Below are 194507 nucleotides of genomic sequence, written 5' to 3' on the forward strand. Positions count from 1 at the left end.
GGGCCGCCACGGCTGAGGCGGCCCCCGGAACCCCCCGTATACCCCCCCGCGGGGGGGGCCCCCCGGGGGGCCCCCACGCCCGGAGGCGCACGGCCCCGGTCAGAAGTGCGCCAGCAGCTCCGTGAAGGCCGGCAGCTGCAGGGTGGCGGTGTGCTCGCCGAACTCCTCGTGCTCCAGCACCCAGGTGTGCTCGTGCGGGATGAAGACCGCGTTCAGGCCCGCCCGGCGGGCCGGGATGATGTCCGACTTGGGCGAGTTGCCGATCATCCAGGTGCGCTCGGCGGGCAGCGACGACTCGGCCACCAGCCGGCGGTAGGTGTCGACGTCCTTCTCCGCCACGATGTGGATGCCGTCGAAGTGGTGGGCGATCGAGGACTCCTCGACCTTGCGCCGCTGCTCGCCCTCGTCGCCCTTGGTGAGCATGAGCAGCCGGTGCCGGCCGGCGAGCTGGGCCAGCGTGTCGGCGACGCCCGGGATGAGCTCCACCGTCCGGCTCGTCAGGGGCAGCAGCAGCTCGTCGATCCGGTCCCGGTCCTCGGCGGTCGGCGTCCGCCGGTGCCACTGCTCCAGGGACTCGGCGAGGTTGTGGCGGAACACCGCGGCGCCGTAGCCGAGGGTCTTCGCGTTCGCCGCCTCCACCCGGTCCAGCAGCGCCCGCGCGGCCGGACGGTCCTCCGCGGTGGCGGACACCCAGTCGAGGAAGCCGTCGATCACGCGCTCGAAGAGCACGTTGTTCTCCCACAGCGTGTCGTCGGCGTCGAACACGAGCACCTGGTCACCGGTCACTGTCATTCACCCTCACCCTTGTTCTCCAGCAGTTCGGCCACACGGGCCAGCGACTCCCTCAGCGCCTCGCCCCGCGCCGCCTCGCGGGCCTCCTCGATCGGCAGCCAGCGCACCCGGGCGGACGGCCGCTCCGGGCGGACCTCGGCCGGGGTGCGGGTGGCGAGCACGAACCGCAGGTCGGCGTGCTCGTGCGCGGGCTCGCGGTCGGACGCGGGCACCGGCAGCACCACGACGTGCAGGAGCCGGGCGGTCGGCCAGAACGCGAGGTCGGGCAGGCTGCTCTCCTCGCGGGCCTCGCGGAGCGCGACCTGTGCCGGGAACTCCTCGCCCGGGTCGCCGTGCCCGCCGACCTGCAGCCAGTCCTGCTGACGCTCGTGCCAGCGCAGCAGCACCTCCCGCCCGGCGGGGTGCACGATCAGCGCGGACGCCGTCAGGTGCAGCGGCCGCTCACGGGCATAAGGGTCACCGGCGGCGGCGAGCGGGACGATGCGGGCGAGATCCGCGGCCTCCCTCTCGCTCCGCGGCCGGAACGCCGATAACAGCTCGGCGGCCGTCCGGAGCTCCCTCGATGTGTCGGTGTCGTTCACGCTGCTCCCCGTTTCCGTCTCCGTACGGGCGCTCGGCCCGCGGTTTCCGAACCTAGCCCAGCCCGTGGATCTCCAGGTACCGGATTTCCGCCGGGGCCGGACCGCGCGCCACCCGTGGCAACGTCCGCCCCGCCGGGAGCGCCGGGACGCTCGCACCGATACGGCTGTCGGGTGTCTTCCGGACGGGTCGCGGACCGCAGACGCCCGGCGGGGGTATGTCGTCCCGCACGATGACCTCGGGGCCAGTGAGGAGACCAGTGTGTACGCAGTAGTGCGGCGGTACGAAGGCGTGACCGATCCCGCCGAGGCGGGACGTCGAGTGGCCGAGGGGTTCGTGCCCCTCCTGCGGGAGGTCCCCGGGTTCCAGGCCTACTACTGGGTCGATGCCGGGGACGGCGTGATGCTCTCCACCGGCGTCTTCGAAGACCGCGCCGGAGCCGAGGAGTCGGTCAGGAGGGCGGCGGACTTCGTCCGCGACAACCTCGCGGCCCTGCTCCCCAACCCGCCCCAGGTCACGGCCGGGCCCGTCGTGGCTGCCGGCTAGGCCCTCTCTTTCGGATCACGTCGGATCAGCGGGCGTCGTTGGAGTGCGTGCATCGGTGGTGCGGAGGAGGGAGTCCATGCGAAGCATCGGCGACTGACGACAAACCGGCGAGGTGCGTGCTCCGGCGGCGCCCGCCTGGCGTGATCCGAAAGAGAGGGCCCAGCGCGCCCGTACCGGCCGTCCACGCAGTCGTCGTCCGGCCGGGCTGCCACTGACGGCTGCGCACCCCGCCGCGGCACCGGGCGGGGTGCGCAGCCGTCTACGATGTCCCCGTCATGATCGTATTGAAGGTGCTCGGCTCGTTCCGGGTCGAGGTCGACGGCCGCACGGTCGACACCGGCGGCCGGCTCGCCCGCATGGTCCTGGTCCAACTACTGCTTGCCCGCGGGGCGGTCGTGCCCACGGAACGGATCATCGAACGGCTGTGGCCGGAGCGCGTCCCCTCCAGCGCACAGACCTCGCTCCACGCCTACATCGCCCGTCTGCGGCGCGTCCTCGAACCGGAGCGGGCACCGCGCACACCCGCGCGGCTGCTGGTCAGCGCCCCCTACGGCTACGCCCTCGCCGTCGGGCAGGACGCGGTGGACGCCTGGGTGTTCGAGGACCGGGTCGCGGCCTGCTCCACCGCGGAACTGCCCGCCCACGCCGCCGCCGAGGGCCTCGCCGAGGCACTCGCCACGTGGGACGGACAGCCGTACGCCGAGTTCTCGGACGAGCCGTGGACCGCCGGCGAACGCGCCCGCCTGGAAGAGGTGCACCGCACCGCCCGCGAACGCCTCGCGGCCGCACGCCTGGGCTGCGGCCAGGCCGCCCAGGCCCTCGCCGACGCCGGCACGCTGACCCGGGAACAGCCGCTGCACGAGGAGGGCTGGCGGCTGCTCGCCCTCGCCCTGTGGGCCCGGGACCGCCAGGGCGACGCGCTGGCCGCGCTGCGCCGTGCCCGGCACGTCCTCGGCGAGGAACTCGGCGTCGAGCCCGGGCCCGCCCTGCTGGAACTGGAACAGGCCCTGCTGCACCAGCGCCTGGACGTGCTCCACCGCGCGACCGGAACACCGGCCGCGACCGGAACACCCGCCGCGACCGCCGCACGGACCGGGCCGGGCACCGCCCTCGCACCGACACGGGGCCCGGCCGCCACCGTCGCCACCATCGCGAGCGGGAGCCGCAGCGGGAGCCGGACGCCGACGGTCCTGACGGCCGACCGGCTCCTCGGCCGCGACGACGAACTCGCCGGGCTCGCCGCCGCCGCCGACCGGGCCCGGGCCGGCCGCGCGCAGGTCGTCCTGGTCTCCGGCGAGGCCGGCATCGGCAAATCCAGCCTCCTGGAAGCCGCCGTCCGCCAACTGCCCGAACAGGGCTGGCTGGTCGGCACCGGACACTGCCCGGAGACCGACGGCGCCCCGCCCGGCCGGGCCTGGTTCGACATGCTGCCCACCCTGGCACAGGCCGCACCACCCGGCCCCTACACCGATGAGCTCGCCCCGCTGCTGGCCCCCGGCACCGCGAGCGACACCGGCCAGCCGGACGGCAGCCCCGCCCGGCGCTTCCGACTGCACAAGGCGCTGCTCGGCTGGCTCCGCGAGACCGCCCTTCGCCGCCCCCTGGCGATCGTGCTGGACGACCTGCACCGCGGTGACCAGGAGAGCATCGAGCTGTACCTGCTCTGCGCCGAGCAACTGCGCGACGTCCCGCTGCTCCTGGTGGGCTCCTACCGCACCGGCGAGGGCGGCGACCTGACCGGCGCCCTGGCACGCCTGGCCGCCTGCTCGCCGCTCCGGCTCGCCCTCGGCGGACTGTCCGACACCCAGGCCGTCGAACTGCTGCGCCGCGGCGCGGCCGACATGAGCGACCACGCCGCCGTGGCCCTGGCCGAACGCGCCGGCGGAAACCCCTTCTACCTGCGCGAGAGCTCGCTCCTGATGGCCGGCGAGGGCGAGCAGCAGGCACTGGCCCGCGTCCCGCAGGGCGTCCAGGACGTGCTGCGGCGACGCCTCGCCCTGCTCGCACCGACCGTCACCGCCGGGCTGCGGCTGGCGGCCGTCGCCGGACGCGAGGCCCCGGTGGCCCTGCTCGTCCACGCGGCCGACAGCGACGCCGAACAACTCCTCGACGCCCTGGACGCCGGCGTCACCGCCGGACTGCTCACCGAACCGCGCCCGGGCACCGTCCGCTTCACCCACGCCCTCGTGCGGGACGCCCTGGAGGGCGACCTCACCCGCCTGCGGCTGGCCCGGATGCACTCCCGCCTCGGCAGGTCCCTGATCGCCCTCGGCTCCGACGACGTCGCCGCCACGGCCCACCACCTCCTGCGGGCGGCCGCCGTCGTGACCGCCGACGCCGCCCCCGCCGTCCACCACGCCCGGCTGGCCTGCGAACAGGCGGTGCGCCGCTACGCCCCCCAGAACGCCGAATCCCTCCTGAACGCAGCCCTCGCCCTGCTCACCGACCACCCGGCCGCCTTCGCCGGCCAGGACGCCACCCTGCTGCGGGTCGCACTGCTGGGCCAGCTGGTGGACTGCCGGATCCGGATGGGCGCCGTCGTACCCGCCCGCGAGGCACAACTCCAGGCCGTCGGCGTGGCCCGCGCGGAAGGCCGCAACGACCTGCTGACCGCCGCCTACACGGCATGGACCGAACCGACGCCCTGGCGCGTGCGCGCCTACGCCGCGTTCGATCCCGAGGCCGTCGAGGAACTCGGCAGGCTCCTGGAGAGCCCGGGCCTGGCCGACCGGCAGCGGTGCCTGCTCCTCGACCAGCTGGCCGACGCACTCGACGACGCCGACCCCCGCGCCGTGGCCGTGGCCCGCCAGGCCGTCGAACTCGCCCGGACGGTGGGCGAGCCCCGCCTGCACGGCCTGACGCTCTCCTCGCTGCTGCGCCGCGTCGACTGCGAACTGGAGCCCGCCGCCTACCTGGAGCTCCACCGGGAACTCGCCGAGGTGGCCGCCGCCCAGGACAGCCCCGAGTACTCCTGGATGACGAGCTACACCGCCGCCCGGATCGCCGCCGGCCGCAACGACCCGGCGGAGATGGAGCGGTGCCTCGTCCGCGCGGACGAGATCGCCCGCACCTACGAGCTCCAGGGCGCGTTCGCGGTGGCCAGACTGCGCGGCGCCATGGTCGCCATGGCCCAGGGCCGCTTCGACGACGCCGAGCAGGCCCTCGGGTCGGCCGTGGCGGAGCTGCGCGCACGGGGAGCGGTGGACCTCAGCTCTCTGGCGGCGCTGGCCATCGGGTGCATCCGGCTGCAGCAGGGCCGGCTGGACGAGGTGCTGCCGATGGTCCTCGCGGTGTGGGAGCAGTACCAGCCGCTCAACGAAGCCATGACCGCTCTCGCGCTGCTGGCCGCGGGCCGTACCGAGGACGCCCGGGACGCCTTCGGCCGCCGCGTGCCGCTCCGGCGCGACTTCGTCTACTCCATCCTGGCCGGGCTGCGCGGCCGGGCCGCCATCGCCCTGGACGACCGGGCGGCCGCCGACGAGGTGTACCGGGACCTGCTGCCCCTGCGCGCCCTGGCGGGCGGCGCGAGCAGCCTCAGCCTCGTCTTCCGGCCCGTCGCGCAGAACCTGGGCGACCTCGCCCGGTTCCTGGACCGCCCCGAACAGGCCCGGCAGCACTACCTCCAAGCCGCCGAGGTGGCGGCCGCCTGGGACTCCCCCCACTGGGCGGACGCCGCGCGCACGGCCCTGGACGCGCTCCCGCCGGCGCCCGCGTAGCCGGGGGCCCTCACCGCGCCGGCCGGCACGGTGAGGGCCCGCCGGAGTGCCCGGCCCGGTCAGCCCGGGACGGGCCCGGCCAGCTCCGCCATGAACGCCGCCGCCAGGTCGAGGAACTCCCCGGGCGAATCCGTCGTCAACTGGAGGTCCACCAGCACCTCGTCGCTCCCCGCCCCGCACATCACCCTCAGGTGGTCGCAGATCTGGCGCACGGTCCCGCGCTGGTGGACCTCCGAGGAATCCGCCTCCGCCGCCGTGACCTCGGGGTTCACCCGGAACACCCGGCGCAGCCCCGCCGGGTCCCGCCCCGCCCGCTCGGCGGCCTCCACCGCGACCGCCCAGAGACCCTCCAGGTACGGCAGCGGCATCGAGGCCCCGAGCCAGCCGTCCGCGCGCCGGCCGACCCGCTCCAGGGCGGGCGGGGTGAAACCGCCCAGCAGGATCGGCGGCCGCGGCCCCTGCACGGGCTTGGGCAGCACGGTCGACTCGGGGACGGTCCACAGCCGGCCGGTGTGCACCACCGGATCGGAGCGCCACACCGCATCCAGGACGTCGAGGGTCTCCTCCAGCCGTGCGCCGCGCCCCTGCCAGGGCACCCCGGCGGCCTCGTACTCCTCACGCATCCAGCCCAGCCCGATGCCCACGTCCAGACGCCCACGGCTGATCAGGTCGAGGGTCGTCAGCGCCCGGGCGAGCACGAGGGGCGGCTGCCACAGCGCATTGAGCGTGCTGCTGCCCAGCCGCACCCGCTCCGTGGCCGTGGCCGCCACACCCAGGGCGAGCAGCGGGTCGAGGTGAGTGGCGTACCGGACGGGCATCGGCTTCCCGCCGGGGTAGCCGTCGGGCGGGGCGAGCGGGGCCAGGAGCCGGTCGGCCACCCAGAGACTGTGGCAGCCCAGCGCCTCCAGCGCCGCGCACATCGCGGCACTGCGGCCGGGATCGGCGAACGGGCCGAACTGGGGGACGGAGAATCCGATGCGCATCGGTGGGAGTTCCTCGATCGGTACGGTACGGGCACCCGGCGGCGGGCACCCGCGGTCGGGCTTCGGGGAGGGGGCGTCGCAGGGCGACGGCACGTCAGGCGTCGGTGCGCCGGCCGCGGATCCGGTCGGTCTCACGGCGGTACTGCCGCTGCCCCAGCAGCCTCCACAGCACCCGGGCCGGGAGAGGCAGCCGGCCGAGGAACTCCCGGCGCTCCTCGGGCGAGGTGTCCTCCAGGATCGCGCCCAGCGCGATCATCAGCCGGTTCCGCGGCGTCTCGGCCAGACCCCGCTCACCCACCGCGTGCCACTGCTTCTCGTTCACGTGGAGCGCGACCAGCGGCATCACCTCCCGCTCCTCCTCGTCGAGGTGGGCGCACAGCTGCCGGTGGTGCCGGCGCAGCGCCTCGACGAGCTCGTCCCGGTCCTCGCGCAGGGCCTGCACCTGCCACCGGTCCATGACCGCCTGGACCGCGGCGATCCCCTCGTCCAGCTCGCGGTGCTGCGCCTCCATCGCCAGGACCTGCTCCGCGTCGAGGTCCAGGTGGGGCAGCAGCACCGGCCAGAGCATCTCGTCCTCGCCGGTGTGGTGGGCGTGCAGACCGACGGCGTACAGCCGCCAGTGCTCGGCGAGGACCCGGGAACGGGCGGTGTCGCCGGGCTGCGCGTCCTGGACGAGTTCGGCCAGCAGGCGCGACTCGCGGCGGAACACCTGGTGGATCATCGCCATCTCGCGGGTGTAGGGGTGGACGGGGGAGAGGGACGTGTTGCTCGAAGTCATGACACCCAGTCTTCGGAGCCCGGTTGCAGGGCACTTGCACCCGACTTGCCCCACCCCCCGGCCGCCTCACCGCCGGCCCGAGAGCGGGCGGAGCCCGGGCGGGAGGTTCCCGGAAGCACGGGGTTCGGCGGGTGTTCCGCGCCCGGGCCAGGCGATGTCGTCGACGGCGAGGAACGGCTCGCCGGCCACGGTCGCGGGGGTGGCCCCGGTGAACGCCATGACGTCCCGGTGCAGGTGGGACTGGTCGGCGTAGCCGGCGTCGGCCGCGACGCGGGCCGCGCCTTCACCGGCGACCAGGCGGTGGGCGGCGTGGTCGAAGCGGACCAGCTTCACCGCGCGCTTGGGCGGCACGCCGAGCTGCGACCGGAACCGGGACCACAGGCGCTTGCGGCTCCATCCGACCTCGGCCGCGAGCTCGTCCACCCGGGCCAGGCCACGGCTGTCGACGATCCGGTGCCAGGCCCGGGCCACCTCCGGGTCCACCGGCGGCCCGGCCTCGAACCGGCGGGCGAGCAGCGCGTCCGTCAACGCGAAGCGGTCCCGCCACGAGGCGGCCTCGCCCAGTTGCTCGCGGAACCGGGCCGCCTCCCGACCCCACAGGTCGTCCAGGGACACGACGCCGCCGTCGAGGTCGGCGGGGGAGGCGCCCAGCACCGCGCGGGCGATCACCGGGGACAGGCGCACCTGCACGCACTCGACGTTCTCTCCCCGCGCCCGGACCTCGCCCCCGGAGCCGAACCCGGGCGCGGCGACGACGCTTCCCCGCTCCTGCCGCCCGGCGGCACAGTCGAGGACGGTCGGGCCGGCGCCGAATTCGAGGAGCAGCGTCACGGCCGGGTGCGGGACCATCCGGAGCGCCTCCAGGTCGTGGACCCGGAACCCGGCCATGGCGAGTCCGGCCACCCTGCTGGGCCGTTGCGGGCACGCAACGCCCCACTCGGCCGCACCGTGCCTGAAAGTCCGCACGCTCCCATGCTAGATGAGCACGCTTCAGGGGAACATTCGTCCAATCCGTCGGCAGGGTCCGTCGGTGACAGTGGGCCCATGACTGCTTCCGACGGCGGACCGTACGTGAACGGCGCCGAGGCCTCCGAGAGTTCGACGCTGCCGCTGGACGACGGCGACATCCACGTGTGCCAGGACGGCCCCCGCGACGCCCCCGCCCTCCTGCTCGTCCACGGGTCCGCATCCTCGACCCGCTCGTGGGACCCGATGGTCCCGCTGCTGACCGGATCCCACCACGTGGTCCGGATCGACCTGCTCGGGCACGGCCGTTCGGCCAAACCCGCCGACCGCAGCTACGCGCTCCCGGACCAGGCGCGCCGGGCCGGCGCGGTGCTGGACCGGCTCGGCGTCGGGCAGGCCGTGGTCGTCGGCCACTCCAGCGGCGGCGTGGTCGCCACCGCCCTCGCCGAGCAGCGACCCGACCTGGTGACCGCGCTCGCGCTCGTCAACACCGGCCCCGGTCTGGACGCCTTCGTCCCACCGCCGTCCGGCGCCGGCGCACTGTCGCAATGGCCGCCCACCGACGAGGAGATCCGCCGGTCGGCGAGCACCGCCTTCAGCCGGGCGGGCTACCGGATCCCGCCGGAGATCCTGGACGATGTGCGCCGGATGACCCCCCACACGCTCGCCGCAACGATGCAGGCCGCCCGCGACTACCTGGAGCAGCAGCCGCTCCCGGACCGGCTGGCGGCCCTCGGCAAGCCGCTACTGGTGGTCTTCGGCGAGGACGACCGCAGGTGGCGCTCCTCGTCCGCCGCCGACTACCGCGCCGTTGCGGGCGCGCAGGTCGAGCTGCTGCCCGGGCTCGGACACTCACCCCTCCTGGAGGACCCCGTGCGGACCGCCGCTTCCCTGCTGGCCTTCACCACGATCCACACCGGCCGGGTGGACTGAACGATGAGCAGGAGCGCCATGCGGATCCTCGTCTCCGGCGCAGGCGTCGCCGGCCCGGTGCTGGCCTACTGGCTCACCAGGCACGGCTTCGCGGTCACCGTCGTGGAGCGCGCGCCGACCCTGCGCCGGACCGGCGGCCACGCGGTCGACCTGTTCCGGCCCGCGGTGAACATCTCGGAGAGCATGGGAGTGCTCCCGCACATCGAGGAGCGGGCCACCGGCACCCACCGGATGACCGTCCACCAGGAGAACACGCGGCGTCCCGTCCGGGTGGACCTCTCCAAGATCTTCGGTGTCGCCTCCGAGCGGCACGTCGAGATCATGCGCGACGACCTGAGCGGAATCTACTACGACGCCGCCCGCGACGACGTCGAGTACCTCTTCGGCGACTCGATCACCGCGATCTCGCCCGACGGCGAAGTGCGGTTCGAGAACGCCGCGCCGCGCCGCTTCGACCTCGTCGTCGGCGCGGACGGGCTGCACTCCACCGTGCGCCGCCTCGTCTTCGGCGACGAGTCCCGCTTCAGCACCTTCATCGGGGCCCACCTCGGGGTGCTGTCCCTGCCGAACGCCCCCGGGCTCGACGGCGAACTCCTCATGCACGTCGGCGTCGGCCGAACCGCCGGCATGTACGGCGCGCGGCACCTCGGCGACGCGCGGGCGTTGTTCCTGTTCCGCAGCGAGCGCGAGCTCGACTACGACCACCACGACATGCCCCGGCAGAAGGAGCTGCTGCGCGGGGCGTTCGGCGGCATGCACCCCGATGTGGACCGCTGGCTGGACGAGCTCGACCGCACCCCGGCGTTCTACTTCGACTCGATCACCCAGCTCCGCATGGACACCTGGTCGCAGGGCAGGGTGACGCTCGTGGGCGACGCGGGCTACTGCCCCGGCCCGGCCGTCGGAGGCAGCACCAGCCTGGCCGTCGTCGGCGCCTACGTCCTCGCCGGGGAGTTGGCGCGGGCGGACGGCGACCACGAGCGCGCCTTCCCCGCCTACGAGCGCACGATGGCGCCGTACGTGAGCGGCAGCCGCGCGGCCGCGCTCAGCGCGGCGAAGACCCTCGTCCCCACCTCACGCCTCGGCGTGCGGGCACTGGCCCAGGGCGCCCGCCTGATCTCCGCCCTGCCCGCGGGGCCCGGCCGCGCCCTCCTCCGCCTGACCACCAGGAGCGCCCGCCTCCACGACTCGATGACCGTCGACGACTACCCGGTCCGCCCCGGAGCGCGGCCGTACAGGCACGACAAGACGCCCGACCACGAGGAGAGCTGACAACCCCTCTGCCCGTGGCGAATCTGCGGCGGGCAGAGAAGCCGCATCCGGGGGCCCGCCGAGGTCAAGAGTGGAGGAGACGGCATCCACGCCCCGACGAGGAGACCAGATGACTCCACGCACCACGCCCCCGCTCCGCGCGGAGGAGGGCGACACCCCGCCCAGCCGCTTCGACGACCACCTCGCGGCCCAGCTGCTCGGACAGCGGATCGTCCTCCTCGGCACCCAGGTCGACGACGTGTCGGCCAACCGGATCTGCGCGCAGCTGCTGCTGCTCTCGGCCGAGGACCCGCGCACCGACATCAGCCTGTACATCAACAGCCCCGGCGGGTCGGTCACCGCGGGGCTGGCCATCTACGACACCATGCGGCTCATCCCGAACGACGTCTCGACGCTGGCCATGGGGTTCGCCGCCAGCATGGGCCAGTTCCTGCTCACCGTCGGGACGCCCGGCAAGCGGTTCGCACTGCCGAACGCGCGGATCATGATGCACCAGCCCTCCGCGGGCATCGGCGGCACCGCCGCGGATATCGAGATCCAGGCCGAGAACCTCCAGTTCACCAAGAAGGCCATCGAACGGATCACCGCCGAGCACACCGGGCAGAGCGAGGAGACGATCGCGCGCGACGGCGACCGGGACCGCTGGTTCACGGCCGAACAGGCCAGGGAGTACGGGATCGTGGACCGGGTGGTGGAGTCGGTCACCGACATCCGCCCGGCCGCGTCCCGCCGACGGATGGGGCTGTGACATGGGCTCGTACACGGTTCCCTACGTCATCGAGCGGACCGCACACGGCGAGCGGTCCTACGACGTCTTCAGCCGGCTGCTGAACGAGCGGATCATCTTCCTCGGCACCGAGATCGACGACGGGGTCGCCAACGTGGTCATCGCGCAGCTCCTGCACCTGGAGTCGGAGAACCCCGAGCGCGAGATCTCGATCTACCTCAACTCGCCCGGCGGATCGTTCACCTCGCTGATGGCGATCTACGACACGATGACGTTCGTCCAGGCGCCGATCTCCACGTTCTGCGTCGGTCAGGCGGCGTCCACGGCGGCGGTGCTGCTGGCCGGCGGGGACCCCGGGCGGCGGTTCGTGCTCCAGCACGCACGGGTGCTGCTCGGCCAGCCGGCCAGCGGCGGCCGGCAGGGGACGGTCTCCGACCTCAGCCTCGCGGCGAAGGAGATGGTCCGCATCCGCTCGCAGGTGGAGGAGGTCCTCTCCCGGCACACGCACCACGACGTGGCGACGCTGCGTGCGGACATGGACCGGGAGAAGGTGCTCACCGCCGAGGAGGCCGTCGCCTACGGCCTCGCCGACGAGGTGCTGAGCCGACGGCTCGCGTTCGTCTGACCCCGCGGCGGCCGCGGCCCTCGGCCGCGGCCGAGGGCCGGCGGGCCGGTCAGGACGCGAGGCAGAGGCCGTCGTACCGCGCCGTGGGCGACACGCGGCCCCGTCCCGTCCGGCTCCCGCCCACCCGGCTCGCGGTGTGCCGGATCGCGGCGTAGCGGGACAGCTCGTCCTGCGCGAGCGAGAGCAGGTCGGAGAGGCCGAGCCCGAGCGCCCGGGCGGCGGCCGCGAGCACCTCGGAGGAGGCCTCCTTGCGCCCGCGCTCCAGCTCCGACAGGTACGGCATCGAGATCCGGGCCGCCTCCGCGACGTCCTTCAGCGTGCGCTCCTGGGCCAGCCGCTCGCGCCGCAGCACATCGCCGACGACGTCGCGCCACAGCGGCTCCCGCGACGCGGGTGTCCGCGGGGCGCCCGCCGCCTCCTGAGGGGCACGGACCGCCCCGCCGGAACCGGGCGGCGAGGCGTGCGGGCGCAGGGGGATGACGCGGGCTTCGTTCGTCGCATGAGTGCTCACCCCCTCAGCCTAGAGATCCCACGTCCAAGCGGAAGGGAGCGGCGTTCTGCCCTGGGTGAAGCCGCGTGGCGGGTCGTCGTCCCCTGCCGCGCGGCTTCACCCGGGTCGCCCCGCGGTCAGTAGTAGTGGCGGCGTCCGCCGACCTCCCGGCCCATGAGGCCGGCGATCCACAGCACGAGGCCGATGAGGGCGAGGATGATGCCGATGGTCCACAGGATCGAGATCCCGGCGACGAAGCCGATGATGAGCAGAATGACTCCGAGAATGATCACGACTGTCCTCCCTGGGACGGCGGGGCCGCGGGGCGGGAGGTGGCCCGAGGACTCGAACCGGACCGGATCCCCGTAGCCGGCCGGCACGGGCACCCGGTCCCCAACCCGCGGATTGCTGCGCATGCGCTGCGCATGGCTGCGTATACCGCGGGACGGTCCCGGCAAACTGGCCCGGCGGGGCACGGAAGCCGGATGTTCGAATGTTCGCCGTGGGCCCGGGCGCCCACCGGTACGCACAGCCCCGGTGCCGGGCCGGCCCGCCGGCGCCTCTCCGGCGTCCCCGCGGGCCGTCCGGCCGCACGGCAGGGTGCCCGCGGCCGGCCGCGACGGGGCACCCGCTCACGCCCGGATCCGCGCCCGGCCGTGTGCCCGGCGGCTGTCGGTGGGCCGGTCCGCCGGGCCGGGCGCGGGATGTCCGGTCAGCGCACGCAGGTGACGACGACCTGCCAGTAGCCGGGCACGATCATGTCGCTCTCCTGGCTGCACTGGTCGTTGGTGAAGCCCGCGGCGTGCGCGGCGGCCCAGGCATGGGAGGCGGCGACGCCCGGGTTGACGCCGGAGGCCTTGAAGTACCTGATCGTGGTGGCCGAAGCGCCGGTGGCGGCACCTGCGACGCCGAGCAGGGCCGCCGTGGTGAGGGTGACGGCGGCGATGCGGCGGGGAAGCGAACCCATGACTGTTCTCCACATTCTTTGGCGGATGGCACGAGAATCGAACACGATGTGGAGAAACTGTAGCAACGGATGTGACTGTCCGACAGATGCACAACGGCCGGCGGCGATCAGGGTCCCGGCACCGGACGCACCGGACGCACCGGACGCACCGGACGCACCGGACGCACCGGACGCACGGGACGGCCGTCGGCCTCCGGATCAGCCGGTGTGGGTGAACTCGTCGACCGGAGCGGTGGGGGAGAGGTAGCCGTTCACCCGTACGCGGACGTCGACGGTCTTGGGCTGGAGGGGGTCCGGCAGCGGCACCGTCGCCTTGATCTGGGTCGGCGAGACGGGGGTGGCGGTCGCGGTGCGGTTGCCGAAGTACACGGTGGGCGTGCCGTTGAAGCCCACGCCGTTGATGGTGACGGTGGCGCCGAGCTTCCCGTTGTCCGGGACGATGCCGGTGACCACCACGGGTTCCGGGCCGCCGTAGGCGAACTGCCCGAGCGGGACGGCCGGGGAGGTGCCCAGGTTGTTGGTGACCCGGACGTCGACGACACCGACCCCTGCCGGCGCGATCGCGGTGAGCTGGGTGTCGCTGACGAAGTTGGGCGGCACGCCCGGGACGGTGCCGAAGTCGACCATGCTCTCCGAGTCGAAGCCGCTGCCGGTGATGGTGATCTGCGTGCCCGGGGCGCCGACACGGGGGCTGATGCTGTCCACCACCGGCGCGGGGGCCGGGACGGGGGAGTTCAGCAGCTTCAGGTAGGTCGGGTTGGCGTGCTGGAAGCCGATCTGGGCCAGGAAGTCCTCGGTCGAGCTCTTGACCACCTTGGGGTTGTAGGCCTTGTAGTCCGGGTTCAGGGTGGGGGCGGTGGTGGTCGGCTGGACGTACTGGTTGGGCCCGCTGAGGCCCTTGATGCCGGGGATGAGGATGTCCTTGACGGCCGGCGTCGCGGCCGGGCCGGGGGTGGGGTACCAGCCGGTGGCGGTGTCGAGACTGGCCCAGGCCAGCGGCACGATGTCGTACTTGTTGACGTAGCCCTGGTACACGGCCCACTTCACCGAGTTGAAGAGGTTGGCGAAGTCCTGCAGACCGGCGGTGGGGGCGGCGAACGTGCTCACCGCGAACTGCGGCGAGTCGTTCCAGGTCTGGGCCTGCAGGTACAGCGCGAGCATCGTCGCGATGCAGCCGCCCAGGCTGTGGCCGACCACGTAGACCGTCGCTCCCGGGGCCGGCTTCAGCAGGGCCGCGAGCGCCTGCACGAGGCCGGGGCCGGCCTCCGAGGACTCGTCGGTCATGGCGACGACCTGGGTGAACGCCGTCATGGCACCCTTCGAGACGGAGACCGACTGCCCGCCCACCGTGAACGGGACCACCGTGCCGACGTCGAGGTCCTCCATCGTGTCGATCTCGTTGCCGACCGTCCCACGGACGACCACGGCGAACTGGTTCGAGCCGGTGGTCTCCTTCGCGATGTACGCCATGTTGGCGTTGTCCGGGCTCAGGCCGAGCCAGGCGAGCTGCCAGTTGCCCTGGGTCGCCAGGGATCTGTCGGACAGCTGCTGGACGATGCCGTCGAGGATGCGCTGCTTCTGCACCGCCAGGGCCTCCCCGGACGGGCGCGGGACCGCCCCGGTCGCCGCGATCGCGGCCAGGGTCATGGTGACGCCGGGCGGCAGTGCGTTCGGGTCTTCCGTCATGATGATCACTCCTCGGGTGTTCGCTCGGTCGTCGAACGAGCAGGATGGGTCGCATTCAATCTATTTCCCGGTGCGGGCGCCTGAGGGCAGGTCGGCCCCGGGGCGTCCCGAATCAGGTGATCGGGCTAAGGGCCTCCCGTCGGCCGTCTCTCGGCCGCCCGCGGGCGAGGGCGTGGAGACGCGGGGCCGCCGCGGGGCCGCTCGGGGCGACCCCGAACGGGGCGCGTACGATCGTCCGCTGACGACACGTCATTCCCGTCCCGCGCCCGACCCGGCCGGTGGTTCGCCCGTCGACGGGTGCGCACAGCCCGAAGAAGGAGACGCCCCGCCATGACACCCGCCGCCGTGCCGAGTCCACCGGAGGACGTCGCGGTGGTGCTGTCGGGCTACGGCCCGGTCGGCCGGGCCTATGCCGACCTGCTGCGGACACGTGGCGGTGAACTCGCCCGCCGTCACGGCGTCCGGCTGCGGCTCGGCGCCGTCCGGACCGGCTCCGCGCACTGCCTGCCGCACCCGGGCGGCCCGGTACCGCCGCGCCCGGCCTGGGGGCCGCCGGTGGCGCTGGAGGAGAGCCTCGACCGCAGCAGCGCGCGCGTGCTGGTCCAGGCGCTGCCCTCCTCGCCGGCGGTGCGGCGCCAGGCCGCCGAGGAGGCGGTCCTGGCCCTGCGCCGCGGGGTCCACGTCGTCACGGCGGCCAAGGGCCACCTGCTCACCCACTGGTCCGCACTCGACGAGGCCGCGCAGGCCGGGCGCAGCCTGATCCGGATCTCCGGGGCCACCGGCGCCGCGCTGCCGACGGCCGACCTGGCGCGGTCGGGCGTCCGCGGCCTCGGGTGCCGATCGGTGCGGGCGTGCCCCAACGGGACCGCGACCTTCGTCCTCGACCGGCTCGCGGCGGGGGAGCGCCTGGAGGAGGCGGTCGGCGAGGCGCAGCGGCGGGGCATCGCCGAGGCGGACCCGTCGGCGGACCTCTCCGGGGAGGACGCGGCCACCAAGGTGCGGCTGCTGGCCGCCCTGCTGTGGGGGTGGGAGCCGTCGGCCGTGCAGGTGCGGACGGAGCCGGTGGACGGGCGCACCGGCCCGGCGGCGCTGGCCGCGGCCGCCCGGGGGAACAGGCTGCGGGCGGTGGCGAGCGCGAACGCGGACGAGCCCCTGGTGGTCCGCGTCGGGCTGGAGGAGACCGCTCCGGGGGATCCGCTGCACGCGCTGGCCGGGCCGGAGAAAGCTGTCGTCTACGGCTGCCCGGAGGCGGGGGACATCACCGTGAGCGGCGGCCGGTCGAGCCCGGTCGGTGCGGCCCTGGCGATGCTCAAGGACACCCTCGACGTGACGACGGCCGGCCGCTTCGGCTTCGGCTGACGGCCGCGCACGTCCGGGGCGGGCGGGTCTGCCCGCCCGGTGCGGCGGCCGCTCGGCCCCGGCCGCTCCGCCCCGGCGGCTCAGTCCCTGCCGCTCAGTCCCGGTCGAGCAGCGCGGCCAGGTAGCGCGTCGTCTCGCCGTGCAGTTCCTCCGGCGTCGGCGTGTGGCCGTGCCCGCTCCCTGCCGTGGAGTTGAACAGCACCCCGTCGTACCAGCGGATCAGTCGTCGGGCGTCGGCCGCCGGGTCGGTGGAGCCGCACTGTGCCAGCAGGGTGGCGGCGACGGCGGTGAAGCGGGCGCCCAACCGGTCGTAGCCGGCCCGCAGTTCGGGCCGGCGGGTGGCCTCCAGGGCGAGTTCGAGACGGGCCAGGGTGAGCGTGCGTCCGGTGGTGAGTGCCTGGTGCAGCAGCGCGGCACCGGCCCGGGCGAGCAGGTCCCGCGGTGAGGCGTCGGCGGGCGGGGCGGCGGTACCGGTGCCGGCCGGGGGCTCGCCGGTGAGGACGGGGTGGTCCCGGGTCTCCTGCTCGACGATGCGGGTGAGGGCGAGGTCGAGCAGGGCGGCCCTGGTCCGGGCGAGGTTGGAGGTCGAGCCGGCGGGCAGTCCGGCCTCCTGGTCCACGGCACGGTGGGTCAGCCCGCGCAGGCCGCGTTCGGCGATCAGGGCGATGGCGGCGTCGGCGATCAGGGTCGGGCGCGGGGGTGTCATGGGTCCGATCATGGCCTTCCTCTTCGGGGATTCCGAGTCGGGGCGAGCCCGAACCCCCTCTTCACTACAACAGTAGTCCATCGCGACTACATCTGTAGTACGGTGCAGGCAGTGCTCACTACAGCCGTAGTGTCAGGAGAGGGGCTCACCCATGGGCGTCCATCAGGCGATCGTCATCGGCGGCGGCATCGGCGGGCTCGCCGCCGCCCTCGCCCTCCACCGGCAGGGCGTCCCCGTGACCGTCCACGAGCGCGCCGCCTCGCTCGAACCCGTCGGGGCCGGGCTCGCCCTCGCCCCCAACGCCCTGCGCGCCCTCGACCGGCTCGGCGTCGGCGAACGCCTGCGCGCCCTCGCCGCCCCGCACCCCGCCGTCGGCCTGCGCCACCCCTCCGGCCGCTGGCTCGCCCGCACCGACACGGCCACCTTCGAGGCCTGCTTCGGCGACACCATCGCCGCCGTCGCCCGCGCCGACGTCATCGCCGCCCTGGTCGACGCCCTCCCCGGCGGCACCGTCCGCACCGACTCGCCCGCGGCCCTCGTCGCCCCGGGGAGCGCCACCGAACCGGCCGTCGTCCGGACTCCCGACGGTGAGCGGTCCGCCGCGCTGGTGGTCGCCGCCGACGGCATCCGGTCCGCCACCCGCGGCCTGCTCTTCCCGCAGCACCCCGGCCCCCGCTACAGCGGCTTCTCCACCTGGCGCACCGTCGTGTCCCCCGCCCGCCGGCCGGAAGCCGTCGGCGAGATCTGGGGACGCGGGCGGCTCGCCGGCGTCGTCCCGCTCGCGGACGGCCGGGTCTACGTGTACGGCGCGGCCCTCGCCCCGGCCGGTGCCCGCGCGGCCGACGGCGACGAGAAGGCCGAACTCCTGCGCAGGTACGGCACCTGGTGCGCGCCCGTGCCCGAGCTCCTCGCGCTCGCCGAACCCGAACGCGTCCTGCGCCACGACGTCTGGGAGCTCGCCGACCCGCTGCCGGCCTACCACCACGGCCGGGTCGCCCTCCTCGGCGACGCCGCCCACGCGATGTGCCCCTTCCAGGGCCAGGGCGCCTGCCAGGCGATCGAGGACGCCGTCGTCCTCGCCGCCCCGCTGACCCCGTCCGCGGACCCGGCCGCCGCACTCCCCGCCTACACCGCCGCCCGCCTGCCGCGCGCCACCGCCGTCGTCACCGGATCCCGCCGCATCGGCGACCTCGTCGCCCTCCGCACCCCCGCCGCCACCTTCCTGCGCACCACCGCCCTCACCCTCGCCGGCCTCCTCCCGGCCCGAACCCTGCTCGGCCGCTCCGCCCCGACGTACGACTGGCAGCCCCCGGCCCTCGGCGCACCGGCCTGAGCCCCCCGGGGCGGCCCGGGAGATCGTCCGCCCGAAGGTAAAAGTTGTGCAAAGCGGCGGGATGGTTCGCCGGATCCTCCCTCTATCCCTGTGAACGCGCGGCCGCACCGGCCGCACCGGTCGTCCGCACCGAACCCTGGGATGGTCCCGTGAACGATCTGTCCGTACCGCCCCTCCGCGCCCTGCCGGACGGGAACGCCGAACTCCGCGTCGTCCTCACGCTCAGCTGGAACGACGTCGCCTCCCTCGGGCGGGAGGCCGGCCGGCTGGCCACCCGCCTGCAGCGTGCCGTCAGCCTTGACGAGGCCGCCAGTCACGTCCTGAGCGCCCGGCCGGAATCCGCCGCGCTCCCACGGGCCCTGGGCAGCCCGGCCGTGGAGCAGCCCGCGGCGGCCGTCACCCCGCAGGTGGAACAGGCGCGGCAGAGCGCAGAGTTGATGATGCGCTCGACGGCCTCCCCGGCCGCGGCGAAGGCGCCGGCACCGGCGGCGACCGCCCGGCCCGACGCAGCTCCCGCCCCGAGCCGGCCGACCTCGGCGACCCCCGCCCCGGCGCCGGCCGCCTGACCGCACCCGCCCGGCGGCCCCGGCGCCTTCCCCGGCCCCGGAGTCGCCGCCGGGCGCAGCCGTCGAGCGTCCACCCTCAATCCATTGCAATGACGCCGATGGCTGTCGTTGCGTTAGATCCAAGGCTGCTGCAACGATTTCACGCCAACTAGCTGCTGTTATGGCTCTTCTCGACATCGCTCTTGTTGCCTAATTGTGGAAAGCAACGTAGCTTTTGCTTCGTCAGAAACGCAGAGCAGAAGCGCAGGAGAAGCACGATGCCGACAACGCAGAGCCGGAAGCAGGCGGAACCCGGCGCCGTCGCCGCCTTTGCCCGCTTCGTGCTGTGCGGCGGCGCAGTGGGCCTCGCCTCCAGCTTTGCCGTCGCGGTCCTCGCCTCCCGGATTCCCTGGGCCCTGGCCAACGCCCTGGTCACCGTGGTCACCACGCTCCTCGCCACCGAGCTGCACGCCCGCTTCACCTTCGGCGCCGGCGGGCGCGCGACCTGGCGCCAGCACGCGCAGTCGGCCGCCTCCGCGGCCGCCGCCTACGTGGTGACCTGCGTGGCGATGCTCGTCCTCCGGCAGTCGACGCAGACGCCGGGTGCGGTGCTCGAACAGGTCGTCTACCTGTCGGCCTCCGCGCTGGCCGGCGTTGCACGGTTCGCGGTGCTGCGCCTCGTCGTCTTCGCCCGCACCCGCACCCGCACCGGCACCCGCGCGCAGCGCGTGGCCGCCGTCCGTCCCGTGCACGTACCCGTGGCCCGCACCTCCGCCCCGGCCGCCCCGGTCGTCCCGGCCGAGCTCTGCCGCGCCGCCTGACCGCTCCACCGGGCGCCGCTGCCGGAACGGGGGGATCACCCGCCGGAAGCGCCTCCGGGAAGGCGGGCGGACCGCCGGATGCGCTCGATCCGCCCGGCGGCCTGCGCCGCAGCCGTCCCGCCCCGTTCCACCCGGCGCTCCAGACGGTGGATCACGACATCGGCGAGGCGGCAGTGCGCCCACTTGCGCGGGCCCCGGCCGGGCCCCGGCCGGGCGCAGGCGACCCGCCCTCGGCTAACCTCGCCCCTCGTGGACGTTCCCCCCGAGCCCTCGACCCTGCGTGTCTTCGTGGCACTGGCACCGCCCGACGACGCCAAGGACGAACTGGCCCGGGCCCTGCAGCCCGCCTACGCCGCGTACCCGCGGCTGCGCTGGAACCGGATCGAGGACTGGCACATCACCCTGGCCTTCCTCGGCGAACTGCCCTCCACCGCAGTACCGTTGCTGCGGTCGGCGCTGGCCGGCGCGGCGGCCTCGCGCCCCGCCCTGCAACTGGGCCTGCGAGGCGGCGGCCACTTCGACGAGCGACTGCTGTGGAGCGGGATCGACGGCGACCTGGAGGGACTGCACGCGCTCGCCACCGACGTCCGGGAGCTGGTCAGGTCCTGCGGGATCGACTTCCGGGAGCGCCCGCTGCGCCCCCACCTGACCCTGGCCCGGGCCCGCCGCGACGATTCCGTCAGCGTGCCGCAGGCCGCGGCCGGGCTCGGCGCTTTCGTGGGCCGGCGGTGGTGGACCGAACGTCTCCACCTGGTCGGCAGCAACACCGGCCGCGGCCCCGGGCCGATCCGCTATCGCGACATCGAGGCGTGGCGGTTCGGCGCCGCCGTCCGGACCGGGGGCGACGGCGCTCCCACCGCGCCGTAGCCGGCCCGGCCCGCCGGGAGCGGCCCGGCGCGCCCGGCCACGGCCCGGCCCGGCCGGCTACCGCGGGGCGGGGTCCTCGGTCCGGTCGCCGAGGGTGAGCAGGACGCGGCGCAGCAGGCCGGTGAGCTGATCGCGTTCGGCGGGGGTGAGCCCGGCGAGCTGGCGCTCCTCGCCGGCGAGGTGGTGTTCGACGAGGCGGTTGGTCAGTTCCCGGCCGGTGTCGGTCAGGGAGATCAGCACCCGGCGGCGGTGGGCGGGGTCGACGGCCCGTTCGACCAGGCCCTTCTCCACGAGGTGGTCGATGCGGTTGGTGAGTGCCGCGGAGCTGACCATCGCGGCCGAGCTGAGCTCGCCGGCGGTGAGGACGTGCGGCGGGCCGGAGCGCAGCAGGGTGGCCAGGACGTCGAACTCCCAGGGTTCGACGCCGTGGACGGTCAGGTTCTCCTTGATCCCGCGCTCCAGCAGGCGCGAGGCGCGGGAGAGGCGGCCGATCACGGCCATGGGGGAGGTGTCCAGGTCGGGGCGGACCGCGCGCCACTGTGCGGTGATGCGGTCGACGCCGTCCTGTTGCGGCTGCTGTTCGGTCATGCCCCGGAGTCTAACATTTCGACATGGAAGTGTTTGACATCGCCGATCGACGATGCCTATAGTTTCGACATCGAAATGTTCGACATAGGGGGCACGTCATGAAGGTTCTGCTCACCGGCGCCACCGGCTACATCGGCTCCGCCGTCACCGACCACCTCGCCGCCGCCGGCCACCAGGTCGTCGCGCTCACCCGTAGCGCCGAGCCGCAGTCCGGCCGCGGCTGGCACGCCCAGCTGGTCGGCGACACCGCCGACCCGGCCTCGCTGGCCGGCGTGGTCACCCCCGACATCGAGGCCGTGATCCACCTGGCGCCCCCGAGCGGCGACGTCGACGTCGACACCGCCGTCGTCGAGGCACTCGCCGCACCGCTGCGCGGCACCGGCCGCCCCTTCGTCTACACCAGCGGCATCTGGGTGCTCGGCGCCACCGGCGAGGCCCAGGAGGTCGGCGAGCAGGCGCCGACCGACCCGGTCGACATCGTCGGCTACCGCCCGCGGATCGAGCAGCGGGTGCTGGCCGAGGCCGCCGAGGGCGTGCGCGCGGTCGTCGTGCGGCCCGGCATCGTGTACGGCCGCGGCGGCGGCATCCCCGCCATCCTGGTCGACCGGGCCCGCACGCAGGGGGCGCCCGAGTACTACGGCGAGGAGGGCGTGCGCTGGTCGACCGTCCACGTGGACGACCTGGCCGAGCTGTTCGTGGCCGCCGCCGAGCGGGCCGAGGCCGGCACCGTCTGGCACGGCGTCGGCGAGTCGGCCGTCCCGGTCCGTGACCTCGCCCGGGCCGCCGGCCGCGCAGCCGGTGTGCTCGCCGCCCCGCGCGCGGTGCCGGTGGAGCAGGCCGCCGAGGTCTTCGGCCCGCTCTTCGCGGACGCGCTCGCCCTCGACCAGAGCGTCAGCGGCGCCGCCGCCCGCACCGTCCTCGGCTGGCGCCCGGAGCGGCCGGGCGCGGTGGCCGAGCTGGTGTCGGGCTCGTACCGGCCGGTCGAGGTGTTCGGCGCCCCCGACGGCCCGGAGACCGACGCCGAGGTGGCCGCGATCCGCCGGCTGGTCGCCGAGGTCGAGCACGCCCAGCAGAACGAGCTCGTCGACCGGTTCCTGGGCGTCTTCCGCCAGGAGGACCCGGTGTGGACCACCGGCCACGGCAAGCGGCTGTCGGGCTTCGAGGAGATCGCCGCCTTCACCCGCAAGGTGCTGCCCGGCGCGGCGGCCGAGTCCACCGCCGTCTACGACGTCGAGCGGGTGCTGTTCCTGCGGCCCGACGTCGCCGCGGTGAACGTCCGCCAGCAGCCGGTGCACCTCGACGGCACCCGGATCGCCGACCGGCCCGAGGGCCGCCCGTTCTACATCCTGGTCAAGGAGGAGGACGGCACCTGGCGCGTCGGCGCCGCCCAGAACACCGTCGCGGTCGACTGACGACCCGCCGACGACCCGCACCGCCCGCCGTACGGCCGCCGAGCCGGAAGAACCACGAGGGGACAGTCCCATGACCACCCGCCAGATGACCGATACCGAACTCGCCGGCCAGCCCGCCGCCTACTGGACCGGCGTCGCCTACGAGGCACTGATCGCCTTCACCCGGGCCCGACAGGCCGAGAAGGGCTACACCCAGCCGCAGTTCTGGCTGCTGCGCAACCTGTCGGCGAACGACATCTCGCCCGACGGCGAGGGGATGACCCTGCCCGAGCTGCGGGAGGCCATGAGGTCCTACATCCGGCCCGAGGACGACCTGGCGGCCGAGTCCGCGGTGCTCGTCGAGCGCGGCTGGCTGAGGCGGGACGCGGACGACCGGCTGTGGCTCACCGAGGAGGGGGAGCAGGCCCGCGTCGACCTTGCGCGCAACGCCCCCGCGATCCGTGCCGCCCTCCACGAGGGCATCGACGACGCCGACTACGTCACCACGCTGAAGGTGCTCCACCGACTGATCCGCAACGCCGGCGGAACGATGCCCTGACCGGGCGACAGGCCCCGGGCAGTGCCCCCTCCCCGCCTCCTCGGCGGAATGCCGCCGAGGAGGCGGGTCCGGCCCTGAGCTCTCGCCCGCCCTCGCTACGAACAGGAGGTTCGATGGACAAGCAGACCTGCCCGCGGCTGCGGTCCGACCGGGTCGACCGGATCGTCGCGGGCTTCCTGCGCACCCTCGTCGATCACGGCACGAACTGCGAGCCCGCCGAACTGGCCCGGACGGGAGCGGTCGCCCTCGACCTCGCCACCGCCTGCCTGGCCCACCACCTGGAGGCCGCCGAGGAGCCACCGCCCGAGACCCGCGCCCAGGCCATGCTCCGACGGATCGACACCTTCGTCGAACACAACCTCGGCGACCCCGACCTGACCCCCCGCAGGATCGCCGACCACCACAACATCTCGCTCCGCACCCTCTACACCCTCTTCCGCGACCGCCCCGCCGGCGTCGCGGGCACCATCCGCCGCCAACGCCTGGAACGCTGCCACGCCGACCTCGCCCGCCCCGGCCTGAGACACCGCCCCGTCCAGGCGATCGCCGCCCACTGGGGCTTCACGAACCACACCACCTTCACCCGCGCCTTCCGCGAGGCCTACGGCACCACCCCCACCAAACACCGCGCCCACGCCCTCGCCGGACCGTCAGGATCCAACGGCCGTACGACCGGCGAATCGGACGCATCAGCAGGAAGCCCTGGACACCGGCGTTCCCGGTGACCGGCCTCTGCTGCGATTGCGACGGCGATCTCCTCACGAGTGCCGTGCTCATGCATCTCCCCGGCGTTGACCAGGTCGATCAACGGCCGCAGCGCCTCGGGCCGGGCCGGCACACCCCAACCGTCGTACGCGATCACGCCACCACGTGCTGCGGGTGCCGTACTTCCGAATGACAGCGGCGCCACCGGGCCGCTTTTGGTCAGGCAGAATGAACCGCGTGAATGCCAACACGAGCCCAGTACTCGTAGACCTCGTCAGCTGGCGTGGGAAGCTCGATGATCTTGTGCGATCCGCGCGCAGTGCGGATCCATCGGCCCATGCCGTTGTGGATCGCGCTGCCATCGAGGTCGCCCTGGCCAACGCAGTCAGCAGCCTCGTGACATACGCCGAACTCACCGCCTGGGCCCAGGCGGTGCACTTCCACGACGGAGTCGACATCGAAGACGGTCATGAAGACCTCGTCGCACAGTTCCTCTTCGAGGCTTCCACCCCGGAGCTGTTCGAACCGATCGCACCTGAGTTCTGTCAGCGTTGGCTGGACAGGCTTCGGATCTCACTCGCGAAGTCGCCGGGTGCAGGAGGTTGAACGTCAAACTCACGTGGACGACGCCGCGTGGAGGTGGGCGGGGAGACGACGCCCCGCGGCTGATCTGCCGTCGGGGCGGTCGTCCGCAGGGCGAGGCCTGGGCGCCGACCCCGCCCACCCGGCAGGACGGGCCGCCCGGGCCGCCTCGTACGAGCAGGGGTTGAGGGCCGGCTCCCGGTCAGCCGCGGACGTGCAGCCCGAAGCCCGTGCGGCCTGCGGGCTCCAGCCCCTCCTTCAGGTGCAGCGAGGGGAGCTCGTAGTCACCGAAGTTCTGCCGCCGGAACGCGATCGGCTCCGTCGACTCCAGGGTGAGCAGGCGCTGCTCCCAGGCCTTGGCGACCTCCGGGTACTCCTCGGCGGTCATCCGGTCGGTGCCGTACAGCACGAACGGCGGCAGCACCTCGATGCCCGGGTAGTAGAGGACCCCGTGGTGGATCGGGAACAGCAGATCGTCGATGGGACCGTTGATCCCGCGAGCGGCGTAGTGTGACTCCGGGCCGCCGGTGGTCACCGACAGCAGGGCCCTGCGGCCCGCGAGGGTTCCCTCACCGAAACGCTCGCCGTACTTGGTGTCGCTGTGCTCACCGACGCCGTACGCGAAGCGGTAGGTGAACACCCGGTCCACCCAGCCCTTGAGGATCGCGGGCATCGTGTACCACCACAGCGGGAACTGGAAGATGATCGTGTCCGCCCACAGCAGCTTCTCCTGCTCGGCGAGGACGTCCGGGGTGAGCGCCCCGGCGTCGAAGGCCCGGCCCGAGTCCAGGGCCACCTTCAACGGGCTTGAGGCGTGGGGGCCGTAGTCCGCGGCGTCCACGACGGCCTTCCAGTTCATGGCGTACAGATCACTCACCCGCACCTCGTGCCCGGCGCCCTCCAGCGTGGACACCGCCAGGTCCTTCAGCGAGCTGTTGAGCGACTTCGGCTCCGGGTGGGCGTGGACGATCAGCGTCTTCACAAGAACTCCTTCGGATCGGATGCCTTCGATCCTGTCCGCCGCAGCGCCGGGCGTTCAGGGGCGCCGCTTCCGTCGGACCGGACTTCCTGGTACTGGCAGGGCCACCTTCACCGGTTCCGGCGAAGCCGTACCGGAAGTCAGACTGGAGAGCATGGACGATCTTGCGGGCTTCCTGCGCACCCGGCGTTCCCGAGTCGACCCGGCAGCCGCCGGAATCCCCACCGACAGCCGCCGCCGGGTCGCCGGGCTGCGCCGCGAAGAGGTCGCACACCTGTCCGGGGTCAGCGTCGACTACTACGTGCGCCTGGAGCAGGGCCGCGCGACGCAGCCCTCCGAGCAGGTCCTCGACGCGCTCGCCCGCGTCCTCGGCCTCGACGAGACCGAACGCGGACACCTCGCCCGGCTCGCCCGGCAGCCCCGCCGCCGGGCGAAGGCGCCGGGCGGGAGGATCCGGCCGGAGCTGCTGCGGATCCTCGACCTGGTCGCCGGCGCACCCGCGATGATCATGGACCCCCGCCTGGACGTGCTCGCCGGCAACCGCCTCGCCGGGCTCCTCTTCGGCCGGCCGATGCCGGGCCTGAACATCGCCCGGCACCTCTTCCTGGAGGAGACCGAGCACGGCCTCTACGCGGACTGGGACAACTGCACCCTCGACGTGGTCGGGCACCTGCGCCTGGCCGCCGGCAAGTACCCCGAGGACCCCCGCCTGGCCTCGCTCATCGGCGAACTGGCCATGGGCAGCGAACGCTTCCGCCGCCTCTGGGCCCGCGCCGACGTGCGCGCCCGCACCCACGGCCGCAAGGCGTACCGGCACCCGCTGGTCGGACTGCTGGAACTGCACCACGAGAACTTCGCCCTGCCGGACGAATCGGGCATGGAGCTGAGCGTGCTGTCCGCGGCCCCCGGCAGCCCGGCCGAGGACGGACTGCGCCTCCTCGCGGGCCTGGACACGGACAGCGGCGCCGCGTCCCCCACGGTGAACGCCGCCGTCCCGCCCCGGGGCTAGCAGCGTCTTCCGAGTCAACTCAAGTTATTTGCAGATGATTTGATGCATCGTTCCCGGGCGTGATGGCGGCTGGACGCAGGGGCCCCCAACTCCCTCCCGCCTGAACGCGACACAGGAAGTCGGCCCCTCCGACTTCCTACGCGCGGCCGGGCGGCCCGGCCCTCCCGGCTCAGGGCCGATGACCCCCGCAGGGCGATGCGCAGGGGTGCGGCAGCTGCGATCGTGGTGCGGACGGCCCGGGGGACCGGGCCGCAACGGGCAGAAGGGGCGGGCACTATGACCATCGTTCAGGCTCGGACATCGCACCGGCGCGGCCGGCTGGGGGCGCGGCTCGCCGCGGTCGCCCTGGCCGGCGCCATCGTCGTCCCGCTCGCCCCGACCGCGGCGGTGGCGGCGGGAGGGGCGGGCGATCCGGCGGCGCCCACAGCCGGCTCCGGGGAGGAGCGCCGGCCCCGTGTCGACGGACAGCAGGAGCTGCGGGACCTCGTCGAGCACGGCGGGGCGACCGCCGCGCTCGCGGAGATCCGCTTCGCCGGCCGCCCCCCGTGGCGGGGCGCCGCCGGGACCGCCGACCTGGCCACCGGGCAGCCGGCCCGGGCGGACGGCCGGTTCCGGATCGGCAGCGTGACCAAGAGCTTCGTGGCGACGGTCGTCCTCCAGCTGGTGGGGGAGGGGCGGCTGCGGCTGGACGACCCGGTGGAGCGGCACCTGCCGGGGGTCGTCCCGAACGGCGCCGCGATCACCGTCCGGCAGTTGCTGAACCACACCAGCGGCCTGTTCAACTTCACCGAGGACGAGCGGTTCCTGATCAGGAGCGAGGCCGACCTGCAGGACTTCGCCTACGGGGGGTGGCGGTACCGGGACTACAGCCCGCAGCAGCTGGCCGCGGTCTCCGCCCAGCACACGCCGTACTTCGCGCCCGGGCAGGGCTGGCACTACTCCAACACCAACTACGTCCTCGCCGGGATGATCGTCCAGAAGGTCACCGGGCGCACCTGGCAGCGCGAGGTCGAGCGCCGGATCGTGCGGCCCCTGCACCTGGACGACACCGTGTTCCCGGGCTCCGGGACCGGCCTCGGCGGCCCGCACGCCCACGCCTACCTCGACATGCCGGCGGGGCCGGCCGACATCACCCGGCTCGACCCGACCGTTGTGGACGCGGCCGGCAACGGCATCTCCACCACCTCCGACCTCGACCGCTTCCACGCCGCGCTGTTCGGCGGGAAGCTGCTGCGTCCCGCCGAGATGGCCGCACTGACGGACACGGTGGCGACCACGACGGAGGGTGCGCGGTACGGGCTCGGCGTGCTCCGGATCGACCTGGGACCGGGCTGCGAGGCGGCCTGGGGCCACGACGGCGGCCTGCCCGGCTGGAGCACCCTGCTGCTCGGCAGCCGGGACGGGCGGCGGCAGTTCGCGCTGTCGCACAACCCGTACGTGGGCAAGGACGGCTCGGCGGGCGGGGCGGCGATCGGCTCGCTCGTGGCCAAGACGCTGTGCGACCAGGGGACGGGCGCGGGCACCGGCGCCGCAGCGGCCCCCGTCCCGCTCCCGGCCCCGGCCCCGGTCCCGGCCCCGAGGACGCTTCCCCGCACCGGCCCGGACCTCCGCGTCGAGGCCGGCCCGGCCACCCGCTGACCCCCGCCGGGTGGTGGGACCTCCCTGTCAGGGTGACGATTTCGTGGTGGCCGTGTTCATCCGCTCGTGTCGGGCCCGGCGTGGGTGCGACCCGCAGTCCGATGACCACGATGACCGAGTGCGACGACCGACCGTGACGACAGGGAAACGGAGGGACGTGCCATGACCGAGGCGAGCGAAGCGGGTGAAGCGGGTCGTGCCGATCACGCCCTGAAGGCGAAGCACCGCGCGATGTGGGCGCTGGGCGACTACCCCGCCGTGGCGTCCCAGCTCATCCCCGAGCTGGGGATCGAGCTGGTGCGGGCGTGCGGCGTGCGGGAGGGCGAGCGCGTCCTGGACGTCGCGGCGGGCTCCGGGAACGCGGCCGTCCCCGCCGCCCTGCTCGGAGCCGAGGTCGTCGCCTCCGACCTCACCCCGGAGCTCCTGGAGGTCGGACGCCGCTCGGCCGAGGCGCGCGGCGCCCGGCTGGAGTGGCGGGAGGCGGACGCGGAGGCCCTGCCGTTCGCGGACAGCGAGTTCGACACGGTGATGTCCTGCGTCGGCGTCATGTTCGCCCCGCACCACCAGCAGGCGGCCGACGAACTGGTCCGGGTCTGCCGCCCGGGCGGCACCATCGGCCTGGTCAACTGGACCCCGGAGGGGTACATCGGGCAGATGTTCGCGGCGATGCGGCCCTATGCCCCTCCGCCGCCGCCCGGCGCCCGGCCGGCGCCCCTGTGGGGCGACCCGGAGCACGTGCGGTCCCTGCTCGGTGACCGTGTCACCGACTTCGACCCCCGTCGGCGGTCGGTGCGCGTCGACCGGTTCGGGCGGCCGGAGGAGTTCCGGGAGTACTTCAAGACCTCCTACGGGCCGACCATCGCCACCTACCGCTTCATCGCCGAGGACCCCGAGCGGGTGGCCGCCCTCGACGCGGCCCTCGACGACCTGGCCGCCCGGCACCTCGACGGCGGCGCCATGGACTGGGAGTACCTCCTGGTCACCGCCCACCGCCCGGCGGCATAGCCGCGGGAGGTCCCGCCGGCGGGTCGGTGCGTGACCGAGTCGGTGCGGGCAACCTGCTCAGCACTGCGGGAAGTTGACGGCGAGGCCGCCGAGCGCGGTCTCCTTGTACTTGGTGCTCATGTCGGCTCCGGTGTCGCGCATGGTGCGGATGACGGCGTCGAGGGGGACGAGGTGCCGTCCGTCGCCGTTGAGGGCGAGGCGGGCCGCGGCGATGGCCTTGAGGCTGCCGATGGCGTTGCGTTCGATGCAGGGGATCTGGACGAGGCCGGCGACGGGGTCGCAGGTCAGGCCGAGGTGGTGTTCCAGGGCGATCTCCGCGGCGTTCTCCACCTGGCCGGGGGTGCCGCCCAGGAGTTCGGTCAGACCGGCGGCGGCCATGGCGGCGGCGGTGCCGACCTCTCCCTGGCAGCCGACCTCGGCGCCGGAGACGGAGGCGTTGCGCTTGACGATGATGCCGACGGCGGCGGCGGTGAGCAGGAAGCGCACGGTGCCGTCGTCGTCGGCGCCGGGGACGAACCGGTGGTAGTAGTGCAGGACGGCGGGCAGGACGCCCGCGGCGCCGTTGGTGGGTGCCGTGACGACCCGGCCGCCGGCGGCGTTCTCCTCGTTGACCGCGAGCGCGTAGAGCGCGACCCAGTCCATGGCGTGCAGCGGATCCCCGGGACCGCCTTGCTGCCGGAGCCGGCGCAGGAGTGCCGGGGCGCGGCGGGGCACGTCCAGGCCGCCCGGCAGTGTGCCGCCGGTTCGGCAGCCGCGGTCGACGCAGTCGCGCATGACCTCCCACAGCTGCAGAAGCCGGGCGCGGACCTCGCCCTCGGGTCGCCGGACGCTCTCGTTGGCCAGCATCAGGTCGCTGATCCGCCCGTTCCCGGCCAGGTCGACGAGCTGCTTCGCGTCGGTGAAGGGATGGGGCACCTCGTGTGGGGCGTCGCGGGCCTCGTGGAGCAGGAAGCCGCCGCCGACGGAGTAGAAGGTCCGCCTGCCCAGGACGACGTCCTCCCGGTCCAGTGCCGTGAAGGTCAGGGCATTGGGGTGGGCGTCCGGCAGGAAGCGGTGATGGAGGACCAGATCGAATCCGACGGCCTGCATGCCGGGCAGCCGGACCCGGCGCTCGGCCGTGATCAGGCGGAAGCGCTCGTCGGCGGTGGCGATGTCCACCGTCTCCGGCCGCTCGCCGGCGAGTCCGAGCAGGACGGCCTTGTCGGTGCCGTGGCCGACACCGGTGGCGGCCAGTGAACCGTACAGCTCGACGTCGATGGTCGCGACCTCGGCCAGCACGCCCGCCAGGTCGAGTTCCCGGACGAACTGATGGGCGGCGCGCATCGGTGCCACCGTGTGGGAGCTGGACGGGCCGATGCCGACGCGGAACAGGTCGAACACGCTGATCAAGGGAGGACTCCAGGGGAGCGGCCGGGGTTGGGGCTATCGGTCTACCGCCGACCGGACCCGTGCGGTGGCGACGGACCGCCAGTGGCGTGGACGGGCACCCGGTCGAGAACACGGGACGCCCGTCGGGTGCCGCGCCGGTGCGAGGCCGGCCCCGGGTGGTGTGGATCTTCGTCGGGCCTGGTGTGGATCTTGGTTCCGGGGCGGTCCGGCCCGCCACCTACCGGCGGGTACGTGCCACGATGCCCGGCACACCGCACGCAGCCGGCAGCGACGGGGCTGGAGCGGCCGTGCCGCTTCCGGCGCACGCCCGAGCCGGCCCGCCCCTCACCGGGAGGAACGCCGATGACCGACGAGGACCTGCCGACGCACCTGTGTCGCCTGGGGCTGACGCGCCGTGAGGCGCAGACCTACACAGCGCTGCTCGCCGTCCGCTCCGACGACGGCGAACCGTCGGCCGGGAACCCGGGGCTCGACCGGGAGGCCCCCGGGTGCGGCGGCCCGGACGGGGAGCCGGCACGGGAGGAGGACCTCGCGCAGCTGCGCAGACTGGGCCTGGTCACCGTCTCGGAGGCCGGAGGTGGCCGGCACGTGCCGGTGGAGCCCACCATCGCGCTGGAGTTCCTGGCGCACAGCCGCGCCGCCGAGCTCCGTGAGGCCCAGCAGGCCGCCGTCAACGCCTACAGCGGGTACCGGCGCACCGTCAGCCCCCAACCGACCGAGAACCTGGTCGAGGTCGTCACCGGTGCCTCCATCGTCGAGCGCATCGAGACCATCGAGGCGGCGGCCGAGAGCGAGGTCCTGCGCTTCGACTCGCCGCCGTATCACACGCACGGGACGGCCAACCCGATCCAGATCGAGAAGCTCCAGCAGGGGGTGGAGTACCGGGTCGTGTACTCCCGGTCGGCCGTCCAGAACGCCGCGTACTACGCCGTCAACATCAAACCCTGCATCGCCGCCGGGGAGCAGGCCCGGATCCTGCCCACCGTCCCCGTGAAGCTCACCATCTTCGACGGCAGACTGGCGATCGTGTCGATGTCGTTCGTCGAGGCCGAGGTCAACGACTCGCTGCTCCTGGTCCGCCCGTCGAGCCTGTTGTCCGCGCTCACGGGGTTGTTCGAGGCGTCCTGGCGGACGGCGCTGCCGATGCACCTGAGCGGGCGCGTGCCATCGGCACTCACTCCGATCCACCGGCGCATCGTCGAGCTGCTGGCCACCGGGGTCACCGACGACACCATCGCCGAGCTGCTGGGCGTCAGCCGCCGCACCCTCTCCCGCCACCTGGAGCAGCTCAACTCCCGTGCCGGATCGGTCACCCGCTTCCAGATGGCGCTGCACGCGGCACGCAACGGCTGGATCTGACCGGGCGGCGGGCGGTCCCCCGCGAGCGCGGGCCCCGACACGACTCGCATCCGACCGTGTCCGACCTTTGTGGCCAAAGCGCGCCAATGGCGCCAAGTCGCTCCTCCCGCGGCATCTCTGACGGTATCTCTGGTGCACCGGGCTCACCGCCGGAGCGGAATTCGCCCGACGGGAGGGCCCGGTCCCCCCGGGACCGATCACGACCACGGACGGACCGGGGTGACCGGCCCGCCCGCGACGCCCGATCTCCCTGCCCCCCACACCAGGAGATGTTCATGTTGGGAAGTTGGTCCTCGGAGCCGGCATTCGTCCTCTGCGGTGCCGCGCCGGGTCCCGGCCGGCGCCCCGGCCTCCACCGCCCGTCACCGGCACGGGAAACCGCGACACCGACTTCAAGGGCGGCCACTGCGAGAAGGGCTTCGAGCTCCCCGAACAACCCTCTGGGCTGACGGTCTGACACATCTCGTGCAGATCAAGGCCGTTACGCTCGGGCTCCGTGGACCGCGCCGGGAGCGGTGAACCCCTGCGAACCGCGAACCGTCCAGCCGACTGCCAGCCGGATGACGTTTCCCGTCGGGTGAAGTTCCCTGCCGTGCGAGCGGTCACGAGCGACGGGAGCGGAGAGTCCACGAGCGCCGCGGCCACCGTCCGCGCGATCCCCGCGCGGTGAACCGGGTCGCGACGACTCACCGGCCGTGGCGACCCGGCCGCCACGGCCGGGCGGCGTCCTGTGCCCGCCGAGGCCGACGCGCCCCGCCGTCACCACTCAGCGGCACCACCGCGCCGACCGTCCGTCCCGCGTGCCACGAGCCGGACGAACCCGCCGTCGCCGATCCGCGCGGACGACGACCGGAGCCCTCCACCGGCAACGCCACGCGACCACTGTCGTGAATCCGAGGCGGCGAAGCCCAGCCGCACCCTCCCAGGAGGTCATCCTTGTCCCAGCACAACGCACGCCACCGTCATGCCCGCAGGGCGAGGCCGACGGCCGTGGTCGTCGCGGCCACCGCCGTAGCCGCCGTGGCGGCCGCGGTGGTGATCAGCCCGGCGAACGCCGCCCTGCACGCCACCGGCCAGGCGCAGCCGGCCGCGGAGCCCATAGCCGGCCGCTACCTGGTGGTGCTCAAGGACGGCGCGGTGCCGCCCCCGGATGCCGATGCCGCGCAGGGGGCCGCCCCGCCGACCGCGCAGGGAGCCGCCGAAGGCGTACAGGCCGGGCAGACGTCGGTGGCGTCCATCGCGGACCGGCTGGCGAAGGCCCACGGCGGCTCCGTCCGGACGGTCTACGACACGGCGCTGCACGGCTACGCCGCCGAGATGACACCGGCCGAGGCGAAGGCGGTGGCGGCGGATCCGGCGGTCGAGTCCGTGGAACAGGACGGCGTCCAGCACTCGGGCTCGGCGCCGCAGGCCGCCCAGGCGGCGTCGGTGGCCAGCTGGGGCCTGGACCGCATCGACCAGCGGAACCTGCCGCTGGACAACAGCTACACCGCGCCGAACACCGCCTCCAACGTCACGGTCTACGTGGTCGACAGCGGACTGCGCACCACGCACAGTCAGTTCCAGGGACGGGCGGGCATCGGGGTGGACCTGGTCGGTGACGGTCGCAACGGCGCCGACTGCATCGGCCACGGCACCCACGTCGCCGGCACCATCGGCGGCAAGGACTACGGGGTGGCCAGGGGCGTGAAGCTGGTCTCCGTCCGCGTCACCCCGTGCAACGACTCCATCCCCACGTCCGCCATCGTCTCGGCCGCCGACTGGATCACCAAGCACGCGGTCAAGCCGGCCGTGGTCAACATGAGCATCAACGGCGGCGTCAGCGCCGCGGAGGACAAGGCGATCCGCAACTCCATCGCCTCCGGCGTCACGTGGGTGGTCTCCTCGGGCAACAGCGGCGCCGACGCGTGCAGGAACTCGCCCGGCGACATCACCGAGGCCGTCGTGGTGAACAACTCCACCACCGACGACCAGCGCCGCTCGGACTCCAACTGGGGTGCGTGCACCGACCTGTTCGCCCCCGGTACCGGCATCACCTCGGCCTGGAACAGCGGTGACCAGGACAGCCACCGGCTGACCGGCACCTCGATGGCCGCGCCGCACGTCACCGGCGCCGCCGCCCTCTACCTGTCGGCCCACCCCACGGCCACTCCCGCCCAGGTCCAGGACGCACTGATCAAGGCCGCCACCACCGGCAGGATCGGCAGAGCCGGGACGAACACCCCCAACCGGCTCCTCTACGTCGCGGGCCTGGGCGACCACCCCACCAGGTGACCGCCGGCCCCCGGGGCCGAGCCCCCCCGACCAGCCCCGCGCCGGCCCGCACCCGAGGTGCCCCAGCCGGCCGTCGAGCCCCGTCCGGACCGGCGGCAGCGTACCGCCGCCCAGGTGCCGGACCACCACCGGACCACCGTTCCACACACCCCGACACAGGAGACAGCATGTCCACCGGTACCCCCGGCCGTCACCGCCGTTCCCAGAAGAAGATCCTGCTCGCCGTCGCCCTGCCGACGGCCCTGGTGGCGGGTGCCGCCACCGCCGTGGTGGGCATCGGCTCCGCCTCGGCCGCGGTGGCCGTGCCGAAGCCGGACCACGTCGTCGTGGTCATGATGGAGAACCACGCCTACAAGCAGATCATCGGCAGCAAGGACGCGCCGTACCTGAACTCGCTCGCCAAGGGCGGCGCCGTCCTCAAGGCCTCCTACGGCATCACCCACCCCAGCCAGCCGAACTACTTCGCCGTCTTCTCCGGCAGCACCCAGGGCATCACGGGCGACGACTGCTACCACCCCGGCTCCATGTCCGCCCCCAACCTGGCCTCCGAGCTGATCGCGGCCGGCAAGACCTGGGGGAGCTACAACGAGTCACTGCCCAGCGAGGGCTCCACCACCTGCAAGAGCGGCAAGTACGCCCAGAAGCACAACCCCTGGTTCGCGTTCAAGAACGTGCCGGCCAACAGCGGTCACACCTTCGACCAGTTCCCCACCGACTTCACCAAGCTCCCCAAGGTCTCCTTCGTCGTCCCCAACCTCTGCAGCGACATGCACGACTGCTCCGTGGGCACCGGCGACAGCTGGATCAAGAACAAGCTCGACGCGTACGCCGCCTGGGCCAAGACCCACAACAGCCTGCTCGTCATCACCTACGACGAGGACGACAAGCACAGCGGCAACCAGATCCCCACCGTGCTGTACGGGCAGCCCGTCAAGGCCGGCTCCGCGCCGACCGCCAAGTACAACCACTACGACATGCTCCGCACCCTGGAGGACCTCGCCGGGCTCACCACGCACGCCGGCAAGGCGGCCGGTGCCACCGACATCGCCGGCGTCTGGAACTGACCGTGTACCTCGCGGACAGCCGACGTCCCGCGGCGTCCGCCGCCGCCCCGGCCCCCGGGCCGGGGCGGTCCGCGCGGATCGCCCCCACCGTCCTCGCCCTCGGCACGGTCAGCCTGATCACCGACGTCTCCTCCGAGATGGTCACCGCCGTCCTGCCGCTCTACCTCGTCACCGCGCTCGGCGTCTCCCCGCTCGGCTTCGGCGTGCTGGACGGCGTCTTCAACGGCGCCTCCGCCGTCCTGCGGCTGCTCGGCGGCTTCCTCGGCGACCGCGGCGGCGGACGCCACAAGGCCGTCGCCACCGCCGGCTACGGCCTCTCCGCGCTCTGCCGGCCCGCACTCCTCATGGTCCGCACCACACCGCTGATCGGCCTCGTCCTCGCCGTCGACCGGGTCGGCAAGGGGCTGCGGACCGCCCCCCGCGACGCCATGATCTCCCTCGCCACCCCACCCGAACGGCGCGCCCGCGCCTTCGGCGTGCACCGGGCGATGGACACCCTCGGCGCGCTGGCCGGACCCCTGCTCGCCTTCCTCATCCTGCGCGCCGCCCCCGGCGGCTACCACGCCGTCTTCACCGTCAGCTCCTACGTCGCGGCACTCGGCGTGCTCGTCCTGGTCCTCCTCGTCCCCGGCCGCAGCCTGCGCACCATGCCCGACCCCGCGGCGCGGCTGCGCCTTCGTGAGCTGCTGCGCCTGCCGGCCCTGCGCCGGACCACCGCGTGCGCCGCCCTGCTCGGGCTCGCCACGGTCAGCGACTCCTTCGTCTATCTGCTGCTGCAGCGGCGGCTCGCCCTCTCCGCGGGCTGGTTCCCGCTGCTGCCGCTGGGCACCGCCGCCGTCTACCTGCTGCTCGCCGTCCCGCTGGGCGCGCTCGCCGACCGGACCGGGCGCCGACGCATGTTCGTGCTGGGCCATGCGGCCCTGCTGACCGGCTACGGCCTGCTGCTCGCACGGCCCGGCGGCGGTGCGGTCCTCGCCGCCGCGGTCCTCGCCCTGCACGGGCTCTTCTACGCCGCGACCGACGGCGTCCTCGCCGCCGCCGCGGCGGGCGCCGTGCCCGAGCAACGGCGCGGCGCCGGCCTCGCGCTCGTCGGCACCGGCCAGGCCGCCGGACGCTTCGCCTGCTCGCTCGCGGTCGGCGCGCTCTGGAGCCGCTGGGGCGACACCGCCGCCCTGGCCGTCATGAGCGTCACCCTCGCCGCCGCCGTCGCGGTCGCCGCCCGCCTGCTGGGCCGGCTCACCGGTGACCCGGGGCCGGGCAGCGGCTGACCGCCCCGCCACCGGTGCCCGGCCGTTGCGCCTGCCTGTCCACCTGCCTGCCTGTCCGTCCGTCGAAGTACCCACTGGAAGAGGACCCCGTATGACTTTCGGCCGCCGCCTCCTCGTTCTGTTCGCCGCAGCTGCCGTCCTCGTCGCGGCCGGCGCATGGACCGTCCTGCGCGCCGGCGACACCGGCCGAGGCGGCGACCGGGCGGGCGACGGGCCGCCGGCCAGGGCGGGCGCCGTCACGCTGGGACCGCACACCGACGGAGCGCAGCTGGTGTTCCGCTCCATGACCTGGGGCTCCCGGCGTGATCATCTCGCCGCGGTCCCGCTCGCCGATCCCGGGGCGACCCGAACGGTGGCGACGCCGGCCTGCCTGCGCTTCCACGCCGCGGCCGGCACCGGGATCTGCCTCCAGGCCGTGCACGGCGTCCTGGAGGACACCTACCGCGCGGTCGTCCTCGACGCCGACCTGCACGAGCGGCGCCACTACGACCTCGCCGGCATACCCACCCGGGCACGGGTGTCCCCCTCGGGACACCTCGTCGCGTGGACGGTCTTCGTCGGCGGCGACTCCTACGCCGGCACGGACTTCTCCACCCGGACCACGATCCTGGACACCACCACCTGGACCCTGCAGGAGAACCTGGAAGGCTACGCCGTCACCCTCGACGGGAAGCCCTACCGCGCCGCCGACTCCAACATCTGGGGCGTCACCTTCGCCGACGACGAGCACTTCTACGCCACCCTCGCCACCGACGGCGAGACCCACCTGGTCGCCGGCGACGCCGTCCAGCACACGCTCGCCACTCTGCACGACAACGTCGAATGCCCGTCCCTGTCGCCCGACGGCACCCTCATCGCCTACAAGAAGCGCGTCCCCGGCCTGCCCGAGGACGCCCCCTGGCGGCTCTACGTCCTCGACCTGAAGACCATGGCCGAGACGGCGACGGCCGAAGACCGCAACATCGACGACCAGGCCCTCTGGCTGGACGACCACACCCTCGCCTACGCCCTCCCCAGCGACGACGGCAGCGACCTGTGGACCGTCCCCGCCGACGGCACCGGCACCCCGACCCTGCTCGCCGCCGCCGCGCTCGCCCCCGCCGTCGTGCGGTGACGGGACGAGCCGTGCGGCGGCTCCCGTCCCCGCTCGACGCACCCGAGGGACTGCCCGGTGCCGGGTTCACCGTGCGCGGCACGGTCCGCCGGGACGACAATCTCTCTGCTTTCAGAGGTAATTGGATGACTGGGCCTTACTTTTCATGATCCATTTGGTCATTGACGCAAGATCACTTGGGTTAGAGTAGCCGACGGGTAGTCAGTTTCGGCTGAGCCCGTACCATCCATCTTCGAAGGAGAACCATGCTTCGACGCCTTTCGGCTGCCGCTCTGGCCGCCGCCATCACCGGTGGCGCCCTGCTCGCCATCGTCCCCGCGCAGAGCGCGTCCGCCGCCGGGACCATCACCTGCAACGTCAACGCGATGCGGGACCAGGCGCAGCGGCTGCGCAGCCAGGGCCACTTCGCCCAGGCGAACGCCATCGAGGCGCGAGCCCAGGCCTGCGAGGACGCCGAGAACAACAACCGCCCGTGGCACTGACGCCCGTCCGGCGCTGACGCCTCGTCACCGGCCCGTCGCCACTTCACCGGCGGCGGGCCGGCGGCGCCTGTCCCTCCTTCGCCGGGTAGCCGCTTTGCGTGATGATCCACTTTGCTGAGAGTCTGCGCCGTGCAAAGAAACCAGGTCGCCCGGCTCATCGGCGCCATCTTCGGACTCGTCTTCGTCCTGACGAACGCGGCGGCCCTCCCGTCGGCCGTCGGCATCCCCCTGCGTGTCCTCGCCGTCCTCGCCTTCCTGCGGCTGTTCATCGTCCTGCGGCGCGACCGCCCGGCTGACGCGGCCACCGGCGGCGCGACGGCAGAGACCTTCGGCCGGGGCTACCGCCTCGTGGTGGCCGCCGAGGTGGCCGTCGGTCTCGGCGGTCTCGTCGTCCTGAACCCCGTGCTCCACCTTCCCAAGGCATCGGTCGGCTGGATCACCGTCGTGGTCGGCCTGCACTTCTTCGGCCTCGCCGCGGTCTGGCGCATGCCGTCGGTCCACGTACTGGCCGCGATGCTGACCTCCTGTGGCGCCGCCGGCCTGGCCCTGGCCTGGGCGGACGCGCCGGCCGCGGCCATCGCGTCGATCTCGGGCATCGCCCCGGGCGCGCTGCTGCTCGGCGCCGTCGGCTGGACCCTGCGCACACCGAACGGCCTGCCCCGCGTCGACCACGCCGCACGCGGCGCAGCGGGAGGACCGGCCGTCGACGACTGAGCGGACGCGGCTTCTTTGGTCTTGGCCCCCGGCCCCGGCGTGCTCCGCCGGGGCCGGAGTGCTGTCCGGGCTGCGCCTGACGCCATGTCGCATCGCGGTGGCCCGGGGTCGCCGACCCGGCCGCCGGGAGGGTCCGGTAGCGTCGCGGGCGCCGCCCGTCGGGCCTCGGCGGGCCCTTTCCTCGGGAGGTTCCGATGCCACAGATCCTGGTCGACCACTCGGCCGAGCTCGACTTCGACCGTGCAGCCTTCGTCAAGGAGGTGCACCAGGCGATCACCGAAGTGATCGACACCACCGTGGCGGACTGCAAGACCGTCTTCCGCCCGGCCCTGCAGTACGCGGTCGGTGACGGAACGACGGGGCAGGCGGTGATGCTGGTGGAGATCAAGATCCTGGCCGGCCGCAGCCTGGAGCAGCGCGCCGAACTGACCGCCCGGGTGCTCACCCTGCTGGAGTCGCACCTCGGCGTGCCCGCGGCGATCGGCGTTGAGATCACCGAGCTGGAGCGGGCCACCTACCGCTTCGTCCACCACCCCGGCAGGTAGGGCGCGCGGTGGCCCGGGCGTGGGCGGGTGTGTTCAGGCCAAGTTGAGTCCTTCACGGGCAAACCATCGGACATCCACAAGATCTCCGAACTAAGGTAAGCCTGATCTACCGCTCGGCCTTCCCCCCGCCCAGCGGGCATCGAGCATGCCCGCCGCCAGGACTGGAGTGAACCGACCATGCATCCTCGTCATCTCTGGAAGCGCCTCGCCGGCGCGGTCGTCCGCCGCGGCATCGGCGCGACCGTGGGCGCACTCGCGCTCCTCGCCGCCTTCGTCCTCGCGGGCACCGCGGCCGGCACGTCGAACGCGGCCGCCCAGCCTGCCGGCCGCGTCGGCCAGTGGGCCTGCTCCGGCGCCGCCATCCCGGACGGATGGGCCATCACCGCCTTCAACAAGGACGGCTGCAGCGGCTGGGGCTCGTGGTACCAGCAGCCGGAGGCGGAGGGGCTCTACAGCTGCGGCGGCTCCCCGATCTACCCGGGGTGGGTCACCACCGACTACTCCAAGCTCGGCTGCAACGGCGTCGGCTCCTGGCGGCACAACCTCGTCAAGGACGGGATCTGGACCTGTGGCGGCTCCCCGATCGTTCCGGGGTACGTCGTGACCGGCTATCAGCTCCTCGGCTGCAACGGGGTCGGTGCCTGGTACCACCAGCTCCCCAAGGTCGGCCTGCTCACCTGTCCCAACTCGCCGGTCCCGGCGGGCTGGCGCGCGGGCGGCTACTGGCCGAACGGCTGCACCGGCCACGGCGGCTACTACCTCAGCCGCGCCTGATTCCGCGCCCCGTTCGCCACGCCGGAGGCACCGCACGCCGTGCGGTGCCTCCGGTGCGTCCGGCGGTGCTCGGCGGGGTGGGGTGGGGTGGGGCGGCGGTGCGGGCCCGGCCGCCCGGGGTCGGCGTCAGTGCGCCGTGCCGTACCTGAGTCCGTCCAGAAGGAGGTCGAGGAGGCGTTCGGCCTGCTCGCGCTGGTCGGGCTTGCCCGAGGCGAGGGCGACGCCGGTGAGGGCGGCGAACATGTCGGCCGCGCTGATGTCCGAGCGGACGGCCCCGGCGGCGGTCGCGGCGTCCAGGAGCGAGGTGAGAGCCGTCATCATCAGCTCCCTGCTGTGGGCGTAGGGGTTGACGCCGGAGTCGACGACGGCGCGAAGGGCGTCGGCCATGCCCAGTTTCGCGGTGGCGTAGTCGATGAAGCGCCCCATCCAGGCGCGCAGTGCCGCGCGGGGCGGCATGGCCGCCAGGAGGTCGGGGGCGGCGTCGCACAGCCGGCTCAGTTCGTTGCGGTAGGCGGCCTCGATCAGCGCCTCCCGGGTGGGGAAGTTGCGGTAGAGGGTGCCGGAGCCCACGCCCGCCTCCTTGGCGATGCGTTCGAGGTGCGCCTCCAGCCCGTCCTCGGCGAAGACGCGTACGGCGGCGGAGAGGATCTTCTCCCGGTTGCGCCGTGCGTCGGCCCGCAGTGGTCGCCCGGTGCCTGTGCTCACGGGATGGGTTCCTTCCTCGCCGCCGTCGAGGCCGCCGTCACGTGGAGGTTCTCCCCGCGTGCAGGTCGAGCCACTTGCAGGTCTCCAAAGCGGCGGAGCCTCCGCTTCGGAGTGTAGAGCACGCGCCGCCGCCGTCCGCGGATCACCTCGCGGCGGAGGGCGGCGCCCGGCGCACTGCGCCGCCACACACAGGGGCCGGGGCGGTCCTCCTCCGGAAACGGCCGGGAGAGGGTTCAGCGCCCCGTCCCGGCGAGTTACGGTCGAAGTAAGCCGACGTATCGGAGAAACACCGTTGCATACGGGAGATCACCGTGAGCTACACACTGTTACGCGGCACGTTCGTCATCCGCTATCCCGACCTGCCTCGGCAGGGGCCCGAGCCGGACGGTGACACGATCAAGTTCAAGCCGGACTCGCCGGCCCTGGTCGAGGGCCTGCCCCGCCCGTCCGGCACCCCGCCGCAGATCAACGGCCGGGGCATCTCGGTGCGGCTGGAGGCCATCGACGCACTGGAGACCCACTTCAACGAGACCCACCAGGAGCTGGCCGGCGCCAATGCCGGCCGCGACAGACTCCTGGAACTCCTCGGATTCACCAACGTCGTCTTCTTCGACGACCAGCCCAACAAGGTCCAGTCCGCCGACCAGGACAGCATCCGCGGCCACGTGCTCTCCAACGGCATCGACGCCAACGGCCGACTGATCGGCTTCGTCTACAAGGGTGAGCCCACCGAGCCGGACGGGACGCCCGTCTTCCTGGACGACGCCCGGGTCGACCTCTCGGCCAACGCGGTCCAGCTCACCGAGGGCAACGCCTATCCGGCGTTCTACGCCACCCTGCCCGCCACGCTGCGCACCCACCTCGCGGACGTCTCGCGGTCCGCGCGGGCGGCGAAGGTGGGGCTGTGGCCGCGCTCCAAGGCCGACCCGAACGGCAAGGCCACCGTCCCCGATCTCGCCGCGCTGCAGCAGCTGGTCATGTGGCCCAAGCTGTTCCGCCGGCTGGTCCCGTTCCTCGCGACCGGTGCCCCGGACCTCACCGGGTTCGACGCCTGGCTGCGGCAGGACCCGGTGCACCGTGACGACCCGATCTTCCTCCTCGACCGAGGGGAGCACGGCAACCTGCACGACGTCATCGAAGCCGTCGGCCACGACATCCAACTCACCGTCTGGCCCGAGGACTTCATCATCAGCCCCGACCCCGCTCCGGCGGGCGTCACCCGCAACCCGTAGACACCGTCCGGCGCCTGCCGAGCGTTCGACGACGTCCTGCGGCGTCCGACGCGCGAGGCGTCCGGGTGGACGGACGGCCGGCCCGCCGCGGGCCGGCCGTCCCGTAGCCGTCAGCGGGCCGTCAGGATCCTCACGCCGTTCGCGGTGAGTCGATCGAGGACACCGTCTGGACCGGCATCTACCGCGGCCCCGGCAGACCCGCCAGGATCACCCTTTCGGTGGACGGCCGGACCGTCTCGGCCAAGGTGTACACCCTGCCCGGATCTCCGGGCTGGGCCGCCTACTACGCGGATGCCCCGTGCCGGGCCTCGCCGCGGCCAAGCCGACCGTCCACGCCTACGCCACGGACGGCACCCTCCTGCTGACCACCCGCCCGTGACGGCGGACGACGCCCCCCAGCCCCGGTCTTCCGGCGCCTCCAGGAATGTGCAGGGCGGTGCTGCGCTTCCTCCCGGCGCTATCCGCGTGGTGCGGTGACCCGCTGGACGGCGTGGACGACGGCGGCGCGGTGCCGGGCCAGTCGCTGCGCCGGCCATGAGCCGCTTCCGCCGGTCCGGCTCATGCCGTCCGCGGCGGTGAACCAGGCCTGGGTCAGCGCCAGGACGAGAGCGAGCAGGTCGGCCGGGTCGAGGTCCGCGTTGATGCGGCCCTGCTGCTGGGCCGCCACGACGGCCGCGTTCTTGGCGCGGTAGGCGGTGGCCTCCAGGTCGGTGGCGCCGGGGCGCTCCAGCTGCTTCCAGGTGAGCAGCCGCGCCAGGTCGGGCTGGGCGACCAGGAGGTCGAAGACCTGTCCCGCGTAGTCGGGGAGGTTCTCGGCGTCGAAGGGCACGGTCTCCGCGCCCATGGTGAGCGCCCGCTCGATCACGGCGTCGAACAGCTGCTCCTTGTTGCCGAAGTAGACGTAGATCAGTCGCTTGTTCGCGTTGGCGGCCTCGGCGATGCGGTCCACCCGCGCGCCGGCGATGCCGTATGCGGCGAACTCGGCGAAGGCGGCGTCGAGCAGGCGGGCCTTGGTCGCGGCGGAGTCTCGTGCCATGCCGCCACCCTAGCAAGTAACTATCCGGTTATTGACATTCCCGGAGGACCTGCCGCACTCTTGACCTATCCAGTTAGTTACATGCGGCTGGACGACGGGACGACCGCGACGACCGCGACACAAGGAAGATCACGATGGAACTCCGCACGCTCGGCAGCCAGGGCCTCACCGTCTCCACGCAGGGACTCGGCTGCATGGGGATGAGCGCCTTCTACGGCACCACCGACGAGGCCGAATCGCTGGCCACCATCGACCGTGCCCTGGAACGGGGCGTGACCCTGCTCGACACCGCCGAGGGCTACGGCCCCTTCATCAACGAGCAGCTCATCGGCAAGGCGCTCACCGGCCGACGCGAGCAGGCCGTGATCGCCACCAAGACCGGGATCGAATTCACCGACGACGGCGTGTGGGGCGGCCTCAACGGACGCCCCGAGTACATCCGCCACGCCCTGGACCGCTCCCTGCGCCACCTGAACACCGACTACGTCGACCTCTACTACCTGCACCGCGTCGACCCCGCGGTGCCGATCGAGGAGACCGTCGGCGCCATGGCCGAGCTCGTGGCCGCCGGCAAGGTCCGTTACCTCGGCCTGTCCGAGGTCGCGCCGCAGACCATCCGCCGCGCCCACGCCGTCCACCCCCAGACCGCGGTCCAGACCGAGTACTCGCTCTTCGAGCGCGGCATCGAGCACGACGGCGTCATGGCCACCCTGACCGAGCTCGGGATCGGCCTGGTGGCCTACTCCCCGCTCGGCCGCGGCTTCCTGTCCGGCGCGATCACCAGCCCGGACGACTTCGCCGCCGACGACTTCCGCCGCACCGACCCCCGCTTCCAGGGCGAGAACTTCAACCGCAACCTGGCCGTGGTCGACGAGGTCCGCCGGATCGCCGCCGCCAAGAACGTCACGCCCTCCCAGCTGGCCCTCGCCTGGGTCCTGCACCGGGGCGCGGTCGCCATCCCCGGCACCAAGCGCCGCCGCTACCTGGAGGAGAACATCGCCGCCTCCACCGTCACGGTCACCCCGGACGACCTCGCCGCCATCGACGCCGTCGCCCCGCACGGGATCGTCTCCGGCGACCGCTACGCCCCCGAGCTGATGCAGACCCTCAACGGCTGAGGACCGGGCAGCACCGAGGCCGCCCCGCCGCGGCCCGGTGCCCCGACCGGTGGCCGCCGCCGTGATCACGGACGATCGGTCACGGCCGGGCGGTCACACCCGGATCTCGTTGGCGCAGTCGGTCCACCACGGCCTGGGGGGAGCCCAGCCGAGGTACTTGGTGCCGCAGATGCGGATGGTGCCGACCTGGGGGAAGTACTTGGTCGCGTTGGCCTTGCCCCGGTCCGCCGTCAGTTCCCCGCGGTCGTGGCCGAAGTCGTCCGTGACGTGGACGGTGCCCTTGAAGTAGGTGCCACCGCCGGTGTAGATCCAGACCCAGCCGTCCGAGCAGTTGTCCACCTGGACCTGGATGTTGTCGAACTTGTAGTACTTGGTGCAGCCGGCCGTGGCGGACGTGCTCGCCGCGGCCGGGGAGGCCGACACGGCGGTCAGCGCGGCCACGGACAGGCCCAGGACTCCGGCCGTCCTCGCCAGCTTGCCCGGCAATGTCTTCATGGTGACAACTCCAAAGGTGTGGTTCCGACGTATCTGCTCGCGAAGCACCTCCACTCTTCCGCCGCCGTCACGCATGTCGCATCGGTCAATTGACTGCATGACAGTCTCCCCGTCGCGCGCAGCGTCGGCGAGGAGAAGGTGACTCTCTGCGCCCTCCGTGTCCCCCCGAAGGGGCGGACACGGAGGGCAGGAAGCCCCAGGTTGAGCGAGACGGGCCGGGATCGGCCGTTCCGCCCACCGCCTACTGCCTACTGCCTGCTGGGGGCCTGACGGCCCGGCCTCACTTCAGGTGCCGGGTGAAGAACTGGTCCGCGGCGTCCCCCGCGTACGGCGGGACGCCGGTGTGCCCGCCCATGTTGGCGTGCAGCGTCTTCTCCTCGGAACCGAAGGCGTCGAACAGCTCCAGGGCCGCCTGCCGGTCGTTGCCTTCGTCGTCCCACTGCAGCAGGACGTGCAGCGGAATGGTGACCCGACGGGCCTCCTCGAACATGGCGCGGGGCACGAAACTCCCGGCGAACAGACCGGCGGCCTTGATGCGCGGCTCGACCACCGCCAGCCGGACGCCGATGGAGATCACGCCCCCCGAGTACCCGACCGGGCCGCCGATCCCGGGCAGCGAAAGGAGCGCGTCCAGCGCGGTCTGCCATTCCGGGACCGCCTTGTCGACCAGCGGGAGGATGAGGGCGTCGACGATCTCGTCGCTGACCGGCTCGCCGGCCTCCATCGCCCGGCGCAGGTCGGCGCGGGCCCGCTCCACGGCGTCCCAACGGGGCCGGTCGCCGCTTCCGGGGAGCTCGATGGTGGCCGTGGCGAAACCCGCCGCCGCGGAGGCCCGGGCCCGGGCCACCAGCCGGGGGTACATCCTGCGCAGCCCGAGGGGAGGGTGGCCCAGCAGGATCAGCGGCACCGGTGCGGACACGGACGCGGGCATCCACAGGATGCCGGGGATCTCGCCGAGGGTGAATTCGCGCTCGATGACGTCGTCGTCGAGACGCTGCTCGGAAGTGAACTGCATGGTCGTGCCTTTCGGGAGTGCAGAGCGGCGCTCCCGGACGACCTGTCTACCGTCCGACCGTGACCCCGGAGGGGAGCACCCATGTCGATACTGCGTTCACGGGTACCACCTCCTCGTTCTCTTGCACGGCCTCCGGAAAGGTAGCAGCGGCCGCCGCACCCCGCCAAACGGGTTGTTGCGCGGGCGACGTGGCACGACGGCGGACCTGGACGAGCCGGCGCTGCCCTGTCCGCGGTGTCGGAGGGCGTGGCTACGATCCCCGGCATGGGCTACACCACGACATTCACCGGCCGGATCGCCGTCGAGCCGCCGCTCAACGAGCAGGAGATCGCCTACCTGCGGAAGTTCGCCGACACCCGGCGCATGGACCGCGCCAACGGCCCCTACTACGTCGACGGCACGGGCTACGCGGGACAGGGCCGCGACGCGGACATCCGCGAGTTCGACAAGCCCCCGGCGGGCCAACCCGGCCTGTGGTGCAAGTGGGAGCCCACCGACGACGGGGCCGCGATCGAGTGGAACGGGCACGAGAAGTTCTACGACTCACCCGAGTGGATGACCTACCTGGTCGACCACTTCCTGAAGCCCGGCGCTCACGCCCAGGGCAAGCCCGGGTTCGAGAACTTCACCTTCGACCACGTACTCGACGGCGTGATCGACGCGCAGGGCGAGGAGTCCTGGGACACCTGGCAGCTGATGGTGCGTGACAACGAGGTGTCCGCGTCCGGGCCCGTGGAGCCCGAGACGGTGTGGCTCTGCGAAGGCTGCCTCACCGTGATCGCCGATGAGAACACCGTCTGCTGCCCGGGCTCGGAACCGACACCGGCGTACGCCGTGTAGGTTGCCCGCACCGACCACGCTGCGCCCAGGGCCGGCCGGCGTTGCGCCCGGCTTCAGCAGCCGGGTGCCCGAGATCAAAGGTCGGATACGGCGACAAGGTGTCCTGGGCCGCTGGACGACACCAACCGTGAGGTCGGCGGCGGGATTCGAACCCGCGTCTCCCTCATGGAAGGAGAAGTAGCCGTGTCCTGCGCACCGGGCACCCGGATGCTGTGGCCTCCCGAGATCGGATGTGGAGCGCGGCGTGATTCACCCAAAGAAGTAGCCGTGCTCCTGCGCACCGGGAGGTGCAGAAGCTGTTGAGTTGTGCGACCAGAGGTCGAGGCCGGCGACGGGAACGTTACGCGTGCTGCCGTTACACCACCGCAGGAACACGTCCTGACGGCCGGGATTCGAACCCGGACCACGTCCACCAGAAGGGAAGTATCCGTCGCCTTCGCACCTGGGCAGGACCAGACTCTACTCCGCCGGGATGACAAGTCATCTCATTTGTCGGCGAAGACGGGAGTTGCCGGTGGGGCGCCTCGGACCGGCTGCCGACGGTCAGCCGCTCCCGGTCGATGGCTGATGCGGAGGCTGCGGTCTCGTCCTGTGGACGATCGCGATCCTCGCTGGAGCCCGTATTCGTGGCGGTCGTAAAAGCCGTTGCCCGGCCCGTGGTGGTGCGGCACAGTGGGCGCATCGCGCCAGGCAACCAGGAAGGAGCGCGACCGTGAACGTCGTCAGCCGTGTCCAGTCGTATCAGTGCTCCTCAAGTTCCCAGACCAGCGGGACGTCCTCGTAGCGCGCTGACCGGCCACCGGCCGGGCCGCCCCGGGGAATCGTGGAATCGTCCCCGTGCGGGCGGCCCGTTTTCGTGTCGCCCCGCTGTGCCGGATGGTGCAACTGGCAGCACGCCTGACTCTGAATCAGGAAGTTCGGGGTTCGAATCCTCGTCCGGCAGCGCAGTACCAGGAGAGTTCGCCGCGTGGCACCGGCGCGCGTTCGCTTCGCGCGCTCTCCGCGCAAACAGCAGTGTCTCGGAGGAGCCGGCCGGCGCCGGCCTCGGTCTCCTCCGCCATGGGCGAGCTGGGCATCGGTTGAGCCCAAGGGTCTGTAAAACCCCCGCTCCGGCTGTGGCGGTTCGAATCCGCCCTCGCCCACCGACCCGAAGCCACCCCGCCCGCAGGGACCGGGCCCACGGCCCTCGGCGTCCCCCGCCCGACGGCCTGCCCTGCCGGGACACGGTTGTCACCGTCGCCGGTCGCGGATGACGTCCTCATCCACCGGAGCCGGGCAGGGAAGTTGGCCTGTTCCCCACCCGCCGCGGCGTGTTGTGGTGCATGATCGCAGCGTGAGCACGTGGTGGGAGAGGCGCCGCAGCGCCCGGCTGACGGAACTGGCGTACGCCCTGGAACTCTTCGGCGCCGAACCGATCGAGGACCCGGGCGTCGGTGAGCTCGCCCGCTCAGCGGAGGACCTCGCCGCGGAGTACCGCGCCAGCGACCGCGGCCCCGTCGTTCACCGCACCGGCGACCTGCTGGAGCAGGCCGCCGCCGTACTGCACACCGCCGACCGCTTCCGCGGCGCACTGATCCCGGCCGTCAACCACCACCTGCGCTGCGCCGCCACAGTCCTGGCGAACGCCCGCACCTGCCTGCAGACGTCGGCCTTCCCGATTGCCGACGCCGCCGCCCTCCCACCGGGGGACGGTCCCGGCCGGGGGAGCACCCCGGGCGAACCGCGTGACGTCAAGGCGTCATACGGCCCTGCCAGGCCCGGGCCTTCTGCTCCCTCCTGACGCGGTTCCGGATCTCTTGCTGTCCGTGCCCCTCCCTCCGCACAAGGGGCCTCACGCCCGTTCGGGCCAGGGACGCAACGGTGGCCACGTCTCCTTGCTCTGACCGGTCGAAGTCGCCTGGCAAGCGGTTGATCTTGCAGGGTATCCCCGGCTTCAGCCGGGGAGGGAATGCCGCTGCCGTGAACCCCCGGGTCGTCGGACGGGGCGCGGGGGTGCTTTCCTGACGGTCGGTTGCCGTGCCTGCGCCGGAATGCCGCCCGGTGCCGCCCATAGTGACCTCATGAGGTCTGTCACGAGCGCCGCCGCTGCCTTGGCCCTGGTCTCGGTGGCCGTGGGGTCGGGTGCCATGGCCCACCCGGCCGTCGCCGCCCCGGCCACCGTTGCCCCGGCCGTCGCGGCGGCCCCGGGCGGTTCCGCGGTGGTGCGCGAGCAGGTGGCGCCCGGTGTGGTCTACGAGGTGTTCACCGTTCCCACCTCGCAGGGAAGCACCCGGGTCCACCTGGTGACGGCGGATCTGGGGCGTGCGGGGGTGGCCGCTGGCCTGCTCTACCCGGGCGCGGTCGCCGCCCGCAAGACGGTCTCCCGGATGGGGGAGGAGGCCGGGGCCGCCGCCGCGATCAACGGCGACTTCTTCAACCTCACCGAGGACCAGCACCCCGGCGTCCAGGCGACCGGTGCCGCCTCCGGCCCGTCGGTCCTGAACGGCCGGCCGCTGAAGGGCGCAGTTCCCGGGGGACAGCGATTCGGCCGGCCGAAGCCGCTCGGTGACACCGGTGAGGACGTGTTCGGTGTGGGGGTGGACGGCAGGGCCCGGATGGGCCGTCTGGTGCTGCACGGTCACATCCGCACCCCGCAGGGTGAACTGGTGCTGGGCGGCCTCAACCAGTACGCCCTGCCCGTCGACTCGATCGGGGCCTTCACCTCCCAGTGGGGAGACGTCTCCCGTGCACGCGCCGCGTGCGGGACGGACGACGACCGGGCTGCTCCCTGCACCAGCGACGCCTATGAGGTGACCGTCCGCCAGGGCCGCATCGCGACGGTCTCCGACGCGCCGGGCACCGGCCCCATCGATCCGGACACCACGGTCCTGCTCGGCCGTGAGGCCGGCGCCCGTGCCCTGCGCGGACTGGCCCCCGGCACCCCCGCCGCGGTCGACTACCGCCTCGCCTCCAGCAGTCCAGTGCCGTTCGCCTTCGCCCTCGGCGCAGACCCGTTGATCCGCGACCACCGTTCCCTGCCGGGCCTGGACGACGTCACCGCCGAACCCCGCACGGCCGTCGGCATCGCCGACGGCGGCCGCATCGTGCGGCTGCTCGCCACCGACGGGCGCGTCGGCGCCTCCACCGGACTCACGCTCAGCGAACTGGCCGGCGTCCTCCACTCCCTGGACTGCGCCGAGGCCTCCTACCTGGACGGCGGAGCGTCCGCCACCATCGCCACCCGCGACCCCGCCACCGGCCGTGCCGTCGTGCGCAACAGCCTCTACCACGACCGGGAACGACCGGTCCCCAACGGCATCGCGGTCTTCTCGGCGCGTCGCTGACGGCGGCTCACCAGGGCCACACCGGGGTGTCGACGGAGCTCCCCGGGCGGCGGCGTGCGGCACGCACCCCTCGATGGCGACGGCCGACCCGACCGCCTTCACCGTTCCTTTCCCATTTCCCCGCGCCTTCGAGGTAAACCCGAGAGCAACCCTTGAGCGTTTCTCCAGTGTCCGCCCAGGTCCCTAAGGAGAGCCCACCATCATGGGAAAGCGTCGCAAGCCCAGCCCCCCGAGTCGGGCCCGCCTGGCGGCCCTCACGACGGCCATGGCCGGCGGCGCGGTGCTGGCCTCCGGAACGGCCCACGCCGAACCCACCCCCACCCTCGCCTCCGTCAAGGAGCAGGTGGACCAGCTGAACGAGGAGGCCGAGCAGTCCGTCGAGCGCTACAACGGCTTCCAGGCCAAGCAGCAGAAGCTCCAGGGCGAGGCCAACCGGATCCAGGAGAAGGTCGCCCGCGGCCAGGAGGCCATGAACGAACTGCGCACCCGGCTCGGCGCGGTGGCCGCCGACCAGTACCGCAGCAACGGCATGGACCCGGGCATCCAGCTCATGCTCGACTCCGACCCGGCCGCCTACCTGGAGCGCGCCTCGGTGCAGAACCAGGTCGCCGGCTCCCAGGCGAACCTGCTCAAGCAGGCCCAGGACGAACAGCGCAAGCTCGACCAGGACCGCGCCGAGGCCGCCGCGACCCTCGCCGAACTCGACACCGTCGGCGCCTCGCTGGGGACGCAGAAGAACCAGATCCAGACCAAGCTCGCCCAGGCCCAGGCCCTGCTCAACAAGCTCAGCGCCGCCGACCGCGCCAGGATCAACGCCCAGGAGTCCGCCGACAAGGCCAAGGCCGCCGCCCAGCAGGCCGCCGCCGCCGACCGCGCCTCCCGCTCCGCCGAACGCCCCGGCACGAACACCCCGGCCCCGCCGGCCGCCGGCGGGCGCGCCGCCGCCATCGTGCAGTTCGCCTACGCCCAGCTCGGCAAGCCCTACGGCTGGAGCATGACCGGCCCCAACAGCTTCGACTGCTCCGGTCTCACCGGCGCCGCCTACCGCGCGGCCGACATCAAGCTGCCCCGCATGTCCCAGGACCAGTGGAACGCCGGCACCCGCATCGCCCGCGGCGACCTCCAGCCCGGCGACCTGGTCTTCTTCTACGGCGACCTGCACCACGTGGGCATCTACATCGGCGACGGCAAGATGATCCACGCCCCCCGCACCGGCAAGAACATCGAGGTCCTCCCGATCGGCGTCATGCCCTACATGGGCGCCGTCCGGCCGTAGCGGCGGACGCCGGCGTTCAGCCCGGACGACGGCTGCTCGGCGCCGGCCGGCCCGGCGGCCGGACCCGCGCGGCCCCCGCCGTCCGCTGGTCGAGCGTCAGCATCGCGTCGGCGACCTCACCGATCGCCGCACCGGGGATCGTGGTGGCGGCGTCGTCGAGGACGAGCAGCCGAGCCCCGGGGATCGCGCGGGCGATCGCCTCGCCGTTGCCGACGGGGAAGAACCGGTTGCGGCGGCCGTGGACGACGAGGGTGGGGACCTCGATCCCGGGCAGGTGCTCGCGCCAGCGGGGTGCGCAGTCGAGCTTGGAGAACACCAGGCCCAGCTGGTTGGCCATCTGGACCGGGGGCGCGGTGCCGGGCGTGCGGTCCCAGATGCGCGCGGCGACGGCGTGCGCGGCGGCGGGGTCGTCGCCGAGGATCTGCGCGCCGGCGGCGGCGAACTCCGCAACCGCCCCGCGGTCGGTCCAGTCGGGCATCGGACGCGCGAACAGCCGGCTCATCGTCGCCCGGTCATGGTCGGGGAGGTCGTCGTCCGGCGGGCCCGGGGCGACCGGCCGGGTGCCGACCAGGGTGAGCGCGCAGAACGCGCCCGGACGGTCCAGCGCGGCCACCTGGGCGACCATCCCGCCGACACCGATCCCCGCGAGGTGGACGGGCGTCCCGCCGAGCGTGCCGGCGAGGGTCTCGGCAAGGGCCGCGGCGTCGGCGGCGAGGTCGCGCAGGGTGTAGGCGGGCGCCTGCGGATCCGTCGTCGTCGACTCCCCGCTGTCACGCAGGTCGTAGCGCACCACACGGCGCCCGCCGGCCGCGAGGCGCTCGCAGAGCGCGTCGGGCCAGGAGAGCATCGTCGGCCCGCCCGCGAGCAGGACGAGCGGCGCGTCGTCGTCACCGAACGACTCGACGCCCAGGGCGACCCCGTTGGCACGGACAGTGGTCATCGGAGGATCACCGGGAGTCGTCGTTGCCGAGACCGCGGTCGGGTGCGCTCATGTCGCCCGTCCCGGGCGTGCCGTCGGCGAGCCCGTAGCGCAGGTACACGGTGCCCTGCGGACCGGCCACCGGCGGTTCGAGGAGCGTGACGTTCGTGGGCACCGCGCCACCGTCGAACACCTTCTTCCCGACGCCGAGCAGGATCGGGTGCACCCAGAGGTCGAGCCGGTCGAAGAGCTTCTCCCGCAGGAGGCTCTGCACCAGGTTCAGGCTTCCGACGACCTTCACGTTCTCGTGCCGGTCGCGGATCTCGCGCACCGCGGCGGCCAGGTCCGGGCCGAGCTGCGTGGACCCGGCCCACGGGAGGTCGGGCGTGCCCCGGGAGGCCACGTACTTCGGGACGCGGTTGAAGAGCTCGGCGATCTCGCCGTCCTTCTGGTGCGGCCAGTAGGCGGCGAAGATGTCGTACGTGCGCCGGCCGAGCAGGAGGGCGTCCGTGCCCTCGTACGCGGCACCGATCTGCGCCCCGGTGACCTCGTTCAGCAGGGGCACCTGCCAGCCGCCGAACGGGAACCCCGCCGGGTCCTCGTCGGGCCCGCCGGGCGCCTGCCCGACGAGGTCCAGGGTCGCGAACAGCTCGATGTGGATGAGGCCCATGTCTGCACTCCCGATGAGTCGGTCGTCCCGGTCGAGATATAGACCTGCCGGGGCCGGAAAACTCATCGCCGCGCCGGTACCCGGCTTCCGTACCCGCCGACGGACGCGGCCGGCACGCCGCCGCCGAAGTGTCCTCCGGCCTTCAGCCGAGGGCGCCTGCCGGTTCCGGCGGTTGATGTCGTGCACTGGGCCCCAGGGTGTCGAGTCCGACGGGTGACTCCGGCCTGGAACCAGCCCGGCGACAACACTCCCAGCTACTGGCACTGGCCAACGGCGCGCGACCGGTGTCCTGACGGAACGTCATTGATCTTCTGCAGGGCTGGAGGCACCATGCAGTCATGGCTGACGAACGCTGTGATCATGGACTGATAGTCGGGCAGTGCGGTCACTGCAAACCGGTTCCCCGAGGTCTGACCGCATCCGTCTGGACGACGCGGGGCGGCTCGGTGTTCCACCGCTCGGTGGCGTGCGAGGCACTCGCCGACGGGCAGGCCCGCGCCGCCCGCTTCGGCAGGGACGTGCACGAGCCCACCCGCGTTGCGCTGGCCGACGCCATGGCTCAGGGGCGCGGCGCGTGCATCCCCTGCTTCCCCGCCTACCGGCCGACCAGCACCACCAAACCCTGCCTGGTCCGGGTGGACGCGCAGTGGTTGCGCGGCCTCCTCACCGAGTGGCGGCGCGGTGCCGACGGCCGGTGGAGCGGAGTGGTCTCGTACGTCGCCCGCGGCGAGCAGGTGACCGTCCTCAAGGACCAGGACGACCTGCGCCCGGCGCGCTGAACGCCCTGGTCGGGCTCGCTGGTCGGGCTCGCCACAGGCGCGCACGTTCTGCGCCGGCCTGCGGGCTTGCGCCCTCGCCTGCGCCCGCCCCGAGCCTGCGCGGCAGCGGCCTCACCGACCACCTGCCCGGCCTGCTCCTCGACGGTCGCGGCCGCCTCAGCCGCGCTGCTCGCCACGACTTCCGTGCCCACGGGCACGGGCCCTCAGGGCAGTTCTGCGCCTCTGGTGGCCGGATCTGATCGGCAGGGCCTCGCAGCCCGGGGGAGGCGGCAGGTCGGGCAGGAGCGGTGCCGGCCGCTCGGGCGGTCGCCCGGGGAGGGGAGGCGTCGGCGGCAGTGGCGCGGTCGCCGCGGAAACGGTGGTCATGATCTCAGCTCTCCTCTACTCGACCCCGCCCACTGTCTCCGGCTACCCGAATCCGGCGCCGCCACGCCCGCTTCCAGCCGTCGACGGGGCCGGTGACCGGACAGCGCCGAGGTCAGACGCCGCGCAGGGGCCGAAGATCAGCGGCTCGGCCGTGCCGCCACCGTGCTCCGCCGCACGGCCTTCCTGGAGGAGGTCGTCCAGGGCGGCTGGCGCTTCGAGGGCGGTGCCGTCCGACCGATGAGAGGGGAGGGAAGCGTGACGGGGATTGTCCTTCCCTCCCGGCGGCCGTCCCCTGGGGTCAGCCGATCAGTTGGTGCAGCCCCAGCACGCTCGCTCCCGACCCGGTCAGCCCGGCCAGCACCGCTGCGGCCACCGGTCCGCCGCCGAGGAAGGTCAATCCCCCTACGACGAGGCCGATGACGACCGCCGCGACGAGGATGATGGCTGTGCGGACCGTCAGGAACGGCGCGGGGCCGGGCTGGTTCTGGGGTGTCGGGGCGGGCGAACTCACGTTGTTCTCCATAGGGCTGGCGGTGATTCAGACACCGCTTCTACGTCGTTCCGTACCCGGTACCCCACGGACGAGTTTGCCGCGGGGCCGTTCTGAAGAATCTTGAAAAAGTCCGTGGGGTACCCGGGGGAGGGCTACTTACAAGGGGTCGGCCATCCGCCGAAGGCTGAGGGAGTCCGGCGAAGCCTGATGCCCGGCCCCGTTCCTCCAGCGGGCCGGGCAGACGATCGGAAGGGGTGCGGATGCAGGGCGACGACGCGGGCGGGCAGTCCACGGCCGCGCGCGCCCGGGACCTACAACCCGCAGGCCGCCCGGACAAAGTCGATCTTGGCGCGCCCGTCCCCATGAAGACCCTGGAGAAGCTGTACGCACAGAGGTCCCGCGAAAGCGAGGCTGCACGCAAGCAGCAGGAAAGCATCGACCGGCGGATGGCCGACCAACGGATCGTCGAGCTGCTGTCCCATGACGGCTTCGAAGGGCAGCGCTACGAGCGGTTCGTTGAGGAGCTCGTCCGGTACGGGATCGCGGTGCTGCGGGCCTGGATGCACTCCGGGTACATCTTCAAGCTCGTCGGGGGCCGCGGGTTCGGCCTGAACCCGAACGAACTGGAACTGGAAGAGCTGCACCTCAACGATGACCTCAGGGAGGAGCTGGCCACCATGACCGTGGCCTGCGCGCTGCCTCGCTTCCGCCGGCGGGCGTTCGTCGAGGGCGGCTGGCGTTTCGAGGGTGGCGCCAGCATCACCACCTACTTCATGGGCGCCTGCATCTACGACTTCCCGAACGAGTTCCGCAAGTGGCGGACCAGCGAGGAGAAGTACTTCCGGGCTCTTGGCCGCCAGAAGGCCTTCTACGAGGACCCCGTCCGCACCGTGGGTACCGACGAGGAGGTGCTGAGCAAACTGAGGGTGTTGCTTGAGCTGGAGGACATCGACGACCCCAGGACGAAGGCCGCGGTGGCGATGGTCATCGACGGCTACTCGCAGGAGGAGATCTGCGAGGTCCTGAACGCCAGGACCGTGCGTGCGGTCGAGGGACTGCTCTACCGGTGGCGGACCAAGATCAAGCGGCAGGAGGGTCGTGGAGCGCGTGGATGACGACCAGGACTTCGATGCGCTGCTGGAGCAATCCTCCCTGGGTTCTCCAGGGGCTCGCCGACTGCGTGCCCGCACCCCGGCGGAACGGGCCGAAGTCGTCCGCAGGATCGTTGAACTGCGCAACACCGACGCCCCTTCCCCGGACGGCGACGCAGAGAACGACACGACTGCCGCCCAACAAGAGGATGCTGACACCGGCCTCACGACCACGGCCATGCTCATCCTCATGGCGACGGTGTATGCAGAGACCGGGGACCACCGTACGGCGGAGCGCTTGCTCGTCCCACTCGCCGACGACGGCCACACCCACGCCATGATCAAGCTGGCCATCGTGCGCGAACGGATCGAGGGGACCGACCGTACCGGCGCACCGCGCCCTGACCCGGCTGCCGACCACATCAAGGCCACGAGAAACCAGGTCGTCGAGATCGATCGGATGGATGAGGGCCGGCCGGCGGCCCCGGCGAAGGCACGGGAGATCTTCGGGGAGAACCTCCCGCGTGCCGTCCGATACACGGAGCTGCTGGCGACTGTCGGGATGCAGCGTGGGCTGATCGGTCGGCGGGAGGTGCCGCAGCTCTGGGAGCGGCACGTGCTCAATTGCGCCGTGATCGCGGAGCTGCTGCCGGCCAATGCGACCCTCTGCGACGTCGGATCGGGCGCCGGACTGCCGGGCATCCCTGTTGCGCTGGCCCGTCCGGACGTCTCGGTGACCCTGCTGGAGCCACTGCTCCGCCGCACCTTCTTCCTGGAGGAGGTCGTGCGCGAACTCGGGCTGGAGAACGTCACCGTGCTGCGCGGCCGGGCCGAGGAGGTGGTCGGCAAGGTCTCGGTGGACGTCGTGACCGCGCGGGCGGTCGCCCCGCTGTACCGGCTGGCGGGCTGGGGCCTGCCGCTGCTCCGCCCGTACGGGCAGATGCTGGCACTCAAGGGCGACACCGCCGAGCAGGAGCTGGCCGACTCGCGGGCGGCGCTCGGCCGACTGGGAGCGACGGAGTGGTCGGTGATCCCCGTCGGAGAGGAGACGCTCGGCGCCCCGACCCAGGTGGTCCGGGTGAGAGTCGGCGAGAGCCCGGGCGGTGTGAGAACGACTCGCCGGACCAAGGCAGCGTGGGCCGGCCGAAGTGTCGGGAGAGCAATCCGGTCGGCCCACGGATCTGAACGGTCTGATCAAGCAGAGGGGACGTGATCGGGCGGAGGATCGGTGACCAGGTGGTCCGAGTGCGGTGGCCGTCCACCCGGGCCTACAACCTTGGTGTGTTCCACGACCGCGCCCAGCTCTCCGCTTGTTCCGGGGGCCACAGGAAGCGGGCGCCGAACTCCCTCTCCTCCCCGGGCTCCGCCTCCGTCAACGCACGCACCAGCGCCGGACTGTAGACGGCACGGACCCGGAAGTTCACCAGGAATCGGCTCTTGATCACGATCCGCGTGTAACGCCGGCTGTTACCCCGGTGGCGTCCGGCCACAATGACGCTCTCGCCGCCGTCGCCCCAGGCCGGCGGCGCGATCCACACCTTCGCCCCCGATGCGAAATGCCGCAGCCCCTGACGGATCTCCAGTCCGCCTTCGCCGCAACCGGTCTCCTGCGCGACATTGGCCACGAGACAGATGCCCAGCGGCTCCGGTCCGATTGCGTCCGTCATGACCGCCATGATCGCCCAGGGGCCTGTCGGGGCGACCAGCAGGGGGGCTCCGGAGCCGCTTGCGCGCGGGGGCCGGCTGCGGGCTGCCGGCTCTTCGGCTCGGTGTGGTACCTGGCCGAGACGGTCCACGCGATGGGCGGACCGTGGGTCTCGCGACGCGGGGCGGCGTTTCGAGTCAGAACAGGCACGCTGTGGCCGGGAGGGGCTGAGTCCACCCCCTCGGCGCGCACGCGAAGGAGCGGCCGGTCGGTGCGGTGACCGACCGGCCGCTCCGGGCCTCGCTGCGCCCGACGACGGCTCAGCCCATCGTGCAGGCGAGCTGCGCCTTCACCGCGTTGCGGAGATCCTCCTGCGCACGGCAGTCGGCGCTGAAGACGTCCTCCCACTTGGGGCTGATGAGGTGGACGTTCACGATCTCGGTGACGACGTCGACGTTCTGGGCCTTGATGGTGTTCTGGGCCACCAGCACCTGTTGCGTCGGAGCCGTCTGGGCGCCGATGACGCCGCCCTCACCGTAGTAGAGGTTGGTGATCTTGGTGTAGACGGTGACCTTCTTGCCCTGGATGTTGTTGCCGACGATGGCGACCGTCCAGTCCTTGTAGTTGCGCTGCCAGGCGTAGTTGGTCCGCTGGTTCAGGGCGGACACGGCGGCGTACCCGAGCTTGGCGATCCAGTAGTGCTTGATCAGCGGGCGGCCGCCGGGGTGGTCCCGGGGGTGGGCGGGCTCTCCCAACTGCACGCCGCTGGAAAGGTTCTGGGCTGCGATGCTCAGGCGGTCCGCCGCCCGACCCGGCTGGGCCGCGGCGCTGGCCGGCGCGGCGATGCCGCCGGTGACGGCAAGGGCCGCAGCCCCGGCGACCACGGCCGTCGTCCACTTCCCGACGGGCCGCTGACTGGTTGCCATCCTGGTACTCCTCGTTCAAGTGCGTAGACATGCGCACGGGCACGCCCTCGCGCCCGCCACCGGGCAACACCCGGCAACCTCGACTCTCGCCGACCCGCACCCGGGCGCACATCAGTCATTTGACGGCCGGCCACGGACGACCCGTCGGTGTGCAGCGTGTCAGTCATGAGGCCAGGTCGTCCGGGCACCTCGACACCTCCGACCTGCCCGAGCCGCGACGAGGCGCCGGGCTCCCGGCGCCTGTCCTCAGCCCTTGCCGAAGTGCACCGACGGGAAGGCGCCCGCTGCCCTGAGGGTGCTGGAGAATCCGCCGGCCAGATCGGTGAGGCGTGCGGTGGCGGCCGGGCCCAGGTGGTCGTACGGGGCGGCGTCGAGGCGGTCGGTCAGTGCCTCGGTCTCCTCGCGCAGAGTCGCGCCCGCCTGCGTCAGGTCGCCTGCCCCGTCCAACAGGCCGCGCTCGCGCAACTGGTCCCGGGCGGCGCCCCACTGCTGCGCGGACCACCCGCGGGTCCGCATGAACAGTGCCGAGGTCGGCGCCGTGCCGGTGGCGTTGTGCAGCACCAGTGCCTCGATGCCGGACAGGCCGGCTATCGCCAGGGCGGCGAGGTGGCCGTCACCCCGGTGCTCGCGCAGCAGTGTCGCGGCGTGCCACAGGGCCAGGTGCGGTTCTTCGGGTACAGGGAGGTCGGCGTTGGCGGCGTACAGCGGCCGCGCCTCCCGGCGGCAGGCTTCGGCGGCGTGCAGCGCCAGTTCGGCCGCCTCGGTCATGTCCGCGGACGTGAGGGCCTCCTTCCCGAGCAGCCGCTGCAGCGTCCGGTCCGCGCCGCGTAGCCGTGCCGCGAGCACCGCCTCCGGTGCGGCGACGCTCCACGCGGCGGGGATGTACCGCTGCACGTGCTCGTGGTTGAAGTTGTAGAACGTCGCGGTGACGGTCCCCGCGTCGACGGCCCCGAGCGGTGCCGCGCGGCCCGCGAGGTAGACCATGGGGCCGCGTTCCAGCCCGAGTGCCGCGAGTTCGTCCTGCGGCTCCGGTGCGAAGTACACCGACACGTGCAGGGGGTTGACGGCATTGTGGCAGCGGCGGCCGGCGCTCGCCTCTAAAGAAGTCATGTCGTGGCTCCGATGTCAGTGATCAGGTTGGTCGTGTGGTCGTGTGGTCGTGTGGTCGTGCGGCCGGGCGGCCAAGCGGGCGAGGCGCATCAAGCCTCGTTCGCAGGCTCTCGGTGGGGGCAGTCGGTCAGCCCGGCCGCGGTCCGGGTGAGGTGCCGGGTCAGGACCTCGGCTGCGGTGTCGGCGTCACGGGCGAGGGCCGCCTCCTCCAGCCGGCGATGTTCCAGGAGGGCGTCCCGGTCGGGGTTGCGGTGCGCCGACCAGCGGCGGGCCAGCTCGCTCGCGGTCCACATCCGGTCGAAGGTCTCCAGCAGGACGAGGTTGCCGCACCCCTCCAGCAGGGTGCGGTGGAAGAGTCGGTGGGCCTCGGCCCATGCGCTGCTGTAGTGCTTGCCCTCCTCCGGTACGTACGCCGGGGTGCGGGCCAGGCGGTGGTGGGCGGCTCGGACGCGGGCTTCCCAGTCCAGGTCGCCGCGTTCGACGGACATGCGCAGCATGACCGGTTCGACGGCCCGGCGGGCCTCCGTGATCTCCTGCCAGCGGCGGTCGGAGAAGGCCGGGACGGCGAAGCCGCGGTTGGGCAGCCGGTCGGCGAGGCCCTCGCCGACCACCCGCACGAGCGCCTCCCGCACGACGGCCAGGCTCACGCCCCGCTCCTTGGCGAGGTCCTGGGGCTTGAGGGCGTCACCGGGGGCGTGGTCCCCGCGCATGATCGCATCCCGCAGGTGTGTGTAGACCTGCTCGGAGAGCATCTGCTTCCCCGCCGGGGGCGAGGTGTGGGTCGTCTGAGTCACATCCACATGATAGACGATCAGATCGATAATCGATTATCGGTTTCATGGTCGATCCAGGGGCTGCGCGGCGGAACCAGGACCGGCGGACGCTTCTCCGCCGTGCCCGGACCGCACGGTGCCCCCGGCCGCCCCGGCCGCCCCGGCCGCCCCGGCCGCCCCGGAAAACCCGGTGCGGTCGGCGCCGCTCGCGCGCACACTGGCCGGGCATCCCCCCGAGCCGAAGGAGCCCCACTTGCAGGGTGCCGTCACCGTGTCGCCGTCCCAGGTACCGGAGTTGCTGCTGGGTCTGGCCACCGTCCGTCCGGTCTTCCTGTGGGGAGCGCCCGGCATCGGGAAGTCCTCGCTGGTACGGGAGTTCGCCGACTCGCTGGGCCTGGAGTGCGTCAGCCTGATCGGCACCCAGCTGGCGCCGGAGGACCTGGTCGGTGTTCCACAGATCACCGCGGCCGGCCGGTCCCGGTTCTGCCCGCCGGAGACGATCGCCCGCGACGAGCCGTACTGCCTCTTCCTGGACGAGCTCAACGCGGCGACGCCGGACGTGCAGAAGGCCTTCTACTCGCTGATCCTGGACCGCCGCATCGGTTCCTACGAGTTGCCGCCCGGCTCGATCGTGATCGGCGCCGGCAACCGGGCGACCGACGGCGCACTGGCCCGCCCGATGGCGTCCGCACTGGTCAACCGGCTGGTCCACGTCCACCTGCGGGCCAGCGCCGCCGACTGGCTGACCTGGGCGGCCGGCAACGGCATCCACCCCTGGGTGCTGGACCACCTCACCGACCGACCGGACCACCTGTGGTCCGCACCGCCGAAGTCGGAGGAGCCGTTCTCCACGCCGCGCGCCTGGCACATGCTCTCCGACGCGCTGCACTCCTTCGGCCCGACGCTGGAGGAGGAGACCCTCAAGGTGCTGGCGCACGGGCTGCTCACCCCGCAGCACGCGGTGGCGTTCTGCGGCTACGCCAAGATCGTCCGCAACGCCTACGGGCTGGACGCGATCATCAAGGGCGACGCCCGCTGGCCGAACCGCCTGGAGGACCGCGACCTGCTCTACTACCTGGCGGACGCCTTCCGCGGCCGCCTGATCAAGGAGCTGCCGGCCCGCAAGGAGCACGTCTCGCCGCAGCTGAGGCAGACCGCCTACCGCGCGAAGTCGCTGCTGGTGCAACTCGCCGAGATCTCGGTCGAGGTGGCACAGACGGTGATCGCGGACGGCCCGGACGGCAACCCGGTGCTGCCCGCCTGATTCCTGATCGAGGCGGCGCGGGACATGCCCCGGCTGGTCGAGGCCCGCCGGTGAAACCCGCCCCGACCCGCCCTGACCCGGCCGCCGAGGCGTACGCCGACGGACTGGCGATGCTGCGCGGCAACCACGCCCTCGCCTCGATCGACGCCCAGTTCTGCCGCGACCCCGACTGCACCCGGACACCCGAGGACGGCTGGGCCGCGGTCGACTCCGCCGGCTACGTGCACGTCAACGTCCGCCGCCGGGCCGAACCCGCCGAGTGGGCCTGGGTGTTGGCCCACTGCCTGCTGCACCTGGGCTTCGGCCACGTGCCCGCCGCCGGCACCCCGCGCAAGGCCGGCGACGCGTACGAGCTGGCCGCCCGCTGCGCGGTCGTCAACCGCTTCCTGGCCTCCTTCGCGATCGGCCGGGCACCCTTCGAACTACCGCCGGCGGTGCGCGGCGACGAGGAGGAGCTGGCCGCCCGCTGGCGCCGCGACGGCCTGCCCCGGGTCCCCGGCACCGCCGGACGCGGCAGCGACCAGGTACTGGCCTCCCACCACCCGCACTGGGCGCCCGAGGACTGGACGGTCGGCTTCGCCGCCGCGCTCACCCGCACCATGTCCGCCGCGATGGACGTGGCCGGCGGGCGACGCGAGGAGCTGACCGGTGCCCGGCTCCCGGAACGGCCGTGGACCCGCGCGCTCAACTGGTTCATCTCCTCCTATCCGCTGCTCGGCGGCATCGCGGCCGGCATGACACTGGTCGCCGACGCCGAACTCGCCCGCGCCCAGGGCATCTCAGTCGCCGCGGTCAACGCCGAGGCCGGCGAGATCTACCTCAACCCGCTGCGCCACCACAGCGACGAGGAGTGGCGGTTCATCCTCGGCCACGAGATGCTGCACGCCGCGCTCAAACACTCCGAGCGCTGCGGTGCCCGCGACCCGTACCTGTTCAACGTGGCCGCCGACTACGTGATCAACGGCTGGCTGGTCGAGATGGGTGTCGGCGAGATGCCCGAAGGACTGCTCCACGACCCGAAGTTGAAGGGCCTGTCGACGGAGGAGGTCTACGACCGGATCGTCCGCGACCAGCGCCGGCTGCGCCGACTGGCCACCCTGGCCGGGAAGGGCCGGCCGGACGTCCTGGGCGAACCGCTCGGTGCACCGCGCGACTACGTCGACCTGGACGACTTCTACCGGCGCGGTCTGCAGCAGGGCTTCGAGCTGCACCGACGCGAACGCGGGCTGCTCCCGGCCGGGTTGGTGGAGGAGATCCGGGCACTGGCCCATCCGCCACTGCCCTGGGACGCGCAACTGGCCCGCTGGTTCGACGAGTTCGTCCCCTCGCCGACGGCCGTGCGGAGCTTTGCCCGGCCCTCCCGGCGGCAGGCCTCCACCCCGGACATCCCGCGCGCCGGGCGGTACTTCCCGCCCGAGGAGGTGGCCCGCTGCACCTTCGGCGTCGTCCTCGACACCTCGGGCTCGATGAGCCGCACCCTGCTCGGCAAGGCGCTCGGCGCCATCGCCTCGTACGCCGCCGCCCGGGACGTTCCGGCGGCCCGGGTGGTGTACTGCGACGCCGCGCCGCACGACGCGGGCTTCCTGCCGGTGGATGACATCGCCGCCCGGGCCCGGGTACGCGGACGCGGCGGCACCGTGCTGCAGCCCGGCGTCGACCTGCTGGAGCGGGCCGAGGACTTCCCGCCCGGCGCACCGGTCCTGGTGATCACCGACGGCGAGTGCGACGTGCTGCGGGTGCGGCGGGAGCACGCGTACCTGGTCCCGCAGGGCGCCGGGCTGCCGTTCACGCCGCGCGGGCCGGTGTTCCGGATGCGCTGACCCGACCGGCCGGGGCCTGCCGCGCCGGAGCCGGGGCCGGGGCAGGGTGCCTGCGGTCACTCGCCCTGGCCGGCGCTTCCCATCGGGCCGATCTTCACCGGCGCGCCGCTGCCGTTCGTGACGGGCAGCGAGCCGGCGCCCGGCCAGGGCAGGGTGACCGACTGGGTCTCGTCCGGCGGGGTCACCACCAGGCCGGTGATCCGGACGCCGGAGCCGCCCGAGGTGTTGGCCGGGTAACTGATGCCGAAGTACGTCGACTTGCCGTTCGGCACGACGCCCTCGACGACCGGCTCGCCGAAGCGCTTCGCGGACAGCGTGCCCGCGGAGGTCTTCAGGTCGACGCCCGCGTACCCGGAGAGCGTGCAGGCCTTGCCGCTGTGGTTCTTCAGCTCGACCACGACGGTGTTCTCGGCGTCGCCGGTGATGGTGCGGTCCGCGGCGGTGATGGTCAGGTCCGCGGTCCGGCACTTGCCGGTCTTCCCGGCACCGGTGGAGCCGGCCGGCGCGGCGGTGGGCGATGCGGCCGCAGGCGGTGTGGCGGCGGGCGGTGTGCTGCCCTTCCCCGAACTACCTGCGGCCGGACTACCTGCGGCCGGACCGCCCGAGGCCGGACCGCCCGAGGCCGGACCGCCCGAGGCCGGGCCGCCGCTGGGGGCGCCGGTGGCCGCGACCGGGGCGGTGGCCGGGGCGGCGGTCGGAGCGCCTTGTGCGGTGCCCGTCTCGTCGTCCTGGCAGGCGGTGAGCGAGAGAGCGGCGGCGACGGCCAGGACGGCGAAGGCGGACTTGCGGACGCGCACGGTGTTTCCTCCGATAGGACGGCAGTGCCTGGTGCTCGGTGCGAGCGGGTTTCCGAAGACCAGGACCGCCCGCCCGGAAGAACCGTTCCGTCCCGGCCGCCCCCAGGACAGTGCTGTGACATGTACGGCCGGAAACCACCCGCGCCGGCGCAGGCCGTGCTGCGCCGCACCCCGCCGCCGACCTGCCCTGACGCCCGTTCACGCCACCGCCGCGCACCGCCGACGCCGTCGCCGTCCGCCGGGACAGACCCGTGACCCGGACGACCTTGACCACACGTCCCGAAGAACCTCCCGCTCGAAGGCCGGGGGAGCGGCCGCGCGCTGCGGGCGAGTCTTTGGCGGCCCGCTGTCGGTGACCGGATCGCACAGCGCTGCCCGGCCCGAGGCGATGGTCAGAGTGCTCCCCTCAGCCCGGGGTCGGGGGCACCGAACCAGCGGTCCACGGTCTGCTCGAACTCCGTGTGGCCGGGGCGGCGGTCGGTGGTCGCCCAGGCGACCGTGCCGTCGGGCCGGACGAGCACGGCGCCCAGCCCGAGGTCGTTCCGCGCCGGCCCGGCCGCGTACCGGAGCCGGCGCTCCCGGCGCGCGGCCGGACCGTGCAGGGACCGCTCGGCGGTGAAGTCGAGGACGACGCCCCGTCCGTCGTGCATCAGGTCCGCGAGACGGGTGCCGTCCGCCAGGCGGAGGTCCGGCGCGTCGCGGCCGACCAGCGGGTGCTCGCCGCCCAGGTCGTAGCGGATCGTCGCCCCCGATGCCCGCAGGAACACGTAGGTCGTTCCGTCCCGCGTCCCGATCAGGTCGCGGATCACGTGCTGGACGGCCTGGCCGTGGGGGTCCGGCTTCATGGCCGCGGCCTGTGCTCGCGTCCAGTCGAGGGCCGACGCGCCGACCGGACGGCGTTCGAGGGTGTAGGTGTCGAGCAGCCCGTCCGGGGCGTGGCCGTGCACGGTCGCCGCGAGCTTCCAGCCGAGGTTCATCGCGTCGCCGATGCCGAGGTTGAGGCCCTGCGCTCCGAGCGGGGAGTGGATGTGCGCGGCGTCCCCCGCGAGCAGGATCCGCCCTCTCCGGTAGGTCGTCGTCTGCATCGCCCGGTCGGTGAAGGTCGACACGAGCCGGACGTCGCCCAGCGTCACGTCCGTTCCGGACACCCGGCGCAGAACCGTCTGGAGATGCTCGCGGGTCGGCCGCTGCGAGCGGTCGAACGCGCCGCCGTCGCAGTCCAGCACGCCGATGTAGTCCTTCGCCGGCATGTGCAGGTACATGCCGGTCGGGGTCAGGTTGAACCCGGGGCGCAGCTTCTCGGGGCCGGCAACGGTGGCGAGCATGACGTAGCCGGTGAACTGCGGTTCGCTGCCGACGAAGTCGAAGCCCGCGAGCCCTCGCACGGTGCTGCGTCCGCCGTCGCAGCCGACGAGCCAGCGCGCCGTGTACGTGCGCCCGCCGCCCCGCACGACCACGCTCTGGCCGTCCTGGGTGACGCCCGAGACCGTGACGCCGTGTTCGACCTCCACCCCGAGCCCGGCCGCCCGCTCGGACAGCGTCGTCCCGACTGCTTCGAGGGTCGTCAGCACGCCCTCGGACGCCGGACCGGGGAGCCGGAACGGCAGGGCGGTGACGTCGATGTCGGCCGGATCGAGCATCACACCGGCGAAATGGCCTGCGCTCCGAGGAGGTGACGGCCGATCAATTCCCGAATCCGCGTCGGAGCCCGCACCCGAATCGGTGCCGGAGTCGTCGTCGACGCCCGAGGCCGTCAGCAGCCGGTGCAGCATCCCACGGCGGTGGAACGCGGCCACCGACGCGGCGGACAGCCCCCGCATCCCGAGCGGGTCCGCCTTCCAGGGGGAGCGGAGCGCCGGCTCCCGCTCCAGGACCAGGACGGAGCAGCCCGCCAGGCCGAGTTCGCAGGCGAGGAACAGGCCGACCGGGCCGGCGCCCACGATCACGACGTCGTACACGCGGCTCACCGGCCCTGCTCGTCGAGCAGGGCCACCAGACCCCGGGCCGTGTTGCCCTCGGAGTCCACCGCCCGGGCCTCGGCACCTTCGAACACGGCTTCCTCGGTGGGGCGCAGGAACATCGCCTCCTCGTACGCGGTGAGTGCGGCCTCGACGTCGTCGGGGTGCGCGGCGAGGGCCGTGCCGAGTTCGGCGCCGTCGAGCATGGCCAGGTTGGCGCCCTCGCCGTTCGGGGCTGCGAGGTGGGCGGCGTCGCCGAGCAGGGTCACCCCCGGCACCCGGTCCCACCGGAGCCCGGTCGGCAGGGCGTAGTGGGGGCGCAGTACCGGGGCGGTGTCGGTGTCGGTGATCAGGGCGGTGAGTTCCGGCGCCCAGCCGTCGAACTCCTGGGCGATCCGCGCGGTGGCCGCGGCGGCGTCGGTGAAGTCGACGGCGGCGAACCAGTCCCGCTCCCGGGTGAGTTGCACATAGGCGTGCAGGGTGGCGCCGCTCTCCCGGTGGGCGAAGATCTCCTTGCCCGGCGAGGGCGCGATCATCGACCCGCCGCCCACCGCCCGGGAGGCGGCCGGGTGCCGGGTGTCGGCCTCGAACAGGTAGGTCTCCACGAACGACGTGCCGGCGTACTCGGGGGTGGCGTCGCACAGCAGCGGCCGGACCCGGGACCACGCGCCGTCCGCGCCGACCAGCAGGCCGGCGACGACGGTGCACCCGCAGGCGAACGTCACCGCGTGACCGCCGCCGCCGAGCCCACGGACACCGCAGACCTTGTGGTCCCACCGAACGGTGTCCGCCGGGAGCGAGTCGAGCAGCATCCGCCGCAGGGCACCGCGCATCACCTCGGGGCGACCACCGCCGTCGTCGTCGGCCTTGTCCAGCAGGACGGTCCCGTCCTGATCGAGGACCCGCATCGCCTGGCGGCCCCCGATGACGATGGCGCGGAACTCCTCCGTCAGACCGGCGGCTCGGAGGGCGAGTTGCCCGTTGTGGTCGTGGATGTCGAGCATGCCGCCCTGCTTGCGCGCGGCCGCGGAGGGATCGGCCTCGTAGACCCTGGACGCAATGCCGTTGACGTGCAGGACGCGGGCCAGGACGAGTCCGCCCAGTCCGGCGCCGATGATCGTGACAGGGCTGTTCAAGATGATGACTCCCATGGGTCGGGCCGCCCGGCGGACCCCGGCCGGCCACCTGCGCACGGGCAGGCATCCGAAGACTGACGCGGGCCGCTCACACGGGGCTCACACAGCGCTGACAGCGACTCCCGTGCTGCTCCCACGGCCGCGTGCCCCGCCGGATGCCAAGGCAGCGCACCGATGTGGCGACCCGTTCGGGAACCCGTTTGGGAACCCGAGGCCGCGCACGGGAGGATCGGAGGATGGACGGCGACACCCGGCTTCGCATCACGCTGCTCGGCGGCCTCGACGCGTCCCGCGGCGACGCCGCCCTGCCCGTGCCGGGTGCGCGGTTGCAGGCACTGCTCGTACGGCTGGCCCTGGCCGGCGGCCGCGCGGTCGCACCGGGCACCCTGATCGACGCGATCTGGGCCGAGACACCGCCGGCCGACCCCGCCCACGCCCTGCAGGCCCTCGTCTCACGACTGCGCCGGACCCTCGGCTCGGCCGCCGCCGTCACCCAGAACGCGGGCGGCTACCGGCTGGACGTGGATGCGGCCGACGTGGACGCGCTGCGGTTCGAGCAGCTCACCGCCACCGGCCGGGACCGCCTGCGCACCGGCGACCGTCACGCCGCGGCGGCCGCGCTCGGCGAGGCCGTGACGCTCTGGGGCGATCACCCGGGCGCTGAGCCGGTGGCCGTCGCCGCGGTGGCACCCGCCGCCGCGACCCGGCTGGCCCACGCCTCGGTCGAGGCGGTGGTCGACCTCGCCGACGCCGAGCTGTCCCTGGGCCGGGCCGACGCGGCCGCCGCCCGGCTGACCGCGCTGCTCGCCGAGCAGCCGGTCCACGAGCGGGCGGCCGTCGTGCTGTTGGACGCACTCGCCGCCCAGGGCCGCCAGTCCGAGGCCCTGGCCCGCTACGCGCAGATCCGCGAAACCCTCGCCGCCGAACTCGGCACCGAACCGGGCGCCGCCCTACGCGAACGCCATGTAGGCCTGCTGCGCGCCGACCGCACCGCCCCGACCACCCCGGCAGCCGATCCCGCCGGTCCTGCCGGTCCCGCACGGACCACGGCGACCGCACCGACCGCGGCGACCAACCTGCCCACGCCGCTGACCGGCTTCGTCGGACGCGACGACGACCTCGCCCGGATCGACACCCTGCTCACCACGGGCCGCCTGGTCACCGTGCACGGCCCCGGCGGCGCCGGCAAGACCCGGCTCGCCGTCGAGGCGGCCCGCCGCCGGCACCGGGCGTACCGCGACGGCACCTGGCTGATCGACCTCGCCCCGGTCACCGAGCCGGCCAAGGTCGGCGCAGCCGTGCTCGCCGGGACCGGACTGCGCGCCGGCGCGGTGTTCGAGGCCCGGCCCCGCGGCGAGAGCGACGACCTGCACCTGCTCGTGGACCGGCTCCGCGGACGGGAGAGCCTGCTGCTCGTCGACAACTGCGAGCACCTGATCGACGCCGTGGCCCACCTGGTCGCGGTGCTGCTGCCCCGCTGCCCCGGGCTGAGCGTGCTCGCCACCAGCCGCGAACCACTCGCGGTCGACGGCGAGGCGCTGGTGCCGCTCGGACCCCTCACCCTGCCCGGCCCGGACGACGACGTCGGGCAGACCCGGCAGGCGGAGGCCGTACGCCTGTTCACCGAGCGGGCCGCCGCCGTGCGCCCCGGCTTCGACGTCGACGAGGCGACACTGCCCGAGGTCCGACAGGTGGTGCGCGCCCTGGACGGGATGCCACTGGCCCTCGAACTGGCCGCGGCGCGGCTGCGGACGCTGTCGCTGCCCGAGCTGGCCGACGGGCTGTCCGACCGGTTCCGGCTGCTCACCACCGGCAGCCGCACCGCCCTGCCCCGCCATCGCACCCTGCGCGCGGTCATCGCCTGGAGCTGGGACCTGCTCGGCGAGCACGAGCGCACTGTCGCCGACCGCGTCTCGATCCTGCCCGGCGGTGTCACCGCCGCCTCGGCCACCGCCCTCTGCGCCGGCACGGCGGTGCCGGCCGCCGACGTCCCCGAACTGCTCGCGGGCCTGGTCGACCGGTCACTGCTCCAGCTCGCACCCACCGCCCCGGGCCGCTACCGGATGCTGGAGACACTCCGGGAGTACGGCACCGACCGGCTGGCCGGCGCGGACACCCTCGGCACCGTCCGCGACCTGGCCGCCGACCACTTCGCCGCACTGATGGCCCGCCACGACCCCCGGCTGCGCGGGCCCGACCAGCCGGCGGCCCTGCACACGATCGGCGCCGAGTACGACAACACGCTCGCCGCCCTGCGCCGACGCTGCGACACCGGCGACGCGCCCGGCGCCCTCGCCCTGGCCCTCGACCTCACCTGGTACTGGCAGATGCTGGGCCGCACGTCCGACGCGGCCCACTGGCTCGGCGAGGCGCTCGCGGTCCCCGGCGGCGGACCCACCCCCGAGCGCGAGTGCGCCCACGCGATCCACCTGCTCAACCGGGCCGCCACCCGGCCGGCCACGGCGACCGCGCAAGCCGCGGACGACCGGGCCGCCATCCTCGAACTGGCCGACCGGCTGACCGCCCGTCCGGAACTGCCCGGCCCCTACGGCGCGCTCGCCGCGCTCCCGCTCGCCTTCCTCCAGGCCGAAAGGACACCGGGGGAGAACACCACACCCGCGATCATCGAGCGCCTCGCCGACGGCGACGACGCGTGGCTCGCCGGGCTGGCCCGCAAGTTCCGCGCCGAGTTCGCCGAGAACACGGGCGAACTCGACCGGACCCGCGCCGACGTGGAGACCGCACTGGCCCGCTTCCGGCAGGTCGGCGACCGCTGGGGCCAGGCCGAGGCGCTGCCGATGCGCGCCCGGCTCCGGCAGTACGACGGCGACCTCGACGGCGCACTGGCCGACCTGCACGAAGCCCGCTCCCTGGCAGCCGGGTTCGGCTCGCTCAGCCGCACCGACGAAGTCTTCGCCGACCTGCGCTGGATCGACCTGCACCTACGGCGCGGCGACACCGGCCTGGTGACCGAGATGATCGACTCGGCGCGGGAGCGGGCGCTGCGCACGCAGTCCCCGGCGCTCCTCCTCCTCGTCCACGCGTGGGAAGCCGGCTTCCTGGTGCGCCTCGGCGACCTGGACCGGGCCCGGGAACTCCTCGACTCCGCCGAACGGGACCTGCCCGACGGCACCCCCTTCCCCGCAGACCACGCCCGCACGCTGATCGGCACCGCACGCGCCTCACTCCGCCTCCGGACCGGCGACCGGCCCGGCGCACGCACGGCCCTGGCGACCGCCTACACGGCCGCGCTGCGCACCCGGGACCTGCCCGTCCTGGCCGTCGTGGCCGTGCACACGGCCGCGCTCGCCGACGCGCACGCACTGCACCACCAGGCCGCACTCCGCCTCGGCGCCGCCTCCCGCCTGCGCGGCACCCACGACCACACCGACCCCCAGGTACGCGACCTCACCCGCACCGGCCGCGCCGCGCTGGGCACGGACACCTTCGCCGCCGCCTACGAAGAAGGCTGGAAGCTGAACCGCACGACAGCCACCACCAAGGCCGACCCCACCCGGATCCCCGGAGACCACCGGACACACTGACCGACCCCCGCCACGCCGTCCGGGGTCCGTGCCTGCCCCGGCCCCGATGCCGGGCGATTCGCCGTGTCGACCGCGAGGCGCGCGACCGGGCTCGATGTGGTTCCCCCGCGTTTCACGGGCGTTCGGCGTGGGGGCCGGCGCCGTTCCCTGATCAGCGGGGGCCGAGGCCGTGCAGCAGGGTGTCCACGACCTTGGTCGCCAGCACGTCGGGGTCGCCCTCGGGGCCGTTCAGGGCCTCGCCGATCAGGGCGTAGTAGACGCGCCGCGCCCAGTCGAGGTCCACCGCCGGGTCGAGCAGGCCCTCCTCCCGGGCCGCGGCGAGCAGCTCCAGGCAGCGGGTGGTGATGCCCTCCCAGGTCTCGGCCACCGCACCGCCCGGCTCGACCGGCTGGCCGAGGGCGAAGCCGAAGGCGCTCTTGACCCGGAGCACGTTCACGGTGGCCCGGTGGAGGACGACCAGCGGCGGTGCGGTGTCCGGGCGGCTGTCCTCGACGGCCTGCGCGAGTCGTTCGACGGCCGAGGCGGCGAGCGTGTCGATCAGCACCTGCCGGCTGGCGAAGCGCCGGTGGACGGTGGTGCGGGCCACTCCCGAGGCCTCGGCGATCTGTTCCATGGAGGCGGCCGGGTTCTCCGCGAGGACCCGTTCCGCGGCCTCCAGGATCGCGCGCACGCTCCGCTCCGCGTCCGCCCGTAGCGGTCGTCCCATGCCCTGCCTCCTCGTCGCGCCTGATCACAAGCGGAAGGAAATGATACAGCTGCGCCGCAGGTCGATCCCAAGCTGCGTCATGCGTGTTGCAGATATTGAGATAGCTGATACTGTCGTGTCGCAGTTACCCCGCAGTGCACCAGCTCAGCGAAGGAGCTTCACCATGAACAGCACCGCTCTCGTCACCGGCGCTTCCTCGGGCCTCGGTGCGGAGTTCGCCGCCCAGCTGGCAGCACGCCGCCACGACCTGGTCCTGGTCGCCCGCTCCGGCGACCGGCTCCAGGCGCTCGCCGAACGCCTGCGGGCCGAGCACGGCGTCCGAGCCGAGGTCCTGGTCCAGGACCTCACCGAGCCCGACGCCGCCCGGCGGATCGGTGCCGCGTTGGCCGACCGGGGCCTCGCCGTCGACCTCCTGGTCAACAACGCGGGCTTCGGCACCTGCGGCCGCTTCGAGGAGATCCCCGGCCGGCGCGACCACGACCAGCTGATGGTCAACGTCGTGGCACCGGTGGACCTCGCCCACGAACTGATCCCCGGCATGCTGCGGCGCGGATCGGGCGCCGTCGTCAACGTCGCCTCCACGGCCGCCTACCAGCCCGCCCCCTACTTCGCGACCTACGGCTCGTCGAAGACCTTCCTCCTCAACTTCAGCCTGGCCCTGCGTCAGGAATACCGGCGCCGAGGCATTCGCGTCCTGGCGGTCTGCCCCGGCCCGGTGGAGACCTCCTTCTTCGACACCATCGGTACCCGCAAGGCCGCCGTCACCGGGAAGTTCTCCACGCCCGAACCGGTCGTACGGGCCGCGCTGGCGGCACTCGACCGCGACCGCGCCTACGTGACCCCCGGCCTCGGCAACGCACTCGGCGGCCACCTGACACCACGCCGGCCCCGGACACTGGTCGCCGCCATGGCAGAGCGCATCACCCGCAAGGTGCTCGACAACGAGGTCACGCAGGCCACGGACCCCCGTACAGCGGTGGACGCCGGCAGGGCCGCGGCATGACACTCGCGACCCCCATGACCCCTGAGGCTGCAACGACGCCGGGACGGCGTGATCAACCTCCGCGCCGTACCCCAGGGGCTCGCCGCAGCAGCCCTCTGTGCCGGTGCCACGCTCCGACACCCCGCTGCCTCACGGATCACTGGTCGGCGTACGCGAGGAAGCGCCACCCCCGAACACGCTTGTGGCGCTCGGCCGGGACTCCCGGCCGAGCGCCACGAGGCTCGTCCAGGGGAGCAGTGCGGTCGCCGCGGACTTCCTGCGCGAGGCGCAACCAGGACTCCAGCTTCTCGACCATCCACGCCGCGAGGCCGGCGGGGGAGTCGCCGAGGGCGATGGCGAGCGGGGCCGGCCGCCCGTAGGGTCTCTGTCCGCCGTACTGGAATGTCCGCTCGCCACCGAGGTGGGTGTGGGCGTCGCCCGCGTGCCTTCCCCAGTAGGTGACGTCGGCGAGTCCGTCGACGGATTCACCATTCAGTCCGACGAACGAGTCCAGAGCGGGGGCGTCCCCGAGGACCATGCCGCACGGGTCGACCGGCCCCATCGGTCCCGCCAAGCCCAAGGATGCTCCTCACATCGCCTTGAGGGTGTCCTTGAGCAAACGCAGGGCCTTCCGCCAGCGAGGGGCGGTGGCGCGCCAGTGCCTTTCCGCTTCCACACTGGCTCGGGTGACGGCCAGCTCCTTGCCGGTGGTGCGGACCATGTCGATCCGGTGGGTACCGTGCGTCAGCGCGTTGAGATGGAACTCCCCGATCCCCAGGTAGGACGCAGCCTCCTCCCGGGTCATCCACTCGCCGCCCTCCGGGAGGCTACGGTAGGCGAAAGGTATCTGCGGGAGATCGTCCGTCCAGGTCTTCACGCATGCATTGTCGTCGACGGCACACACGAGGCCGACGCCTGGCCGGCGCAACCCTCACACCGGTCAAGATCGCCTGGCAGGAGCCCGGCATCGATCGAGATCATTTGACAACTGGCGCTCGCCTGCTGTGCCCATCCCGCCAGTCCGGGGATGCCTGCCTTGGTGGGTGCGTTCGGGACCGGGCCGGGCCGGGCGGAGCGGGGCGCCGGGGTGCCATCAGGGTCCCGGCCGCGGGTGGGTGGGGCTCAGCGTGTGGTCGTTCATGACCGGTCAACGGCTGCTCGGTGGGCCGGGGCGCGTTCGGGACCGGGCCGGTCTGGATCCACCTCGGGGCCGGCCGCCTTCGGATGGCATGTTCGCGGCCGAAAGCTTGCAGGTCAAAGCCCTGTTCACCACGGATGTGCGGGTCTAGCATTCCGGTCACAGCAGCCCCACCACTCCCCTTTGACGGGTTGTTGAGCAGAGCAGTCGCGCCACGGCTGGGCGCGGCTTGCCTCCCCACCGGCCGGGGCCTCACGGGATGCCCCCCTCGTCCCACAAGACCCCGGCCGGCCTGCGCCCCCTGTCGGGGCCGGGGCCGAGGAGGTGGGCTACGGGGTCCTCGGTGAGCGAGGCCAGAGAGTAGTACGAGGTGCCGCCGCCGATGAGCCCGTCCAGGCGTGCCCTGCCTGACCGCCGCAGGGCCGAGACGCGGAACACGGTCGCGGTCCCGGCGAGCATGTTGGCCCGGTAGCCGTAACGGGCGATCTCCCGGGCATAGCGCCGGAACTCGATCCGCTGCAGCCCGCCGGGCAGCCCGCCGCCCGGCGCGCCGTAGGAGATCCCGCCGACCGCCCCCACATCCGGAGAAGGGCGTGGACACCGGCTCGATGCAGGACTACCTGAACGTCTTCCGCTTCGGATGCCCGCCTCACGGCGGCTTCGGCGCGGGCCTTGCTCTGTTTCCGCGGTGGATGGCGACATGACGACGTGGTTCCGCACCTACGACGGGGACGAAGACCTGTGGCTGTACTTCGAGGCCGGCGACGAGGGTTGGGTGTCACGTCAGGTCGAGGTGCGGGCCAAGGGTTCACGGCCTGTGGGGGCAGCTTCCTCGGCGGAGGTGTTGGACCTGCGCGATTATGCCGATCTCGCGGTGATGGGCCGCTGTGAACAGCAGTATGGCGTTCTGGCCGAGGGCCCCATGGACGGTTGGCAGGGTCAGCCCCGGGCAGCCGATAGTTCCGCGGAGGAGGCCGAACGGCTAGCTCGGGGCCGCCAGCGGCCCGTTCACCACGTCTCTACAAGGAGCGGGACCGAGCGATTCGACCCAGGACGCGAAGTCTTCGGACACGACGTGGAAGTCCGCAGGGTCCAGATCGCCCAGCCCGGAGGAGAACACGGCGGAGTCCGCGTCATCGGTACGCAGGAGGAATCCGCGGCCACCACTGTCATCGCCGACGAGGAGGAAACCCGGCGCACACTCCGCGACTTCGTACGTGGCGTTGCGTTCGCCGATGTCCCCGGCCGAGTACACGGCGACACCGGACTCGGCGAGAAGGCCGTTCCTCACGCTCCACAGGGCCACCAGCGAAGCCGGAAGGTCCACCTCCGTCTCGGCCCGCGCCCGCATCACCTCGGCCGGCGTTGCCGCCGACGGCCTCGAAACCGACCCCGTCACCCTGCACCCCTCAATCGCGATCCACGGCTTGAGCACTAGCTTTGCATCACGCCCGCAACACGGCGGAGGGCACCAAGGCTGGAGGAACCTGTGCGGGACGGTCTTTCCGATGGATCCTTCACGCGGACGGCGCACGACACGCATCCAGTGGACCTGATGCGCCTCTACCTGCCCCATGGCTCGGTCGAACAGATCCCTGGCCTGTTGGCCGATCGGGAGACGCTGTCGTTCGAGCACCTGAGCAAGCACGTCCGCGACGCGGACCGCTGGAACCACGACGACGCGGACACGTTCTCACCCCGAGCAGGCGTGACCGCCGGCGCGGCGGTCACGCCTGCTCGGGGCCGTGCGACGCGGGCGGGATGCTCTGCTCGTACCGGAAGACGTCGTGGGGGTCGTACTTCGCCTTGACCTCGCGCAGCCGGTCGACGCCGGCCCCCCAGTAGGCGGCTTCCCAGTCCTGCATCCCGATGTTCGGCACGTTGACGTAGGCGCCGTGCACGTAGGGTCGCAGCGCCCGGCCGAACTCGGCGATCCAGGCCAGGGCCCGCGGGGTGAGCGGGTCGCGGACGCCCGGTCCTCGGCCGCGCTTCCCCCAGCCGACGCCGGGCTCGGAGTAGAAGAGCGCGTCGCGGTGCGGGAACGCGGTGCCGCCGGCGGGGCTCCTGCCGACCGCCCCGCCGAAGGCCTGGGCGAAGAAGTTGCTGTGGCCCGTCGGGGCGTCCCGCATGAACGAGGCGACCACGTCGACCGCCTCCTCCGGGAACGGCTCCCCGGCGAACTGCGAGAGGAACTTCCAGTACGCGGGTTCGTCCTCGATCGGGATCTGGAATCCCGCGTAGACGTCGCCCCAGTCGCCCACCTGCACCGAGACCTCCGGACCGCCGACCGACAGGATCGGGGCCAGCAACTCCTCCGCCTCTTCCGGCCCTCCCTCGACGAGCACCGCGAACAACAGGACCCGGTCCCTGCGGATCTCCAGCTGGGTCCCCAGGCGCTCGTCCGCGGTCGGCGCCGTGCGCTGCCACGCGGCGAAAACCCCGCCCAGGTCCGCGAGGCCCTCCCACGTCGCCTGCACATGGGTCACGCTCCGCAGCAGGACCGCCCGGTACGTGAGTGACGTGACGATCCCGAAATTGCCGTTCCCCGCCCCGCGGAGCGCCCAGAACAGGTCCGGGTTGCTCTCCGGCGACGCCCTGATCACCTCGGCGTCCCCGGCACCCGCCGTGACGACGATCTCGGCCTCCACGAGGCTGTCGCAGGCCATGCCGAGCCAGCGGGTGAGGAAGCCGAAGCCACCGCCGAGCGTCGCACCGGACAGGCCCACGCTGCCCTCCGTCCCCGTCGTCACGGCGAGGCCCTGCCCCGCGAGCGCGGTCACGGCTTCCAGCTGGCTGAGCCCGGCGCCGACCCGTACGAGACGGGAGGTGGCGTCGATGTGGACCGACTTCAACCCGCTGACGTCCACGACGACGCCGTTGTCCACGTTCGACCAGCCCTCCAGACTGTGGCGGCCGCTGCGCACCCGCAGCGCGACGCCGTTGCGCCGCGCCCAGGTGAGGGCGTTGACCACGTCCTGGTCGTCCCGGGCGAAGACGACGGCCAGCGGGCGGTGGACGAAGAGTTCGTCCCAGCCGAGGCTCGCATCCGCGTAATCGGAATCACCGGGACGCACGACACGGCCGGTCAGCTCCACCATCGGGCACTTCCCGCCTTCCGACGCCACCGGGCACCTGTACCCACCCTCGCAACAAGACCCACGAGCTGCATCCCGGCCGGGCGCGGGGGTGCGGTGCAGCGCAGGATCACGGTCCGGGGGCGGCGCTCTCCGTGGAATCGCGCTCGATCCGGCGTACGTTCTCCCGGCCGCAGGCCGCGCAGACGATCCACTCGCACAGCCGGCCGTCCCGGACGAAGGCTTCGCTCGCCCGGTTGCAGTCCTCCCAGCCGCAGAAGAGGCAGTCCCCGTCTTCGCCGGTCAGGTACCGGAACGGGTGAAGGACCGGGCGGCCTCGGAGGTCAGGACGCCCCAGGAACCCGCAGCCGCGGCACGTCCACCACTCGTTGGTGCCCCCGTACGCCCCGGACCGGGTGACCTCCCGCACCAGGGCCTGCGCGCACCGCGGACAGAGCCCGGGCAGCGCGTCGCCCGTTCCGCCCCCGTCCTCATTCGCCACGCCGCTCCCTCCAGGACATCCGACCCCCCGGGTGGTAGCGGTAGAAGGTCGGCGCCGCCCCCCACGTGCCCCGGCTCTCCCCGCCGTACGTGCGGACGCGGACCTTCGCCGGAGCAGCCACGCTCGGCAGCCAGTGCTCACGTACCTGCCACAGCTCGGAGACCTCGTCACTGCCCAGCCAGGGCTCCTCCTCGGCCGCCCCGCCGCACGCCCGGCGTAACGCCCGCCGCACCGCCCCGGTCAGCCGTCCGCGGCGCTCGGGCCCCGTGGCCTCAGGCCCACAGGTGATCGCCCAGGGCGGTGCCCTCCGGGGCGCCGGGGAGGACGTAGGCGACGGCGGAGGCGGTGTGCTCGACGAACGGGTTGAGGGCGTCGCGGGCGGCGAGGCGGTCCTGCACGCGGTTGAACTGGCCCGGGTCGCGCATGAACGCGCAGAAGAGCAGGCCGCGGTCGCCGGGGCCGTCGTCGTAGCTGTAGCCCCGGCGGAGCATGCGGGCGCCGCCGTCGAGGCGGGGACCGGTGAGGCGGACGTGGGCGGTGGCGGGGATGACGTAGGCGCCGTCCGGGTGCTTGGCGTAGAGGTCGGGGTCGTCGTGTTCGGCGGTCCCGGTCAGCGGGGCGCCGTCGCCGGCGCGGCGGCCCACCGCGAGGTTCTGCTTCTCCTCGGAGAGGGCGGCGAAGGCGGCGGTGTCCATCCGGATCCGCCGGTAGACCAGGACGGTGGCGTTCTCGTGCGGCCCCGGCGGGCCCCAGACCCACTGCCGGGCGGCGTTCTCGTCCGGGTTGGCGGTGCCGTCCTTGAAGCCGAACAGGTTGCGGGGGGTCGCCCCCGGCTCCGTCCCGGGCAGGAAGCCGGACTGCGACCAGCGGGGCGTGGCGCCGACCGAACGGGCGGCCGTGGTGGCGAGTTCGGTGACGACGGCGAGAGTCCAGTGGTCGCCGGCGCAGAGCTGGAGCAGCAGGTCGCCGCCGCTGCGCGCCGCGTCGAGGCGGTCGCCGGGGAACGGCGGCAGCTCGGCCAGCCCGGCGGGGACGGCGAGGCCGAGCCGGGCGGCGAGGGTGGGGCCGAGGCCGACCAGGGAGGTCAGCCGGGTGGTGCCGTCGGCCCGCAGGCGTGGGTCGGGTGCCGCTCCGGTGCCGGCCGTCACCGCGGCCAGGGTGCGGCTCCAGGAGGTGAGGAGGGTGCGCAGGGCCGCCCGGTCCGCGGCGGTGGAGGTCGCCGGGAGGTCGAAGGCGACGAGTCGCACCAGCGGCAGCTGGGGTGACGTCAGACCGGCCTGACGGGCGCCGTGGAAACGGACCGGGGGCTCGGGCGGCGGAGCGCCGGCCGCGGCGGTGCGGCCCGCACCGCGGTCGCCGCCCGCCGGCTCGCCGTCCGCCAGTTCGCCGACCGCCACACCGACACCGGCGGCGAGTACCGCACCGGCCGCCAGCAGCGCCCGTCGCCGTCCGAGACCGGGCGCGACGGGCGGGTTCGACGACGACGCGTTTTCCGGTTCGGTGGGCATGCGCCCTATTGGAGACGATAGAACACGTACCATGCAACCCACGTCTCCTGATCGTCCGTCACCCGTCCCGGCCGCGGCGACGGCGGCGACCGCCGTGATCGTCGCGCTCGCCCTGACGACCGCCGGCTGCTCCTCCGCGGGCCCGGCCTCGGACGACGCCAGGCACCCGGCCGGGAGCGTGGTCCGCGTGCCGGAGGACTTCCCCACCGTCCAGAAGGCCGTGGACGTCGCGCGTGAGGGCGACACGGTGCTGATCGGCCCCGGCACCTACCGCGAGGCCGTGCGCGTCACCAAGCGCAACATCGTGGTGCGCGGGACGGACCGCTCCGCCGTGGTGTTCGACGGCGGACTCAAGCTGGTCAACGGCGTCACCGTCACCGGCCCCGGCTCGGTGGTGGAGAACCTCACCGTCCACGGCTACCTGGCCAACGGCGTCCTGTTCACCGGCGTCACCGACGAGAAGCTGCAGCAGCGCGGCGCGGGCGGCTCGGCGTACGACCCGCTGGACACCGCCCGCTTCCCGCCCGTGGAGGGCTTCCGCGCGACGCGGGTGACGGCCTACAACAACGGCCTCTACGGCATCTACGCCTTCGACGCGCGCGCCGGCGTGATCGAGGAGTCCTACGCCTCCGGCCACGCGGACTCCGGCATCTACGTCGGCCAGTGCAAGCCCTGCGACACCCTGGTGCGCGGCAACACCGTGGAGCGCAACGCGGTCGGAGTCGAGCTGACCAACGCCTCGGACGGCCTGTCGATCCTGGGCAACCGCGTGGCCGGCAACCGGGTGGGCGTCACGGTCAACTCCAACGACCTGGAGGCGCTGGCCCCGCAGCACGGCGCGGTGATCGCGGGCAACGTGGTCGTCGACAACAACGCCGCCGACTCGCCCGAGCAGGCGGACGGGGGCTTCGGCATCGGCATCGGGATCGGCGGTGGCACCGCGAACCGGGTGGAGCGCAACCTGGTGCGGGGCAACCGCGCGGCCGGGGTGATCGTCACCGACCCCGCGGGCCACCCGGCGAGCGGCAACCGGGTCGAGGGCAACCAGGTGGACGGCAACGGGGCCGACCTGGTGCTCGCCTCGGCCGACCCCGGAAACTGCTTCAGCGGCAACCGGCCCGCCGTGCAGAGCCCGGACGGCCTGGAGGCCGCGGCCGGCTGCGGTGGTCAGGGGCACGGGCCGCTGGCCCCGGGCCGCCCGGCTCCGGTCCAGGCGCCGCCCGGCGTCCCGTTCAGCCGGGTGGCGGCGCCGCCCGCGCAGGCGTCGTTGCCCGACCCGACGGCGCCCGGCCGGCCGGCGACCGGCCTGCCGGGGGCGGTGGACGCGGGGGCGTACCCGCTCCCGACGGATGCCGGGGCGCTCCCGGCGCAGCCGGCGCGCTGAGGGGAGGCCGCCGGAACCGGCGGCGGGCCAGCCGGTGAGCCGTGGTCAGCCGGTGAGCCAGGGCGCCTCGGGGAGCTTGGCGCCGTCGTCGCGCCCGGCGAAGTCCACCGTGGTCGGGGTGCCCAGGCCCGGCATCCGCATGGTCACCCGCCGCAGCGTGCCATCGCCGTCGACCCAGTAGGTCAGCGGGGACCGCCCGCCGTCGGGTGCGGCGCCCTGGGCGCGCGGGCCGGAGAACCGGTCGTAGCTCCGGCCGTCCAGGCGGTCGCTGCCGAGCCGGCGGGCGCCGGACTGGGCGAGCAGCAGCGGGTTGTCCGGCCGGTCGGCGCCGAGCTGGACCATCAGCTGGAGTCCGGCGTCCAGCGGGTCCGCGGTGTAGGCGCGTGGTGACCAGCCCTGCCGGGGGACGCGCTCGGCCTGCTGCCAGGCCGGGCCGTCGGCACCGGCCGGTTCGGGGGCGAGCCCGAGACCGCCGGCGTCCCAGATGACGAGGCCGTGGTCGAGCGGGCCGTTCGCCCCGGTGACCCGGTAGCGGCCCACACCCCGGCGGTTGCGGTAGTCCACGACGCCCTCGACCCGGACGGCGACGTCGCCGCCCTCGGCGGCGGTGAGCGTCACCGTGACCGGGCTGGCCTGGAACAGGTTCAGCCGCGACAGTGCGAGCCGGGAGGCCTCGTCGACGGTCACCGCTCGCTCGCCGGGGGCCTCGGAGACGACGGCCCGGTAGGCGAGGACGCCGCCCGCCGCGGTGGCGCACGCCACGAGGGCGACCAGGAGCTTGAACCGGACGCTTCGGCGGCGCGGCCTGCCGGTGGCGGCCTCCGCCTTCCGGTCCTCCGGGCCGGTGGCCGCCGCCCTGCGGGCCTCCGCATCGGGCGCCTCCGCCTTCGGCGCCCCCGCCCTCCGGGCCTCCGCCTTCGGCGCCCCCGCCCTCCGGGCCGTCGTCTTCGGGGCCATGCGCTTGCCTTCTCTCGTCGGTCGGTCACGACGATCGGGCGGGTCCGCGGACCGGAGTCCGCGGACCCGCCCGATCAGTGCCGGTCCGTCAGGACCGCCACGGGGCGTGCTACTGCTGTCCGGTCCTGCGCCTGCGGGCCAGCATCACGAGCGCCGTGCCGAGGGCGGCCAGCGTGCCGGCCCCGGCCAGCAGCACCGGGATCCCCTCGTTCGCACCGGTGCCGGGCAGGTGCGAGCCGGGGGCGGGGGCCGCCGGACCGGGCGGCTGGGCCCCCGGGCCGGGCGGCGCCGGAGCCTGCGTCGGCGCCGGCGCGGGCGTCTCGGTCGGCGTCGGCGTCGGAGTGGGCGTGGCCGTCGGGCTCGCCGTGGGCGTCGGCGTCGGGGTGGGGATCAGCCGGTTGACGGCCGTCACCTCGACGCCGGTGCCGAGGTTGTCGGCGTTCAGCACGAGCGGCCCGAACACCGTGACGTCCGGCGCGGCGTAGCCGTCCGGCGGCGCCAGCTCCTGCCAGTAGTACGTTCCCGGCGCGCCGCTGCCCTTGCAGATGCCGTCGGCCCCGGTGGTGCAGGGCTCGCCGACCGCCGTGTCGGGCTTCTCGCCGGTGCTCTGCAGCCCGTCGGTGCCGTTGGTCTCCTTCCACAGGCGGAACTTCGCGCCCGCCAGCGGCTTGCCGTCCTGGTCGTGCTTGACCAGGCGCAGCGCGCCCTCCTGCTGCCGGAAGCCGAAGTCGTAGGTGTGGTCGTTCTCGCCCGGTCCGCCGGTGGTGAGTGCCCGTTCGGCGTACTGCCCGCCCGCCGGGACGACGCCCTTGGAGTCGACGAACCGGTTGTCGCCGACGTCGGCGTCGGTCGGCACCCACTGGTACAGCGGACCGCCCTTGGCGTAGTCGGCCGGGTTGTCCAGGCGGATGGTGTACTTCGCGCGCGGCTTGAGGCCGCCGGTGACGTTGGAGTCGTCGAAGTAGTACTCACCGCGCGGCGTCGTCTTCGTGGTGCCGACGAGCTTGCCCGATTCGTCGTAGAGGTTGACGGTCGCCCCCGGCACGGGCCGCTGGCCCGGCAGCTGGAGACCGCTGCGCTCGGGGTCGTACCAGACCCGGTTGCCGATCTGGAGCGGGGCCTGGTCGCAGAGCACTTCCAGGTCGCCCATCGAGGCGCCCTTGCCGAACGGGGCCGTGGTGTCCTTCGGGTTGAGCCGCAGGCCGAACTTCGGGTCCTGCGTGCCGTTGCGCTGGAGGAACGACGTGCCGTAGCCGAGGGCGGTGTGGTTGGGGTCGAAGGCCGAGGTCGCGATGGTGTTCTCGACCTTGGAGAAGGCCATGCCGGCGAACGCCGTGTTGCGGTGGCCGCCCCAGCTGGTGTCGAAGAAGCGGGTGCCCCGGGGGGACAGCCCGCAACCGTTGTTGGTGTCCATCACGTACGTGCCGTTCGCCGGGCAGGCCTTGTTCAGGTCACCGCCCGACATGACGACGGCGGCGGAGCCGGGCGTGGGACCGGCCGGCGCGCGGTCGCCGAAGCGGTCGCGGAAGGACAGGAGCATCGAGCCGTCGGTCTCGAAGCCGATCTCGCCCAACTCCGGTTCGGGCTGGGCGATGGTGGAGGCACCGCACGGACGGCCGCCCTGCGAGGTCGGGTAGGTGCCGGTCCACGGGAACCAGCCCGCTCCGTCGCACGGGCCCCCTCCGACGGTCGACTGCCGCGGGTAGTCGAGGGGCTGGTCGAGCACCGACGGCGCGAAGGCGCCGGTGGCCAGGTCGAACGGCAGCACCACCGCGCGCAGGTCGGACACCTTGCCGGTCGACTCGCCCGAGCAGACGCCGCCGAGGTAGCCGGTGCCGTCCTGCAGGCCGAGGCCGAAGGGGCGCCAGTCGCCGGCTGCGGGGCAGCCCGGGTCGGGGATCGGGTAGGAGGCCTTCGGCGCGGCGGCCGTGGGCACCGTGGCGTCGTAGCGGTAGAGCCTGCGGTCGTTGAGGTTGACGACGAAGAGGTCCCTGCCGTCGTCGGTGACCTTGATGCCGCCGAGGCTCTCCTTGCCCGGCACCGCGAGGAACGCGTCGTCGGTGCCGCCGCCGTGGGCGGTCGTACCGGCGTCCGGGACGGTGGCGAACAGGGTGGTCCGCTTCGTCGCCGGGTCGGTCACGTAGATCGCGCCCGCGCCTGCGGGGCCGTAGTCCGTGGTGCGCTTGGCCACGGCCGAGGAGAACACCCGGCGGTCCGCCCGGTTCCACGCGATGCCGAACAGCGTGCCGGTCTCGGCGTTGGTGGCGAGGTCGGTGACGTTGACGTCCACACCGTCCTGACCGCGTGCGCTGTACGGGAAGGACACGAGCGTGCGCTGCGCCCCGCCCTCGCGCGTGGTGGGCTGGCAGGTGGACACCAGCGGAGCGTTCTGCTGGCAGTAGTCACCGGGGCTCCACAGCCCGGTGGTGTACGCCACGTTCTTGCCGCCGGAGAGGTCGACGAACTCCTCGTTGCTGCTCAGCTGGGTGGGCGCGCCGGTCAGGCCCTGGCGCGAGGCGAAGGCGGGGAAGAGCTTGCCCGGCTTCGGATTCACCACCTGGACACGGTACTTGCCGCCGGTGAGCTTGGTCGCGGCCGGTGCCAGCGTCACCGTGCCGTCCGCTGCCGTGGTGCCCTCGGTGCCGGCGCCCGTGTCGTCCGTGAGGGTCACCTTCACGCCGGCCAGGCCGGGCTCCAGCGCGGGCTTCCACACCCCGCTGGTGTCCACGGCCCGGACGACGCGGACCGTCACCGTCCCGTCGCCGGTCTGCGGGAAGGCCGCGGGGGCCGCCAGCAGCGAGCCCGCGCCGATTCCGACGGTCAGCGCCGCGACGCCGCCCACGGTGCGGCGGCCGAGCACCCCCGGCCGCCGTCGCTCCGGGCCGCGCGCGGCACCGGGTTCCTGTGCACGTGTTCTTGTCATCCCTGCTCTCATCGTGCAATCAGGCCTGCCGCCCGGGCTCGCGAGGGAGCTCGTATGTGGCGGAAAGCCGCCATTGGTAATGGGAGCCTAAAGGGGATTCACACAAGTTCGCAGAAGAACAAGGAACTTTGACGATTCATCAGGCGTTACGCCCCGGCTTTGCCGCCGGGCCGCCGGGCTGGGCCGCCGTGGCTTGCCGCAGCCCGCCGGTCAGCCGTCGACGTCGGCCGGGGCCGCTCCCGCGATCCCGCGCAGTGCGTCGACGCAGGCCGCGATCGCCGGTTCGTGCGCCGTGTCGTGGCGGACGGCGATCCCGATCGTGCGGGCGAGGGTGGCGTCCGTCACCGGTCGCGCGGTCAGCGCGGGCGGGAGATGCGTGGTGGCCATGCGCGGGATCAGGGCCGCGTGGCCCGCGCTCGCGGCGAGGGCGATCATGGCGGAGAAGTCGGTGCAGACGTTCCGCACCCGGGGGGTGAACCCTGCCGAGCGGCAGGCCTGGAGGACGGCGTCCCCGCAGGCGGTCTGCGCCGGGGCGGTGGTCCACAGGGTGTCCGCGAGCTCCCGCAGCTCGATCGAGGGCCGGCCCGACCGGGCGGCCGGGTGGTCGGAGGGCAGCACGGCGACCAGGGGGTCGTTCCGCAGCGTCAGGGTCTCGACGTCCCGGTACGGCGGCGTGGCCAGGTTGTCGTAACGGTAGACGAGGGCGAGGTCGGCGCGCCGCTGGGTCAGCAGCCGGACGGCGGCCTCGGGCTCCGCCTCGGTGACGTGGAGCCGCACGTCCGGGTGGGCGGCCTCCAGCGCGTGGCCGAGGGGCGCCGCCAGGGGGACGAGTGCGCTGGGGAAGCAGGCGAGGCGGAGGGGGCCCGCGGGAGCGCCGGACTCGGCGTGCAGCCGGACGCGGGCGTTCTCCAGGGCGGCGAGCACCTGTTCGGTGTCCTTGGCCAGTCGCCGGCCCGCCGCGGTGAGGTGGACGGAACGGCCGGTCCGCTCCAGGAGACCGACGCGGGTCTCCTCCTCCAGGAGCCGCAGCTGCTGCGAGACGGCCGATGGGGTGACCCCGTGGAGGTCGGCGACGGCGGTCACCGTGCCGTGCGCCTCCAGGTCGCGGAGAAGGACGAGTCGCCGGACGTCGAGCATCAGTCCATCTTAACGACCGACTGTAGGAGATGTAGCTGGACGCGGGGGCCCCTGTGCGGCGACCCTTGCTCCCGTCGCCCCCACGCCCACACCAGAGGAGTCCTTCCGTGCGCGCCACCGTGATCCACGGCCCCAACGACATCCGGGTCGAGGAGGTGCCCGACCCGGTCGTGCGCCACGCCACCGACGCGGTCGTTCGCGTGGTGAACGCCTGCATCTGCGGCAGCGACCTGTGGGCCTACCGCGGGGTGGCCTCGCGCACGGCGGGGCAGCGCATCGGCCACGAGTTCCTCGGGATCGTCGAGGCGGCCGGCTCCGAGGTGCGGGACGTCCGCCCCGGCGACTTCGTGGTGGCCCCGTTCGTGTGGTCGGACGGCACCTGTGACTTCTGCCGCGAAGGGCTGCACACGTCCTGCCCGCAGGGCGGGTTCTGGGGCGAGATCAGCTCCGACGGCGGTCAGGGCGAGGCCGTGCGGGTGCCGTTCGCCGACGGCACCCTGGTGCGGCTGCCCGAGGAGACCGCCGGCGAGGAGAAGCTGCTGCCCTCCCTGCTCGCGCTCTCCGACGTGATGAGCACCGGCCACCACGCGGCCGTGACGGCCGGAGTGCGCCCGGGTGCCACCGTCGCGGTGGTCGGCGACGGTGCGGTCGGCCTGTGCGGCGTCCTTGCCGCCCGGCGGCTCGGCGCGGAGCGGATCATCGCGCTCGGCCGGCACGAGGCGCGCACCGCGATCGCCCGCGCCTTCGGCGCCACCGACGTCGTCGCCGAACGCGGCGACGACGCCGTGGAGGCGGTCCGGGAGCTGACCGGTGGCCAGGGCGCCCACGCGGTGCTGGAGGCGGTCGGCACCGAGCAGTCCATGCGGACGGCCGTCGCGATCACGCGCGACGGCGGCGCGGTCGGCTACGTCGGCGTGCCGCACGGCGGCAGCGCCGGCATCGACATCGGCCGGATGTTCGACCGGAACGTCTCGCTGCGGGGCGGCGTCGCCCCGGCCCGCGCCTACATCCCCGAGCTGCTGCCGGACGTGCTCTCCGGCGCGATCGAGCCCGGGCTGGTCTTCGACCGCACCGTGGACCTCGACGGGGTGCCGGCGGGCTACCGCGCGATGGACGACCGCACCGCGCTGAAGGTGCGGATCGCCTTCTGAGCCCGTCCGCCCGGCCGGCGGCGGAACGCCCGAGGAGCACCACCGAGGAGCACCGCAGGGGTGTTCCGCCGGGGTGCTCCGCCGGGGTGTTGGGCCGCCGGCAGCCGTCCGCGCACGGGCTACAGCAGGGCCTCCGAGCCGTGGAGTTCCACGAACCCGACCACGCGCCGCAGGTCGTCGAAGCTCGTGACGTTGTTGCCGATCACCCGCACCGACGCCGTCCGGCCCTGCCGCCAATTGTGCGCGGCCCGGGACAGCGCTCCCCACTGGTTCTCCAGGTCGCGGTAGTCCGGGCTCAACTGGTAGGCGGTGAACCCGTTGATGTTCCCGTAGACGCGGTTGAGGATCGGCCCGAACCGCGCGGCCTCCGAGAAGATGGTGATCGCCATCAGCATGCCCCGGTCGATGCGCGTCTCGTCCCACTCCCGCACGGCGTGCAGGTCGCGGAGCGCGTTGAAGATGTTGGTGGAGCCGAGGTACAGGTTCTGCCGGGTGGAGCCCCCGTTGATGCTGGCGTAACTGCCGTCCCGCGGCATGAAGCGCACCTGCACGCCCAGGTCGTTCTGGAACTGCTCCTGACGACCGTCCTGGAAAGCCCAGTGCTGGTTGGCGCCGGGCGAGTAGAAGCCCGCGACGTAGAGGCTGTCGGCCCACAGGTAGACGGAGACGAGGTCGGTTCCCTCGTTCCGCACGCGCACCTGGATCAACCGGTTGGTGTTCCGGGTGGTCTGCTGGACCAGCCCGCTGCCGGTGTCGGTCGCGTCGCCGTAGGTGTTGCGGTGAATCGCGTCGATCAGGTTCCAGTAGCGGTTCGCGTGCTCGCCGCGACCGGCGGTGATGTCCGTGATGTCCCAGTCGATGATGGGCCAGTTCTGGAGCGCCGCAGCGCTGTTCGCGGCGGCCGGCCGCACCTGGCCGACGCCCGCCGGCGTCACGCCCGGGGCGGTCGCCGCGGAGGCGGTGCCCGCCAGGGGGGCGAGCAGTGCGGTGGCGGCCGCGATCGACAGCAGCGCGGAGTGGGTCCTCTTGAGCACGGTTCCTTCTCGGATGACGAGGTCCGGGCGGGTACGGCGGATCACGGCGACCGGACGCGAAGCGGGTGTGTGCGGCGGCGCCCGACCGGTGTCGGAGCGACCGCCGAGAACGTCACCGTGACCGGCCCCGACGTTCCGGTCCAGCGTGCCCGCACGCCCGGCGTCCCGGTTGCCTTGCGGCGCACGCCGCCTGACCCGTGCGTGCACGCCCCGTCGCCTCACGTCGGGCTCAGCAGAGGAAGAGGGACAGGTCTTCCATCGAGCCGGGGCCGGTGAAGAAGGCTTCTGCGGCAGCCAGGTTCTTCGCGAACCGTGGCTCACGCCGCGCCAGCGCCTGGTCGAGGCTCTCCCGGTGCCCCGGAGGCCGGCTGCGGGCCGCCGCGTTGCGGTCCGCGATCGCCGCCAGCATCTGCTGCTGCCACCGTTCGCCCTGTTCGGCGAGCGCGTAGATGCCGGAAAGCAGATCGGCCATGCCGATGGGCCGGGTGAGGGAGGACGGGTCCGTTCCCACGACGGGACGGAGTTCCCAGCCCCCGGCCCGCGCGGCGAGCCGCACCACGCCGGCCCAGTTCCTGATGCGCCCGAGACGCACGTGCAGTGACTCGTCGTCGTGCGGCGGCAGGCGGCCACCGTGCAGAGGATTGGTGGCCGCCACCAGGTCGTCCAGGGTCCGGCGCTCGACGGTGGTCAGTACCCAGGATCCCTCCTGCTGGGCTTCCAGAGCGGCACTGGTCCAGTCCTCGGCCGCAGCCAGAAGGGAGGCGAAGCCGACGGGGTCGTTGACGGGCGTCAGCGGGGCTCGTTGATCACAGCAGCCAGTATCGGACGGCCCGTCGTCCAGGCCGACGGTGAGCACCGGAGCCGATGTGATGTGTGTCATCTGATACCTCCGTGGATACTCCCGGCTTCAGCCGGGAGAGGAAACGGATCGCCCGCGTAGCGGGACAGGAGACGCCAGACCGCCGCTGAGGCGGTATGGCGTCTCGGAAGAGGATCACCCGGCGGATGGGGGTGCCACCGCCCGGTCCCGCCGGGCCGGGCCGGGCCCGGCCCGGCATGCCGGGTGCGCGACACCGTCCGCCCGGGCCTCATCCGGACCAGCCCGCCTGGCCGCCGGTCGATGACGTCTCCGACGATGGGCCTGTATCGATTCGTGCCCGATCGAACGCATGTGCGGAGCCCGACGGAGGAAGCATGACCACGACCAACACCACCACACACGTCGATCAAGTTGTTGCGACGCCGACGTACCTGGCGGACATCCGCTTCTTCTTCCGCCCTCAGGACGTGGAACACATGGCCGAGTTGGGAATCGAGCTCGGCACCTACGACGGGGTGAAGGAGAACGCGCACTCGATCTACACGCTGACCGCTCCGCCGGGCGCGACGATGCCCCCGGACGAGGAGGGCGTGTGGAGTGCCGAACGCTCGCAGACGTTCCGGAACTGGATCCTCACCGGATTCCCGCTCGGCACGGCGACACCGGTCGAGCCGCTGCCGAACGGGGCACGCCCGACCCGGCTGCGCAAGGACATCACGACGTTGAGCGACGCCGAGTTCGACCGGCTGAAGGCGGCGTTCACCGGCCTGATGGACCGCGACCCGACGGATCCGAAGAGCTACTTCACCCTGGCCGGGCAGCACGGCCTCCCGAAGCGCTGGTGCATGCACCACCAGGACCGCTTCAACCCCTGGCACCGCCAGTATCTGCTCGACTTCGAGGACGCGCTGCGCTCCGTGCCGGGCTGCGAGGACGTGACGATTCCCTACTGGGACTTCGCGACCGACCTGCCGGACCGGCTGCAGCATCCGCCGCTCGACGAGTACGTCCTGCCGGCCGATCCCGGCGCAAGCGCGACGCCGCAGCCCGTGAGCGGATTCTTCCCGTACACGACCAGCCGCTACTCGGTCGCCGACATCGCCCAGAACATGACGGACTTCGAGGTCCTGGCCGACACCGCCACGTCGTTGACCCAGTCGCTGTGGGGCGCCTCCAACGTGAACGGCTACCAGGACTTCTCGATCCAGGCCCACGACAGCGGCCACGGATCGATCGGGCCGACGATGGGCAGGCAGAACGTCGCGGCGTTCGACCCGGTGTTCTGGTTCTTCCACTGCAACCTCGACCGCCTCTGGCTGAGCTGGCAGACGCGCGTGGGTGGGACCACTGTTGCCGGATTCCGCACCACACTGGGGCAGAACACCGGGTGGCTCACGCCGCCGTCCAACGTGATGCTCGGGACCAGCGTGACCGCCGACCAGACGATCGAATCCAAGGTCTCGTACGATCGACTGGACCTCCCCAGCCCCGTGGAGGGCGCGATGGAGAACCTGTCCGGAAGCATCGACGCCGCCCGCAGCTTCGCGTTCCGCAGCGACAGCCCGGTCTCGGTGCGGGTGAAGGGGATCGACCGGCTCAACATCCCGGGGTCGTTCGTCGTGAGCCTGCTCGCCGGCGGCGAGCCGGTCGCGAAGCGCTACTTCTTCCAGCCGGACGACCCGCGCAACTGTGAGACGTGCGTGCAGTACGGCATCGTCAACCTCGACTTCCGGCTGAGGCAGGAGCAGATCCTCGACCGGAAGCTGACCGTCCGCATCGACGTGCCCGGGCAGTCCGAGGAGATCGGTACGGCCTTCCCGCTCTCGCAAGCAGGCAATCCCACCATCAACGCGCGGCTGCTGGTGGGGGAGGCGTAGGCCCCGGCACCCGACCGCCGGCCGGCGCCCAGTGGGCGCCGGCCGAACCGGGCCCGGCCGGCGGTCAGCTCATGCCGACCAGCATGTAGAACATGCCGGTGGCCATCACCGTCCGCCGTGCGGCGACCAGCCCGGGGGAGGTCAGCACCACCGGTTGGCGGGCGCTGGTCAGCCGGACACCGGCGATCGGGCGCGGCAGCATCGCACCGGCGCCCCGGGCGGCGTAGACGAGGAAGTACGCGGCCAGCGCGAGCAGCGCCCATTCAGGCACCGTGGCCTCGGTGCCCGCGTGGGCGGCACCGCCACCGGCGTGGTGATGCGCCGGTGCCATGGACAGCACCAGGGCGGCCATCGCAGCCGCGCTGAGGACGTGGTGGGGGTAGTGGTGCCAGGTACCGGCCAACGCCGGGTGATGGTGACGTCCCACGCCTCCCGGACGTCCTGCACCCCCCACACGCCTCATACGTCCCACGCGCCCCACGAGAAGGAGCGCCGGCCAGGCCGCCGACGCGGCGAGCAGGGCCGCCCACACGACCTGCGGCAGGGGGTCGAACGCCGGTGCCATCATCGCGACCATGGCGAGCGCCATCACGATCTCGGTCACTTCCAGCCGGCGGTCCGCGCATCGGCGCCCCGCGATGACGAGCGCGCAGTGGACCGCACACCAGCCGGTCAGGGCGATCAGCAGGGCGGTGGCGATCACGGGTTCTAACACGGGAACCCCCGTTCCGGGGCCGTGCCCGGCCCGGTGCGAAGCCCGTCGGCTCTCCTTCCCCCCACAGTAGGCCGGGCGCCCGGTGGACGCCCGGTGGACGCCCGGGGAGGCCGGACGGGTGCCGGGCGCCGGGTGCCGGGTGTCGGGTGCTGGGCCGCCGGCCGTGCTCACACCTCGCAGCCACACCCGGCATGCAGGTGGCCCCGCACCCCGGGAACGGGGTGCGGGGCCACCGCGGGTGCCGACCGTCAGCAGTGGGGCACGCCGGGCACGGCGTGGAACGCTCCGGCGCCGTCGACGAACGGCGCGAAGGTCCAGGACGACCCGACCCCGACGATCGGGCTGCCGTGCTGGTAGTACACGTACGTGGTGTGGTACCAGACGTTGCCGGCGTTGCCGACGTAGTCGCCGGCCACCCAGCAGTCCGCCCAGACGGCGTCGCCGTTCGAGAGGAGAATGCCGGTCGGGTAGTTCTGGGTGGGGTCGCCGAAGACGCGCGCGTGGTAGCCGGTGTTCAGCCCGATCCACTGCGGGGCGGAGCCGTGGTTGTTCGGGTTGGGGTCGGCGGACGCCTGCGACGTCACGCCGAGGGCAGCCGCCCCGGCCAGGGCGAGCGCGGCGAGCGCTTTGATCGTACGGTTCATGGCAGTGGTTCCCCCGGTTCCTTCCGGTCCTCTGCTTGAGGCCGGTCGGGACGAGCAAACCGCAGCGCGGCCGGGCGGTCCAGGCAGCAAACCGGTCAGGCTCCCGTTGCCGCGATCCATCCCAGGCGGAATGCGGGACGTGGCTGCTCCGGGGCGTTGCCGCCGGACGGCAACGCCCCGGAGCAGCAGCGGGCGGGCGGTGGGCCGGCCGGGCGCACAGCAGAGGTGAGGGCAGGTCAGGGCACGGCGTCCGGGCCGGGGGCCGGCCCCGGGGACGCCGCAACCTCGGCCGAGAACAGCGGGTCGCCATCGAGAAGGTCCCCGCCTCGCTCCAGGCATCGCCCCGAGCAGACGCCCACTCCCGCCGCCGGCGTGGGCACGGAGCCTGGCACGCCAGTGCCCGCCACCGGGCTCGGACCGGCCGACCGGCCCCGCAGCCACCCGTATGCCCGTCGCGTTGTGCCCGTCCCTGCCCTGCTTCTTCCTGACCGTCCACCGGGCTGCTGCCGGGACGCGTGCCGCCTTCTCCGGCCGATGCCAGGCTCAGAATCCGTGCAGGAAATCGGCCGCGGCTTCGCGGACGAAAGAGGCCACTGCCAGCGCACCGTAGAGCCCGGCCGCGACGAGTGTGCCGGCCAGGACGCCGATCGCAGCCAAACCGATCAGCAGGGCCAGCAACCGTGGGCCCGAGCGTTCCGCGTGCCGCTCTTCCTGCTCCTCTGCATCCACCCACCCACCCCCGGGTCTCAGAATGCCCGGGCAACCCGTGCCCGCCAAGGCCGGGGACGACCACCTGTCAGAACGCGGCGGGCCCCAGCACCCACCGGGGCCCGCTGCGCATTCAAGATCACGCGCCTACGGGCCGGGATCGGTTACCCCTGATGGGCCTTGATCTCAAGTCCGGTTGAAGTTCCATGATGGTCGCCATGGAGACGACAGTGATCGACCAGCAGGCACAGGAAGCCGAGATTGAAGCGATCAAGCAGGTGATCGCCAGGCTTGAACACTCCCAGCAGAACGAGTTGCCCGAGGAGTTCGTCGGCCTGTTCCGGGCCGACGCGATCTGGACGACGGGCCACGGCAAGCGCCTCACTGGGCGCGATCAGATCTCCTCCTTCACCCACCAGGTGCTGCCGGGCGCCATGAAGGACTCGACGGCCACGTACGAGGTGGCGGACGTGCTGTTCATCCGCCCCGACGTCGCCGCGGTCAAGGCCCACGCCCAGTACCTGACGCTGGAAGGGGAACCGATCGGGAACGCGGGCACCCCGCTCTACGTGATGGCCAAGGAGGACGGGCAATGGCTCCTGGTCGCTTGCCAGAACACGGAGGTGATCGCCGAGTGACGTGAGGAGGGAGTGGGGGAGGGCGACGGCCCAGACGGCCGGGCTCCGGCCCGACGGGCGCCCCACACTCCAGCCGGCGAGACCGGGCCGAACGGAGCACTGCCGTGCGCAGGCCTCGGAGGGCCTGGGCCGGCAGTGCCCCGGACGGGCATCGGCGAGGGTGCCTTCGCACGGTGCTCAGCGGAAGGCGGCGACGTTGCGGGCGGCCCAGTCGGCGAAGGGGCGCGGCGGGCGGCCGAGCACCTGCTCGACGGCCGGGCTCACCCGCAGTTCCGCCTCGGTCGGGGCGCCGAGGATGTCGAGGGTGTCGTCGGCCAGCTCCGCCGGCATGGTGCGGGCCATCGCCGTCCTGGCCTCGTCACGGGTGAGTTCGTGGAACCGCAGGGGCACGCCCAGGGCCGTGGCGAGGGCCTGCGCCTGCCCGCGCGGGGTGATCACCTCCGGGCCGGTCAGGTCGTGGACACCACCGTTGTACCGGTCCTCCAGCAGGCAGGCCGCCGCGACGTCGGCGATGTCCGCCGGGTCGACGACCGGCGCACCGATGTCGCCGAACGGGGCCACGACGGTCCGCCGCGTCCGGACGGACTCGGCCCACCAGAGCACGTTGGAGGCGAAACCGCCCGGCCGCAGGACTGCCCACTCCGGGGCGGACTCCCGGACCACGTCCTCCAGCGCCCGCATCGCCACCCTGGTCGGGCCGAACGGCCTGGTGGACACGCCCTGCGTGGAGAGCAGGACGACCCGCCGGACCCCGGCCGCCACCGCCCGGCCGACGAGGTCGGCCGGGGCCGTCCCGGGGCCGTGCAGGTCGCCCGAGAGCAACAGGAACAGCGCCTTCGCCCCGTCGAGCACGGGCTCCAGGGCGGCCGGGCCGCCCGGCCCGGCCAGGTCGGCCACCACATGGCGGACGCCGTCCGGCACGGCCGCCGCGTGCCGCGACACCGCCGTCACCCGTTCCCCTGCTGCGGCCAGCGCCCGCGTCAGCGGCCGGCCGATGTTCCCGGTGGCTCCGGTCACCACGATCATGATCTGCTCCTCGCTCGAACGTCCGTGTTGCTGTGCGGTGCTGACGCTAGGAGGAAGGGCTTACTGCTGGTAAGGACATACCTGGGGGTAAGCTCCGGACATGACGGAAGGTCTGCAGCCAGGACGCGGTGACACGGCCAAGCGGTATGAGGTGTTTCACACCGACTGCGCGGCACGCGACACGGTCGACCACGTGACCAGCCGGTGGGGCGTCTGGGTGCTGATCGCCCTGCAGGGCAACGACCTGCGGTTCTACGAGCTGCGCGACAGCATCCGCGGCATCAGCGAGAAGATGCTCGCCCAGACGCTGCGCGCGCTGGTCCAGGACGGTCTGGTGTGGCGGACGGTCGAGCCGACGACACCGCCCCAGGTCACCTACGGGCTCACCGAGTTCGGCCGGGACGTCGGCGAACCGCTGCTGGACCTGTTCGACCGGATCACCCGCCGACTGACGCCGGCCGGGGGGCCACGGGCGGAGCGCTAGCCTGAGGCCATCCGCGGAGGTGACCGCCGGCGGGCCCCGGCGAGGAGGGCGAGGTAGCACCCGAGCCCCCGGTCCCGTCCGTCACCCCGAAGGGAGCGCCCCGTGTCCGTGGACGCCGGCCTGTATCTGCGCTGGCCCGAGGGCCGGGCGCCGTCGGCCGAGGACCTGGCCGAACTGTTCGGCATCACCGCCCGGAACGGGTCGGGCATCCAGGGCAGGATCGTCTCGGTCGACGGCCGCAGCAGGATGTGGGTCACCGTCTCCACCGACCCGAGCGACCTCGTCGACCCCTCCCGCACCTTCGAGCACGCCTACGACCACTGGCTCGACCTCTCTCCCTCCAAGACCGCTCCGTACCCCGAGGACACGTTCGCCGTGCTCCGCGCCCAGTGCCGGGAGATCATCGCCCGGCTGCGCCGCACCGGGCTGGTGGAGAGCGCCTTCTACGTCGACGCCGACAGTCTGACCAGCTACTGGACCGACAGCCGGTCGGCCCTCGGCCCCGCGCCCCTTCCGGCCGTCGAGCTGGACGTCTGGTGGGCCGCCGAGGCCCCCACCACGTCCACGCTCCCGCCCGCCCTCACCCCGAACCTGCACCCCGCCCCGGCCGACCCCGCCCGGACCGCCGGCCTCATCCCCGCACTCGCCGAGGCCTCCGGCGTCCTGTGGGACATCGCCTACCGCGCCGGCGAACTGCCCGTCCGGCACACGGCCCGGTTCACCGGCCACCACGTCACCCCCGGGGAACTCGACGCCTTCTCCGACCGGCTCGCCGCCGAACTGACCAGGCCGGGCGAACAGATCGACGTCGCCCTGTGGGTCAACGGCCGCCTGTGCCGCTACGAGGTGGCCGGCCGGCCCGTGACCGACCTCCGGGTGTGCTGACTCCGATCGGCCGTAGGACGTACGGGGTCCGCGGGCGGTGTGAGGCATCCCTCTCCCCGTCGTCGTGGCGCTGGTGGCCCGGCAAGGTCGACCATGGAGTCATGACCTCCTCGCCCCGCCCGCCGCACGCCGGCGGCCGACCGGATCCGACAGCCAGGACGGCAGCGCTCGGCGGGGAGTCCGCCCCCGCCCGCGGGTACCTGCTCGACAACGCGCGCGCCGAGGCGGGCGAGCGGTTCGTCTGGCTGGCCGAGCTGTTCGACGGCGTGACGCGCGGGCACTTCGACCGGCTGGGGGTCGGGGCCGGTTCGCGCTGCTGGGAAGTGGGGGCCGGCGGCCCCGGCATCCCGGAGGCGCTCGCGGCGGCCGTCGGCCCGACCGGGCACGTGCTGGCCACGGACATCGACCCGTCGTGGCTGAAGACGGGCGACGGGTACGAGGTGCGCCGGCACGACATCGCCGCCGATCCGCCACCGCAGCCGGGGACGTTCGATCTGGTGCACGCCCGGCTCGTGCTGGTCCATGTACCCGACCGGGCACGTGCGTTGGCCACGATGGCGGCAGCGCTTCGGCCCGGCGGCTGGCTGCTGGTCGAGGACGCCGACACCGCCCTGCAGCCACTGGCATGCCTGGACGACAGCGGCCCCGCGCAGCGGCGGGCCAACCGGCTGCGCGACGCGGTCCGGGAACTGCTGGCGCGTCGCGGCGCGGACCTGCGCTACGGCAGGACACTGCCGAGGGCTTTGCGTGAGGCCGGCTTGGTGGATGTCGCCGCGTCGGGCACGTTCCCGGTCGGCGGGTCGGCCTGCGACCGGCTGGAGGCGGCGACCATCCGGCATGTGCGCGGCGAGCTGCTCGCGGCCGGCCTGGCCGACGACGCGGAGATCGACGCGCACCTGGCCGCCATCCACGCGGGCGAACTCGACCTGACACTCGCGCCGCTGATCTCGGCCTGGGGCCGCCGTCCGGCCGAGCACCTCCCGGCACCCGGTTAGGCCGGATCCGGTCGATCTTGCCGGGCGCACAACGCTGGGCATCCCGCCTGGACGCACGGATCTGACCAGGCATCAACCGACAGGGGGCGGAGCTGGAGCGGATCGAGGCCCGCTACGACGCCAGGCTCAGCGAGATCACCGGGGCGTAGGAGCGCGGTGCCGGGAGCGCCGCGGGCGGTGTGAAGACGAGCCGACCGGGCTGCAGCGCCGTCGGCAACAACGGCTGGGCGCGGCGCGTGAGCGCGCCCACCTCCCGCCGGTACGGCGGCCCGCCGCGCGCAACGCGGCGGGCCGGGGCCGTCCGCGGACCGGTTCGCCAAGGCTACGCTGCGCCCGCGTCCGGAGCTGACGGGGCGTCCGGGAGAGGTGAGTGACTCCCGGGCAGGCAATGAGGAAGCCCGGGAGCCGGGCCGATCTTCTCACTCCCAGGTCCGCCCTTCTGTCCCGGGCCCCGGCGGCCCCGGAAATCAATTTCCTCCATGCAGCCGCGGTGTCGTAAAGTCGGGGGCACCGACGCGGGGTGGAGCAGCTCGGTAGCTCGCTGGGCTCATAACCCAGAGGTCGCAGGTTCAAATCCTGTCCCCGCTACCAGTCGGGCCGGGCCCGGTGCGCCGCAAGCGCACCGGGCCCGGCCCTGTTCGACGAGTTGCTCGCCGACCCGGCTGCTCCCGGCCGGGCGCTGGGCACGTCGTTCTCCAACCCCCGGTCGGCCCGTGTCAGCCGCCTACTCCTGTGGCGGTGGGCGGCGGTCCCTCCGGGGAGGCAGTCTCCGCCACAGCCCTGGTTTCGCCTGGACTACATGTGACCACGCCCTGACAGAGGCCCCCTGGTGGTCACGTGTTCGCAGGCGCCTTGCCGCCGGCCCGTTCCAACTGGCGCGACTCCCGGATCAGCAACGCGAGAACGCCGACCAGCAGACCGGCCGCGACCGCGATCGCCGGCTCGCCGAACCGGCGCGTGCAGATCACCCCGACCAGCGCGCCGCCGGAGAACGCTCCCACGACGACCCCGTAGAGCTGCGCTCGGCGTGCGCTCCTGCGATCCCTCCGGGTGAGGCACTGGTGCACGGCGACGACGAACTGTCGGAGGTTTCCGGTGGTCATCAAGGTGGCGTACGGCTCGCCGTGCAGTGTCGTGAACGTCGAGAACTGCAGCGCGGCGACGAAGGACACGGTCACCGTCGTCACCGGCGCCGGCAGATTGCCCGGCAGGGTGGCGAGCATGGTGAGCAGGGCGATCTCGATCGTCAGCACCAGCCGGATCGGTCGACGCACGATCGTGACCGCGCGAGGTGTTCCCAGCAGTTCCACGGCGAGCACGCCGATGATGAACGCACCCACGGGGACGAGCCGCAGGGCGGCGGCGTGCCAGTGCCGGGATGTCACCTGCACGCAGAACAGCACGACGTTGCCCGACTGCAGGTTCGCGAACACTCCGTGGCGGGTGAGCGTGTACGCATCGAGGAAGCCGCCGACCGCCGCCAGCAGCGCGCCGGCGGGAAGTTTGTCGGTTCGGCGGTGGATTGTCACCATACGGTCATTCTTCCGGACACCGGTGGTCGCGCCCGCTACCTGCGTTCCCCCGAACCACTTCCCGGACCGGACGTGCCGGGAGTCGGCGAGGCGTCGCGTGTGCGCCGGCTCGACGGCAGCCGGGGCTTCGTCGACGCCCGTCGGCGGGCATCGACGGAATACCGTGTCGCCTGGCAGGCCTTGGACGCCCTCGCCAAGCCCGAGCTCCAGGGCATGGGTCGGCAGGCGGCCACCGTCAACGGCGAGCAGGGCGTGCTGTTCACCATGGGCGGCCACCCGGTCGGCGCGCTCAGCCCCCGCACCGGCGCCTCGGGCGTTCCCCAGGTCGGCCCGTCACCGACGGGCACCTGCGGACCTTTCAGACCGATTCGCCCGGCCGCAGATACCGGTAGCCGTTGTCGGTCTCCTCGGCGAGCCAGCCGTTGACGCTGCTGAGACCGCGGTCGTTGATCTGGGCATCGTGAATCGCGAACGCACGCTGCGGTTTGATCGCCTTGACGAAGTCGATCGCCCCAGCCGTGTTCATCCACGATCCATGCGCCGGAACCAGGAGCGTCTCGATCGGCTGATCGGGCACGTGTAGCGAGTCACCGGGATGGTAGACCGCCTCATCGAGGACGTAGCCGAGGTTCGCACAGTCCGGTTGGCCGCCGTAGATGAACGCATGACGCCCGCCCACCGCCCGTACGCGGAAGTCCGCGACGGTGAACTCCGTGCCGGAGGACACCCCGGTGAACTCGAGCCCCGGAATGTCCGCGTCGGCAGGGGCGTAGACCGGCACGCCGAGCCCGGCCAGGCGGAGAACATCGACGTGATCGGCGTGTTCGTGAGTCACCAGCACGGCGTCCGCACCAGCCAGGGCAGCCGGCTCGCTCCACACGCCGGGATCGATGACCACCACCCGGTCCTCGTGTTCCAGCCGTACACAAGCGTGGGTGTACTTCGTGATCCGCATGGCGTCCAAACATACTGTGCCTGCGCCACTCGGCGCCCGCAGATTCCGGGCTGCACGCATTCGGCCGCGCCGAGCGCACCGAGACCCGGCCCTCCCGGCCGGGCGCCTGCTCGCCCGAGCCGATCACGAGCCGGCAGCGGAGAACCGCGTGACTGTGAACCGGAGAGCCGGGTCGAGGTGTTCGGGCGGTCCCGGCTCCCGGCCTTCGCCGCGCGTGGTTTCCGCCCGGTTCACCCCGCCCCTCTCCCCATGATCACTTCCGGTGGGCTAGGCTCGCCGCCGCATCGATGGTGCACGACTGAACAGCGCCGGGGGGACCGAGCGCGTTGACCTGTGGGGGTTTGATGGAGCGTCGTACGCTGCTGCGCGGCCTGGTGGGCGCGCCGATCGGCGCGATGGCACTGTTCTCCGGCACCGGCCGGGCCTGGGCGGCGGATCCTGCGGTGATCCGGCGGCCCGAGAGGTCCTGGGGTGTCTGGGAGGGCTGGGGGACGTCGCTCGGGTGGTGGGCCAACAACCTCGGCCCCCGGGAGGACCTGGCGGACCTCTTCTTCACCCGGAACACCGTCCCGTTCGGCGGGCGGCAACTGCCCGGGCTGGGGCTGAACATCGTCCGGTACGACGCCGGCGCCTCCGGGACGAACGTCGTCGAGGGACGCAGGATGCAGCGGACGGACCGCGAGCCGGGCAGCCCGCTGGACGGCTTCAAGGAGATCGAGGGCTTCCAGCTCGACTGGTACTCCGCCGACCCGTACTCGTCGAGCTTCGACTGGACCGCGGACGCCAACCAGCGCGGCATGCTGAAGCTGGCCAAGGACCGGGGCGCGGACACCTTCGAGCTGTTCGCGAACTCCCCAATGTGGTGGATGCTGAAGAACGACGACCCGCGCGGTGCCTACGACGGCCTGTGCAATCTCCAGGACGGGAACTTCGACCGCCACGCGGCCTACCTGGCGACCGTGGCGCGTTACGCGCACGACCACTGGGGCATCGACTTCGCCTCGGTGCAGCCGGTCAACGAGCCGGGCCTCCTGTGGGGGGCGGGATACCCCGGCGCCGGCCGCAGCCAGGAGGGGTGCCACTATTCGTTCGCCCAGCAGGCCGAGCTCATCCGGCTGACCCGGGCCCACCTCGACGTCCGCGGGCTGCAGTCGGTGATGGTGGCGGCGCTCGACGAGAACACCGTCGACGCGGCGACCGCCACCTGGACGGACCCGGCCTTCGACGCCGCCACCCGCGCGGCCGCGGGGCGGATCAACGTCCACGGCTACGACTACCTCGGCGGCGACCGCGCAGCGCTCCACGACGCGGTGTCGCCCGACAAGAAGATCTGGCTCTCGGAGTACGGCGACGAGTACGCCCACGGCCTGGCGCTCACGCAGAACCTGCACGCCGACCTGCGCCGGCTCCACCCGACGGCCTGGATCAACTGGCAGATCCTCGACTGGGGAGGCTGGGGGGCGGTCAACTTCGAGCAGGGGGTGATCGGTGAGGTCCTGCCCAAGTACTACGTGCTCGCCCACTACACCCGGCACATCCGGCCGGGGATGGAGATCATCGACGGGGGCAGCGAGAACGTGGTGGCCGCCTACGACGCCGCCGAGCGCAAGCTGGTCATCGTCGCGGTGAACTACGGGGACACGCAGTGGCTGGACTTCGACCTGTCCCGGCTCGCGCAGCCGGGACGGAGCGACGCCCTGGTCCACCGCTGGGTCACGGGGGTCGGCCCCACTGGGGAGCGCTACCAGCACTACGAGGACACCTACCTGCACGGCGCCCGCTTCTGGTCGGAGGTGGGCGCCACCACCGTGAACACCTTCGAGGTCTCCGACGTGGACCTCTAGGAGCTTGTCCTACCTGGTCGCCGGGCCGCCGGCCGGTCACCGGCGGCGCAGCTCACCGACGCGCCTCACACCAGTGATGGTCCTCCGCTTCGGCCGGAATCTCCGGCCCGGCAGGGCAAGGGGCGCAGGTCGGCCTGTACGTCGGGTGGCGCCGGTCGAGCGGCGGATGCGCATCGCGCCGCCGGCACGCCGCGTGCCGCGCCGCTGACCGGTGTCTCCCCGGTCCGTCCCGGCAGGGCATGGTCGGACGGACCGGGGAGGGGGCGCCGGGCCGGAGCTGGGGGGAGGTCGCTCCGGGCCGGCGGGCTCGGGTGTCAGTTGGCGCAGCGGGTACCGGGGGCGGGCATCGTGCCGGCCACCAGATAGGCCTCGTATGCCGCGTCGATGCAGGTGTTGCCCCGGCCGAAGGCGCCGTGCCCCTCGCCCTCGCGGGTGAGCAGGGTGGCGTGGGCCAGGCCCTTGGCCAGGTTCTCCGCGGCGGCGTACGGCGTGGCCGGGTCGCCCGTGCTGCCGACGACCAGGATCGGGGCGCTGCCCTCGGCCCGGACGACGTGCGGCTTCTCGGGGGACTTGAAGGGCCAGTTCTCGCACCTGCCGCGCCGGTAGTCCTCGACGGAGACGCCCTGCGTGACCAGCGGGGCCTCGGCCTTGAGCCTGGCCACGACCTTCTGCGCGCGTTCCGGGGACGGTGCGGCGGCGGCCCCGTCGGCGCAGGAGATCGCACTGTGGGAGTCGTTGAGGCTGGTGTAGTGGCCCTGCTCGTCACGGCCGTGGAAGCGGTCGGCGGACGCGAGGAGGAGGTCGCCGCGCTGCCGGACCATGGCCATGGTGAGGGCGGCGCGCAGGGCCGGCCAGGCGTCCGTCTCGTCGCCGTAGAGGAGGGCCTGGGTGCCGGCCCAGCCCAGGTCGCTGGTGAGCTTGCGCCCGTCGGCGGTGTCCAGCGGGTGGTCGTGCAGGCTCTCCAGGTAGTCCGAGGCCTTCTTCGCCGCGGTGCCCGGGTCGCTGCCGAGCGGGCACTCGTCGGCGTGGGCGCGGACGCAGTCGTCGGCGAAGCGCCGGAACGAGGACTCGAACCCGATGATCTGGTCGGTGGACTCGTCCAGGGCGTCGGCGGCGGGGTCGACCGCGCCGTCCAGGATCAGCCGACCGGTCCGGGCGGGGAACTCCTCGGCGTAGAGCGCGCCCAGGTAGGTGCCGTAGGAGATGCCCAGGTAGTTGAGCTTCGGGTCGCCGAGCGCCTGGCGCAGGACGTCGAGGTCGCGGGCGGTGTTGCGGGTGCCGACGAAGGGGAGCAGCTTGCCCGACCTGGCCGCGCAGGCGGTGGTGAACTCCTTGTCCTGCCGTTCGAGCACCACACGACGCTTCGCCGGGTCGACGGGGATGTCCACCTGGTCGCGGTCGTCCCGCTGCCGGTCGGTCAGACAGGTCACCGGGGAGCTCGCCCCGGTGCCCCGCGGGTCGAACCCCACGACGTCGAAGCGGTTGTGCAGGGCGCCGTCGAAGAGCCTTCGCCCCATTTCGACCATCTCCACGCCGGACCCGCCGGGTCCGCCGGGGTTGACCACCAGGGAGCCGACCCGCCGGGCGGGTTCGGCCGCGGGCAGCCGGACCAGCGCGACGCCGAGGGCGTCGGCGGCCGGGGTGGCGTAGTCCAGCGGAACGCGCAGTTCGCCGCACTGCAGCCCGGTCAGGTCCACCGGTCGGCTCCCGGCGTCCGGCGGGCAGGCGTGCCAGTCGATGTGCTGGCCGTAGAAGGCGCCGAGCCGGGGGTCGTCGGCTCCGGCGGGCTTCGCGGCGGCGCCGGCCGGGCCGACGGTGCCGGCGTCGGCCGGCTGGTCGCTTGCCAGGTCGTTGCAGGCGGTGGTGAGCAGCAGGCTGCCGGCGGCGAGTGCCGCCAGCACGAGGCGGCGGCCGGTCCGGTGGGTGGTCAAGGTGGTTCCTGTCGAGGGGGTCGGGTGTGACGGTGGTTTCGGTGCGGACGCCCCGGCCGTCGACGGGCGGTGGTCCCGCGCGGCGGCGCGTTCCGTCCCGTCGTGCCGGGTGCGAGGGGCGGCCTCCGGCCGGACTCGCGCTCTTACCGGATCAGGTCGAGTTGTGATCAGGCAGTGCGTCAGGGTCGTTTCCCGGGACATCTCCCGGTGTGGTCCGCCCCGGGGCCGGGGCTTCTCGTACCCCTGGCGGGCTGTCGCGCCGGTCGCTGCCCGCCGGGGTCAGCGCCGTGCGGCGGCCGTGTCCAGGTCGGCGGTGAACCGTGCGAACTCCTTCCGCCAGCCGAGGCGGACGTTCATCCGGATGGGCGCGCCGTGCCCGGGGAGAACGAACGGGAAGGAACTCCACAGCAGTTGGCGGCGGACCTCGCCCATCCGGCGCGTAGCGTCATCCCGGTCGAAGCTGTAGACGAGGCTGCCCGGCCGCTGCCCCAGCCCCTTGCTCCTGACCTGGTGGAAGTGGACGGACCGCGCGGTGGCGGTGACGAAGTAGGTGTCGGCGTCGAGGCCGCCGCCGAGCAGGCAGGAGAGCCACGGGCTGTCATCGAGGAACACCCCGAAGACGGTGAGCGGGGGATCGGTCGAATCCATTTCCCGCACCGTCTGCTCGACCTGCCTGATCGTGGCGGCCTTGCGCACTGCCATCCGTCCGTCCTCCCGCCCCGGCCGGCCCGGCGTCGGGGCCGGCCCTGTCCGTGACCGATCGGGCGTCGGATGCCGCCCGGGGGTGGCCGGGGCGCATCCCGTGCCCCGGCCGTGGCCCAACGTAGGGGCGGCGGGGGCCGGCGAGGATGACGGTCGGCACCGAAAGACTTGGGACGTCCGGAACCCTTCGGTCCGCAAGGGCCGGGCCGGTGACCCGGCGGTGGAAGGCACCGGGGAAAGTCTGCGGGCCGTCCAGTGCCGCTTCGGGTCCGTCGACCCGGTCGGATCGCCTGACAGCGTGTCCCATGTGGTGACGGAGAACGTATACAGGCGAGTTGCAGGAGCGGTGCCCGGCCGGGAGGTCCTGGTCGGCCGGATCCGCCGCGGCCTCACCCAGGGAAGCGCTCCGCCAGGAACCGCTCGAAGGTGACCGTGCCCACGGCCCGCTCCGGGGTGAGGTGCCCGCCCGCCCGGAACGCGCGGTAGGCCGATCCGGCCAGGGGCACGTTCAGCAGGCGGCGGTGCCGGTCGCTCGCCCGCAGGAAGGCCCGGGCCAGCTCCGGGAACGTCCGGACCTCGGGGCCGCCCATGTCCGCCACCCTCCCCGCGGGCGCGCCGACGGCGAGCCCGGCCAGCCGCTCCGCGACCTCCGCCACCTCGATCGGCTGGTCCGCGACGCCCGCCGGCAGCAGCATGACCGGCAGCTTCGCCGAGGCCTGCAGGACCCGCAGCACCAGGTCGTGGAACTGGGTGGTGCGCAGCAGTGTCCAGCCGATCCCCGACCCCTCGACGAGCCGCTCGACGGCGAGCTTGGCCCGGTAGTAGGGGAACGGCACCCGGTCGACGCCGACGATCGAGATGTACACCAGGTGCCGCACGCCGGCCTCCCGGGCCGCCGCGATCAGGTTGCGGGCGGCCTGCTCGTCACCGCCGCGCGGCGAGCTCGCGCAGTGCACGACGGTGTCCACACCGGCGACGGCCGACGCCAGCCCGCTGCCCTCGCGCAGGTCCACGGCGTACGGCCGGGCGTGCCGGCTCAGCACCCGCACCTCGGCGCCGTCCGCGCGCAGTCGTTCGGCGACGAGCCGGCCGAGCGTTCCGGTACCGCCGGTCACCAGGATCGTGGTCATGGCAGTTCGTGTCCCTTCGGTGGGCGGGCGCTCCCCGGTGGAGCCCCCGTCGACCACTGAGAACCGGCGAGGCCCCTGGAATGTGACAACCCGTCCGGCCGGGCCCGGCCCCGGTGCCGCCCGCCGGTCAGGCGTCGGGCGCCGGGGCGGTGAGCTGCCGGGCCGCGAAGGCGAGCTTGTCCGGGTTCATCACGACCCGGACCTCCGCTATGGCGCCGTCGCGCAGTTCGAAGGAGCTGACGGCGACGAGTTGCCCCGCCACGTGCGTGAGCAGAGCCGGCGCGCCGTTGGCCTCGGCCGTCGTGTGCTCGGCACCGCCCCCGAGCCGCTGGGTGATGCCCGCCAGGAAGCGCAGCACCGTCTGCCGGCCGACCAGCGGCCGCCGGGCCGAGGTGACCTTGCCGCCGCCGTCGCTCCACCAGACGACGTCCGCGGCGAGCAGCTTCTCCAGTCCCGCCAGATCACCCTCCCGGGCCGCCCGGACGAAGGACTCGACCAGTTCCTGCCTCCGGTCGGCCGCCGGGGCGAAGCGGGCCTCGGGCGCCGCCACCCGCTGGACCGCCCGGCGGTAGAGCTGGCGGCAGTTGGCCTCGCCGAGGTCGAGCACCGCGGCGATGTCCCGGTGGCTGTAGTCGAACGCCTCGCGCAGCACGTAGACCGCGCGCTCGGTCGGCGTGAGCCGCTCCAGCAGCACCAGCAGGGCCGTCGACACGGCCTCGCGCTGCTCGGCGGACTCCAGCGGGCCGAGCGCACCGTCCGCGGTGAGCACCGGGTCCGGCAGCCACGGCCCCACGTACGCCTCGCGCCGGGCTCGGGCCGAGGTGAGCCGGTTGAGGCAGAGGTTGGTGACGACCTTGGCGAGCCAGGCCCCCGGGTGCCCGACCGCCGCCCGGTCGGCGGCGCTCCAGCGCAGGAACGCGTCCTGGACCGCGTCCTCCGCCTCCTCGGCGGAGCCGAGCAGGCGGTAGGCCAGGCCGAACATCCTGGGGCGGTGGGCGGTGAACTCCTCGGCGGTCCCTGACGTCACCGCCCCAGCCTGCCAGAGCCCCGGTCCGGTCCGGGGACGGGGGCTCGCCGCGCGGGAAGTCGGCCGGCCCGGCCGCCGCCCGCAGGGCCGGAGTCACCGAAGGGTGACGCCGCGTCCGCCACGTGCGAGGACCCGAGCGGCCCGGTTGCGGGGTCGGCGCCGCGGCGTTTCACCGCCGCGCCGTGCAGGGCCACGGTCTACCGCTCGTCAAACGCCCAGGTGACCACCACCTGCCCCGCCTCCGGGATGCCGCCGGCACGGCGGTACGTCGCTCGTGCCGCCGCGTTGTCCTCGTCCGTGAGCGTCCACACGCCGTAGCAACCCCGTTCGCGCGACAGGTCCGCAAGCGCCGACACCAGAGCCCGGCCGATGCCCCGCCGACGGAACGGCTCGTCCACGCCCAGCTCGTACAGGAACATCTCGGTCCCCTTGTCCGGGTGCGTCATCTCGACGCCGGTGACCATCCCCGCCGGGACATCGTCCACGTAGGCGATCAGGAGGTGATGGCGCTCATCCGCCAGGAACCGCTCAGTCGCCTGCTGTCCTGGGGCGGTGTCGAACAGGTGCCCGGCGGCGTTGACGGCCTCGACCTGAGTGACGCGACGGATCTCCATTCGGGGATCCTGACAGGCTTCGGCATCGAAAGCCGGCAATTTCGCCGTCAGACCGTCCCCGCCCCGGAACCCGGCTGCGCATCTGGTGCCACGACCTTCGAGCCACCCCATCGCCGCCCCGGCTACTCAGAGTCTGCGGGCCAGGAGGTACGCCCGCTCGGTGTCCGCTTCACCCGGGTACGGTCCTCGCATCAGCGTCGCCTCGATGGCGAAGCCCGCGGTGGCGAGACCTGCGGCGACGTCCTCCGGGCGGAGGGCGAAGAAGTCGAGGGAGACCGAGCGGTCGAACCACGAGTCCCGGTGCCGGACCTCCTCGCCCGCATGGAAGGCCGCGAGGACGAGACCGCCGGGGCGCAGCACCCGGGCGAATTCGGTGTAGGCGCGTGGCCGCTCGTGGGACTGCAGGTGGATCAGTGAGTAGAACGCCACGATGCCGGCGAGTTCTTTGTCTGCCAGTGGGAGGTCCAACATCGAGCCGACCCGTACGTCGAGGCCTGGACGGCGCTCCTGCGCCACCTTGACCATGCCGGGTGACACATCCAGGCCCACAACCGGAACACCGAGATCATCGAGGTGGCAGGCCACCTGGGCGGGACCGCACCCGACGTCCGCGACGGGTCCGTCCTTCGGAACCTGCTCGGAGAATGCCGTCAGCATGGCGCGGTCCAACGGCTTCGTCGCCAGATCCGCGGTGAAGCCCTGCGCATACACATCCGCGACCGCGTCGTAGGAGTCCCGGATCAAGGTGCTGTCCATTCGGTCAGTATCCGTGATCTCCCGAAGGGTTGTGCTACGTGCGTATGAAAAGCGGATGATCACTGTAGCGAGGCCGCGTTGGTGGACGGGCCGGCTTCCGGGCGACTTCCGGCTGACGTAGGAGCGGCTTCTCGAACGGGCGCTGACCGTCCGGATCGACGTGCCCGGGCAGTCCGAGGAGGTCGGCACGTCCTTCCCGGGTGACGGGTGACGGGTGCCGGGTGCCGGGTCGTCGGCCGTGCGAGGACGAGGGCGACGGGCGGGTGCCGCCAGCGCATGGACGCCGGGCGGGCGGTGGCTCAGACGATCAGGACCCGGCGCCCCCGGGTGTGGCCGGCGCGGCTGTCGGCGTGCGCCGTCGCGGCTTCGGTGAGCGGGTACGCCTTCTCGACCGGGATGTGGAGTCTGCCCCGGGAGATGAGGTCGACGGCCTCGGCGAGTGCGTCCGGCACGCTCCCGGCCACGCCGGAGAACCGCACGCCCAGCTGCGGCGCGCCGAGGTCGGCGATGGAGACGACCTTGCGCGGGTCCCCGGTCAGTTGGACGAGTTCGCGGATCACGCCCGAGCCGGCCAGGTCGAGGGCGGCGTCGGCCCGGCCCAGGTGCCGTACCCGTTCGACCCAGCCCTCGCCGTAGGTGGTGGCGAGGGCGCCCAGGCCGCGCAGGTAGTCCTGGTTGGCGGCCCCGGCGGTGCCGATCACCGTGATGCCGCGCTCGCGGGCGATCTGCAGCACCGCCGACCCGACGCCGCCGGAAGCGCCGCTGACCAGCAGCGTCTGCCCGGGCCGCACGCCGACCTCGCGGATGATGCGCAGTGCCGTCTCCACCACGGACGGGTACCCGGCCGCCTCCTCGAAGGACAGTCCCCCGGGCATCCGGGCCCAGGCCGACAACACGGCGAACTCGGCGTACGTGTCGGCGCCTTCGCCGAACACGTGGTCGCCGATCTCGATCCCTTCGACGCCCTCGCCGACCTCGTCCACCACCCCGGCGGCGTCCAGCCCGACCCCGGCGGGAAGCTCGACCGGATGGGCTCCCAGGACCTGGCCCTCCCGGATCCTCCAGTCGACGGGGTTCACACCCGCCGCCCGTACGGCGATGCGTATCCGGCCGGGGCCCGCGTGGGGCTCCTCGGCTTCCACCAGTTGCAGGACCTCGGGACCGCCGAACTCGGCGAAGCTCACTTTCCTCATGCCGCCGAACATAACCCTAACCGTTAGGGTTTAACAACTGTTAGTGATTCGTACCTGGTAGTGTCAGGGCATGAGTGAGCCGCCCGGACGCCGCGAACGCAAGAAGGCCGCGACCCGTCAGAAGATCGCCGACACCGCGCTGCGGCTCTTCCTGGAACGCGGGTACGACGCCGTGGGCATCCGTGACGTGGCGGCCGAGGCCGACGTGGCCGTCACCACGGTCTTCGCCCACTTCGCCTCGAAAGAGGCCCTCGTGTTCGAGCGCGACCAGGACTTCGAGCAACGCCTCACGCAGGCGGTCACCGACCGGCAGCCGCACGAACCGCTCATCCCTGCGCTGCACCGTGAGGTCCAGGCCCTGGTGCGGCACTGCACGGCGGAGGGCAGCGCCCCCCTCCGGCGCATGATCGAGGGGTCACCCGCCCTGCGGGAGTACGAGGAGTCGATGAGCCTGCGTCACGCGCAGGCACTGGCGGCGGCCCTGGCCGCCGATCCCCACCTGTCCCGGAGCGCGACGGCCTGCCGGGCGACCGCGCGGTTCGCCATCGACGCCTACGCGCTGGCCTGCCGCGCGGACGATCCCGGGGCCACGGTGGACGAGGTCTTCCGGATGATCGAGGCGGCCTGGGAAGCCACCGCGCCCTGAGCCCGCGACGGCGTCGTCGTGCAGCCGATGAGGATCCGCGAGAACGGCCAAGCCCGCTCTCGCTTCCCGCTGCCGCACCTGTTGTTCTCGGCCGAGATCACGGCGTCTCCGGGGCGGCTGACCCCTGGCCCGGAGCTGGTCGGGGCCGCTGCCCACTGCTGACAGTCGGCACCCCGCAGTGGTGGCCCCGCACCCCCCGCCAGGTCCCCACCATGCCGGCCACTGCGTGCGAACTGATCTTCACCAGGCCGGCGTAAGCAATCTGGCTATGGAATCCAGATCCAGATGGACCGCAGAGTCACCCCATGGCACCTCTCGCTCCTTCCGTCCCCCCCGTTCCCTCCGTTCTCCCTGTTCCCTCCGAACATCCCCCCGTTCTGTCCGAACGTCCCTGCGTCCCGTCCCGCCGTGACCGGATCGTGCCGGCGCGCATGAGCGCCCTCGCCCAGGCCCGGGCCGGCCGAAAGGCCCGGCGGATTCCCCAACTCCTTTCCGGGATCGTGGGGTTGGGGGCCGCCATGATGATGCTTGTCCAGTCCGGCCTCGGGGCAGGGAGCTGGAGCGTGCTCACCGGGGGGACGGCCGACGCGCTGGGCATCTCGTTCGGGTGGGCGACGAGCCTGATCTCCGTCCTCGTGCTCCTCGCGTGGATCCCGCTGCGGGAGCTGCCCGGGCTCGGCACGGTCCTCAGCGTCGCCGTCGTGGGATTCGCCGCGGACGCCACCGCCGCCGTGCTCCCCGAGCCGCCGGGGGCGCCCGGCCCGGTCGGTTACCTGCTGCTCGGCCTGCTCGCCATGGCGTTCTTCGACGCGCTCTACCTCGGCGCGCAGTTCGGATCGGGCCCACGCGACGGCCTTATGACCGGACTCGTGCGGCTCACCCGGCTGCCGGGCACGGACACCGTGGCCCGTGACCGGGACCGGGGGCCGCGTGCTCAATCAGGGTGCTGACACCTGGGGCACAGCTCGTGGCGGCCTTCGGGTGTGATTACGGTGCCCCAGCTACGGCATTCTTCGCAGCCGCGGGCCCGGTCGATGTTCGCGCGGACGGTAGGAGCTTGGGGGTGGGCTCCATGAGTCATGGGTGATCTTCCTCTGTAGAGCACTATCACTTACGCCCAGTTTGCCATGGTTCGTATAGGTATGCGGCATGGGTTGCCGGCGCTCGTAATCCCCATGAGTACCGCCTCGGGTTGCGCCGGCAGGTTGTGCCGGCCGCGCCGGTCGGGCCGGCTCGCACGGACCCCGCGGCGAAACGGGCTGTGGAGTCGATGACGGAGTTCGACATCGCCGAGCTGCGGCGGGCGCACGCCGGCCGGTAGCCGCAGAGGCGACCGGGCCTCAGCCGATCCGGAAGGTGGCCGACACGATCTGGAAGAAGCGATTGGCCTCATCGAGCCGACCGGTCGGCGCGGAGACCCAGAAGTCGTAGCTGCGGCCCTGCTCGGTCCAGGAGATGTCCTGCACACGCCGGGCACCGAAGCCGTCCTCCGGGTAGCCGTTCCAGGTCCACAGCCACAGGGCGGCGTCGGTGGTGCCGTGGAAGACCGTGGGCTGGACGCTGCCGCCGCGGTAGCCGGGGTTGGTCCGTGGGCCGGCGGCGTCCTGCTTCTGGAGTTCGGCCAGCATGCCCTGACCGCTCGGGGTGGTGGGGTGGACGCCGATTCGGAAGGCGTGGTCCGGCGAGAGGTAGAAGACCCGGCCGGAGGCGTCGGTGCTGCGCACCCAGCCGTCGGGGACGGCCAGCGAGAAGCCGGCCGGGTCCCGGCGGATGCTGGACCCGGCGGGGACGGCCGCCGGGCCGGTGCCGCCCGGGACAGCGGGGGAGGACGCAGCCGGGGACGGCCCGGCCGGGCTCACGGACGACGCGCCGGTCGCGCCTGCCGGGGACGACGTCGCCGGGGACGGCGCCGGTTCGGCCTGAGCCTCGTGTCTTTGGGAGTGGAGGCCGCGGTCCAGGACGAGGACGCCGGCGGCGGCTGCGGCGGCCACCAACGCGGCGGCGACGGTCCAGCGGAGTCCGGTTCGGCGGCGGGTCCGCCGCCCGGCGGGGCGGGCTGCGGGTATGGCGGGCAGGTGGTCCCCGGCGAGGGCACCGGGTGTGACCAGCATGCCGGGTGGCTGCGCCACGCTGTGCGCGTCACCACCGGCTGCGGGCCGGGTCGCGGCGTGAACGGGGGCTCCACCGCTCCTGACAGCCAGGCCCGGGCCGTGCTCCGCCCCGTCCACCGGCTTCGTCCGCCTGGTCGCGGTGTCGTCGAGCAGCAGCTCCGCAACCTCGGCCGTGGGCCGCTCCAGCGGCTCCTTCTCCAGCAGCGACCCGATCAGCGGCGTGAGCGGACCGGCGTGCAGCGGCGGCTCCGGCGGGTCGGCGGCGATCGCCATGGCGGTCTCGATCGCGGTCGCCCTGCGGAACGGCGGCAGCCCCTCCACGGCCTGGTACAGGGTGACGCCCAGCGCCCACAGGTCGGAGGCGGGGGTCGGGGTGCCGCCGCGGACCAGCTCCGGTGCCAGGTAGTCGACGGATCCCACCAGTTCGCCGGTTCTGGTCAGGCTGGAGGTGCCCGCGATGGTGGCGATGCCGAAGTCCGTCAGCACCACCCGGCCGTCGAGCGCGAGCAGGACGTTGCCGGGTTTGACGTCGCGATGCACGACGCCGGCGGCGTGGGCGGCCCGCAGCCCGGCCAGGATCTCGCGCCCGATCCGGGCGGCGTCCGCCGCGGGTAGCGGTCCGTTCTCGGCGAGGACCGCAGCAAGGGTGCGGGAGGGGACGTACTCCATCACCACGCAGGGGAGTCCCTCGTGCTCCACGACGTCGTGCACCACCACGACGTTGCGCTGGTTGATCCGGGCGGCGCTGCGTGCCTCGCGGCGGGTCCGCTCCAGCAGGGTCGCGGTCTCCTCGGGCGACAGCTCCGGGCGGATCCGCAGCTCCTTCACGGCCACGTCGCGGCCCAGCAGCTCGTCCTCGGCCCGCCACACGGTTCCCATGCCGCCGCTGCCGATCCGTTCCAGCAGCCGGTACCGGCCGGTGATCAACCGGTCCTCGCCCACCTGGGCACCTCTTTCGTTCTCTGCCCGCCCACCGCGGTCATCCGTCCGTGACGGGTGATTCCCGAGATTCTCGGCGGCCGGGGGCTCGGACGCCAGTTTCCGGGGAGAACTCACCGTTGCTCCCGTGCGCGCCCGGGCCGGCGCCCCGCAGCGCCGTGCCGTGCCGGCACGCCAATTCCCGGTCCTCCCTGCCGGCCCGGCCCCGTCGACCGGTGACGACGCGTTGACGCGTTACAGATCACGATCTGCGGGCCCCCGTGCAGGAGGTCGGGATGCCGGTCGTGAAGAATGAGCGCATGTGGAAGCCCGCCGTCCCCGTCGTCGTCAACCTGGCATTGGGGATCCCAGCCGTCGTTCCGCTGTTCCTGGTGTGGTACTTCCTGGTGAACGGGCCACTGGCGACCCTCGGATGGACGGTGAGGGACCCGAACGAGAATGACGGGATGCTTCTCTGGCTGGTCATCATCGTGCCGGTGCTCTGCCTGTTCGGCCTGATCTGGGGGTTGGTCAACGGGTGGATGCGCCGCAGGACGACGGCCGTCCGGGCAACCTGGTACTGGCCTGTGTGCACGGCTGCGACGCTCGTCCCGTTCTTCGCGCTCTTGAGTCAGTCCTGAAGAATCGGAAAGAGGACGGCAACCTCGACATCGGCGACGCCGTGGGCCTGAAGCGGCGGCCATGCACACGCCCTTGCGCCACGCGGTCACGCTGCCCGGCGTCCTTCAGGAACACCCTCGCCCGGGGTCGTCACCGCCCACGCCACGGCGAGACCACCCCGGACGGCCGGCCCGTGTTCGCCGACGACGCCGGCAGCCGACGACGCCGGCACCTTCCGCGCCGAGTCACCCGCGGCGTCGCCCGGCCCCTCGCGGCCGCACCCGGCCCCGGCCGGGACACCTGCCTGCACATGGTCCCGCTGCCCTGACCGCCGGACTTGGCCCGCTCTTGTTCCCACCACCTCCCAGGGTGCGGTCGGCTCAGGCGGAAGCCTGGTCCGGTCACGTCCAGTATTCGATGCAGATACAGGGCAGGCCCCACCATTCGTCGGCGTAGCAGCCGCAGTGTCCGGTGCTCACATCGACGCCGATGGAGGCGGGGACGACCGCCCTGCGAAGGTCCCGGTCACCGCCCGGCGCGGGGACGCGGTGCGGCGGTTGCGGACGTTGCGGGCGTCGCGGTCGCTGCAGGACCGCTTCGGCCGTGAACCGGGGGGTACTCATGATCGCTTCCCCGTTCTGATCTTGACCTGCTCGGGCGGCATCGAACCGCAGCACGGGCAGTCCTCACCCGTGATGCACACGCAGTTCGGGATGCATCCCTTCGGCCCCCAGGGGTACAGCGCCTGCGGCACGACGGCCATGGGCGCCGCACGCCCGGACGTCGAGCCGCCCACTCCGTAGCTCCCCAGGGCGGGTTCGAGGGATGCTTCGCCGGTGAAGCCCGGCAATTGGGCTTGCCGTGTCATGTCGGTCACCAGTCCTTCCTGGCGAATTCCTCGGATTCGGTGAGTCGTCCTCGACGACGGGACGGGATCGTCGATGCGTCGTCGGAGGTTGTGTCCGTGTCGGAGGTCGTCGAGGGGTGCGCGCCTGCCGGCCCGGCCGGGTGATCGCGCCGGAGGAACCACCTCGGGGATCACCTCGCGAAGTAGGGCGCGAGCTTGCTGACCAGGAACGGGTACTTCTCGGTGACGTCGACCCGGACGAAGTACCGGTCGACCACGTCGGTCTGCCGGTCGCGGTAGGAGAAGATGACGTTCACCACCCGGCGGGTGGTCGCCAACCGGGAGGTGTCCACGTCCACCGTGGTGAGCGCCGCGTTCGCGGCCAGCCTCTCCGCGGCGACGTGGTAGATCGCCGGATAGCGCACCGACAGGTAGTTGAGCGCCCGGTGTTCGTCGGTCGCCCCGGCGTTGTCCGCCAGCTGGACGACGTTCAGGAAGAGGTCCAGGGCCACGGATTCGAACCGCTCGGCCGGGACGTTCTCGGGCCGGGGGATCGAGCTGATGAGGGAGTCGGCGTCGAAGGAGTAGAGCTGGTCGAAGAGGCAGACGGGCAGGGTCAGCCCGTTGCACACCTCCGGCGGCGCAATCGGGCCGAGCGTACCGATGACCACGTCGACGTCGGAGTCCGTGAGCCCCTCCTCCGGTCTGAGCGACTGGATCAGCAGCTTGAAGTCCGCCGGGTCACGGGGGTGCAGCAGATACGTCTCCACCCCTTCGACGGTGAACACCCAGCAGATCTCCCGCGCCAGGTAGCGGTTGGCGCGCTTGCCGAGGAAGCCGCGGACGGCCTCGCGGTCCGTGAGTCCGGCGGCGTCCGACCGCCCCACCACCTGCGCCCATTCCTTCTCGACCCCCAGGCTCGGGAAGCGCGGCTCGATCCGGCCCAGCGCGTACACGTGCCTGGGCGGCGCTTCGGTCGCGGGCTCCCGCACGGTGGCCGGCAGCGACTGCAGGGTCGCCGTCTGCGGCATCGCGGCGGCGGGTGGCGGCGGCGGTGCGGGCTCCGGTGACATGGGCACCCGGGCCACGGTCACGGGAGACGGCGGCTGTGCGGCCGGTGCGGCCGACGGTCCGTCACCCGGCAGGACCGTCAGGTCCTCGTGCTCCACTCTCGGCTCTTCCATGATTTCACTCCGCGTTCTCCGGCTGGGTGGTCGGCCGGGTTGCACGATCGAAGGGGTCGGGTCAGTCACGCCGGCCGGAGAAGACGACGCGGCGGTTCAGGGCCTCCGCCCGGCGCAGGCATCCGCCGCAGGGCCTTATCCCGACGGTGGACGTCGCGTGCTTGACGGCGTCGCCCAGGCCGATGTCCTCGTCGGAGACGAATCCCGGCAAGCGAATCCGGGTGGCCGCCCGTGGCCCCCGCTGTCCCTTGGCCATCGCTGTCACCGTTCCCTTCACCGTCTCGCTCTCCTCGGCCGTCGGCAGTAGGCCGTCTCGGCCGCCCTCGCCGTCACCCGCCACCGCTCAGCAGCGCGTACGCGCGCCAGGCGTCCAGCAGCGGTGGTGCGACACCGCGGCGCGGCCACGCGACCGCCTGCAGCAGGGCCGAGCGCACCGCGGCCCCGCGTGCCTGCGGGACGCACGACCACACGAGCGCGGCCGCGCCGGTGACGAGGGGGGTCGCCGCACTCGTCCCGCTCGACCTCGTACCACCGCCCCCGGGCGTGATGCCGTCGATGTCCTGACCGGGTGCCCCGAGCCCCCGCCGACCCATCGACGCCGCCAGATCGCAGCTGGGCAGCGGCACCGCGTCGCGCCCGTAGGCGACCACCGGAACCGCCCACGGATGGCGCGTGAGCATCGACCCTCCGACCAGGCCCCGGTTCCCGGCCGCGACGAAAACCACGACCTCCCGGTCACGCGCGAAGTCGAGGGCCTCCCGCAGGTACCGCTCACCCGCCGGCGCCAGTCCCACCAACGCGGCGCTGATGTTCAGCAGCCCGGCGCCCGCGCGCACGCAGTCCACGATCGCCCGTGCCAGTTCCTCAGCCGTCGCCCACGGTCCGCCGTTGTCGTCGGCCCCACGGACCCTGCCGGCCCCTCCTGCTTCCGGCGGCGCGCCGTCGGCGAACACCGGGCGCACCAGTAGCGTGCACGCCGGACAGATCCCCGGGGCCGGCGTCCCGCGCCGCGCGTGGAGCAACCCCGCGACGAACGTTCCGTGCGAAAGTGCCGGAGCCGCTCGAGTCACTGGAGCAGCCGCCGCAGATCCGGCCGCCGTTGCAGGCGCGCCGAGCACCCGGATCCGCTCGCCCGCCAGCGCAGGATGCCCCACCACCACCGGACCGTCGATCAGCCCCACCACGATCTCGGGAACGCCCTCGGTCGCGGCAGCCAACCGGCCCAGCGACAGCAGGTCGCCCTCGCGGGCCCTGGCATCGCCCAGCTGTACTGCCATCGGTCCTCACCGGCCCGATCAGAACGAACCGCACGCAAGTCGTCCGTGTGCGACATTTCCACGCTAGCATCGATTCAACTCTCCTATTCCACCGGGCAATCCATGAATCCGGCACAGTGTGCGCACGGTAGCGACGCCCCGGCGAAAACCGGGCAGAAGGCTCCTCGGCGGCCGATCTGACTACACCCCGTCACTTCACTCGTTGACGATGCAGAGCCGCGGCCGAGCCCCGGCCCGATCGAACGCCTGCCTGGCGACCGTCCGAGGTGCCCGGCCCCCGTCATCCCGCTATTGGCACCGGCCCGGACAGCTCACCCGGGGGTGCCGGGCGCCACCCTTCCCGGCATGGTCGGCCCGGTGATCTCCGGCTCCCCCGTCACGCCGAGCGCTCGTGAAACCGGGCCGGGGCTTGATTCCCGTGCGTATGGTTACTGGCACGTAGAAGTGAATGTCATGGACGCATCCGCATGTGTGCCGCAGGCCTCACCGCGGGCACGGGCGGACGAAGGCGGCGCGCGAGGCGGGCGTACACCCGGCGGGCGGAACCACCGCCGCCGCCCGATGCCGGGCTCACGGGCACCAGGAGTCGCCGCTCCGGCTCGCCCGGGCCTCCACCGTGTAGCCGAGGGATGCCCAGGACACCGCGAGATGGGACGTGGTGCCGTTGACCTGCTTGGTGAAGCAGAGGCCGAGCCGTTCGCCGCTCGGGTCGTGGCGCCAGGCGGGCTCGTCCGGGGCTGGCGGCGCCGGCAGCCAGCCGTTGCGGGCGGCGGCCGCCCGGTAGTGAGCGACGACGTCGGCCCGCTGGGCGGGCGCGGCGTAGCTCTGGCCGAAGTACGCGAAGTGGTCGTCATCGTCGCAGCCGGTGTACGACTCGCCGTCGGTCTGTGCTTCTTGCGGGGCGCCGAGCGTCCGGACCTGGGATGCCATCGGGTCCTGCAGCGCCGCATCCGCGAAGGTGCAGCCGTAGATCCCGCCGTCGAGGACCCACCAGCCACCGATGACGGCGAGTGTGCCGAAGACCAGTGCGCCCGCAACGGCGGACGCCCCCACCCGAAGATCCTTCATGCGCGGGAGCGTACAGGCCGCAGCGGGTGACAGATGAGGTGGCCTGGCCCTTCACCCCTCGTGATCGGGGACTGCACGAAGGCGGCCCGGCCGGCCCCGGGGCAGGAGTCGCGTCCTCACGCCAGGGCGGCTGGTTGTTACCGGGGGAAGGGGGCCCGCCGAGCCCGCGGAGCCAGTCGGTGAGGCGGTTCTTCTGGGCTTCGCTGCCGAAGTGCGCGGCGGTGTTTCCGGTGGTTCTCCTGGATCGTCGTGGTGCCGCCGGGAGTTGCACGGCCGCCGCGTCGCCCGGTGGCGGTTGTGCGGGTGTCGGTCCCGCCGCCGACGGGGCGCCGTCGGCGGCGGGCGGGTCTGGTCCGACGTGGTTCTGGCGCCCGGGACGCGTCACCGGGGTCTCGGTCGGAATGCTGCGGGGTCAGCCGATCAGGTGGGAGATGCCGCCGTCGCCGGAGGACTGGGTGTTGTGGCCGACGTTGCAGATCTGCTTCGGGGTCTTGTTCAGGACCGGGACCTCGATCGGGACGGCCACCCCGATGACGGCGCCGACCCCGAGGTTGTGGACCTCCGGCAGGCAGACGTTCGGGTTGTCGAGGGTGTGGAAGTTGGGGCTGTGGTCCCCGTGGGTGCCGGTCTGGTTGGTGCCGCCGTTGCCCTGCACGGAGGCCGCGGCGCCGTCCGAGTCGGCGATGGCGAAGGCGGACCCGGCGGACATCGCGATGACAGCGGCGGCCAGGCCGGCGGCGGCGAGGGAGTTCTTGAACATTTTCGCATTCCTCTCAAGACGAATTCGAAGCACGGCCGACCCGGTGGCGGTCGAACAGGCGCCGGCTGAAGGTGGTGCACGCCCCGAACCGGTTGCAATCACTGTTGTCCGGACCAAAGAACGGTGGGCCGGAAAGTTACGACCTCCGGCAGAACCGGCCGTCACCGACACCCGCACGGCTGAGCCCGCCCCGGGGCGCCGAGGCGTGTCACGGCACGGGCACTCGACGCGGGAGGCGGGCCGCTGCTGCTCCCGGCGACGACCGGCCGTCCTCCCACCAGTGGCGCTGACCTTCTCAGGATGGTTGGCCGGGCTTCGAAGGAGCCCCCGAGGGCAAGCCGCCCGCCCGGCGGTTCGTGAGGGGCTGGCAGTACTGAGCCGGGTGGGTCGGCGAGTGCGTCAGAAGGGCAGTGTGGCAAGCCATTCGGTCAGGAGCTGGTTGAGCTCGGCGGGGCGTTCCTGTTGGATCCAGTGGCCGCAGCCGTCGAGGAGGTGGGAGGAGATCAGCCCGGGCAGTGTGGTGGGGAAGGCGTTGATCGCGTCGGCCAGCCACGTGGTGGAGGCGTCCTGGGTGCCGCCGATGAACAGGGAGGGCTGGGTGACGGGGGCGCCGTCGAAGGCGGCGAGGTCCTCCCAGTCCCGGTCCATGTTCCGGTAGCGGTTCAGCGCCCCGGTCATGCCGGTCCGTTCGAACTCTCCGGCGTAGAAGTCGAGTTCGCTCTCACTGAGCCACGCGGGCAGCGGACCGGACGGGAAGCGCTCGCGCATCGTTCCGCCCCTCGCGACGAAGTGCGGGTCGGGAGCGTCGGGTGCGGGCATGGTGTCGGCCGACAGGGCGGTGTAGAAGCCCGCGAGCCAGCCGCGGACATCGGGTTCGATCTCGGCCTCGGCTCGGCCGGGCTGTTGGAAGTAGGAGACGTAGAACTCCTCGTCCCCGCCCAGCTGGGCGAAGATCTCGCTGGGCCGCGGCCCGCCTCGCGGAGTGTAGGGGACGCTGAGCAGCCCCACTGCGCGGAACACCTGCGGGTGGAGCAGAGCGCAGTTGGCGGCGATCGTCGCGCCCCAGTCGTGGCCGACGACCACCGCTGATTCCTCGCCGAGGGCGCGCACCACGGCGACGCTGTCCTCGACCAGGTCGAGCATGCGGTAGGCGGCCGGGACCGCGGGTTTGGAGGAGCGGCCGTAGCCGCGCACGTCGAGGGCGACCGCGCGGTATCCCGCCGCGGCGAGAGCCGGGAGTTGGTGGCGCCAGGAGTACCAGGACTCCGGGAAGCCGTGGACCAGCAGCACCAGCGGCCCGGTGCCCTGCTCCACCAGATGGATCCGGTGCCCCGGCGAGTTGATCAGTCGGTGTGTGAGCGCTACGTCGTGCTGTGGCATGCGTCCTCCCGGGCTGTCGATCGGGTGCGCGTCGGGAGCGGCTTCGTCTCGCCGATCCACGAGCACCGTACCGATCTTGTGGGAGATTCCGCCGAAACGGCGAGCCGGTTTGCCGTTCCGGCAAAGCCGACCGTGAGCATCCGACCCCCTGCTGCCGGCTTCACGGAGTGACGGGTCTGCAGGGGACAGAGCCCCGGGACCTGGTCGGCGTCGGCGCGGTGGACGAACCGTTCCGGAGCCCGTGCGAGCGGGACCGGTACCAGTCTCTCCCCGCCCGAGCAGCCGGCCGGGCCGTCGCCCGCATCGGCCGGCCGAGGACGGCCAGGAGCTGTCAGCCGCGGGACGAAGCGTCGCCGGTCAGCCACGCCCGCAGCCGGCCGGGTCCTCCGGAACGGGGCACCCGGGTCCGGCTGTTGGAGGAACTCGCTAGGCCCCGGGCTTGATGCTGAAGATCGTGAGCAGGACCACAGCCAGCGCCGCCGTCGGGGCGAACGAGATCGCCACCCGTGCCTTGGGCATCAGGTAGGCGGCGGGCCACTGCAGAACGAGCAGCACCACGACCGTGATCAGCGAGTAGTCCGCGAAGTCCAACTGCGCGTAGGTGGCGGGGCAGGAGTGCGGTCCGTTGCACGGGTCGGTCGCCATCTCGGCGAGTCCTCGCAGACCGGTGACCGGCAGTAGGAGAGCCCCGTTCACCAGGCTGGAGATCATCGGGGCCGTCCACCACTTCCCGCGCACCGGCCTGGCCGGGCGGCTGACGGTACGCATCGATTCGCTCATGTCGGCCATGCTTCCGGGCCGTCCCGGGATTCGGCAGCGGACGGATACTCAGGCCCGTCGGAGAAGGTACTCGAGTACATGCGGCGCCCGGCTCGCCGAACCGTGTCGGCAACGAGTGCCGGCCGACGGCGCGCTGCGTGCCATGGCCGTCGCGTGGCGGTGGCGGGCGATTTCGCGGAACGCTTTCTGCACCGGCGGCCGGTGCCGCCGTGGAAGGCCCCTACCGGCAGGTGGCTTCGAACAGGACGGGGACTGTTGTTGGCTCACGCTTGTGCCTGGTCGCGAACGGCTCCATGGTCCGGGCTGGTCGCCATGGTCGCCGACGGTGCGGTGCGGGGCCAGGTCCAGGCGTACCGCACGATGAGGGCGAGAAGGATCAATTCCAGTACGACGCCGAGGCCGTAGAAATACAGCCAGGACGCGCCCACCACGTTGAATGCCGTGACGGGGACGTAGAGCGAGGCCACGATGAGGTTCGTGATGCGGTTCGCCCGGGCGGGCAGCGTCATCGACAGCACGACCATCAGGATCGGGATGGCCACGAGTGTCAGCGCCGTGGTCGAAAAGGTCTGGGAGAGGTCGAACTTGAAGACCTTGCCGTCGAGGATGTCTTCGACGACGCCGGGCGAGAAGAAGTTGAGAATGTCCACGTAGGCGTAGAGGAACATGAAGCTTGTCCACGTTGCGGCGAGCTTGGCTCTCACCGGGATCCGCTGGTCTTCCAGTGTGGCGGTGGCGGGTTGAGGTGTTCCCATCATCGGCTCCGGTGTTGTGGTGAGGATCGGTAGGTCCACGATCGCTGAGCCCGGCGGCGGGCGCCTCGGCCCGGGGGCTGGGGTTCGCCTGGCCGATGGAATGGTCTGTCTCTCGTTCTTTCGGCGGGTACGCCGAGGCGCGCCGATCCCTAGGCTGGAGCCGTGTTCACTTTCCGGCGCTCCATCTGGCATGAGCCGCGGCCTGCTGACGCCCCACCCCTCGGTCGGCTCGACTGGCTGCTGGTGGGTGTGTTCACGGCCGCCGCCTTGGTCGAGGGCATCGTTCGGCCGGGCCTGGCCTGGCGACCCCTTGTGACGGGGCTTGCCCTGGCGCTGATGCCTGCCCTGCTCTGGCGGCGGGGCCGCCCCCTGATGGCCGCCCTGGTCGGGTGGGGCGTCGCCGGGCTGCTCTCGGTCCTCCAGCTGACTGCGCACGCCGGGGACCTCGACCTCTACTCCATGATGGCCGTCCTGATCCTGCTCTACTCCCTGGTGCGGTGGGGCTCGGGACGGGAGATCGTCCTGGGGACGGCGTTCGTGACAGTCGTCGTCGCACTGGGGATGCACGCCTCCTCCGCGGGCCGGGCCGACGTTTTCGGCGGGAGCGTCCTCTTGCTGTTGGTCGTCGCCCTCGCGGCGGTGTTCCGCTACCGCGCTGACCTCTGGCATCGCCAACAGCGCGAGATCCGCAATCGGGAGCGGGTGGCGCTGGCGCGAGAGCTGCACGACACCGTGGCCCACCACGTCTCGGCCATCGCGGTGCAGGCACAGGCCGGTGGCGTGGTCGCCGGCATCCAGCCTGAGAAGGCTGCCGAGGTCCTGGCCGCGATCGAGTGTGAAGCGTCGCGAACCCTGGCGGAGATGAGATCGATGGTGCGGGTGCTGCGTGAGGAGGAAGCCGTCGCCTACTCACCGCAGCCGGGTGTTGCGGACCTGCCTGCTCTGGCGCGCGCCGACGCGACGCCCACCGTCGAGGTCTCGCTGGACGGTTCGTTGACCCGGCTGGCGCGACCCGTGGACGCCGCGCTCTACCGGCTCGCGCAGGAGTCGCTGACCAACGCCGTACGGCACGCCCGGAGCGCGACCCGCGTCGCGATCGACGTCCGCCGGGAGGGCGACGCCGTCAGGCTGCGGGTCAGCGACGATGGACAGACCGAGCCGGCGCCGGCCCCGGGGCCTGGGTTCGGCCTGCTGGGCATGGCCGAACGCGCCCAGCTCCTCGGCGGATCGCTCTCCGCGGGGCCGGGGCCCGAGGGTGGCTGGGTGGTCGAGGCCGTGCTGCCGGTGGAGGCGCTGGCGTGAGCATCCGTGTTGTCGTGGCCGACGACCAGGACTTGGTCCGGACCGGGCTGGTGATGATCCTCGGCGCGCAACCCGACCTCGAGGTCGTGGGGGAGGCGGCAGACGGGCTCGCAGCGCTCGACCTGGCGACCCGGCTGCGTCCCGATGTCCTCCTCGTCGACATCCGGATGCCCGGGCTCGACGGCGTCGAGGTGACGCGGCGCCTGGCCGGGCCAGACGTGCCGGACCCGATGGCGGTCGTCGTGATCACCACCTTCGACCTCGATGAGTACGTCCTCGGCGCCCTACGCGCCGGCGCCCGCGGCTTCCTGCTCAAAGACGCCGGGCCGGAGCTCCTCGTGCAGGCCATCCACGCGGCGGCCAACGGGGACGCGCTGATCGCCCCCAACGTCACCCGCCGGCTGCTGGCGACCTTCGCCGACCAGGCGCCGGTGGTACCGGTCCAGCCGACCGACCCGCTCACCGAGCGCGAGGAGGAGGTGCTCGCGCTGGTGGCACGGGGCCGGACCAACGCCGAGATCGCCACCGAGCTCTTCGTCGGCCTGAGCACGGTCAAGTCCCACGTCGCATCGTTGATGACCAAGCTCGGCGCACGCAACCGCGTCGAGATCGCGGTGTGGGCACACGACACCAGACGCGTGAGAGCCGATTAGCGGGTACAGATCGCAGCGTAGGCACGTGGGGTTCGGTAGCCGGGCGAAGAAGTTCTTCGGCGGGGCTGTCACATCCGGTCCGGGCGGCGGGTCAGTGGAGTGTTCGAGCAGGTGCAGCACAGCGGGCCGCAGCCGGTCCGCCCTGTCCCTCCTTCACTTCCTCCTCTCCTGAATTCGGGGTTCCGTCATGTCTGTCGCCCACGTCGTCCTCGCCGTCGTCAGCGCCCTGTGGGTCGGCTTCTCCGGTTTCTCGCTGGCCCGCCGCGCCGAGTTCGTCACCCAGCCGCTCGTCGAGTACGGCGTTCCCCGCTCGTGGTGGACCCCGCTCGCCCTCGCCAAGCTCGCCGGCGCCGCCGGCCTGCTGGTCGGCTTCGCGATCCCCGCCATCGGCGTCGCCGCCGCGGTCGGCCTGATCCTCTACTTCCTCGGCGCCGTCCTCACCAACGTGCGGGCCCGCTCGTACAAGACCGTGCCCTTCCCGCTCCTCTACCTCGTCCCGGTCGCGGTCACCCTGGGTCTGGGCCTCGCGGCCTGACCGGGGTCCCGGTAGGTCGGGTGGTCAGCGGGCGACTTCGACGGTGATGGGCTCGTCGGGGCAGATGGCGGCCAGACGGGTGAGGGCGGTCGTCTCGCGCGGGTCGGCGGTGAGGGACCAGCGGGTCTTCACGGTGGTCCAGTCGGTGAGGTAGGTGCAGGCGTAGTGGGCGGCCGGGGGCATCCTTCGAGCGGTTCGATCCGGCGCACGTGCCCCCGCCAGGTGGCCGCCCCGGGTGGGCGGTACTGGACGGCCGTGCGGCCCTGGACGTCCTCGACTTCGACGGCCGATCTCCACCTTTTGCCGGTCGTCGGCCGGGCCGACCGATCGGCGCCACCGCGGGCCGCGGGCTCCGCTGCTGTTCACGGTTTGCCGGGCCGTGTCAGCCGGTGGTGTGTGGGGGCAGGAGGAGTTCCGCGAGCAGGCCGACGCCGGGGGCGGCGGAGAGTTGCGCGGTTCCGCCGTGGAGTTCGGCGACCCAGCGGACGATGGCGAGGCCGGTGCCGGTGCCGGTGCTCGTGGTCCCGGTGACGCGGCGTTCAAAGACCCGTTCCCGGTCCTTTGCCGGCACGCCGGGCCCGTGGTCCCGGACGGCGATGCGGCCGGCGGTGACGCTCACGTCGACGGGGGTTCCGCCGCCGTGCCGCAGCGCGTTCTCCACGAGATTGCGGACGGCCTGGGCGAGCAGTTCCGGGTCGCCGTTGACGACGACGGCCTCGGCGGTGACGGAGACGCGGGTGCTGTCCGGCAGCTCCTCGACGGTCTGCTCGACCAGCTGGTCGAGCCGCAGCAGGGTGAGCTCGATCTCCTGGGTGCCGGCCTCGACGCGGGCCCGGGCCAGCAGCCCGGTGACCAGCCGGCCCAGGCGGTCGACGAGGCGGACTGCCTCGTCGAGGGCGGCGGGCGCCCGGGCGGGTGAGACGGCGCCGCTTTCGACCACCAGGCGCAGGGTGGCCAGCGGGGTGCGCAGTTCGTGCGCGGCCTCGGCGAGGAACTGTTCCTGCTGGTCGAGTCCGCGCAGCGCGGGTCGCATGGCCCGTCCGGACAGGAGGTGTCCGATGGCCGCGGCGGCCAGCACCAGGGCCGAGCAGCCCACGGCGAGCCGGCGTACGAGGCGGTCGTGGGCGGCCTGGCTCTCGGCGGGGTCGGCTCCGACCAGCACGGCGGCGCCGATCCGGTCGCCGTCCCAGACGGGGGCGGCGGCCCACTGGATCTCCCGGCCGCCGGCCTCCAGGGAGACGAAGACGGTCTCCTGGTCGTGCTCGACCTGATTCCAGATCTCGTCCAGCCCGGCCTGGTCGGGAAGAGCGGCCCGCTCGGTGGGCGCGTGACCGATCTGGGGTCGGCCGGTCACAGGTGCCTGGATGACGGCGAGCCGTTCCGCGCTCAGGGCCAGGTCGTCCTCCGCCAGAGCGTCGAGGTGCAGGACGCCGGCGTCGTAGTAGAGGGTGCGGGCGAGGCCGTCGGCCCGCCGGCTGACGCCGTTGTCGAGATCGTTCGTGCGGGACCGGTCGTCGGTGCGTACGGCCAGGACGGAGAGGACCAGCAGACACAGGGCGGTCGTCGCGGCGAAGAGCAGGGTCGTCGCCCACCGGACGCGGTGCAGGCGAGCGACGGCGGGACTGGACCGCATCACAGGTGCGTGGCGGGGTCGGCGAGCCGGTAGCCGACGCCGCGCACGGTCGAGATGAGATCGGGCGGGCCCAGTTTGCGGCGCAGCTGGCCTATGAGGACGTCGACGACGTTGGAGAGCGGTTCGGTCTGCTCGTCCCAGCAGCGTTCGATGAGGTCGGTGCGGGTGACCACCTCTCCGGCGCGCAGCATCAGGACCTCCAGGACCGCGAACTCCTTCGCGGTGAGAGTGAGCAGTACGCCGTCGCGCCGGACCCTGCGGCGGGGCAGGTCGAGTTCCAGGTTGCCGACGCGCAGTTCCGGCAGCCGTGCGGGCTGGGCGCGGCGGCACAAGGTGCGGACGCGGGCGTTGAGTTCGGCGAAGGCGAAGGGCTTGACGAGGTAGTCGTCGGCGCCGTGCTCGAATCCGGCCACGCGGTCGCTGACCGCGTCGAGGGCGGTGAGCAGCAGGACCGGCAGGGTGGAACCGGCCTTGCGCTGGGCGGCCAGGAGAGTGAGGGCGTCCCCGTCGGGCAGGCTGCGGTCGGCGACCAGGCAGTCGTAGGTGTTGACGGCGAGTTTGAAGTCGGCGTCGGCGAGGTCGGTGGCGAAGTCGACGGCGAAGCCTGCCTCACGCAGACTGCGGGTGATCACGGGGCCGAGTTCGGGGTCGTCCTCGAGGACAAGTACACGCATGGCGGGCGAGCCTACTGGGTCGAAAACCGCACGAACGCCGGGGTGGTCGCTATTGAGGGGATATGCCCGTCCGTCGGGCATCGCTCGAACAGCGGGAGCCCGCTCACCGGCGTCCGCTCCCGGGGCTGCCGAGCCGTATCCGCCGGCGCCGGGACGGGCTGCGGTGGATGGGGATCCGCAGGCAACATCGGGTGCCGCGGCTTCCTCATGATCGCCTCATGGACCGACCGGCAGTCTGTGGGCATGGCAAAGATTCGTATGCGTAAGCGCGTCATCGGCATGACTGCTGCCGGCCTGGCAGCCACCGTTGTCGCCGTCTACTGTGTCCAGTCCGCGCAGGGCGCGGACTCGCCGGCTGCGGGTGGTCCGCGGGCGGTGGTGCGCGTCGACCAGGTCGGCTACACGCCCGGTGAGGCCAAGCAGGCCTACCTGATGACCTCGGTCTCCGCGTCCAAGGCGTCCTTCCGGGTCCTCGACGCCTCCGGGAAGGAGATCCTCAAGGGCAAGGTCGGCTCGTCCACCGGCGGCTGGAACAGCAGGTACAAGGCGGTCCACACCCTGGACCTGTCCGCTCTGACCGAGCCCGGTGACTACCGGGTCGAGGTGTCCGGGCCCGTCAAGGCGGTGTCCCCGACGTTCCGCATCGCGGCGGCGGCCGATCTTTTCGGCACGCTCATCCAGGACAACGTCCGCTTCTTCCAGGCCCAGCGCGACGGCGCCGACGTCATCCCCGCGGAACTGCAGCGCAAGCCGTCCCATCTGGCGGACCGCCAGGCCACGGTCTATGACACCCCCGCCTACGCGGAGGACGAGACGGTGCTGACCGCGCCCCTCAAGCGTGTCGCAGGCCCGATCGACGTCTCGGGCGGCTGGAACGACGCCGGTGACTTCCTCAAGTTCACCCACACCGCCTCCTACTCCACCGCGAGCCTCCTGCTCGCGCACCGCACCACACCCGTCGGCGGGAAGGAGCTGGCCGCCGAGGCACGTCACGGGCTGGACTGGCTCGACAAGATGTGGGACGACAAGTCGCGCACCCTCTACGTCCAGGTCGGGCTCGGCAAGGGCGACACCGCGGACGGTAGCGGCAAGATCCGCTCCGACCACGACGTGTGGCGCCTGCCGGAAGCCGACGACGCCCTCGACGTGAAGCCCGGTGACCCCGACTACCTGATCAAGCATCGGCCGGTCTTCCGCGCGGCACCGCCCGGCAAGCCGATCAGCCCGAACCTCGCCGGGCGTGTCGCCGCCGCCTTCGCCCTGGCCGCCCAGCTCGACGCCGCCGAGGACCCCGAGCGGGCACACGAGGAACTCGAGAAGGCTGCACACATCTACGCCCTCGCGAACACCGACCCCGGCGACCAGCTGGTCACCGCCTTCCCGCACGGCTTCTACCCCGAGGCGTCCTGGCAGGACGACATGGAATTCGGCGCCGCCGAGCTCGCCCTCGCCGCCCGAGCCCTGGACGACAGGCGCGCAGCCGACTGGACCGGGCAGGCCGGACACTGGGCCAAGCAGTACATCACCTCGGACAGCCTCGGCACCCTCGGCCTCGGCGACGTCAGCGCACTCGCCCACGCCGACCTCGCCCACCTGCTCGACGAGGGCGCCGCCCGCACCGAAGTCACACGCGAGCAGCTCGCCGCCGACCTCAAGCGCCAGCTCGACGACGGCAGTGCCCGCGCCGCCCGCGACCCCTTCCGGGCCGGCGCCGTCTACACCGACTTCGACTCGGTACCCCACACCTTCGGCCTCGCCGCCACCGCCCAGCTCTACCACCGGGCCACCGGAGACTCCCGCTACGCCGCGTTCGCCACCCAGCAGCGCAACTGGGCCCTGGGCGCCAACGCGTGGGGGTCCTCCTTCGTCATCGGTGCCGGAACCACCTTCCCGCACTGCCCCGAGCACCAGGCCGCCAACCTCGCCGGCGACCTCAACGGGGACGGCGACATCCTCCTCGGCGGTGTCGTCAACGGCCCCAACGCGGCAGACAAGCTCAAGGACCTCAACTCCTTCCCCGCCATGCGCGCGTGCCCCGCCAACCAGGGAAACCCCTTCGCCGTCTTCGACGGCCGCGGCAGCGGCTTCATGGACCACGTCGGCGCCTGGCAGACCGTCGAATCCGCCGACGACTTCACCGCCACCGCCCTGCTCGCCTTCACCCTCGCCGCCGCACCCCAGGGCACCAACAGCAAGCCATGAACGGTGGTGCGCCGCGACGTCCACCTCGGCAGGGTGTGGTCCGCCCAGCCCCACCGGGCGATCTCCGACCGTTGATCGGGTGGCGCTGTAGGGGCACCAGGTGCACCACAGTGGACGGCGACCGGCGGGTGCGTGCGGCACGGGCGCCGGGCCTGTTGTCATGCCGCGTTGCGACATCCGGTGAGGAGGAGGGCGACCATGCGTTTGGCGTCGGCCTGATCGTAGTCGGGGCCGGTGATGCAGAGGTTTCCGATGGCGCGCATGAGCGTGTAGGCGGTGACACCGGAGCGAAGTTCGTCGTCGGCGGCGCAGGCGTCCAGCAGCGTCGCGCAGGCAGGGACCAGGGTGTCGAGCATGAGGGCGTGGAGGTTCTCCAGCCCCGGATCTCCGGACCCCAGCGCCGCGCCGAGGCCGTGCTTGGTCACGAGGAAGTCCACGAAAGCGTCCGTCCACAGGGCCAGCGCGGTGAACGGCGCCTCGGACTCCTCAAGGAGCCGGGGCGAGAGAGCGGCGCAGGCGTCGATCTGGTGCCGATAGACGGCGGTGACGAGGTCTGCGCGGGTCGGGAAGTTCCGGTAGACCGTGCCGACACCGACGCCGGCGCGTTCGGCGATGTCACGGACGGGCGCCTGGACGCCCTGCTCGACGAAGACCGCCGCAGCAGCCTCCAGTACGCCACTGCGGGTGCGTTGCGCCTGTGCTTGGCGCACCCCGATCGACTCCGGCACGGATGGCTCCCTTTACTCGCGGAACAATGTTCCGCTAAGTTGGCGGAACGTCGCTCCGCCAAAGTATGGCAGAGCCGCTCCGCAGAGAAAGCACAGGTCTCCCATGCCTTCCCGCCCCCTCGGTCACCAGATCGTCTCGGTCAAGCCCATCCCCGTTCCCGCTCCCGACCGCGGCATCGACCTGCAGGTGAAGGTCACCGCCCCCCGGTCGGGCCGGCATCTGCCCGTGATCGTCTTCTCCCACGGCAACGCATGGTCCATGGACGGGTACGAGCCCCTCGTCGACCGGTGGGCCGCCGCCGGATTCGTCGTGGTGCAGCCCACCCACCTGGACTCCCGCCGCAACGCCATCGGCTGGGACGACCCGCGCTTCGCCACCATCTGGCGCGTGCGGATAGCCGATCTCCACGCGGTCCTCGACAACCTTGGCGACATCCTCGCCCAGGCCGGCCTGGAGGCCCGCGTCGACCGTGAGCGCATCGCCGTGGTCGGCCACTCCTGGGGCGCCCAGACCGCGGGCGCCATCCTCGGCGCCCGCGTACTCGACGCCGACAGCGTTCCCGGCGAGGGCTTCTCCCACCCCGCGGTGTCGGCCGGCGCGCTGATCGCCGCGACCGGAACCGGCGAGACCCTCACCCCGTTCGCCGCCGAGAACCTCCCGTTCATGAAGCCGGACTTCTCCACCATGGTCACCCCGGCCCTGGTCGTCGCAGGCGGCAAGGACCAGTCGCAGCTCTCCACCCGGGGGCCGGAGTGGTTCACCGACGCCTATCACCTCAGCCCGGCCCCCAAGAGCCTGCTCACCATCGCCGAGGCCGAGCACACCATGGGCGGCATCGCCGGCGAAAGGGTCGCCGAGACCACCGACGAGGACCCCGCCCGCGTCGTCCTCCTCGCAGATGCCATCTCCGCCTACCTCCGCGCGGCCCTCGGCCTCGACGACGCCGAGTGGACCGCTCTCGCCAGCACCGCCGAGGGCGACGACGGTACGTGGAGCATCGCCGGCAAGTGAGCCCAGCCCGACAGCCCGGGAGGCTGCCCGGCGCCGAACGGTCGAGCAGGCGAATCCCTGGTCTGACCGGCGAGGGGGCGGCGGTGCTCGGAGCCACTCCCTCGCCTCCGCCCACACCTCGGTCCGGCCGTCCAACAGGAGACGGAATGATCGCGACCAGCCCCGGTCTTCACGGAAACGCGATGAGAGCCGTTTTCGCAGATCCTCGTCAGTGCCGGAGGGCCGGACCCGCAGGTCCGGCCCTCCGTGCTGAGAGGTGCGTCAGTTCGTGGCAGCGAACAGGGATTCCTGAGTGGCCTGGTAGCGGTAGGACCCGGCCTGTCGGTCGCCGCGCACGACCCGGTACGCCTCAGCCGTCAGTCTCTGCTGGGCGGTGATCGGCAGCATGGTTCGCCGGCTCACCCGAGGGCGACCCGCCACACGATCAGACCCACGACCCCTCTCACGCGCCAACCCGTGCTCAAACGTGGTCTGATCGGCCAAATCCCCCGGCTCCGCGCCCAGATGGCCGCCGAGTCGGAGGGTTCACTCGTCATCCACGACCGCACCGGGCCGACGCGAAGAATTCTTGAAATTCGTGGCCCCGCAGCCGCCCGAAATGGTGCCGCAGGCGGCCCCCAGGGGGCCGCGGCGGCAGTGCGGTCGCAGTGCGCACCCTCCGCGGCCGGGCGCTCCCGATTGCCCCTCAGGAGCCCGTCTACGGCCTCGCCAAACTGGCTCTGACCTGGTGTTTTCCCGGAAATCTCCTAGGCTGGGGGAGCTTTGCCGAACACCCTCGGAGGGGGCATCATGAGCGAGGAAGCCAAGGCGTACGACGCCAGCACGATCGTGGTTCTGGAGGGCCTGGAGGCCGTTCGGAAGCGGCCAGGCATGTACATCGGATCGGTCGGTGAACGCGGCCTTCACGTCCTGGTGTTCGAAGCCGCCGAGCTGGTGCTGGACGAGATCCTCGGCGGCACCGCCCGCCGTGTCGAGATCACCCTCACCGCCGACGGCGGTGTCCGCATCGGCGACGACGGCGCAGGCCTCCCGGTTGAGCACGCCGGCCACAGCGACGGCCCTGCGCTGGAGACCCGATTGACCGTGCTCTGCTGCGGGCCACAGCGCGCCAACGGCCGCTTCCTGATCGGCGGCTACTTCGGCGTGGGACTGGCCGTCGTCAACGCGCTGTCGGAGCGTCTGACAGCCGAGGTGCGACGCGACGGTGCCCGCTGGGTCCTGGAGTACGAGCGAGGCGTCGCCGTCGCGCCGCCCACCCACACCGGACCAGCCGGCGGCAGCGGGACCGCGATCACCTTCCGGCCGGATGCCGAAATCTTCCAGACGCTGGAGTTCTCGTTCGACACGCTGGCCGATCGCCTCAGGGAACTGGCTTTCCTGAACCGAGAGTTGGACATCACCCTGACCGATGACCGCGACCCCGCGGCGCCCCGCGCCGTCCGCTTCCGCTTCCCGAACGGACCGAGGGACCACATCGCCGAGCAGAGCACCCCCCTCCACCCGGACGTGATCGGCTTCGAACGCGCGTACCCCGAAATGGAGGGAACCATCGAGGTGGCCCTCCGCTGGTGCGCCTCCCACGAGGAGCGAGTCGCAAGCTACGCCAACAGCCGGCCGACCACCGGCGGCGGCACACACGAAATCGGCTTCCGCGACGGCCTGGCCGCCGCGGTCAACGCCTACGCCCGGGAGCAACAGCTGCTCACCCCGTCCGACCCCGACTTCACCCCCACCCAAATCGGCGCGGGCCTGACGGCGGTCGTGTCGGTGAAACTCGATCACCCCGTGTTCGAGGGGGCCACCCGCGACCGACTGGGCAACGGGCCCGTCCGTGCCTGCGTCGCCGAGGCCGTCCGCGAGCACCTGGCCGCCTGGCTCCACGCCGACCCGGCGCAGGCGGCTGCCGTCCTCGCCCGGACCTCGATGACCACCCGCCACTGACGGCAGCACACCAGAGACGCCGAAGCCCAGGTCGGGGATGGCCCCCGGCCTGGGCTCTTTGGTGGGCACAGACGGTCCTCCCTGCATCGAACCCCCTGCTCGCCGGGAAGGGCCCTCGGGATCTGGGGGCCCTTTCGCATGACCGGACCCTTGCGCCGGGTGTGCGCAACGGGCAACGGCCAGGCGCGGCCGAAGACCCGGACACCGGGTAGGCGCTGAGGGCCGGGCGGCCCCCGAGGCGTTCCCGGCGACCTCACCGACCCCGACCGGCCCTCTGGGAGGACATCCGTGACACCCCCCGACACGCGGCGCTGCGCGCGATTCCCGGCCTCGACGTGGCACGCCCCTGCGACGCCAACGAGACGGCCGCCTGCTGGCGGGCGTTGCTGGAGCAGCACGACCGGCCGACCGGACTCGTCCTCACCCGGCAGAAGGTGCCCGTCCTCGACCGCGGCGCGGCGGGGTACGCGCCGGCGGACGGCGCCGCCCGCGGCGGCTACGTGCTGCGCGACCCGGCCGACGGCACCGCGCCGCGGGTGCTGCTCCTCGCCACCGGCTCGGAGGTCCATCTCGCGTTGGCGGCCCAGGACCTGCCGGCCGGCGAGGGCGTGACGAGCCGGGTGGTGTCGCTGCCGTGCCTGGAGTGGTTCGCCGCCCAGCCCCGGGAGTACCGCGACGAGGTCCTCCCGCCCGCCGTAAGGGCACGGGTGAGCGTGGAGGCGGGCGTGGCGCTCGGCTGGCGCGAGCTGGTCGGACAGTACGGCCGGATCGTCAGCCTCGACCACTTCGGCGCCTCCGCCGACTGCGAGCGCCTGTACCGGGAGTTCGGCCTCACCGCCGAGGCCGTGGCCGGGGCCGCCCGGGAGAGCCTCGCCGCAGCGGCCGGCTGACCCGCGGCCCGGCCCGGGCGGCCCGTCGCCGCCGGGGGCCGGCGTCCCGGACCGCCGGCCGGCGGGAGCGGCGGTGACGAGCCGCGAGGGGACCGGCTGGTGGGCGCGCGGTGACGCCGGCTGCATCGAGAGCCCGAACCACCGGTACTGAGCGCGGAACCGGCTCGCCTATCCCTCATCGAAGGCCTGGTCGGCGGCTTCGTTGGCGCGGTCGATCTCGGCCATGTGCTCCTCGGCCCAGGTCCGCAGCCCTGCAAGCGCGGACTCCAGGGACAGCCCGAGCCCGGTGAGTCGGTAGAAGACCCGCGGCGGCACGGTCGGTTCGACGCGGCGCGACACCAGCCCGTCCCGGGTCAGGCTTCGCAACGTCACGGACAGCATCTTCTGCGAGACGCCGGGCATCCGGCGTCTCAGCTCCGCGAAGCGCACCTCGTCCGGTGCGGCATCGGCGAGCGTCTTGACGGCCATGGACGTCCACCTCGTGCCGATGCGGTCCAGTAACTGCCGCGTCGGGCACTGGGAATCGAACAGATCGCCGCGTACCCCGCGACCGGCGGCCCGGGCTCCTTGGGTGGTCACCTGTGGCTCACCACCTTCCCTGAAAGTGCCGTCTAGGAAGCGCTCGGGCAGCTACCTATCGTTCAGTGGTCACCAATAGTAATCAACCGGAGGAACCGTCATGCCTGTCACCACCGCACACCGCCTGCGCCGCATCACGACGAACGGTGTCGAACTCAACGTCGCAATCGCCGGGGACGGACCTGCGGTTCTCCTGCTGCACGGATTTCCGCACACCTGGCAACTCTGGAGCGGCATCATGGGCCGACTGGCCGGGCAGTACCGGGTCATCGCCCCGGACCTGCGAGGCTTCGGTGCCAGTGAACACGCCGCCGAGGGTTACGACGCAGGCACCCTCGCCGCCGACGCCGAAGGGCTGCTCGACGCACTCGGCGAGCCCTCAGCAGCGGTGGTCGGTATCGACGCAGGCACCGCCCCCGCCGTCCTGCTCGCGCTGCGCCGGCCCGGCCTCGTCCGGCGCCTGGTCGTGATGGAGGCACTGCTCGGCCGCCTGCCCGGAGCAGAACACGTCGTCGCGGGCAACCCCCCGTGGTGGTTCGGCTTCCACACCGTACCCGGCCTTGCCGAGACCGTCCTGGCCGGCAACGAGGCCCCGTACATCGACTGGTTCCTCGACTCGGGGACGCTCGGGCGGGGAGTACCCGACGACATCCGTGCGGCCTTCGTCCGCGCGTACACCGGGAGCGAGGCCCTGCGCTGCGCGTTCTCCTACTACCGGGCCCTGCCCACCAGCGCGCAGCAGATCCAGGACGCCGTCGCGACGGCTCGGCTCACCATGCCCACCATGGCCGTCGGCTCTCACCCCGTCGGCACCGGGCTCGAACGCCAACTCCGTCCCATCGCCGACGACCTGGTCGGACACCATCTCCAGGACTGCGGCCACATCATTCCCCTCGACCGCCCCGACGCCTTGTTCGCGCTCCTTGCTCCCTTCCTCTCCGCCGACCTGCCGAAGTGACCGGGGCGGGGCATCGCGGTCGGCGGTTCCGGCGTTCGGCCCAGCTGCACGCAGCCGGGCAGTCGTGCCCGGCGGGCGGCTGCCGAGGTAGGCCGTGGTGATCCAGTGGTGGTGGCAGGCCGTCTCGAGCGGACGCCGGCGGGCAAATGGTCCTCGCGCCGTGCGCCTCTCTCCTCGCGGCTGGACGGACGGCTTCGTCAGGTGGGGGGACGGAGGCCTTGCAGCAGGACGGCGAGGTAGGCGTCGATGAGTTGCTGGGACGGGGGCTGAGTGCGGGCGATCGCGAGGGCGGTTCGGCCGATCAGGTTGGTCGCGACAGAGGGAGCGATGTCGGTGCGGATTGCGCCGCCCCGCTGGGCTTCTTCGACCATCTCCTCCATCACGCGGGCGAGGTCACCACGCAGGGCGGTGGTAGTGGGCACGTTCAGGCCCCCCAGCTGGTCGCTGGCGGCGTGGTGCGCGGCCTGGAAGGCGATCAGCTCGGGGATGAACAGGCGCAGGGCCTGTCCGGACTCCGTCTCGGCGAGCAGGTCGCGGGCTCGTTGCACGACCGGGGCGAGCAGACCGGAGACCGCTGCGTCGAGGAGGGCATCCTTGCCGCCGAACGTGCGCACGACAGTGGCTGCTCCCAAGCCCGCCCTCCTGGCGATGTTCTCGACGGTGAGAGGTGTGCCTGGCTCGGCCAGCAGCGCGGTTGTCGCGTCGAGGGCGAGCCGGCGATTGCGCAGGGCGTCGGCCCGGCGCGGGGTTCCGGAGGACATTGACAAGTGAAACGCGCCTTCCACATACTCTACTGGAATGCCTGTTCCACTTAGTCTAGCGGGAGAGCAGCTGCCGATGAACGAGCGGATCCTGATCTCCGGGGGAGGCATCGCCGGTCTGGCCCTGGCGCACTGGCTGACCCGGCACGGCTTCCGGACCACGGTGGTCGAGCGGGCTCCGGCGCTGCGGGCCGGCGGCAATGGGGTGGACGTGCGCGCCCAGGCTGTCGAAGTCGCCGAGCGGATGGGGATCATGTCCCGGGTCCGTGAGCTGGCCACCGATGTCCGGGGAATGAAGTTCGTCGACTCCTCGGACCGGGCCGTCGCCCGGGTCGACACGCGCGACCCGGCCTCCGTGGAGATCATGCGAGGCGATCTCGTCGCGCTGCTGGACGAGGTGACCGACACCGAGTACCTGTTCAACGACTCCATCCGGCGCCTGGAGCAGGACGACGACGGCGTGCTCGTCACCTTCGAACGGGCGTCCGCCCGCCGCTTCCACCTGGTCGTCGGCGCCGACGGGATGCATTCCACCGTCCGTCGGCTCGCCTTCGGGCCGGAGGAACGCTTCGTCCGGTTCAAGGACCACTACTTCGCCTTCGCGGACGCCGACGCCTCCCTCGGTGAGGACGGCTGGGTGACGATGTTCAACACTCCGGGCCGCATGACCGGAATCTACCGGTCCGGGAATCATGCCCAGGCCAAGGCCTATTTCATGTTCCGTTCCGCGCCGCTGAAATACGACCACCGGGATGTCGCGGAGCACAAACGCCTGATCAGCGAGCAGTTCGCCGGTGACAGGTCATGGCGGATCCGGGAACTTGTCGACTCTGCCCTCGCCGACCCGGAGTTCTACTTCGACGCCCTGGGCCAGGTCAGGATGGATTCCTGGCACAACGGCCGCGTCGCACTGGTCGGGGACGCCGCCTGGTGCGCGTCGCCCGCATCGGGCGCAGGCGCAGAACTGGCCCTGGTCGGTGCCTACCGCCTGGCGGGGGAGCTGGCTGCCGCGGACGGCAACCACCGGGCCGCGCTGCCCCGCTACCACACCGCCCATCGCCCGCTGGTCGACCGGAAGCAGCGGATCGGGCCCAACGTCCGCCTCATGATCCCCAGGACCGTCGGTGGCCGGTTCGTTCGCGATGTCTTCGCCCGCCTCCCGCTCATGAACGCGATGGGCGGACTGGACCGCCGCCTGCAGGCGAGGAACACCGCCTCTCTGCCGGACTACTCCCGGCCCCGACGGCCGTAGCAACCAGGAGAGATGGCCGTGGGTGCGAACGCATGTCGGCGACGGGAGCGATGAGTTCGGCGGCATCGGCGGCGCCGAGCGTGGTGGCGAGGGCGTCGTGGGCGGGCAGGCCTCGGGCGCAAGGTCGGTGATGACGGGGTCGGGCGCCGTCTCGACGCGCACGTCCCGCTTGCCGTGCCAGGTCAAGGCCTTCATCGGGGCTTTCAGGAGTTCCGGCCGAGCCAGCAGGTCCAGCTGCGGATCATCACGGCCAGCGGCTTCACGAGCTGACGGCGGACCTGGAGAACCAGGTGTGAGCGGACAGGCTGGTGGCCTTCGGTGGTTGCACCGGGCCTCAGGCCTGTCCGCTCAACCGGCGAGGCTCGTTCGCGAGGCGCGCGTGACCTCGTCGTACCAGTTCACGAAGGCGGGTCCGTGCTCGCCCGACAGGTCGGTGTGCACCCTCCGGCACAGGCCGCGGAACGGGGCCGGGTCCCAGGTGCCGGCCTGGGCGGACAGCGGTGCCTCGTGAAGGTTGCCGAGGGCGAACCGGCGGGCGAACCCGTAGGCGAAGGGCACGACCGTTCCGTCCGTCTCGACCACGAGCGGTGACAGCCAGGAGCTGAGCCGCTCGACCGGTCCGCCCCCCTGATCGTCGCCCGCGTCACCGCTGTCGCCGAGGAGAAAGCGGTCGGCCTGGGAGACGAGGTTCCCACGTTCGACCAGGTCGAGTTGGATGACGAGGTCCGTCGATGTCCGCAGGCGCGCTGCCTCCAGCACCGAGAAGAGCATCTCGGTGACGTCGGGCACCGCGTCGGGCAGGGCTCCCACCGCGTTGCCCTCGGCCTCGAGCGGGTGGATCTGCAGCAGAGCAGCCCCCGCGGCGACGGCAAAGTCGGCCACCCAGGCCAGCTCGTGGATGTTGAACTGGGTCAGGGTGAAGATGAAGCCGAAGGGGATTCCTGAGGCCCGGACGAGCGGGAGCCTGCGCTCCATGGCCGCGAAACTCCGGGGATCCTGGCGCATCCGCACGTGACTGTCCGGAACGCCGTCCAGCGAGATGGCCAACACGTCGACCAAGCCCGCCAGTTCGGACAGCCGACGGTCGGTGAGCAGCATGCCGTTGCTGGTGACAGTGGTCCGCATGCCGTGCGAGCGGGCCGTACGCAGCAGGCCGTCCAGCGGCCGGTAGAGCGTCGGTTCACCGCCGGACACCCCGAGCACGTCGTACCCCAGGGCTGCGGCGTCGGCCACCGCCCGTTGCAGGACGGGCAGCGCGGTGACCTCCGCGACGTCCGGCCCGGAGGAGGAGTAGCAGTGCAGGCACCGAAGGTTGCAGCGCCGGGTGGGGTGGACCTGCAGGACGGCCCGGCCGGGGAGGGTCATCGAGGTGCCCGGTCGGGGGATCAGCGGGCGCGGTTGGCGACTCCGACGGACACCTCGATGACCTGGCTGTCGATGACCGGCGGAAGCCCGCGGGTCTGCCAGGTGAGAGAGGTGTGGTCAGCGACCTCCGTGCGGTGGGCCAGGTCGACCAACTGCTGGACAACCGAACCGATCTGTGCGCCGTGGTTGTTGCTGTCGGCCCGGAACGTGGCCTGCAGGACGTCGGGGCGGGGGATGCCGCGGATGAGGATCCGCTCCAGGGCGAGCTCGGAGGTGATGTCGGCGAGGCCGGAGACGAACTCGTCGCTGATTGGCTGGCCGGCGTTGCGCCAGGCTTCCATGAGAGCCTCGGATCCGCGCTTGGGGTCGGTCATCGCTGTCCTCCGGTGCGGGGGAAGGGAAGGTTCGGAAGGAAGTCTGTATGCGCTCCAATGGGCCGGACAAGCCACCATGCGGGTGAAATCGGATGCCACATGTCCTGAACAGCCGCAGGGCGTGGGAAGTCGGACCGCCGGACTTCACACGCCCCGCAGTCGGGAACGACTCAGCCCTCCTTGGAGACGTCCCTGATCTCGTCGTAGCAACTCGCCATCCCCGGCCGGCCCCACGCACCGTCGTCACTACGACCGGGCATGGGTGGTGTGAACGTGGCGGCGATGAGTCGGCAGACCAGCCCGGAGCAGGCCGCGGGCTGCCCACCTGTGCGACCCCCTTTCACGGCTGGTGGGCCTCCGGGCAGGAGGTGTGGATGTCGCTGCACTCGCCCATGCACGCGTCGTATTCCGTCGCCCACTCCGCCTCAGCCGCGGCACCGTCCTGCGCTTCGCCCGAGCCGCCGACGTCGAACAACTCCTCGTCGCGGCGACCCACCGCCCCAGCGTGATCGACGACTACCGGCGCCACCTGCACCACCGGTGGACGGAAGGCTGCACCAACGCCTCAGCACTCACCCGCGAGATCCAGCAACGGGCTACCGCGGTGACGTCAACACTGTCCAGCGCCATCTGCGGCTCTACCGAACCGGAGCGGTCCCGGCCGAGGCTCCGCTGCCCCAGCTGACCGTCCGCCGCGTCACCGACTGGATCATGCGCCGACCCGAGCGGCTCGACGACACCGAACGCAAATGCCTCGACGTCAGCAGTACGTCCGGGCCTTCTTGACTGCGGGTTCGGCCTGCTGGGGGTCGGAGGTCACGGAGAGCAGCTGCTGCGCCTCCCGCAGGGCATCGGCGAGCGGCTGGAACTTGGCGTCCGCCAGGGCAGCCGCCCTGGCCAGTTCCTCGGCGCCGACGAGGCGCGCCACCACGATGTCGAAGGCCTGCCCGCCATCGGTGCCCGGCAGCTGTTCCGGCAGCCGGCTCACGGCCGCGCACGCCAACTCGGCGTCGGTGCCCTGGGCCTTACCGGACGCCGCCCCTGACTGGCAGGCCGTCAGGGCCAGCAGTAGACAGACTGCAGCCACAGCCCTTGCCGGACGCCTCATCAGTTCCCCCTGTTCGCAAGCTTCCGTCATCGTCGGGGCTTCGCCCAGGGGAGATAAGTCCAATCCCGGCCAGTTTGCACGAAGCGGCAGCCTGCCACTCCACGTCGCGTGCGCAGAACCACTCACCCTGGCCGGCCTGCAACGCCACCTCGCGTTCGTGGCCACGCTCAAGGAGCTGGGTGACCAGCGCGGGCGGGATACAGCCGGACCGAGTCCTGGCCTGACGATCGAGATCAGCAGCCTCCACGGCACCGCACACTGGACCCCACCACCGACGAGCGGCCCAGAACCGGCACACCGCACGGCCAACACGGCGTACCGCTTGACGGCGTGGCTCCCTGAGATGTCTTGACGGCCTGCCCGCTTACAGCCTGGGCGGGGCATCAAGGTACGGGCCGCGGTGTGGGTCAGGGCCGGGTGCCGGTGAGCTTCCACCAGGGCATGGCGTCGGTGTCGCTCACGTCGTAGTGGAGCAGCCCGTTCGGGCACACCTGCCCTCGCGGCCCTCGGCGAAGCGATGGGTGATCTCCGGGATGAAGTCGAACGGCCCGGGGTGCGGGTAACGAGTCGGGCACGGGGCCGGTTGAAAGCCGCGAGATGCCCGGGTCGGTGAGTGGTCGTTGCCTAGGCTGCCTGGTGTGAATCCGTCTTCCTTGTCCGACTCCCGTGACGATGCTTTTGCGGCACAGGCGCCACGTCCGCTGGGTGTGGTGACGCCGGAGCAGTTCGTCGGGGTGATGCGTGAGCTCCGCCAGTGGTCGGGCCTGAGCTTTCGGCAGCTTGAACGGCGGGCCGAGCAGGCCGGCGAGGCGCTTCCCCGTGCCACGCTGGCGGGGGCCCTGGGCCGCGCCGATCTTCCGCGCGAGGAGCTTGTGGCCGCGTTCGTCAAAGCCTGCGGGGGTGATGCGGACGATGTCGTGGCCTGGGTCACGGCCCGTAAGGCCGTTGCCGTCCGGTCGGCGCGGACACCCGGACCCGTGCCGTCGGAGTCGCTGGAGTTGCCGGAGGTATTGGAGCCAACGCAGGTGGTGGAGCCGGCTTCGGCGGGCCGCGTAGCGACGGCCGCTGTGACGCCGTCCCGGCCCTCCGCCCAGTCTGGAGTGAGCGGGGAGGCGACAGCGAGTACCGCTACCGGGCCGGGACCGGCCGGGAGCACGGGCGGCCAGGAAGCGCCGCCGGCTCGCGCGGGCGAGGATACGCAGCGGCCCGCTTCGGTCGAACCGCTCGGGGCGGCGGCCTCCGGTCCGGGGCGCGGCGTGTCGCGTGTGACGTTACGGACGGCTGCGCCGGTGCGGCGCACGGTGGCGGCGGTCACGCTCGCGGTGGCGGTCGTGGTGGTGACTGCTGTCGTTCTCGGCATCGAGGGTCGGACGGACGGGGGCGGACACGGGGCCGCGGAGCCGTCCACGGCTCCCACGGTGACCGGCCCCGCGATCGCGACGAGTCCGTCGGTGTCGGTGGGGGAGGGTGTCGGCTCTGCGCCGGGGCCGGTATCGGCGACCCCGACGGGGAATGACGGGGCTGCTGTGCCTGTGGCGACCACGACTCCCTCGGCGCGTCGGAGCGCAAGCACTGCGGGCACCGCCAGCGGTCCGGGGCCTGGTGGCGGGTCGACGGGCAGGTCCGTACCGGCCGTTCCGCCGGCTCCTCAGCCCATGCCAGTACGGACGTCGCCGCCGGAGGTGGCGCCACCGCCCCTGCCGACCGCGACAGCGCCGGCAACGTCGCCGCCCTCCACGTCGGGCGGCTGGCCCACCCAGTTCTCCACCGGCGGGGCGTCTCCGTCCGGCCCCGCGTCCGAGGATCCGTGCTGGGACAGCGCGCCGGGTTGCAACGACGGTGTGCACCACGGGTGAGAGCGACCCTGGGCGGGGGCCGGCCACGGCCCCGGGTCCAGCTCCTCGACCAGGAGGACCCGCACACCCGGAGGACGCCGGCCGACACGGACCCCGTCGCCGAAGCGATGGCCGCAGGCGCGGCCAAACCGCTGCACCCGCCCACGGCCAAGCGGGTGTCCTGGCATGGGCCTACAGGCGGTGCGGGTCGGTCCGTGTCCCCGGGAGACACGGACCGACCTGTGCGATACGGATCAGACCTTGACCGTCTTGTGGTCGAAGGTCCAGAACTTGCCGGCGGTGCTGCTACCGACGCGGTAGGGCTTGGCGTTGTCCTTCGGGGTGCAGGAACCCCACATACCGGAGACCAGCCACTCGCCGGGGGTGTAGTAGACGTCGTAGGAGTACACCTTGAAGACGGCGCCGGCCTGCAGCTGGTAGTGGGCCTTCTGCGTCAGTTCGGCGCTGACGGAGATGCCGACCTCCTGGGTGCGGGTGACGTCGAAGCCGACGCTTGAGCTGACGACTTCGGCCGAGAGGCCGAATGTCGATCCGATCTTGTTGGCGACCGAGACCTTGCGGTCCAGGCGCAGTGTCTGGTGGGGCCCCCACCCGGAGACGCGCCATTCGGCGGCGCTCGGCCATTCGGTGCGCGTGCCCTTGTATCGCACGTTGCGGACCTCGCGCTTGGCGATGCAGGGGAGGTGGTTGGTCTTCTTGTCCGTCGCCTGCCTGACGGTGGCGTCGGTGTTCCGTCCGCCGTCGCCGGTGTCGGTGAAGAGCTGCGGGTCGATGGGGCGGGTCGTGGGTTCGGCCTCCTCGGGAGCCGCGGCGGCGGGGCGACCGCCGCCGGACGAGACGGCGGTGACGGCGGTGCCGGTGAGCAGCGTGGCCGTGAGCGCGAAACTCAGCAGGGCTGTGCGGAACTTCATGGATCTCCTTGTGTGGTGTAGGTCGTGCGGGCGGGGCACGTCGGCCGGTGGCCGCCGGCTGCGGGCAGGGTGGCCCGTGCCGGGCTGTGGTCGCCCCGGGAGGTTTTGGGCCGCATCGATGCCGAGCGGTGTGGCCGGGAGGCCGAGGACCGCGCGCGGAATGCGGCTCGGCGGGTTGCCGCTCCTCGAAGGGACAGGTGGGCGGCGGCACCTGGTCCCGGGGCGGCCTACAGGTCGAGCGTGGCGTAGACGATGTCGTGGTCGGAGTGCACGGAGTCGCGGACGGTGACGCCGGGCGGGTTGATCCCGCGCAGGAGGATGTAGTCGAACTTCTTGCGGGACGGGCGGGCGGCGTCGGCGGTCGGGTGACAGCCGGCCTGCGGGGCCTTGCCGCAGGCCGGGTCAGCGTCGCGCAGGCCGGCGTTCCACAGCGCTGCCAGTTCGGGTCCCTGCGGGCGGCTGTTGAGGTCGCCGAGGACGATGACGCGCTGCTGGGTGCCGATGGCCTTCATCAGGTGCTCGACCTGCTTGGCTCGCACGTTGCTCTGGTCGGCCTCGGCGAGGTGGGTGTCGTAGACGCGGACCGGCTTGCCGTCGAGGACGGTGGTGACCCACATGTAGGCGCGGTTCTCCGACCCGCCGTCGGGGTAGAGCTGGTTGCCCCGGTCGGTGATGGGGGCGGCGGACAGGATCGCCTGGCCATAGGCATTGCCGCCCCAGAACCCGCAGTTGACCCGGTCGTTGAGGGCGGTGCCGTAGGCGACGTTGTAGTTCAGGTTGTACTTGGCCTTGAGGATCTCCACGGTCTTCTGCACCGCGCCGCGGCAGCCCTCCTGCACTCCCAGCACCTGGGGGCGGTACGCGGCGATCTCCTTCGCGTAGTCCTCGGGTTCGGCGCTGCCGGGTGCGTAGAGGTTCCACGTCATGATCCGGCCCGGGTAGACAGTGGCGCGGTTCTGCGCGGCGACGGCGGTGACGGGCTCCCCGCTGTCGCCGGGGGCGTCGCCCGTGCCGGAGGCGGCGGTGACGGACGGGCCGGTGGCAGCCGTGCCGTCCGGGGCCGCGCCGGTCAGCGCGAGGCCCCCGGCGAGGAGGCTCGCGGCGGCTGCGCCGGCGATCAGGGGACGAGCGAGGCGTGCTCGTAAGGCGGTCATGGAGGTCCTTCTGGTGTCGTGCGGGATGGATCCGCGGGCTGTCCCGGTGGTGGCCGTGGCCGTGGCGCGTGGAACGGGGCCGGGCCCGTCGGCGGCTTCCGGGGCGGGTGCACCTCGACACGGTGCCGCCGGCCGGTGCCGAAGCGGAGTGGTCACAGCTTGCGGCTGGGGCGGGTCGGGAGGAAGGGTTTGCGGTGTCTGGGACTGTCCGGCACTGTCTGACCAGGTCACGGGTGGTGCGAGCCGCAGTGGAGCCGCGCGTGGCAGCCGGACCGGGCGGTGCACGCGACCGCTGTCTGGGACGGTCTCTTGCGCCCTGCCGTGACGGTCTCGTCCGGTCCCGGCTGAGGAGCGGTTGAGTGTGTCCGACCTCGGCCGCGACGACGTCGAGGCCCCTCCCGGACGCCCTGTCTGACTGCGTTGATACAACCTCGTCATGACGTACCGATTCACCGCTCGCGCCGCCAGCACGGAAACCGACCCTGACGGCTACTTCACCGAGGCGGGCCTTGCGGAGGGCGAGGACGGCAGCGGCTTCATCCTGGTGTTCATGGCGGGCGAGGAAGAACCCGACGACCAGGAGGTCGCGCTGGGAATGGACACGCACTGCCTGGTCACAGCCGGCCAGGGGACTGCCTACGGATGTGTGCGCGAAGCCGTCCTGGAAGGCAACGTCCTCCACGTTTCGCTGGATCCCTCGGCGTTGGAGGGCCTTCGGCTGGACGACGGCGATATCGAGGCCGTCATCGAGGCTCCGGCCGAAGACGTTGCCCGGTTCCGGGAGGTCCTCGCGCAGGTACTCACCTACGGGCGGGCAGACGCCTTGCCCACGCGGCTGGCAGTCTGAGGGAGGGGCGGGGCAAGGCCACCCCAAACCGTTCCTCCCGACACCGCGTGAGCGGTCACCCGCATAGCCAGAAGCGGGGCCACCCGAACTCGGGCGGATTCCAGTGGGGCCAAACACGCCGTCGGCTACAGGCGCACCCGGCCAGGTGCTCTGTTGATATGCCGAAGGTCCGCCCGGGTCGGGCGGACCTGACTGGTGTGCGGTGGCGGGTCAGATGACGAAGGGTTTGGTCACAGTGGCGGGGTCGGCGGGTTCGACCTGGCCCGGCAGATTGTCGTCCTGAGCGGGGCACTGCTCCTGGACGGGAGGCCGGGACTTCTCCTTCTTCTCCTGGTGCCCGTCCTTCGGCCGGCCCGTGTTCTTCTCGTTGGTCTTCGGATGGCCCTTCTTGCTCTTCGACTTGTCCTTGCGGTTCTTGTCACCGCCCTTGTCCTTGGGCCCGGCCTTCTGCGGCTTCTTGTCCTGGGTCTTGTTCCCCTGGCTGTTCCTGCCCTCCGTCCCCCCGCTCTTCGGCTCGGCGTTGCCGGGCTTCTGGTCCTGGGGCTTGTCCTTGGCGTGGCCGTCCGTCTCGCGGGGGGCTTCTCCGGGGCAGGTGCAGCCGTTGCCGGACGGTCGGTCCTCGCCGCTGTTGTCGCCGCCCCCGGTGGTGTCCTCCTGCCCGTCGCCGGGGGCGGAGGATCCGTCGTCGTTGTGGCTGCTGGTCTCGTCGGATCCGTTGCTGTCAGTAGGGGCGTCGCTGCCGTCCTGGTCCTCGGAGCCGGCGCGGCTGCCGTCGGCGCCGTCGCCGTTCTCGGCCTGCGGGTCGTCGGGGGCCGGCGTCGGGTCCTGGCCGGGCTCCGGGGTGGGGGAGCCGTCGGGTTCCGGGCTGTCGCGGGGATCGGCGGGCGGGATCGGCGGGGCGGTCGTCTCCCCGGAGGAAGGCCGGTCGTCGGCGGGCGGGGTGGGCTGGTGCCGGGGGCAGGTGCAGTCGGGCGGGGTGGCCGAGGGGCTCGGGGCGGGGCGGTGGGTGGGGCCGGCCGGGCTCGGGTGGGAACGGGTGGGGGCGGGGCCCTCGGCGGCGGCGTAAGCGGCCGGAGCAGTGGGGGCGGTGGAAGCGAGGACGGGAACGGCCAGCGCGCCGGCGCCCAGCAGCATCCCGGCCCCAAGCCACCGGCTGACCCGGTGCCGCGCACCGGAGTCCTTGCGGTGCCTGCCGCTTCCGGCGCCCAGCCACGCTCCGCGTCCCATGCCGGTCCCCTCTTCCTCGCTCGTTCGTCTGGTCGTCGTGAGCCTTCCGCCGCGGCTGCGGGCAGGGCAAGGAGTGGACGCGTCCGGGACAGTCCCGGCCACCGCCGGTGCCGCTGCACCCCGTCGCGGGACAGCAGCGGCCGGCCCGTTGCACCTCGTCCGACCTGCATGGACGGGCCCGGACAGTCCCGGACGCCCGAACCCTCGCCGGACATACCCGAGGCTCGAAAAGCTTCCCGCGACGGCCGTGAGCGCGGCCGACAAGGAGGTCGAGATGGCACAGGACACACGGCTGCTGCCGCACCCCGACAAGCGACCGGGTCGGGCTGGCGCCGCAGGAGCCGGAGGGCCGGTCGTCCCGCGCGGGTCCGTGACCGCGGGGATGACGGCCGGCCAGTTTCCGCGCCCCGAGCGGAGCATGCGGATCGGACGCGTCGTGGCACCGGCCCCGCGCCCGGCCGAGGGACCGGCCGGCCAGGCCCGGCCCGCCGGGGATACGGAGCCGACAGCCACGGACCACCCGACCCCGCAGCACCCCGTCGCCGGGGCGCCTGCTGCCGGGGCAGCCCGGAAGGGCCGGCAGCGGGGACGGAGGCAGCGTAGGACGGCGGCGCTGGTCGCAGCGCTGGTGTGCGCGGCCCTCATCGGGGCGGGCGTCCTGCGGGCAACACCGCCCGACACCCCGGCCGCAGCAGTGACGGCACCCGCCTCGTTCGACAACCCGTCGGCCGCAGCCGCCCCGGACGGGGACGAGGAAGCCCAGTCTCCGCCCGGGACGCCTGTCGCTCCGGGCGAGCCGGTCCCGAGCGGCAGCGCCCCCTCGCCACAGCCCGGTCCCGATGCGGAGACGACCAGGGAGGTGACGCTGACATGGGGCGACACCCTGTGGGACCTGGCCCGGCGCCACCACACCACGGTGAAGGCCCTGCAGGAGCTCAACGGGCTCGGCGACTCGACCCTGATCCTTGCCGGCGCCACACTGCGCATGCCCGCGCCCGCCGCTTCGCCCCTCGAACCGAGCGGCTCGAACCCCTCGCCCGCGTCGGGTCCTTCCGTGGTCGGGGCCGCCTACGGTGACGGCCAGGCCATCGCCCGGTCCGAGGCCGGCCAGGGTGGGCCGGCCGACGGATCCTGGAGCCCCGGCTCCTCCTCGCCGAGCGGTCCGCGGGCGGTGCCCGGCCCGTCGGGCCCCGGAGCGCTGGATGTCCGGGAGCTTCCCGCGGACGAGAAGCCGAGTACCCGCCGCGGCAGCGAGCCGGCTCCTCAGAAGGGCGACCACTCCACCAAGGACGGCCCCCGCGAGCGGGGAGCCACGGCGGCCGTGGCCTACGCCCGTGCACAGATCGGCAAGCCCTACCGGTGGGGCGGCGCCGGACCGCAGTCGTTCGACTGCTCGGGGCTGGTCATGCGGGCCTGGCAGAAGGCCGGGGTCACCCTGCCCCGCACCACCTGGGACATGGCCCACGTCGGGAAGAAGACCACCCGTGCCGACCTCGTTCCCGGAGACCTGGTGATCACCAACGGCGGCGGCCACGTCCAGCTGTACATCGGCGACGGCAAAGTCATCCACGCTCCCGGCACCGGCAAGCGGGTCACCATCGCACCCTTGCCGCAGAAGGCCGCCACCTACCGCCACCTCCGCTGACACGGGCTGCCAGTGTCCTGCGGCAAATGATCTTGACTGACCGACGACGAGCTGTCCGAGCCGGCCGAGGCCGACCGCGTGGAGTGCCCGGCCTGTCCCGCGGAACGCCGGCGCACCAAGCGCCGGGCAGTTCGAGGCCCTCGCCTTCGGCAACGGCGTCCTCACCTGCACCCCGGCCGAACGGTCCGATCTCGCTAAGGACCGCCAGCTGTTGACGCTGGGCCACCCCGGCTCCTGAGCGTTCGGCGGAGCATGACGGTGTACCAGGGGGAGTCGGAGACCTGACACCAGCACCGCTTCTGCCTGCACGCACGTCGAACAGGAGGAACCGCCGCCCCGAGCGCCTTGCGAAGATCAACAACCGGGTGGAATGCTCGTAGCATGCCAACCTTCTCCTCCTACGACGGTACCGAACTGGCCTACCACGTCATCGGCGAGGGCGAGCCGCTGATCTGCCTGCCCGGCGGTGCGATGCGCGCCTCGGAGTACCTCGGCGACTTCGGCGGGCTGTCCGCCCACCGGCAGCTGGTCCTGCTCGACCACCGCGGCACCGGCGACTCCCCCGAGCCCGCCGAGGTCGGGAGCTACCGCTGCGACCGTGTCGTCGCGGACGTCGAGGCCCTGCGCGAGCACCTCGGGCTGGAGAAGGTCGACCTGTTCACCCATTCGGCCGGGGCGAACCTTGGAGTCCTCTACATGCAGCGCCACCCCGACCGCGTCGCGCGCCTCGCGCTGATCACGCCGGGGATGCGGGCCGTCGGGATCAGGATCGACGAGGGCAGCCGCGAGGCCGCGACCTCGCTGCGGAAGGACGAGCCCTGGTACGACGAGGCGATCGGCCCGTTCCGCAGGGACTGGACCGATGAGGGGTCCGACGAGGATGCCGCCCTGGCGGGCCCGTTCTGGTACGGCCGGTGGGACGAGGTCGCGCAGGAGCACCATGCCACGCGCGCCACGCAGCTCAACGGTGACGCCCGTGCGGCGCACTATGCCGAGGGCGCGTTCGACCCCGACGCGACGAAGGCCGCGATCGCGGGGCTCGAGATCCCGGTCCTGATTCTGGTTGGGGAGCTGGACTTCAGTCCCAGCCCGGTGCTCGCGACGCAGCTCAGCGAGCTGTTCACGGACGGCTGGGTGCAACTCGTCGTGCAGCCCGGGGCGGGGCACCACCCCTGGCTGGACGACGCAGCTTGGTTCGGTGGCGTCGTCAGGCGCTGGCTCGCCGAGAGCTGACCAACCCTCCGGCGGATCCCGGCCCGCTACCGGCCCAGCCCTCGTCCAGCTCCGGCGGCGCGATCGACGCGAACGTCTCGTCGGGGCCCGGGTTCTCTGGTCGGGGGTCGCTGATCGTCAGCCAGCCTCGCCGACCGGTGGGGGTCGAGCTGCTGGAGCAGACCGCGGAGGCGTAGTCGCTGCGGGGCGGGCGCCGGGGACTTGCGGTGGCGGAGTGTTCGCGGGAGGAGGCGCTGGAGAGCGCTGACGCCGGCGGCTGCGCGCGTGCCCAGGTGTCGACGCAGGCCGCGCGGATCGCCGACCTGGTCGCCACCGCCAGGTCGGGCGAGCCGGTCACCGTCTACGCCACGTACGCCTCGCCGGAGCGGATCGTCCAGGCCCACCGCGAGTCCGGCCTGCCCGGGTGGGACCTGGTGGTGGTCAGCGCAGCGCCGCATCGTCGCCGCAGCCAACCCCGTGCTCGTGAGCACCGGAAGCCGCCTGGAGGAGACCGGCGAGCGCGCCGGCTACCCGCCCGTCGCCCTGGTCGTCACCGGCGCCGGACCGGTCGCGCCGGCGAACCGCCAGGAAGCGGTCGCCGACCTGTCGGTCGAGACGTGGGGCGGCCGGTGGTGCCCGCGGGGCGCAGGCGTCATCGATCACGGTCGCGGCCCGAGTCCTCGGGCCGCGACCAGCGGTTGATCAGGCGGCTCCTAGCAGGGGCTGAGCCACCCGACCCAGCCCCAGGGGGCGGCGGGGTCCGAGCTGTAGCCGCCGGGCGACGTCCAGCCGAGGTTGCCGTTCCGGTCGTAGAACTTGGCGTGCAGGGCGGCCCGTTGGTTGTTGATCCACGAGCCGGTCCCGTACCAGGGAATGGACACCGGGAAGTTGCACGTGAAGAGCGTCAGGACGTCACCGGTGTAGTTGCGGCCGCTGTAGGCGCACACGTACGTGTACGGGCAGGAGGCGGCCAGGCTCGTCGCGTCACCCGCCGCTGTGACGCTGCGGGCCTTCTGCTCCCCGGGGAGGGCGAGCAGCAGCTCCCCGCCGTTCAGAGCGATCTTGTTGGCCGAGACCTGGGTGCCGCCGGTGGTGGCCAGGTAGGCGTCGACGCGCTCCTGGAGGCTCTTCGCCTGGGCGCCGGTCAGGCCGAGGCCGTGGGCCTGGGCCGAGAAGTCCGGGGTGGTGGCGGCGCCGGCCGCACTCGCGGTGCCCACCAGCGCGAGGAGGGTCATGACCAGCGCGGCGAGAATCCTCGCGGGCGAGCCGGAGCCGGGGGTTCGGTGCTCTGTCACGGTGTCACCTCTGGGAATCGAAGGATCGTGTCGTGTGCTGGTCACATCGTTGCCGCGCACCGGCGCCCGGGTCGTTGGCGCTGCGTGCGAACTTCCTTGGCGCCGGGCGCAGTCGGCGTCCGTCATGGCCGACAACCGCCTGGACGCGGCCCGGCTGCGACCCGGACCATCCCTCTGTGTTCACGTCAACTGAAGCAGGGGCGTGCGGGTCGGCACCCGAGGCGCTGGTGTCGGTCTCCACCGACGGGGTGGTTCCACCGGACCGGCTGGAGTGGTGGAGCTGCCTGATGGAGACCGACGTCATGCCCGTGGCGCTCACCAGCGACCACGAGGGCGGCTTCCGCGGGAGTGCGAGGGCGGTCGACCTGCCCGGCGCCCGGGTGGCGGAGTTCGCGTTCTCCCCGATGTCGGCCCGTCGCGGACCGGCCCAGATCCGGCGTTTCGACCCGGAGCAGTACCACCTGTTCCTGGTGCAGGGCAGCCCGATCCAGCTGGAGCAGTCCCGCAACGTCGCCAGCCTCACGACCGGCAGCCTGGCCGTGTTCGACACCTCCCGCCCGCTGGCGGCCGACTTCTTCACCCGGGACGACCGCGGGCACCGGGTCACGCTGATGCAACTGCCCCGGACCGCCGTGCCGCTGAAGGCCGACCGGATGGAGCGTCTGCTGGGCCGTTCCCTCACCGTCCGATCGCCCGCCGGGGTGCTGCTCGGGCACTTCCTGTCCGGCTTCCTGGAGAGCGCCGGCCACGGCGGCCCGGCAGAGCTCCGCCGGACGGGCGCCATCGGCATCGATCTGGCCGCCGCCTACTTCGCGGGCCTGCTCGACGCACGCGACGCGCTGCCCGTGGAGACCCGGGAGCAGGTGCTGCTCGCGCGCGTCGACACCTTCATCGAGCACAACCTGGGAGACCCGGAGCTGTGCCCGGCCGTCATCGCCGCGCACCACCACATCTCGCTGCGCACCCTGCACCAACTGTTCCGGAGGCGGCCCGAGACGGTCGCCGCCACGATCCGCCGTCGCCGTCTTGAGCGCTCCCGTGTCGACCTCGTCGACCCGCGGCTGCGCCACTGCACGATCGGGGATGTCGCCGCCCGCTGGGGATTCCGCGCGCACGCGGACTTCAGCCGTGCCTTCCGCACCGCGTACGGCGTGGCACCCAGTGATGTCCGAGGGCCCGATCCGCAGGGACGGGGCGTCGAGGGCGTCAGTCGCCGCGGAGGCGGATGAAGGTGGCGGTGGGTGGCCGGTCGGTGAGGGTGAGTTCGACGTGCAGGGGGTAGGGGTGGTGAGAGGGTGGTCGGGGTCGCGGCCGGGGGAGCCGAGGAACGGGCGGACGGCCTCGGCGACCTCGCGGGCTTGGACAGGGGCGAGCCGGGGGAGCCGAGGAGGATCCGGCCGTCGTCGAGTTCGAGGACGAGCGCGTGCGGCCGGGAGGCCGGTGCGCAGGGGCCCTCACCGTTCTCGACCAGGCCGCCGGGCAGGCGGTACCGCACCCTGGCGGTGGCTCTCCGGGTCCACCACCGTGGGGACCTTCGATGTGGTCACGTCGTGAGGATCCTGGCCAGACGGGCTGATTCCACTCGGACGCGGTGAGGTGCGGCGGGTTCGGCCAAGGAGTCGAGGGCCGGGAGTGTGGTGCGGATGCCGTCGGCTGCCGCGCACTCGGAGGCCAGTGCGAGGGCGTCAGCCAGTCCGCGCCGCCCGGGCTCGGCGGCGAACTCGGTGATCACGACCGTGAGCGTCGCCCATACGGTCAGGCCCGCACCGCTGCGTGCGGCATCGGCCAGGACGCTCAGCACCCGGTTCGGTTTCGCCACGGACAGACGCCAGAGGGCCGCGAGCCATTCGCCGAGCACATCCGGCCGGAGCCGGCCGCGAGCGGTCGCCGTCAACAGGAAGTCCAGCGCCGCGGTGCGATTCTCCGCACGGGTGGCGCTCAGCCCGTAGGCGAGCAGAAGGTGGCTCACCGGTCCGAACTCGCCCGGGACCTCCGCGAGTCGGGGCAGCAGGGGGCTGGCCCCCCGGGGACCGGTCGTGTCCGCCCGGAACACCGCAGAGGGGATGCCGTGCGCGGCGACGGTCTCGGGGTGCCAGGGCGCCAGCCAGGCCAGTTGGACGAGCTCGGCGAGCGGTGTCGACGGCACGTCCGCGAACCGGCCGGTGTCGGCGGGGTCCGGGAGGGCGTGGAGGAGGCCCGTGATGCCTTCGGCCACCGGCGCGGCGGTGACGGGGATCGGTACGATGCGCGGGATCGTGGGCGGGGTCCAGCCGCTGGCAACGGCCCGCTCGGGCATGGCCAGGGACTGGGTGTGAAACCGGCGGGGTGCGGGCGGTGCCGTGTCGACAGGCAGGTCGTAGCCGAGTCCGGCGGCAGCGGCACGGACCGCCCCCAGCGCGTGCGGGGCCACCCGGAGCAGCGCCTGAGCCAGGTCCGCGGGCCAGGGACGGGCACCGGCGGTCCGGTACGCCGTGAGCCGCCCGACAAGCACGGCCTCATCGATCGTGCCGTCGCCGGCTGTGGGCGTGGCGAGCAGGAACGGCACCGGCGTGGCGGTGATCCGGAACGCCGCCTCGTGCACGCGCAGCGCGGGGATCACGGCCGGAGTGCCCATGTGGGCGGGCAGGCCGAGCAACCTTTCCGTATGGCGGTCGGACTCGTGCGGTCGGCCGGCCAGGGCATCGAGCAGGCATCCGAGCGCTCCGCTGGCGCTGCGGGTGTCCCGGAACGGGTTCGGGTCCTCGCTTCGCCGTGAGGCGAGCGGGGCCAGCGCGCTCTGGAGGGCGGCCGCGTCACGGTGGTGCTCTGCAACGAGGGCGGCGAACACCGTCTCGAACTCACCGGGGTCGGGCACGCGTGCGGCCATCACGGCACCCAGCCGCTCGGCGGCGTCGAGCGGTCCGGCGGGTGGGGCCGGCATCGCGATGCGCCCCGCGTGTGCCACCGCGACCGGTGCGTCCACCTGCCGCCCTTCGGTCGGGGTCAGAATGGCCAGCAGGGTGTGGGCATCACGCTGAAGAGCGGGGCCGAGGGCGGTGGCGGCGGCACGCACGGCCTCGGCCGTGGCGGGGGCGGTGTCGGGCAGGTAGCGGGCGGCGAGACGCAGGGCACGTTCCTGGACCGCGGGCACCGGGTGGGTGAAGGCCGTCACGACGGCGGGCAGCAGAGCGTCGGATCCGGCCGGGTCGCGGCGTAGCGCGGCGTCGACCCGGCTCAGCTGGGCGGTGGCGAGGGTCTTCTCCGGGCGGGCCAGTACCGCGGCCGTGAGTTCGGCGAACAGGTCGGTCGGCAGCCGTGCGTCCACGGAGCACAGCGCCGCCCGGGAGGCCTTGGCCGCACCCGGCTCGCCGTCGGCGGCCAGCCGGACGTGGTCGCGGGCCCGGGCGAGGATCTCCTCGGCGTCGAGGTCCAGCTCCGCGTAGAGCCGGAGGAATCCGCGCAGGTTGCCGGGCCGGTCGCCGCGCAGTAGCCGGCCCATACAGAGGTCGATCAGTACGGCACGGTCGAGCAGGCCCTCGCCCGCCAGGGCGGTGAGTGCCTCGGGCCACTCGTTGTGCGATCCGACGGCGAACCACGCTCCGACGTCCGGGACTTCGAAGAGCCTGCGGACGAACTCGGCGAGCCGGGGCTGCGCACGCAGCCAGGAGAGCAGCGAGTTGTGGCGCGGCACCGGTTCGCGCAGGCCCTGGTCGGCGAACCACTCGCCGATCTCCTGGTGGTGGTGGCCTATCAGGCCGCCCTGGCGCAGCCAGCCGATCATGTAGCCGTCGGTAGCGGGGAGTTCGGCACCGGACCACAGGGCGAGGCCGTGGGCGATGAGCCAGCGGGGCCAGTCGCCACGTGCCGGAAGCCATTCGACGAGCCGCACCGCGAGTTCGCGCTGGAACACCGCGTCACGGTGCGGTGGGAGCAGGGCCAGCAGGAGGACGTGATGGTCGGGGCTGGTGGAGCCGCCGTCGGGACGCGGCCAGGTGATGTCGAGCAGGCGCCGGGCGGTCAGCCAGTCCAGGGCCTCGGCCGGGGTCGCGGCGCAGAAGATCCCGGCGAACTGCAGGGCGCCGAGCTGGTCGTACGCGGCACGGGACTGGTGGGTGTCACCCGAGGAGAGCTCGCGCACCAGCTGGGTGCGGAGCTTGCGCAACGGGGCGCGCAGATGGCCCAGCTCGGCGGCGGGCACCGGGCGGAGCCGGTCGATCACCCCTTGCGGGATCCGGGCGGCTACGAGCGCGCGCACCTCGTCCCAGCTGATCGTCTCACTTGTACCGTCGGTCACGACGCCCTCCACCCGGTCCGGCTGATGATCACGAACCTAGCGCGCCCCACCGACGACCACGCCCGCCATGGTTGATCCGTGGTCATGTCATAACCCTAGGTAACCGGAGGGGGTGGAGTCGGAGGCGAGTGGCCAGGAGCCGGCACTGGCAGTGCAGTGCCCGGCCGGTGGGTCATGTGCGGCAACCGCGGCACGGTGCACCCGGTACGGCGCAGCGCGGCGTGACGCGGTCCCCAGCCCCACGCGCCCTGGGCCCTGGGCCCCTACGCGCCTGGCCGTGACCACCCACCCTGGCCGCACCGGCTGTTCCGCCTGCCCGTCACCGAGCCCTTCACCGCCGCCCCGGTCGAGATCCTGCAGAAGTGCCGTGACCTCGCCGGCCAGGCGCTCACCGTCAACGTCGAGCTCGACGCCGCCGCGCCACAACTCCCGGCAGGGCAGAGCCCCGCCGTCCGCACCGTCACCCAGAACCACAGCCACCCACCACCGGCAAGCGGGGCAGAGGGACAGACAGAGGGGGCTGTCCGAGATGCTCTGAAGGTCGCGGATCCGCTGCCGGGCGGCGCGTTCGCCGGTGTCGGCGAGGACGAACAGCAGCCGCGGGAAGACGATGTAGTGCTGCTGCCAGGCCGGCAGGACGCTCTCCCCGCGGACGGTGCGCCGCAGATGGGCGGGGACGGGGTGGTGGTCGCGGAAGCGGGCGTAGCCGATGAGCTTGGCGGCGAGCTTCTCGCTGGCCATGGTGCCGCGGTCGACCTCGACGAACGCCCGGTTGAGCGTCCGGCCGGGCCCGCCGGTCGCGTAGTGCAGCAGGCCGTCCGGGATGACGGCGCCGCCTGGGCCTTCGCCGTAGCGGTGGTAGACCTCGGGCAGGAGAGGCCCGCCGCAGGCGCAGCCCTCAAACTGGGGACCGAGGCGGAGTTCGTCCTGCCGGGTGGCCGGCGGAAGGTGCGGCCGGACACGGTGTGGCAGGCCCCGGAGATCGGGGTGCCGGTCCTGATGGTCGGGGTTGGCCGCTCGACCATGGTGGTGGAGCGGGTCGCGGCGAAGTTCACCGCCTACCGAGAGCTGTTCCGCGCCAAGGCCCGCGACAACGATCCGGCCCTCGCCGACCAGGAGCCGGCCGACCGCACGGTGCATTGGCGGCGCCGAACCTGGCCCGGCCACACCGGCAAGGGGGTACCCGCCGGTCGCCCTGGGCTGGGCGTGCCGGGGCTCCATCGGCGGGGAGGAGGGCTCGCACGTTCGAGCTCGTCGAGAAGGCCGGCCCCAACCGGCTGGAGTGCCCCGACTGCGAGAGCACCCGCGCGAAGAAGCGGCTGGGCCCGCTGGTGCTGCCCGCCCCGACCAAGCGCGAGCAGGTGGCCGCCCTGGTCTCTGTCCCGGACGATCCGTTGTGGGAGGCCAGGGTGCGGCACGCCAAGCTCTACCCGGTGAAGGGCCGCGCAGCGTGAGTTCGGCGGCCGCGCGGCTGTCGCGGGTGCTGTCGCGACCCCCTGTCGCGTGCTGTGACCTGCGCGGATAGGCGCAATCCTGTGTGTGGCCCGGGCGTGACAGCTGCGCGTGTTCATGGTCCGGGGGCGCGGCCGCGGGTTGGGTGGCGCATGCTCATCCATTCAACGGACGGGACTCACCCGTGGGTTGCTATGGTGGCGGAAAGTCAGGGATGGCTCAAGCGTGGGGGATTCGTGGGTTCGCAGTATGGAAGTGACCGTGAGGGTTTCGGGTGCGCGGGTTGCTGCGCCGAGGACGCTGTGGTGGCGGGGGCGCACCACGAGAGCCCTAACGGGGTCCGGGTCGAGAGGATGATTCAGGACGACTCGCATTTCATCGTCTCTGTCCAGCGCTGCGGCCTCTGTTCGCAGGCCTTTGTGAGCGTCTTCACCGAGTACGTCGACTGGGTCGCCGGACAGGACGCGCAGTACCGGACCGTGCTGCCGATCACGGACGCCGAGGCGGACGACCTGACAGCGGGGCGGTTGAGCCTGGACCGGGTCGGGGCCCTCGGACACGGCCGCCGCCATCTGCAGAGCGACTGGCCGAGCGGGGCCGAGGTGCCGTCCGTGTACTGGGGCAGCGGCGCCTTCGGGGTGCGCGTGGGGTACTGACCCGACCAGGCGCGAACAGGTCGCCGCCCTGGTCTCCGCCCGGACGATCCGTTGTGGGAGGCCCGGGTGCGGCACGCCAAGCTCTACCCAGTGAAGGACCGCGGCTGCCTGAGTGCCGGCCACCGTGGTGCTGTCGCGGGTGCTGTCGCGTCCCCCTGCCGCGTGGGTGCTGTCGCGCCCTGTGACCTGCCCCGGATGGGCGCTTACCCCCGTGCGAGGTCGGGGCGCGACAACACCCCACGCGACAGCCACCATCGGCGGCGGGATCGACTTCCCTGCTGCGCCGGGCTGGTGGCTGACCGGGTGGACCGAATCCGCAGGTCCACTTCCGTGAATTCGGCGAGGATTGTGGCCGTCAGGGCCATGGCGGTGCCAGGGGGATTGCTTGGGGCTGGCTCGGGGGTGCTGCGCCTTGGCCTGGCCTCTGGTGCCGACGTCGTCGGTGGGCCCGCTGTGTGCCGGGAAGGCCGGTGTCGTTCGGGACCGAGGCTTGATGGAGACGGCCCGGCCGGACTGCCTCGTGGACACGGTGGCCAGCCCATCGGCGGACAGGAGTTGTTCCTCTGCTCGGTCCAGTTCCGGCTGCCAGCTTCCACGGCCACACCTTGCTCGGTGACCAGCCGGGCCGCTCTGCCCCTTTTGACCAGCCGGTCATGGACGAGCATGTCTCCGACTGAGTTCAGTGGCCTCACCGGAACGGTGAGAGTTGGCGCCACCAAACGTTCGAAGGCGACCCGCCCGGGCTGGCCCACGCCACGGTCAGCAGGAACGGGCCCGTCGCGGGCGAGGTGGTCATCCCGCCGAGTGTTCGCAGGTGGGGCCAGACGGAACCGTCAAAGTGGGGCCGGCGAAGGCTGTCCAAGACGATGAGCAGGCCGCAGGTCTGGTGCTTGCCCGGGTGAGGTGTGAAGCCCCCAGGTTTCTTGGCTGGTTCAACAGTAGGTGCACTGTCAGGTGCCACGCGACTATTCGCCATCGGTCGCCAGGGTCCGCCACATGGCGTACCAGTGGCGATGGGGTGTGGGGTGGGGGTGGCGCGTTGCGGTGTGTCCGGGGCGTGCCGGTGTGTTGGCGTCTTCTCTGAGGGGAGGTGGACATGAGGAAGCGGGCGAGGGGTCCGGCCCGGGACAAGCGGGTGGATCCTGGCATGCGGGCGCAGGTGTTGATTGCTGTGCTCGGCGCGGTGAGCGCGATCGCGGGGTGTGTGGCGCAGTTCGTGCGGTAGAAGCGCGTGCGGACGGGCGGAGGGACCGGTTGGAAGGCTGCGGCTTGCGTGAGGCGGGCCCGGCCGGGATGTGATCGGCCGGCCCCGCCCCACTGCCCACACCCGAGGCCGGGCCCCTGGCTGCAACCAGGGGCCCGGCCAGCTTCGCGTGTGGCCTCCGCCTGGGCGGAGGAGCTCGCGACTCCATTATCGAGCCGATCTCGGGGACGACACCCATGGCGAATCCCGGCTTTCGGGCTGGCGCGTTGGGCTGGCGCGCATCGCAAGAACGCCAGCGGACATGACTGCTGGCGCATCGGGTGCAGTTCGCTGCGCCCTGCCTGCCGTCCTGGTCGGCCGTCAGGCCGGTCCCCGCTGTGCCCGGCTCGGCCGCGGTCCAGGCCGTGCCCCTGGAGGCCTTGGCGGCCTGGTCCAGGCCGTCGTCCTGGCCGTCCCGGCCCCTGGGTTGCCTGGCCGTCTCCGGGCCTGTCCTGGCCGCCGTCCCGGTGGCCTGGCTGCGCCCCTGTCCGGCCCGACCCGCTGCACCGCCGTCCTGGTGCCGCGTGCTGGCCGCCGCTTGGGCCGGTCCTGCATCGGTCGGGCGGGCCCGCTGCTGGTGGCCTTGGCGCCCCGCTGCTGTGCCCTGGCGGCCGTCCTCGCTCGCAGTCCGGGCCGCCCCGCACCATCGTGTTTGGCCCGGCCGCTCATCGTCCTGATGGAGTCTGCCGTGCGTGCCCTGCGTTGCCGCCGCAACGTCTGAGGGGCGGCGGGGCCACTCAGCGGTCTGCCGCGCTCCTGCGGGAGCCGCGAACTGTGGCGACGACGACCGCGATCAAGATGGACACCGTGAAGAGCGTCACCGCAGGCCAGAGCGGATCGCCGTTGATGATTGCGTTCATGAGTGTGCGAAAGCCGGCACCGATGGAATGCATGCGCGTACCGTAGCGTCACCCCTCGCCAGGCCGAGCGCCAGAGTTCCCTGGGACGGAAATCCCCGCCCGGATCGGAGTCCCTGGGCGTGGTGATCAACGTCCAACGGGAAGGCGACCGCCTCCTCACCCGACCGGTGTTCTTCCCCCGCGAGGCACTCAACGACCTCCCCCATTGGCTACCGCAGAAGGCCTGGGAGATCCACGACTGAGACCTGCCCGGCAGCGCTGGGGGGCGTGTTACACCAGCCGCGCAGGCCCGCCGGCCCCGGGCCTCCCCGCGGCACCGCTGCGCCCCGAGTCGCGCCCCAGGCCGCGGTCCTGACTGTGAGTGGGTGGGGTGGTGTCAGCGGGTTGGGTGTCAGCGGGCCGGCAGGGGACAGGGATCGCTGGTCTGGTCTTCTGCCTGATGGTGTCGTGGGCCATGGCTGCCATGAAGTGACCAAGCTGCTGTCGCAGTGTGCGGCTCGCGTTTATCACACGTGATGGCTGGCTGGCGCGAGGATGCCTATTCCTGTGCACGTTTTGCCTTGGTGGGGGTGTGGGCTGGCCCCCATGACCGCCGATCCTCTGTCCGTGTCGTCCGATCCTGTCCTGGGGGCCGTTGCAGCGTCCGGGACCGGTAAGGGTGTGTTGGTGTCTCGGTCGGGGGAGCGGGCTTTGATGCGGCGGGTGGTGGTGGGGCGTCTGCTCGCGGTGGACGCGGCCGGGGTCTTGTCGTCGGTGCACGCGCGGATCGCTGCCGAGTCGGCTGGGGTGTCGGCGGACGGTGTGGCGGTGGCTGGCCGAGGCGCGGGAGTCGGGCCGGGTGGAGGCGGTCCCGCGTCGTGGTGGGTTCGTGGTCACGGACGAGTTGTGGGCGCGGCTTTCTGAGTTGGGTGGGAACGTGGCGGCGCTGCACCGGGAGCTGACCGGCCAGGCCGACGAAGGCGTGGCGCACAGCTCCGAGGGGCCGGTGCCGTCGTTGGGGACGCTTCACCGGGCGGTCCAGCGCGAACGGCAGGCCGGCCGTGTTCTACAGGGAGTTCGGCCCGGCCGGGTGGATCCGGCGGTGTATGACCGTGCGCTGGCGGAGTTGGCACTGCCGGGCACGGTCGATGAGGCCGGCCAGGCCCCGCCCGCCCCCCCCGCGCTGACTCTGTTGTGCCGGCTGTGCCCGTTCCGGTGGCCGTATCCGATGGCTCTGCCTCACCGGTGTCGCTGGGGGTGCGGTTGTACGTTCCCGGCGCCCACGTGGTCGCAACGCGCCAGCTGGGCGAGGTGACGCAGGCGCTCGCGCACGCGGTCGCCGCGCGGGGATCGTTTGTGTGTACGGAGATGCGGGGCAGGGCAAGACGGTCGCGGTCCACCGGGCTCTTGGCCTGTTGCCGCGCCGCCTACCGGTCCGCCTGGCGCAGGTGGCGGTGAAGCCGGCCCTGCCGCAGCTGCGTGCCGCGCTGTTGACCGCGTTCGGCCTGCCGGCCGGCGCGCTGACGAACCGTACAGATGCGGCCGACCGTGCGCTCATCGACGCCTTCAGGCGCCCGGGCGTCCTGTTGATCGATGATGTCCAGCGCATCGCCGCCCCCGAGCTCGACTACCTGCGCCTGCTGGCCGACGCCCCGGCCACGCAGACCTCGCTGGTGCTGTGCGGGGCCACCACCGCCCCGCCCTGTCCTTCGAAGACTTCACCGCCGAAGTCCTGGCCTACGTCACCTGGTGGAACACCGAACACCACCCGAGGGCTTGAACGGCCACACCCCGCTCCAGACATGGCAGCAGGACCCGACACCGCTCACCGACATCCCGCCCACCGACCTGTGGTCCTTCACCCTCGAAGACGACGGCCGCACCCGCGTCATCACCAGCCACGGAGTCCGCTTCCGCAACCGCGACTACCTCGCCGACTGGATGACCGGGCAGGCCGGTCGCGAGGTCAGGGTCCGGTTCATGCCTCACCACACCCACGGCCGGGCGGCTCCAGCGGCATCGAGGTTGTTCTGCTGCTTGAGGAGCAGGACCTCGCCGCAGAGCCGCAGTGAGCCCTGCGGAGGGGGCCCGCCGCCGGTCGGTGGCGGGCCCCCTTTTCTCGTGTCCGTCCCGCCGCCGCCCTGCCCGTTGTCCGGCACAGGGTCTGATGCGTTGCGGGGCGCTGGCTGTGGGGTGGCCGGCTTGGCCGGGTCGTCTACTTCTGGTAGGTGCGGTTCCAGCGTGCCTGGTGCTGGCGGTTGCCTTGTCCGGCGCCGTTGATCTGGGGGAAGGAGAGCAGGCTGGCACCGTTGTTCCAGAGGCCGAGCAGGTCGCGGTGCAGGGCCCAGATGCCGTGTTCGGTGCACAGGTTCTGGGCGGGGCGGGTGAAGCGGGAGGTGGTGACGAACACGGCGACCTGGGCCCGGTGGTGCTGGAGGGAGCCCATCATGTCGCGGATCTCGCGGGCGGGGATGGCGTTGCCCGGCGCGTACCTCTTGCACTGCACGATCATGGTCCGGCCGTCGGGCAGGACGCCCTTGATGTCGGCGCCGTTGTCGCCGGCCCCGCCGACCCTCTCCACCTGCGTGCAGCCGTCCCGCCGGCACAGCGCGGCCACGAAGTCCTCGAACTCGGTGCCGGTCATCCGGTCGACCTCGGCCAGCGTGCGGTGCCCGGCCGCAACCGCGTCCCGCTCCCGCCAGCGCCGGTCCTCCTGACGGGCGGTGCGGTCCTTGTGCCACAGTGTCCAGCCGCCCGCCACAAAACCTGCGACCATCAGCGCGACCACGACGTACACCCACACCAGCTGCCAGAACACGACCAGCACCACGGCAGCCGCGGCCAACCCGCCGATCCCGACCTTCAGTCTGGCCGCCCGCAGCCTGGCCGCCGCCGACCTGCGCTTCCTTCCCATCTGCGCCCCCTCGCGTCCATCGGATCCGACCCGGCATCTTTCCCCCGCCAGCAGCCGGAGCGAACACCATGGACACCCGGGATCGGCGCAACGCCGGGCCTACAGGCGCGCCCCGGCTGCCGTACTGCGCCCCACGACCGAAGGCAGAGCAGTAACAAGCGGGCTGATCCTCATCGGCTGCCACGGGGAGGCATTCTCCTCGGCGGTCACTGCCAGGGCGGGCACCTGGGGTAGCGGTTCGGGCTCGGGCATACTGGGGCGATGGACTTCGGGGCGGGGCTTGGCGAGGGTGGCTGGGACGAGGACGGGGCCCTCCGGGCTACGCTGAGGCGTACAGCTGAGAGGCTCGGACTTGTCCTGCCCGAGTCGGCCGAAAGGTGGGGTCGCCTCGCGGAGTACACCGACGCGGGGAACGGCCGACGGGTGATGGTGTACCCGCCGGACGAGGGCTGTCGGACCTTCCAGGTGAACCTCCAGGACAACGGCACACGCTTGGCCTGTGGGTGGACCGCGGACCTGGCCGAGGCGGTCAGGGCGACGGCGGCCTGGACGGGCGGCGCAGGGCTCGAGGAGACCAGGGCACGCGCCCCGTTCATCCGGTTCAGGCCCTGGGCCCTCGCCCACGAGCGGGAGCCGTTCGGTGCCGTCGAGTTGACGTGGCGCGTCAAGCTCGACCGCATCCACATGCCGCCGTACGACCGGCACCTGCGCTCCCACGCGCTGCTGGCGGCGGCGTACGCCCAGCCGGTGCTCCGCCAGCTGATGCCGGTCAACAGCCACTTCGACCTTTGGTTCTCCACCAGTATCAAGGACTTCTGGAAGACACCGGTCGGGTACACCATCCACCCCTACGACGAGGGGCTGTACGGGGTGTGGAACAAGGGCGAGCCGCTCGTGCGCACCAAGACGCCGGAGGAAGCCGTCGCCATGGTGGTGGCCGCCCTCCCAGAGGGGCTCGGGCCAGCAACCTGAGGCGACATAGCGGACCGCGAGCAGCGCGCGAGGCGTCTGTTGCCTCCGGCTGAGGTTTTGCGCCCTGTTGGACGTGCCGGGGTTCGATCGGTGGCCAGGAGGGCGCGCTGCTGGAGCTGCGCGAGAGGGCCCGGCCGGACCGGTTGGAGTGCCCCGAGTGCGTACAGGCCCGCGCCGCAGAGGACTTGGGCCCACTGATGCTGCCGGTCCCGACCAAGCGCGAGCTGGTGGCCGCGCTGGTCTCCACTCCGGACGATCCGTGGTGGGAGGACCGCGTGCTGCACGCCAGGCTCCACCCGGCGAGGGGCCGCTGCCCGTCCTGCCTGACGCGCCGACGACCCGGCCACCAGCCGGTGACGGCGCAGGCCCGGACCCGGATGTGCGCGGTGCTCCTCCACGACGGCTGCCTGGCCCTGATCCGGCGTGACCGCCCCGACGGGGTGCAGCACTCGCTGCCCGGCGGCCTGATCGAGCCGGGCGAAGACCCGCACGCCGCGCTGCGCCGCGAGCTCTTCGAGGAGCTCGGCCTCAACGCGGACGACCTGCCCGAGCCGCCGGTGCTGCGCTTTGTCCAGGAGCAGGAGACCGAGCGGCCGGGCGAGAGCGTGTCGTTCCGCCGCCGGCACCTGGTCTACGTCGCCCACCTTCCCGATCACCTGGCGGCGGCCGTCGCTGCGGTCGAGCAGGACGACCCGGACCGCGCGCCGGTGGTGTGGCTACAGGTGGCTGACGCGGCCGCCCTCCACCTGTACCCGGACGCCGCCGCCGTCCTCGACCAGGCCGTCCGGCCCGACACCGCCGCGGCCGGTGGCCCGCTGCTGCTCCCGGCGGTGACCGGCGCGTCCTACCAGTGGTGCTGACCACCTGTGACTGTGCTTCGTAGTTGACCAAAGTGTGCAGGGTAGTTGGCCGGGCTGTTCATTCGGGATGTCGATGCCGCGCCCGGTGACTGTGGTCCGGCTGGCAATGCCATAGCGGGTATCTGGTTGCCGAGGCCGGGGTGGGCAGTCCTGAGGCCGGTCCGCCCTAAAAAGAACCACTGTTCTGGTAGCGTTTCCGCACAAGCAAAACAGCGATTCTTTTTGTGGGGGTGTGGTGCCTCGGCTCACCGACGCGCGCAAGGAACTCCGGCGTACCCAGATCACTGAGGCCGCTGTGCGGTGCTTCAGTCGCAACGGCCTGGAGCGGACCTCGATCGCCGACATCACCGCCGAGTCGGGCCTGTCGACCGGCTCGATCTACGCGCACTACCGCAACAAGGCCGACCTGGTCCGTGCCAGCGCCCGCGCCATGCTCGCCAAGCGTGCAGACGTCCTCGCCGCGTACGCGGCCGGCGACGCCCCGCCCGACCCCGACGAACTGCTCGCCCGCCTGATCGCCGCGATCGACCCCGCCGAGGCCCGGGTCGGCGTGCAGACCTGGGGCGAGGCGACCACCGACCCGGCCATCCACGACATCGTCGTCGACGCGACCGACCGGATGCGCGCGATGGTGCACGACTGCGTCACGGCCTGGCTCGTGAAGGTCGAGCACCAGGAGCCGGCCCGGGCCCGGGAGCACGCCGCCCCGATCGCCCACCAGGTCATGGCGCTCTACCAGGCCGAACTGCTCTACACCGCCCTGCGCACACCTGCCGAGGAGACAGCGTCATGACCACCGAAACCGCTTCGTTCGCCGCCCGCACCGTCTTACGCGTCGGCTACGGCGCCCTACAGCTCGAGCGCCTGCACAACCGCCGCGACGAAGCCGTCGCCCTGCTGCGCCGCGCGGTCGAACTCGGCGTCGACCACGTGGACACCGCCGAGTTCTACGGCTCCGGATTCGCCAACGACGTGATCCGCAAGGCACTGCGCCCCGAGGACGACGTCCTGGTCGTCACGAAGGTGGGGGCCGACCCCCACCCCGGCGGGCACCCGCCGCTGCGTCTGGCCCAGCGACCCGAGCAACTGCGCACCAGCGTCGAGGACAACCTGCGCAGCCTCGGCGTTGACCGGCTCGCGGTCGTCAACCTGCGCCGCCTGGACACCGGCCCGGGGTTGCGCCCCGAGGGTGACCAGGTCGTCGACCTCGACGACCAGCTCGCGATGATGACCGCCCTGCGCGACGAGGGCAAGATCGGCGCGATCGGCCTGAGCAGCGTCACCCTCGACGGCCTGCGCCGCGCCCTGCCCGCCGGCGTCGTATGCGTCCAGAACGCCTACAGCCTCGTCTCCCGCGATGACGAGGACCTGCTGCGGCTGTGCACGGCCGAGGGCATCGCCTGGGTGCCGTTCTTCCCCCTCGGCGGGGCCTTCCCCGGCCTGCCCAAGGCGACCGACGAGCCGGCGGTGCACGCCGTGGCCGCGTCGCTGGGCGTCACACCCTCCCAGGTCGGCCTCGCCTGGCTGCTGCACCACGCCCCGAACGTGCTGCTCATCCCCGGCACCGCCAACACCGCCCATCTGGAGGCCAACATCGCGGTCGGCGGGATCACCCTCGACGCCGCGGCCCTCCGCGCCCTCGACGCCATCGAGTCCCGCTCCAACGACCTCCCCATCGGCTGACCAAGACCGCCACGGCCCGGGCCGCTGCCACGCCCCCGCCTGCCACCCTGGCGAAGCGTCAGGCCACACCGGGAACCCTCTCCACCAGGTACCAAGGACGGATCATGAAGGCCATCATCTACCGCGACACCGGCACCCCCGACGTTCTCCGGTTCGTCGACCGCGACCTGCCCGAGCCCGGCCCCGGCGAGGTCCGCGTACGGGTCGCCGTGTCCGGGGTCAACCCGACCGACTGGCAGGCGCGCTCCGGCATCGGCCACCCCAAGCACTTCCCCGAGATCACCCCGCACCTCGACGGCGCCGGCACGATCGACGCCGTCGGTGAGGGCGTCGACCGGAGCCGGGTCGGTCAGCGGGTCTGGCTGTTCATGGCCGCCGCAGGGCGGCCCACCGGCACCGCCGCCGAGTTCACCGTCGTACCGGCCGAACAGGCCGTTCCGCTGCCCGACGACGCCGGCTTCGACGTCGGCGCCTCACTCGGGGTCCCCGCGCTGACCGCGCACCGCGCGCTCACCGTCGCCGAGGACGGACCGCGCCGGCTTGGGCCCGGGGCCCTCGACGGGAAGACGGTGCTCGCCGCGGGCGGGGCCGGAGCCGTGGGACACGCGGTGATCCAACTCGCCAGATGGGCCGGCGCCACCGTGATCAGCACGGTCAGCAGCCCGCAGAAAGCCGGGCTGGCCACCGCCGCCGGAGCCCACCACGTGATCAACTACCGCGAGGGTGACCCGGCCGCTGCGATCCGAAGGGCAGCACCGGACGGCGTCGACATCATTGCCGAGGTGGCGCTCGGCGCGAACCTCGCCCTGGACCTCGCCGTCCTGCGAACGCGCGGCACGATCTCGACCTACGCCAACGACGGGGGCAAGCCGGTCGAACTGGACGTCCTGCAGAACATGGTGCTCAACGCGCGGTTGCAGTTCCTGATCCTCTTCCTGGCCGGTCCGGAAGCACGCGCCGCGGCCACTCAGGACGTCGCCGCTGCAGTGCGCGACGGGGCCATGCCGGTCGGAGAGGCGCACGGCCTGCCGCTGCTCCGCTTTCCCCTCGAGCGCACTGCCGACGCGCACCGAGCGGTCGAGAGCCGCGTGGTCGGCAAAGTCCTGGTGGACATCACGGCCTGACTCCAGTTCGTCGCGGATGCTTCGTCCCACGTCCCGTTCGGGGAGAAGGACCTACTCACTTGGACTGGCATCCACTGGTTCACGAACGCGATCGGAACGTTGCTCTCCCGCCGCTCACGACCCACTCTCCCACCCACCACCGCTGCCCCGTGGCCGACCAGCCTGCTCAGACTGGCCATCACGGCGGGAAAGGTTAGCCATCAACCCTGCAAAGTGGCCAGCTACCGCGCAAAGTCACACCCGGCGCGGGTTGCCTCTGGGGTGACGGGTGGTCCGCTGCGCGGTGGCCTGGCGGCCCCGCTTCGCGGCGCCACCGGCCGGGAGGAGGGGCGAGGACGAGAGGGGCGGCCGCGGCGGCCGGTGGCGGGCCGCCCTGCGGCCCCCGCTCGCTTCCTACAGCTCGGTCTACCCGCAGGCCCGCCCGACGGGGGCGCCGAGCGGGTGCCAGATGGGGGCGGCCGGGCCGCGCTGGACGGGGTCTTCGATCCGGGCGGCGCCGGCCGGGACGGCGACGAGCATGTCGGCGACGGCCGGGTTCTCCTCGGCGGCCAGCCGCAGGTCCGCCACCGCCGTGCGCACCGCGGCCGCGCCGGTGCCGACCAGGACGACCAGCAGCCGCGGGAAGGACCGCCAGCGCCGCTCCCACGCCCGACCCGACCCGTCCTCGCCTGCCTGCTCCCACACCCGGGCGCAGGCCGCCGGCTGCGCCGCGGTCTGCTCGTCGCCGGCGCCGGGGCGGTGGCGTTCGATGAAGGCGCGCAGGCGGTGCCGCTGGTCGCCGGTGCCGGGCGGTGTAGGCGAGGTGGGCGAGGTGGGCGGCGGACGGCCGGGCTTCAGGGCTTCGGGTAGAGGCTGGCCCGTTCGAGTGCCCGGTTGGCGATGTGCCGCTGTTCCTCGGGAACAGACGCCCAGAACGGGTGGGCCGAGATGCGCTCCTGGATCTCCAGTTGCGCGCGGCGAGGCTCGGGCGACTCCATCGCATCCGCCCACATCGACCGCCTGGCGGCGTTGTACTCCCGTCGAAGCCGGATGAGATCGTCGGGGAAGGACCATTCGCTGGACATGACCACGATCCTATGGACAGTGCGGATGATGATCTACCCCAGTACAGGGAGCCACCTGTTCCGCTCCTCTGATGATCATTTGTCGGACCCGTCCTGGGCGAGTCCGGTGGTCCACCGGCTGCCCGGGCGGAGCGACAAGGCCGCGTGATAGCGTCGATCCCTTCTCCGGCAGGCCGGATGAGGTCCTTCAGCAGGTGCCCGTGACCGCCCCTTCCCCGCAGCTCCAGAACGCTCTCGATGCGTTGGACACCGCCTTCGCGCCGCTCTTCGGGCAACCGTTCACTGGAGGTGGCTGCACCTACTGCTACACCGAGACCGACCTCGAAGCACTCGCCGGCCCCCCGCACCGAGTGCCGGGGGACCTGATCCCGGCCGTCGCGGCCGAATCGACCGATCACTGGGACGACTTCGCTGCCCTGTACCGCCGGATGACGCCCCGAATCATCCGCCTCCTGACCACCGGACAGCTCCACGTCGACCATGGGCTGGTCGCCTCCCGACTGCTCGCCGCCGACTGGCGGAACTGGACGGTACCGGAGCAGGAGGCACTGGAGGGCGTCTGGCAGGCCTGGTGGCGGTCGGCCCTGCACGAGCACCCCGGAACCGATCATGTCACCGGGGTACTGGAGGCGATCTCCGTCAGCACCGGGAGCCTTGCGCCGTGGCTGGCCCTCTGGGCCGAAACCCGCACGGAGACGGCGGACCGTCACCTGAGCGACGCGCTCGACGACTGGCTCTTCGAAGGCAGGCTCACGGATCTTCGATTCGGCTTCTACAACGAGCTGGACGCCGGACCGGAGCTGGTGACCTGGCTGCTCTCCCTGGACGAAGGTCGCATCGGGGCTGCCCAGCTCCTTGCGGTCGAGCGCATCGCGTACGGCTACTGAACATGAATGCGTGATGCCGGCCGGATCGCGGTGACGTCCTGATCCGACGGGCCCGGCTGGCCGGGCTCACGAGGGTGGCTGCAGCCACCGACGCGCCGCGGTCAGATCCACCTCGACCTCCTCGCTCCAGGAGCAGACCTCCAGCCACGACAGGTAGCCGCCTTGCGCGAAGACCAGGACCTCGCCGAGGCAATCACCGGTCTCCGTGCAGAGCTGTGCATCGGCCGCCACGACAGTGCCAGGGCCGGTCGGCGCGGCCTCCGCCGCGCCGGTGTCGAGCTCGAAGTAGGTGGTGCCGCACCCGCATGTGCAGCGGGACTGCACGCCGAGGTGGGGCACCTGCCTTTGGAGCGCGACGTGAACCGGCTCGTCCGTGCCCAGGATGAGCCCAAGCACGGCGGCCACGTCGTCGGGCAGGCTCGCGGTCATGGCGTCACCGTAGCTGACCAGTGGCTTTGGGCTTCGATGGCCTTCGGGGTCCGCCGCCCGTGGACCGGCCGAGATGCTCACGCCTCCAGGGCCAGGCCGGTGCTCACGAGGCGGCCCTTCCAGTACGAAGCCGGAGATCAATCTAACGACGTGTCACGGAGGAGCCGGTCGGTGCCGGCCCAGGTCTCCTCCGCCATGGGCGAGGTGGGCGATACCCCGTCCAGCAGGTCGGGGGACGGACGATCCTTGAGCTGTGGGTACCTGCCGAGGAGCTTGACGAGTTCAACGCCCACATCGTCGGCAAGATCCAGCTGGTGCACGAGTTCCGGTAGCACTGGGCGTCGACGGGGCCAGAGCCACTCCGGTGCGATGATTTCGGCGTGGCTGGTGTGATCACGGTGTCAGAGCCGTCCTGGATGGCCCCGTTCACCGGGCTGAGCCCACGCGACTTCCGCATGCTGATCACGATGCTTCGCCGCGAAGGCGCCGACACGGTGCGCCCGGGCCGGGCACCAATGCCTTGATGACCGTCCCGCCGGTCCGCGCCAGGCCGTGTCGCTGTGGTCCCGTCGGCCGGACCGCCGGCCGCTCCTACTTCGTCCCGTCCCCGACGCGGGTACAGGTCACGACCCGGCCCAAGGGCCCGGCCGAGGTGCCCGTGGTGTTGACTTCGGGGAATGACGCCGGTTTGGCCCACACACCAGTCGGCCTGCGGCCGCCGCCGGGCCCTGGCCCACCCCTCCGGACGGTCAAGATCGTTTGTTGGTGCGCCCAGCTCGGCCGCTGTGACCTGCACCGGGGAGTTTGACCGGCAGGCTGGTGAGTTTCGCCGGGCGGTGGTGAGTTTGCCCGTCCCGGGCGGCCACCCGCCGGTGAGTTTCGGGCGCCGCCAGTCGCACCCGCTCCCGACGCTGCTGCTCCTGGGCAGTGAACCCATCCCCCTGCGCGGATCGCACCCCGATGTCATACCGCAGGGACTCTGGCCGGCCCGCCGGGCCGCCCGGATGGACATCCTGGGCGCGATCAGGAGCGAGTAGTGGCCACGCGTGGACGTGGCGGAGCCCCCGGCCGGATCGGGTACCGGCCGGGGGCTCCGGCATGCGGGCACCGGGAGTGTGCAACCGGATCACGGGGAACGGAGCCGCCCCGGGCGGGGCGCCGAAGCGCTCCGCCCGGGGCGGCACCTGTCCGTTCACTCGGTCGGGTCAGAATTCGCTTGTGACGCTCACCCCGCTGAAGTCCTGCTGGGCGTAGAGGCTGAAGTAGACGTAGCCGGCCGGCGGGTTGGTCACGGTCAGGGTCTCGAAGTTGTCCGGGCCGGCCGAGCGCGTGGCGTAGGAGTCGGTGTACGCCCAGGCGCCCGGGTTGTAGTAGAGGTCGCCGTTGCCGGTGCCGCCGCTGGTGGTGATCTTCACCTGCTGGGTGCCAGCCGGCACCAGGAGGTAGAAGTGCGCGTAGTTGCCCGTGGTGGCCGCGACGTTGCCGCGGCCGCAGTTGGCGTCCAGCTGCCGGGTGTCGGCGGCCGTGCACTCCGGCAGCTGCGGCGTGGTGGGCGTGCCGCTGTCGGTTGCGCAGGCGCCGTTCGCGCACTTGGTCAGCCAGCTGTCGAAGTCGCCGTCGTAGCGGGTGCCGATGGTGGTCTTGAGCAGGGTGCGGGCCCCGTCCCAGTCCCCCGCCCGGTACTTGGCGAGGACAGCGTCCATGTCGGAGCGGTGCTGCTCCAGCATGTAGCGGACGGCGAGGTAGCCCCAGCGGTAGACGCGGTCCTGGTCCCCGTAGGCGGTGTCGAAGAGGTCGCTCAGCTTGTAGCTGTGGCGGGCGGCGGCCTCGATGGCGGCGTCGTTGCTGACCTTGCGGTACGAGTAGGAGACGTACTCCGCGAAGCCCTCGACCCACCAGACGGTCGGCGTCTTCGTGCCGGCGTTGAAGTCGCCGTACATGTCGAACCGGCCGTCGAGATAGTGGGTGTACTCGTGGTTGAGGTTCCAGATCTGGAAGTCCGGGCGGGCCCACTCGGCCTCGTAGCAGAGGAAGCGCGGCTGGTTGCCGGCGGTGGCCGGGTTGCCCTCCAGGTACATGCCGCCGTTGTTGGTGTCGATGCCGTAAATGGCGGCGGCCAGCACCTGGTAGTCGAGCGAGGAGTGGAAGACCACGACCTCGATCGTGTTGTTCTGGTCGTCCTTGACCGGGCCGTTGTCCTTGGCCACCGAGTGGAAGAACGCGTCCTGGCCGGTCAGGCTGGTGCAGGCGGTACCCAGCTGGGTGTTGTCCAGCGCCTGGGCGATCAGCTTGATGCTCGGGCTACAGGTGTAGTCCACCGTCAGCACGCCCGCCTTGAGCTGGTCGGCGCCGTTGCAGGTGCCGTAGTACGAGCAGTTGCCGGCGTCGTAGTAGCTCACCGCCTCGGCGACCGCGGCCCATTGGTAGACGGTGCGGCCGTTTGGCGCGGACTTGTCGACCAGCGCCTTGGTGAGCGGCCGGACCTTGGGCTGGAGCGCCGTGACCTTGAGGAAGCGGCCCAGCTCCTTGGTCGCGTTGTAGACCAGCACGCCGAAGTCGCCGCCGAGCAGGTCGTCGTTGCGGGTCGCGAAGGCGGACAGCGCGTCCAGCACGCTCGGGTCGGCCTCGACGGCCGCGTCGAAGCCGGCCACCTGGTGGCCTCGGAACAGCACGGTGAACACCGGGTTCACCGACCACGCCATGCCGGCCGGGTTCCAGGTGGCGCTGTTGTAGTCGTTCAGCAGCTGCTTGACCACCGGGAGGTAGCGGATGTTCTCCTGCGCGCTGTCGATCAGGGTGACGGCCTCGCCCAGGATGGGCGCGTTGCCTGCGGCGACGTCACGCGCGTGGGCGCTGCCGAAGAAGGAGTCCAGCCCGGAACGGATCGCTGTCTGGAGGGCGGTGCCGTAGGGGCCGACGTCGTCCTTGTGGTACCACTGCGCGAAGTAGCCGGCGCGCAGGTAGAGCGCCAGCTGTTCGACGGAGGTCGAGTTGTCGCCCGGGTAGGTTCCGGCCGCGTCGCGCAGGGCGTACGCCACGGTGGCCATCTGCTCCTCGCGGAACGCGCCCCTCGCGTCCCCTCCGGTGAGCTGGAAGAGCCCGTTGATGCACTGGATGTCGGCAGCCTTGATGTGCTGGACCAGGTCGCTGCCCGTCCGGCCGGTGAAGTCGCCGACGTTGCAGGGCTGCCCGGCCGCCGCGCCGAGGCCGAAGGCCTTGGCGGTCGGCCGGACCTCGGCCGGCCGGGTGTCGAGCGGGAGTGGGGCGCGCTGGTCGGCCGGGGCAGACTCCCGGTCGCCGTCGCCGCGCTCAGGGGCGCCGGTGGCGGGCTGCGGCGCCAGTCCGGCCGGGGTGGTGGGGGCTGGGGATGCGTTGCCGGGGGCGACGGGTGCCGCCTGGCCGCGCGGGGCGAACAGGCCGACCGTCAGTAACAGGGTCAGGGCAAGCGTCAGGAGTCGTGCCAGCTGCGGCAGTCGTAACAGACGTGCGGAGCTCACGTGGGGCCTCCGGGCCGTCGTCGGCCGCGCTGGGGGGCGCGGCCGGAGTGGGGGGCGAGGACCGTTGGCGACGATGCCGCGTGGGGCGGCTCCGTCGCGTACGCGGTGGGGATGTGACATGTACAATTGCACGCGTCACACGGCATTGAGAAGTCCTCGAGCAGTGTGCAGTTCGTGGGGAAACAGCAAAGAGGCCGTGGTGGCGATCCACGCACGGCCTGTGGGCTCGGGTTACGTCGAGCCCTCCCCCGAAGCGGCTTCCTGGACGGCCGGGAATGATGGTTGCCATACCCGTCACGAGGGCCGTAGGCCCCTTTTCCTGTGCGTCAGACGGCGTTGAGATCTGCCGTGTCCCGTTGTCGAGGCGTTCGTCGAGCTCGTCGTGAGCGGTGTTGGGGGGTGGGTATCCGTCGGACCTGACGGATGATCATGGCCTTCGGTGGGCGGGGAGTGAAGGAAGCCGCCGGAAGGGCCTTGGACGGCACCATCGGCGATGTGAACCAGTTCCTCAACGAGGTGCAGTTCCAGGCCTGGGACGACGACGACCGGGTCCGTTTGTCACAGCTGATGGCCCAGGGCGGCCCCGAGGTCAAGAAGGTCGCCGGCCTCGCGCTTGACGGCACGATGGAAGACGTCCATCAGTTCCTTCAGTACGGCTACCGGACAGCGGCCGCCCACGACCAGGAGACGCTGACGGTCTCGCAGCTGGCCAACCTGACGAAGAACGCCTCTACCCAGGCCGGGCAGCAGTCCCCGACCGCCGGTAGCTCCCCGGAGCAGCCGGCCACCAGCCCGGCACCCGAGCCGTGGCGCCTGCAGTGGAACGACACCAACGGCTTCATGCTCGTCAACGTCAAGTCGGACCGCACCGCCAAGCCGATGTGCCTGGACGTTCCCGGACACGCCGACCCCACCCCGGGTCTTCGCCTGGGCGTCTACCCCTGCCACCCGGACCCCGGCGACGACCAGTGGTGGGCCTTCACCTGAGAACCGGCCAGCCGCCGTATCGGCGGCGCCCACACGTGCGGCTGCCACCCGACGACCAGCGGCCCTGGCTCGGCGAGCCAGGGCACCCCCGTCCTTCTTCTGCACGGTCGCCGGCCCCAGCACCGCCCTGTCGGCGCGGACAGCCAGTACGCGGCTACGGCGCGTTCCCGGCCGGGCGGGCGGAAGACCGGCCGCCGCGCACCGCGCGCCGGCCCGGAGTGGGTGGGCGAAGAAGTTCTTCGGCGGGGCTGTCACATCCGGTCCGGGCGGCGGGTCAGTGGAGTGTTCGAGCAGGTGCAGCACAGCGGGCCACAGCCGGTCCGCCCTGTCCCTCCTTCACTTCCTCCTCTGTGAATTCGGGGTTCCGTCATGTCTGTCGCCCACGTCGTCCTCGCCGTCGTCAGCGCCCTGTGGGTCGGCTTCTCCGGTTTCTCGCTGGCCCGCCGCGCCGAGTTCGTCACCCAGCCGCTCGTCGAGTACGGCGTTCCCCGCTCGTGGTGGACCCCGCTCGCCCTCGCCAAGCTCGCCGGCGCCGCCGGCCTGCTGGTCGGCCTCGCGATCCCCGCCATCGGCATCGCCGCCGCGGTCGGCCTGATCCTCTACTTCCTCGGCGCCGTCCTCACCAACGTGCGGGCCCGCTCGTACAAGACCGTGCCCTTCCCGCTCCTCTACCTCGTCCCGGTCGCGGTCACCCTGGGGCTGGGCCTCGCGGCCTGACCGGGGTACCGGTGGGCCGTCACGACCGGACGCAACCGGTGGTCGCTCGGCGCAACTGCGGGTGCGGGAGGGGCGAGACCGACCGCACCCTGGAAACGGCCGGTCCCGCGGCCCGAGCCCCCGAGCGGGCCCCGGGGTGCCGGCCCCGTAACCCGGCCCCCGGGGCCGGGAACGGGCGGACACGTTCGGGCAACAGGTCCCGGGGGTCGGGTGGTCAGCGGGCGAGTTCGACGGTGATGGGCTCGTCGGGGCAGGTGGCGGCCAGACGGGTGAGGGCGCTCTTCTCGCGCGGGTCGGCGGTGAGGGACCAGCGGGTCTTCACGGTGGTCCAGTCGGTGAGACAGGTGCAGGCGTAGTGGGCGGCCGGGGGCATCCACTCGGCGACGTCCTTGTCGGCCTTCGAGCGGTTCGACTTGGCGCTGACCGCGATCAACGACCTGAGGTCACCGAGGTCGTTGGCGTAGGCCTCGCGCTCCTTCGGGCTCCAGGCGAAGGTGCCAGCTGGCGGGGAGCGTCATTCCAAGCACGCGATATTCGGAGGGCTTCGGTGGCGGCGAGCCGTAGGGTTGGCGCGCCAAGACAGCCTGGTAGCAGGGGAGAAGCGTGCGGTCCGAGAAGCATGTGGGGTGGGAGCGGGACTTCCCGGTCCGGTATCTCCTGGTTCAGGGGGACATCGGGGATGAGGAGGAGGGCGTGCTGTGGGGGCGGTGCGCGGAGGTCGAGGGCCTGTTCATGGACGCGCCTCCGCTGCCGCGAGAGGTCCTGACGCTGCGCGGCTGCCCTCGAGAGAGCCTGCTGGTCCAGGCTGTGGCGGCCAGCGCCGAACCGGTGCGGCTGCTGGGGGACGGAATGCTCTCGATCGAGCCTGTGGATCCCTCGAACGACGGGCCTGCCCGCTTCTGGGACCTGGAGGACACGGCTGTCCTGGCCCAGTGGCCCACGCCGGGCGATCCCGGGCGCGTGGACATCGTCGTGGGCACCGGCGTCAGGGAGGACAGCTTTGGGGGCGGCAAGCAGCTGCCGACGAGCCCGCGGTTCGACCTGTGGTTCCCCTCGATCCGGGGGGACAGCCCATCGGGCGATTGCCGTTCCATTGACGGCCTGCTCACCCCGCGCCCGCAGCGACCGACCCAGCCCGTGCACCTGATCGGCTGTGAACCCGCCGAACAGCTGCTGGCCCTGCTGTGCCGTCCCCTTCCGCAGAAGGACGATCCGATCAGGCTCTGGTGCCTCGACCGCCATGGCCGCGCGATGACCGGGTACCGCCTCGACCTGGACACCGTCGAGGCACGCCCGTCCGTCCTCGGCGGAGCCCTGATCGACATCACCATCACCGACCCCGGCGACGACCGCCCCACCCTGGCCGCCCGCCCCGTCTGGGAGATCTGGTCCGACGGTGTCCCCACCCTGCCCAACCAGTGGGCACAGTTCGATGCCGCGGGCCGGTCCGAGTGGCTGGACCTCACCCGCGTCGGCCCATGGGGGCCGGAGGGCCTCTGCGGCGGGACGTACCACCTGGACGGACAGCACGTCACCGACAGGAACGGCTTGCTCCTTGCACTCGGCGAAGCCCTGCTCGGCCCCGGCGCCAACTACGGGACATGCCTGGACTCGGTGATGGACTGCCTCTGCGGCGGGCCCTCCGTCGTCCCCCCGTTCACCCTCGTCTGGCACCACGCCGAGATCGCCCGCCACGCCCTCGCCGGACACATCCTGCACCACCTCGGCGGCGTGTCCTACTTCGAGGAGACCGTGAACCTCCTGCGCGAGAAGGGCGTCACCGTCCTACTCCAGTAAGGGAAACGACGGGTAATCTCGCCCCCTTGAAGACGCCGCCCGACCAGGAGAAGGACGAAGTAGGCAACGGCCAGGCCATCAGGGCCCGGTCGCCGCGCCTCCTGATACCCGGCCGGCGCCACGGGCTTCGAGGTAGGCGGTCCAGTCGGTCGACGCGCGGCGCCGCCACTGCTCGGCGGTGACGGCGTGGAGACCGAGCAGGGTCGCGAGGACAGCGGGTGGCAGGTCCTCGGCGAGCTGGACAAGGGCAGTCGGCGAGAGGGCCGGACGGGGATGCGGTGGGCGGCCAGGCGCCGGGCGAGCGTGGCAGCCGACAGATGCTGACCGGGGCGGGTGCCCGGGAAGAGCCGGCGGCGCGGCGGCGGCCAGTGCGGCAAGGAGGGTCGCGGCGGGTTCGGGCAGACGGACGCGAGTTTCGGCGAGGACGAGCACCGGGTGGCCGTCGGTGTGGGCAAGGGCGGTGACGGGCAGGGCCGCGATGCGGGCGACGTGCTGGCCGAACAGCAGGAGCACGGCGCCTGCCGCCCGGACATCGAGAGGCAACGCGGCGTCGCTCAGGCACTGGTGGAGGAGCTCCCAGTGGAGTCCTCGTCCATCCCGGCCGTGTCCTTCTTGGCGCGGTGAGGGATGTTAAGCGGGCGGCTGTGGCCGCGGCGCGCGGCCCAGACCGCGAAGTCGCGGACCTCGTAGCGGGTGCTCGGGCCGTCGGCCAGCCAAGCATCGACGTGAGCTTGCGTGACATCGGCGAGAGAAAGGCCCTGCCCGCGCATCGCTATGAGGAAGGCCCCGGCGATGTTGATCCGGGTGTAGGCCCAGCGGATGCGATCCCGGGAACCTGCCGGTCTGGGGTTCGCGCGGCGGGCACGGGGGGGCAGGAGCGACCAGCGAACGTAGGCGGACAGCAGAAGGCCGTGCTCGGGGCGGCGCTTCACGGTCCGCGCGAGATGCCGCTCGATGCGAGGCGTGAGTTCGTCCCGCTCGGGCAGCACGCGGTATGCGACCAGGACGCCGCGCAGGTAGTCGACGGCCTGAGCCTCACCCCGGCCCGCGTCCCGGGCGAGCTCGTCCAGATCCTCGTGGGCCGGCGGTCGCCCAGCTGAGGCGAGCCCGGTCAGCAGCCGGGCGGAACGGGAATTGCGCAGCCAGTTCAGCGCCGTCCTCGGCTCGTCGCAGCCTGCCAACGCCGCGCGCATCGGCTCGAACCGACCGCGCGCCGCAGCAGGCAGGGCGACCACAAGAGTGTCGAGCCGGTCGTGGAGGGTGCACCGGTCGTACAGCCCCCGCACCAGGTAGGAGCGCGGATCGCCGCAGCTGGGCAGGCGTACGGATCGTCATGGCCGGCGCACGGGCCGCAGACCCGGACGCTGTCCTGGCGTGCGACCAGCACGCGGGTCCGCTCGCACGTCGGGCAGGTGGCAGGGTGGCTGCGGGCACTTCGGTAGCAGGGCTTGCAAACCGGGCCGAGCGGCCGGCGAGCACACACCTCGGTATGGGTGGCGCACAGCGCGCACGGTGCCGGCGGCCTTGGCCGGCACGAGCCACACGGATCCATGTGCGAGGAGCGTCCGCAGGCCGAGCAGGACCGGGTCGCGGCGATCTGCGCGCGGCGGCACCGCGCGCACGTCTCGGCGAGGATCGGCGTCGGCAGTCGCGATCAGCCGATCGACCAGTTCGGAGGGCAGAGCCGGGTTGGCAACCAGCCCATACAGGACGTGATTCACAGGTGATCATCCTGCCCGATGCATGATCGAACGGCTCGTGGATTTTCGGCGCTGATGCCAGCCCGGTATCCGGCGGTGGCTGACGGTGACAATTGCTGCATCGGACCGCCCCAATCGCAGTGGACGTCCCCTGTCCCCTTAACCGGGCGGCCGCGCATCCTCCAGCCCCGGTCCGCGCCCCATCTACCACGCCACATCGCGCGTATACCGCACACCCCGAATCGGTGTCAGTGGAATGCCGATTGCGCTGTCACTGAGGTGCAGAGCCCGGCTTCCTGAACTCAAGAGATCTGTGCCGTCATGGCTGGCTGCGCGGCGTACCTGGGGGAGTGGAGGTGGTGCTCGTGCCGGAAGACAGCGGTCCGGGGGCGGGACCGCCGGTGAGCGGCCACACTGGTTGCTTCCGTATTTCTGGCAGCGCGGTCGGCATGCTCGTGCGGTATCAGCCCGGGTGCGGCGTGTTACCGGGCCTTGGTGCCGGGTGTCTTGCCTGCCTGGGCTTGCTGGGCTCGTTCGACGAGCATGCGGGTGTACTTGTCCAGATCAGCGGTGTTCACTTCACGGCCGTAGGGGTCGGCGGGGAAGAACCGGACGGAGACGACGACGGTTCCTGTTCGGACGAGGGTCTCTTTGTCGTTGCCGTTCTTGGTGGCGATTGACTGGTCGCCACGGGCCTTGAGCTCCAGCAGATTGCGGGCTTTAGGGGTGGCGTCGTATGCGGCGGTCGCGGCGCCCTCCGTTGAGTAGGCGGTTGCGGTGAACTCCACGATCGCGGGGATCTCGGGGTTGGATGCCTCGGTCGTGCGGTACCTGGTGAAGGAGAGGCCGACGACGTCACGGCAGAGTTGGTCGATGGTGTTGGTGCACTCTGCGCCGGTCTTCGTGTAGCCGGGGGTGCTTGGGTCGAGTTCCCATCCGTCGGGCAGGTCCTGCTGGTTGGGCAGGATCGCGGCGACCGCGCGGGTGTCGGCCAGCGCCCCGTTCGAGTCCTGCAGGAGCTTGCCGCCCCCGTAGACGGCTGCGGTGAGCAGCAGGACGACGACCAAGGCGAGGATCACCAGGGTGGTGCGGTCGCCGCTGCGGATGTTGTTGATGATCTGGTCGCGGCCGGCGAGGTTGCCCCGGAGCCGGTTGCTGTTGCCCTGGACGGTCACACCTCCGCCCGAGGCCAGGTGCGAGGGCTCGGCCTGCGCGCTGGCCGGTACCGGCGCCGGGGTGGGCATGACGCTGGTGAGGTAGACGACGAAGGGCTGGTCGGCGGCCAGCACCGCCACCAGTGCCCCTTGGAGGGCGGCCTGCGTATCGGGGTCCTGCGGGGCGGCCTCGAACGCGGCCACCGTCCCGCCCTGCCCCGCACCGGTGAGGCGGCTGCGGACCAGGTCCCCCACCAGCGCTGCCGCACCGTTCCCGGCACCGGTGGCGGCCGCCGTGCCGGCGGTGGACAGCAGTTGCACCACGCCGGATGCGAGATCGTCTAACGCACTCATCGTGAAGTCCCCCCTTGGACGATGACGGTCGTGCTCATGCTTCCCGACGGCATGGCGGTGCAGGCGCGAAGACGCCTAACCGCAACCTGGAGATGGATCGGGTGCGGCATGCCGCGCTCTACCCGGCCAAGGACCGCCGCTGAGTTCTCGCGGGGATCTTCGACGTCTGAGGGGAGCGGGTTCCGGCGACGGGCCTTCGGGGGCACCTCGGTGCCCGTACAGCAGGCCCCGCTTCCCGTAGGCCCTCTGTTGTGCATGGGCAAGGCCGGGGGGGGAGTTCCAGGCGCCGGTGGGGTCGTCGCTGAACGCCGGTTGGAGTGCCCGGAGTGCGTACAGGCCCGCGCCGCAAAGGACTTGGGCCCGTTGGTGCCGCCCGCCCCGACCAAGCGCGAGCTTGTGGCCGCGCTGGTCTCAGCCCCGGACGATCCGTGGTGGGAGGAGCGGGTACTGCACGCCAAGCTCCACCCGGCGAAGGACCGTCGGGTGTGACCTGTTGATTGTTGGTGGCGTGGCGGGTCGGGGTTTCGCTGGTAGGTCTTGTCGGTGGGCTGGGGGTTCATGGGTTGGTTGAGAAGGACAGGCCGTGGTGGGGTTGCTTTCAGGGGTGAGGGGCGAGCTCTGGTCGTGTAGTCGTCCGGGTGTCCAGCGCGTTTGACCTGCTTGTTTCGGTGTTTGGTTGAGAGCTTGTCGGTGGCGTGAGAAGTAGTGGGGACTTCCGCGGTCTGGATGAGAGCCCCGTATGTACGGGCGGGCCGAGGTGACCGTTCTGGTCTTCGCCCCGGACGATCGGTGGTGGGAGGCGCGAGTGCTGCACGCGAAGCTCTGCCCGGCCAAGGACCGCAAAGCGTGACCTTCGTCGGGGAGCGGTCGGATGTGGGCTGGGATTTTGGGGGCGGAAATCCGTTCGCCCGGGCGTTCGGGTGACGGGCATGATCGGTGGGTGGATCTGCCTTTCCTGCTGGCCGCGGTTGAGCGCGGTGACGACATCACGGTCTTCGAGTTCGTGGAGGAGGTCGCGAAGAAGGTCGTGAAGGATGAACTCCTCGGCGACGATGGCGTCACCCTGCTGGCCGCTGCCGCGTACGCCGGGGCGCCACGAAGTCGTCGACCGCCTGGTGGTGTGGGACGTGGATCCGACCCCGCCCTGGGCCGGCGGCGTCGACCCGGTCACCTGGGCCGCCGAACAAGATGCCTACCGGGTCCTGAACGCGTTGCTGTCCCGCGACCGCGACCCGCTGCGCGCTGACAGTCCGCACCGCCACGCGCTGCGGGTGGCGCAGGCGGCCCTGGAGGCGGGCCAGGGTGCCGGGTCCGTGCCGCCCCTGGCCTACCGGGCGGTCATCACTGGCCTGGAGGCGAAGCTCGGGGTCCACCGCAGGCCGGACGAGTTGATGGCCCGCGCCCTGGTCCACGCCGACCCCGACCACGACGACTGGTTCGCTTCGCTGCGCCGGATCGCCGGGCCGGAGAGCCAGGAGAGGTTCGACTGGGCCCGCGTGGTGGCCGAGGGCGCCGGGGAGGCCGGCTTGCTCGACCGCCGGCGCTTCGCGCTCGAGGTGATCAACTTCCTCGGATTCGGCTTCGACCCCGACAACGGCAACGAGGAGCCGCCGTTCATCCGGGAGGCCGCTGACTTCCTGCGCCCGCTGGTGGACTCCGGGCAGGACCCCTACGCCCTGCGCGCCGTCATCGCCGGCTTCACCGGCTACTGCTCCCGCGAGGAACTCCCGGCCGTCCTGATCCACGCCGATCACCCCGATCCGGACATCCGCCACTGCTGTGGCCGATCACGGTTCCCCTCGGTCCCATCTGATGGCGCTTCTGTACGGCCCGTTCGACCAGCAGACCGACGTTAGGACCTGTGGGGGCCTATGGGTGGTAGAGGGCGCGGGAGCGGTTCACGTCGGTAGGCCCGTCCTTGCCGATGTGGAGGAAGTAGTTCACTTGCCATGCCTGCGTGCTGTGGGCCTGCCGGTTGGTCGTGGCCACCCATGGCGGGTAGACACGGAAGCCTCGTTTCCCGCCGGAACCGCTGCGGGAGACGATGCCGCGCTCACACAGCACCTCTTGCGGGAAAGCGAACTGCCCGAAGCCCTTGTCGTCGCGGCTGCTGATGATGAAGAGGTCCACCTCGTCGGCGGCGTCGAAGGGCCGGATCGGTCCTTCCTCGGACCGCTGCCACATGGTGACGAACTGGCCCACCTTCGTCGGGGTGGTTTTGGCCACGCGGAACCGGACCGAGCGGCCATCGACCGTGAATCTGCAAGCCCCGTATTCGGCGCTCTCCCGTTCGGCCACCGGCAGCGAACAGACGAAACCGCTCGGGTCATACACCAAGGCCTTCGCCGCCAGCAGGTCGCTGTGAAGCCCCGCCCACGGCTGATTCGTCACCATCCCGTCATCCTGCCATCGTCACGCTGCCTCCCAGGACGGTGTCGAACACGGTGTTCCGGCAGACGTTCGGCGACCTCGCGCTCCACGGCCCGGCCGCCCCGGACCTACACCAAGACCAGGCACACGGGCTTCGGATCCTGCGTGCCATGGCCGCTGACGATCACGAGGCGTTCGCCGACGGCCTCACTGCGCTCCTCACCCGGCCCGCCGGCCTGGGAAGCGCCAGGCCGGACAGCCCGCTCCCCCGTCTGCCACTGGCCCTCGCGGCAATCGCCCACCGCAAGCGCAGCTGGGGGCCACTTATCGACACCGACTACCTGCCCCACGCCCTGGGCGTCGGCTGACAGGCCAACCACCCGCTGACCTCGCCGGAGGGCGGCCGTTCTCGGCCGAGTCGCCTTCGGCCTCCTCCCGATCGAGGCGCACTTCGGACCGCTGCGGCAGTTCACCCTCGCCAACTCGAACCATCCGAACCACACGGTCCAGACCCGCGAACTGCACTGCTACCTGCGCTGGCGCAACGCCAACGCCCGCCATCCCGATGTCCTGGCCGCCCAACGCAAGGAGCGCGCCCGCATCCGCAGCGAGAAGGGCATCCGCTGGGGAGGCCGCTCACTCATCGAAGTCGCCTGACCGACCGCGAAGAGCCCTGATGGCAGTAGAGATCGTTACACGCGACCGCCGTCGACAACGAGACGGGCATCGCCACCAGATGGTTCCCGAGCCGACTCTCGGAACTGGGCCGGCGTCAGACCAGGCCCCGGCGACGGCCTGGCGGCCGTGTTCACCTCCAACCTCCACCGTGGCGTGGGGGCGGCCCGTAACTGCTGGGTCTGGTACACCACTCAGCGGAGTCGGGCGCCGGTGGCGGAGATTTCGTCGAGTCGCGCGATCGTGTCGGAGGGAAGGTCCAGGGCGAAGCCCGTCAGGTTTCCGGTGAGCTGGTCGAGCGTGCGGGGGCCGAGGATCACCGAGGTGACGCCCGGTCGCTGCCGCACCCAGGCGAGTGCCACAGCGGTCGAGGTCGAGCCCAGGGCTGCCGCGATCTTGGCGACTTCGTCGGCGATGTCCAGGTTGCGTTCGGCGAGTAGTTCATTGCCCCACGCCTGGGCAAGCGGCGAGGGGGAGTCCATCAGTCGGCCGATTCGCGATGACCTGTCGGGAGTGGCGTCCCGCGCGTATCGCCCGGTGAGGACGCCGTCGCCCAGCGGGGACCAGATCAGGGTCCCGAGCCCGTGCCGCTCGCAGGTCGGCCGGATCTCCGGTTCGATGCTCTGGGCCAGCAGCGAGTACTGATGCTGGAGGCTGACGAACCGTGTGCCGCGGACCCGTTCGGCGGCCCACTGGGACTCCACGATCTGTGCGGCGGTGAAGTTCGAGCAGCCGACGTAACGCACCTTGCCGGAGCGGACGAAGTCGTCGAGAGTCGCCATGGTCTCGTCGATCGGTGTTCCCGGATCCCATTGGTGGCACTGGTAGAGGTCGATGTAGTCCGTGCCGAGCCGGCGCAGGCTGGCATCGAGGGCGCGGGTCAGGTGCGCTCGGGACAGCCCCTTGTCATTGGCGCCCGGCCCCTGGGGGAGGAACGCCTTGGTGGCCAGGACGACGGCGTCGCGTCGCCGTTTGATGGCACGGCCGACGATCCGCTCGGACTCGCCGCCGGTGTAGGCGTCGGCGGTGTCGATGAGGTTGTGTCCGGTGTCCAAGAAGGCATCGATGATGAGCCGGGCCTCGGCCTCGTCGCAGCTGCCGACGCCCACCCCTCCGGAGGGGCCGAAGTTCATGGTCCCCAGGCTCGCTCGGGAGACCATCAGGCCCGAGTTGCCGAGTCGTGCGTATTCCATCTGCGATGGCCTTCTGCTCGTCCTGCTCGTCGGATGCGCCGGATCGACTCGATAGAATCGGATCACGTGTTCCGGTTGGACGATACGGAACGAGTGTTCCGGATGTCAATGAGTCAGGGGAAGGCATGACAGAGGAGGCGAAGCCGCTGCGTGCGGATGCCCGTCGCAACCGGGCGCGCGTTCTGGAGGCGGCCGAGGCCGTCCTGGCCCGTGACGGGGGCGCAGCGTCCGTGCGGGCCGTCGCGCAGCAGGCGGGCGTTGGTCTCGGCACGATCTACCGACACTTCCCCACTCGGGAGGCGCTCTACGAAGCGATCCTCGTCGACCGGCTGCAGCGCCTGGCCGAACGCTCGGCGGCCTTGCGCGAGGCGGAGGACGCGGGTGCCGCGTTCTTCGGCTTCTTCACCGAAATCGTCGACAACGCAAGCCGGATGAAGGCCATGGCCGATGTCCTCGCCGACGCCGGAATCGACGTCAAGGCGGGCATGTCGGAGGCCGGCAGTGTCGTGCGGTCCGCCGTCGAGGCACTTCTGATCCGCGCCCAACAAGCGGGTGCGGTGCGCGAGGACCTGCGCCTGCCCGAGCTGCTGGCCCTGCTGGGAGCCGCGTGCATGGCGGCAGAGCGCAACCAGTGGGAACCCGGGTTGCGAGACAGGACGCTCGGAGTCGTGTTCGACGGCTGTCGTCCGCACCACTGACCCAGCAAGGCACGCACCGGAGTGTCACTGGAAGACCTGGTCGCGGCGCCACCGTACTGGCGCCTGGGTTGGCGCTACACGATTCCAGCTGACTGGCCCGCCCCAACCCGGTGAACCTTCTCGGTCACAGCACTAGGGCACGTATTCGGTCGTGATCAATATGTGCGATTTGCCTTCGCGGCGGGTCCAGTTCCGGTAGACCGTGGTGCGTGACGCGAGCGCAACTGAAGGATGCGGAGTGGGTGTTGATCGAGCCGTACTTGCCGATCGGCGAGTACGGCCCGTACCCGGAGCGGCTGCGGCAGCAGTTCGAGGGCGTGATCTGGCGATTCCGGACGGGCGGACAGTGGCGGGAGATGCCGAAGGAGTTCGGCGCTTGGTCGACCGTCTCCAATCGGTTCCGGCAGTGGAGGGACGTCGGCGTCTTCGAAGCCCTGCTGGAGGGGATGATCGCGGAAGCTGCGAAGCACGGTGAGGTGGACTTTTCCCTGGTCGGCGTGGACTCCACCACCGTGCGAGCCCACCACGACGCCGCCGGGATGCACCTTGACCCCGACACCATGGCCGCCCTGGAGAAGGCCGCCGACGAGGCGGAGAAGGCACGACAAAAGGGGGAGGCCCGGAGGAACAAGACGGGCGGGACGCCTCAGGTGGCCCGAAACGGGAAGAACGGCGACGCATCCGGCGTCGGCACAAGATCCGGTTGAAGGAAGCCCTACTCGGACGCTCCAGGGGTGGGCAGACCAGCAAGATCCATTGCGCCGGCGACCGGAAGTGCCGCCCGCTGGTGTTCATGCTGACCCAGGGCCAGGCCGCGGACAGCCCGCAGTTCATCCCCGTGCTGAAGAAGGTGCGGGTCCGGGTGCCGGTCGGTCGTCCCCGCACCCGGCCGGACGCGGTCGCCGGGGACAAGGCCTACTCGTCCCGCGGCAACCGCGCCCACCTGCGCGAGCGCCATATCACGGCGGTCATTCCGGAGAAGAAGGACCAGAGCGCCAACCGGCAGAAGAAGGGCAGCAAGGGCGGCAGGCCCGTCAGTTACGACCCCGAGCTCTACAAGGAGCGCAACACCGTCGAGCGCCTGATCAACAAGCTGAAGGCCTGGCGAGGCATCGCCACCCGGCACGACAAGACCCCGGAAAGCTACCTCGCAGGCCTCCACCTCCGTGGCGCGATGATCTGGATCAAGGACCTCACCCGGACCCATTGATCACGACCAAATACGGCCCCTAGCTAGTGGACCTTGCGGCGTCTGCGATCGATGTGCCGGCGCGGTCGCCGGTGCCCGGCAGGTCCTTGGCGAGCCGGCCTGCGAGTGCGCTCACCGGGCACCGACCGGGTGAGGACGCCGAGTGTGAGCAGAGCGAGCGCCGGCAGCACGGCGACGATGATTCCCATCGGCAAGGCGTCGGTGGCGCCGCCCGCGCCGGCCAGCGGAGCAAGTGCCCCGCCGAACATGAACTGGCTGAAGCCGAGCAGAGCGGCGGCCGACCCGGCGTGTCCGCCGTGGTCGGCCAGGGCCTGGGCCGCGGCGTTCGGCATGACGAGGCCCACGCTGGAGACCAGGACGAACAGGCCGATCAGGAGCGCGGGCAGGGGTGCCCGTGTCAGCACCGCGCCCAGGACCGTGGTGCCACCGGCTGTCGCGCCCAGCAGACCGGCGAGCAGCAGCACGCGGGCGCCGGCCCGGGCCACCAGCCGGCCGCTGATCTGGGCGGCCGCAATGAGTCCGGCGGCGTTGACGGCGAACACGGCGCTGTACTGCTGCGGTGACAGGCCGTGGATTTCCTGCAGGACGAACGGCGAGCCGGAGATGTAGGCGAACATCGCCGCGAAGACCAGGCCGTTGGCCAGGACGTACCCGGTGAAGACCCGGTCGCTGAGCAGCTGCCCGACGACAGCCGGCAGCGGCTGGCGTGCCGCGGAGGACCGGGTCTCCGGCAGTCCTGCGGCGGAGGCCGCCAGCATCACGGCGCCGAGTACGGCCAGGCCCACGAAGATCCCCGGCCAGGCCGTGACGCGCAGTAGCTGGCCGCCGAGGACCGGCGCGAACACCGGCGCCAGGCCGGTGATCAAGGTCAGTGCGGAGAAGAGACGTGCGGTGCGGGTTCCGGAGGTGCGGTCGCGGACCATGGCGTTGGCGATGACGATGCCGAACGCCCCGCCGATGCCCTGGACCAGGCGTAGGCCGACGAAGGTCCGGACGTCGGGCGCCACCGCGCAGAGCGCGCTGGCGATCGTGTAGAGGGCGAGGCCCGCCAGCAACGGACGCCGCCGGCCGTAGGTGTCGCTCAGCGGCCCGGCGATCAGCTGCCCGATGGCCAGCCCGGCCAGGCAGGCGGTGATGGTGAGCTGGGTGGCCGCGGCGCTGGCGCGCAGGTCGCCGGCGAGGTCCGGCAGTCCGGGCAGGTAGCCGTCGATGGACAGTGGTCCCAGGGCCACGAGCGCTGCGAGCAGGACGATGAATCGGGTTTGCCGGCCGGCGGCGTCGTTGCTCATGGCTCAGTACGCCACGGTGATGCGGCGGCGGATCGCGGTGCCGCTCTCGATCGTGTCGGCCAAGGCGATCGCGTAGTCGGCGTACGAGATGCGGCTGTTGCCGTCGTCGTCGGTGAGCAGGGTGTCCCCGGCGCTGCGGTAGGCTCCGGTCCGCTCGCCCGCTCCGATGACTGCGGCGGGCGACACGTACGTCCAGTCGAGGTCGTGCACGCCGCGGTAGAGGTCGAGCGCTTCGGACTGGGCCTCGGCGTTGGCCTTCCACAGCGCGGGGAAGTCCGGGTCGTCCATGACCCGGGCGCCGGTCGGCGTGCGTAGGCTACCGGCACCGCCGATGGTGACCAGGCGGGTGACACCGGCTCGGCGGAGTCCGTCGATCAGCGCACGGGCGGCACCGAGGATCGTGGCGCGGTCGTTCTCCTGACCGATCCGGGGGCCGACGGCCGACAGTACGGCGTCGTGGGAGGCGGCGAGGCCGGCGACCGCGGCGGCGTCCGTGACGTCACCGGTGGTCACGGTCAGGGCCTTGTGCTTGAGTCCGTCGATGTGGCCGGTTCGGGTGACCGCGGTGACGGTGTGGCCGCGACGCAGTAGTTCCTCGGTGGTGGGCCGGCCGATGTTGCCGCTGGCACCGAACAGGACGATCTTCATGTGTTGCTCCTTGTTTCTGATGGTCAGAGGACGGGCTGGCCGTCGGCGATGATGGCCGCGGTGATGCCGCGCTCGTCGGCGGCGTGCTGGAAGCGCTGCTCGATGTCGGGTTGTTCGGTGTAGAACGGCGGGTTGTGGAACAGGCCGTAGTGCATGGCGCAGACGGTGCCGGCGCCGAGTGCGACGGCGGCCTCGACGCCCTGCTCGGGGGTCATGGTCGCCGGGACGTTGGCCGCGTAGCCCTCGAAGTGGGCGATGACGCCGTTGACCGGGACGAACGCGACGTCGAACGGGCCGTGGTCGCGGGCGATCTGCCACCAGCTGCCGTGCCACTGGGTGTCGCCGCAGTGGATGACCCGCCGGCCGGCGCCTTCGACGACCCAGGCGACCTGGTCACAGTCGTTGCCGCGCCAGTCCAGCGAGGTCACCGGGGTGACGGTCAGCTCTCCGATGCGGCGTGACTGGCCCAGGTCCTGGGCGACGGGGGTGATGCCCACCTCGTGCAGCGCCGCCGCGCTCGGGGTGTGGCAGCCGATCGTGCCGGTGGCCGCGATCCGGGCGATCAGGTCGTGGTCGTAGTGGTCGGGGTGCAGGTGGGTGATGAGGGCGTGGGTGCCGGGCGGGGTATCGACCGGGTCGACCGGCCGGTGCGGCGGCCCCATCACCGGCGCCAGCGGAGCGACGTTCTCGAGCGGGTCGATCAGCAGGCGGGTGTCGCCGAGACGGATCTCGACGCCGGCCCAGGCCAGCCGACGCACGGAAAGGGTTGGGGTCATGGGCAGCGACGCTAGACCGACGTTGTTGAGAAAGTCAACAAGAGAGTTTTGAATCTCAACACCACGATGTAGGGTGGTGGCATGCGCACCTATGGGCAGTACTGCGGCATCGCGAAAGCACTGGACACCATCGGCGACCGATGGACCCTGCTGATCGTCCGTGAACTGCTCGCCCTGGGTCCTTGCCGGCACACCGACCTGCGCAACGGGCTGCCCGGGATCGCCAGCAACCTGCTGGTCGACCGGCTCCGCGAACTCGAGGAAGCCGGCCTGATCCACCGCGAGGCCGCCCCGCCGCCGGTGGCCACCACCCTGTTCTCCCTCACCGAGCGTGGCCGCGCGCTGGAGCCGGTGCTGCAGGAGCTGAGCCGGTGGGGCGTGCCGCTGTTGCGTGAGCCGGGCGGCAACGACACCTTCCGCACCCACTGGCTGGACATGCCCGCCCGGGCACTGACCGACCACCGCCCCGACCAGCCGGCAATCGCCCTGCAACTGCACGCCGACGGCAACGAGGACCTGGTCATCGAAGTCAAGGACGGCTCGGTGCACACACACGCCGGCCGGGTCGACCACCCCACCGCGTCACTGACCGGACCGCCGCACCTGCTGGCTGCGACTCTGCTCGGCGACCTCGATCTGAGCGCCGCAGTACAGCAAGGCCTGCGGCTCAGCGGCGAACGCGAGGCAGTAATGCGCATCCTGCCCCGCTGATCGACCGGCCGCTCGCGGGCCTGCGATCTCAAGCTCTACCGAGTCTGCTTACCGCTTCAGCAGGTCGATCGCGTCCATCACCGGCGGGTAGGCGGTGTTGTTGCACTTCAGCTCCAGCGCCCCGAGCAGCGGGGAGAGCATCCGCCGCCAGTGCCCCGAGTACGACGAGCGCAGCACCGTGCGCACCCGCGCCCGGTAGCGGGCCTCGTTCGCCGCGGCCTCCGCGGCCAGCGCCTTCAGCGTCGCCTCGCCGGCCACGGGATGGGGCCCACATCACTGACGGGTGGCGGCGGGCGACCCGCGCCAGCCCCGACACCGCCGGCTGAGTCGGCGCGCCGGCCGAGCAGCTGGTGGCGGTGAGGCTACCGGGGCAGCTTGGTGGTGCGTTCCGGGTGGGCGGTGGTGACGTAGCGCATGGCGGCGTCTTCGGTGATGCCGAAGAGCCTCATGAGCTTGAGCGGGTCGCCGGTGGCGAACGCCTCGTCGAGGATGCGGTCCTGGCGGAGCTTGTCGAGGGTGCGCCCCTTGGACAGGACCAGGTTCAGCTGCATGGTGATCCGGCCTACAGCTGGGTGGTCCGGGTCGAGGGCCGTCTTCTGGGTGACCAGCAGGTGGGGGTTGACGCTGGTGGGCCAGCGCCGGTGGCGGTAGGTGAGCCAGTCGGCGGCCAGGCGGTGGGTGAACTCCTCCAGGTAGAGGGTGTGCCGCCGCATGCCGCGGCGCAGTACGAGGGTGCCGCGGGAGAGGTTCAGATCGGCGCCGTGGGTGTCGATGTGGGCGTCCCAGTCAGCCAGGACTGCGTTCGCGCGGAACATCGTGGCGGGGCTGACGCCGGCCTCCAGGGCGAGGTTGTTCTTCGTGAGTCGGCCGTCGCTGTGCTGCGGCTTGCCCTCCAGAAGCCTGTCCATGGCCGCGCGGAGCTTGTTCTCGGTCTTGGCCGAGATGTTCGTGTCGGTCATCGTCCGGCCTTCCGCAGAACGGCCTGTGCGTCGGATCGCTGCTGTTCGAGGGCCGCGCGATGGCCGGGGGCCAGGCGAGGGGTTGCCAGCAGCTTGGTGAGGGACCGTTCCTCGCTGTCCCAGATCTCGATGTGCTGGGGGCCGATCATGCTGTTGCCGCAGCGGTCCGGGCGGCAGCGGTCTTGCAGAGGGCCGGTGTGGCCGGGCGGGATCACAGTGTTCTCCAGACAGAGGGCGCCGGCGGGGTTGGCGGCATCGAACAGGCAGTTGTTCAGGGTTCCGAAGCGGATGGCGAGGCGGGCCCGCTTGAGCAGGGCGTGTTCGACGGTCGCGTCCCCACCCTGGGCGGTGACGGTGTCCCGGATCGTGTCGAAGGTCCGGGTCAGCTGCTCGGCGCCCGGACCGAAGCCAATCGACTCGTTCGCCTTGTGGGCGTCGAACAGGTCCCGCAGACCGCGGAACCGGGCGGCTTCGACCGCCGCGTCCAGGTGCTTGGCCCAGGACGCCGCCGAGGCGGCATAGCCCTGGGTGGTGCGGTTGGCCAGGGCCCGTGAGGTGATGTGCTTGAGCTGGATGCCCAGGGCGATCTCGGAGCCGGGAAACTGGTCGGTCAGCATGGCCATGGTCCGGCGGAACATGTGCGGGGCGACCCGGGCGGTGCGCGAGGAGGCCACGGGCGGGTGGGTGTCGGGGCCGAACCCGGGGGCGCTGAGCGACGTCTACGAGGCGGCGCCGCCGGAGGTGCCGCTGGAGCACCCGGCGGCGCAGGGCTGGGAGGGCGGGTTCCTGGACGAGGAGTCCTACCAGTGGATCCGCCCCGTTCAGACGCTCTCCGAGGCGGAGATGATCGAGCCGTACGCGGTCGGCATCGACATCAACACCGCCTACCTCGCCGCCGCGAGCCGCCTGTCGGTGGGGCTGTCCGGCCCCGTCCACGTGACCCGCCCGGTGTTCGACAAGAAGAAGCCCGGCTCCTGGTTCGTCGACCTGTCCCACATTCCCACCGACCCGCGCCTGCCCTCCCCGTTCACCCCGACCGGCAGGCCCCCCGAGGGTCCGGCCTGGTACGCCACCCCCACCGTCGCCTACGCCGTCGAGCTCGGCTACGACGTCCAGCCGGTCGAGGCGTACGTGCGGGAGACGGCGGGCGCCTACCTCGACCCGTGGCACGACCGCCTGCGTGAGGCGTACGTGACCACCATGGCCGAGGCAGGCATCCCCACGGAGAAGGACACCGACGAACGGGCCTTCCTCGCGGCGATGACCGCCCACCGCCTCCTGAAGAACGCGGGCGAGGACCTCGACGCCCTGCGCGCCGCGCTCACCGCCGAGCGAGCGCCCCCAGGGCCTGACCTACAGGGCGGGGGAGCCGTGGCCGGCGTTGGAGCGGGCGACCTGGCGCCCGGACATCCGGGCCGCGGTCATCGCCAAGGCCCGCGTCAACATGCACCGCAAGATGGCCAACGTCGCGAAGGCGAACGGCCGCTACCCGCTCGGCGTGAACAACGACTGCGTCGTCTACGCCTCCCCGACCGCGGACCCGCTCGGTTTCCTGCCGCTCACCGGCTCCGGCAAGGGCGTCCTGCCCGGCACCTTCCGCCTCGGCGCCACCCCCGGCCTGGCCAAGGTCGAAGGCGTCCAGACCATGCTCACCGTCGTCGACTGGCTGGAACGCGACCAGCCCCTCAACCCCGCCCGCCACATCAAGGGCCACGACTCCCACACCATCGACGGGAAGTAGGCCATGGCAGAGGAGATCGGCGACGCCCTCGACCGGGCCGCGCCCGAACATTTCACCCAGGCCCTGCCGAAGTCCGCACAGGCCCAGATGCGGGCCCTCGTGCGGGCAGCCAAGGGCGACAAGAAAGCCGTCGCGGAACGCCTGGGCATCGACCCGAACACCGTGCGCCGCTACCTCAAGGGCGAGCGCAAGCACCCCCGCGCCGCACTGCGCGAGGCCCTGCACCGCGAACTGCAGAAGGTGTGGCAGCCCGGCATCCGCCGCCGGGCCCGCAAACAGGCCGCCACCAGCACGGGCATCACCGTCGAGGTGTGGGCCTACTTCGGCTACACCGCCCCCGTTGGCACCACCGACGAGGCCCGCCTGCGCCACCTGACCCTCCACCTCCCCCCGGAGTACGCTCAGCGGCTCTTCACCGCCCAGGACCACGGCGCCGGCGACCAACAGATGCGCGAGATCATGGCCGAGGGATTCCAGGAAATCTATTTCAAGGACGGCGGCCGGGCCGCCGGACTGGAAGTCGAATTCACCGGGATCCAGGCGATCGACGTGAAATACTGACCGTCGACCGGAGAAATCCGCGAGCCGGCCCCGATGTGACTGAGCGCTTCAGTTGGCGGATGAGCGGTTGACTTGGCGAGCTGAGCGTGCGGCGCCGTGAGCCGAGACGAGCTGGTGGCTCACGACGCTCCTCGGTCGGGGGTTGTCGGTGCGATCGAGTTGGATGAGCACGTGACTGTCTATGACGTAGCTCGCCAGCTCCCTTCCATCGCAGACCTGCGGGCTCTGTGCCGTTCACTGGCGATGCTCGACGCGATCCTGAGTCCGGATTGGGAAGGTCGGTACTACTCCTTTAACGCCGGTTGGGCCTATGGCGAGGAGATGGCCTCGATGCGCAACGGGTCGGGGGACGAGTACTCCATCGTGTTCTCGGCGGCCGGAGCCTATGTGCGCGGCTTCTGCCATGAGTCTCCGATGAGTCCGTATGGCAACGATGGAGAGCCCTGGCCGGGAGTGATCGACGAGGTTCCCGAGCTCTTCAAGCCCTTCGTCGAGGAGCCTGCGTTCACCGACGAGGACGAGGTGCCGGTCGTGACAGCCTGCTTGTGGCGGGGAGCGACGGATGATCGGTGGCACCACGGGGCGATCGACTTCCCCAAGGGGGCTGTCGATCCCGATGGGGCGACGAGCCTGTTCGAGCTCCTGGTCGACCGTTCGCCGGAAGCGTTCCAGCGCTTCGCCGAGGACTATTACGAGGTCTCCGTGGACCTGGGGGCAGTGGGCCACGTGTTTGCCCTCCGGCCGCTGGATCAGGAGCTTGTGTCGCTGCTGAATCCCGAGGTCAACCTGACGGACTTGGCCCAAGACATCGCCGAGATCGGCTATCCGCAGCTGGGCTAGGTGCCTCGTCCAAGCTCATGTCGATGGCGGCGGCGAGTTGGTCGGCGTGGCCGTCGAGTAGTGCCTTCAGCTCGCGGTAGTGGGGGTGGTCGTCCGTCTGTCGGAGCCAAGTGCAGGTGAATCTGCGGTGGTATTTCCAGAGGCGGCAGGCTTCTGGGTCGGTTGCGATGTGCGGAGGGCAGGGGGAGAAGAAGTACTCGCCCTGGGTGATGCGGGCCCAGATGTAGGCGGAGACGGCAAGCCGTTTCCGGTCGTCGGTGATGGCCCGGTTGCCGGGCCATTCCTGCAGCTGGGCGACCATGTGGTTCCAGATCGCGGGCGCCGTGTCTGGGCGAGCGGGCAAAATCACCCAAACCAGGCTCACCGGCCCAACTCCGGCGATACCCTGCCCGGCCAACGCTCAACTCGCCAAGTGAGGCGCTCAGTCACACCCGATGCGACTGACTGGGCGCTTCACATGCCCGGAGCGTTCGACGTGGCCAGGTGAGCGCAAGCGTTCTCCCCGGCCAGCAAGTCGCGAAGCCCCGGACGGCCGCTCCGCCGGAGCAGCTCGGGGCATCGTTGCTGGTCAGCGGCTTTGCTCAACCCGCCAAGCAAAACGCTCGGTCACACCCGACCGGACTGCCGGCCCAACGAACAGGCCCCAGCCAGCTGCCGCGGAACCGCCCGGCGGAATTCCGTCCGGGAACGCCGCGCCTTGGCGATTTGATCCGAGTACGGTTCCCGATCCCGGATTGGTGGCTACTGAACTTGATTGGGTGATGTCGGGGCCGTTTGCCTGAGACCGCGTTTGAGATCTGGGCTGGTGGCCTCTCGGGGGGTGTTCTAGCCTCGGCCAGGTGATCTTCGACAAGTTCCCCTCCGTCGGTGGCTTCAGGGAGCTGAAGTACGGCAGTCCGGACGGCCCGTCGATCCGGACTGCCGTGAGAGCGGCTGCGCCGGAGCATGAGGGCGATCTGGTGCGGTACCTGCGCGCCGGCACGGCCTTGGTTCTCATGCCTGCGGCCGTGCCCGACGTGCTGAGCGAGACCGGTGCATTCATCGGAGGGCTGCACCTGCTCACGGACGGACACTGGTTGTGGTACTCCGATCTGGCCCACTACGTGGGTCGCTATCACGTGGAGCTCGACCCGGCGTTCGTCGAGCACGCCCGTAGCAACAACTGGACTGTGCCGCAGGTCAGTGACGAACACCTTGACGCGATGACGATGCTACTCAGAGACGAAGACGAGTCGGACTGATGTTGTTGCCCTGCCCCGCTATGGGGTCGAAATGCGGGTCACCGAGCGCCGACTCGGCCGGGAAGCCGGCCCCACTCGGGTCAGTCGGCGGACCATGATGCCGATCATTGCCCAGCGGATCATCGTCTCGGAGTGGGCGGGGCTGGTCTCGTAGTCGCGGGCGAGGCGCCGGTGGGCGGTGAGCCACGAGAAGGTCCGCTCCACCGCCCACCTCTTGGGCTGGACCTGGAATCCGCGCTGGTCCGGGTCCTTGCGGACGATTTCCAGGTCGCGGCCGAGGATCCGGGAGGTCCACTCGACCAGGCGGCCGGCGAAGCCCTGGTCGGCCCAGATCTTCTTGACGCCGGGGTGGTCGAGGCGGGTCCACAGCAATGGCCGTTTCGCGCCGTCGCGGTCCTGGATGTTCGCCGCGACGACGTGGACGGTCAGGAGTAGGCCGAGGGTGTCGGTGACGATGAACCTCTTGCGGCCCTTGACCTTCTTGCCTGCCTCGAAGCCCCGGGTGGCAGCGGGGACGGTGTCGGCGGTGCGGACGGACTGCGAGTCGATCAAGCCCGCGCTCGGCTCGGTGTCGCGGCCGTCCGCCTCCCGGATACGGCCGCGCAGGGCGTCGTGGATGCGCTCGACGGTGCCGTCGTCGTGCCGCCAGGTGAAGTACCAGTACACCGTCGGCCAGGGCGGAAAGTCCTTCGGCAGCTGTCGCCAGGCACACCCCGTCCGCACCACATAGAAGATCGCGTCCACGATCCGCCGCCGCGGATGCTTCTCCCGCCGACCACCCTTCGGCCCCACTCGCGCCGGCGGCAGCATCGGCTCCACCAGCGCCCACTGCTCGTCCGCCAGGTCCGACGGATACCCACCCCCAACACCGCTCACAGAGAGCTCAACGAACCCTTCAGCAACGGGACACGGCAGATCTCAAACGCGGTCTGACGGCCGCCAGTCGGATCCGGTAGCCCTGGGTCGGTGAGGTACGCGCAGGGCGGTGGGTTGACCGACGTCGAGAGGGCCGCGCGGGAGCGGATCCGGCTGCACGCCGTGGAGCGCTTCGAGGGCGGGGAGAAGAACCGGGAGATCGCTGCCGCGTTGCGGGTGAGCGAGCGGTCGGTGGAGCGGTGGCGCCGGGCCTGGCGCGAGCGGGGCGAGGTCGGGGTCCGGTCGAAGGGCTCTCCAGGCCGCCCGAGGCTCAGCCCGGCTCAGGTCGCCAGGCTGGAGCGGGAGTTGGAGCGCGGCCCGCTCGTCCACGGCTGGGTGGACCAGCGGTGGACGCTGGCGCGGATGAAGACGCTGATCGGCCGGTTGTTCCACGTCTCGTACACGGTGGAGGGGACATGGCTGCTGTTGCGTCGGCACGGCTGGTCGTGGCAGCAGCCGGCGCGGCGGGCGATCGAGCGCGACGATTCGGCCGTTGAGCTGTGGAAGAAGGAGACCTGGCCACGGGTAAGAGCACCGCGGCGGCGTGCAACGGCTGGATCGTCTTCGAGGACGAGGCCGGACAGTCGATGACGCCGCCGCGTGCCAGAACGTGGGGTCGGATCGGCCAAACCCCGATCGTGCAGGTGCGGGGACGGGGCTCGGGCAGGGTCTCGATGGCGGGCATGACCTGTTACAAACCGGGCGAGCGGTCCCGGTTGATCTACGCCATCCGCGAGTACAACGGACGCAAGGACCAGCCGAAAGGCTTCGGCTGGCGTGACTTCCGCGACCTGATCATCCGCGCCCACACCCAGCTCGGTGGCCCGATCGTGCTGGTCTGGGACAACGTGCGCCTTCACCTCACCAAGCCGCTCCGGGAGTTCATCGAGGCGAACACCAGCTGGCTTACCGTGTTCCAGCTGCCCACCTACGCACCGGATCTGAACCCGCAGGAAGGCATCTGGTCCCTGGTCAAGCGCGACATCGGCAACCTCGCCGCAGCCAACCTCGGCCAGATCACCAGGGCCGTCAAGCGCCGGCTCAAGCAGATTCAGTACCGACCGGACCTGGTCGACGGCTGTCTCACCGGCACCGGTCTTGCCCTCGATGCCTGACCGGCCGAGGTCGTCCTTGCACCTCGACAGGGATGGCGTCGGCAGCGGTCACGTCCCGGAGGCACCATCCTCCGGTGTCGGCGGATAGAGGTCGAGGACGACGTCGAGCCCCAGAGCGCCGACCTCTGCGAGCAGGTGAGCTGGCAGGACGCAGCCGCCCTGGCCGTTTTCACTACCGAAGCCGAGAACGACCTCCAGATCGCAGGCCACAGACAGCCGCATCAGCTCCTCACGGTGCCCGTCGAGCAGCCTGACCAGTGCCGCCACATGCTCCTCCGGCCAGCGGTCGCTGCCCAGGCCGCTCCGGCGAATCCACAAGCTGGTCTCACGCCGGACGCTGCTCGGATTACGAGGGCTCGTCAGGCTTCCCCGCTCGGACTGATCATCCGGCGCGATTCCCAGGCGAGCCGAGATCTCGCTGGCGCTCACCGTCTGGCTCGTGATCCGCAACGACCCGGCTGACCACTTCGTATCCGGCATCGGCTGCCGCAACATCAAGTTCTCTGGCACGCCATCACGATCGCAGGCCGTCCCGTCCAAGGCCACAGAGTTCTTCTTGGCGCTCCACCAATCGGAGCCCGCGCGCCCCAGGCACCCGACACCACGAGTTCAAGTTCAGTAGCCTGTGATGCCAATGGCGGTCAGGGCGGACAGGGGTTCGGAATGCAGATGCTCTACGTGACCGATTTCGACGTCCGTGCGGTGGCGGGGGAGGCATCGGCGGATCCGTTCGGGATGCTGCTTAGAGGCTCCGCCAGTAGGAGCTTCGAGACCCAACTGCTGACCACGCCTGGTCTTCAAGGGGTTGTTGCCTGAAGCGGGCTTCACGCTGCTGGGGTTAGCCAGGTACCGTGCTTTTGCTGATGCAGTCTCAGTCTTCAAGTTGAAAAAGAAGTACATGCACATCCTGGAAGATCCCTCGGGTCTCTCCCCGCGTGCCCGCGGGAGCAATAGTCAAGACTTGTGGGTGAGACACCGAGCTTGTTCAGCCTCCATGGGCTTCGGGGCAGTGCGCTGCCACCCAGGTAGCGGTGATGTCGTTGCAGGTGACGATGACCGACCCGGGTC

190 protein-coding genes, 3 tRNA genes and 6 pseudogenes are annotated in these 194507 nt (G+C 72.2%); 99 read left to right on the forward strand and 100 right to left on the reverse strand.

All coding sequences use genetic code 11. From position 1 onward, the window contains the following. Nucleotides 1-99 precede the first annotated feature (99 nt). Together ACIPSC_RS21855 and ACIPSC_RS21860 are read right to left on the reverse strand one after the other, a co-directional pair. Nucleotides 100-792, reverse strand: a complete 693-nt coding sequence (locus ACIPSC_RS21855; RefSeq protein WP_400827654.1) for an HAD family hydrolase — start codon at nucleotides 790-792, stop codon at nucleotides 100-102. Then, on the reverse strand, nucleotides 789-1373 hold the full coding sequence (locus ACIPSC_RS21860; protein WP_400827655.1) for an NUDIX hydrolase: 585 nt from the start codon (nucleotides 1371-1373) through the stop codon (nucleotides 789-791). Before ACIPSC_RS21860 ends, ACIPSC_RS21855 begins: the two co-directional genes overlap by 4 nt. A gap of 259 nt (nucleotides 1374-1632) precedes the next feature. On the opposite strand from ACIPSC_RS21860, the gene ACIPSC_RS21865 reads away from it, so the two are divergent. After that, entirely contained in the window at nucleotides 1633-1917 is a 285-nt protein-coding gene (locus ACIPSC_RS21865) for a hypothetical protein (RefSeq protein ID WP_400827656.1), read from the forward strand. Between the two features lie 275 nt (nucleotides 1918-2192). Beyond that, on the forward strand, nucleotides 2193-5633 hold the full coding sequence (locus tag ACIPSC_RS21870) for a BTAD domain-containing putative transcriptional regulator (protein ID WP_400827658.1): 3441 nt from the start codon (nucleotides 2193-2195) through the stop codon (nucleotides 5631-5633). 59 nt (nucleotides 5634-5692) lie between these two features. Here ACIPSC_RS21870 and ACIPSC_RS21875 read toward each other — a convergent pair whose 3' ends face one another. From ACIPSC_RS21875 to ACIPSC_RS21885, 3 genes are all read right to left on the reverse strand, one after another. Next, nucleotides 5693-6616 (reverse strand): TIGR03619 family F420-dependent LLM class oxidoreductase, encoded by a 924-nt coding sequence (locus tag ACIPSC_RS21875; RefSeq protein WP_400827660.1) that lies wholly within the window; start codon nucleotides 6614-6616, stop codon nucleotides 5693-5695. A gap of 94 nt (nucleotides 6617-6710) precedes the next feature. Next, nucleotides 6711-7394 carry a hemerythrin domain-containing protein gene (locus ACIPSC_RS21880; RefSeq protein ID WP_400827661.1) on the reverse strand — a complete coding sequence of 228 codons (684 nt, stop codon included), beginning with the start codon at nucleotides 7392-7394 and terminating at the stop codon, nucleotides 6711-6713. Between the two features lie 66 nt (nucleotides 7395-7460). Next, nucleotides 7461-8360, reverse strand: coding sequence for a helix-turn-helix domain-containing protein (locus ACIPSC_RS21885; RefSeq protein ID WP_400827662.1), 900 nt, complete (start codon nucleotides 8358-8360; stop codon nucleotides 7461-7463). A 78-nt stretch (nucleotides 8361-8438) separates the two neighbouring features. On the opposite strand from ACIPSC_RS21885, the gene ACIPSC_RS21890 reads away from it, so the two are divergent. The 4 genes from ACIPSC_RS21890 to ACIPSC_RS21905 all read left to right on the forward strand — a co-directional run bounded on the left by ACIPSC_RS21890 (nucleotide 8439) and on the right by ACIPSC_RS21905 (nucleotide 11917). Continuing rightward, a complete protein-coding gene (locus ACIPSC_RS21890) occupies nucleotides 8439-9293 on the forward strand; it encodes an alpha/beta fold hydrolase (protein WP_400827663.1) in 855 nt (284 codons plus the stop codon). An 18-nt stretch (nucleotides 9294-9311) separates the two neighbouring features. Beyond that, nucleotides 9312-10565 carry an FAD-dependent monooxygenase gene (locus tag ACIPSC_RS21895; RefSeq protein WP_400827894.1) on the forward strand — a complete coding sequence of 418 codons (1254 nt, stop codon included), beginning with the start codon at nucleotides 9312-9314 and terminating at the stop codon, nucleotides 10563-10565. Between the two features lie 109 nt (nucleotides 10566-10674). Further along, complete coding sequence (locus ACIPSC_RS21900; protein ID WP_400827665.1) at nucleotides 10675-11313, forward strand: ATP-dependent Clp protease proteolytic subunit; 639 nt, start codon at nucleotides 10675-10677, stop codon at nucleotides 11311-11313. A 1-nt stretch (nucleotide 11314) separates the two neighbouring features. Beyond that, nucleotides 11315-11917 (forward strand): ClpP family protease, encoded by a 603-nt coding sequence (locus tag ACIPSC_RS21905; protein ID WP_400827666.1) that lies wholly within the window; start codon nucleotides 11315-11317, stop codon nucleotides 11915-11917. 49 nt (nucleotides 11918-11966) lie between these two features. On the opposite strand, the gene ACIPSC_RS21910 is transcribed toward ACIPSC_RS21905, so the two are convergent. From ACIPSC_RS21910 to ACIPSC_RS21925, 4 genes are all read right to left on the reverse strand, one after another. Then, the gene (locus ACIPSC_RS21910; protein ID WP_400827667.1) at nucleotides 11967-12428 is read right to left on the reverse strand and encodes a helix-turn-helix domain-containing protein; all 462 of its coding nucleotides are present in this window, start codon (nucleotides 12426-12428) and stop codon (nucleotides 11967-11969) included. A 116-nt stretch (nucleotides 12429-12544) separates the two neighbouring features. Continuing rightward, nucleotides 12545-12700 (reverse strand): DUF6131 family protein, encoded by a 156-nt coding sequence (locus ACIPSC_RS21915; RefSeq protein WP_400827669.1) that lies wholly within the window; start codon nucleotides 12698-12700, stop codon nucleotides 12545-12547. A gap of 419 nt (nucleotides 12701-13119) precedes the next feature. Then, nucleotides 13120-13374, reverse strand: coding sequence for a hypothetical protein (locus ACIPSC_RS21920; RefSeq protein WP_400827670.1), 255 nt, complete (start codon nucleotides 13372-13374; stop codon nucleotides 13120-13122). A 198-nt stretch (nucleotides 13375-13572) separates the two neighbouring features. After that, nucleotides 13573-15060, reverse strand: a complete 1488-nt coding sequence (locus tag ACIPSC_RS21925) for an IPT/TIG domain-containing protein (RefSeq protein ID WP_400827672.1) — start codon at nucleotides 15058-15060, stop codon at nucleotides 13573-13575. A 330-nt stretch (nucleotides 15061-15390) separates the two neighbouring features. Here ACIPSC_RS21925 and ACIPSC_RS21930 point away from each other — a divergent pair, with 330 nt between their 5' ends. Further along, nucleotides 15391-16419 (forward strand): homoserine dehydrogenase, encoded by a 1029-nt coding sequence (locus tag ACIPSC_RS21930; protein WP_400827673.1) that lies wholly within the window; start codon nucleotides 15391-15393, stop codon nucleotides 16417-16419. Nucleotides 16420-16513: 94 nt separating this feature from the next. Here the strand turns inward: ACIPSC_RS21930 and ACIPSC_RS21935 are convergent, their stop codons facing one another. Then, nucleotides 16514-17125 carry a TetR/AcrR family transcriptional regulator gene (locus ACIPSC_RS21935; RefSeq protein WP_400827675.1) on the reverse strand — a complete coding sequence of 204 codons (612 nt, stop codon included), beginning with the start codon at nucleotides 17123-17125 and terminating at the stop codon, nucleotides 16514-16516. A 151-nt stretch (nucleotides 17126-17276) separates the two neighbouring features. On the opposite strand from ACIPSC_RS21935, the gene ACIPSC_RS21940 reads away from it, so the two are divergent. The 4 genes from ACIPSC_RS21940 to thpR all read left to right on the forward strand — a co-directional run bounded on the left by ACIPSC_RS21940 (nucleotide 17277) and on the right by thpR (nucleotide 20691). Then, nucleotides 17277-18458: an FAD-dependent monooxygenase gene (locus ACIPSC_RS21940; protein WP_400827676.1), complete on the forward strand. Its 1182-nt coding sequence runs from the start codon at nucleotides 17277-17279 to the stop codon at nucleotides 18456-18458. 149 nt (nucleotides 18459-18607) lie between these two features. Further along, nucleotides 18608-19024 carry a hypothetical protein gene (locus ACIPSC_RS21945; protein WP_400827677.1) on the forward strand — a complete coding sequence of 139 codons (417 nt, stop codon included), beginning with the start codon at nucleotides 18608-18610 and terminating at the stop codon, nucleotides 19022-19024. 257 nt (nucleotides 19025-19281) lie between these two features. Then, nucleotides 19282-19824, forward strand: a complete 543-nt coding sequence (locus ACIPSC_RS21950; RefSeq protein ID WP_400827678.1) for a GtrA family protein — start codon at nucleotides 19282-19284, stop codon at nucleotides 19822-19824. A 249-nt stretch (nucleotides 19825-20073) separates the two neighbouring features. Further along, nucleotides 20074-20691: an RNA 2',3'-cyclic phosphodiesterase gene (gene thpR, locus ACIPSC_RS21955; RefSeq protein ID WP_400827680.1), complete on the forward strand. Its 618-nt coding sequence runs from the start codon at nucleotides 20074-20076 to the stop codon at nucleotides 20689-20691. Nucleotides 20692-20748: 57 nt separating this feature from the next. On the opposite strand, the gene ACIPSC_RS21960 is transcribed toward thpR, so the two are convergent. Beyond that, nucleotides 20749-21279, reverse strand: a complete 531-nt coding sequence (locus ACIPSC_RS21960) for a MarR family winged helix-turn-helix transcriptional regulator (protein ID WP_400827681.1) — start codon at nucleotides 21277-21279, stop codon at nucleotides 20749-20751. A 98-nt stretch (nucleotides 21280-21377) separates the two neighbouring features. Between ACIPSC_RS21960 and ACIPSC_RS21965 the strand changes: the two genes are divergently transcribed. The 4 genes from ACIPSC_RS21965 (at nucleotide 21378) to ACIPSC_RS21980 (ending at nucleotide 24540) form a co-directional block, all read left to right on the forward strand. Next, nucleotides 21378-22691, forward strand: a complete 1314-nt coding sequence (locus ACIPSC_RS21965; RefSeq protein WP_400827682.1) for an SgcJ/EcaC family oxidoreductase — start codon at nucleotides 21378-21380, stop codon at nucleotides 22689-22691. A gap of 70 nt (nucleotides 22692-22761) precedes the next feature. Beyond that, nucleotides 22762-23229: a MarR family transcriptional regulator gene (locus ACIPSC_RS21970; RefSeq protein ID WP_400827683.1), complete on the forward strand. Its 468-nt coding sequence runs from the start codon at nucleotides 22762-22764 to the stop codon at nucleotides 23227-23229. Nucleotides 23230-23342: 113 nt separating this feature from the next. Next, entirely contained in the window at nucleotides 23343-23954 is a 612-nt protein-coding gene (locus tag ACIPSC_RS21975) for a helix-turn-helix domain-containing protein (protein WP_400827684.1), read from the forward strand. Nucleotides 23955-24171: 217 nt separating this feature from the next. Beyond that, nucleotides 24172-24540, forward strand: a complete 369-nt coding sequence (locus tag ACIPSC_RS21980) for a hypothetical protein (RefSeq protein ID WP_400827685.1) — start codon at nucleotides 24172-24174, stop codon at nucleotides 24538-24540. A gap of 178 nt (nucleotides 24541-24718) precedes the next feature. On the opposite strand, the gene ACIPSC_RS21985 is transcribed toward ACIPSC_RS21980, so the two are convergent. Then, nucleotides 24719-25498: an NAD(P)H-dependent oxidoreductase gene (locus ACIPSC_RS21985; protein ID WP_400827686.1), complete on the reverse strand. Its 780-nt coding sequence runs from the start codon at nucleotides 25496-25498 to the stop codon at nucleotides 24719-24721. Nucleotides 25499-25649: 151 nt separating this feature from the next. Between ACIPSC_RS21985 and ACIPSC_RS21990 the strand changes: the two genes are divergently transcribed. The 3 genes from ACIPSC_RS21990 (at nucleotide 25650) to ACIPSC_RS22000 (ending at nucleotide 29147) form a co-directional block, all read left to right on the forward strand. Further along, nucleotides 25650-26504: a helix-turn-helix transcriptional regulator gene (locus ACIPSC_RS21990; RefSeq protein ID WP_400827688.1), complete on the forward strand. Its 855-nt coding sequence runs from the start codon at nucleotides 25650-25652 to the stop codon at nucleotides 26502-26504. Nucleotides 26505-26780: 276 nt separating this feature from the next. Continuing rightward, entirely contained in the window at nucleotides 26781-28142 is a 1362-nt protein-coding gene (locus ACIPSC_RS21995; protein ID WP_400827689.1) for a serine hydrolase domain-containing protein, read from the forward strand. A 162-nt stretch (nucleotides 28143-28304) separates the two neighbouring features. Then, nucleotides 28305-29147 carry a class I SAM-dependent methyltransferase gene (locus tag ACIPSC_RS22000; RefSeq protein WP_400827690.1) on the forward strand — a complete coding sequence of 281 codons (843 nt, stop codon included), beginning with the start codon at nucleotides 28305-28307 and terminating at the stop codon, nucleotides 29145-29147. 57 nt (nucleotides 29148-29204) lie between these two features. On the opposite strand, the gene ACIPSC_RS22005 is transcribed toward ACIPSC_RS22000, so the two are convergent. Further along, nucleotides 29205-30536, reverse strand: a complete 1332-nt coding sequence (locus ACIPSC_RS22005) for an L-serine ammonia-lyase (protein WP_400827691.1) — start codon at nucleotides 30534-30536, stop codon at nucleotides 29205-29207. A gap of 342 nt (nucleotides 30537-30878) precedes the next feature. On the opposite strand from ACIPSC_RS22005, the gene ACIPSC_RS22010 reads away from it, so the two are divergent. The 9 genes from ACIPSC_RS22010 to ACIPSC_RS22050 all read left to right on the forward strand — a co-directional run bounded on the left by ACIPSC_RS22010 (nucleotide 30879) and on the right by ACIPSC_RS22050 (nucleotide 40130). Then, entirely contained in the window at nucleotides 30879-31895 is a 1017-nt protein-coding gene (locus ACIPSC_RS22010; RefSeq protein WP_400827692.1) for a helix-turn-helix domain-containing protein, read from the forward strand. 936 nt (nucleotides 31896-32831) lie between these two features. Next, entirely contained in the window at nucleotides 32832-34169 is a 1338-nt protein-coding gene (locus ACIPSC_RS22015; RefSeq protein ID WP_400827693.1) for a S8 family peptidase, read from the forward strand. A 167-nt stretch (nucleotides 34170-34336) separates the two neighbouring features. Beyond that, nucleotides 34337-35233 carry an alkaline phosphatase family protein gene (locus tag ACIPSC_RS22020; RefSeq protein ID WP_400827694.1) on the forward strand — a complete coding sequence of 299 codons (897 nt, stop codon included), beginning with the start codon at nucleotides 34337-34339 and terminating at the stop codon, nucleotides 35231-35233. Between the two features lie 2 nt (nucleotides 35234-35235). After that, nucleotides 35236-36501, forward strand: a complete 1266-nt coding sequence (locus ACIPSC_RS22025) for an MFS transporter (protein WP_400827695.1) — start codon at nucleotides 35236-35238, stop codon at nucleotides 36499-36501. A 91-nt stretch (nucleotides 36502-36592) separates the two neighbouring features. Further along, complete coding sequence (locus tag ACIPSC_RS22030; RefSeq protein ID WP_400827696.1) at nucleotides 36593-37615, forward strand: TolB-like translocation protein; 1023 nt, start codon at nucleotides 36593-36595, stop codon at nucleotides 37613-37615. Between the two features lie 245 nt (nucleotides 37616-37860). Next, entirely contained in the window at nucleotides 37861-38097 is a 237-nt protein-coding gene (locus ACIPSC_RS22035; protein WP_400827697.1) for a hypothetical protein, read from the forward strand. 129 nt (nucleotides 38098-38226) lie between these two features. Beyond that, nucleotides 38227-38811 carry a hypothetical protein gene (locus ACIPSC_RS22040; protein WP_400827698.1) on the forward strand — a complete coding sequence of 195 codons (585 nt, stop codon included), beginning with the start codon at nucleotides 38227-38229 and terminating at the stop codon, nucleotides 38809-38811. Between the two features lie 194 nt (nucleotides 38812-39005). Then, nucleotides 39006-39356 carry a 5-carboxymethyl-2-hydroxymuconate Delta-isomerase gene (locus tag ACIPSC_RS22045; protein WP_400827699.1) on the forward strand — a complete coding sequence of 117 codons (351 nt, stop codon included), beginning with the start codon at nucleotides 39006-39008 and terminating at the stop codon, nucleotides 39354-39356. 177 nt (nucleotides 39357-39533) lie between these two features. Continuing rightward, nucleotides 39534-40130, forward strand: coding sequence for a hypothetical protein (locus ACIPSC_RS22050; protein WP_400827700.1), 597 nt, complete (start codon nucleotides 39534-39536; stop codon nucleotides 40128-40130). A 126-nt stretch (nucleotides 40131-40256) separates the two neighbouring features. Here the strand turns inward: ACIPSC_RS22050 and ACIPSC_RS22055 are convergent, their stop codons facing one another. After that, complete coding sequence (locus ACIPSC_RS22055; RefSeq protein ID WP_400827701.1) at nucleotides 40257-40835, reverse strand: TetR/AcrR family transcriptional regulator; 579 nt, start codon at nucleotides 40833-40835, stop codon at nucleotides 40257-40259. A gap of 311 nt (nucleotides 40836-41146) precedes the next feature. On the opposite strand from ACIPSC_RS22055, the gene ACIPSC_RS22060 reads away from it, so the two are divergent. Next, complete coding sequence (locus tag ACIPSC_RS22060) at nucleotides 41147-42067, forward strand: thermonuclease family protein (RefSeq protein ID WP_400827702.1); 921 nt, start codon at nucleotides 41147-41149, stop codon at nucleotides 42065-42067. A gap of 457 nt (nucleotides 42068-42524) precedes the next feature. Here ACIPSC_RS22060 and ACIPSC_RS22065 read toward each other — a convergent pair whose 3' ends face one another. Beyond that, nucleotides 42525-43103, reverse strand: coding sequence for a TetR family transcriptional regulator (locus tag ACIPSC_RS22065; protein ID WP_400827703.1), 579 nt, complete (start codon nucleotides 43101-43103; stop codon nucleotides 42525-42527). A gap of 134 nt (nucleotides 43104-43237) precedes the next feature. On the opposite strand from ACIPSC_RS22065, the gene ACIPSC_RS22070 reads away from it, so the two are divergent. Then, on the forward strand, nucleotides 43238-44221 hold the full coding sequence (locus ACIPSC_RS22070) for an aldo/keto reductase (protein WP_400827704.1): 984 nt from the start codon (nucleotides 43238-43240) through the stop codon (nucleotides 44219-44221). A 93-nt stretch (nucleotides 44222-44314) separates the two neighbouring features. On the opposite strand, the gene ACIPSC_RS22075 is transcribed toward ACIPSC_RS22070, so the two are convergent. Beyond that, nucleotides 44315-44716, reverse strand: coding sequence for a hypothetical protein (locus ACIPSC_RS22075; protein WP_400827705.1), 402 nt, complete (start codon nucleotides 44714-44716; stop codon nucleotides 44315-44317). 280 nt (nucleotides 44717-44996) lie between these two features. Beyond that, nucleotides 44997-45731: an alpha/beta hydrolase gene (locus tag ACIPSC_RS22080; RefSeq protein ID WP_400827706.1), complete on the reverse strand. Its 735-nt coding sequence runs from the start codon at nucleotides 45729-45731 to the stop codon at nucleotides 44997-44999. Nucleotides 45732-45995: 264 nt separating this feature from the next. Between ACIPSC_RS22080 and ACIPSC_RS22085 the strand changes: the two genes are divergently transcribed. The 6 genes from ACIPSC_RS22085 to ACIPSC_RS22110 all read left to right on the forward strand — a co-directional run bounded on the left by ACIPSC_RS22085 (nucleotide 45996) and on the right by ACIPSC_RS22110 (nucleotide 51170). Next, on the forward strand, nucleotides 45996-46571 hold the full coding sequence (locus tag ACIPSC_RS22085; RefSeq protein ID WP_400827707.1) for a hypothetical protein: 576 nt from the start codon (nucleotides 45996-45998) through the stop codon (nucleotides 46569-46571). A gap of 870 nt (nucleotides 46572-47441) precedes the next feature. Further along, nucleotides 47442-47514 (forward strand) — tRNA-Gln (locus ACIPSC_RS22090). Between the two features lie 118 nt (nucleotides 47515-47632). Next, nucleotides 47633-47713 (forward strand) — tRNA-Tyr (locus tag ACIPSC_RS22095). 191 nt (nucleotides 47714-47904) lie between these two features. Beyond that, nucleotides 47905-48351, forward strand: a complete 447-nt coding sequence (locus tag ACIPSC_RS22100; RefSeq protein WP_400827708.1) for a hypothetical protein — start codon at nucleotides 47905-47907, stop codon at nucleotides 48349-48351. Nucleotides 48352-48631: 280 nt separating this feature from the next. After that, nucleotides 48632-49894 carry a phosphodiester glycosidase family protein gene (locus ACIPSC_RS22105; RefSeq protein WP_400827709.1) on the forward strand — a complete coding sequence of 421 codons (1263 nt, stop codon included), beginning with the start codon at nucleotides 48632-48634 and terminating at the stop codon, nucleotides 49892-49894. A gap of 202 nt (nucleotides 49895-50096) precedes the next feature. After that, nucleotides 50097-51170 (forward strand): NlpC/P60 family protein, encoded by a 1074-nt coding sequence (locus ACIPSC_RS22110; RefSeq protein ID WP_400827710.1) that lies wholly within the window; start codon nucleotides 50097-50099, stop codon nucleotides 51168-51170. Nucleotides 51171-51186: 16 nt separating this feature from the next. Here the strand turns inward: ACIPSC_RS22110 and ACIPSC_RS22115 are convergent, their stop codons facing one another. Continuing rightward, on the reverse strand, nucleotides 51187-52110 hold the full coding sequence (locus ACIPSC_RS22115) for an alpha/beta fold hydrolase (RefSeq protein ID WP_400827711.1): 924 nt from the start codon (nucleotides 52108-52110) through the stop codon (nucleotides 51187-51189). A 7-nt stretch (nucleotides 52111-52117) separates the two neighbouring features. Further along, entirely contained in the window at nucleotides 52118-52759 is a 642-nt protein-coding gene (locus ACIPSC_RS22120) for a dihydrofolate reductase family protein (protein WP_400827713.1), read from the reverse strand. Between the two features lie 446 nt (nucleotides 52760-53205). On the opposite strand from ACIPSC_RS22120, the gene ACIPSC_RS22125 reads away from it, so the two are divergent. After that, the gene (locus tag ACIPSC_RS22125; protein ID WP_400827714.1) at nucleotides 53206-53538 is read left to right on the forward strand and encodes a hypothetical protein; all 333 of its coding nucleotides are present in this window, start codon (nucleotides 53206-53208) and stop codon (nucleotides 53536-53538) included. 664 nt (nucleotides 53539-54202) lie between these two features. Here ACIPSC_RS22125 and ACIPSC_RS22130 read toward each other — a convergent pair. Next, a complete protein-coding gene (locus ACIPSC_RS22130; RefSeq protein ID WP_400827715.1) occupies nucleotides 54203-54415 on the reverse strand; it encodes a hypothetical protein in 213 nt (70 codons plus the stop codon). Between the two features lie 242 nt (nucleotides 54416-54657). Between ACIPSC_RS22130 and ACIPSC_RS22135 the strand changes: the two genes are divergently transcribed. Both ACIPSC_RS22135 and rsmG read left to right on the forward strand, forming a co-directional pair. Next, on the forward strand, nucleotides 54658-55512 hold the full coding sequence (locus ACIPSC_RS22135) for an RNA polymerase sigma factor (RefSeq protein WP_400827717.1): 855 nt from the start codon (nucleotides 54658-54660) through the stop codon (nucleotides 55510-55512). 436 nt (nucleotides 55513-55948) lie between these two features. Then, entirely contained in the window at nucleotides 55949-56701 is a 753-nt protein-coding gene (gene rsmG / locus ACIPSC_RS22140) for a 16S rRNA (guanine(527)-N(7))-methyltransferase RsmG (RefSeq protein ID WP_400827895.1), read from the forward strand. A gap of 55 nt (nucleotides 56702-56756) precedes the next feature. Here the strand turns inward: rsmG and ACIPSC_RS22145 are convergent, their stop codons facing one another. The 4 genes from ACIPSC_RS22145 to ACIPSC_RS22160 all read right to left on the reverse strand — a co-directional run bounded on the left by ACIPSC_RS22145 (nucleotide 56757) and on the right by ACIPSC_RS22160 (nucleotide 59963). Next, complete coding sequence (locus ACIPSC_RS22145) at nucleotides 56757-57155, reverse strand: hypothetical protein (RefSeq protein ID WP_400827718.1); 399 nt, start codon at nucleotides 57153-57155, stop codon at nucleotides 56757-56759. 298 nt (nucleotides 57156-57453) lie between these two features. Next, nucleotides 57454-58059 (reverse strand): hypothetical protein, encoded by a 606-nt coding sequence (locus tag ACIPSC_RS22150; RefSeq protein ID WP_400827720.1) that lies wholly within the window; start codon nucleotides 58057-58059, stop codon nucleotides 57454-57456. 246 nt (nucleotides 58060-58305) lie between these two features. Beyond that, on the reverse strand, nucleotides 58306-59169 hold the full coding sequence (locus ACIPSC_RS22155; RefSeq protein ID WP_400827721.1) for a hypothetical protein: 864 nt from the start codon (nucleotides 59167-59169) through the stop codon (nucleotides 58306-58308). An 89-nt stretch (nucleotides 59170-59258) separates the two neighbouring features. After that, entirely contained in the window at nucleotides 59259-59963 is a 705-nt protein-coding gene (locus tag ACIPSC_RS22160; RefSeq protein ID WP_400827722.1) for a GntR family transcriptional regulator, read from the reverse strand. 232 nt (nucleotides 59964-60195) lie between these two features. Between ACIPSC_RS22160 and ACIPSC_RS22165 the strand changes: the two genes are divergently transcribed. After that, entirely contained in the window at nucleotides 60196-61206 is a 1011-nt protein-coding gene (locus ACIPSC_RS22165) for an ATP-binding protein (RefSeq protein WP_400827723.1), read from the forward strand. Nucleotides 61207-61316: 110 nt separating this feature from the next. Beyond that, nucleotides 61317-63026 (forward strand): hypothetical protein, encoded by a 1710-nt coding sequence (locus ACIPSC_RS22170; protein ID WP_400827897.1) that lies wholly within the window; start codon nucleotides 61317-61319, stop codon nucleotides 63024-63026. Nucleotides 63027-63082: 56 nt separating this feature from the next. Here ACIPSC_RS22170 and ACIPSC_RS22175 read toward each other — a convergent pair whose 3' ends face one another. From ACIPSC_RS22175 to ACIPSC_RS22185, 3 genes are all read right to left on the reverse strand, one after another. Further along, nucleotides 63083-63823 carry a DUF4232 domain-containing protein gene (locus tag ACIPSC_RS22175; protein ID WP_400827724.1) on the reverse strand — a complete coding sequence of 247 codons (741 nt, stop codon included), beginning with the start codon at nucleotides 63821-63823 and terminating at the stop codon, nucleotides 63083-63085. Between the two features lie 392 nt (nucleotides 63824-64215). Then, nucleotides 64216-65781 (reverse strand): FAD-dependent monooxygenase, encoded by a 1566-nt coding sequence (locus ACIPSC_RS22180; protein ID WP_400827898.1) that lies wholly within the window; start codon nucleotides 65779-65781, stop codon nucleotides 64216-64218. A 5-nt stretch (nucleotides 65782-65786) separates the two neighbouring features. Continuing rightward, a complete protein-coding gene (locus tag ACIPSC_RS22185; protein WP_400827726.1) occupies nucleotides 65787-66917 on the reverse strand; it encodes an FAD-dependent oxidoreductase in 1131 nt (376 codons plus the stop codon). Nucleotides 66918-67153: 236 nt separating this feature from the next. On the opposite strand from ACIPSC_RS22185, the gene ACIPSC_RS22190 reads away from it, so the two are divergent. After that, a complete protein-coding gene (locus ACIPSC_RS22190) occupies nucleotides 67154-70462 on the forward strand; it encodes an AfsR/SARP family transcriptional regulator (RefSeq protein WP_400827727.1) in 3309 nt (1102 codons plus the stop codon). Nucleotides 70463-70613: 151 nt separating this feature from the next. Here ACIPSC_RS22190 and ACIPSC_RS22195 read toward each other — a convergent pair whose 3' ends face one another. After that, nucleotides 70614-71168, reverse strand: a complete 555-nt coding sequence (locus ACIPSC_RS22195) for a TetR/AcrR family transcriptional regulator (RefSeq protein ID WP_400827728.1) — start codon at nucleotides 71166-71168, stop codon at nucleotides 70614-70616. Nucleotides 71169-71331: 163 nt separating this feature from the next. Between ACIPSC_RS22195 and ACIPSC_RS22200 the strand changes: the two genes are divergently transcribed. Beyond that, nucleotides 71332-72171, forward strand: coding sequence for an SDR family NAD(P)-dependent oxidoreductase (locus tag ACIPSC_RS22200; protein WP_400827729.1), 840 nt, complete (start codon nucleotides 71332-71334; stop codon nucleotides 72169-72171). 136 nt (nucleotides 72172-72307) lie between these two features. Here ACIPSC_RS22200 and ACIPSC_RS22205 read toward each other — a convergent pair whose 3' ends face one another. The 7 genes from ACIPSC_RS22205 to ACIPSC_RS22235 form a co-directional block, all read right to left on the reverse strand. Next, the gene (locus ACIPSC_RS22205) at nucleotides 72308-72724 is read right to left on the reverse strand and encodes a hypothetical protein (RefSeq protein WP_400827731.1); all 417 of its coding nucleotides are present in this window, start codon (nucleotides 72722-72724) and stop codon (nucleotides 72308-72310) included. Between the two features lie 15 nt (nucleotides 72725-72739). Beyond that, on the reverse strand, nucleotides 72740-73027 hold the full coding sequence (locus ACIPSC_RS22210) for a DNA-binding protein (RefSeq protein WP_400827732.1): 288 nt from the start codon (nucleotides 73025-73027) through the stop codon (nucleotides 72740-72742). A gap of 513 nt (nucleotides 73028-73540) precedes the next feature. Then, entirely contained in the window at nucleotides 73541-73867 is a 327-nt protein-coding gene (locus ACIPSC_RS22215) for a hypothetical protein (protein WP_400827733.1), read from the reverse strand. Nucleotides 73868-74270: 403 nt separating this feature from the next. Beyond that, complete coding sequence (locus tag ACIPSC_RS22220; RefSeq protein ID WP_400827735.1) at nucleotides 74271-74924, reverse strand: hypothetical protein; 654 nt, start codon at nucleotides 74922-74924, stop codon at nucleotides 74271-74273. Nucleotides 74925-75015: 91 nt separating this feature from the next. Beyond that, nucleotides 75016-76386, reverse strand: coding sequence for an FAD-binding oxidoreductase (locus ACIPSC_RS22225; protein ID WP_400827736.1), 1371 nt, complete (start codon nucleotides 76384-76386; stop codon nucleotides 75016-75018). A gap of 106 nt (nucleotides 76387-76492) precedes the next feature. Continuing rightward, nucleotides 76493-76864 carry a hypothetical protein gene (locus tag ACIPSC_RS22230; RefSeq protein ID WP_400827737.1) on the reverse strand — a complete coding sequence of 124 codons (372 nt, stop codon included), beginning with the start codon at nucleotides 76862-76864 and terminating at the stop codon, nucleotides 76493-76495. 272 nt (nucleotides 76865-77136) lie between these two features. After that, nucleotides 77137-78372 carry a Dyp-type peroxidase gene (locus ACIPSC_RS22235; protein ID WP_400827738.1) on the reverse strand — a complete coding sequence of 412 codons (1236 nt, stop codon included), beginning with the start codon at nucleotides 78370-78372 and terminating at the stop codon, nucleotides 77137-77139. 31 nt (nucleotides 78373-78403) lie between these two features. On the opposite strand from ACIPSC_RS22235, the gene ACIPSC_RS22240 reads away from it, so the two are divergent. Further along, complete coding sequence (locus tag ACIPSC_RS22240; protein WP_400827739.1) at nucleotides 78404-79756, forward strand: right-handed parallel beta-helix repeat-containing protein; 1353 nt, start codon at nucleotides 78404-78406, stop codon at nucleotides 79754-79756. 45 nt (nucleotides 79757-79801) lie between these two features. On the opposite strand, the gene ACIPSC_RS22245 is transcribed toward ACIPSC_RS22240, so the two are convergent. The 3 genes from ACIPSC_RS22245 to ACIPSC_RS22255 form a co-directional block, all read right to left on the reverse strand. Continuing rightward, on the reverse strand, nucleotides 79802-80713 hold the full coding sequence (locus ACIPSC_RS22245) for a hypothetical protein (RefSeq protein WP_400827740.1): 912 nt from the start codon (nucleotides 80711-80713) through the stop codon (nucleotides 79802-79804). A gap of 109 nt (nucleotides 80714-80822) precedes the next feature. Further along, nucleotides 80823-83636 (reverse strand): SdrD B-like domain-containing protein, encoded by a 2814-nt coding sequence (locus ACIPSC_RS22250; RefSeq protein ID WP_400827741.1) that lies wholly within the window; start codon nucleotides 83634-83636, stop codon nucleotides 80823-80825. A 210-nt stretch (nucleotides 83637-83846) separates the two neighbouring features. Continuing rightward, entirely contained in the window at nucleotides 83847-84773 is a 927-nt protein-coding gene (locus ACIPSC_RS22255; protein WP_400827742.1) for a LysR family transcriptional regulator, read from the reverse strand. Between the two features lie 107 nt (nucleotides 84774-84880). Here ACIPSC_RS22255 and ACIPSC_RS22260 point away from each other — a divergent pair, with 107 nt between their 5' ends. Continuing rightward, nucleotides 84881-85924, forward strand: coding sequence for a zinc-dependent alcohol dehydrogenase family protein (locus ACIPSC_RS22260; RefSeq protein WP_400827743.1), 1044 nt, complete (start codon nucleotides 84881-84883; stop codon nucleotides 85922-85924). Between the two features lie 119 nt (nucleotides 85925-86043). Here ACIPSC_RS22260 and ACIPSC_RS22265 read toward each other — a convergent pair whose 3' ends face one another. Both ACIPSC_RS22265 and ACIPSC_RS22270 read right to left on the reverse strand, forming a co-directional pair. Then, complete coding sequence (locus ACIPSC_RS22265) at nucleotides 86044-86958, reverse strand: ribosome-inactivating family protein (RefSeq protein ID WP_400827744.1); 915 nt, start codon at nucleotides 86956-86958, stop codon at nucleotides 86044-86046. Between the two features lie 229 nt (nucleotides 86959-87187). Further along, complete coding sequence (locus ACIPSC_RS22270; RefSeq protein ID WP_400827745.1) at nucleotides 87188-87838, reverse strand: hypothetical protein; 651 nt, start codon at nucleotides 87836-87838, stop codon at nucleotides 87188-87190. 314 nt (nucleotides 87839-88152) lie between these two features. Here ACIPSC_RS22270 and ACIPSC_RS22275 point away from each other — a divergent pair, with 314 nt between their 5' ends. After that, entirely contained in the window at nucleotides 88153-89655 is a 1503-nt protein-coding gene (locus ACIPSC_RS22275; protein WP_400827746.1) for a tyrosinase family protein, read from the forward strand. Between the two features lie 64 nt (nucleotides 89656-89719). Here the strand turns inward: ACIPSC_RS22275 and ACIPSC_RS22280 are convergent, their stop codons facing one another. From ACIPSC_RS22280 to ACIPSC_RS22290, 3 genes are all read right to left on the reverse strand, one after another. Continuing rightward, entirely contained in the window at nucleotides 89720-90358 is a 639-nt protein-coding gene (locus ACIPSC_RS22280) for a DUF5134 domain-containing protein (protein ID WP_400827747.1), read from the reverse strand. Nucleotides 90359-90618: 260 nt separating this feature from the next. After that, on the reverse strand, nucleotides 90619-91014 hold the full coding sequence (locus ACIPSC_RS22285) for a hypothetical protein (protein WP_400827748.1): 396 nt from the start codon (nucleotides 91012-91014) through the stop codon (nucleotides 90619-90621). A 543-nt stretch (nucleotides 91015-91557) separates the two neighbouring features. Beyond that, nucleotides 91558-91743 carry a hypothetical protein gene (locus ACIPSC_RS22290; protein ID WP_400827749.1) on the reverse strand — a complete coding sequence of 62 codons (186 nt, stop codon included), beginning with the start codon at nucleotides 91741-91743 and terminating at the stop codon, nucleotides 91558-91560. Between the two features lie 185 nt (nucleotides 91744-91928). Here ACIPSC_RS22290 and ACIPSC_RS22295 point away from each other — a divergent pair, with 185 nt between their 5' ends. After that, nucleotides 91929-92360 (forward strand): SgcJ/EcaC family oxidoreductase, encoded by a 432-nt coding sequence (locus ACIPSC_RS22295; protein WP_400827750.1) that lies wholly within the window; start codon nucleotides 91929-91931, stop codon nucleotides 92358-92360. 177 nt (nucleotides 92361-92537) lie between these two features. Here the strand turns inward: ACIPSC_RS22295 and ACIPSC_RS22300 are convergent, their stop codons facing one another. After that, nucleotides 92538-93386 (reverse strand): NAD(P)H-binding protein, encoded by an 849-nt coding sequence (locus ACIPSC_RS22300; protein WP_400827751.1) that lies wholly within the window; start codon nucleotides 93384-93386, stop codon nucleotides 92538-92540. A 100-nt stretch (nucleotides 93387-93486) separates the two neighbouring features. On the opposite strand from ACIPSC_RS22300, the gene ACIPSC_RS22305 reads away from it, so the two are divergent. From ACIPSC_RS22305 to ACIPSC_RS22315, 3 genes are all read left to right on the forward strand, one after another. Beyond that, entirely contained in the window at nucleotides 93487-93870 is a 384-nt protein-coding gene (locus tag ACIPSC_RS22305; protein ID WP_400827752.1) for a winged helix-turn-helix transcriptional regulator, read from the forward strand. Nucleotides 93871-93972: 102 nt separating this feature from the next. Next, complete coding sequence (locus ACIPSC_RS22310) at nucleotides 93973-94755, forward strand: hypothetical protein (RefSeq protein ID WP_400827753.1); 783 nt, start codon at nucleotides 93973-93975, stop codon at nucleotides 94753-94755. A 101-nt stretch (nucleotides 94756-94856) separates the two neighbouring features. Further along, on the forward strand, nucleotides 94857-95750 hold the full coding sequence (locus ACIPSC_RS22315; RefSeq protein ID WP_400827755.1) for a methyltransferase domain-containing protein: 894 nt from the start codon (nucleotides 94857-94859) through the stop codon (nucleotides 95748-95750). Nucleotides 95751-95862: 112 nt separating this feature from the next. On the opposite strand, the gene ACIPSC_RS22320 is transcribed toward ACIPSC_RS22315, so the two are convergent. After that, nucleotides 95863-96000: a hypothetical protein gene (locus ACIPSC_RS22320; RefSeq protein WP_400827757.1), complete on the reverse strand. Its 138-nt coding sequence runs from the start codon at nucleotides 95998-96000 to the stop codon at nucleotides 95863-95865. 264 nt (nucleotides 96001-96264) lie between these two features. Between ACIPSC_RS22320 and ACIPSC_RS22325 the strand changes: the two genes are divergently transcribed. Continuing rightward, nucleotides 96265-96341, forward strand: a tRNA-Met gene (locus ACIPSC_RS22325). Nucleotides 96342-96583: 242 nt separating this feature from the next. On the opposite strand, the gene ACIPSC_RS22330 is transcribed toward ACIPSC_RS22325, so the two are convergent. Beyond that, a complete protein-coding gene (locus ACIPSC_RS22330; RefSeq protein ID WP_400827758.1) occupies nucleotides 96584-97282 on the reverse strand; it encodes a YoaK family protein in 699 nt (232 codons plus the stop codon). Between the two features lie 358 nt (nucleotides 97283-97640). Beyond that, nucleotides 97641-98237, reverse strand: a complete 597-nt coding sequence (locus tag ACIPSC_RS22335; RefSeq protein WP_400827759.1) for an MBL fold metallo-hydrolase — start codon at nucleotides 98235-98237, stop codon at nucleotides 97641-97643. A gap of 344 nt (nucleotides 98238-98581) precedes the next feature. On the opposite strand from ACIPSC_RS22335, the gene ACIPSC_RS22340 reads away from it, so the two are divergent. Continuing rightward, on the forward strand, nucleotides 98582-100081 hold the full coding sequence (locus ACIPSC_RS22340; RefSeq protein WP_400827760.1) for a glycoside hydrolase: 1500 nt from the start codon (nucleotides 98582-98584) through the stop codon (nucleotides 100079-100081). 314 nt (nucleotides 100082-100395) lie between these two features. On the opposite strand, the gene ACIPSC_RS22345 is transcribed toward ACIPSC_RS22340, so the two are convergent. The 7 genes from ACIPSC_RS22345 to ACIPSC_RS22375 form a co-directional block, all read right to left on the reverse strand. Further along, nucleotides 100396-102012, reverse strand: a complete 1617-nt coding sequence (locus ACIPSC_RS22345; RefSeq protein ID WP_400827761.1) for an alpha/beta hydrolase — start codon at nucleotides 102010-102012, stop codon at nucleotides 100396-100398. Nucleotides 102013-102291: 279 nt separating this feature from the next. After that, entirely contained in the window at nucleotides 102292-102714 is a 423-nt protein-coding gene (locus ACIPSC_RS22350) for a hypothetical protein (protein WP_400827763.1), read from the reverse strand. Between the two features lie 389 nt (nucleotides 102715-103103). Further along, complete coding sequence (locus ACIPSC_RS22355) at nucleotides 103104-103844, reverse strand: SDR family oxidoreductase (protein ID WP_400827764.1); 741 nt, start codon at nucleotides 103842-103844, stop codon at nucleotides 103104-103106. A gap of 127 nt (nucleotides 103845-103971) precedes the next feature. Then, nucleotides 103972-104871, reverse strand: a complete 900-nt coding sequence (locus ACIPSC_RS22360; RefSeq protein ID WP_400827765.1) for an RNA polymerase sigma-70 factor — start codon at nucleotides 104869-104871, stop codon at nucleotides 103972-103974. 197 nt (nucleotides 104872-105068) lie between these two features. Continuing rightward, nucleotides 105069-105485, reverse strand: a complete 417-nt coding sequence (locus tag ACIPSC_RS22365; RefSeq protein ID WP_400827766.1) for a GNAT family N-acetyltransferase — start codon at nucleotides 105483-105485, stop codon at nucleotides 105069-105071. 126 nt (nucleotides 105486-105611) lie between these two features. Further along, nucleotides 105612-106241, reverse strand: a complete 630-nt coding sequence (locus ACIPSC_RS22370; RefSeq protein WP_400827767.1) for a class I SAM-dependent methyltransferase — start codon at nucleotides 106239-106241, stop codon at nucleotides 105612-105614. A 299-nt stretch (nucleotides 106242-106540) separates the two neighbouring features. Next, nucleotides 106541-107434: an NADP-dependent oxidoreductase gene (locus tag ACIPSC_RS22375; protein ID WP_400827768.1), complete on the reverse strand. Its 894-nt coding sequence runs from the start codon at nucleotides 107432-107434 to the stop codon at nucleotides 106541-106543. A gap of 70 nt (nucleotides 107435-107504) precedes the next feature. Here ACIPSC_RS22375 and ACIPSC_RS22380 point away from each other — a divergent pair, with 70 nt between their 5' ends. Continuing rightward, nucleotides 107505-108080, forward strand: coding sequence for a TetR/AcrR family transcriptional regulator (locus ACIPSC_RS22380; protein WP_400827769.1), 576 nt, complete (start codon nucleotides 107505-107507; stop codon nucleotides 108078-108080). 518 nt (nucleotides 108081-108598) lie between these two features. Then, nucleotides 108599-109030: a YitT family protein gene (locus ACIPSC_RS22385; RefSeq protein ID WP_400827770.1), complete on the forward strand. Its 432-nt coding sequence runs from the start codon at nucleotides 108599-108601 to the stop codon at nucleotides 109028-109030. Between the two features lie 390 nt (nucleotides 109031-109420). Here ACIPSC_RS22385 and ACIPSC_RS22390 read toward each other — a convergent pair whose 3' ends face one another. Further along, the gene (locus ACIPSC_RS22390; RefSeq protein WP_400827772.1) at nucleotides 109421-111133 is read right to left on the reverse strand and encodes a protein kinase; all 1713 of its coding nucleotides are present in this window, start codon (nucleotides 111131-111133) and stop codon (nucleotides 109421-109423) included. Nucleotides 111134-111405: 272 nt separating this feature from the next. Between ACIPSC_RS22390 and ACIPSC_RS22395 the strand changes: the two genes are divergently transcribed. Together ACIPSC_RS22395 and ACIPSC_RS22400 are read left to right on the forward strand one after the other, a co-directional pair. After that, nucleotides 111406-111750, forward strand: a complete 345-nt coding sequence (locus ACIPSC_RS22395; RefSeq protein ID WP_400827773.1) for a hypothetical protein — start codon at nucleotides 111406-111408, stop codon at nucleotides 111748-111750. A 41-nt stretch (nucleotides 111751-111791) separates the two neighbouring features. After that, a complete protein-coding gene (locus ACIPSC_RS22400; protein WP_400827774.1) occupies nucleotides 111792-112058 on the forward strand; it encodes a DUF6296 family protein in 267 nt (88 codons plus the stop codon). A 291-nt stretch (nucleotides 112059-112349) separates the two neighbouring features. Here ACIPSC_RS22400 and ACIPSC_RS22405 read toward each other — a convergent pair whose 3' ends face one another. The 9 genes from ACIPSC_RS22405 to ACIPSC_RS22445 form a co-directional block, all read right to left on the reverse strand. Then, complete coding sequence (locus ACIPSC_RS22405; RefSeq protein ID WP_400827775.1) at nucleotides 112350-112607, reverse strand: hypothetical protein; 258 nt, start codon at nucleotides 112605-112607, stop codon at nucleotides 112350-112352. A 161-nt stretch (nucleotides 112608-112768) separates the two neighbouring features. Then, entirely contained in the window at nucleotides 112769-113761 is a 993-nt protein-coding gene (locus ACIPSC_RS22410) for a hypothetical protein (protein WP_400827777.1), read from the reverse strand. A gap of 61 nt (nucleotides 113762-113822) precedes the next feature. Next, nucleotides 113823-113972, reverse strand: coding sequence for a hypothetical protein (locus ACIPSC_RS22415; RefSeq protein ID WP_400827779.1), 150 nt, complete (start codon nucleotides 113970-113972; stop codon nucleotides 113823-113825). A 118-nt stretch (nucleotides 113973-114090) separates the two neighbouring features. Beyond that, nucleotides 114091-115038 carry a S8 family serine peptidase gene (locus ACIPSC_RS22420; RefSeq protein ID WP_400827781.1) on the reverse strand — a complete coding sequence of 316 codons (948 nt, stop codon included), beginning with the start codon at nucleotides 115036-115038 and terminating at the stop codon, nucleotides 114091-114093. Between the two features lie 570 nt (nucleotides 115039-115608). Further along, complete coding sequence (locus ACIPSC_RS22425; protein WP_400827783.1) at nucleotides 115609-116106, reverse strand: hypothetical protein; 498 nt, start codon at nucleotides 116104-116106, stop codon at nucleotides 115609-115611. Between the two features lie 412 nt (nucleotides 116107-116518). Further along, on the reverse strand, nucleotides 116519-116866 hold the full coding sequence (locus ACIPSC_RS22430; protein ID WP_400827784.1) for a rodlet layer protein: 348 nt from the start codon (nucleotides 116864-116866) through the stop codon (nucleotides 116519-116521). Between the two features lie 399 nt (nucleotides 116867-117265). Continuing rightward, nucleotides 117266-118246: an alpha/beta fold hydrolase gene (locus ACIPSC_RS22435; RefSeq protein WP_400827785.1), complete on the reverse strand. Its 981-nt coding sequence runs from the start codon at nucleotides 118244-118246 to the stop codon at nucleotides 117266-117268. Between the two features lie 426 nt (nucleotides 118247-118672). Next, nucleotides 118673-119026, reverse strand: coding sequence for a hypothetical protein (locus ACIPSC_RS22440; RefSeq protein WP_400827786.1), 354 nt, complete (start codon nucleotides 119024-119026; stop codon nucleotides 118673-118675). 263 nt (nucleotides 119027-119289) lie between these two features. Continuing rightward, nucleotides 119290-119820 (reverse strand): DUF6326 family protein, encoded by a 531-nt coding sequence (locus ACIPSC_RS22445; protein ID WP_400827788.1) that lies wholly within the window; start codon nucleotides 119818-119820, stop codon nucleotides 119290-119292. 297 nt (nucleotides 119821-120117) lie between these two features. Between ACIPSC_RS22445 and ACIPSC_RS22450 the strand changes: the two genes are divergently transcribed. The 3 genes from ACIPSC_RS22450 (at nucleotide 120118) to ACIPSC_RS22460 (ending at nucleotide 122271) form a co-directional block, all read left to right on the forward strand. After that, nucleotides 120118-121083, forward strand: a complete 966-nt coding sequence (locus tag ACIPSC_RS22450) for a sensor histidine kinase (RefSeq protein ID WP_400827789.1) — start codon at nucleotides 120118-120120, stop codon at nucleotides 121081-121083. Beyond that, nucleotides 121080-121736, forward strand: a complete 657-nt coding sequence (locus tag ACIPSC_RS22455; RefSeq protein WP_400827790.1) for a response regulator — start codon at nucleotides 121080-121082, stop codon at nucleotides 121734-121736. Before ACIPSC_RS22450 ends, ACIPSC_RS22455 begins: the two co-directional genes overlap by 4 nt. A gap of 187 nt (nucleotides 121737-121923) precedes the next feature. Beyond that, nucleotides 121924-122271, forward strand: a complete 348-nt coding sequence (locus ACIPSC_RS22460; RefSeq protein WP_400827791.1) for a DoxX family protein — start codon at nucleotides 121924-121926, stop codon at nucleotides 122269-122271. Between the two features lie 24 nt (nucleotides 122272-122295). On the opposite strand, the gene ACIPSC_RS22465 is transcribed toward ACIPSC_RS22460, so the two are convergent. From ACIPSC_RS22465 to ACIPSC_RS22475, 3 genes are all read right to left on the reverse strand, one after another. Further along, nucleotides 122296-122454: a hypothetical protein gene (locus ACIPSC_RS22465; RefSeq protein WP_400827792.1), complete on the reverse strand. Its 159-nt coding sequence runs from the start codon at nucleotides 122452-122454 to the stop codon at nucleotides 122296-122298. Between the two features lie 199 nt (nucleotides 122455-122653). Further along, entirely contained in the window at nucleotides 122654-123904 is a 1251-nt protein-coding gene (locus ACIPSC_RS22470; protein WP_400827794.1) for a sensor histidine kinase, read from the reverse strand. Beyond that, on the reverse strand, nucleotides 123904-124578 hold the full coding sequence (locus ACIPSC_RS22475; protein ID WP_400827796.1) for a winged helix-turn-helix domain-containing protein: 675 nt from the start codon (nucleotides 124576-124578) through the stop codon (nucleotides 123904-123906). Before ACIPSC_RS22475 ends, ACIPSC_RS22470 begins: the two co-directional genes overlap by 1 nt. 243 nt (nucleotides 124579-124821) lie before the next feature. Between ACIPSC_RS22475 and ACIPSC_RS22480 the strand changes: the two genes are divergently transcribed. Next, on the forward strand, nucleotides 124822-126780 hold the full coding sequence (locus tag ACIPSC_RS22480; protein ID WP_400827797.1) for a glycoside hydrolase family 9 protein: 1959 nt from the start codon (nucleotides 124822-124824) through the stop codon (nucleotides 126778-126780). 158 nt (nucleotides 126781-126938) lie between these two features. Here ACIPSC_RS22480 and ACIPSC_RS22485 read toward each other — a convergent pair whose 3' ends face one another. After that, nucleotides 126939-127508 (reverse strand): TetR/AcrR family transcriptional regulator, encoded by a 570-nt coding sequence (locus tag ACIPSC_RS22485; RefSeq protein ID WP_400827798.1) that lies wholly within the window; start codon nucleotides 127506-127508, stop codon nucleotides 126939-126941. Between the two features lie 103 nt (nucleotides 127509-127611). Here ACIPSC_RS22485 and ACIPSC_RS22490 point away from each other — a divergent pair, with 103 nt between their 5' ends. The 3 genes and pseudogenes from ACIPSC_RS22490 to ACIPSC_RS22500 form a co-directional block, all read left to right on the forward strand. Beyond that, nucleotides 127612-128520 carry an alpha/beta hydrolase family protein gene (locus ACIPSC_RS22490; RefSeq protein ID WP_400827799.1) on the forward strand — a complete coding sequence of 303 codons (909 nt, stop codon included), beginning with the start codon at nucleotides 127612-127614 and terminating at the stop codon, nucleotides 128518-128520. 789 nt (nucleotides 128521-129309) lie between these two features. Then, nucleotides 129310-130461, forward strand: coding sequence for a DNA gyrase subunit B (locus ACIPSC_RS22495; RefSeq protein WP_400827800.1), 1152 nt, complete (start codon nucleotides 129310-129312; stop codon nucleotides 130459-130461). A gap of 290 nt (nucleotides 130462-130751) precedes the next feature. Beyond that, nucleotides 130752-131465, forward strand: a pseudogene (locus ACIPSC_RS22500) (transketolase-like TK C-terminal-containing protein); the annotation flags it as partial. Between the two features lie 54 nt (nucleotides 131466-131519). On the opposite strand, the gene ACIPSC_RS22505 reads toward ACIPSC_RS22500, so the two are convergent. Then, complete coding sequence (locus tag ACIPSC_RS22505) at nucleotides 131520-131930, reverse strand: winged helix-turn-helix transcriptional regulator (protein ID WP_400827801.1); 411 nt, start codon at nucleotides 131928-131930, stop codon at nucleotides 131520-131522. A gap of 100 nt (nucleotides 131931-132030) precedes the next feature. Between ACIPSC_RS22505 and ACIPSC_RS22510 the strand changes: the two genes are divergently transcribed. Next, nucleotides 132031-132888, forward strand: a complete 858-nt coding sequence (locus tag ACIPSC_RS22510) for an alpha/beta fold hydrolase (RefSeq protein WP_400827803.1) — start codon at nucleotides 132031-132033, stop codon at nucleotides 132886-132888. Nucleotides 132889-133085: 197 nt separating this feature from the next. On the opposite strand, the gene ACIPSC_RS22515 is transcribed toward ACIPSC_RS22510, so the two are convergent. Then, nucleotides 133086-133760, reverse strand: a complete 675-nt coding sequence (locus ACIPSC_RS22515) for a TetR/AcrR family transcriptional regulator (protein WP_400827804.1) — start codon at nucleotides 133758-133760, stop codon at nucleotides 133086-133088. Between ACIPSC_RS22515 and ACIPSC_RS22520 the strand changes: the two genes are divergently transcribed. Beyond that, nucleotides 133726-134901 (forward strand): FAD-dependent monooxygenase, encoded by a 1176-nt coding sequence (locus ACIPSC_RS22520; protein WP_400827806.1) that lies wholly within the window; start codon nucleotides 133726-133728, stop codon nucleotides 134899-134901. The genes ACIPSC_RS22515 and ACIPSC_RS22520 overlap by 35 nt on opposite strands. 348 nt (nucleotides 134902-135249) lie before the next feature. Here ACIPSC_RS22520 and ACIPSC_RS22525 read toward each other — a convergent pair whose 3' ends face one another. The 6 genes from ACIPSC_RS22525 to ACIPSC_RS22550 form a co-directional block, all read right to left on the reverse strand. Continuing rightward, nucleotides 135250-136266: a radical SAM protein gene (locus ACIPSC_RS22525; protein WP_400827807.1), complete on the reverse strand. Its 1017-nt coding sequence runs from the start codon at nucleotides 136264-136266 to the stop codon at nucleotides 135250-135252. Nucleotides 136267-136286: 20 nt separating this feature from the next. Then, the gene (locus ACIPSC_RS22530; RefSeq protein WP_400827808.1) at nucleotides 136287-136640 is read right to left on the reverse strand and encodes a hypothetical protein; all 354 of its coding nucleotides are present in this window, start codon (nucleotides 136638-136640) and stop codon (nucleotides 136287-136289) included. Between the two features lie 340 nt (nucleotides 136641-136980). Further along, nucleotides 136981-137178 carry a hypothetical protein gene (locus tag ACIPSC_RS22535; protein ID WP_400827809.1) on the reverse strand — a complete coding sequence of 66 codons (198 nt, stop codon included), beginning with the start codon at nucleotides 137176-137178 and terminating at the stop codon, nucleotides 136981-136983. A 222-nt stretch (nucleotides 137179-137400) separates the two neighbouring features. Then, on the reverse strand, nucleotides 137401-137727 hold the full coding sequence (locus ACIPSC_RS22540) for a hypothetical protein (RefSeq protein ID WP_400827811.1): 327 nt from the start codon (nucleotides 137725-137727) through the stop codon (nucleotides 137401-137403). 2110 nt (nucleotides 137728-139837) lie between these two features. Further along, nucleotides 139838-140515, reverse strand: coding sequence for a hypothetical protein (locus ACIPSC_RS22545; protein ID WP_400827813.1), 678 nt, complete (start codon nucleotides 140513-140515; stop codon nucleotides 139838-139840). A gap of 227 nt (nucleotides 140516-140742) precedes the next feature. Continuing rightward, on the reverse strand, nucleotides 140743-141669 hold the full coding sequence (locus ACIPSC_RS22550; RefSeq protein ID WP_400827814.1) for an endonuclease/exonuclease/phosphatase family protein: 927 nt from the start codon (nucleotides 141667-141669) through the stop codon (nucleotides 140743-140745). Nucleotides 141670-142105: 436 nt separating this feature from the next. Here ACIPSC_RS22550 and ACIPSC_RS22555 point away from each other — a divergent pair, with 436 nt between their 5' ends. Then, the gene (locus tag ACIPSC_RS22555) at nucleotides 142106-142516 is read left to right on the forward strand and encodes a hypothetical protein (protein WP_400827815.1); all 411 of its coding nucleotides are present in this window, start codon (nucleotides 142106-142108) and stop codon (nucleotides 142514-142516) included. A 210-nt stretch (nucleotides 142517-142726) separates the two neighbouring features. On the opposite strand, the gene ACIPSC_RS22560 is transcribed toward ACIPSC_RS22555, so the two are convergent. Then, nucleotides 142727-143743: a hypothetical protein gene (locus ACIPSC_RS22560; protein ID WP_400827816.1), complete on the reverse strand. Its 1017-nt coding sequence runs from the start codon at nucleotides 143741-143743 to the stop codon at nucleotides 142727-142729. Between the two features lie 859 nt (nucleotides 143744-144602). Between ACIPSC_RS22560 and ACIPSC_RS22565 the strand changes: the two genes are divergently transcribed. The 3 genes from ACIPSC_RS22565 (at nucleotide 144603) to ACIPSC_RS22575 (ending at nucleotide 147302) form a co-directional block, all read left to right on the forward strand. Next, entirely contained in the window at nucleotides 144603-145388 is a 786-nt protein-coding gene (locus tag ACIPSC_RS22565; RefSeq protein WP_400827818.1) for an NlpC/P60 family protein, read from the forward strand. A 381-nt stretch (nucleotides 145389-145769) separates the two neighbouring features. Next, the gene (locus ACIPSC_RS22570; protein WP_400827819.1) at nucleotides 145770-146621 is read left to right on the forward strand and encodes an alpha/beta fold hydrolase; all 852 of its coding nucleotides are present in this window, start codon (nucleotides 145770-145772) and stop codon (nucleotides 146619-146621) included. Between the two features lie 462 nt (nucleotides 146622-147083). After that, nucleotides 147084-147302 (forward strand): hypothetical protein, encoded by a 219-nt coding sequence (locus ACIPSC_RS22575; RefSeq protein WP_400827820.1) that lies wholly within the window; start codon nucleotides 147084-147086, stop codon nucleotides 147300-147302. A gap of 11 nt (nucleotides 147303-147313) precedes the next feature. Here the strand turns inward: ACIPSC_RS22575 and ACIPSC_RS22580 are convergent, their stop codons facing one another. Next, nucleotides 147314-147895 (reverse strand): peptidase inhibitor family I36 protein, encoded by a 582-nt coding sequence (locus ACIPSC_RS22580; protein ID WP_400827822.1) that lies wholly within the window; start codon nucleotides 147893-147895, stop codon nucleotides 147314-147316. 176 nt (nucleotides 147896-148071) lie between these two features. Between ACIPSC_RS22580 and ACIPSC_RS22585 the strand changes: the two genes are divergently transcribed. Further along, nucleotides 148072-149124, forward strand: a complete 1053-nt coding sequence (locus ACIPSC_RS22585; RefSeq protein WP_400827823.1) for a helix-turn-helix domain-containing protein — start codon at nucleotides 148072-148074, stop codon at nucleotides 149122-149124. 314 nt (nucleotides 149125-149438) lie between these two features. Here the strand turns inward: ACIPSC_RS22585 and ACIPSC_RS22590 are convergent, their stop codons facing one another. Together ACIPSC_RS22590 and ACIPSC_RS22595 are read right to left on the reverse strand one after the other, a co-directional pair. Further along, nucleotides 149439-152168, reverse strand: coding sequence for a hypothetical protein (locus tag ACIPSC_RS22590; RefSeq protein ID WP_400827825.1), 2730 nt, complete (start codon nucleotides 152166-152168; stop codon nucleotides 149439-149441). Between the two features lie 87 nt (nucleotides 152169-152255). After that, entirely contained in the window at nucleotides 152256-153335 is a 1080-nt protein-coding gene (locus tag ACIPSC_RS22595) for a replication-relaxation family protein (RefSeq protein WP_400827826.1), read from the reverse strand. Between the two features lie 164 nt (nucleotides 153336-153499). Between ACIPSC_RS22595 and ACIPSC_RS22600 the strand changes: the two genes are divergently transcribed. Together ACIPSC_RS22600 and ACIPSC_RS22605 are read left to right on the forward strand one after the other, a co-directional pair. Next, entirely contained in the window at nucleotides 153500-153622 is a 123-nt protein-coding gene (locus tag ACIPSC_RS22600) for a hypothetical protein (RefSeq protein ID WP_400827827.1), read from the forward strand. 417 nt (nucleotides 153623-154039) lie between these two features. Next, a complete protein-coding gene (locus ACIPSC_RS22605) occupies nucleotides 154040-154276 on the forward strand; it encodes a hypothetical protein (RefSeq protein ID WP_400827828.1) in 237 nt (78 codons plus the stop codon). 1980 nt (nucleotides 154277-156256) lie between these two features. On the opposite strand, the gene ACIPSC_RS22610 is transcribed toward ACIPSC_RS22605, so the two are convergent. After that, entirely contained in the window at nucleotides 156257-156412 is a 156-nt protein-coding gene (locus ACIPSC_RS22610; protein WP_400827830.1) for a hypothetical protein, read from the reverse strand. Nucleotides 156413-156498: 86 nt separating this feature from the next. Here ACIPSC_RS22610 and ACIPSC_RS22615 point away from each other — a divergent pair, with 86 nt between their 5' ends. The 3 genes and pseudogenes from ACIPSC_RS22615 to ACIPSC_RS22625 all read left to right on the forward strand — a co-directional run bounded on the left by ACIPSC_RS22615 (nucleotide 156499) and on the right by ACIPSC_RS22625 (nucleotide 158638). Continuing rightward, entirely contained in the window at nucleotides 156499-156621 is a 123-nt protein-coding gene (locus tag ACIPSC_RS22615; RefSeq protein WP_400827832.1) for a hypothetical protein, read from the forward strand. A 1095-nt stretch (nucleotides 156622-157716) separates the two neighbouring features. After that, nucleotides 157717-157989: pseudogene (locus ACIPSC_RS22620) on the forward strand (AAA family ATPase); the annotation flags it as partial. Further along, entirely contained in the window at nucleotides 157955-158638 is a 684-nt protein-coding gene (locus ACIPSC_RS22625) for a Mu transposase C-terminal domain-containing protein (RefSeq protein ID WP_400827899.1), read from the forward strand. The pseudogene ACIPSC_RS22620 and the gene ACIPSC_RS22625, both read left to right, overlap by 35 nt. Here ACIPSC_RS22625 and ACIPSC_RS22630 read toward each other — a convergent pair. Continuing rightward, on the reverse strand, nucleotides 158574-159272 hold the full coding sequence (locus tag ACIPSC_RS22630; protein WP_400827834.1) for a restriction endonuclease: 699 nt from the start codon (nucleotides 159270-159272) through the stop codon (nucleotides 158574-158576). The genes ACIPSC_RS22625 and ACIPSC_RS22630 overlap by 65 nt on opposite strands. 426 nt (nucleotides 159273-159698) lie before the next feature. On the opposite strand from ACIPSC_RS22630, the gene ACIPSC_RS22635 reads away from it, so the two are divergent. The 5 genes from ACIPSC_RS22635 (at nucleotide 159699) to ACIPSC_RS22655 (ending at nucleotide 163911) form a co-directional block, all read left to right on the forward strand. Continuing rightward, nucleotides 159699-160244 carry a DUF6193 family natural product biosynthesis protein gene (locus ACIPSC_RS22635; protein WP_400827835.1) on the forward strand — a complete coding sequence of 182 codons (546 nt, stop codon included), beginning with the start codon at nucleotides 159699-159701 and terminating at the stop codon, nucleotides 160242-160244. A gap of 197 nt (nucleotides 160245-160441) precedes the next feature. Then, entirely contained in the window at nucleotides 160442-161104 is a 663-nt protein-coding gene (locus ACIPSC_RS22640; RefSeq protein ID WP_400827837.1) for an NUDIX domain-containing protein, read from the forward strand. A 235-nt stretch (nucleotides 161105-161339) separates the two neighbouring features. Next, on the forward strand, nucleotides 161340-161897 hold the full coding sequence (locus ACIPSC_RS22645) for a TetR/AcrR family transcriptional regulator (RefSeq protein WP_400827900.1): 558 nt from the start codon (nucleotides 161340-161342) through the stop codon (nucleotides 161895-161897). Then, the gene (locus ACIPSC_RS22650; protein ID WP_400827838.1) at nucleotides 161894-162787 is read left to right on the forward strand and encodes an aldo/keto reductase; all 894 of its coding nucleotides are present in this window, start codon (nucleotides 161894-161896) and stop codon (nucleotides 162785-162787) included. Before ACIPSC_RS22645 ends, ACIPSC_RS22650 begins: the two co-directional genes overlap by 4 nt. A gap of 104 nt (nucleotides 162788-162891) precedes the next feature. Next, entirely contained in the window at nucleotides 162892-163911 is a 1020-nt protein-coding gene (locus ACIPSC_RS22655) for an NADPH:quinone reductase (RefSeq protein WP_400827839.1), read from the forward strand. Between the two features lie 405 nt (nucleotides 163912-164316). On the opposite strand, the gene ACIPSC_RS22660 is transcribed toward ACIPSC_RS22655, so the two are convergent. Together ACIPSC_RS22660 and ACIPSC_RS22665 are read right to left on the reverse strand one after the other, a co-directional pair. Then, nucleotides 164317-164595: a hypothetical protein gene (locus tag ACIPSC_RS22660; protein ID WP_400827841.1), complete on the reverse strand. Its 279-nt coding sequence runs from the start codon at nucleotides 164593-164595 to the stop codon at nucleotides 164317-164319. 149 nt (nucleotides 164596-164744) lie between these two features. Beyond that, complete coding sequence (locus ACIPSC_RS22665) at nucleotides 164745-164975, reverse strand: hypothetical protein (RefSeq protein WP_400827842.1); 231 nt, start codon at nucleotides 164973-164975, stop codon at nucleotides 164745-164747. A 200-nt stretch (nucleotides 164976-165175) separates the two neighbouring features. On the opposite strand from ACIPSC_RS22665, the gene ACIPSC_RS22670 reads away from it, so the two are divergent. Continuing rightward, nucleotides 165176-165862: a hypothetical protein gene (locus tag ACIPSC_RS22670; protein ID WP_400827843.1), complete on the forward strand. Its 687-nt coding sequence runs from the start codon at nucleotides 165176-165178 to the stop codon at nucleotides 165860-165862. Between the two features lie 66 nt (nucleotides 165863-165928). Here the strand turns inward: ACIPSC_RS22670 and ACIPSC_RS22675 are convergent, their stop codons facing one another. Next, nucleotides 165929-166291 carry a hypothetical protein gene (locus tag ACIPSC_RS22675; protein ID WP_400827845.1) on the reverse strand — a complete coding sequence of 121 codons (363 nt, stop codon included), beginning with the start codon at nucleotides 166289-166291 and terminating at the stop codon, nucleotides 165929-165931. Nucleotides 166292-166671: 380 nt separating this feature from the next. Between ACIPSC_RS22675 and ACIPSC_RS22680 the strand changes: the two are divergent. Then, nucleotides 166672-166800: pseudogene (locus ACIPSC_RS22680) on the forward strand (IS5/IS1182 family transposase); the annotation flags it as partial. 696 nt (nucleotides 166801-167496) lie between these two features. On the opposite strand, the gene ACIPSC_RS22685 reads toward ACIPSC_RS22680, so the two are convergent. After that, nucleotides 167497-169788: a collagenase gene (locus ACIPSC_RS22685; protein ID WP_400827846.1), complete on the reverse strand. Its 2292-nt coding sequence runs from the start codon at nucleotides 169786-169788 to the stop codon at nucleotides 167497-167499. A gap of 429 nt (nucleotides 169789-170217) precedes the next feature. On the opposite strand from ACIPSC_RS22685, the gene ACIPSC_RS22690 reads away from it, so the two are divergent. Together ACIPSC_RS22690 and ACIPSC_RS22695 are read left to right on the forward strand one after the other, a co-directional pair. After that, nucleotides 170218-170775 carry a hypothetical protein gene (locus ACIPSC_RS22690; RefSeq protein WP_400827847.1) on the forward strand — a complete coding sequence of 186 codons (558 nt, stop codon included), beginning with the start codon at nucleotides 170218-170220 and terminating at the stop codon, nucleotides 170773-170775. A 369-nt stretch (nucleotides 170776-171144) separates the two neighbouring features. Next, nucleotides 171145-171492, forward strand: a complete 348-nt coding sequence (locus tag ACIPSC_RS22695; protein ID WP_400827849.1) for a DoxX family protein — start codon at nucleotides 171145-171147, stop codon at nucleotides 171490-171492. 214 nt (nucleotides 171493-171706) lie between these two features. Here ACIPSC_RS22695 and ACIPSC_RS22700 read toward each other — a convergent pair. Continuing rightward, nucleotides 171707-171970, reverse strand: a pseudogene (locus tag ACIPSC_RS22700) (HNH endonuclease); the annotation flags it as partial. Nucleotides 171971-172185: 215 nt separating this feature from the next. Between ACIPSC_RS22700 and ACIPSC_RS22705 the strand changes: the two are divergent. After that, nucleotides 172186-173289, forward strand: a complete 1104-nt coding sequence (locus tag ACIPSC_RS22705) for a barstar family protein (protein ID WP_400827850.1) — start codon at nucleotides 172186-172188, stop codon at nucleotides 173287-173289. A gap of 78 nt (nucleotides 173290-173367) precedes the next feature. On the opposite strand, the gene ACIPSC_RS22710 is transcribed toward ACIPSC_RS22705, so the two are convergent. After that, nucleotides 173368-173832, reverse strand: coding sequence for a hypothetical protein (locus ACIPSC_RS22710; protein WP_400827851.1), 465 nt, complete (start codon nucleotides 173830-173832; stop codon nucleotides 173368-173370). Between the two features lie 11 nt (nucleotides 173833-173843). Then, the gene (locus ACIPSC_RS22715) at nucleotides 173844-174575 is read right to left on the reverse strand and encodes a hypothetical protein (RefSeq protein ID WP_400827853.1); all 732 of its coding nucleotides are present in this window, start codon (nucleotides 174573-174575) and stop codon (nucleotides 173844-173846) included. Nucleotides 174576-174839: 264 nt separating this feature from the next. Here ACIPSC_RS22715 and ACIPSC_RS22720 point away from each other — a divergent pair, with 264 nt between their 5' ends. Next, complete coding sequence (locus tag ACIPSC_RS22720; RefSeq protein WP_400827854.1) at nucleotides 174840-175016, forward strand: hypothetical protein; 177 nt, start codon at nucleotides 174840-174842, stop codon at nucleotides 175014-175016. Between the two features lie 455 nt (nucleotides 175017-175471). On the opposite strand, the gene ACIPSC_RS22725 is transcribed toward ACIPSC_RS22720, so the two are convergent. Beyond that, on the reverse strand, nucleotides 175472-176497 hold the full coding sequence (locus ACIPSC_RS22725; RefSeq protein ID WP_400827855.1) for a hypothetical protein: 1026 nt from the start codon (nucleotides 176495-176497) through the stop codon (nucleotides 175472-175474). A gap of 363 nt (nucleotides 176498-176860) precedes the next feature. Between ACIPSC_RS22725 and ACIPSC_RS22730 the strand changes: the two genes are divergently transcribed. Further along, entirely contained in the window at nucleotides 176861-176986 is a 126-nt protein-coding gene (locus ACIPSC_RS22730; RefSeq protein WP_400827857.1) for a hypothetical protein, read from the forward strand. A gap of 545 nt (nucleotides 176987-177531) precedes the next feature. Beyond that, nucleotides 177532-178353: a hypothetical protein gene (locus tag ACIPSC_RS22735; protein WP_400827858.1), complete on the forward strand. Its 822-nt coding sequence runs from the start codon at nucleotides 177532-177534 to the stop codon at nucleotides 178351-178353. Between the two features lie 13 nt (nucleotides 178354-178366). On the opposite strand, the gene ACIPSC_RS22740 is transcribed toward ACIPSC_RS22735, so the two are convergent. Next, entirely contained in the window at nucleotides 178367-178891 is a 525-nt protein-coding gene (locus ACIPSC_RS22740) for a MepB family protein (protein WP_400827859.1), read from the reverse strand. Nucleotides 178892-179037: 146 nt separating this feature from the next. Here ACIPSC_RS22740 and ACIPSC_RS22745 point away from each other — a divergent pair, with 146 nt between their 5' ends. Further along, a complete protein-coding gene (locus ACIPSC_RS22745; RefSeq protein WP_400827860.1) occupies nucleotides 179038-179235 on the forward strand; it encodes a hypothetical protein in 198 nt (65 codons plus the stop codon). A gap of 67 nt (nucleotides 179236-179302) precedes the next feature. Beyond that, nucleotides 179303-179524: pseudogene (locus tag ACIPSC_RS22750) on the forward strand (IS630 family transposase); the annotation flags it as partial. Nucleotides 179525-179736: 212 nt separating this feature from the next. Here the strand turns inward: ACIPSC_RS22750 and ACIPSC_RS22755 are convergent. Further along, nucleotides 179737-180735 carry an aldo/keto reductase gene (locus tag ACIPSC_RS22755; RefSeq protein ID WP_400827861.1) on the reverse strand — a complete coding sequence of 333 codons (999 nt, stop codon included), beginning with the start codon at nucleotides 180733-180735 and terminating at the stop codon, nucleotides 179737-179739. A 125-nt stretch (nucleotides 180736-180860) separates the two neighbouring features. Here ACIPSC_RS22755 and ACIPSC_RS22760 point away from each other — a divergent pair, with 125 nt between their 5' ends. Both ACIPSC_RS22760 and ACIPSC_RS22765 read left to right on the forward strand, forming a co-directional pair. Next, entirely contained in the window at nucleotides 180861-181433 is a 573-nt protein-coding gene (locus ACIPSC_RS22760) for a TetR/AcrR family transcriptional regulator (protein ID WP_400827863.1), read from the forward strand. 209 nt (nucleotides 181434-181642) lie between these two features. Then, nucleotides 181643-182643 (forward strand): annotated as a pseudogene (locus ACIPSC_RS22765) (IS5 family transposase). 23 nt (nucleotides 182644-182666) lie between these two features. Here ACIPSC_RS22765 and ACIPSC_RS22770 read toward each other — a convergent pair. From ACIPSC_RS22770 to ACIPSC_RS22780, 3 genes are read right to left on the reverse strand one after another with little or no spacing between them, the layout of a single operon-like run. Then, entirely contained in the window at nucleotides 182667-183932 is a 1266-nt protein-coding gene (locus ACIPSC_RS22770) for a multidrug effflux MFS transporter (RefSeq protein ID WP_400827865.1), read from the reverse strand. Between the two features lie 3 nt (nucleotides 183933-183935). Further along, nucleotides 183936-184580 (reverse strand): NAD(P)-dependent oxidoreductase, encoded by a 645-nt coding sequence (locus ACIPSC_RS22775; protein ID WP_400827867.1) that lies wholly within the window; start codon nucleotides 184578-184580, stop codon nucleotides 183936-183938. A 23-nt stretch (nucleotides 184581-184603) separates the two neighbouring features. Next, complete coding sequence (locus ACIPSC_RS22780) at nucleotides 184604-185356, reverse strand: MBL fold metallo-hydrolase (RefSeq protein WP_327387315.1); 753 nt, start codon at nucleotides 185354-185356, stop codon at nucleotides 184604-184606. Nucleotides 185357-185437: 81 nt separating this feature from the next. Here ACIPSC_RS22780 and ACIPSC_RS22785 point away from each other — a divergent pair, with 81 nt between their 5' ends. Next, nucleotides 185438-186067 carry a winged helix-turn-helix transcriptional regulator gene (locus ACIPSC_RS22785; RefSeq protein ID WP_400827869.1) on the forward strand — a complete coding sequence of 210 codons (630 nt, stop codon included), beginning with the start codon at nucleotides 185438-185440 and terminating at the stop codon, nucleotides 186065-186067. Between the two features lie 48 nt (nucleotides 186068-186115). Here ACIPSC_RS22785 and ACIPSC_RS22790 read toward each other — a convergent pair whose 3' ends face one another. From ACIPSC_RS22790 to ACIPSC_RS22800, 3 genes are all read right to left on the reverse strand, one after another. Next, nucleotides 186116-186325 carry a hypothetical protein gene (locus tag ACIPSC_RS22790; RefSeq protein ID WP_400827870.1) on the reverse strand — a complete coding sequence of 70 codons (210 nt, stop codon included), beginning with the start codon at nucleotides 186323-186325 and terminating at the stop codon, nucleotides 186116-186118. Nucleotides 186326-186429: 104 nt separating this feature from the next. Beyond that, nucleotides 186430-187026 (reverse strand): hypothetical protein, encoded by a 597-nt coding sequence (locus tag ACIPSC_RS22795; protein WP_400827871.1) that lies wholly within the window; start codon nucleotides 187024-187026, stop codon nucleotides 186430-186432. Next, nucleotides 187023-187700, reverse strand: a complete 678-nt coding sequence (locus tag ACIPSC_RS22800) for a hypothetical protein (RefSeq protein ID WP_400827872.1) — start codon at nucleotides 187698-187700, stop codon at nucleotides 187023-187025. The genes ACIPSC_RS22795 and ACIPSC_RS22800 overlap by 4 nt, the downstream gene beginning before the upstream one ends. A 707-nt stretch (nucleotides 187701-188407) precedes the next feature. Between ACIPSC_RS22800 and ACIPSC_RS22805 the strand changes: the two genes are divergently transcribed. From ACIPSC_RS22805 to ACIPSC_RS22820, 4 genes are all read left to right on the forward strand, one after another. Next, nucleotides 188408-188767, forward strand: coding sequence for a hypothetical protein (locus ACIPSC_RS22805; RefSeq protein WP_400827874.1), 360 nt, complete (start codon nucleotides 188408-188410; stop codon nucleotides 188765-188767). Between the two features lie 3 nt (nucleotides 188768-188770). Further along, the gene (gene tpg / locus ACIPSC_RS22810) at nucleotides 188771-189328 is read left to right on the forward strand and encodes a telomere-protecting terminal protein Tpg (protein ID WP_400827876.1); all 558 of its coding nucleotides are present in this window, start codon (nucleotides 188771-188773) and stop codon (nucleotides 189326-189328) included. A gap of 171 nt (nucleotides 189329-189499) precedes the next feature. Then, nucleotides 189500-190168 carry a hypothetical protein gene (locus ACIPSC_RS22815; protein WP_400827877.1) on the forward strand — a complete coding sequence of 223 codons (669 nt, stop codon included), beginning with the start codon at nucleotides 189500-189502 and terminating at the stop codon, nucleotides 190166-190168. 839 nt (nucleotides 190169-191007) lie between these two features. Then, on the forward strand, nucleotides 191008-191409 hold the full coding sequence (locus ACIPSC_RS22820) for a hypothetical protein (protein ID WP_400827878.1): 402 nt from the start codon (nucleotides 191008-191010) through the stop codon (nucleotides 191407-191409). 18 nt (nucleotides 191410-191427) lie between these two features. Here ACIPSC_RS22820 and ACIPSC_RS22825 read toward each other — a convergent pair whose 3' ends face one another. Next, nucleotides 191428-192285: an IS5 family transposase gene (locus ACIPSC_RS22825; protein WP_400827880.1), complete on the reverse strand. Its 858-nt coding sequence runs from the start codon at nucleotides 192283-192285 to the stop codon at nucleotides 191428-191430. A gap of 90 nt (nucleotides 192286-192375) precedes the next feature. On the opposite strand from ACIPSC_RS22825, the gene ACIPSC_RS22830 reads away from it, so the two are divergent. Together ACIPSC_RS22830 and ACIPSC_RS22835 are read left to right on the forward strand one after the other, a co-directional pair. Further along, nucleotides 192376-192915 (forward strand): winged helix-turn-helix domain-containing protein, encoded by a 540-nt coding sequence (locus ACIPSC_RS22830; RefSeq protein WP_400827882.1) that lies wholly within the window; start codon nucleotides 192376-192378, stop codon nucleotides 192913-192915. Next, entirely contained in the window at nucleotides 192912-193439 is a 528-nt protein-coding gene (locus ACIPSC_RS22835; RefSeq protein ID WP_400827901.1) for a transposase, read from the forward strand. Before ACIPSC_RS22830 ends, ACIPSC_RS22835 begins: the two co-directional genes overlap by 4 nt. A 48-nt stretch (nucleotides 193440-193487) precedes the next feature. Here the strand turns inward: ACIPSC_RS22835 and ACIPSC_RS22840 are convergent, their stop codons facing one another. Beyond that, nucleotides 193488-193949 carry a DUF4279 domain-containing protein gene (locus ACIPSC_RS22840; RefSeq protein ID WP_400827884.1) on the reverse strand — a complete coding sequence of 154 codons (462 nt, stop codon included), beginning with the start codon at nucleotides 193947-193949 and terminating at the stop codon, nucleotides 193488-193490. Nucleotides 193950-194102: 153 nt separating this feature from the next. Here ACIPSC_RS22840 and ACIPSC_RS22845 point away from each other — a divergent pair, with 153 nt between their 5' ends. Further along, nucleotides 194103-194255, forward strand: coding sequence for a hypothetical protein (locus ACIPSC_RS22845; protein ID WP_400827886.1), 153 nt, complete (start codon nucleotides 194103-194105; stop codon nucleotides 194253-194255). Nucleotides 194256-194507 lie beyond the last annotated feature (252 nt).

It is taken from the genome of Kitasatospora sp. NPDC090091 (assembly GCF_044747365.1).
Taxonomy (GTDB): Bacteria; Actinomycetota; Actinomycetes; order Streptomycetales; family Streptomycetaceae; genus Kitasatospora.

Coding starts and splice junctions, on each gene's coding strand:
- ACIPSC_RS21855 (WP_400827654.1), bottom strand. CDS start 792: ATGACAGTGACCGGTGACCAGGTGCTCGTGTTCGACGCCGACGACACG.
- ACIPSC_RS21870 (WP_400827658.1), top strand. CDS start 2,193: ATGATCGTATTGAAGGTGCTCGGCTCGTTCCGGGTCGAGGTCGACGGC.
- ACIPSC_RS21875 (WP_400827660.1), bottom strand. CDS start 6,616: ATGCGCATCGGATTCTCCGTCCCCCAGTTCGGCCCGTTCGCCGATCCC.
- ACIPSC_RS21880 (WP_400827661.1), bottom strand. CDS start 7,394: ATGACTTCGAGCAACACGTCCCTCTCCCCCGTCCACCCCTACACCCGC.
- ACIPSC_RS21890 (WP_400827663.1), top strand. CDS start 8,439: ATGACTGCTTCCGACGGCGGACCGTACGTGAACGGCGCCGAGGCCTCC.
- ACIPSC_RS21895 (WP_400827894.1), top strand. CDS start 9,312: ATGCGGATCCTCGTCTCCGGCGCAGGCGTCGCCGGCCCGGTGCTGGCC.
- ACIPSC_RS21900 (WP_400827665.1), top strand. CDS start 10,675: ATGACTCCACGCACCACGCCCCCGCTCCGCGCGGAGGAGGGCGACACC.
- ACIPSC_RS21905 (WP_400827666.1), top strand. CDS start 11,315: ATGGGCTCGTACACGGTTCCCTACGTCATCGAGCGGACCGCACACGGC.
- ACIPSC_RS21920 (WP_400827670.1), bottom strand. CDS start 13,374: ATGGGTTCGCTTCCCCGCCGCATCGCCGCCGTCACCCTCACCACGGCG.
- ACIPSC_RS21925 (WP_400827672.1), bottom strand. CDS start 15,060: ATGACGGAAGACCCGAACGCACTGCCGCCCGGCGTCACCATGACCCTG.
- ACIPSC_RS21930 (WP_400827673.1), top strand. CDS start 15,391: ATGACACCCGCCGCCGTGCCGAGTCCACCGGAGGACGTCGCGGTGGTG.
- ACIPSC_RS21935 (WP_400827675.1), bottom strand. CDS start 17,125: ATGACACCCCCGCGCCCGACCCTGATCGCCGACGCCGCCATCGCCCTG.
- ACIPSC_RS21940 (WP_400827676.1), top strand. CDS start 17,277: ATGGGCGTCCATCAGGCGATCGTCATCGGCGGCGGCATCGGCGGGCTC.
- ACIPSC_RS21950 (WP_400827678.1), top strand. CDS start 19,282: ATGCCGACAACGCAGAGCCGGAAGCAGGCGGAACCCGGCGCCGTCGCC.
- ACIPSC_RS21960 (WP_400827681.1), bottom strand. CDS start 21,279: ATGACCGAACAGCAGCCGCAACAGGACGGCGTCGACCGCATCACCGCA.
- ACIPSC_RS21965 (WP_400827682.1), top strand. CDS start 21,378: ATGAAGGTTCTGCTCACCGGCGCCACCGGCTACATCGGCTCCGCCGTC.
- ACIPSC_RS21970 (WP_400827683.1), top strand. CDS start 22,762: ATGACCACCCGCCAGATGACCGATACCGAACTCGCCGGCCAGCCCGCC.
- ACIPSC_RS21975 (WP_400827684.1), top strand. CDS start 23,343: ATGGACAAGCAGACCTGCCCGCGGCTGCGGTCCGACCGGGTCGACCGG.
- ACIPSC_RS21990 (WP_400827688.1), top strand. CDS start 25,650: ATGGACGATCTTGCGGGCTTCCTGCGCACCCGGCGTTCCCGAGTCGAC.
- ACIPSC_RS21995 (WP_400827689.1), top strand. CDS start 26,781: ATGACCATCGTTCAGGCTCGGACATCGCACCGGCGCGGCCGGCTGGGG.
- ACIPSC_RS22000 (WP_400827690.1), top strand. CDS start 28,305: ATGACCGAGGCGAGCGAAGCGGGTGAAGCGGGTCGTGCCGATCACGCC.
- ACIPSC_RS22010 (WP_400827692.1), top strand. CDS start 30,879: ATGACCGACGAGGACCTGCCGACGCACCTGTGTCGCCTGGGGCTGACG.
- ACIPSC_RS22020 (WP_400827694.1), top strand. CDS start 34,337: ATGTCCACCGGTACCCCCGGCCGTCACCGCCGTTCCCAGAAGAAGATC.
- ACIPSC_RS22030 (WP_400827696.1), top strand. CDS start 36,593: ATGACTTTCGGCCGCCGCCTCCTCGTTCTGTTCGCCGCAGCTGCCGTC.
- ACIPSC_RS22035 (WP_400827697.1), top strand. CDS start 37,861: ATGCTTCGACGCCTTTCGGCTGCCGCTCTGGCCGCCGCCATCACCGGT.
- ACIPSC_RS22045 (WP_400827699.1), top strand. CDS start 39,006: ATGCCACAGATCCTGGTCGACCACTCGGCCGAGCTCGACTTCGACCGT.
- ACIPSC_RS22050 (WP_400827700.1), top strand. CDS start 39,534: ATGCATCCTCGTCATCTCTGGAAGCGCCTCGCCGGCGCGGTCGTCCGC.
- ACIPSC_RS22065 (WP_400827703.1), bottom strand. CDS start 43,103: ATGGCACGAGACTCCGCCGCGACCAAGGCCCGCCTGCTCGACGCCGCC.
- ACIPSC_RS22070 (WP_400827704.1), top strand. CDS start 43,238: ATGGAACTCCGCACGCTCGGCAGCCAGGGCCTCACCGTCTCCACGCAG.
- ACIPSC_RS22075 (WP_400827705.1), bottom strand. CDS start 44,716: ATGAAGACATTGCCGGGCAAGCTGGCGAGGACGGCCGGAGTCCTGGGC.
- ACIPSC_RS22080 (WP_400827706.1), bottom strand. CDS start 45,731: ATGCAGTTCACTTCCGAGCAGCGTCTCGACGACGACGTCATCGAGCGC.
- ACIPSC_RS22085 (WP_400827707.1), top strand. CDS start 45,996: ATGGGCTACACCACGACATTCACCGGCCGGATCGCCGTCGAGCCGCCG.
- ACIPSC_RS22105 (WP_400827709.1), top strand. CDS start 48,632: ATGAGGTCTGTCACGAGCGCCGCCGCTGCCTTGGCCCTGGTCTCGGTG.
- ACIPSC_RS22110 (WP_400827710.1), top strand. CDS start 50,097: ATGGGAAAGCGTCGCAAGCCCAGCCCCCCGAGTCGGGCCCGCCTGGCG.
- ACIPSC_RS22115 (WP_400827711.1), bottom strand. CDS start 52,110: ATGACCACTGTCCGTGCCAACGGGGTCGCCCTGGGCGTCGAGTCGTTC.
- ACIPSC_RS22120 (WP_400827713.1), bottom strand. CDS start 52,759: ATGGGCCTCATCCACATCGAGCTGTTCGCGACCCTGGACCTCGTCGGG.
- ACIPSC_RS22135 (WP_400827717.1), top strand. CDS start 54,658: ATGCAGGGCGACGACGCGGGCGGGCAGTCCACGGCCGCGCGCGCCCGG.
- rsmG (WP_400827895.1), top strand. CDS start 55,949: ATGGATGAGGGCCGGCCGGCGGCCCCGGCGAAGGCACGGGAGATCTTC.
- ACIPSC_RS22145 (WP_400827718.1), bottom strand. CDS start 57,155: ATGACGGACGCAATCGGACCGGAGCCGCTGGGCATCTGTCTCGTGGCC.
- ACIPSC_RS22150 (WP_400827720.1), bottom strand. CDS start 58,059: ATGGCAACCAGTCAGCGGCCCGTCGGGAAGTGGACGACGGCCGTGGTC.
- ACIPSC_RS22155 (WP_400827721.1), bottom strand. CDS start 59,169: ATGACTTCTTTAGAGGCGAGCGCCGGCCGCCGCTGCCACAATGCCGTC.
- ACIPSC_RS22170 (WP_400827897.1), top strand. CDS start 61,317: ATGCTGCGCGGCAACCACGCCCTCGCCTCGATCGACGCCCAGTTCTGC.
- ACIPSC_RS22190 (WP_400827727.1), top strand. CDS start 67,154: ATGGACGGCGACACCCGGCTTCGCATCACGCTGCTCGGCGGCCTCGAC.
- ACIPSC_RS22195 (WP_400827728.1), bottom strand. CDS start 71,168: ATGGGACGACCGCTACGGGCGGACGCGGAGCGGAGCGTGCGCGCGATC.
- ACIPSC_RS22200 (WP_400827729.1), top strand. CDS start 71,332: ATGAACAGCACCGCTCTCGTCACCGGCGCTTCCTCGGGCCTCGGTGCG.
- ACIPSC_RS22225 (WP_400827736.1), bottom strand. CDS start 76,386: ATGGTGGAGCTGACCGGCCGTGTCGTGCGTCCCGGTGATTCCGATTAC.
- ACIPSC_RS22235 (WP_400827738.1), bottom strand. CDS start 78,372: ATGCCCACCGAACCGGAAAACGCGTCGTCGTCGAACCCGCCCGTCGCG.
- ACIPSC_RS22240 (WP_400827739.1), top strand. CDS start 78,404: ATGCAACCCACGTCTCCTGATCGTCCGTCACCCGTCCCGGCCGCGGCG.
- ACIPSC_RS22245 (WP_400827740.1), bottom strand. CDS start 80,713: ATGGCCCCGAAGACGACGGCCCGGAGGGCGGGGGCGCCGAAGGCGGAG.
- ACIPSC_RS22250 (WP_400827741.1), bottom strand. CDS start 83,636: ATGACAAGAACACGTGCACAGGAACCCGGTGCCGCGCGCGGCCCGGAG.
- ACIPSC_RS22255 (WP_400827742.1), bottom strand. CDS start 84,773: ATGCTCGACGTCCGGCGACTCGTCCTTCTCCGCGACCTGGAGGCGCAC.
- ACIPSC_RS22270 (WP_400827745.1), bottom strand. CDS start 87,838: ATGACACACATCACATCGGCTCCGGTGCTCACCGTCGGCCTGGACGAC.
- ACIPSC_RS22275 (WP_400827746.1), top strand. CDS start 88,153: ATGACCACGACCAACACCACCACACACGTCGATCAAGTTGTTGCGACG.
- ACIPSC_RS22285 (WP_400827748.1), bottom strand. CDS start 91,014: ATGAACCGTACGATCAAAGCGCTCGCCGCGCTCGCCCTGGCCGGGGCG.
- ACIPSC_RS22295 (WP_400827750.1), top strand. CDS start 91,929: ATGATGGTCGCCATGGAGACGACAGTGATCGACCAGCAGGCACAGGAA.
- ACIPSC_RS22300 (WP_400827751.1), bottom strand. CDS start 93,386: ATGATCGTGGTGACCGGAGCCACCGGGAACATCGGCCGGCCGCTGACG.
- ACIPSC_RS22305 (WP_400827752.1), top strand. CDS start 93,487: ATGACGGAAGGTCTGCAGCCAGGACGCGGTGACACGGCCAAGCGGTAT.
- ACIPSC_RS22315 (WP_400827755.1), top strand. CDS start 94,857: ATGACCTCCTCGCCCCGCCCGCCGCACGCCGGCGGCCGACCGGATCCG.
- ACIPSC_RS22330 (WP_400827758.1), bottom strand. CDS start 97,282: ATGGTGACAATCCACCGCCGAACCGACAAACTTCCCGCCGGCGCGCTG.
- ACIPSC_RS22335 (WP_400827759.1), bottom strand. CDS start 98,237: ATGCGGATCACGAAGTACACCCACGCTTGTGTACGGCTGGAACACGAG.
- ACIPSC_RS22340 (WP_400827760.1), top strand. CDS start 98,582: ATGGAGCGTCGTACGCTGCTGCGCGGCCTGGTGGGCGCGCCGATCGGC.
- ACIPSC_RS22350 (WP_400827763.1), bottom strand. CDS start 102,714: ATGGCAGTGCGCAAGGCCGCCACGATCAGGCAGGTCGAGCAGACGGTG.
- ACIPSC_RS22355 (WP_400827764.1), bottom strand. CDS start 103,844: ATGACCACGATCCTGGTGACCGGCGGTACCGGAACGCTCGGCCGGCTC.
- ACIPSC_RS22365 (WP_400827766.1), bottom strand. CDS start 105,485: ATGGAGATCCGTCGCGTCACTCAGGTCGAGGCCGTCAACGCCGCCGGG.
- ACIPSC_RS22370 (WP_400827767.1), bottom strand. CDS start 106,241: ATGGACAGCACCTTGATCCGGGACTCCTACGACGCGGTCGCGGATGTG.
- ACIPSC_RS22375 (WP_400827768.1), bottom strand. CDS start 107,434: ATGAGGAAAGTGAGCTTCGCCGAGTTCGGCGGTCCCGAGGTCCTGCAA.
- ACIPSC_RS22380 (WP_400827769.1), top strand. CDS start 107,505: ATGAGTGAGCCGCCCGGACGCCGCGAACGCAAGAAGGCCGCGACCCGT.
- ACIPSC_RS22385 (WP_400827770.1), top strand. CDS start 108,599: ATGATGATGCTTGTCCAGTCCGGCCTCGGGGCAGGGAGCTGGAGCGTG.
- ACIPSC_RS22395 (WP_400827773.1), top strand. CDS start 111,406: ATGCCGGTCGTGAAGAATGAGCGCATGTGGAAGCCCGCCGTCCCCGTC.
- ACIPSC_RS22410 (WP_400827777.1), bottom strand. CDS start 113,761: ATGGAAGAGCCGAGAGTGGAGCACGAGGACCTGACGGTCCTGCCGGGT.
- ACIPSC_RS22420 (WP_400827781.1), bottom strand. CDS start 115,038: ATGGCAGTACAGCTGGGCGATGCCAGGGCCCGCGAGGGCGACCTGCTG.
- ACIPSC_RS22425 (WP_400827783.1), bottom strand. CDS start 116,106: ATGAAGGATCTTCGGGTGGGGGCGTCCGCCGTTGCGGGCGCACTGGTC.
- ACIPSC_RS22430 (WP_400827784.1), bottom strand. CDS start 116,866: ATGTTCAAGAACTCCCTCGCCGCCGCCGGCCTGGCCGCCGCTGTCATC.
- ACIPSC_RS22435 (WP_400827785.1), bottom strand. CDS start 118,246: ATGCCACAGCACGACGTAGCGCTCACACACCGACTGATCAACTCGCCG.
- ACIPSC_RS22440 (WP_400827786.1), bottom strand. CDS start 119,026: ATGAGCGAATCGATGCGTACCGTCAGCCGCCCGGCCAGGCCGGTGCGC.
- ACIPSC_RS22450 (WP_400827789.1), top strand. CDS start 120,118: ATGCCTGCCCTGCTCTGGCGGCGGGGCCGCCCCCTGATGGCCGCCCTG.
- ACIPSC_RS22460 (WP_400827791.1), top strand. CDS start 121,924: ATGTCTGTCGCCCACGTCGTCCTCGCCGTCGTCAGCGCCCTGTGGGTC.
- ACIPSC_RS22465 (WP_400827792.1), bottom strand. CDS start 122,454: ATGCCCCCGGCCGCCCACTACGCCTGCACCTACCTCACCGACTGGACC.
- ACIPSC_RS22470 (WP_400827794.1), bottom strand. CDS start 123,904: ATGCGGTCCAGTCCCGCCGTCGCTCGCCTGCACCGCGTCCGGTGGGCG.
- ACIPSC_RS22475 (WP_400827796.1), bottom strand. CDS start 124,578: ATGCGTGTACTTGTCCTCGAGGACGACCCCGAACTCGGCCCCGTGATC.
- ACIPSC_RS22480 (WP_400827797.1), top strand. CDS start 124,822: ATGGCAAAGATTCGTATGCGTAAGCGCGTCATCGGCATGACTGCTGCC.
- ACIPSC_RS22490 (WP_400827799.1), top strand. CDS start 127,612: ATGCCTTCCCGCCCCCTCGGTCACCAGATCGTCTCGGTCAAGCCCATC.
- ACIPSC_RS22495 (WP_400827800.1), top strand. CDS start 129,310: ATGAGCGAGGAAGCCAAGGCGTACGACGCCAGCACGATCGTGGTTCTG.
- ACIPSC_RS22510 (WP_400827803.1), top strand. CDS start 132,031: ATGCCTGTCACCACCGCACACCGCCTGCGCCGCATCACGACGAACGGT.
- ACIPSC_RS22520 (WP_400827806.1), top strand. CDS start 133,726: ATGAACGAGCGGATCCTGATCTCCGGGGGAGGCATCGCCGGTCTGGCC.
- ACIPSC_RS22515 (WP_400827804.1), bottom strand. CDS start 133,760: ATGCCTCCCCCGGAGATCAGGATCCGCTCGTTCATCGGCAGCTGCTCT.
- ACIPSC_RS22525 (WP_400827807.1), bottom strand. CDS start 136,266: ATGACCCTCCCCGGCCGGGCCGTCCTGCAGGTCCACCCCACCCGGCGC.
- ACIPSC_RS22530 (WP_400827808.1), bottom strand. CDS start 136,640: ATGACCGACCCCAAGCGCGGATCCGAGGCTCTCATGGAAGCCTGGCGC.
- ACIPSC_RS22545 (WP_400827813.1), bottom strand. CDS start 140,515: ATGAAGTTCCGCACAGCCCTGCTGAGTTTCGCGCTCACGGCCACGCTG.
- ACIPSC_RS22550 (WP_400827814.1), bottom strand. CDS start 141,669: ATGACCGCCTTACGAGCACGCCTCGCTCGTCCCCTGATCGCCGGCGCA.
- ACIPSC_RS22555 (WP_400827815.1), top strand. CDS start 142,106: ATGACGTACCGATTCACCGCTCGCGCCGCCAGCACGGAAACCGACCCT.
- ACIPSC_RS22560 (WP_400827816.1), bottom strand. CDS start 143,743: ATGGGACGCGGAGCGTGGCTGGGCGCCGGAAGCGGCAGGCACCGCAAG.
- ACIPSC_RS22570 (WP_400827819.1), top strand. CDS start 145,770: ATGCCAACCTTCTCCTCCTACGACGGTACCGAACTGGCCTACCACGTC.
- ACIPSC_RS22610 (WP_400827830.1), bottom strand. CDS start 156,412: ATGCATTCCATCGGTGCCGGCTTTCGCACACTCATGAACGCAATCATC.
- ACIPSC_RS22625 (WP_400827899.1), top strand. CDS start 157,955: ATGTCCAGCGCATCGCCGCCCCCGAGCTCGACTACCTGCGCCTGCTGG.
- ACIPSC_RS22630 (WP_400827834.1), bottom strand. CDS start 159,272: ATGGGAAGGAAGCGCAGGTCGGCGGCGGCCAGGCTGCGGGCGGCCAGA.
- ACIPSC_RS22635 (WP_400827835.1), top strand. CDS start 159,699: ATGGTGTACCCGCCGGACGAGGGCTGTCGGACCTTCCAGGTGAACCTC.
- ACIPSC_RS22640 (WP_400827837.1), top strand. CDS start 160,442: ATGCTGCCGGTCCCGACCAAGCGCGAGCTGGTGGCCGCGCTGGTCTCC.
- ACIPSC_RS22650 (WP_400827838.1), top strand. CDS start 161,894: ATGACCACCGAAACCGCTTCGTTCGCCGCCCGCACCGTCTTACGCGTC.
- ACIPSC_RS22655 (WP_400827839.1), top strand. CDS start 162,892: ATGAAGGCCATCATCTACCGCGACACCGGCACCCCCGACGTTCTCCGG.
- ACIPSC_RS22665 (WP_400827842.1), bottom strand. CDS start 164,975: ATGTCCAGCGAATGGTCCTTCCCCGACGATCTCATCCGGCTTCGACGG.
- ACIPSC_RS22675 (WP_400827845.1), bottom strand. CDS start 166,291: ATGACCGCGAGCCTGCCCGACGACGTGGCCGCCGTGCTTGGGCTCATC.
- ACIPSC_RS22690 (WP_400827847.1), top strand. CDS start 170,218: ATGGCCTTCGGTGGGCGGGGAGTGAAGGAAGCCGCCGGAAGGGCCTTG.
- ACIPSC_RS22695 (WP_400827849.1), top strand. CDS start 171,145: ATGTCTGTCGCCCACGTCGTCCTCGCCGTCGTCAGCGCCCTGTGGGTC.
- ACIPSC_RS22720 (WP_400827854.1), top strand. CDS start 174,840: ATGTGCGAGGAGCGTCCGCAGGCCGAGCAGGACCGGGTCGCGGCGATC.
- ACIPSC_RS22725 (WP_400827855.1), bottom strand. CDS start 176,497: ATGAGTGCGTTAGACGATCTCGCATCCGGCGTGGTGCAACTGCTGTCC.
- ACIPSC_RS22735 (WP_400827858.1), top strand. CDS start 177,532: ATGAACTCCTCGGCGACGATGGCGTCACCCTGCTGGCCGCTGCCGCGT.
- ACIPSC_RS22740 (WP_400827859.1), bottom strand. CDS start 178,891: ATGGTGACGAATCAGCCGTGGGCGGGGCTTCACAGCGACCTGCTGGCG.
- ACIPSC_RS22745 (WP_400827860.1), top strand. CDS start 179,038: ATGGCCGCTGACGATCACGAGGCGTTCGCCGACGGCCTCACTGCGCTC.
- ACIPSC_RS22755 (WP_400827861.1), bottom strand. CDS start 180,735: ATGGAATACGCACGACTCGGCAACTCGGGCCTGATGGTCTCCCGAGCG.
- ACIPSC_RS22760 (WP_400827863.1), top strand. CDS start 180,861: ATGACAGAGGAGGCGAAGCCGCTGCGTGCGGATGCCCGTCGCAACCGG.
- ACIPSC_RS22770 (WP_400827865.1), bottom strand. CDS start 183,932: ATGAGCAACGACGCCGCCGGCCGGCAAACCCGATTCATCGTCCTGCTC.
- ACIPSC_RS22775 (WP_400827867.1), bottom strand. CDS start 184,580: ATGAAGATCGTCCTGTTCGGTGCCAGCGGCAACATCGGCCGGCCCACC.
- ACIPSC_RS22780 (WP_327387315.1), bottom strand. CDS start 185,356: ATGACCCCAACCCTTTCCGTGCGTCGGCTGGCCTGGGCCGGCGTCGAG.
- ACIPSC_RS22785 (WP_400827869.1), top strand. CDS start 185,438: ATGCGCACCTATGGGCAGTACTGCGGCATCGCGAAAGCACTGGACACC.
- ACIPSC_RS22795 (WP_400827871.1), bottom strand. CDS start 187,026: ATGACCGACACGAACATCTCGGCCAAGACCGAGAACAAGCTCCGCGCG.
- tpg (WP_400827876.1), top strand. CDS start 188,771: ATGGCAGAGGAGATCGGCGACGCCCTCGACCGGGCCGCGCCCGAACAT.
- ACIPSC_RS22835 (WP_400827901.1), top strand. CDS start 192,912: ATGACGCCGCCGCGTGCCAGAACGTGGGGTCGGATCGGCCAAACCCCG.
- ACIPSC_RS22845 (WP_400827886.1), top strand. CDS start 194,103: ATGCAGATGCTCTACGTGACCGATTTCGACGTCCGTGCGGTGGCGGGG.